The organism is Paenibacillus sp. J22P169 (assembly GCF_059691995.1).
On record NZ_JCAUAO010000012.1, the window covers coordinates 1 to 175,541 of the forward strand.

The window sequence follows — 175,541 nt, forward strand, 5'->3', positions numbered from 1 at the left end:
GTAGACGACGAGGTTGATAGGTTCGAGGTGGAAGTGCGGCAACGTATGCAGCTGACGAATACTAATCGGTCGAGGGCTTAACCAAAATTCCTAAGTAAGTACTTTACGTGAGTTTCGTATCTAGTTTTCAGGGAATACTATTCCTGAATCGTATATATATCTTGGAGAGATACCCAAGTGGCTATAAGGGGACCCTCTGCTAAGGGGTTAGACTGCGTAAGCGGTGCGAGGGTTCGAATCCCTCTCTCTCCGCCAGTTCCAAATATATATACACTTTTATGTGGCGGCGTAGCTCAGCTGGCTAGAGCGTACGGTTCATACCCGTAAGGTCGGGGGTTCGAGCCCCTCTGCCGCTACCATAAAACCAAAAACACCAGATGGAGGCTTAGCTCAGCTGGGAGAGCATCTGCCTTACAAGCAGAGGGTCGGCGGTTCGATCCCGTCAGCCTCCACCATATTTACGCCGTTGTAGCTCAACTGGTAGAGCAACTGACTTGTAATCAGTAGGTTGGGGGTTCAAGTCCTCTCGACGGCACCATTTTTGTGGTTTACCTTTTTGTAGCATGGAGCTGTGGTGTAGTGGCCTAACATGCCTGCCTGTCACGCAGGAGACCGCGGGTTCGAATCCCGTCAGCTCCGCCATTTCTTTTACAATTAATGTAGGACATGCTATAAATAATCGTTTGGCTTTGTAGCTCAGTCGGTAGAGCAGAGGACTGAAAATCCTCGTGTCGGCGGTTCGATTCCGTCCAAAGCCATTGAGATGGTTGTATTGCTTAGGCAGTACGGGTATCTCGTATCTGGAGGCTTAGTGAAGTGGCTAAACACGGCAGACTGTAAATCTGCTCTCTTCGAGTTCGGTGGTTCGAATCCATCAGCCTCCATTTTCCCTACGAGTCATTAGCTCAGTTGGTAGAGCACCTGACTTTTAATCAGGGTGTCGTAGGTTCGAATCCTACATGACTCACTTTTATAAGCAAACACACAAGACCGAATGGTCTTTTTTTGTTTTTAGGCTATAAGAAAAAGCATCCCTATAATAAGGATGCTTTTTTATATGCAGTTCTGTTCAGAGCTTGTCTGCGACAGACTGCATTTTTTGTTCCATAGAGGCGGGCTTGTCGCGGCGATCATCGATTTTGATGGACGTGGATACACGCGCAGCACCATGCAAGAAAGGTACCTCGTGGACGGCACGTATGACCTCGAGTAGGCGATCTAATGGGCCTTCCAGAATGGTGCCCATGGGTGTCATTTGGAAGCGGATATCGACGTGTCGCTCTAATTCTTTATGAAGGTCAGCGACATAGCCGCTCAGGCTGGTTGTGGCTGTTCCGATGGGGATGATCGTAAATTCAGCAATGGCCAATGGGAGTACAGCTCCTTCCTTTTATATACTTACTAGTAAGGATAACAATCAGGAGCTGGCAAGGTCAATGATGTAATCGGCTGTTCGTGCGGCTAGAGCCATAACAGTAAGCGTCGGGTTGCCTCCACTGGAGGTGACAAATAAGCTAGCATCGCAAATGAACAAGTTGGGTATGTCATGACTTTGACCATATGAGTTCACCACGGATGTCGTGGGATCATTCCCCATTCGGCAACCACCCATCAGATGTTGTGTATCAGGAACGGTGTAGGTGATCTCGCCGCCAGCAGCACGGAGGATAAGCTTCATATTTTCAACCGCATGATCAAGGAGTTTCAGATCGTTATCACAGTAATTGAAGGTCAGGGAAGCCATAGGCATGCCAAACTGATCTTTTTCCTCGGAAAGTGCGACGTGATTATTCCAAGCGGGCAGAACCTCTCCAACCATTTTGAGACGACCATAGAAGTTGTAATCTTGCATAGCTTGTCTGAAGGACGAGCCCCATAAAGGAGCCTCAGTAGCCTTGCGAATGCCTTCTGCCATCTCAATTGGCCTTGAGCCATGCGCATGTATGGTATATCCACGGACAAAGCCTCTGCGAGGATCTGTCTCATAGAAATCTTGGGTAGATGCTAGCACGGGTGTTCCTTTGTACAATCGGACTTCCTCTTCGAATTTGGCATAAACGTCGTTGCTGCTATGCGTCATAATCGCTCGGCCTACCCATCCGCTGGAATTAGCTAATCCATCGGGGAACTGAGGTGTGGCGGAATGAAGCAGCAAACGAGGTGTTTCCACCACATGCGCGCAGAGGATAACGGTTTTGGCCCGTTGCCGATAGGTCGTGCCTTCGTAGACAAAGAGAACCCCGCAAGCATGTCCATAATCATTAACTTCGATTTGTGTGACTCTGCAGTCTGCAAGAATTTCAGCTCCAGCTTGAACCGCTTTAGGGATATGTACAACCAAGGTGCTAAATTTCGCGTTAGGCATACAGCCTTGAAGACAGAACCCCCGATTGGTACAGGCAGAGCGCCCTTCTAACGGCTTAGAGAGAATAGCTAATGGTGTAGGTGCGGATTGAATTCCAAGGGATTTGCAGCCTTTGTGAAATAAGACAGCATTAGGGCTAAGCGAATCTAGCTCTGGAAAGGGATATGGACCCTGAAAGTTTCCCCAAGGGAAATGCTTAGGGCCGGATACGGAGATTTCTTTTTCGATTCGCGTGTAATAAGGCTCCAGGTCTTTGTAATGAATGGGCCAGTCTTCTCCAACGCCATCAATAGCCTTTGTTTTGAAATCAGATTCATGAAATCGCAGAAAAACGCCAGTAAAGTTCTGAGTGCCCCCGCCAATCCCCATGCCTGATTGATGCTTACCTGTAACGAATGGCTGAGCAGCATCGACAAGGCGCGTATCCTCCCAAGCTAATCGTTTCATACTGAGCTCGTCACTGGCAAAATCCCTCTTTGGATCACGCCAAGGCCCTGCATCAATGACCACTACACCGAGTCCGGCTTCGCTGAGCTCTTTGGCTAGAACGCCCCCAGCAGCACCTGCTCCAACGATGACAATATCCACGGTTTCATCTTCATAGCGCCACTTCATGATCGTTTCACAGCCTCCCAAGACTCTAATTGACCAGGACTGTTAAGTGAGTATCCGCGTGGATAAGCAGGTCCTCCGAAACCAATTTCGGACCAAACCAAAGGATGAGCATAGTAAGCTTCAACACTCAGTTGAAGAAGCTTCTGAAATAAGATTTTCTGGGGGATGCCATCCCAATTTTTCGTTGGTGGATAGCTATCGTTGCTGATTTGAAGCATAATGCTGCGTTGGTTCGTTTCATCTAATTGAAAGAAAGGCTGACTATTCGCGATCCATCCCGTTTCGTCAATCGCTTTAAGACCTTGACGTAAAAGAATTCGAATCGGAGGCGTGCCCACTTTTCGTTGTCCTTCACCTTTATTGTCCGATAATACCTGATCGATATGGTTAATAACGTATTGAATGATTTCTCCGCGATGATCGTCCATAAGCAGTGAACACCAGGCCCGAAGATTTTCAGCTTCAACGAATGTTAAATAGCCATAATCATGTTCACGAACAAGCCGAGCAGTCACAATGGATCTGGTATGTACATCCCATTCCTTGTTTTCTTCCATGACATCAAAAGTTGGATAATGATTATGTTCTTTCATGCTTATCACCTCCACAGCTAGCGAGAATAAAAACTCAAAAAGTGTTACTACAATTATTTCCAAATCCACGGAGAATATGATGGTGGCCAATAGGATGTTGAATTCATCACGAAATGAAGGAATTGGCACCATTGCCAATGTCATGGATGTTAGGAAATATTTTAGGAATGAAAGTCTTTTCATTACCATGGTAATCTTGTACTAGTAACTGAGAAGTTTTCCATATTACCCAATTCACCTAATTCACCCAAGAGAGCATGTACAGGAGGATATACAATGTTAAAGAGTCTTGCACACCGCACACTAGGAATCACTGCTGCGATCACAATCGCATTATCAGCAACAACTGCTGTTTCCGCGTATGCCGCGAATGATGATATGGATGCCGTTTCTTTGGCCAAAAAAATGGTTGGTGTAGATTACTCCAAAAGTAATGAGAAACCATCTGCAGGGTTTGATTCGTCTGGACTGATCTATTATGTCTATGAAACGTTAAATTACACAGTGCCCAGAACATTAGCGGGTCAATTCAACATGAAATCAACGAAAATTACGAAAATAGATAAAGCTGAGCCAGGTGACATCTTGTTCTTTGGTAGTGGTTCAAAGCCAACATTTGCTGGGATCTATGTGGGTCAAGGCAAGATGGTCATGGCATCCCAGAGCAAAGACGAAGTTGTTACTCGCAATGTAAGTGAGCTTAAGGGCAGCTTTATTGGTGGAAGAAGTATTCTTTCAGCTAAGGATCGTTTGAAAGCCGAGTTAATCCTAACTGCACAGAAATACCTAGGAACGCCATATGTGTTTGGTGCCAAATACGGTCAGACTAAAACGATGGATTGCTCTTCTTTCACAAAAACAGTGTTTGCTGCATACGGAATTACACTGCCGCGTGTGTCTCGCGACCAAGCTAAGGAAGGTGTATTTGTTAGCAAAAGCAATTTGCAAACCGGGGACTTGGTTTTCTTTACAACGCCTGATTCAGGTAAAAACATTGGACATGTCGGTATTTATGTTGGTGACGGCATGATGATTCATACGTATGGTGAAGGTGGCGTCAAATTTACCTCGATTAATAAAGAATGGTGGGCAGATCACTATGTGACGGCTCGTCGTGTAATCAAATAGACCGTCTTACATAAGGGCCCTCTTGTCAATCTGGACAGGAGGGTTCCTTTCGATTCACAGGAATAGTCAGACATATGGTACAATTGGTACAATAGAGAGAAAAATATAGAAGATGCTATAGGCAATAAGGAGTGAAGGCAGATGATTTGGGAGCATGTCAAAGAGCGATTGGAAGCGGTTTTACAGTCGCCAATACAGATAAGCCTGATACCTGAGTCCGAATGGCACCAGCTTGTGGAGGATCAGGGAGAGCGCCACGAAGGATTTAGTCGAAGCGTTAACCGGAGCCAAGAAGTTCTTTTCTTTGTTTCTCAGGAGCATAAAGAGGTTCGTGTCCTGCAGATGGATGGGAGTAAGCTTACTACGTCAGAACGCAAACTCGTCGAACTTACGATTGAATCTAAGCAAACATTAGAGAAGAAGCAATTCGGCTCTTATCTGTCGGAAGATGAAAGAAAGTCTAACCAATTAAGAGAGTGGCTGCTGCAGCAAATGGAGCGTGGCACTAGCCATGCTGAGTTACCTGATGCGCTTGCCTCGCAATCGTCGTTGTATTCTACCAAAATTCCGCTACTGTTGTACGGGGACTATCCTCAGAATCAGCGAGTTTCCTATACGGAGCTTAAGAAGCTGTTGGAATCATTTTTCGAGGCGGAGATTATTCTGATTCCTTTACTGGAAAAGGAGTGGTTGATTTTAGCGCCAGAGGTCCTTATTACTAGCGGCAGCGAAGAACGTGATGGAGATGAGGAAGAAAGCGTTGAGCAAACGCTCGATGCACTAGGCTCAGGTTTATATGAGATGTTAGCGAATGAATGGGTAGGTGAATGCCACTTAGCGATAGATTTCCCTGTGAAGCCGGCGAAGTCTATGTTTGCCACCGTGCTTAAGCTGCGTGAGACCATTATGCTGGGCCGTTCCTTCCATGTAGGCAGCTTTATTCATTTGCGTTGGGAGCTTCGTCTAGAGAAATTGCTGCACCTTATTGAGGAAGAGGAGAAAACCGATTTCCTAGAGCAGGTGCTCCGCGGCACGGATCATGTGCTGGATAGTGAGACGGTAACGACGCTGGAGCATTTCTTCACACTAGACTGTAATGTCAGTGAAACAGCGAAGAAGCTGTATATTCATCGAAATACTTTATTATATCGGCTGGACAAGTTCAAGAACGAGACAGGACTGGATGTTAGAACGTTTAATCATGCAGTTTTGGTACGTTTGGCCTTGCTATTGTACAAAGTAACGAAAAGAAAGTGATTTTTTTGTAGGGATTGTGCATAGTCAGTCCGCCGTTCGTAGGGTAAGATGTGTATATAGAAATGTTGATAAATAAAGCATTTGAACGATAAATTGTAGGGGGAATGAAATCATGGCAGGCGTACGTTTAAATCATATCGTTAAAAGATATTCTGGTGCAGAAGAATCAACAGTTAAAGATTTCCATCTTGAAGTTGCTGATAAAGAGTTCGTAGTACTTGTTGGTGCATCCGGTTGCGGAAAATCCACAACTCTTCGTATGATCGCAGGCTTAGAGGAAATCACTGAAGGTGAACTTTACATCGGAGACCGCCTTGTAAATGACGTAGCTCCAAAAGATCGCGATATCGCGATGGTATTCCAATCCTACGCTCTTTATCCGCATATGACTGTTTATCAAAACATGGCATTCGGATTGAAACTTCGTAAATTCAAGAAAGCTGATATCGATGCTCGTGTTCGCGAAGCAGCGAAAATTCTAGATATCGTTCACTTGCTTGATCGTAAGCCAAAAGCTCTTTCCGGTGGTCAACGTCAACGTGTTGCCTTGGGTCGTGCGATTGTTCGTGAGCCACAAGTATTCTTAATGGATGAGCCGCTTTCCAACTTGGATGCGAAACTTCGTGTACAAATGCGTGCGGAAATCACAAAACTTACAAAACGTCTTGGTGTTACAACAATCTACGTAACGCATGACCAAATCGAAGCTATGACAATGGGTGATCGTATCGTTGTTATGGATAAAGGTATTATTCAACAAGCTGCTACACCAGAAGAAATCTACAACTTCCCAGTTAATATGTTCGTTGCTGGATTCATTGGATCCCCATCCATGAACTTCATGTCCGGAACATTGACATCTGAAGGTGGCGGAATTTTCTTCAAAGCAGGTTCCGTAAATGTAGAAGTTCCAGCTGGTAAAGCACAAGTTCTAAAAGACAAAGGATTTGTTGGCAAAGAAGTGATTCTGGGAGTTCGTCCAGAAGATATTCACGAAGAGCCAGTATTCTTGGAAGCTTCCCCGAACACAGTATTCAACGTTAACGTTGAATTGACTGAGAATTTGGGTCACGAAATGTACTTGTACTTGAACGGTATCGGCGCTAACACTGTAATCGCTCGTGTTGACGGTCGTTCCGGAATCAAAGAAGGTACAAACGTTAAATTGGCACTAGACATGAACAAAGTTCATTTCTTCGATAAAGAATCAACACTTTCCATCTTGGTTAACCCAAACCTATAGGATTGTACTGAAAGGCCAGCCGTTATCGGCTGGTTTTTTTGTTTATTTTGAGCTTCAAGAACACAGTAGTTGATTTCAATTAGGTATTCCATTACGATGAAACTATTGGAAGCCTGCGTGCTACAAGGGCAAGCACATGGTACATAAGCAAATTCGAAGGAGTTAGGACAATGGCCAAAAAGGTAAAGGTTTCCGAAATGATGGAACAGCTACATATGGAAGTGTTAGCAGGTGAAGGCGGGTTAAAGCGTCCGATTACAACAGGGGACCTGTATCGTCCTGGTCTTGAGATGGCTGGGTATTTCAATTACCATCCCAAAGAGCGTATTCAAATGCTGGGAAAAACAGAAATAACGTTTATAGAAATGTTGACGACTGGCGTTCGAAGAAATCGGGTTGAGCAGCTATGTGCCCCTGAAGAAACGCCATGTATTATTGTAACGCGAGGACTTGACGTTCCCGTTGAATTGCTCGAAGAGGCGACCAAACGTGATCTGCCGGTGCTTCGTACACAGCTTTCAACGACGATTTTCGCAAGTCGATTAACAGGCTTTCTCGAAAACAAGCTTGCTCCTAGCACGACCATTCATGGCGTACTTGTTGATGTGTATGGGGTAGGTATGTTGATTACTGGAAGCAGTGGGATCGGGAAAAGTGAAACAGCCCTTGAGCTTGTGAAAAGAGGACACCGACTCATAGCGGATGATGCAGTAGAAATAAGGCAAAATGGAGATAAAGTGTTGACGGGTAATGCGCCAGAGCTGATTCGACATTTGCTGGAGATCCGCGGCGTAGGTATCATTAATGTCATGACGTTATTCGGCGCAGGCGCGATTCGTAATGTGAAGAAGATCTCGGTAGTGGTTAAATTGGAAAATTGGCAGCAAGAGAAGCAATATGATCGTTTGGGCTTGGATGAGGAGTTAACACGAATTATTGACACCGATTTGCCGCTCGTTACGATACCCGTACGACCAGGCCGAAACTTAGCGGTCATCGTAGAGGTTGCGGCGATGAATTATCGCTTAAAACGTATGGGCTACAATGCGGCGCTGCAGTTTACGAATAAATTGACGGAATCGTTGAATGAAGATTTTGAGGATTTTGATTGACCACATAGGAAAGTATAAGTTTTCGGTTCCTGAAAACCGCTTTCCTATTGGCGATAAAACCAACATTTGAACGAGGTAGCTCATCCATGAATGGCCTCGATAAAGGTTTTCTCATAGCTCGTGTAGGGCTCATAAACTAAGGGAGTGAAACTATGTTAGAAAGTGTTGCGTTCTCCCTCGGACCGATTCATGTCCGATGGTATGGCATTATTTTAGGTACAGCAGCATTAATAGGTTTAATGTTGGCAATCAGAGAAGGAAAGCGATTCAAAATCGTGCCAGACTTCTTCATGGATTTATTGTTAATTGGGGTTCCTTCTGCCATTATTGGGGCTAGAATTTATTATGTTGCCTTCCAATGGGCTGATTATAAGGACAATTTATGGGAAGTATTCATGATATGGCACGGTGGGATTGCGATTTATGGCGCACTGATTGGTGCTATTATCGGTACATCATTCTACATTCGGGCGAAGGGATATAATTTCTTCCGTATTGCCGATATTCTAGCGCCAGGTCTGATTGTCGGACAAGCGATCGGCCGTTGGGGTAATTTCATGAATCAAGAGGCTCACGGGGGCCCTGTAGAGGAGTCATTTCTGAGAGATAGCCTGCATTTGCCGAACTTTATCGTGAATCAAATGAACATTGAAGGTACGTTTTACCACCCAGCGTTTCTGTATGAGTCGATTTGGAGTTTTGCAGGGCTGTTAGTTTTATTCTGGCTTCGCCGTAGACCTTTCTTAAGGGCAGGCGAGCTATTTCTAAGTTATTTCATCTGGTATTCCATTGGCCGTTTCTTCATTGAAGGGATCCGTACTGACAGCTTGGACATCACGGGACCAGGTTGGTTAGCTTCATTGATGAATGCGTTATGGTCACCTATGAAAGTCGTGTTTGAACCAGGTGTGCTGACGTATGGAGGGAATATTCGATTCTCCCAACTGCTTGCACTGCTGATTGTCATTGCAGCCGTGACTATGATAATTATTAGAAGGAAAAAAGGTTACTCGGATATGCGGTATTCGGATCCGATTGAATCGACGCTAGCGCTGGATAAAAACAAAGTAATTAAAGAGGAAGAGACAGATAAAGGAGTTAACTATGATTCAAACCGTACTATTTGATTTGGATGGCACGATTGTCGATACGAATGAGTTGATTGTGCAATCGTTCTTGCATAGCTTGGAGGGCGAAACGCCGGAGCCTGTTAGTCGGGAGCTGATTATTCCCAATATGGGGCGTCCGTTAGTGGAGCAGATGGAGTTTTTTACAGGGAGAAAAGAAGTTGAAGCACTCATTACAAAATATCGTACGTTCAATTTAGCGAAGCACGATGAACTTGTGAAAGAATTTCCGAACGTGCGTACGGTAATGGCGAAGCTTCATGAAAAAGGTATCAAAATCGGTATCGTGACAAGTAAAATCAGACTTACTACACTGATGGGACTTAAACTTTGTGGGTTAGATGCTTTCGTCAGCGTTATTGTGACAGTGGATGATGTAAAAGAGCCAAAGCCGAGTCCTGAGGGCATCTTTGCAGCGCTTAAAGAACTAGGGAGCTCAGCTGAAGAAACAATGATGGTAGGCGATAGCCATTATGATATTGAGGCTGCTCAGAACGCAGGAGTTACTTCTGTCGGTGTATCCTGGTCTTGGAAGGGGCGCTCCTATTTAGAGCAGTACAACCCGGATCATATTGTCGGTGATATGTTTGATCTGTTGCCGTTAGTTGGGATATCGTCGGATGTGAAGGCTGATTGAGGCAGACAGAGAAGTATCCAGTAGACGGCCCGAACGCACTATGGCAAATTTACCAAACCGTAAGTAAGTGGAAGGCAATGCGAAATTTCATCTTTATTCAAATCACGCGATATTCGCCTTCCTTGCGTTTGAAAAACTGGATTTATCGTCGTATGCTAGGAATGACGGTTGGTGAGCACTCGGCATTTGCCTTAATGGTGATGGTGGATGTGTTTTTTCCAGAGAGGATTCATGTTGGAAGTAATACGATCATTGGCTATAATACGACGATTCTGGCGCATGAGTATTTAACGAAGGAATATCGGCTAGGCGACGTACGGATTGGATCCCACGTAATGGTTGGGGCTAATACCACAATTCTACCTGGTGTGACAATTGGTGATTACGCGATTATTGGCGCGGGCTCCATTGTTCATAAGGACGTGGCCCCACATAGTTTTGTGGCGGGCAACCCGATGCAGGTTATTCGATCGGGCAGTGCGTAATAGATAGATGATAGTTACGGTGGGCTCAACGTCTTATGATGTTGGGTCCATTTTGTTGTTGTGCTTGGAAAACGAACGCTATGATTTCATCACTTGTTATAACAGAATTTCAAGAAAACGACTAATAAAAATGACAGATTGGGAATAGTAAAGACGCAGTGAAATTATAGGTAAAGGGAAGGTGTCGGTTAAGTGCAGCAATGGAATCGTAGTAAAAACGTAGATGTGAAAAAAGGTAACTTTGGATGGTCTATAAGAAAGCGTGTTGGTACAGCAGTGCTAGCGCTCATGCTGCTTTTAGCCTTGCCAACCACGAGTTTGGCCGTAGGTAAGCCAGCAAATGGACCAGATGTTTTCGTTATCCAAGGGATGCTGAAATCACTGGGTAGCTATTCTGGTGATATTAACGGTTACTACGATGATGCGACAGTTCAGGGTGTCAAATATTTTCAAAAAAAACATGGATTGCCGGTAACTGGTGCGGTTGATAATCGTACACTCGAGTCGATTACCTATGGCTATCTGAAACTTAAAGGTGTTGGTCAAGGCCGCGGTAAAGGCGGAGGCAAGGGACAAGGTGGCGGTAATGGCGGAGGCGGAGGCCAAGGTCAGGGCGGCGGTAATGGCATTGGCGGAGGCAAGGGCCAAGGTGGCGGTAATGGCATTGGCGGAGACCAAGGTCAAGGCGGCGGTAATGGCATTGGTGGAGGCCAAGGTCAAGGCGACGGTAATGGCATTGGTGGAGGCAAGGGTCAGGGTGGCGGTAATGGCGGAGGCGGAGGCCAAGGTCAAGGCGGTGGTAATGGCATTGGCGGAGGCAAGGGTCAAGGTGGCGGTAAAGTCGAAGGTGGAGGAAACGGCGGAGGCCAACAAGGGCCAAGTGCGACTCAAACACCGGGGCCAAACGGTGGAGCAACGCCAGCACCTAACGGTGGAGCAACGCCAGCACCAAATGGTAATGGTAACGGTAACGGTAATGGAAATGGTCAAAACGGACAAAAACCTATGCCAAATGGAAATGGAAACGGAAATGGTCAATATCAGTCACCAAATGGCAACGGTAATGGTAATGGGCTGAATGGAAGTCAAGCGCCGAATGGCGGCAAAACACCCAATGGGCCAGTAGAGGAAGATTAATCAGTTCTAGTTAGACATTTTGAAGAAGGCATGCTGCCTCGACAGCATGCCTTTTTACTTCTTCGAATACAGTTGACGCGGAATGGGTTAATATGCCATTCTTAAATCGAATTTCATAAATGAATGGTGTCAAATATAATCTGCAAAATGAGGCGCTGCACAGGACGTTGATGATTGACGCTCTTTAGGATACGTGTTAAAATAGCCGTACATTCTTTATTTTGGTAGTATGGTAGCACGTTAACGCACTAAAGCGATTCGAGATATGATAAATAAAGATAACGATTATACTCCTACTTATTGAGGTGAGACGGTGTCGAAGCCAAAAGTATTTGAAAAGCCGTTAGGCGCGAAAGATTATTTGCCTGATGCGGTTACGAAACTCAGAAATATAGAATTCCGTGTATTGGCCTGTATGGGACGCTGGGGTTACAACCAGATTATTACACCTACACTTGAATATTACGATACAGTTGGCGTTGCAAGCTCCACAGAGGATAAGAAGCTGTTTAAGCTCCTAGATCGCAAGGGGAAAACGCTCGTTTTGCGTTCAGAACTAACGGCTCCTATTGCGCGTGTAGCTTCTTCGCTTTTAAAGGAACAAGCATTTCCACTCCGTCTTTCTTATCATTCGAATGTTTTTCGTTCGATTGAAGAAGAAGCGGGCCGGGATTCAGAGTTCTATCAGACTGGTGTTGAACTGATCGGTGATGAGTCATCAGAAGCTGATGCAGAGGTTGTGGCACTCGCGATTGCTTCACTGCAGGCAGCTGGCGTAGAGAAATTCAAGATCGCACTTGGTCATGTTGGTTTTCTGAATGGATTATTCCAAGAAACATTGGACGGGCGCACAGAGGCTCAGCTTGCCTTGAAAGAGCATTTGCTTAGCCGTGATTACGTAGGGTACCGGGAAGCTATTAAGACACTATCCCTAGCGCCTGATGTTGAGCGTGAGCTAAATGGTGTGCTTAGGCTTCGTGGCGGTGACGAGATCTGCGAGCAAGCTCGGATGGTTTCTCAGCATCCAATTGCTCAGGATGCGATTCGACATCTTTGTGAAGTCTGGGATGTTCTGAAGGCGTATGGCGTGAGTGAGCATGTTGTGATTGATTTAACGATGATTGGAGATTTCTCCTACTATACAGGCATGACGTTCGAAGGGTATGCGGCTGATTTGGGCTTCCCTGTTTGTAGCGGAGGTCGTTACGATAACTTGCTGAGTCAGTTTGGACGTCCAGCGCCAGCGACAGGATTCGCGCTCAAAACGAATCGAATCCTTGAAGTAATAGGTAAGGAGCAGGTGAAGCAACCGAGACGTGTGCTCATTGCCTACGATGCTGAGCATCGTGAGGAAGCATTGCAGCTTGCTAAGACTATGCGAAACGATGAAACTGATGAGGCGATTGTGGTTATCACACAACTTATTACGAATGCTCAGACCAATGATCTGGATAAAGCGGGATATGCCGAAGTCATTAAGTTAATAGCGGAATAACCTCTCAGCGAGATGAGGGAAGTTTGGAGGAGGTTGGAACGGTGGATGACATTCTTAAAGTAGCGATGCCGAAAGGCCGTATTTATAAACAAGCAGCGAAAATGTTTACGCAGGCAGGATTGCCCATCCCTGAGGATTTAGAAGAAGGCCGACGTTTAATTATCCCTGTGCCAGGGGCGAAAATGGAGTTTATTTTAGCCAAGCCAGTGGACGTTCCTACGTATGTAGAGTACGGCGTTGCCGATATCGGGGTTGTAGGTAAGGATGTTCTGATGGAAGAAAATCGGAATGTTTACGAATTGTTGGATCTAGGAATCGCTCGATGCCGTATGTCGGTGATTGGGCTGCCGGATTGGAAACAGGTTATCAACCCGCGTGTTGCGACCAAGTATCCGAATGTAGCCTCACAGTATTTCCGTGAGAAAGGACAACAAGTAGAAGTGATCAAGTTGAACGGTTCTATCGAGCTGGCCCCCTTGATTGGACTAGCTGACCGCATCGTAGATATGGTCGAGACGGGTCAGACATTGAAGGAAAATGGCCTTGTGGAGCAAGAGGAAATTTTTCAAATTACGAGCCGCTTAATTGCGAATCGTGTGAGTTACCGGATGAAGAATGACTCCATCCAACGGTTGTGCGATATGCTGCAGGCGGTACTGCCAACAGTTAAACTATAGCATTAGTTAGTAAAATGAGAGGATGATGAAGATGCGGATTATGCCCGCCTCCGAATTTCAATTAAACCGCGAGGTCGAATACGGCTCACCCGAGCAAAATGAGTCCGTCCGCCGCATCATCGATGAGGTGCGGCAGGACGGCGATACCGCGCTGCGGAGCCTAGCGAAGCAGTTCGACGGCGTCGACGTCGCTGAGCTTCGCGTCAGCGACGAAGAGATCCAAGCGGCGTACGCGCAAGTCGACGCCGCGTTCCTGGCGGCGCTTCGTCAAGCCGCCGCTAACATTCGTGCGTTTCATGAGAAGCAGAAACGCAACTCATGGATGGACCTGCAGCCGGACGGCAGTCTGCTGGGCCAAATCATCCGACCGCTGAAGCGGGTCGGATTGTACGTGCCCGGAGGGAAGGCGGCGTACCCGTCCTCCGTGCTCATGAACGCCATCCCTGCGATCGTCGCAGGGGTACCGGAGATCGCGATGGTGACGCCGCCGTCCACCGCGGGCGAAGAAGGCATTAACCCGCATATCCTTGTGGCAGCAGCCGAAGCGGGTGTGAAAGAGATCTACCGCGTAGGCGGGGCGCAGGCGATTGCCGCGTTGGCCTACGGGACAGAATCGATCGCGCCGGTCGACAAAATCGTCGGCCCTGGCAACATCTACGTCGCGCTGGCGAAGCGCTTCGTGTTCGGCGTCGTCGATATCGACATGATCGCCGGACCAACAGACATTGTCGTGCTCGCCGACGAGCACGCCGATCCTGAGTACGTCGCGGCCGATTTGCTGGCGCAGGCCGAACATGACGAGATGTCACCGTCGATTCTGGTGACACCTTCACGTGAGCTAGCCGAAGAAGTTCGGCTAGAGCTGTGGCGGCAGCTGGATGTACTGCCGAAGAAAGCCATTGCCGCCGTCTCGACAGCGACGAAAGGCGCGATCTTGCTTGTCGACTCACTCGACGAAGGCGTGGACGTCATCAATCGCTTGGCGCCGGAGCACTGTGAGCTGCTCGTTCAGGATCCTTTCACGTGGCTGCCACGTATTGAAAATGCTGGTGCCATTTTCCTAGGCGCCTACAGCACAGAGCCTGTCGGCGATTATTTCGCCGGACCGAACCATGTGCTGCCGACGAATGGCACAGCAAGATTCTCATCGCCACTGAATGTGGACGATTTCCTCAAAAAATCAAGCGTCATTCACTATAGCAAGGAAGCATTACTCGCGAACGGAGACATGATTATGACGCTGGCTCGAAATGAAGGGCTGGAAGGTCATGCGCGTGCGGTTGAGATCAGACTTAAAAAGGAAGGGAAGTTGACCTAGATGGCAGAACAGGATCAAGTAAGAACGCGTTCAGCGAGCGTAGCTCGTAAGACCAATGAAACGGATATCAAGCTCTCCTTTGAAGTAGATGGTACGGGAGTTTCTGAAATACAAACAGATGTTCCATTCTTAAATCATATGCTGGATTTGTTCACGAAGCATGGTCACTTCAATTTGAAAGTGGATGCCAAAGGCGATATCGAAATCGATGATCATCACACAGTTGAAGACATCGGGATTTGTCTAGGTCAAACACTGCGTGAAGCGCTCGGTGACAAAAGAGGCATCAAACGCTATGCGAGCGTATTTGTCCCGATGGACGAAGCGTTGGCTCAAGTTGTGATTGATATCAGCAACCGTCCTCATTTTGAATACCGTGCTCAGTATCCGACATTGAATGTTGGCAGCTTCGAAACACAGCTGGTGCATGAATTCCTCTGGAAGTTCGCGCTTGAAGCACGTATTACTTTGCATGTTATCGTTCACTACGGACAAAACACACATCACATGATTGAAGGCGTGTTTAAAGCGTTAGCTCGTGCGCTGGATGAAGCAACTTCGATTGATCCTCGTGTGCAGGGGGTTCCTTCGACGAAGGGAGTGCTGTAGGCATGATCGCCATTATTGATTATGGAATGGGTAATTTACATAGTGTGAGCAAAGCGGTTGAAAGGCTCGGCTATGAAGCGGTTGTCACAGGGGATCCAGCGCAAATTCTGGCGGCAGAAGGTGCGATCCTTCCTGGCGTCGGCGCATTCGGTGATGCGATGGAGCATCTGCGTGAAACAGGTCTGGATGAGGTTGTGAAGCAGTATGCAGCGTCTGGTAAGCCTATGATCGGCATTTGCTTAGGTATGCAGCTGTTGTTCACGAGCAGTGAAGAGCACGGTCAACATGAAGGTCTAGGGCTACTGCCTGGGTCTGTCGTTCGTTTCCGCGGCGAATACAAGGTGCCGCATATGGGATGGAACCGCTTGAGCTATAAGCAGAGTGAGAGCCCTATTTTCAACGGGATTGAGGAAGGGCATGTGTATTTCGTACACTCCTACCATGCGAAGCCGGAGCGGGAAAGTGATTTGTTGGCAGTAACGGACTACTATCAGCCGGTAACGGCCATTGTAGGTCGTGACAATGTCTACGGCATGCAGTTCCATCCTGAAAAAAGCGGAGATATCGGTATGCAGCTGTTGGGCAATTTTTTGACCCTGTGTAAATAAGGTGGAAATAGTCTCAAGGAGGTGCTGAGCATGTTAGCCAAAAGAATTATCCCTTGCCTCGACGTCAAGGATGGGCGAGTGGTGAAAGGCGTGAATTTCGTGAATTTACGTGATGCTGGTGATCCGGTTGAGCTTGCGGCGATTTATGATAAAGAAGGTGCGGATGAGCTTGTGTTTCTCGATATTTCGGCTTCGGTTGAAGGGCGAGCAACGATGGTTGAGGTCGTTCGTCAGACAGCAGGAGAGATTACGATCCCATTTACAGTAGGTGGCGGGATTTCAAGTGTTGATGATATGAAACGTCTCCTTCGCGCAGGCGCGGACAAAATTGGGATTAACACGGCAGCGGTGCTCAATCCTCAGCTCGTTTCCGATGGTGCGCGGAAGTTCGGTTCCCAGTGTATTGTGGTAGCCATTGATGCGAAGTTCAATCCCGAATGGGGCGAGTGGGAAGTGTATACCCATGGTGGACGCAAACCGACAGGCATCAAAACATTGGAATGGGCGAAACGCGTGGAAGAGCTTGGCGCAGGCGAAATTCTACTGACGAGCATGGATGCGGACGGAACGAAGGATGGTTTTGATCTTAAGCTGACACGTGCGGTATCCGAGCTTCTGACGATTCCTGTGATTGCTTCTGGCGGAGCGGGAAAAGCGGAACATTTCTATGATGTGTTTACCGAAGGCAAGGCCGATGCGGGTCTTGCAGCGACGATTTTTCACTATAAAGAATTAACGATAGACGGGGTCAAGGCAGACCTGAAAGGTAAAGGGGTTGAAATTCGATGACATTTTCAGTGGATCAAATTAAATACGACGCGCAAGGACTTGTACCTGCCATCGTGCAAGATGCAGTAAGTAAAGAAGTGCTGATGTTGGCATACATGAACAATGAGTCTTTGCAGCGCACGATTAAAACGGGGGACACGTGGTTCTGGAGCCGTTCACGCAATGAGCTTTGGAATAAAGGAGCAACGTCCGGTCATACGCAAAAGGTAAAAGCACTTCGCTACGATTGCGACGCGGATACGCTATTGGTTCTAGTTGAACAAGTGGGACCTGCTTGTCACAATGGTTCGTACACTTGCTTCACTTCGAACATTGCAGTGGAAGGATCAACAGAAGAAGCTGCACCTGCTACTGGCGGCGATCGTTTCGCTATTTTAGCTGAACTAGAAGCTGTTATAGCTTCCCGAGACGCAGAGCGTCCTGAGGGCGCGTATACGACTTACCTTTTCGAAAAAGGGGTCGATAAAATCCTCAAAAAAGTGGGCGAAGAAACGGCGGAAGTCATTATTGCAGCTAAAAATAAAGACAATGAAGAGCTTCGTTATGAAGCGAGCGATCTTATTTTTCACTTAATGGTGCTTTTACGTAATAATAAATTGCCATTGGATGATATTATGAAAGAGCTGGCTAATCGGCACGTCAAAAAATAAAGTAAACGACCTGGAGTGAATTCACGATGTTGATTGATTATCATACACATCATGTGCGCTGCGGTCATGCCTCTGGGGAACTGGAGGAATACGTCAAACGCGGCATCGAGATCGGGCTTACCCAGTTGGGGCTTTCTGATCATATGCCGCTTTTGCATGTCGATCCGCAAACGTATTGGCCAGAAATGGCAATGCCGATGGAAGAGCTTCCGCGATATGTGGAAGAATGCCTTTATCTGAAAGAGAAATACAAGGATCAGATTGACATTCGTGTCGGTCTGGAAGGCGACTATGTCGAAGGCTACGAAGCTGAAATCGCCGCCATCATTCAAGCTTATCCTTGGGATTACGTGATTGGTTCGGTTCATTTCCTAGGCGAGTGGGATATTTCTGATTTTAGACAGCTGGCAGGTTGGGAAGGTAAGGATATTTTTGCTGTTTATACCCAATACTACGAGGCAGTGAAGAAAGCAGTCCGGACCGGACAGTATGACTATATCGGTCATATCGATATGATCAAACGGTTTGGTTATATGCCAGATCGCGATACGTGGGAGTTGGAGAAGTCAGCCTTAGATGCCGTGAAGGAAGCGGGGCTAGCGATCGAGCTGAATGCTTCGGGCCTGCGCCATCCGTGTAAAGAGATGTTCCCAAGCCGTCGTATGCTGGAATATTGCCATAAGGTGGGAATTCCCGTAACGCTCGGCTCGGACGCGCATCTCCCGGAACGGTTGTCTCAGTACCTGGATGAGGCAAGGGAGCTATTAAAAACGATTGGATTTAACGAAATAGCCACATTTTCTGCTCGAAAACGACATCTTGTGACTTTTTAAATCCGACACGTATCATGTATAATGAGTAGGACTATATAATCTATTTAATGAACCTTCGGAGGTAACCATTAACCATGCATAGCGACAATGTTAAAATTTTTTCCGGATCTTCGAATCCGAAGCTCGCGGAAAGTATTTGTAAAGAGCTCGGCCAGCCGCTAGGACAAATCAAATTATCGCGTTTCAAAAGCGGAGAAATTTATTGCCTTTACGAAGAAACGATTCGTAACTGTGACGTGTTTCTGGTACAAACCTTCTCCCATCCGATTAATGAGCATATGATGGAGCTTTTGGTCATGATGGATGCGGCGAAAAGAGCATCTGCAAAAACGATCAACCTTGTCATCCCTTACTATGGTTACTCTCGTCAAGAACGCAAAGCAGCTCCGCGTGAGCCGATTTCTGCTAAATTAGTTGCTGACTTGTTCAGTGCAGCAGGCGCGACGCGTGTTGTTACAATTGACCTACATGCGCCAGCGATCCAAGGCTTCTTCAATATCCCAGTGGATCACCTGACAGCGCTTGACCTCATTAGTGATTGCATTAAGAGAAAAAATTTACCGAATCCTATCATCGTATCGCCAGATGCGGGACGTGCTACAACAGCTGAGAAAATGGCTAACATTCTCGATGCGCCATTCGCGATGATGATTAAGAAACGCCCAGAGCACAACGAATCCGTGATCACTCACGTGATTGGTGATGTAGCTGGACGTACGCCGATTATTATCGAGGATCTGATCGATACAGGTACTACGATCGTTAATGTCGTGGAAAGCCTAAAAGAACGCGGTGCGCTTGATGTTTACATCTGTGCTACACACCCTGTATTCTCTGGACCAGCGTTGCAACGTTTGGATCACCCTAGCATTAAAGAGGTTATTATTACGGATTCCATCGCGATTCCAGAGGGGCACTCTGACAAGTTTAATGTGCTTTCAGTTGCACCTTTATTGTCCGATGCGATTCGCATTATTACAGATGGCGGGTCCCTATCCTCCCTATTCAAATACGGCGGCGTTTAAGCGGAATATCTTACCTTCGGATAATGTTTTTGGCTTCTAGGAGATCTATGGTATAATTTGATGGTAATCAAATTGCCGGAGGTGTCTTGCTATGGAAAAGAAAAAGCGCATATCCGAAGCGCCAAAACCAAAAGTTATTTCAATTAACATGGATGCCGCATTCTTTTTCGAGAGAGCGGTTCAATCTTTGGATCGGTTTCATTATGATAAGGCATTGAAATATTTCCGGCGGGCTGCAGAGTATGAACAGGATAATCCTGTGAATCACTGCAATCTTGCAGGAGTTCTCTCCGAAGTGGGCAATTATGACGAGTCGAACCAAATTTTGCAGCATATCCTTGAAACCATCGATCCCGAGATGACAGAATGTCACTTTTATATGGCGAACAACTATGCCAACATGGAAAACTTCGAGCAGGCAGAACAGGCATTGGTTCGGTATTTGGAGAATGACCCGACAGGGCAATTCATGGACGAATCCGAAGAAATGATGGAAATGCTGAGCTACGAGCTTGATCGTCCCGCCCCTCTCACTAGCATCAAGAGTCGAGAAGGGCTGTTCGAGCATGATAAAGCCCGTGCGTTGCTCGAGGAAGGTAAGTTCGCAGAGGCAGTAAGGCAGTTGGAGAAATTGGTGAAGAAACAGCCTGATTTCACGGCCGCTCGCAACAATTTGGCATTGGCTTATTATTATATGGGTCAATTCGAGAAGGCGATGGAAACGATCCGAGAAGTGCTGGTTATCGATCCTGGTAATCTGCATGCACTTTGTAATATGGCGATTTTCCATCAGCATTTCGGCAACAAGAAGGAACTTGCGGAGCTTACCACGCTGTTAGGTAAGACGTTTCCGTTCCAGCAGGAGCATGTGTTCAAGCTGGCAACGACCATGGGTATTCTTGCTCAGCATGAGAAGGCGTACCATTTGTTTAAACGTCTGCTGAAAGCAGGGGACGGCGGCACAGATCCTTGCTTGTATCATTATGCGGCTGTTGCTGCGTGCCATATCGGTCGATTCTCCGAAGCGTACCGCTTATGGAAGCAGGTTCAGAAGCTGGATCCAGGTGCTGAGATTTCGAAGTTCTATTTGGAGCAGCTGCGGATCAGAGAGAAATCGGCGCTTCCGCTTACTTGGAGCTACCACTATCATTTGCCGTTCGAAGAGCAGTTCCGTGCACTAGAGAAATCTACGCAAGGAATTCCTGATCAACTGAAGAAAGACCCGCTTGTGCGGTCATCGTTCTTCTGGGCTTTGCGTCATGGCGATGTGGAGACGAAGCTTCAAGTCATTCAAGCATTTGGTTTGATTGCGGACAACGAAGTGAGAGACGCTCTTCAGGATTTCATTCTGGATCATAAAGAGGATGACTATTTGAAGAAGGTTGCCATCTTCGTTCTACGAAGTATGGGGATTCGCGAGTCCATTCCTGCCTATCTCGAAAATAAGGACATCATGGTAGAGGCTTCTCCGTACTCGCCTCAGCTTCCCGTCTGGGATGCAAGCTGGCAGCGCGTGATGGAAACGGCGCTATCGCATATGCACAAGCGTTACGATATGGTTCAACAGTATGACTTAGAAATTCTGTGGGTTGAATTTTTAACGAAGATGTACCCAAGTGTACCTAAGATTCTTAAATCTGAGGGCTGGGCGGCAGCGTTAGAATATTTGATAGCCAAAATGCATCGCCGAACGATTTCCTATCAGGAAGTAGCTACACGTTATGGCGTCACGGTTTCCACGGTTAGTCGGCATGTGAAGCTCATCGACGATACCTGTGGCTTGCGTGAGAAAATGGATGCGATTTTCAATAAGTTTACGAGTCTTTGATAGCCGAACTTGCTTCAATGAAAGTTTCGGCTTTCATACATATAGATAATCTGATTGTTCTTGTTTCTTGTCGTAAATGGCAGTGGGGCAAGAGCAATCACCAATACCACGCTAATTAAAGATAGCTTTCCTCAGGAAAGCACCTAGGAGGGAAATCATATGTATAAATCAGTCGTAGTAGGAACAGGGCCATCCGGTCTAACAGCAGCTATTTACTTGGCGCGTGCGAATCTAAGCCCGCTTGTTATTGAAGGACCAGAACCAGGCGGTCAGTTGACAACAACTACCGAAGTAGAAAACTTCCCAGGATTTCCCGAAGGGATTATGGGACCTGAATTAATGGAAAACATGCGCAAGCAGGCTGAACGCTTTGGCGCTGAATTCAAAACAGGTTGGGTTAATTCCGTTGAATTGACGAACCGCCCGTTCAAACTGCAAGTAGAAGGACTAGGCGAGATCGAAACAGAAACACTGATTATTTCCACAGGTGCGTCTGCGAGATTGCTTGGCATCACGAATGAGAAAGAAAACATCGGGCGCGGCGTAAGTACATGTGCAACGTGTGATGGCTTCTTCTTCCGTGGCAAAAAGATTATCGTCGTTGGTGGCGGTGACTCTGCTATGGAAGAGGCAAACTTCCTTACTCGTTTCGCGACAGAAGTGCGTTTGGTTCATCGCCGCGATGAGCTTCGTGCTTCCAAAATCATGCAAGACCGGGCTCGTGGAAACGAGAAGGTGAAGTGGTCGCTGAATAACACGCCGTTAGAAGTTGTAGCGGGTGAAAAAGGCGTTACTGGCCTTAAAGTGAAAAACAACCAAACAGGTGAAGATGAAATCATTGAAACGGACGGTATCTTCGTAGCGATCGGTCATACACCGAACACGAAGTTCCTCGATGGACAAATCGACACGGATGAGCATGGCTACATTATCGTGAAGCCAGGTACGACAGAGACGAACATCCCAGGCGTATTCGCTTGTGGTGACGTGCAAGATACGAAGTATCGCCAGGCGATTACAGCTGCTGGAAGCGGATGTGCTGCAGCGTTGGAAGCAGAGAAGTTCCTTGAAGGCAACAGTGTACACGACTGGAGTATTTCATTGTAAGTCGTTATGGCATTTCAGTTAACGTGGAGGGCTACGCTTTCCACGTTTTCTCATTTAGTCAGGGTTTGGATGAATCTTGACCTCCCGGCAGTGTTGTCTTATAGTGGGAACAGGAGCATATGCCCGAAAATTTTATGATTATTCATGAGGTGACCTTGTAATGTCCAATCAAATTTATATCGGTGTAGATCTAGGCGGCACGAATATTAAAGTAGGTATTTGTGATGAGCAAGGTAAGCTTCTTAAGACGCTAGAAGGTCCAACTTCACCAGAACTAGGTGCAGAGTCGGTCCTTGAGCGTATTGCGCAATATGTACGTCAAATTGTCGAAGAATCGGAGTTTTCGTGGGAGCAAGTAGCTGGTATTGGCGCAGGCTTGGCTGGATTTATGGATATTCCAGAAGGCTTCGTGAAGTTCTCACCGAACCTGCAGTGGCATAACGTACCGGCGAAGAAGACGCTTGAAGCACTTCTGGGTAAACAGGTTAAAATTGATAACGATGCAAACGTAGCTGCGCTAGGCGAAGCTTGGTCAGGTGCTGGAGCGGGCATTCCGAACGTTGTGTGCTATACACTTGGAACGGGTGTTGGCGGCGGTATCATTATTAACGGTAAAATTTATCAAGGTTCTGCTGGCATGGCTGGCGAGCTTGGTCATATGTCCATCGTGCCTGACATTGAAGCGATTCAGTGTGGATGTGGACAAATGGGTTGTCTTGAAACGGTTTCTTCCGCGACGGGCATTGTTCGTATGGCGAAGGAAGCAGTTGAACGCGGTGAGCGTACATCACTAGCCCTTCACGAGAAGCTTGAAGCTAAGCATGTGTTCGATGATGCCAAAAGCGGAGATGAAGTGGCTTTGCGCATCGTGAATCGTGCGGCTTATTATATCGGGCGTTCGATGGCGGCGTTAGCTGTTGTCATTAACCCGAAGCGCTTTATTATCGGCGGTGGCGTATCGAAAGCAGGAGAAATTCTATTCCAACCTATTCGTGAAACGTTCATCAAATTTACACCAGAAGCTGCTGCTGAAGGCGTTGAGATCGTTGCTGCTACACTTGGCAATGATGCAGGCGTAGTTGGAGCTGCAGGGTTGAATTTACGCTAGAAAGCTAGACCGGGTTCGTAGATGAACAGGAGAAAAGCTGATCTGCGAAAGCACCCCAAAGGAAGGTGTCATTCATGGAAGAAAACCACCCTTTAGCGAAACTGGTCATTATTACAGGAATGTCGGGTGCGGGCAAGACAATTGCTGTTCAAAGCATGGAGGATTTAGGATTCTTCTGCGTTGATAACTTACCTCCCGTCTTGATTCCGAAGTTTGCTGAATTAATCGTCCAATCGATGGGTAAAATCGGCAAAGTCGCTTTGGTTATTGATCTGCGCGGACGTGAATTTTTCACTGCGCTCCAAGAGTCTTTGCGGTATATCCAAGAGAATTACACCCTTAGCTATGAAATATTATTCCTGGACGCGACTGATGGTACGCTCGTGCAACGTTACAAAGAGAGCCGCCGTCGCCATCCATTGGCACCAGACGGGGCGCCGCTCGAGGGAATAGGTCTTGAACGCAAGCTGCTTGAGGAGCTCAAAGGTCTGGCTACGCAGGTTATTGACACTAGCAGCTTGAAGCCCGTGCAGTTGAAGGAAAGAATCATTTCCAGGTTCACCAATCTAGAAGCTAATCGCATATCTATAAATGTTATCTCTTTCGGATTCAAGTATGGTGTCCCTATTGACGCTGATCTCATCTTTGATGTGCGTTTCTTGCCCAATCCTCATTATGTGGAGCAACTGCGACCGCAAACGGGGCAAGATCCAGATGTCTATGACTACGTGATGAAGTGGTCCGAGACCCAAGAATTCCTGACGAAGCTGCTGGATATGCTGAATTTCTTAATGCCTCAGTATAAGAAGGAAGGCAAGAGCCAGGTTGTTGTTGGTATTGGTTGCACAGGAGGCAAACATAGATCAGTTGCGATTACGGAATATCTAGGTAAAGTCATGGGGAACAGCGAAACTGAAACCGTGCGTCTCAGTCATCGAGATGCCGAGCGAGACCGCTTATAGACGGCTATGTGATTAAGAGGGTGAAAGAAGTATGGAGCTTGGTCAATTACAACGTAAGCCCAGAATAGTCGTTATTGGCGGTGGAACAGGGCTCTCAGTTATGCTGAGAGGACTGAAAGAAAAGCCGGTTGATATCACTGCTATCGTGACCGTTGCAGACGATGGAGGGAGTTCCGGTATCTTGCGAAGCGAATTGCAGATGCCGCCTCCGGGAGATATTCGAAATGTGCTAACCTCGTTAGCGGATGTCGAGCCTTTATTGTCTTTGATGCTGCAGTATCGATTTCAGAACGGTACAGGTTTAGCCGGACATAGTCTGGGAAATCTAATACTAGCGGCATTGACAGATATTACAGGTGATTTTGTTACCGCCGTGCAAGAAATGAATCGCGTATTTGCTGTTCGCGGAAGAGTTCTTCCGGCGTCTAATCAAGCTATCGTGCTAAAAGCCATTATGGAAGATGGGACTTTAGTTGTTGGGGAGTCCAAAATACCGAAGGCCGATGGACGCATCAAGAGAGTATTCATTGAACCAGCGGGTGTAACGCCACTCACAGAGGCGGTTCAAGCTATACGAGAGGCAGATGCTATCTTGTGCGGTCCAGGCAGTTTATATACAAGTTTGCTGCCGAATCTGCTTGTTCCAGGAATAGCGAAGGAGATCGTTGCTTCGAAAGCTGTGAAATTGTTCATTTGTAATGTCATGACACAGCCAGGGGAAACCGATGATTATTCTGTTAGCGATCATCTGGATGCGATTTATGATCACTTAGGTCAGCATTTGTTTGATTATGTGATTGTGAATAATGGTGAAATTCCACCGCAGGTGCAAGCCAAATATGCGGAAAAAGGTTCAAAAGCGGTCCATTTAGATTTGGATGAAGTGACGAAAAGAGGATATCGGGTAATTGCTGATCGACTGGTCTTATTCCGTACCTATCTTCGTCATGATGCAGAGAAATTGAGTGACCATATCTATCAGCTCGTCGAAAGCTGGCTGTTAAGGAAGAAGTGAGTCCCTTGTCCTTTGCGGCAACAACCAAAAAAGAATTAACGTTAATCAATGATTCGGAGCCATGCTGTGAAAAAGCGGAGCTATCCGCTCTTATTCGAATGAATGGTGCTGTTCAGTTAACGAGTCAGCGTGTTGTATTGGATGTATCCACGGAGAACGCTGCAATTGCACGGCGGATTTACTCGCTGATCAAGAAGACGTATAATACACACACGGAGTTGCTTGTGCGTAAGAAAATGCGTCTAAAGAAGAATAATGTGTACATTGTTAGGGTCCCTGGTCAAGTACAAGAACTGCTCAGTGATTTGAAAATTGTCTCTGAGGGTTTTATTTTTACGACGGGTATTAACAAAGACATTATTCGCGGCAATTGCTGCAAGCGCGCTTATCTTCGGGGGGCCTTCATGGCTGGCGGTTCTGTTAATAATCCGGAGGGATCTTCCTATCATTTGGAAATCGCTTCGATTTATGAAGAACACTGTAAAGCATTAACACAGCTTGCGAACAAGTTCGATTTGAACGCCCGTTTCATTGAACGTAAGAAAGGGTTCGTACTGTACATCAAGGAAGGCGAGAAAATTATCGAGTTTCTGAATATCATTGGGGCTCATCAGGCGCTGCTGCGCTTCGAGGATGTCCGGATTATGAAGGATATGAGGAATTCCGTTAATCGTATCGTGAATTGTGAAACGGCGAACTTGAACAAAACGATTGGCGCAGCCGTCAGACAAATCGAGAATATTCGGTTGTTGCAAAGGGAAATTGGTCTAGATAGCTTACCTGAGAAGTTGAGAGAGGTTGCGGAGATTAGACTTGCGCATCCTGACTTGAATTTGAAGGAAGTTGGAGACATGCTTTCGGGCAGTGTCAGCAAGTCAGGTGTGAATCATCGCCTGCGGAAAATAGACGAATTAGCCGAAAAACACCGAAATTCGTAGATAAGTCCGGGCTGTACAACGCTTGTATAAGTTTTTCGCATTTTTTCTAGTGTACTTGAAGGAAAAATGCTATAATATTAAAACATAAGGTAAACGCTGTTATTAATAGTAATCCATATAAGCTCCACACTAGGGGGAATTAGTTCCATGTCCAGACGTCCAGTCGTTGTGAAGTTGAGAACAGGACTTCATGCCAGACCTGCGGCATTGTTTGTTCAAGAGGCGAATAAGTTTTCATCGGAGATCTTTGTTGAGAAAGATGAGAAGAAAGTGAATGCGAAAAGCATCATGGGAATTATGAGTCTTGCGATCAGCACAGGGACCGAAGTCTTCATAAGTGCAGAAGGTTCGGATGCAGAGCAGGCTGTAAACGCTTTAGTCACATTAGTCAGTAAGGAAGAGTTGGAAAACCAATAATCCTTTAAAAGCCTACCTTTCGAGGGGGCTTTTTTGCAGTTTATTGGGCCGAATCTTAATCATTCTAAAAGTGTCAAATTTGTTAACAATTAGTGGAATTAGCAACCTTTCTCGCTCGGCTACGTCTAATAAACGTGGTCGTGATGGATAAGGCTATTTGTATTTCTAAGTAGCGCGCCTATCCCAAGTTTGAAGAAGGAGCCGAAGTGAAATGAATGTAGTAAAGAAAGAAATGATTGCTCTACTGGCCTTACTCGTATTTCTAGTAAGCACAATTACAGCACCAGCCGCGCATGCGGTATCAACAAGCTCGTCCTTTATTTTACTTTATATCGATAAAGCAGAAGCATTCGTGAATCAGGAACAGATTCATCTGGAGTCCCCATCTACCATTATTGATGGAAGCACCTTTGTTCCAGCCAAATTCTTAGGGGATACGTTAGGCTTTCAAGTGGAGTGGAACGATTTGTCCCGTACAATTCAAATGGCACCTCCGGGCAACAACATCGTACTTGATCCCGATCACAAGACCGTGACGACGAATGGGGTGGATGTACCCTTTAGTTCAGTGGCCGCTATTGTGAATGGCAAGTTGCTCGTGAAGCTGACATGGTTAGCTGATTACATGGGTGCAAAGTACACGTATAACAGTGAACTAAGACGTGTAGAGATCGTGCATTTTAAAGCGCCTGAGGGCATCTACATCGATCAAGACAGCAATTCTCGTCCAGTGGCCAAGTTTGCTACTGCGAAGCCTACCTACAGGCTTGGTGAGCCTGTTAAGTATTTGGATTTGAGCTATGATCCGGATGCAGAAGGTATCGTATCCTTCGACTGGACAGGTAAACAAGAGGCATTCTTCAAAGCTGGCCAATATCCAGTAACCTTAACGGTTAAGGATGGTCATGGTCATGTGAGTAAATTGTTCAAAAGTTTTGTGACTGTCGTAAATGAACCGTATTTGTCTGAAGTGGAGTACCCGATTTATATGAAGCCAGTTGGCGGGTTCATCAAAACGAACTGGACGACCATTTGGTCACATTTTAATGAGTTGCCGATGCTTCCGAAGGACGTGAAAGAAGTACAAGGGCGCACGCTGCTTGTCAGCGACAGTCCGGAAGAATTCACGACTAGCGGTATTTTGTATCAGGACAATATTAATGGCAAAGCACGCTTATATGCGGATCATATCAATGGTACGAAACAGAAAATGACGATGGCGATCTTCGCCACGAACAACACAGATAAACCGATTACGATCAAAACGACGAATAAAGGCGAGGTCTATCCTTCCGTTTATGCGAACTTGATCGGCAGTGAAGCATCAGTTGATTTCCTTCTAAACAATGTATACACGGATGAAATGACGGTTCTGCCTCACGCAAGTTATGTGTATGCGAAACTGCCTGAGTTCTATCCTGGGCAAGGTGTTAATTTATTCTATGATGTTGAAACGAACGGCGAGCTCCAAATGTCCTTTATTGCAACGGATAAGATGCTGACACCAACGACAGTGAAAGAGCTGCCTTTGCTTTCCTTTAACGGACATGTTCGCGGTACCTTCCCCGTTTCCGAGATTCAATGGAAAATTGATGCCTCGAGCTTTACGAAAGCCTCTGTATTAACGATCGGTGACAATAAGACGGATCCGTTCGTCAAAGGCTACGACGTGATGCGGAAGTTAGATGTTGTGAACGGTGGGAATTATGGCGTGGTCTATAAAATCCATGCAGATAAGCCGCGCAAAATGGCTGTGATGATCATGGCGAGAGGCGGCGTGTTCAAGGGGCCGTTTAAGATTAATGGTGAAATCATTCCTGTGCCGTATTCCGGTGTCATTACAGCATTCGATGGCTTGGAAGTATTAGCGCGCACGACAGGTACGGAAGACGCGCTGGATATTGAATTTACGCCTCCGGCGGGCTCAGCGTTCCCAATTGATTTAATTTTCTATCCATTGGAAGATTTGAAATAAGTAAAACAAAAAAACAGCCGATCTTCGGTTGCTCAGATGAGCGAATGAAGATCAGGCTGGTTTTTTATTTATGAAATTAGACGCGCTCGATGACTTTATCGATGAGTCCGTATTCGGCTGCTTCTTTAGCACTCATGAAGTTATCACGGTCAGTATCCTTCTCGATGCGCTCGAACGATTGTCCAGTGCGCTCTGCAAGGATGGTGTTCAGGTTGTCTCTCATTTTCAAAATACGCTTAGCGCGAATCTCGATATCAGAGGCTTGACCTTCTGCACCGCCAAGCGGTTGGTGAATCATGACTTCACTGTTCGGAAGCGCATAACGCTTGCCTTTGGCACCAGCTGTCAGCAAGAAAGCACCCATCGAAGCGGCCATACCTACACAGATCGTGGATACGTCTGGTTTGATGAACTGCATCGTGTCAAAGATCGCCATGCCGGCTGTGATGGAGCCGCCTGGGCTGTTAATGTAAAGCGAGATATCTTTATCAGGATCTTGAGCGGCCAAGAAGAGCAACTGAGCAATGATGGAATTCGCCACAACATCGTTGACACCCGTGCCTAAGAATATAATGCGGTCCTTCAGCAAGCGAGAGTAGATGTCATATCCTCTTTCACCGCGCGCGTCCTGTTCGACGACCATAGGAATAAAACTCATGAGAATGACCTCCTTGGGGTTGGGTTACATACTATTTACAGTATCTACAAGTATGATAACGAAAAAACGTCTGAAGGTCAAGAAAGGTCAAACTAAACGCAAAAAAAATCAGCTTCAGAGCTGATTTGGCGATTAAACCGTAACTCATGTAGCTGATTTATTGGACGCGCCCGAAAGGAATCGAACCTTTATCTCAGGCTTCGGAGGCCTACGTCATATCCATTGGACCACGGGCGCATAGTTTAGAAAAAGTGAAGCAAGGGTTATTATAAGTCAGCTTTCCATAAAAAGCAAGGAGGAAAGCCCTTACAGCCCTATTTGGAGAAAAATGTTTGAACAAATGTTGAATGTTGAGCAGGAAATGGTTATAATAAAAACTGTAATTGAGAAAAGAAATATAGAAGTGCGCAAGGAACTTTTTTTTCACCCGGGTGGGACATAAAATGTATACCCGGGACACAAAACGTCCTACATTGGATCGGGAGCGTTGGAAGTCGTCCTATGAGAGAGATTCTAGACATTCAGAAACAGCTCATGCCTGATCTTATGGACATCATGAAGAAACGCTACTCGATTCTGCAACACATCTTGGTTTCCGGTGTTGTCGGACGAAGGACGTTAGCGTCCTCACTCGACATGACGGAGCGCGTACTCCGCGGTGAAGTCGACTTCCTGAAGGAGCTGGGGCTTCTGGAATCAGATGCAAGCGGCATGAAGATCAGCGAGTCAGGTCGTCAGTTGCTGGAGGATATGCAGCCGATCATTAAGATGGCGTTTGGACTGACAGATTTGGAAGACAGCATTGCCAAAGCTTTCAACCTCTCCAATGTGATTATCGTCCCAGGGGATTCTGATACTTCGGTATTTACGAAGAAGGAGCTTGGGCGAGCTGGTGCGGCCGCTTTACGTAAGTACGTTGCCAAAGATGATATTATCGCGGTAACAGGCGGATCGACGATGGCGCAGATTGCCAATAACTTAGCGATATCTTCTTCGATGAAGGGCAGTTGGTTCGTCCCTGCACGAGGAGGGCTTGGTGAAAGCGTGGATATGCAAGCGAACACGATCGCTTCCATTATGGCCAAGAAAACAGGCGGGAAATACAGGCTGTTGCATGTTCCTGATCATCTTGGGGAAGAAGCGTATCAATCGCTGATTCAAGATCCACAAATTCAGGAAGTTGTGAACGCGGTGCGGAGTTGTCGCATTGTTGTACATGGTATCGGAGATGCTATGGTCATGGCTCGTAGGCGTAAAGTAGATGCTGATACTACGGGCAGTCTGAGAGCCGATGGGGCACTTGCTGAGGCGCTTGGGTATTATTTTGACCGCCAAGGAAATGTGGTTCATAAGATGCCGACAGTCGGACTTAGGCTGGAAGATCTGCAGCGTGTTGAGGTTGTGATTGGTGTTGCTGGCGGGAAGAGCAAAGGGGAAGCGATCGCTTCTGTACTGCGACATGGGCAAGAAGATGTACTTGTTACAGATGAAGCAGCTGCCTTAGAAATCATGAAGCATGTATAGCTGGAAGTTGCCATCATAACGTATGCCTTTTATGGCTGCGTTTTGAAATATAATATTTATGTAATCTTAGGAGGAAATGACTATGACAACAAAAGTAGGTATTAACGGTTTCGGACGTATTGGTCGTAACGTATTCCGCGCAGCATTGAACAGCTCTGAAGTACAAATCGTGGCAGTAAACGATTTGACAGACGTTAAAACATTGGCTCATTTGCTTAAATATGACACTACTCACGGTAAACTAGACGCTACAGTTGAAGCTGGCGAAGGCGAATTGATCGTTAACGGTCGTTCCATCAAGGTTTTTGCTGAGCGTGACCCTGGGAACCTGCCTTGGGCTTCTGTAGGCGCTGAAATCGTAATCGAATCCACTGGTATTTTCACAGCGAAAGAAAAAGCATCTCTTCACTTGAAAGGTGGAGCTAAGAAAGTTATCATTTCCGCTCCTGCTTCCGACGAAGATATCACAATCGTACTTGGTGTTAACGAAGACAAATACGATCCAGCTGCACACACAATCATCTCCAACGCTTCATGTACTACGAACTGTCTAGCTCCTTTCGCGAAAGTTATCAACGATAGCTTCGGAATCGTAAAAGGTATGATGACAACTGTTCACTCGTACACAAATGACCAATCCGTTCTTGACGTTCCACATAAAGACCTTCGTCGTGCTCGTGCAGCAGCTGAGAACATCATTCCTTCCAGCACTGGCGCAGCAAAAGCAATCGGTCTAGTTCTTCCTGAGCTTAAAGGCAAATTGAACGGTATGGCTATGCGTGTTCCTACACCTAACGTATCCGTAACTGATTTGGTTGTTGAGCTTAAAGTTAACGTAACTGTTGACGAAGTAAATGCTGCTTTGAAACAAGCTTCCGAAGGCCCTCTTAAAGGCATTCTGAACTACACAGAAGATGCACTTGTATCCAGCGACTTCAATGGTGACCCAGCTTCTTCCACTATCGACGCTTTGTCCACAATGGTAGTTGGCGACAACATGTTGAAAGTTGTTTCCTGGTACGATAACGAGTGGGGTTACTCCAACCGCGTTGTTGACTTGGTAGCTTTCATCGCGAAAAAAGGTCTGTAATTTCATAATCATCACATAAAAAACCACATGAAGGGGAGAAGCGATTCTCCTCTTTATGTGCGATTTACACATAGAAAAAGTTAGACCCGGAAGAAAACCATACATGCTCAGGAGGCTTTTACGATGAATAAGAAAAGTGTTCGCGATGTTGAAGTAGCTGGTAAAAGAGTATTTGTTCGCGTTGATTTCAACGTGCCTGTAGAAAACGGTCAAATCACCGACGATACACGTATCAGAGAAACGCTTCCTACGATTAAATTCTTAGTAGAGCAAGGCGCTAAAGTCATTCTTGCTGCCCATTTTGGTCGTCCAAACGGACAAGTGGTTGAAGAGCTTCGTTTAACGCCGGTAGCTGCTAAATTGGCTGAGCTTCTGGGTCAAAACGTGATCAAAGCGGATCAATCCGTTGGTGAAATCGTGAAAGCACAAGTAGATGCGCTTGAAAATGGCGACGTTCTTTTACTTGAAAACGTTCGTTTCAACGAAGGCGAAGAAAAGAATGATCCAGAGCTTGCAAAAGCTTTCGCTGATCTAGCTGATCTGTTCGTGAATGATGCTTTCGGTGCTGCTCACCGTGCACATGCTTCGACTGCAGGCATCGCGGCTTATATTCCAGCTGTTTCCGGTCTATTGATGGAGAAAGAGCTTGATGTTCTAGGCAAAGCGCTGAACAACCCAGAGCGTCCTTTCACAGCGATCGTGGGCGGATCCAAAGTAAAAGACAAAATTGCCGTGATTGAAAACCTCCTGAACATTGCAGACAACGTCTTGATTGGTGGCGGTCTGTCCTATACATTCTTGAAAGCACAAGGCTATGAAATCGGTAAATCACTTCTTGATAACTCGAAGCTTGATTTGGCGCTTAGCTTTATTGCGAAAGCAAAAGAAAAAGGTGTGAACTTCCTGCTTCCTGTAGATATCGTTGTTACTGATAAATTCAGCGCAGATGCAAACACGCAAATCGTTGACATTGACGGCATTCCTGCAGATTGGGAAGGCATTGACATCGGGCCGAAAACACGTGAGCTTTATGCAGACGTTATCGCAAAGTCCAAGTTAGTTGTTTGGAACGGACCAATGGGCGTATTCGAAATCGAGCCTTTCTCCCATGGTACACGTGCAGTAGCACAAGCTTGTGCAACAACTGAGGGTTACACAGTAATCGGTGGTGGGGATTCCGCTGCTGCAACTGAGAAATTCCATTTGGCTGAGCAAATGAACCACATGTCCACAGGCGGCGGAGCTTCCTTGGAGTTCATGGAAGGTAAAGCATTGCCAGGCGTAGTGGCATTAAACGACAAATAAGAAATTATTTTTCATAAAAACAAGCGTATGCTTACGACGTCAGTTATTCTGACGAATAACTTTAAGGAGCCTAACCATGAGTAGAACACCGATTATCGCGGGTAACTGGAAAATGTTCAAGACCGTTTCTGAAGCGATCAGCTTCGTGAACGAAGTAAAAGGCAGCACAGTAGAAGGCGTTGAGAGCGTTATTTGCTCCCCTTTCACAAACTTGCCTGCACTTGTTGAAGCTACAAAAGGTACAGACGTTCATATTGGCGCGCAGAACCTTCACTTTGAAGATAACGGCGCATTCACAGGTGAAATCAGCGGCGTGATGCTGAAAGATCTTGGCGTTGAGTATGTGATCATTGGTCACTCCGAGCGTAGAGCTTACTTCGCTGAGTCCGACGAAATCGTGAACAAGAAAGTCGTTGCGGCTTTCAAACACGGCTTGAAACCAATTCTTTGCGTAGGCGAGAAGTTGGAAGAGCGTGAAGCAGGTCAAACGAAAGAAGTTTGTAAAGTACAAACAGAAGCAGCTTTCGCTGGTCTGAGCGCAGAGCAAGCAGCACAAGTTGTTATCGCATACGAGCCAATCTGGGCAATCGGTACAGGTAAATCTTCCACTGCTGAAGATGCACAAGACGTGATCGGTTACATCCGTACATTGGTTAGCGGTCTTTACGGCTCAGCAGTTGCAGACGTAGTTCGCATCCAATACGGCGGCAGCGTGAAGCCTAACAACATCGCTGAGTACATGGCACAGCCTGACATCGACGGCGCACTTGTAGGCGGAGCGAGCTTAGAGTCTGCTTCCTACATCCAACTCGTCCAGGGGGCGAAGTAACATGTCCAGACCGAAACCGGTAGCACTCATCATTCTCGATGGCTTCGGACTCCGCTCAGAAGAGCAGGGGAATGCGGTTGCTCATGCTAAAAAGCCGAACTACGACCGTTACTGGTCGTCGTTTCCTCATACAACCCTCACGGCTTGCGGTGAGGCTGTAGGTTTGCCAGAAGGCCAGATGGGGAATTCTGAAGTAGGACACCTGAACATCGGCGCAGGCCGTACTGTGTATCAGGACCTGACGCGGATTTCGAAATCGATTCGTGATGGTGAATTTTACGACAATGAAACGATTCTAGGTGCTGTGCGTCATGCCAAAGAAAATGGCAAGAAGCTTCACCTGTACGGTTTGCTTTCTGACGGCGGCGTACACAGTCACATTCAGCATTTATTTGCTCTATTGGACTTAGCGAAGAAAGAAGAGTTCAATGAAGTTTACATCCACGCATTCCTGGATGGCCGCGACGTGGCTCCGGATTCTGCGAAGGGGTATATGGAAGAGCTTTTAAACAAAATCAAAGAAGTCGGCGTAGGCAAAATTGCGACTGTACAAGGCCGCTATTATGCAATGGACCGCGATAAACGCTGGGAGCGTACGGAGAAATCCTACCGCGCCATGGTGTATGGCGATGGCCCAACCTACACGGATCCGATGAAAGCAATCATTGAATCCTACGAGAAATCCGTTTACGACGAGTTCGTTATGCCAACGGTTATCGTTGGTGACGACGGCAAGCCGGTAGGACTTGTAGAATCAGGCGATGCGGTGATCTTCTTTAACTTCCGTCCTGACCGCGCCATTCAGCTATCTCAAGTCTTTACGAATGAAGACTTCCGTGGGTTTGATCGTGGTCCTAAAGCAGCTAAGAACCTCTACTACGTGTGTCTGACGCTGTTCAGCGAGTCCGTAGACGGTTTCGTAGCGTACAAACCAAAGGATCTCGACAACACGCTGGGCGAGGTGCTGGCTCAGAACGGTCTGACGCAGCTTCGCGCTGCTGAGACTGAGAAGTATCCGCACGTTACGTTCTTCTTCAGCGGTGGTCGTGATGCTGAATTGCCAGGTGAAACTCGCCTTCTGATTCCTTCACCGAAAGTTGCGACGTACGATTTGCAACCAGAAATGAGCGCTTACGAATTAGCGGAAGCGGTCGTGAAAGAAGTAGAGGCTGAGCGTCATGATGTAATCATCTTGAACTTCGCGAACCCTGACATGGTAGGTCACTCTGGATTGCTTGAGCCAACGGTGAAAGCGATCGAGGCGACAGACGAATGTCTAGGTAAAGTCGTTGAAGCGGTCCTAGCTAAAGGCGGCGTAGTCTGCATCACAGCGGATCACGGAAACGCGGATGTGGTTACGAATGCAGACGGATCACGCAACACAGCACATACAACGAATCCGGTTCCTTTTATTGTGACAGACAAATCTGTTACACTAAGAGATGGCGGTATTCTGGCAGATATTGCACCAACAATGCTAGACTTCTTAGAAGTGAAGCAACCAGAGCAAATGACTGGTGCAACAATCCTTAAGAAATAAAAATAAATTCATATTATTAAAGGAGTGTTTTTCACAATGACAATTATTTCTGATGTTTACGCACGCGAAGTATTGGATTCCCGCGGTAACCCAACGGTTGAAGTAGAAGTATATCTAGAGTCCGGCGCATTCGGCCGTGCTATCGTCCCTTCAGGCGCTTCCACAGGCGCATACGAGGCTGTTGAGCTTCGTGATGGTGACAAAGGTCGTTACCTTGGTAAAGGCGTTCTGAAAGCTGTTGAGAACGTGAACGAAATCATCGCTCCTGAAATCATTGGTCTAGACGCACTTGATCAAGTTGGCATCGACAACAAAATGATCGAGCTTGACGGTACTCCTAACAAAGCTAAGCTAGGTGCTAACGCGATTCTAGCTGTTTCCATGGCTGTTGCTCGTGCAGCTGCTGACGCTTTGGACGTGCCATTGTACGTTTACCTTGGTGGATTCAATGCCAAAACTCTTCCAGTTCCAATGATGAACATCATCAACGGTGGGGCACATGCCGATAACAACGTTGACGTTCAAGAGTTCATGGTTCTTCCGGTTGGCGCTCCAACTTTCAAAGAAGCTCTTCGCATCGGCGCTGAGATTTTCCATAGCTTGAAATCCGTATTGAAAGAAAAAGGTCTTAACACAGCTGTTGGCGACGAAGGCGGTTTTGCTCCTAACTTCGCATCCAATGAAGAAGCTATCACAACTATCCTTGCTGCGATCGAAAAAGCTGGTTTCACACCAGGTGTTGACGTATTCTTGGGTATGGACGTTGCTTCCACTGAGTTTTTCAAAGATGGTAAATATCACCTTGAAGGCGAAGGCAAATCCTTCACATCCGCTGAGTGGGTTGACTTCCTTGCTGCATGGGTTGATAAATACCCAATCATCACAGTTGAAGACGGTTGTTCCGAAGACGATTGGGAAGGTTGGAAATTGCTTACTGAGAAATTGGGTAACAAAGTTCAACTCGTTGGTGATGACTTGTTCGTTACGAACACTGAGCGTCTATCCAGAGGGATCGAAGAAAACATCGGTAACTCCATCTTGGTTAAAGTTAACCAAATCGGTACGCTTACTGAAACTTTCGATGCAATCGAAATGGCAAAACGCGCTGGTTACACAGCAGTTATCTCCCACCGTTCCGGTGAGAGCGAAGACAGCACAATCGCTGACATCGCTGTTGCTACGAACGCTGGTCAAATCAAAACAGGTGCTCCGTCCCGTACGGACCGTGTAGCGAAATACAACCAACTTCTTCGTATCGAAGACGAGTTGTTCACTGTAGCTCAATACGCTGGTAAAAAAGCATTCTACAATCTTAGAAACTTTAAATAATAAAATCCGTATGTAATTTTATTGCGGGCAGGTGGCTTACACCTGCCCGTTTTGGCGTATAATGGGGGTAAAGTCGTCCGATGCAATGGAGGTCATGCTTTTGAGCAACTGGGTAAAAACGATCCTGTTCCTGATTGGTTCCGCGGTGCTCACGCACTGGCTCCCTTCTTCTTTTTTCCGGAACCTAGACACAATGGTACATGAGTTCGGGCATGCGGCTGTAACCTTGGCACTATCTGGCAAGGTCATGTATATTGAGCTGTACAGTAATCAAAGCGGTGTGACCTTATCAACGATCACGAAGCCTTGGGCGATCATCCCTGTGTCACTGGCGGGTTATATGACAGCCTCAGTGTTTGCGTGGTTTCTCTTCTCAGCCTACGCGAGAGGGAAGCAGCGACTTGGCTTACAAGTGATGGCTGTTCTATCTATTCTGTCCTTGGTGTTATTCGTGCGTAATGGGTATGGCGTTATGTTCTTGGTCGGATTTATTATTCTAACCATTGTGGTTCTGGCGTTAACGCCAAAGTGGCTGCGTGACTTTTACTACCTGCTGCTAGCGTTCTTATGCTTGGAGGAGTCCGTGTTTGGTCCGGCCTCATTGATCGTCTATGTGCTGCAAAATAACAACGCCGGTGATGCGAGTAATTTGGCCAACCACACGGGAATACCCGCCATTGTGTGGGCGATCGGGTTTACCTTATTCGCGCTGTGGTGTGCGAAGCGAGCGGTTAGTGCCTTCTTAGGGCGAAGCAAGAGAGCTAGGCAGGCAAGTAGACATGCAACGATGGGATCCTATCGCGATTAGTTGCTGACATGCTTAGCTTAGGCTGTTTTGTTGTGTTCCTGGACGAACTATGTTAAAATACTTATGCTAGTTGTATAAGGCAAAGAATAGGCAATTGGGGTGCTAATATGTTAATCTTTATGAAAATTTTGTTAATCATAGCTTCGGTTGGATTAATCGCGATTGTCCTTTTACAAAAAGGGAAAAGCGCAGGCTTGTCCGGTGCCATTTCCGGTGGCGCAGAGCACTTATTTGGTAAACAAAAAGCTCGTGGTTTGGAACTATTCTTGTCCCGTGCAACGATGGGGCTTGCTGCTGCATTTTTTATTCTTTCCATTGTCGTAGCATACGTAGTGAAGAGCTAACACACATAAAACGATAACAGCAGGAGAACTATACTCCTGCTGTTTTTTCATTTTATGAGCTGTAAGAGGATAGACGGATTGGTATGGGCATGTGCTGGAGAAACTAATCTCCATAGAAAGAGGAGTCATGTGCGTATACCAAAACGCCGATTCGGTTGCGTGAGTAAGGTGGAAAGATGGATGTGAACAGAGTTTATCCTTTCCTTGGAAGTGGCATACTATGGAGTGAGGGAATAGGGTACGGCGATCAAGAGCTTGGCTCAACAACAACAAGAAGGTGAAGAGGGTACATGATAAAAGAGAATGAAATCGTAAGTTTCATGCAAGAAGAGGCGTATAAGCCTATGTCCTATAAAGAGCTTGAGAAACATTTTGGGATTGGCAGTGCAAATGAGTTTAAAGACTTTATCAAAATGCTTAACAAATTAGAAGAAAGCGGTCATATCGTAAGAAGCCCGAATGATCGTTATGGCGTTCCAGAACGGATGAATTTGGTGCGAGGCAAGCTGCAGGCCCATGCGAAGGGTTTTGCTTTCCTCATTCCAGAAGATCGCGAGCATCCCGATGTCTACATCAATGCAAATGATCTGAATACAGCGATGAACGGCGATATCGTTTTTGTGAAAGTTACAGCGCGCAGCCAAGGCGGCGGCCGTCTGGAAGGCGAGGTCGTACGTGTCATTACGCGGGCGAATTCGCAGATTGTGGGTGTTTTTCAAAGCCAAGAAACGTATGCTTTCGTCATTGCGGATGATAAGCGGGTAACCAGGGATATTTTCATCCCGCAGCATGCTTTTATGGGAGCCGTCTCGGGTCAGAAAGTCGTTGTGAAAATCGTAAACTACCCAGAGGGACGATCTGCGGCGGAAGGCGAAGTTATTGAAATCCTAGGTCATAAGGATGATCCAGGTGTTGATATTTTGGCCATTATACGTAAACATCAATTGCCTGAGGCTTTCCAAGCGGAAGTTTTGGCGGAAGCAGATGCAGCACCAGATTCGATTACGGAAGAAGAAATCATCGGTCAAGGCCGCCGTGATCTTCGTTCGAAAACCATTGTGACCATCGACGGTGAAGATGCCAAGGATTTGGATGATGCCGTGAATGTGGAGCTTTTGGAAAATGGTAACGTTCGACTTGGCGTGCATATTGCCGATGTGAGCTACTATGTGCGGGAAGGTACGGCACTTGATATTGAGGCCTACAATCGCGGTTGCTCCGTGTATTTGACCGATCGTGTGATTCCGATGCTGCCGCACCGTTTATCGAATGGGATTTGTTCCTTGAACCCGCGTGTAGACCGGTTGACGATGTCTTGTGAAATGGAATTTGACCAAGATTTGAAGGTCGTCAATCATGAGATTTTTACAAGTGTGATCAAAACAAGTGAACGGATGACCTATACAAATGTACGCAAGCTGCTGACTGGTGAAGCAGAGCCGGAAATCGTAGAGAAGTATGCGTATTTAATGGAAGACTTCAAACGCATGGAAGAGCTCGCAGCTAGACTGCGTTCCAGACGAATGAAGCGCGGCGCGATTGATTTTGACTTTGAAGAGTCCAAAATCCTTGTAGATGCTGATGGTAAGCCTACCGATATTGTCAAAAGAGAGCGCTCCGTCGCGGAGATGATGATCGAAGAGTTCATGCTAGCCGCGAATGAGACCGTTGCTGAGCATTTCTCATGGTTGAAAGTGCCGTTCTTGTATCGTATCCATGAAGATCCGGATTCTGAGAAACTGATGAACTTTATGGAGTTTGTAACGACCTTCGGCTATGCGATGCGAGGAGGCAAAGGGGGAGCGATCCATGCGCGTTCTTTGCAGGCGTTATTAGAAGATATTAAGGGATCACCTGAAGAAACCGTGATTAGTAAAGTGATGCTGCGCTCTATGAAACAGGCTCGTTATGATGCGCAGAGCTTGGGACATTTCGGCCTAGCGGCGGAGTTTTACTCCCATTTTACGTCACCAATTCGTCGTTACCCGGATCTCGTTATTCATCGAGTCATTCGTGAAGTATTGGAGAATAGTGGCACCCTTTCGGATAAACGGCATGATTATTTAGCTTCACGTATGAATGACATTGCTCAACAGTCTTCCGAACGGGAGCGTGTTGCTGTCGATGCAGAACGTGATACAGAAGCGCTGAAGAAAGCACAATACATGCTGGATAAAGTCGGTGAAGAGTTTGAGGGAATTATCTCAAGCGTAACAGGCTTTGGGATGTTCATTGAGCTGGATAACACGGTTGAAGGTTTAATTCGTTTGAGTGATTTGACCGATGATTACTACAATCATCATGAAAAGCAGCATGCGTTAATCGGTGAGCGGACATCTAAAATTTATCGTCTTGGCGATAGCATTAAGGTGCGGGTCGCTCGCGTGAATATGGATGATCATACGATTGATTTTGAATTGCTGGATATGAAGCCTCGCAAAGAGGGCGGATATAGCCGCGGCGGTGGTGGTGGCGGTAAGTTCAATGGTGCAGGCGGGTTCAAAGGTTTCCGCGGCAAGTCTGATAACGGCAGATCCGATAAAGGCAAAGGCAGACCAGAAAAGGGCAAAGGCGGATACAAAGGGAAGGGTGGCTTCTCGAAAACGCAACCTGGCGGTGATCGCGGTGCTGTGGTTGGGCAAGGCGGGACTGCGAATCAGGGCGATGCTTCTGGCAACCAATCAACAGGAAATCAAGGGAAGAAGCGTGGGCGTGCTGATAATGGTGCTGCTCGGCGGATTGAGATGGCGGCTCGCGGGAAGTCTGAAGGTGCTGGAGGTACAGAAGGTACGGCAGGAACAGAGCAAGGCCGTAGAAGATCTAGAGGCAGAGGCGGTCAAGGTCAAGGCCAAGGAAGAGCTGAAGGCATTGCTGGAAGCGGAGATGGCAAAGCCGAGAACATTGCTGGCATTGGAACGGGCGAAGGTCAAGGGAAGTCGCGTCGTGGCAAGGGTGGCAGTAAGCCTTGGAGTGACAATCGCGAAAAAGGCGGTAAAATTGGCGAAGGCGGCAGCTTGCGCCAGAGGTTGCAGTCAGTCGGCGCAGGGCGGACTGACAGTGGAGTTAGCCGCGGCGGCGAAGGCAAACGCGGCGTTTCGCTTGGGGGCGAAGCCCAAGCGGGTGGTGGCGGTGGCGCTGCTGTGGAGCGCAGCGGGATGGATTGGGCGAGCGGTGTGAACGCGCTTGCCAAGGGCGGCCGTCGTCGGAGTGACGACGGCGATGGTAGCAAGAAGCGGCGGAGATAGTCGCCGGTTCTTGCTTTTCGGGCTTGATCTTGCTACAATAGGTTGCACATTGTAGCAAGATTTACCTGCATTTAGCGTGCGGGAGGAGGATCTCACGTGGCAACTAAAAAGGCTGATGGCAAACTACTCGCCCAGAATAAAAAGGCTTCACACGATTATTTCATTGAAGATACGTATGAATGCGGTCTTGTCCTGACCGGCACGGAGATCAAATCCTTACGGGCAGGTAAAGCCAACATTGGCGACAGCTTTTCGACAATTCGGAATGGCGAAGCTTTTGTACACAATATGCATATTAGCCCTTTTGAACAAGGGAATCGCAGCAATCCGGAAGATCCTACACGGACGCGTAAGCTGTTGTTGAAGAAAGTGCAAATCGCCAAAATACTAGGCCAGGCTAAGCAAGAAGGGTATACCGTCGTTCCACTGAAGGTGTATATCCGAAATGGTTACGCCAAGCTGCTCATCGGCATTGGTAAAGGGAAGAAACAATACGACAAGCGTGAGTCTGCTGCCAAGAAAGATGCACAACGCGATATTCAACGCGCATTGCGTGAGAAGCAGAAGATTGCCAGATAACTTGGATGTATTGGAAGGTAACACCTTGTCTTCCATGAACCTAGTGTTCATATTTCATCTACTTATGGTATACTAGTAACTGTAACGAAGAGATTTCAAGTGTAACTTGGCTCTACAGCTTGTCCTTTTAACCTTCACCGTCTCTGACGGTTACGAAGGCAATCTGGGGGTGTTCTTGGATTCGACGGGGATAGTTTGAGCGCGGGTTGCGGGTAGTGGGGCCGCGTCCACTATAAAACGCTAAAGCCTATTAAATGGCAAAACACAAAACAACTACGCTTTAGCAGCTTAATAACCTGTTAGCGTGCTTCTACTCAGCATCGCCCATGTGACTGGGATAGGGGCTCAACTATAGTGGGATACGACGTTTGGTCTCCGCCTGGGGTCGGACGTAGGAAGACAATCAGGCTGACCCAACGCATAGCCGGTTACGGGGCGATGCTCGGGTGACATCAAAACTGTGACTACACCCGTAGATGCCTGTGTGGCAATATTTTCGGACAGGGGTTCGACTCCCCTCACCTCCATACTAAGAAGAAAGCACCCATTGAGGGTGCTTTTTCTTTTTTATAAGTGATCGGGAGTTGAACCCCTCGAGGGTTCAGTCCGCGCGGACTGGAGCGTAGCGGAAGGAGCACGGCATTGAAATGTACCGCTAGGGTAGTCATCGGTGAGTGGGCTTCGTTAGTAAATTAGATGGACATTTCAATACTCCCCTCACCTCCATACAAAGCTCAATAAGTGAAAAGCCTTGGTATTACTGCAATTGCAGTGATACTGAGGCTTTTTATTTGTTCCTTAAATCGTCACCTGCTGGATCGGCAGGCTGCTATCTCTTTTTATTTTAATGTAATAAGTCTTAAGTCCTTGCCATTTGAAGAAGCCGGTTCACGAATTAGTTGTATCGCCCTTATGCTTAGCATAGATCGTAGAGCGTGGTACGCCAGTCATATTTGAAATTTCATATACGCTAAGTCCGTTGTCGTCTCTTGCCGAGAACAATGCTAATGCCTTTTTGACCTGCTTTTCATCCTGTCCTTTACGCCCCAAATGGGTTCCCTTCACTTTTGCCTTCGCTCGGCCCTCTGCTGTCCGATCATTAATTAAATCCTTCTCGAACTCTGCAATGGCTCCTAACATCGTAAACATCAATTTACCCGTTGGTGTCGATGTATCTTTGTTTTGTTTCAGGATGACTAAATGGATTCCGCGTTCATCCAACTGTTTCGCAATACGATGCAGATCAAATGTACTTCGGGCAAGTCTGTCTAGTAACGACAAGTGTATCGCCTTTTCGTAAATACCCCAATGCGCTAATCAACTCTGGACGATCACTTTTACCTCTCGATTCCTTTTCATGAATATCTTCGTTCAGCCATGTGCCAGTAAAACATCAAGCTGTAAATCCAGTTTTTGTTCACGTGTAGAAACTCGTGCATATCCAACTAACTCCATAAATAGTCTCCTGTCTAAAAGTAGGAATAAAGAGATGGTTCTACTTTTTTAATTTTTATTGAGTTAGCAGGAAATACCGAATAACTTATAGAATATAAATTCCAAGATGATACACTGTGTATCGCGATGCTATGAACTTTTACATACTCAAACAAAGATAAAACTTATACGGCTATTCAAGAATTAGGAGGGAATCATCTATGCTGGAAATAGAATTGGGAGCAGAGTTAACACCGGAACAATCGAAGTTTAATCCAACCGTTATAAAGCAATTATCATATCACATAGTTCCCTTTACATTCAGTTTAAATTATTTGGACGCACTAATTGAATTAAAGCGCGATACTCTGTGGGAGAAGAAAGATTTTGCTAAAGAGCGGTTGTATGATAACATCTCTAGCCTAATTCATAAAGATGATCACAATAGTACAATAGGAAAACGCTATGTCCTCACGCAAAAGGGAAGAGCAGCGAATGAGCTTCCAAATAATAAAAATGAACGGATGCATTTTATTCGAGAAAAAGGAATTAGACGCTGCAAACAAGCAAAAATAAAGACTGATGAGAGAACCTCTTACATCCTTGACATTCAGTTGAAGGACGAAGAACGATACCTATATGAGTTCTCAATTCAAGGAGTGGAACTGATCTTGTTTGAAACGCAAGTCGGATTTATCTTGCTCGACATCGATTACCCCTCCTCCTATACGATAAACGACATCATCGAGGCGAATTATTATATCAAAAAGCAATATTCAGGCGGGGAGTTGGAATGGAGACACCGTACTAGCAAAGAAGAGAGTACACTAAAAACCTGTGTTTTAGCGGATCTTCTGCTTCAGTTGGTAAAGTTCCTGTCCATAGAAACTTTCTTTGAAAATAATTCGGAAAGACCCGATCACGCCTTAGTCTACAATGCAGCCTTGTTGGAAGAACAAAATGAAGATCAACATACCGACCATCAATTTAAAGAAACACTATTCCAAATGCGTCGTTCTTTTAAAGAATCCTATCGGCCTAATCCGTTGGAGTTTGAATTGAATCATCCAGAGGTCATACAGGTATTTGAAAACAGCTATTGGGGGGTTTCTTTGGAAGGATTAGCAAACTTATCTTATTTAATTAAAAATGATAACTTAACTACGAATGACTTTTTCTCCGGAAATTATTTCGGAAATCTACGGAATACCTATTTACATTTCTACATTTTGTCCCTCCACCAAAAATTTGCACTCCTATATTTATCGAGTTTGGCTTCTCATTTACCCAAAACCTTGAGTGAGTATAATGGTAATAAAGAAGGTGCGATCTTAGCACTACGGGAAAAAATCATCTTCTTCTCGCTACGCTGTTCATTTAAGCATATATCGAATGTCACTCATCAATCAAAAGTTTACACCACCATTAGAAATACACTAAGTATTGATGATTTAATGCACTCTTTGTCTCTTGAATTGGAGTCCATCGGGCAAATGTCCGAATTGCAAGAAAGAAAGGAAAAAGAGAGGAAGGACACAGAAGAGCTGAAACAGAAAGAAATGAACGATCAATACAAGAAAGAGATAAAGGAAATCGAAGATAACCAGAAAAAGAAAAGTGACGAGTGGATTACAGTGATTTCAATGGTTTTCTTGATTGTCTCCACTGTGTCGAGCTCATGGAAACTGTACTCGGATTTATTTGAAACTCACAAACTACTTATTTTTGCCATCAGCTCAAGCATCATTTGCGGCATTGCTGGGTCTCTGGTTTTAATGCGAATCAGTAACATAAGAAATATAGATAACAAGATTAAGGAAATCGAAAGCAAACATAATAACATTAATCAACTGAAAATTAACAAGCAGATCAGCTCACTTGAGCAATCGAGAGATTTTAACCATTTTGGTAAATCTAATACAATGTAATCGCATCTAGTGTTGTTATTAATAATGAGGAATGGCAAAAATCAATATAAAATATACTTGAAAAGTAGAGGTTGTTAATCGTTGATTTATAAATTCATAGGCGCTCTACTTAATGTAAAATTACCCGATCACACACGGGTTGGCTTTAACGATTATCTTCTATCTTGCAAGAATTCAGATCGTCAATATTATATTAGAGATAACTCCAAGATGGAGAGTGTTGTCGGCAAGTTGGAGTTTAGGAATTTGAAAACCAAACCAATTATTTGCAACATCATAAAAGATGAATTCTCGTTCGGAGCTGAAGATCTGCTAGGCAACTATAATAAATTTAACGATTCAGCATCTAGCTATCTTCTTCGATGTATGCATGAAGCAAAAATGATTTCCAACTCATTCTGGATGCTGAAAGACTCAAGCGTGAACATAGAATGCGGTTTTCTGAAAACTGAAGATAATGACCACAAAATGTTGTCAATAACTAATAATTGGTCAACCAAAATTTACACCAATACGAAAGGTAAGTATGAGGATTCATTTTTCACCTCGTTGGAAATAGAGCAGGCTGTATTGTATTATGACTTTTTGGATAAGAATATCCAGTTGGGATCGAATATATTTCACAGTTCTTGCAGAATTTCGAGAGCTTTTTACTTTATGATTAGTGCTAGGACACAAGAACTTGTACCACTGAAGATAGCTCATTACTGCATGATGTTGGAAACCCTGTTTACTACGAATAGCGTTGAGTTAACTCACCAAATCTCAGAACGTGTAGCTAGACTCTTGGGCCGCGATTTCGAGACGCGAAAAACCTATTACGACATTGTGAAAAAAGCGTATAGCGTTCGCTCAAGCATAGTACATGGTCAACAATTAGATAATCAATTCAGAAAATCTGAGGAAAAAATAACGGACCTTTGTACGGAATTGGATGATATTTCAAGAGAGATTTTCCGTATCCTATTTCTAGATGAATCCAAGTTAGAACTTTTCAAACAAGAAAACAAGGTGTTGCACGAGGAATTTTCAAAAATGGTGTTATCCTAGCTCTATTTATTGGTGGTACAACTTGTCAAGTCTTGGACAATCGGATATACAAGCAGAGGTAATGTGGCGGACTGCCAATGGTCTCGACGAACAGTCCGTTGACGCCTGATCTATGCAAGTCTCGCGTCCGGTCCCCTTGGGGACTGTTTGGGGACTATCATCACGAAAAGGGACTGGAAATCACGCTAAGGCAGTTAACGTCCACACGCAAAAGTGTTGAAATATCAAGCGATACAAGACATTAGCAAAAACCGCTAAAAACCAAGCGAGGGGTTCGACTCCCCTCACCTCCATACAAAGAAGAAAGCACCCATTGAGGGTGCTTTTTCTTTTTTATAAGTGATCGGGAGTTGAACCCCTCAAGGGTTCAGTCTGCGCGGACTGGAGCGTAGCGGAAGGAGCACGGCATTGAAATGTACCGCTAGGGTAGTCATCAGTGAGTGGGCTTCGTTAGTAAATTAGATGGACATTTCAATACTCAAATCCACAACCTTAGGGTTGTGGATTTTGTTTATGTCGAGTCATACTTGTTATTTTTTTGGCAGCCGCATTAAGACACCATTTTTTCGAGAGACTCAATTATAACAATAGGAAGATAAGTAGAAATCTATCTTTCTATTTTTTTGATTTTTAGGGTTGCTAGGGATCTCATATTCAAATCAATGATGTTATATATATAAAGAAAGAAATGCCTAGAATGAGGTGATTTATTTGACAGCGCTTCCGCAAGTTTGTATTATTGGGGCCGGTTGTTCTGGGATTGCAGCAGCCAAGGCGTTAAATGAACGTGGGATTCCGTTTGACTGTTTTGAAAAACGGGATCGGCTAGGCGGTCTATGGTTTTTTGGCAAGCAAGGGGGCTCTGCAGCTTACAAATCATTGCACATTAACTCGTCCAAACAACGGGCTCAGTTCACTGACTTCCCAATGCCGGAGGACTGGCCGGATTTCCCTCATCATACGCAGATGGCTAAATACTTTGACGACTATGTGGATCATTTCGCTTTACGAGACAAGATAACACTTAACACATCCGTAAAGCGAGCTTACCGTCATAAAGATGGAGTCTGGGAAGTGACGCTTAGCACTGGAGAAATCCGCTCTTACGATGCGCTTATCGTTGCCAATGGGCACCACTGGGACCCGAACTTTCCGAGTCCTCCTTTCCAAGGTGAGTTTGACGGTAAAGTGATACATTCTCATAGCTATGAGGATAATTCAGATCTGAAAGATAAAAAAGTATTGGTACTGGGCATTGGGAATTCAGCGGCTGATATTGCTGTAGAGTCCAGTTTTGTAGCAGAGCGAACCTTTTTGTCCTCCCGCCGTGGAGCATGGATTGTTCCCAAGTATCTGTTTGGCAGGCCATACGACCAGACGCCTAACCCAGAGAGGATCCCATGGCCAATTCGGCGATTTTTTCTTAATACTTTGCTGCGCCTCGTTGTCGGACGGATGGATCGGTACGGTTTTCCAAAACCTGATCATAGTTTCGGTGAGGCACATCCAACTATTTCAGATCAGCTTATCAGTCGTGTGGCACACAAAATCATTGATGTTAAACCTAGCATCGCAGAATTGCTGGGAGATAGGGTCCGTTTTACTGATGGAACGATTGAGCAAGTTGATGTAATGATTTATTGTACTGGCTACCGGGTGACATTCCCCTTCTTTGAGCAGAACTTTCTGTCTGCTGCGGATAACGAACTGCCCCTCTTCAAGCGGGTCTTTAAGCCGGGATACAACAATTTATTCTTCATCGGTTTGCTTCAACCGCTAGGTCCCATTATGCCAATAGCAGAGGCACAGAGCCGATGGGTGGCAGATTACCTTGCGGGAAGTTATGCATTACCTTCCATTGAAGTCATGCAGGCGGATATTGAAAGGGAAACGAAGAAAATGCGATCTCGATATGTACACTCCGCCCGGCACACGATGCAGGTCGATTTTGAGGAGTATTTGTATAAGTTGCGGCAAGAGTATAAACGTGGCAAGCGACGGGTGAACCAATTATCGCATTCCAAAACAATTATAAGAAATAAGCCATTTTAAGTGGATAAACTATGCCACCTCCCCAAACATTCTCGGCATCACGCGGTGGCTGATTGTGGATTTGCTAAGCCACGGCTCACCTCCGTACAAAGAAGAAAGCACCCATTGAGGGTGCTTTTCTTTTATATGGGTGATCGGGAGGAGAACCCCTCAAGGCTAATAAGGATTTCTCCCACCAAAAAATAAGTACTCATTTCGCCCTTCCCCTCTACATCTCATTAAGTCTTATAGCGACTTTACCTACCCATACCAACATTGAGCAACCCCCACATCTAGTTTACAATAAGGAAATAACCGTTCACTTAAAGACAGGGGGATCTGTATGGAAAATCAATACGATGCGTTAGCCGCCTTTTTCCTGCAGGTGCCTATAGACATACATGGGGTATATCAATCCATTGTTCGGCAAGGTATGCATCAAGGACACAAGGCGCAGCCTACAACCAAAAGCGCGATTCTCATCGCGTTAAGGGGCGAAGCTGACTTTGTTTACGACGGCAACAGTTATTCGATGAGTCTGGGCAAGGCGATGATCGGCGGGTATAATCGTCATTTTGAGATGATCGTACATTCGGCTTAGTTCGAGTATTTCCTTGTTCATTTTTTGCCGGTAGCCCTTGATCTGGAGAACTCGCAGTTAGCAAGAGAGGTCCACCTGCTGCATATCGAGTTGGATGTGACGCTGCTGCAAGTCATGAAGCAATTGAGACGGTATGCCACCGAACTGGGCCATATTGAGCTGCTGGAGAAGAAAACGCTATTCTACCAGCTGGTGAATAAGACGTTGACGTATGAACGCTATTTGCAAAATAGCGAAAGCCATTCGATGATGGAGCAGACGATCGAGTACATCCGGCAGCATTATATGGAGCCGATTACGTTGGAAAGCTTGGCGGAACAGCATCAAATGAAAGCTAAATATTTTTCGCATATCTTTCAGAAGTATACAGGGACGGGTCCCATCCATTATTTGATCCAATACCGCATGAAGGTGGCTTATGAGCTGTTGATGACGAGCCCGTTTTCCGTACGGCACATCGCCGGAAGTGTCGGTTATTCGGATGCTTATTATTTTAGCAGGCTGTTCAAAAAGCATTACGGCATGTCGCCGACCTCGCTGAAGATGAGCGATTGAAGAATAAATCCATCCCGAAATCGGGAAATTATCTATTTGCGCAAGTTAATCCCGGTGGTAAGATTATTCTCGATAATGATAATCGTTATCAATTAAATACTGGGATTAACGAGAGGAAGATCAAGATGAAAAAACGTGTTATGCCACGGATGACGACAGCGTCTTTGCTGGTGGCTTTCCTTTTACTTATTAGCGCATGCTCCAGTACGGGGAAATCGAGCAGTGAGAGCGCAAGTCCGACCGCGGCGCCTTCGGCTAGCCCATCGCCAGCCAGTGCAGGCTTTCCTAGAACAATAGCCAGCGCCAACGGTGTGCAAGTGACGATTGCCAAAAAACCAGAAAAAGTCGCTCTTGTCCACTGGGGATTAACGGAGGATCTTTTGAGTTTTGAGATCCCATCGATTGGTGTTGCACTTCCTTTTACGGAAAAGCAATCTCAACTGGGTAGTGATTTGTACAAGCCATATACGAGCAAATTTAAGGATATCACGATTGTTGGTGAGAACACGGAAGTTAACTTGGAAAAGTTACTGCAGTATGGCCCTGATCTCATCATCGCGGGTACGGATACCAATAAGAAAGTTGCGGATCAATTGCCAAAGATTGCACCGACGGTGTTTCTCGATGAAGCGAAGCTGGATGTTTGGAATGACTGGCAGGGTGTGATGACGAAGTTCGGTGAAATGCTGGGGCAGGAGAATGCTGCGAAGCAAGCGATCGATAAGTTCTCAGCTACGTTCGCTCAAGCGAAGGATAAGCTTAAAGGTGTGGAGGGTACCGTTGCCTATGCGCAGGTCAGAGAAAAAAATATGTGGCTGCAAGGCACGCAATACGCTGGTCATTACTATGAGCCACTGGGGCTGAAGCCGCCGGAGCAAGCGAAAGGGGAAGGCGCAGAGCTTAGTCTTGAAGGTTTAACCCAGATTAATCCAGATTATATTTTCCTAGGATACTTTAATTGCACGGATAAGTCTCTACCTGCTCTTGCTGACGAATGGGAGAAATCGGACGTGTGGAAATCGCTCAAAGCTGTGAAGCAAAATCATGTGTACAAAATAAATGGTGCGGTTGCCTTTGGTTACGGTCCAATTAGTAGAGTGTATGGCGTTAATGCCATAGTAGATGCACTCAAAAAGTAGTGGGCGCCATATCGTAGCACCACCATACAAAGAAAGAAGCACCCGTTGAGGGTGCTTCTTTCTTTTGTATGTGGGTGGAGCGGGTGGGGTGAGCCCTTAGCGAGTAACTTGGCCGCGAATTTCCCCATTTGGATTTTGATTGGTGTGGACATTCACGTAGGCATTGCCGTTTTCGAACTCACGCACCAAATCTTGAAGGGACTTTCCACTAAGAGGTCCTACTAAATCTGCACTCGTCAAGATGCCTCGAACGACTCCTCGTCTTACAGATATACCAAATTTAGATGGACCAAATAGAAAGGCAACAACGGGACCATTTTGACCTGCTCGTCCAAGGTGAATATGTCCTTGTGTTACACGAGAAATATTTCGTACCACAAGAATAAAACTGAGTTGGTTCCCTCTGTTGTTCAGCTGTAATAAGGCATTTCCACTGGCTATGGTTCGTACAGGAGGAACCTCATTTCGACCTCGTAGGATTGCTCTGAATGTTTTGATAAGCCACCACTCTCCTTCACTAGTATTACTACTGTTTATTCAAATTTAGTAGAAATGGTACGTTTAATAGCCCGATAGGAGCCAAAAAATATGAAATAGTTTCGATTTCCGCGTCAGAATGCATATCCATACAAGATAGCTGACTCTGTCAAAATATTAAGATTTTACATATTCTATCAATGACAATCACAAAAAATAGAAGGAAAGGGGCCATACATGGATATCGTTAAATCATTGAATTTTGAATAAATAGGAGATGAGCAGATGTGGACAACCAGAAATTAACTATAAGTATTCTTGGTAGCGCTGGAGGAGTGGCTAAATCGATTTTTGCCATATTAGACAAGTCGTTTCAAGATATTAATGACCCTATTCATCGGTATATCAGTCAGTGTGACTTGCATTTAATCGATTTGAAACAAAAGGACGTGGCCTATTACGAATCATTTCTCCCTCATTTAAGCCATGCAATTACATTGCATCAGTTCGATTTGAGTAGTCTAAAAATGTTTCGACAGCATTTAATCCGTACGAAGACAACGCTTGTCATCGACATATCTTGGGCAGATACCGTTGAAATGCTTCAATGCTGCAATGAATTGGGCATTCCGTATATTAATTCTGCCTTAGAAAATACCTTAGTGGATGAAAATGAAGAGCTCGAAGGATTTACATTATTGGAACGATACCGCATTTTCCAAGAAAATAGAGGACGGTTCACGAATATGAAAGCGATTATCGGTTCCGGCATGAATCCAGGTGTCGTGCAGTGGATGGCCTTGGAGTTGATGAAGCAGGCACCCGGCGAAATGCCGCTTGGCTGCTATATCATCGAGCATGATAATTCGTTTTATGTTGATCGGTCGCTAGCTCAGAAAAAAACGATTTATTCTACATGGTCTCCCGAATGCTTCTTGGATGAAGCCATATTAAACTATCCTATGTTTATGAAGCAGCATATGCCTATGCTTCTTTATTATGATGTTTATGAGCTGGAGTTTAAGGTATCTCTTGGAAACAAACAGTTCCACGGATGTTTAATGCCGCATGAAGAGGTGCTTTCTTTGGGATATGCTTACAATATGGAGACAGGCTTTATCTACCGGGTGAATGACGTTACAACGGAATTACTCCGTGCCAATTTGGGCAATGCTGACGAGCTTTGGAATTGGAATCATAAGGTTTTAGACCCTGCAGAAGCCGAATTGGACGGAGAAGATTTGGTAGGTGTACTGCTCGTGTATAAAGATAAGGAACGATATATGTACAACGTCATGAGTAATCAAAGGGTATTTGCCGAGTTCAAGACGAACGCCACCTATTTCCAGGTAGCATGCGGCATCTATGGGGCTATATCCACGCTGCTGCTTGATGAGATTCCGAAAGGTATTTATTTTGTTGATGAGTTGTTGTCTAAAACAGACAGTAGCTATGGCAAGTACCTTTCCTATTATATGAAAGACTTCGTTACAGGCGAAAATAACGGATCTGATGGGCTATTACTGGATAGAGTTTCACAATGGCCGAACGGGGGGACGAGCGTGTGACGAACAGAAAAAGTTCATTGACTGGCTATTACAAAGAAGAAAATGAGGATCTATGGCTGTGGGATGATATACCGGAGCTTGATATGGAAGTTGGCTATAAGGTTGATGCGCTGCTTTATTACGAACAATCACCGTTTCAAGAAATAAGTATCGTGGATACGAAAGGATTCGGACGTATGCTTATTCTCGATGGAACCCCTCAGGTCACAACCAAAGATGGCTTTATTTATAACGAAATGATTACTCACTTGGCTATGACCACTCATCAAGAACCAAAAAAAGTGGCCATGATCGGAGGCGGCGATTGCGGTCCTTCTCGAGAGGCGCTGAAGTATGCAAGTGTGGAGCAGATAGACGTCGTGGAAATCGATCAAAGAGTTGTTGAGGTATGCCGTTCATGGATGACTAGTGAAGGCACCCATGAACGGGAAGGATGTATTCGAATGATTTATAGGGACGGGTTTAAGTGGATTCAAGAACAGAAGAAGAATCTCGACGTGCTGCTTGTAGATAGGTCTGATCCCTATGGGCCCGCCACAAGTCTATATAAACAACAATTTTATCAATACGTATATGATAGTCTAACAGATGACGGTATCGTTGTCTTTCAATCAGGATCTCCCTATTACAACCAGAGTATCTTTAGAAACACGGTTCGCAGCTTGAATAAGCTGTTTCCAATCGTGCAACCATATCTATGTTCTATCCCTTCATTTCCCGGTGGAATATGGAGTTTTGTAATTGCATCCAAAAACTGGGATCCTCTGAAGGCCGATTTGAATCGTTTGCAATGGCAGGATACGAAGTATATTAACCCTGAAACGTTTCAGGCTTCCTTTGTATTGCCCAGTTATATAAAAGATATCTTGCTTGGGAAGAAGTGACTGGTTACTAGTCAATCCGCTCGAATATGTACCTCTTTAGGGGAATATTAGGATTCGAATCATTGCGGTTTATGTAGGCAACCCTATATACTGATTTTAAGGCCGATGATTCAATGTCTATTATTTGATCTGAAAGGTGAGATACCCATGTCGATTGATTTATCAAAAGGTCAACGCATTGACCTAACCAAAACCAACCCAGGTCTAACCAAAATAATCGTAGGACTTGGATGGGATACCAATAAATATAATGGCGGTGGAGATTTCGATCTCGATGCCTCTGCGTTTCTTCTCCATGAAGATGGTAAAGCAAAGTCAGCAGCCGATTTCGTGTTTTATAATAACCTCAAAGCCTATGATGGCGCTGTTGTTCATACAGGAGACAATCGTACGGGTGAGGGCGATGGTGATGATGAGAAAATTCTGATCGATTTCGCCAAAGTCCCACCATCAATCAGTCGGATTGGGATTACGGTTACTATTCACGAGGCGGCTGGGCGCGGTCAAAATTTTGGACAAGTAAGTCATGCCTTCGTAAGAGTAGTAAATGAAGCGAATAAGAATGAGATTCTTCGATATGATTTGGGTGAAGATTTTTCCATTGAAACAGCTGTCGTCTTTTGTGAGTTTTACCGTCACGGAGGTGACTGGAAATTCCAAGCGGTAGGTAGTGGTTTCGCAGGTGGTTTGGCTGCGCTAGTTACGAACTATGGCTTGAGCTAGAAGTTGGCTTGTATAGAGTGGTTGCCCTCTGGCGACGATGAGTTTGATAAGTTACTAGGAAATAGACCTCACCTGCCCACAAAGTGGCCAAGGAGGTCTATTTTTTCGCGTTAATACAAGCTTCTTACCTATCAGATCAAGAAAAGAGAAGTTTAGTCAAAAATGTCATATATCAGCCAAATGGTTTCCTACAAGAGAATTCCAACTTTGAGAAAATGTCTAATAGACGGCGTAGCCAGTCAAGTCCTACAGTTAATACACGGGCCAATCGTACCAACAGGTATGAGCTGTATGGGTCATCGTTTAGTATTTTTTGTGGCAGGGAGGGGATGAAGGAGCGGTTCCGACTAATGGCAGAAAGTGATTCTTAGGATATGCAAAACCTTGCACAATGAGGAATTACCGAGAGTATACAAGATTCTCTCATAGCTCGAACATAAGGAGTGAAAATAACAATGCGAACTAACAGACAATGGAGAAAAGTCGTTTCGTTACTTCTTGCAAGCGCTCTCTTTATACCGAATTGGTCAATGGCATCCGCCGCTGTTGGTAACAATGGAGCTGAACTCGACAGCGTATATTATAGTGATTTTGGCGATACAGCTGCGCTTGATCCAGCATTCTGGGGATTTGCGACAGCGAATGCAACCGTATCGATTAATACATATGGAGTGGCTGGGAATAGCACACCGATGCTGCAGTTCACCCAGACGAACCAAAGCGGGGGGCGCGTAGCGACCAAGAACTTCGGCACTTCGGTTAAAGGCAGCCAAATTCTCGTTGAATTCGATTGGTATCCTGGAAAGGTGAATGATAAAGCAGCCAGCAATCCTAGCGAGAACGGCGGTGAGTTCAGGATCCTCGATAGTACTGGCAATACGGTATTTACGGTAAACAACACGAATAACGCACCTTTGCAATATTTTGCAGGAAAGCAGCCTGCTGCTAGTACGGGTATTACGAATCCTCAAGCGTGGTATACGGTAGGGATTAATCTTGATGTGGAAAATGAGGTCGTGAAATTCAAGCTTACCGACAAAGCTGCAGGTACAAGCCAAGAATTTACGTCATCGTTGAATGGTGTAGCTTTTGATGGTTCAGTAGCTTCGGTAAAATTGGTGGGCATGCGGACATCCGGCAATAATATTGCCTGGACGACGTACCTGGATAACTTCGGTGTATATCATATGCCTATTCCGGAAAATCGAATTACAAAAGTGGATAAATTATCCTATCATACGGTGTATGTAGATCAAACTACGTCGGATCTCCATTCCATCGGTTTACCGCAATCTGTTAGCGTTACCCTTGCAAATAATAGTAAGGTAACCGTGCCTGTAAGTTCGTGGGCTAACGTAGGAAAGCCTTGGAATCCTCATGAAGCAGGTGTATACACGTTTAAGGGTGAACTTGCGGTTCCAGCGAGTCTGGAGAACGGTTTTGGCAGATATGCAACCCAATATGTATACAACCGTCTTACACCGCCAGATACGGCAAGACAGATAGAGTGGCTGGACAGAGGCGTAATCGCTTTAAAATCAAACGAGGGCATATTCGTAAGCTGGCGTCTGCTAGCAGATGAGTATAATCGCGATGTGACATTCAATATTTACCGCAACGGGCAAAAGCTAAATACGTCACCATTGTCTGTTACCAATTATGTGGATACAGCTGGCGTACCTGGTGACGCTTACGAAGTGGAGACCCTTGTTAATGGGAAATCTGATTCGAACGAAGCTGCGACAGCGGCGGCTAACGATTATCTTTCCATTCCTATGCAAAAGCCTGAAGGAGGAACTACGGCCACAGGCAGCTACACGTATAGTGTCAATGACGCTGGTGTAGGAGATTTGGACGGTGATGGTGAGTATGAGGTTGTAGTGAAATGGTATCCATCCAACGCGATCGACAGCTCACAGAACGCGATGACGGGGCCGACGATTTTTGATGCTTACAAAATGGACGGCACGCTATTGTGGCGGATGAATATGGGGCTTAACCTCACATCAGGAGCCCATTATCATCAATTTATCATCGCGGATTATGATGGGGATGGCAAAAGCGAGTTCCTCATTAAAACGGCTGATGCAACGACCGTCTACGGGACAACGGATGGGAAATTCGATAGCAGCAAGGTGATCAGCGTTATTGGTAATGCTGCCGATAATGGCAAATGGGTAAATGAGTTCGGCCATATTTTTGGGGGGCCTGAGTATATCTCCGTATTCAAAGGTGAAACCGGTAAGGAAATCGACACCATTGATTATGCATTTCCGCTAGGAGATGTTGCGTCATGGGGAGATACCTGGCATAACCGTTCGGATCGCTTCCTTGCAGGACTAGCTTATTTGGACGGTAAGAAGCCGAGCGCCATTTATGGCAGAGGCTATTATGAACGGACTACGTATGTGGCCTATAGTTTAGTGCATGGCAAGCTCAAAGAAGAGTGGACCTTCGACTCCGCGCAAGAGGGCAGAGGGGCAGGCTTAGGCTTCCACAATCTGGCCACGGCAGATGTTGATAATGATGGTTTCGATGAAATTATCGCAGGTTCGTTGACCCTCGATCAGGACGGCACCATTCTCTATGAAATGGATGGCGAAATGCAGCGTGAACAGGGTTCACATGGCGACGCGCTCCATGTTGGGGCATTTGATCCAGCTCGTGAAGGTTTGCAGGTTATGGCGGTACATGAAGTCCCATCCGTTGCATCGGTAGAACTTCATGATGCTGCAACAGGGGAAACACTGATGTCCTACAATGGTTATGTGGATACAGGACGTGGCTTGGCGGCCAATATTACCGCAAGCCCAGGCTTTGAGTTCTGGGGCACAGGAGGGACAACTCCAGCGTCTGGCGGAGGCATTTACAACGTACAGGGTTCGGTCGTTGCAGATAGCTTTAGAACGGCAGGCGTGTCCGTGAACTTTGCCCTTCATTGGGATGGCGATTTACTGAGTGAATTGCTGGATAATACATCGATAACGAAGTTTAATCCAACTACGAAGAAAGCGGAGCCTTTGAAAAGTTTCGCAGACGTAGTCAGCAACAATGGAACGAAGGCAACTCCGACCTTACAGGCAGATATCTTAGGAGACTGGCGTGAAGAAGTTCTTTTGCCTACAACAGACAGCTCGGAATTAAGAATCTTCAGTACGACAATTCCTACGGAGTACCGGATTTATACGCTCATGCATGATCCGGTATACAGAAACGGTATCGCATGGCAGAACACAGCTTACAATCAGCCGCCGCATTTAAGCTTCTACCTCGGTGAAGACATCAGAGAGACTGTTCTGGCAGGCGGACTGAAAGTACCTAATGTCGATTATACCGACAAGCACCACGATAAGAAGCCTAAGAAACCGAAAGATCCCAAAGATCCAAAAGATCCTAAGGACCCAAAAGATCCAAAAAATCAGAAATGATGAAAAAACCCGCTCATGGAGCGGGTTTTTCTCATTGATTACAACGTCAGCATACGATTATTCCTTGGCGTCTCCCCTACCTTCACAAACAAAAACTTAACACGACCGTAATATCATTCTCCGATAAATCGATATGCCCATTCTCGTTACGGTTAAATCTATAGCCGTTCTCCTCAATCCCCTTACATATACGAAATAGCCGATGTTCATCCATTTGGATTAACTTTGCGAAATGTGCGAGATGCATGGGCTTATCATTTAGAGAAATCATCTTACCTACCTACTCTCTGTGAGGGTTATTTGTGCTTACGATTAAATTAACAAGAATGATTTGAAAAGTATCAAGAAATTTGTCGTCCTTCCAATGAAAAAGGGAAGTGTTTGATAGTTTGTCACAAACTGAGGTCAAGCAATCACCCTTCATGTAGGAGGCTCATTGGCAAGAGCGGAGGAGCCGGCGAGATAACAACAGGTACTGCTATTTTTGCGCAATAACAAAAGACTGCCGCTCATTAGCGACAGCCTACTCACATCTATGCTTGCTTACACGAATTTTCTTCTAAGCATGTACAACTTGTTTGTCTACAGAACCGCGATACACACCATTTCGACCGTTTCGCTTTGCCCGATAGAGTGCTTGGTCGCAAGTGGAATATAGCTCTTCGAGATGTGTCTCTTCATCCGGGATGATCGTGAGAACACCTAAACTGATTGTGTAGGAAATCTTTAATCCAGGAACACGTGAGCCCTCCGCGGCCTGCCTAAGCTTTTCGGAATATAGCGATGATTCTCGCTCATCCATACCAGGCACGATAATGGCAAATTCGTCTCCGCCATATCTAGCGAATAGATCATCAGCACCCAACTGCGCCTTCATTCGTGTCGTGAGATCAACAAGCACCTGATCGCCTGTGTCATGACCGAACGAATCATTTATCGACTTGAAGTTATCAATATCAAAAAGCAGCAAGGTAATGGGTTCCTTTTTCTTCGCATAAGCAGCAATGTACTGATTCGTACGTGTGATGAACGACCTACGGTTTAGTGTACCGGTCAAATCGTCATAATTGGCCAGCCGAAGCAGGGCTTGGTCGGTCTGTTCTTTCATCAAGAGAATGAATCCCGTATTCCCTGCAATCATCGTGAAATATTGGGCTAGCAGCATCATGGTCTGGTTGCCGTTGAGATGATAATAGCTCATCAGTGTGCCGAAGAATAAGGCACAGACGACCCTAATGAGAAGCACGGCAACGATCAAGAGATAGAAATAGCCAATGGCTTTGGCCAACGTAGATGTAGCTTGTTTTCGAATCATTCGGTAGGCTGGAAATAGGAGGCTTGCAGCAATACCTATGGAAACAAAGGAAATTCGGAACTTCTCTTCGTTATAAAAAAGCAGGATGCCATGAAAGCCGACGATGTTGAACATAGTTAGAGCCACATACATGTTGCGTATCAGTTTGCTCAGCGCATTCTGGATTTTCAGGACGGAAATCGTTTCAAACGCGTAGCCAATAAACAGCAATGAGTTCACAAGGGATACCGTAAGTGTATCCGAAATCCCGTCACGAATAATTAGAACCAGCCATGCCGTGGCTTGTGTACACTTTGCATAGAAGAAGTATCGGATTGTACCTTCGTCCTTATGTTGACGCCAGTAGGCAATAATGAACACGGCAGTAAACAGCTGCCCAATGACCAGTGTCAGCAGCAAAGTTTTCATATCTAAAAGTAGACCCATTTCGAACCTCATCTGACCGTTAGAAGTTTTGGAAGTATGTCGAAAAAAAATGTCGAATACATCTACTTTACCATAAAATTGAAGCGGTATGTTTCAAAATTTTGCTAATAAATGGGATGGACCTCATAAACCAAATATTCCTTGAAATGTATGGAACAAGTGTGTCACTATAGACCTATATAGACACAATTTGGATGATGGTGATTTGGGATGAATTATTCGGGACGAATCGTTATAATGTCGGTTGTTGTAGTCACGATTGTAGGCCTAAGAACCTATGGTACTCTTTATTATAACTTTCCCTGGCTTCAGTTTCCTGTTGCTGGCGTGTGCATCTTATTTGCAAGTTGGGTGCTAGGTACACAGTATGACCGATTGAAATTCCTCTCCGAAAAAGATCATCTAACGACACTCTATAACAGAAGGTTCATCATGGACGCCTTTCCTAAGCTCATCACTTCGGTGGAACGCAGACAAGGCAAGTTAATTTTATATTTCATCGATGTAGATAATTTCAAATCAATTAACGACTCCCGTGGGCACAAAATCGGAGATCAGGTGCTGCAACGCATTGCGAATGTATTGCTGCTCGATTTACAGAAAAAAGATGTAGCCGCACGTTGGGCTGGCGATGAATTTCTGATCCTGTCAACGTCTTCGAGTGCTTCTAAGAAAGAATTAATAATCAGTCACATTCAGGATGAATTAAAGCTGGCTTCAAGAGATTTCAATTTAGAGATTTCAGTGTCGATCGGTACGGCCGTGTATCCCGATGAAGCGCGAACACTGGATGATTTACTTCATGCAGCGGATCTTAATATGTACTCTTTGAAGTCAGATAGGAAAAATTCGGATATTGTGGTTAGAGCCAATAAATAGAGAGTAGAGTAAAAGCGCGCTTCAATTTGCAAGCGAAAATAGACCTCACTTAAGCGTAATCGGCCAAGGAGGTCTATTTGTTATACGTATTTTATAATGCCCGCATCCGATTATTTCTTGGATTGTGTTCGACTTCCGCAAGACCGAGAGCCTCCATTAATGTCTAGCCTCTCAATAAGACGCCGGATTTGCCATCGTTATGGTTTGTTCGGAACGACACACGTGCCGTCCAAACAAGCCTCATCGCTGGTTGATTCTGCAACCTGTTGCGGTTGCTCGGCATCCCATAGCTGCTGCATAGCGTTCAAATAAACGCCGCTTGGCTGTGCTCCTGACAACGCATGTTTGCCGTTGATGAGATAATACGGAACGCCGCGGATACCGAGGCGACTGCCTTTTTCTTCCTCGGCGCGCACCTGCTCGGCGAACTGGTCGCTAGCGAGTACAGACAAAACTTCTTCGCGATCAAGCCCTACGGCTTCTGCGATGCCTGCAAGGATGCTGTGGTCACTTATATTCTTGGACTCACTGAAATAAGCGCGGAACAACAACTCGGATATCGCAGCCCCTTTATGTTGCTTCTCGGCAAATAGCCGCAACCGATGAGCATCGAACGTGTTCGTCAGCACGATGCCACTAAATTGAAAGTCGATACCTTCACTAACGGCTTGCTGACGCATCTTTTCATTCATATCAATCGCTTCCTGACGGCTCATGCCGTACCTGGAAGAGAGCATATCGTAAACGTCGTGCGGGACGCTTGTGGGTGCATGACGGTCCAGTTCGAAGCTGCGGTAGACCACTTCAACGTGATCATGGTGTGCAAATTCCGCTAGGGCTTGCTCAAAGCGGCGTTTGCCAATGTAACAGAACGGACAAGCGAAGTCCGACCATATTTCAACTTGCATAAGGTTCACCTCTTAGTTGGGAGTATATAACGATTATTTACCACATAAGAAAGTATAAGTTTTCGGCTCTCGAAAACGGCTTTCTTATTGGCGATAAAACCTACATCTAAACGCGGTCGCTCATCATTGAATGGCTTCGATAGAGGTTTTCTCACTGAATAATAGCGCAATACTTTCATGAATGGAAGTAGGTTTCTTGCCAATTAGTTTCTCAAGGTCGTTCGACGTGCGTCCTTCCGTTCCGGCTGCCATTTTGGCATCAATGGCCACTAAGAACTGTACTAGACCCTCAGGAAGTCCAGCCTGAATCATACCTGCCATGGAGTCAGCGTCAGAGACGGATTGGTAAGCTACTTTTTTGCCGGATACTTGAGATAGAATGTCTGCTAGTTCTTCATAACGCCAAGATTGGGACGAGGCGAGCTCATAAACTTGGTTCTGATGACCATCTTCAGCAAGGACCGTTGCGGCAGCCAAAGCTATGTCATCGCGTGTAGCTGTATTAATTTTTCCTATTCCTGCCGAATTTATGATATGGCCGTTGTCGATATAAGCTTGTAAGCCCGGGTTAATGTAAAGCTCCTGATACCAGGTATTTCGTAAGATTGTCGTTGGAATTTCTGACGTTTTCAGCGCATACTCGGTCGCTAGATGCACGTTAGCCAGAGGTGCGAAAGCATCTACATCCGCAAAAGCAAAACTCGTATAAACGATATGCCTAACACCGGCTTTTTTGGCCGCTTCAATCGCACTAACATGTTTGCGAACACGGCTGATCGATTCATCTTGTGGGGAAGAAATCAGTAGGAGCTTAGAGGCATTTGCAAAAGCTTTCTCCATCGAAGCGGGATCATCGAAATCCCCATATCGTACCTCGATTCCTAATGCTGCAAATTCAGCTGCCTTCTCGACGTTTCGAACACTAACAGCAATCTCGCTTGCCGGAACTTTGGTCAGTAAGTGCTGAACCACCAATTTACCTAATTCACCTGTTGCTGCTGTAACCACGATTTTTGACATGCTTAATGTCCTCCTATTTATAAAAATGTTGTTGGATAATTAGCTATAGTCATATATTATTATAGTAGCTAGAAATATGTAAGTAGTCATTATTTTATAACATAGTCACAAAAATAGGACCATGGAGAAAGAGAGGGATTGCACATGTCCCGAACAACGTTTCAGGGGGAAATTCCAGAGGAACAAATCGAAGTCTGCCCGGTTACCGCGACCCAAAATGTCATTGCTGGCAAATGGAAAATCATCATTCTGTGGCATTTAAGGGAAACGAGACGATTTGGCGAGCTTCAGCGTTTGGTCCCAGGTGTCTCGAAAGGCATACTGACGACGCAGTTGAGAGAGTTAGAGAAGGATGACATGGTTCATCGGAAAGTCTATCAAGAGGTACCGCCAAAGGTGGAATACTCGCTTACGGATGCAGGACGTAGCTTTATTCCAATCCTAGAAAGTATGGGGGAGTGGGGGAAGAAGCACGGGATGAGTAAGAAGAGTGGGGAGTGAACGACGCATATGCGGTCCCCGATAAGGCTGAAACAAACATAAAGCACCCTCGCGGGTGCTTTTTCTCATCTATGTACCGCCCATCAAGGGTTCGCAATAATCTTTCCATTTTGCCACTCGAATTCATACTCAAATTGTTCCGTGGAGTCATAAAGGGCAGGTGAGTACGGACGAACAATGTGATTATCTGTACGTTTCTCCGAAAGCTTCTCTGGTTGACTCTCTTTTGCAGCAACGCCTAAAACCGATAGGGACAGTATACAGAAAAATACGAAACCGATTTTTGCTGTCATAGTCGGATGCCTCCGTCACAATAAGATATCTTCATAATACGATGCGTATGTCATTGTATTATTATCTGAAAGTAAAGAAATTGTATTATTTTTATTCTTACCCAACTCCACGATAATGAAACATAGTCGAAATAATCGACTATCTCATGCCCACTAGAGTCTAAGGAGGACGGCTAGTCGGTTGGGGAGTTTATCCAGCTAATTGGAAGCGATTCCAATCCCGCTGTAGCTAGCATTTCCTTCTTTTTAACCTAAGTTCAAACTCTTATAGTAAGAAGTCATAGATTCATATATAATTTAGGAGAAAATGTCGAAATCATAGGAATAATCTACGTTTTACATAATGGGGGAGCAGGCTAGCGTGAAACGTAAATTGTGGCAGCAGATTGGAATAGGTATCGCTGGTGGCGTATTAGCAGCCGTTGCGCTGGCAGTTTATATCCCAACTCAAACAGAGACAAATGACTCTCCTAATACAGGGAAACGCCATGCTATGATCCGGTTGGAGGACGTCGGGCTAGGTGGGGATTACAATTCGCTCGAAGGTTTGGGGAAGTTACGAGCCGTAATGTCGTATGTTGCGTCCGAGCAAGTGCCCTTTCATGTCGCTGTGATTCCAAGAAGGATGAGCCAGCAAGATGACGGTGTCTGGAAGGAGAAAGGGATTGATGATCCTAATCCAGACGAGGTTGTAAGCGCATTTATTAAGCTTCTCCAACAGGCAGAGCATCAAGGCGGCGTATTGGGCATGCATGGATATCGTCATCAGTATGGAGAGACATATCGATCAGATGGTGAACAGAATTCAGGAACGGGTTCTGAGTTTAATATCAAAGATGCGCCAGAAACACAGGAAATCTCCTATGCTGCGGAGAGGATGAAAGAGAGTTTGGCTGCCTTTGCGAGAGCTGATTTGCATCCCGCATTCTGGGAGTCTCCCCATTATCAAGATACGCGCGAGCAGGAGGGTGTGTTTCGGTCCTTTGTCGGCCTTATGTATCAACCGGATCGCTACGCCAAAAACGCTCATGATGATATGAATACCTATGATACGATCAATACGTTCGGACAAGATAGTTTAGGTTCGGTTTATATTCCTGCACCTTATCGCTATATAAGTGATGCTAAATCGGTGGATCAGATGTTGGAGAAGGCCTCGAAAGATGATGGGCTAGCCTCTTTTTACTTCCATCCGTTTTTGGAATTCTCGCACCTAGAGCCTGTTATTGCCGCAGACGGTAACCCAGAAGAGAAGGACGGTATTCCGGTCTATCAATATAAAGAGGGAGACGCGGATTCCTACCTGCATAAATTGATCAAAGGCTTCAAGAAGTTAGACTATCGCTGGATGTCATTGTATGATATCGTCCCCTTCACCCCTGCCCATCGTGTAACGCTGCCACCTAGAACCAAGCTGGCCAATGTGATGCTAGGCGATGTTACGGGTCGCGGGCATGCGGATGTGGTCGTGCGCCAGCTCCATCGCATTCTGGTTATTCCCGGGAGCTATGATACGCCGAGGAATCGCCAGCAGGAAGCTTCGCAGGTATGGTTAAGAGAGACGTTTGCTCCTGAGGATCAGCTCTTACTCGTCGATATCAATCGTGATGGCAAGCAAGACTTGCTAGCCTATAATGCCGAAACGGGAAATGTGCGGGCAGCCTTAGCGGATAAACAACAGTTTCTTCCGGCAAAAGCAATTGGTGCGTTACCGACTGGACTTAGCTCCTTACGCATGCTGCGATATACCGATGGTATAGGCTTAATCGCCAGAGGGGAAAAAGGCCTCGTGCAAGTCCACCTGCAAAACCAGCAATTGGCCTATACAGAATCTGACTTGTCTCTGCCGATGGATGCTGAAATTTTCACTGCAAAATTCAAGGATCCGGGTGTCGATGATATCCTGTGTGTCTCACACAAAGAGAAGCAGGTGTCTATCCTGTATCACCAAGGAAACGGGATGTTTGCTGCGCCACAAATAGCAGGGGGAGTTTCCTTTGGAAATAACGATCAGCTGCTAGTCGGCGATACGGATGGTGACGGGAGAAGCGATCTGATCGCTTACACAGCGGAGACCGGTATTTGGCGAGTGTTTCAGAACGAGGGAGAGAACCACTTCCAGCCGCTGGATAACGAATTTGGCCCATGGGCACAAGGTAAAGAAAGACGGGGGATTGTCGCTGATTTTGATGGCAACCAGAAGGCGGATATTGGCTCGTATGATGAAGTTGGACATGTGCTGGATCTGGCGCTTTCTTATAGAGGCGGAACACCATAGTCATACGAAAAAGGCACCCTGTGGGGTGCTTTTTTCTTCTGCAGATTTAGCTTTCTGATATGTAATGGGCGATACTGACGGTATATAAATGGACACCAATTAGGATGTCTTTTTACTTTAGATGAATTCATCGTAGTCTGAAGTCTGATATACTTTCATAGACAGATAGAAAACAGTCATCACTTGGAGGTTGAATCCTTGCTAAACATTCGCGTCTATACGAAAGCCAAAAGACAGATCATAGCTGCTGGAGTCAGTGTACTTATCCTGCTGGCAACGGCTTGCGGTGCTTCAGAAATAGAGAATACGCGGGCAGCTACGCCTTCAACAAAGGTTAGCCAGTCGTCGGCCATACAGAGCAGTAAGCGAATTCCCGCCAAAGTTACTCGGGTCGTTGATGGCGACACCATGAAGGTCTCTTTTAGCGAAGGTGGCAAAGTCAAAGAAGAAACGATCCGTTTGCTTCTTGTAGATACGCCAGAAAGCGTGGATCCTGAGAAGCCGGTTCAACCATTCGCGCTCGATGCGTCCAACTATGCCAAAACGATGCTCACAGGCAAGGACGTCCAGCTTGAATTGGATGTGTCGGAGCGGGACAAATACGACCGATTACTATGTTATCTCTACATAGGGGATAAGATGTTCAACGAGCTGCTGCTCGAAAATGGCTTCGCCCGAGTGGCGTATATTTACCCGCCAAATGTGAAGTATGTGGATCAGTTCCGTGAGATACAGAAGACGGCACAGCAGAAAGGTTTGAACATCTGGAGCGTGGAGAATTATGCGCAAGAGGATGGGTATCATGAGGGAGTGGTGAAGGGGGGCGCTCCTGCATCGCCGAAGTTATCCACAACGACTACACCGAAATCCGTGACTACGTCGCAGCCGAAGTCGTCTGTGTCCTACAACTCCTGCAAGGAGGCCAACGCGGCTGGTGCGTACAATATCAAAAAAGGTGAGCCTGGCTACAGCTCCAAGCTGGATGGCGACAACGATGGTGTTGCATGTGAGTAAAGGAAGGCCCAGTTGGTCAGGGGGAAGCGATTAGCTCCAGTTAAACGGAAAAAGCAGCACGTAGAGGCGAGTGTCGCTTCTGCATGCTGCACGATTAAATGGATTTTCTCCAGCTATTTTTGAGTATTTGTGCAAATGTAGATGAATAACTGGATTTCCTACATCTAAATTCATCCATCTTGGCCGAAAAGCGAAAATGGCACAAAGATAACTGTATGTTTTCCAGTTAAAGTGAATTTGAAGAGGAAATCCCCGGAATTAATTGCGTATTTTCCAGTTATTTGGTGAGTGAAGCCTAACCGGAAGTCCTCTGTTTTCGCAGCAAATTCCGCAACAAGGCAATTGTTGAAACCATAGAGGTTATCGCGATGATAATTAAGCTAATGATCTCAACCAGACTTTGTAGCTGTAAGCGCAATGTTAAATGATCTAAGATTGCAAACCGTATGATTTTCAAAGAAATCATATAAATCGAGATAAATACTAAGGCAGCAAGGATAAATGAAATGAACCTGTAAATGATGATACCTCCTCCAAAAAAAGCACCCATGCGGGTGCTTTTTTTTAACTGAGCCTACTGCGCCGACGCAGTTTGTCTATCATACTGATTAAACATCATGTTGTAAATGGCTGCCGACAGAACAGCTAGTGCCGCCAGCAAAATGAATGTCCACGTAAAGCCGATCCACGAGCTGATCGGGATGGACAGTGGAGCAATCGTGCGTCCGAGTGTATAACGCAAGCTGGAGGCAGCGAAATATTGACCGCGGATATGATCCGGCGCCAATCGGGACACGAAGGCCTGCTGTGGTCCTGCGGACATGAGCTCAGCAAGCGTGAAGACGGCTATCGCGATGGTCAATCCCCAGAAGGTGGACATCTGGCAGAACATCACCATACCCAGCGCATAGAAAAGAGCCCCGCCGATGAACACGTAGCGATCACGATACGCGAGCATCCATTTGGTCACGATGACAGTGAAGAGAGCTACGAATAGGCCGTTTTCGGAAACAATCAAGCCGAATAGCTGTTTGCCCGTTAGCTGGAGATCCCAGTCATTGTAGGAGAAGATCGTCGTCAGCGGCATGGTTTCTTCCAAGAATACGGGGAAAAGTAAGTCCAGCTGCATGAAGGTCTGCGAAAGAAGCACGCCAGCAATGACGAACAGCAGGAATACACGGTCCGTGGCAATGATTTTGTAGTCGCGCAGCTGCACCGCAATGGCATGGTACCAAGGCGTGTCAGCTTGTGCGCGATGGCGGTCGGCTAGCTGCTTCGGGAGTGTTTCGTGTAAGCGCCGCGACATCATGAGCGCGAGTAATACGCAAATCACGGAAGCGGCTGCCAGTACGAGATACGGGTTGTCTTTATACAGGAGGGACCCGAGTAAAGGGCCGACGACGACAGCCATATTCGCGGCCGTGTAGAAGATGGCAAACACACTGGCGCGATGCTCTTCTTTTACGACATCCGCGACCATCGCTTGACTGGCTGGCCAGTACAAGGAGCCGAAAAAGCTAGCCAAGCTGAAGCCCATGAAGCTAATAATAGGCATGGCGAGCCATGGTGAAGCGGCTAATGCGAAGATCCCGTAACCGAGAGCTTGTCCCAAAGCAGCAATCACCATCATCCGTTTCCGGCCAAACCGATCCGCGCTATAGCCACCGAGCAAATTGCCGAAGACGGAAAGCGCCTGCGACAAGATCAGAAGAATGCCTGTCCAGCCTTTACCGAACGAATTAGCAAAATAAATCGATAAGAACGGAAAAAATGCCCAAAAAATAACATTAAAAGCCGTTTCTCCGCCGAGGCGGATTTTTAAATTAATGTCCCAATCTCGAATCTTCATTGTTTAATTTACCTCTGGTTAATTTAAGTATCTCCCTATCATACTACCATTCTTCGTGAAGAAACAAGGCGGATAGACGGATGAATGGTTCCAGTTGTGGAAAGTTTTAACGCAAAAAGGAGCTCACCACAGATGTACTGAGGTAGGCTCCTTTATGTTTAATCTAGGGTAATCGATGTGATACTGCCAGGCCATCTTGGCGCGTTCAGCATTTTTTCAGTTGATAAAATCGCCAAAACGCAGTATCATTCATTAATAATGATTCTCAATCGCAATTAGTGGGTAAGGAGTGAAATTAGCATGGAACAGAACGAATTGTTTGATGTAACGGTTATTGGAGGGGGACCAGCGGGTCTTTACTCCGCTTTCTATAGTGGACTTCGTGAAATGAAGACCAAAATCATTGAATTTCAACCGCATCTAGGCGGCAAAATACATGTATATCCCGAAAAAATGATCTGGGACGTAGGCGGCATCACGCCGACTCCAGGAGCGAAGTTGATCAATCAGCTTGTCGAGCAAGGACTTACGTTTAGTCCAGAAGTGGTGTTGAATGAGAAAGTTGAAGCTATCGCTAAAAACGAAGAGGATATCTTCGTCCTGCGCACTACATCCGGGCAGCTGCATTACTCCAAAACCGTGATCGTCGCTGTCGGTTCCGGCATCCTTAACCCGAAAAAGCTGGAGATTGAAGGCGCAGAGCGATACGAAGTATCGAATTTGAGCTATACGGTGAAATCATTGGAGCGCTTCAAGAACAAGACTGTTGTCATTTCCGGTGGCGGCAACTCGGCAGTGGATTGGTCCAATGAACTGGAGCCATTTGCGAAGCAGGTGATTTTGAGCTATCGCAAAGAGCAGCTGACTGGGCACGAAGCCCAAGTGAAGCAGCTCCAAAATAGTTCCGTAGCATGTTATTTGAACACATCGATTACGAAACTGTTTGCTTCTGGTGAGGACGCCTCCATTGAACGTGTGGAGCTAACGAATCATGAAACGGGAGAAGTCTCTACTTTCCTTGTGGATGAAGTTGTTATCAACCATGGCTATGATCGTGACACGACCTTACTTGAACATAGTGAAATTGAGATTGAAAGAGCGGAGAATTACTATATTGCGGGGAATGCGAACAGCGAATCCTCTGTGCCCGGACTATATGCAGCCGGGGATATTCTTCATCATCCAGGCAAAGTGCATCTGATCGCGGGAGCCTTCCAAGATGCGGCGAATGCGGTGAATAAAGCGAAACAGTACATTCAGCCATCAGCAGAGAAATTCGGGATGGTGTCTTCGCATAATCAAGCATTTAAGAAGCGTAATAAAGAGTTAGTGAAGCAAATGTTTCAATCCTAATCAGGATAAGCTACATACATCTAATGAAATAGGCACCCTATGGGGTGCTTTTTTTCGTCCAAATGCGTTGTCGGTCTCAAGACCGAGGTAAATTCTTACGAGTAACCGTATAATTTTCATACAACTAGTCTTTGAAAGGGGCACTATGATATGAATGCTGAAACACTCATCGGTTATGGCATCGGTGCTGTCGTTATCATTTTAATTATTTGGCTAAGAACCAGGGGAAAAGCGAAGCCGATTCGGAATAAAGGAAGAGGTATGCTGATTCCAGTTTTCCTGCTTCTCATTGTGTTCGGGCTTAGTATTAGCTCGCTGACCCATATTCCGGATCATCCGTTTCATCTTCCTGCCCTATGGGAGTTGCTATGTGCAGGCGTGCTCGGCGTAGCGTTAGGCAGTATTATGCTGTACCATACCGGGTATGAGAAACGGGAAGACGGTTTCGTCTATTCGAAGCCGAACCCCAACTTCAAATATGTGATCGTTGCCGTCATTGCGGTCCGCTTGATTTTATCGCAGTATTTTAAAGGCCTGGATTCCTCAGAATTTGCTGTGTTAACGATGGTTATGGCGTATTTATACATTTGCGTGTGGCGGATTGGCAGCTTTCTCAAGTACCGTAAGGTGAGCGCTAGCTAAAATAAGAAGTGTTTAGGAGCACCCCAGGGGTGCTCTTTTTTCATATCGCAAGGTTCCCCCACGGACACGGACTTTGCTATAATAAAAAGAACTACATATAAGCAGGTGATGTCCCATACTAGTGATCAAGTCAACAGAAGTGCAAGAACTGCTTGCAATGCCAGCTTGTATCGAAATCATGGAAGCGGTCCTCGCCGATTTGGTGAATGGACAAGCTGTACAAGCGTTACGATCCGTTGTTCCTTTGCAAGGCGGCAATGTGATGGGACTGATGCCGACGTATTTGAAACGGGATGAGAAGGTTGGTGCCAAGGTGATTACCGTTTTTCCTAGTAATCATGGCAATGGCTTCCCTTCGCATCAAGGCTTTGTTTCACTGTTCAATTCTACCAACGGTCAATTGGAGGCGATTGTCGATGGCACCCGAATCACTGCCATCCGCACCGCAGCGGTCAGCGCAGCAGCAACGAAGTTGCTGGCTAAGCCCGAGGCCGCGACCCTTGCCGTGATCGGCACGGGCGAGCAAGCGCGGTCGCATATCGAGGCGATGCTGCTCGTGCGCCCGATCATGAAGATCAAGGTATGGGGGCCGAACCCGGCCCATGCCGAGAAGTTGAAAGCCGAGACGGCAAGCCGCTATCCGGCTGTCCTCGTCGAGGCCGCTGAATCCGCACAGGCGGCTGTCGCCGACGCGGATATTATCTGCACGGTGACGGCGTCAACGACACCGATCGTGCAGGGCGCGTGGATCAAGGAAGGCGCGCATGTGAATGCCGTCGGTGCGTGCCGAGCGAAAGACCGCGAGCTCGATACCGAGCTGGTGCGCCGTGCGGAGCTGTTCGTGGACCGTACAGAATCCGCTGTGAACGAAGCGGGTGATTACCTGATCCCTCTGCAGGAGGGAGCGATTGGGGAGGGCCACATTTTAGCTGAAATTGGTGAGCTGTTGGTGGGCGCCAAAGAGGGAAGACGCGCAGGCTCCGCCATTACATTGTTCAAATCATTAGGGCTTGCTTGCGAGGACCTGGCAGCGGCCACTTATATTTACAAGGAAGCGATTCGCACGCACAAAGGAACCCACATTGACTTCTAGGAGTGAGCATCGGTGAATTCGACAGAAGGACTATATCCATTCAACCTTACACGAGAGCAAGAGGAACGCGCACGGGAGCTGCATGAGAGCTCGATTATTATTGATCTTTTGTTCCAGGGACCGCTGTCTCCTAAGGCGATTCCAGAGGCTATTTCGGAGAGCATTCGGGAGGCATGTGAGCACTACAAGGAGGATTCGTGGACATACAGCGCGATGCCAAGCAAAATCATTCACGACATGGCGGCTCGCGGAAAGATCTCCGAGTTTAAGGAGGAGTGGTACCGTTCCGGCATCACGGCGGGGAATCGTCAGCTGGATGTATCTAGTGTGGACAAGATCCTCATCAGCATGGGCGACATTCAGCGTCAATTTGATGCGAACGATTGGCTTGTGAAAGCTGTGACGGCGGAACAGATTCGTGCAGCGAAGGCTAGCGGCCTGAAGGCGGGGATCGTAACGGCACAGGAAACGGACGGTCTTGGCAAAAATCTGGAGCTGCTCGAGGCGATGTACAATTTTGGGCTGAGAGTACTGCAGCTTACCTATAACAATCAGAATTATATTGCTTCCGGTTGTGCGGAAGAGGCGAACGGCGGCGTGAGCAAGTTTGGTATGCGTTTCATTGCTAAAATGAATGAACTAGGCATCATCGTCGACACGAGCCATTGCGGCAAACAAACGACGCTGGACGCGTGCAGGCTTTCGACAGCGCCAGTTATTGCTTCGCACACGGGTGTTGAGGCGATTTATAATCATATGCGCTGCAAAAGCGATGAAGAATTTCAAGCCATTGCCGCTACGGGCGGCGTAATTGGCGTGTTCGCGATGCCGTGGTTCGTCCACGGGGATCCGAATGATACGACGATTGAGCATGTGCTCGATCATATGGATTATCTTGTCCGATTGGTCGGCGTGGACCATGTCGGGATTGGCACAGACTGGCCGATGAGCGATGTGGCGTGGTCGTTGGTGTATTTTAAAGAGCATATTGCGCCTCGCATTGGGTTTGCCAAAGGGGATGGACCCTCTACGGAAACGGTGAAGGGGCTTGAGAAATATAGCTATTTTATTAATTTTACCCGTGGTTTAGTGGCAAGAGGTTACTCCGATGAGGATGTTCGCAAAATGATGGGCGGTAACTGGCTGCGCGTGTTTGAAGCGGTGTGTGGATAGGAGATGGCTGAGATGACGAGAGAGCGATGGACGAGCAGTTATAAGCTGTATGCAGCGGGCGTGTATGAGGGAACGATTCGATTTGCGGAGAGCGCGATTATGCATGCCAAGGTGGATCCACGTCGGCGGACGCAGATGCAGGAGAATGTGCTGGCTGAGCAAGCGGGCTTTATTCTTCCTTTGCAGAAAATTAAGGCGAATCAATCGCATTATGCTGGTGCGGAGTGGCAGGGCGACTCCGTTATTTTGGGGAACGGTGAGCTGTATCTGAAGCATATCCAGTATACCGCAGAGGTAGAGGGTAGAATGGTGACCTCGCAAGTATGGGCTTTGCGTAAGGATACTGCGCTCGATATCGTGACGGTGGATGGTTGTATTGTCGCTTTCGTGGCACCTAACCGGTATGGGATGGAAATGCTGGTCGTGGATGGATATGAAGCGGTGACACCGCTTGTGGAGTATGCGGATCCTTTATTGTCTGCTGCGAAGTATGGTGTGGATGATCTCGGAACGGACCTGATCCCGATGCGGGATGGCGTTCGTTTGGCAACGGATGTGTATTTGCCGGAGGGCGTTGCGCCAGGAACGAAGCTGCCAACGATTCTAATCCGCACGTGCTATGACCGCAATATGCGGAAGACGTTCTTTAAAAGATGGGCGAACAAAGGCTATGCCGTCGTCAATCAGGATGTTCGCGGGCGCGCCGATTCCGAAGGGGAGCTCGTGCCCTTCTTCTATGAGCGTGACGATAGCTCGGATACGATCGACTGGATCGTCGCGCAGGACTGGTCCGACGGGAACGTTGGCATGTGGGGCGCGTCGTATTTGGGGTATGTGGTTACCGCTGCTGCGACTAGCGGGCACCCGAACTTGAAAGCCGTCGTGAACGAAGTGAACGTCGGTTCGCCGTTCGTGGATACGGTGCGCAAGGGCGGCACCGTGTGTTCGTGGCCATTGCTGTGCTGGACGCTGGCGCAGTCGGTGGGGACGCGGACGGATTTTGATATTTTCGGTGGTCGGACGGTCAGCCCAGAGAAAGCCGTTGATGCTAGGCCGATTAGCGAGATTCCGCAGCAGATGATTGGGAAGGCTTCGGGTCCATGGGATCTCTGGAGCGAGCATCCCGACTATGATGATTTCTGGCGCAATTGCACGTATAGCGAGCGCGGAGAGCATGTGAAGGCGCCGATGTTTGTGATCTCTGGTTGGTATGACGGCGATAGCGCGGGCGTGTCGGAGACATGGCGGATGCTCACCAAGCATGATGTGCCGAACCGCAAAATCTGGCTCGGTCCATGGGAACACGGCCCGAATCGCGCACGCGATCTACTAGACACCAGCTTCGGCAACGATGCCGTTGTGTATAACTATGATGTGAACGTGCTGCGCTGGTTCGACCGCTTTTTGAAGGGCATCGCCAATGGCATCGAGCAGGAGCCGCGCGCTAGTTATTATGTGGTCGGCACCAACGAGTGGCGGACCTCAGATGATTGGACGCCGAGCGAGGCGAAGGCGACGAAGTGGTATTTGGGCAGTGACGGACGAGCTAACTCCAGCCTTGGCGATGGCGCGTTGACACTGAAGAGCGGCGCGCACGGGGCTAGTGAGTCGGATTCGTACGTGTACAATCCGGAGGAGCCCGTGGCGGACAGCGGCGAGCGTGAGCCGGAGAACATGCGGAAGCATGAGCTGCGCAGCGACATCCTCGTGTACACGAGTGAGATGTTGGCGGAGGCAGTGACCGTGGCGGGCGAGCTGTCTTGTGAGCTCTACGCGTCGAGCAGCGGCGTGGACACGGATTGGGTTGTGACCTTAAGCGACGTGGACCCGAAGGGGAACTCCATCAAGCTGTCCAACTACATCGTGCGCGCGAAGTACCGGAACGGCTTGGACGCGCCGGAGCTGCTCACGCCAGGGCAGGTCGAGAAGTACACGATATTTATACAAAATATCGCACATACCTTCCCGGTCGGGCATCGCTTACGATTTACTGTGACTTCGTCCAGTAAGATGATTGCGTTCCCGAACACGAACACCGGCTTGAATCCGTATGCGGATCCGCAGCCGATTGTGGTGACGCAGAAGCTTTATCACTCGGAGGCGTATCCGAGCCATGTGAAGCTGCCGATTTTGGCGTAGGAATAGAAAAAGACACCCTGTTGGGGTGTCTTTTTCTATTCTATATGGAATGGATCGTGAACGGAAATTGAGCTGGTGTTCCATCTGCAACTCAATTTCCGTTCTGGTTTCCTCCAGAAATTCGATTCAGTAAACTGGGAACCCGCCGAGCAACCAACACCGCCCGTTGAACGATACAAATATAAACGATATCCGCAATGGTCACTAACACGCACATGATCGTAAGTAGAAAAGAGTCCGGATACAGCGAGTAGCAGAGCACAGATGCGCACAAGGTGCCGATCATTTTATAGTAGGCGATGTAGATAGTCTGGCCTTTGAGGCCTTGTTTGAAAGGCAGCTGAATAAACAGGATCGACATCATCAAATTGATGCCAAAGGCCGTGTATTTCCCCTCTTGATCATGAAACTCAACCACCATCCCGACGTGGAGCAGCAGAGAAATGACCAGTAAAGAGAAAATGGCAGGCAGGAGCAGGCGTGGCGGAAACTCACGTTTGGAAAAGTAGACACCTTGGAACAGAATGACACAGTCGAGCAGAAACCAGACCAGCGAAATGATCATCTGCAGTGGGTGAAACGGCATCACGAACGCGAAAAGAAACTCCCACGTAATATTAGCGCAAATAGCTGGCAGCGGCATGCCGCAGGCGCGATCCTTGAAACCTTGGATAATGATGAGGATATAGGTGACTGTCCAGAAAATGGCTAGTCCATATTGCAGGAAGAGCTCCATTTGATTAGACAGCAAGTGTTGCATTGCCATAGTGGGAAAGCACATCCTTTCGAGGGTGTCTCTTTCCATTTCTATGTACAACCTTTGGAAAAAAGAAGGGGCTGGTGGTCTTCTATTTTGGACAAGAGGAGAGGGTGAAGGAGTATGTGTCTAAAGGGGTTGGTGGGCTAGAAGGTTGGGAGCGCGAACGAAACGTTGGGATTTGGCTGAATGTGAAGGTAGCTGAGTGCTAGGTGGGTTGGTGTTGGGAGCCCGAACGAAACGTTTGGATTTGGCTGAATGTGTTGGCTGCTGGGTGTTTGGTAGGTTGATGTTGTGCAATAGATGGAAAAAGTACATCTAATTTCCGGCAATACAGCAGAAAGTTTCAAATAACTGGAAAATAGGTAGTTAATTTCTGCAGTAATCAGCCGATTGAGGTGGAATGCTCAAATTTAACTGTAGGAAATCCAGTTGTTTGCACAAATTGGGTAGTTTCTAAGAAATTAGCTGTAGTTTTTACAGTTAATCGCTACTGCGGCCACCCCGCAAAGTTTCCATACGCAATCACCAACCGAGCCACCCGAAAGGTTCTCCTACTGGTTTCCCCTACATATGGCACCTTTGTGTCCATCCGAGCAATGTATTAAGAATATTAACACCTGGTTAATATTTTCTATTGAATTCTCCTCATAATTTTCCGATATGGTTAACTGGGATCGAAAGTTGCTCTCATAAAATGAATTTTTCGGAGGATATGCATGAAATTGGCAGGGAATGTAGTCGGATGGTTTAGAAACACGAGATTGAAAATGAATTTGAGACAAAAGCTAATCGGTTCCTTTACAGTGGTACTGCTGTTTATGGCGATTTTGGGTCTTACCGATATGGTAAGAATGAAGAATATGAAGCAGGATATTACGGACATTGCTCAGCACTGGATGATGGGTACACAGTTGATTCAGGAGTTTAGTTATTTGACGGAACATTTTGCAAAGGATCTATCTGGTGTGCATAGCCCGAAGGATGCAGCGATGAAGTTGGAGTTAACACGGGACATAGAAGCGACAATGATCAAAGGTGACAAAACGCTTGAAAGCTACAAAGGCACCCTCACCGGCGGCGAAGACACGAAAAATTTCAACATGATTCTGGATCGTTGGGGCACGCTAAAAAGCGATTACCTCAAGTACACCAAAGCACCAGACAAGCAAGAGCTGGACCGTTTATATGAGGAACTAACCCAGAGCTACAATAGTGTACAAACGATAAGTCGGATGATGGTTACCTACAACCAGCAAGGCGCGAATGAAAGCGTGGAGGAGAATGCCGCGTTGTATCGTGGCAGCATTGTTAGTGCGATTATCCTGCTGATCGGCGCAGTGTTGTTATCCATTGCAATTAGTTGGATCATGATTCGCAACATTACGAGACCTGTTATTGCAGCTTCCAAGGTACTGGATCGCATGGCGGAAGGAGATCTCACCGTCTCCGAGCTTCGCTTCAGCAACCAAGATGAGATTGGCGTCCTTGTTACAGCTGTGAATGGCATGACGCGTCAGATGCGTGAGGTCATGAGCCGTATGCAGGAATCCTCCAGCGCGGTAGCGTCGTCTTCGGAACAGTTATTTGCCAGCTCGGAGCAAAATAGTGAAGCCTCCCAGCATGTCGCTGTGGATATTCAAACGATTGCCGCGGAAGCGGAGGCACAGCGCATGAACGCGCAGGAGTGTGCGCGTGCGATGGACGAGATTGCGGTTGGCGTGCAGCGCATTGCTGAGACGACGTCGGACGTGTCCTATCTGTCGATCAATGCATCAGAACAGGCACGCAACGGACAAGCTGATGTTCACCATGTAACGATGAGCATGAACGCTTTAAGCAGCGCTGTTACGCAGGCGAATCTAACGATTCACCAGTTGGCTGAGCACTCGCAGAACATCGGAAAAGTCTCGCAAATGATCGGCGAGATCGCAACCCAGACGAACCTGCTCGCCTTGAATGCGGCGATTGAAGCGGCGCGTGCTGGTGAAGCGGGCAAAGGCTTCGCGGTTGTTGCGGAAGAGGTACGCAAGCTAGCTACGCAAACCGGGGAGTCGGTTGGTGCGATCAGAGGCGTGGTTACGAACATTCAGAAGGATACACAAGAGGCGGTCAAAGCTATGGATGCGGGGCTCGCGGAGGTAAACCAAGGGCTTCAGTCCGTCGAGCGCACGGAGCAAAGCTTCCAAGCGATTGTTCGCTCTGCCGAAGAAGTGGCGTCCAAAATTCAAGAGACAGCAGCGGCTGCACAGCAAATGGCCGCAAGCTCGCAGCAAGTCTCCGCAACGGTCACCAACATGGAGCATGTAGCGAAGATCACCTCGGAGTTATCGCAGAATGTGGCTGGGGCGACCGAAGAACAGCTGGCTTCCTCGCAGGAAGTAACGTCATCTTCTCAGATGCTCGCAAGCATAGCCCAAGACTTACAAGATGTGATCAATACGTACAAAATGCACTAATATACATACAACGGACACTTAAGACACCCTCGTGGTGTCTTTTCTGCTCGCAAGATTTGCTTCGGTCGATCTCTGTGATTTAAACTAGCAAGGAATGGCAAAATAAACGGATCTGCCGTCCTCTGAGGACGAGTGCGTTTATGGAGAAATATAGCTGACTTATTAGGTGGAACCTATACATTCTATATTTTAAAATAACCATGACTAAAGGATGGAATTTCGTATGAATATGATCACGAATCAGTTTTCAATGAATGATTTGAAGAAGTTCAAGCACGACATCACACGCTTCATGATGACCTATAAGTTTGCGCTGGATGAAATGGAGACGAGAATTGACATCCTCGTTCAAGAATTCGAGATGCTGCATGAATATAACCCGATTGAACACACGAAGTCTCGGTTGAAATCGCCGGAAAGTATTTTTCAAAAGCTGATGAGAAAAGGCGGAGAGCTCTCTTTCGAAGGCATTAAAGGCAGCGTGAAGGACATTGCCGGCTTGCGAATTACATGCTCGTTCGTGTCCGATATTTATGTCATCTCCAAGATGCTGAGAAATCAGAACGACCTTCATATTTTGAGTGAAAAGGATTATATCAAAAACCCGAAGCCCAATGGGTACCAAAGCTTGCATTTGCTGATTGAAGTCCCTGTACATATGTCGGACCGCGAAGAGCGTGTCTGTATGGAAGTTCAAATTCGTACGATTGCTATGGACTGTTGGGCGAGTTTGGAGCATAAGATATTTTATAAATTTAGTGAAGGCAACCAAGCTGTACCTGCCCGTCTCCTAGAGGAGTTAAAGCAAGCAGCGGCCTCCGCGGCGGCACTTGATTCACAGATGGAACGGCTGCATGCCGAGATCAGCGTGATTAAGGAAGAGCAGGCGGATATTGCCGAGGATGCCTTGAATCAAATTATGATAAGTAATCAGCAATTTGCGTTGCCGAAAGCGCTGCTAGCCCTCATGAGCGAAGAGGAGTCCTAGGTGGCAGATGAAGGTAATTGGGTGAAACAGGTGTTTTCGTGCTATAATAGAAGGATCGGATTGAGAAGGGTGCGAAAACATGCAATCATTTGAAGACTGGAATCAAAAGGTGAAGACAACCTTCAACGCGACTAGCAATGAAGCGGTACTCACGGTAATGGAAGCTGGAAAAATCTTAGGTCTGTCGAAAGATCAGATGAAGCAATATGTAGACAAGAACAATTTGACGAAAGTGCCAATCATGCGAAGTGTGCACCGTTACCTTTTATTAGAGAGTGAGATTACTGAGATTGTGGGGAAATAAGTAGATGAAGGTTCAAAATTATGTCAATCATCGACGTATGCATCCGTTGTTTCACTATGTATTTTCATTGTTAGCCCTAGGCTTAGTGGTTCTATCCATTATGGAGCTAGTTAGCGCTATACAGGCTGACGATCAGGTGCTGCCAGCGGTCATGTTTGTCCTCATTGCTGTCATTGTGGTTGTGGTTTTTCTGTTGATTCGTTCCTATCCAATAAAGGCTCAAGATCGAGCGATTCGAGCAGAAGAGAACCTTCGGCACTTCGTACTGACACAGAAGCTGCTGGATAAGAAGTTGACGATGGGTCAAATTACAGCTTTACGTTTTGCATCGGATGAAGAGTTTCCTGCACTTTGTAAGAAGGCGGCAGCGGAGCGTATGGCTCCAGATGCGATTAAGAAAGCGATTCGCAGCTGGAGAGGCGACAATTTTAGAATTTAATACAATGTCTACTAGAGGAAGACACATCTGCGGATGATGTCTTTTTTTGTGCTTTTATAGGTGATTTTGTAGAAAAAATAGTTATTTTTTCCTAGGACTTCTGGTACAATTTTAGGAAAGGGTCTTGATGGTATGAATTTAGAATGAGGTGTCCTGTGAGCAGCAGTATTAGTAAAACGTATCAATCCTTTATAGATAAAATCACAGAGGATAAGAAGGAATATAGGAAGGTATTTCTGTTATTTGCCTATTTATTCTTTGTAGTGTCCGCTTCAACGATCGGCCGAACAGCGGCGGATACCCTCTTCCTGAGTCGATTCGATAATTCGTATTTGTCCTTGATGTATTTGCCGCAGGCACTCGTCATGATTACGGCAGGGATTGTGTTCCAACGATTTTCTCCTAAGGTACGCTTAGAAACACTCCTCAAGCTGATGATTCCATTGATCTCAACTTTCGTTCTGATCTCTAGGTTCGGTGTAGGGATGGAGCTGCGATGGGTGTTTCCCGTCATTTATATCGGCTATGATGTGTTCAATTTTCTGATGATCGTCTGCTTCTGGCAGTTCGCTACTTCAGTGATGGACCAACGGAAAGCGAAGCAGATGATCGGACTCGTGGGCAGCGGGGGCATCATGGGCGGGATTTTAAGCGGCTTCGGTCTCAAAATCCTTGTTCCGTTAATAGGAACGGCGAATTTAATTTATGTGTATGCGGGTCTGCAATTACTCGGTCTTGCTGTGGTGTTTGTCATCTTGCGTATGACCAAAGACAGCGGTGATTCGAAGCCAGCCCAGGCACGTAAACCCACAGCCAAGTCATCATCCGTCCAACAAAAAGGTGGCCTTTTCGCAAGTGTGCCGCATCTCAAATATGTCGCAATTTTGGCTGCTGCACTCGTTGTTTCGCTAACTTTAATCGATTATCAATTCAAAGTCATTCTGCGTGGCACCTTGCAAAACGAAGCATTAGCCGGCTTCATGGGAAGCTTTTACGGCTTCTCTGGGTTGATTGCCCTCTGTGTGCAATTGTTCGTATCAGGGCGCGTGATTACGCGATTCGGTGTGATGACGGCGTTGTTGATTTTCCCGATTGCGCTCTTCGCAGGGAGTCTTGGAATTCTTGTATTGCCGATCCTTGCTATGGCGGTTGTTGTCAAAGGAAGCGATAAAGTCGTCGGAGACACGATTTACTCCTCGGTCAGCCAATTAGTGATGTTTCCCGTACCTCCGGAATGGCGGAATAAAGCGAAGGGCTTCCTGGACGGCATTGTGCGTAATGGTGCCAAGGGACTCGCGGCCATTTGCCTCCTTCTCGTTACCCGATTCGTAGCACCAGAGAAGCTGAGTTATATCGTGCTAGTTTTGCTTGTTGTGGGGATTTTTGCGGGCATCAAAGTAAAGAAAGCCTACTTAACAACGCTATTATCTAATCTCAAAACAGGCGGCGACGACTTGCAAAAGGTCGAGCTTAACCTCATGGATTCCGTTACTCGGCAAATCTTGATCGATGCACTGAATGGCACAGACAAGCAGCAAGCTCTGTATGCTTTCGGTCTTTTAAAAGAAACAAGCTCCTTTGATCTAACACCGCATCTGGATGGCTTGCTGCATCACCCTATACCTGAAATGCGCTTAGAGGCTTTGGCATACGTGGAGTTGAAGGTGCCAGAAGGCTTCGAACCCGTCCTACAGACCCTAATAACATCAGGGCATGGGCAAGTCAGAGGCAAAGCGATTATCGCCCTCTCGGCCTATGCGCAAGAAGACTATGTGGATGAGATTTCGGCGCATTTAGAAGACCCCTCTGTCGAGGTTCAAGCTGCCACCATTGCCGGCTTAGTCAAATACTACAGTATTGAAGGCATGTTCCGCGCGGTAGGAAAGCTAAAAGCCATGATGGAGAGTGGACACGAAGAGGAACGTATCGCCATGGCGGCGTTATTCGGACAAATCCGTGTGAAGAACTTCTACAAGCCGCTCATTTCGCTTTTGCAGGATAATAGTCCGCAAGTTCGAATTCGTGCTTTGGAGTCAGCAGCAATCCTGCATGTTCCTCCGTTACTTGTGCCGATTATTGGTATGCTAAAAGATAGTAAAACCCGGCGCTACGCGATTGACGCACTTGCCGCATATGACGAAGATGATGTCTTGCCACAGTTAGCCCCGTATTTGGAGCAGCAGGAAATAAGCTTGTATTTACCTGCGGTGTTTGAGCGAATTGCTACTCAGCGAGCGATGGACATGTTATTTGCTTGTTATGAGAAAGCGCCTTATGCTTTGCGCGATCGCATTTTAGAGTCTTTACAACGCATGAGTAAGCAATTGCCTCAGCCTGATAGCCGGAAAGTGGAAGCTTACATTTTCCAAGAATTGCAGCTCTACGCACAGTTTGCAGAGCATGGTGCAAGCGTGATCGGTGTAGAAGAATATACAGAAATCGAGAAGATTATTGGCGAGATTCGTACAGCTATTTCTCGGCGTGTCTTTTTATTGCTAGCGCTTTTACATGATGGGCAAACCATGCAAGCGGTGTATCTGGACTGGTCGGAAGGGGATTCACGTCAACAGGCCAACGCTGAAGAGGTTATTGATCAGACGCTTCAAGGCGCTTTGCGGACGGAAATGGCCAAGTTCATGGCAGGCTCTAGGAAGATGACGAAAGTATCCGCCAGCAAGGTAGAGCTTACTCTGCATTTGAGCTGGTTAGCGGAGCAAGGAGACGAATGGCTGACACAAACGATTCAGTATCATACACTTCGGAAGTCTGATTCGTCTGCGAACGTCGGGCTCGCGGATCTGATGCATCGTGTGCAGCTGCTCCGTCGTGTATCACTATTTCAGGGTCTTACGAGTAGAGACTTATCTGTTATCGCCAAACGACTGCACAAAATGGTCGTTGAACAAGGGAATACCATTATCAAAGAGGGAGATCCCGGAGATTCTCTTATGCTGGTAGATGAAGGCAGAGCTGGCGTATATCGTAACCAACAGCTCCTTGGAGAGCTGAATCTAGGTGATTGCTTCGGTGAAATGGCGATTCTGACGAACAGTGCGCGTACAGCCACAATCAGAGCGGAAGCCAATATGGTGCTATGGCGTCTAGACTCGTCTGTGTTCTACGATATGATGTTTGATCAGACAAGCATCGCTGTTGAAATGATGAAGCTGCTTTCACGCAGATTGCGCTCCGAGCTGGAGCGTGGCCAAGGGAAAGCTGCGGTGGCGCAGCGAGTGGAAGAAGAAGCGGGAGGGCAAGAGCAGGTACAAGAGCAAGTGGAAGGTCAAGTGGGAGGTCAAGAGCGCGGTCGAGCGGAAGATAGGCAGGGTGAAGCGGCACGCTCGGAGCTTGTACTTGCACAGGCTGAGGCGGCTGCAGCAGCGATGAAGCAGCCTGCAGATGTGAAGGAACTGACGAGGGATGAAATCATTTTACGCCGGATCCTGGTCTTGCAAAAGATCGACCTATTTGCCCATCTGGGCCCGAATGACTTCATATGGTTAGCTCAAATGGTCGAGGAAGTTGCCTACGAACCTGGCGAAGCAATCTGTCGCGCCGGAGACTTCGGAGATACCATGTATGGGATCATCGAGGGAAGCATTCGCGTCCACCGTGGAAGCGAAGAGTTCGCGCTACTGAGAGAAGGGGCCTTCTTTGGGGAGATGGCCATCATCGACAGCGGCCCGCGCTCGGCGGATTGCACCGCGAAGGAATCAACCGTACTGCTCCAGCTGCATCGTGATCTTGTGCTGAGCTTCTGCTTCCAGAACATCGATGTGCTGCGCAGCATGATGCGCGTTATTGCGGATCGCCTGCGAGGCATGATCTAGTACTTCGACATTCACATAACAACACCTATTGCCACTATCCCCTTCGCTCAGGACAGCAGCTTAGGGTAGCAAGAGTAGATCCATATCCTGAGCCAATGGGATAGTGCCCATAATATTGGACTTTTAGAGTACCTTCATCCCCTTTGCCCCCTGGACTTAGCAACTAACTGGATTTAATCCATCTATTTCGGCCCTTTTTCACGTTTTCGATGGATTAAATGTATTTCCTACAGTTAATTTTCAAGGTTTAACCTGAATCTGTACAATACCAACAAATTAGCTGCAGGTTTTCCACTTATTCCTGCAAATCCATTGGATTTGCGAGGATTAACTGTAGTTTATACAGCTAATGCCTATGGCAAGCTGCAAAAACAAAAAGCCCTGTTTGCCAGACATAACTTGTCTGTCAAACAGGGCTTTTGTCGCCTGAGACCAGGCGTACTAGCTTATGTATCCGCACTATAGAGATCTTCAACATTAGCTAGTTTGAAACAGTTCGAGTTATATAAGGCGGTAAGGGTCAAAGGTAGCAATAGGAGTTAGTTATGCAAGTTACCGTCGCCGCCGCTCCCGCCGCAGCAAATAAATAAAGTACGGCGTCCCGATGACCGCCGTCATAATCCCCACGGGGACCTCCCGTGGGAGAATAATGACGCGGCCTACTAAGTCGCCGAGAAGCATCAGATCCGCGCCGATCAGGGCGGCGAGCGGGATCAACCACTGATGCCGGCCGCCGACGAGGCTCCGTGCAATATGGGGCGCGATCAGCCCGATGAAGCCGATCGCCCCAACAGCCGACACGGAGATGCCGGCTAGTGCTACAGCGAGCAGCAGCAGCCAGAAGCGCTGCCTAGCAATGTGCACACCGAGTGAGGCGGTCATCTCTTCGCCAAGCTGAAACACATTCAGCTTGGCGAATTTCGCCCATACGATGGGCAACAGCACGGCTATCCATGGCAGCAGGCTGTACACGTTGTTCCAGCTACGGTTCCATAGGCTGCCTGAAAGCCAAAGCAGCGCTGCATTGATGTCACTGGGATGACGGACAATCAAATACTGGATGCCAGCCTGAAAAATCGTCCCAATCGCAATGCCAACCAATGCGAGATGAGAGGGACGTAGGGTTAAACGGCGACTTAACAAGAGCAGCAAGAGGAAGGCAGCGAATGCTCCCACGAAAGCAGCAACAGGTAAGTAGTAGCTAGGCAGTTTAGGGAACAAGAAAATGACCCCCGCGGCCATAAAGCCAGCCCCTTTGGTAATCCCGATAACGTCGGGGCTCGCCAATGGGTTTCGAATGACACTTTGGAGAATAACGCCGCCAACGGCAAGTCCAAAACCTGCAAGAATAGCAACCAGAATACGAGGCAAGCGCAGTTGATGCACGATAAAATGCGAAGGATGCTTCACATCCGTCAGAGCTGCCCATACGTCGCGATAAGGAATACGAACTGCGCCAACATGCGCATAGATGATGGCTAAGACGATCATCAGCACGAAAGCAATCATCAACGAAATAATAGGGATCCGCAATGCTTTCAAAGTCATCCTCTTGCCCTCCCTTGCTTTAACGCCAAGTAAATGAAGAAGGGAGCGCCGATGACGGAAGTTACGATGCCAACAGGTGACTCGAACGGAAAGGCAATAAATCTGCTAAGGAAATCAGCATACAGCAGCAGAATGCCACCTAGTAAAGCCGTCAATGGTCCGAGCACGACCAAATTGGTACCCACCAGGGCACGCGCAATATGCGGCACGATGAGACAGATGAAGCCAATTGGACCGCACAAGGCTACTGCGGAGCCAGCGAGTACAATCACGAGCAGCACACTGATGCCGCGTACGAACGTGATGCGTTGGCCAAGTCCCGTCGCAATCTCATCGTCGACAAGCAGCAGTTTAAACGAAGGCAGCATAAACCCAAACAAAAGCATTCCGCCAATGAAAAAAGGAAGAATCACACGCACTTCGGTCCAAGCGGCTTGACTCAGAGAGCCTACCAGCCAGAAAATCATACTGTCTGTTGCATGCTGATTGAGAATAATGACCCCTTCCGTCAACGAGGACATGAGGAAGTGGATCGTGATGCCGGCGAGCGCGATATAAACGTATTGTTTGCTTCCCATTCCAGCGAGCGACCAGACCAGCAGAGCACCTAGGGCAGCGCCCACAAAGGCAAAAGCAATCAAACCCATGTTGCCGAAATGCGGAAGGAACACAAGTCCAACTACAACTGCCAACGAAGCTCCCGCATTGATACCGAAAATGTGAGGGGAAGCCAGCGGGTTTTTGGTCGTGAGCTGAGTGAGCAGTCCTGCCAACCCAAGCTGCATCCCGACGATGCAAGCCATGATGGCGCGCGGCAAGCGCAGCGTTTGGATATACAGATGAGCCTTGTCACTGCCTTGATAGGTCACAGCTTCGTACAAAGTGTGCCATGACACGGGGGATTGTCCCCATTTTAAACTGGAAATAATCCCAATTAGAATCGCTATTAGACTCGCAGAAAATAGGAAGAGCAGAGGCCATTTACGGCTCTGCTTCTCAAGGTTCATGGGTTGGTTCATAGAACTATTGCCCCAAATTCTTCACGATATCGTCGAGGATTTTCTCAGACCCAATCATACCACGGGATAAGGACCAGTCGCGTCTCTCAACAGTGAATACTTTTTTATTAGCTACAGCATCAATTTTCTGCCAGAGCGGGTTCTTTTCCCATTCTTGCACGATCGTTACTTTCTCTGTTGGCATCACGAATAGGACTTTTGGATTCGCCTCAACCAACTGTTCCAGAGTAATCTGTGGATAAGCCGTTGCATTTTTAACAGGATCCGTGTAGCCAAGCATAGAGAGAAAGGAGCCGCTATAGGCGTGATCCGAGTGTGCGAAGAAGCCTTTTGGATTCACAACCGCAGGGAGAACACTAAGGTTCGATGCAGCTAGCTTCTTTTTCATCGCTTCAACTTTGGTTTGGTGCTCAGCAAGGCGCTTCTTGCCTTCTTCAACTTTACCAACGGCTTGTGCAATAATGCCTACGTTCTTAAGCATTTGATTGTAATCCGCTTGGAAGTCATCCAGAACAAGTACTGGTGCAATACCTTTGAGCTGTGGGATCGCAGCTTTATGTTTATTAATATCAACGATAATTAGATCTGGTTTAAGGGAAGAAATAAGTTCAATGTTGGGCTCATAGCGTGAGCCGACGGATGTGTAAGTTTTCAACAAAGCTTTTACGGAGTCCATCAAAAGGTCTTGGGAGCTATCGTCCGCAACACCGATTGGCTGTACGCCAAGAGAAACAAGGATGTCTGTGAAGCCGAATTCCATGGCTACGATACGTTCAGGCTTTTTAGGCAATTCAACCGTGCCGACCGCATCTTGGACAGTTATCTTGCTGTCCACTTTGGCAGCTGGCGTAGTACTAGCAGCTGCTGGTGTCGTTGTTGCAGCTGATTGGGTATTCGTCGTTTTGCCACAAGCGGCGAGGCTTAGTGCAAAAACGCTGATCAGTGCGATAAGGCTAATACGAGTAAAAAGGGATTTCATTTCAGCATTCCTCCGTGACAATGATTATTATTCTCAATGAGTATAATACCGAATAATGGTTGCATAGAACATGTCCAATATGCATATTGGACATGTCTTATTATTAGATTTTAGGGTATGTGGTGACATATTGAGAAGGTGTATAACCGGTCTTTTTCTTGAAAACCTTGCTGAAATGGAAGTAATCGATGAATCCAACGCGGCTTGCGATCTCTTTGGCCAGCAGATCTGTCTGCAGAAACATGATCTTGGCTTTCTCAATACGCAACGCATACAAATAGCTCATAAGTGTCTTTCCAGTCATCTTTTTAAATAAAACCGTGAAATACCCCACGCTCATTCCCGCACGTCGTGCCAACATAGGCAAGGTAAGCTCAAGCATATAATGCTCGTTGATATAGGAGATCGTACCTTCGATCGACTCCGTAGCTGACTTTTTCTCTTGAGTCAAATCGGATTCATGCAGATAGATAAATAGGATGCGCTCCAGCATCATTCTCATTCTCATCTTATGTGTCGCGTCATCTTGGGCGGTCAGGGAATTAAGCTCCTGCGTTCTTCGGATAATTTCATCGAGCATATAGTGAATTTTGATTTCGCTTAAGGTTGTTAGATGCCCTTGCAAGGTCCATTCATGCTCATCTGGCAGCATCGTATAGGTAATGATGACGTAGTCGACGATTTTGGTTTTGGGTACTTGTATGATGTAGTCACCTTGATCAGGATGACAGGCATAAGCTTGCGAACAAATAATAGGCTCATGCCCAGACCAATGCAAGGTAAGATGGCCTTGACGGACAATTATCAGTTGATATTTTCTAGGTGAGCTATCTACGACTAAGCCGGAAGAAGCCACCTGGATATGATCAATTAGTGGAACAAGCGGAATCATTTGATGGAAATTCACAGCGATGCAGTCCTTTCGTATGTGCTTACACAAATAATCTAATTGAACATGCTCTCCTAGATAGTGACACAAAAGCAGGACGGCAACAAGCCTTCGCTGACAAAAAAAGCACCCCATCGGGGTGCCGCGCGATCACATCGCATATACACTTTTACTGATGATTTCTGGTAATTCAGCACGCTGGGCTAGATATTGCTCAGGTGTGATGCTGCCATTGAACAGTCGCAACTGGAGCTGCTCCGTTAGCTCCGCTAATTGGAGTTCAATGACCTTCTGTACATCAACCTGGTTAGCTTTCGCGATATCGGCTAACGAAAATCCGTTAACCTGTGCTTGATAAATATCTTCCTCTGACGATAGCTTCAGGACATGCAGTAAATCTTCTTTGATTGGTTTAGTATCACGTCTACGAATCGAAATCTCCACCCCTACAGATCATGTACTCTATTGTATTCAGATGAAAGCCAAGTGGAATGGGAGGATATCACAGAATTCGGAGGAGGCCAAATATTATGTTGGGATTCACCCTTGTGTTTGACACATAATCTCCTGCCGTGGTGTGGCATATTAGTAACAGTCCCAGTTGGCTGTAACTCTCCACAATTCACCACACAAGGCAAGGAGTGAATGACATCCACGTGAAAATCTTGCGAATTCTCATGCTATCCCTGGCTCTATTGGTTGGGCAAGTGACCATGGTCTCAGCGGATGGAACCTATCATTTTGGTTTCAAAAAGAGTGTAAATGGTAAGCCTCCATCGATCGATGAAGAGGGCTTCAAGGGTCTCTTGAAGCAGCATGGGGCTGTGTTTACAGGCGATCAGTCACAAAAGGAATTGTACTTAACCTTCGATAACGGGTATGAACAAGGCTACACAGGTCGAATTCTGGACGTGCTGAAAGAGAAGCAAGTGCCGGCCATATTTTTCGTAACGGGCCACTATATTCGGACGGAACCGGAGCTGTTGAAGCGCATGGCATCCGAGGGGCATCTGATCGGCAACCATTCGTGGAGCCATCCTGATATGAGTCAAATTCCGGCGGAGCGCATTCAGAAAGAGCTCAATCAAGTGAAAGATGAGGTCGCCGCGGTTACGGGGCAAAAGGAGATGCACTATCTGCGCGCTCCGCGGGGCATATTCAATGACCGCTCGCTGGCTGTCAGCCAGGGGCTTAACTACACGAATGTATTCTGGTCCGTTGCGTATCGCGACTGGGAACCCAAGCAACAGAAGGGCTGGGAGTATGCCTACAAAAACGTAATGGCCCAGCTGCATCCAGGTGCTGTCATCCTACTGCATTCCGTATCTAGTGATAATACGGAAGCGCTTGGTAAAATTATTGATGCTGCCCGAGCGCAGGGCTACCAGTTCAAGAGCTTGGACGAGATGAAGCTTCGCACGCCATAGATAGGAAAATCCCCCTTAGCTGTTGTAGCTAAGGGGGATTTTTGGTGTTGTTTAGAAGGGCAGGGGGATCGAATGTCGCACTGGAGGACTCTTGGGTCTCACTGGACGCCCCCACAGTCTCACCACTTGTTTGCCAGTCTCGCTTGGCGCTGGCCCATCTGACCCGCCCGCTTGCCAGTCTCGCCTGACTTTGGACCACCCCACGCCGCTCCGCTTACCGATTAACTGGATTTTATGCAGCTATTTTCTTGAATTTCCCTTAAATTTTCCAAATAGATGGATTTCCTGTAGCTAAATGGCACCATTTTCTCAGGAAAGTACAATTTGCGTGAAAATAGCTGGATGTTTTCCATCTAAATCATAATTCGAGTGGAATAGGCTCAATTTAACTACCTATTTTACAGTTATTTCAGTCGAACTGTATCCGTTACATCGGACGCTCGGCCGTTTCAGTTCACATCCGTCGTACTAAAGCCAGAACTAGGTTGTCTTAGTCAAGTCGGCAAGATTATTTTCAATCTTCGCTTCTGATTTTTTCTGTTCCAACCAAGTCTGGGAAAGTGTTGAGATCTTTTGATCAACTAAGCTTTGCTTAATCGTAGCGGTTTTGTCCGCTAGGGTAGGTGTTGAAGCAGCTTTATGATCTGTTACCTTAATAACATCGTACCCTGTAGCTGTTTGTACAGCCGAGCTTAAGCCACCCGTTTCCAAAGCAAATGCCGCCGCTTCAAAAGCGGGATCTCCCTGTCCTGCTGAGATATAGCCTAGATCGCCGCCTTTATCCTTCGTAGCTGTATCCGTGGAGCTTTCCTTCGCAATGGCCGCGAAATCCCCACCGCTTTTCAACTTTGCAAGAATAGCTTCAGCCTCAGCTTCCGTCGCTACAGAAATATGGGAAGCTTTCACTTGTGCAGGTACTTTTAATGATTCTAAATTTTCATCATAATATTTCTTGATTTCATCGTCAGTGATCGTGACTTGCGGCTCCAAAAGCTTTTTCAGCATCACTTGGGATTGCATGTTTTTCTTCAAATCGTCAATTGTCATACCATAGTTGGCAAGTGCCTGATTAAATTCATCCTCGGAGCCATACGTTGCTTTAATTGTTTGAAGCTCATTCGTAACATCGGCATCCGTGATCTGGATTCCCGCTTTCTTACTCTCTTGGTTGATAAGCTCTTCCGTGATCATGGAGTCTAGTGTTTGCGCTCCGCCGCTTGCTACCAATGCGTTATAGAGCTTGGTCGTGCTTATTTCGACTCCGTTGACCTTGGCAACGGCTTTCTCATCGTTAGTTTTAGAAACCGGCGGAAATACGGATACATAAGCGATCAAACCAACTAAAAGGACTGATGACGTCCATACCCATTTGCGATTATTTTTTGAATTCATGTATATTCTTCCTCTCGTGATGTGGCTGTTGTGTCGTTGTTGTTCTGTAACCCATTATGCCTGTCCAAGCTGAAGAAAGTATGAGTGTAAGCTGAAGATCAGCTTAATACATATTTGGTACACTAAATTAAATTGTACGCAATTTAATTGTTGACAAAACGAAGTTGAATTGATATGCTTTGTTCATAAAGTTTGTTGCAAATTTAATTGTGTAAAATATAAAAGAAGACATCCTGCAGAACCGGTAGTAAAAAAAGGAGGAATTCCTATGCATCATAAAGCGATTATTATCGGAACAGGACCTGCGGGACTAACCGCAGCCATCTATCTAGCAAGAGCGAACATCTCGCCGCTTGTTATAGAGGGGATACAGCCTGGCGGTCAGCTGACCACAACAACAGAGGTCGACAACTTCCCAGGTTTTCCAGATGGGATCACAGGACCTGAGTTAATGGACAACATGCGGAAACAAGCGCTTCGCTTCGGGGCTACGATTCAGTCGGGTCGCGTAACGGAGGTGGATTTCTCCAAACGTCCATTTACCTTATTTCTCGAGGACGGGGGACAATTGACCGCAGATTCGCTGATTATTTCAACTGGTGCAACAGCGAAGAAATTGGGGATACCCGGTGAATCCGACAATATTGGCAAAGGGGTAAGTACCTGCGCAACATGTGACGGATTTTTCTTCCGAAACAAAAAAATCATCGTCATCGGCGGCGGTGACACTGCAATGGAAGAAGCACAATTCTTGACGAGGTTCGCGTCTGAAGTACGTGTGGTTCATCGTAGAGACGATCTCAAAGCTTCGAAAATCATGCAGGATCACGCACGCGGCAATAGCAAAGTAGCTTGGAGCTTGAATCGTACACCACTTGAAGTGGTTGCGGGACCGCTAGGCGTAACTGGATTGAAAGTGCACAACAACGCAACAGGTGAAGAAGAGCTGCTGGAGGCGGACGGTATTTTCTTAGCAATCGGGCATACCCCGAACACGGGTTTCTTAGGCGGGCAGCTGCCAACGGATGAGCTGGGTTACTTACAGGTGATTCCAGGCACGTCACAAACAGCGATTCCGGGCGTGTTCGCTTGTGGGGATGTACAAGATCGCATCTACCGCCAAGCCATTACATCAGCGGGCAGCGGATGTATGGCCGCACTCGATGCCGAACGCTTTATTTCGGAACAGCAAGTTGAAACAGAACAAGAACATGTATTACAAGGAGGAATTAGCTATGTCCGTTAATCATATTTCAGATGCTACTTTTCAAAATGAAACTGGGACTGGTACCGTACTCGTCGATTTCTGGGCGCCATGGTGCGGCCCTTGTAAAATGATCGCTCCGATCCTAGATGAACTCTCAGCCGAACTTGGTGACACCGCGAAAATTGTTAAAATCAACGTTGATGATAACCCAGAGTCTGCAGCGAAGTATAACGTCATGAGCATCCCGACCTTACTTGTTTTCAAAGATGGGCAAGTGGTGGATCAGCTGGTTGGGGTGCAGAGCAAAGAGAAATTGAAGGCTGTTATTGCTGGGGTTTAAGCCAATCCGAAAAATAACCCGGCGTTAAAGACTTAGCAAAAACAAAACCATTCACATCTACCTTAGGAGGATTCTGATATGACACAGACAAATCTACCAGAACGCACAGGCATCGCTACACTTGGAGGAAATCCAATTACTTTACTGGGTCCGGAAATTAAAGTAGGGGATAAAGCTCCTGATTTTAAAGTAAATAAGGATCTGATGACGGAAGTGAGCTTAGCGGATTATGCTGGCAAAGTGAAGCTAATTTCCGTAGTGCCGTCCGTCGATACGGGGACATGTGATGCTCAAACTCGCCGCTTCAATGTGGAAGCTGACAAGCTTGGTGATGACGTCGTCATCTTGACGATTTCGGTGGATCTACCTTTTGCTCAAAGCCGTTTCTGCGGCGCTGCGGGTATTGATAAAGTCGTCACGCTGTCTGACTACAAAAATCGTTCATTCGGCCAAGCATATGGCGTGCTTATCAAAGAAATTCAGTTAGATCAGCGTGCGATCTTCATCGTGGATGCGAATGATACGGTTCGTTATGTGGAGTATTTGACGGAGATGAGTGAACACCCGAATTACGATGCTGCGCTAAGTGCCTTGCGTGAGTTAGTGTAAGAAGAAGTATAGGCGTTAGTTGTAAAATGTCGAGATGAAAGAAAGAGCAGCGATCCTTTGCGGATGGCTGCTCTTTGTCATATATATGGCGCATCGTTGAAGGGGACGTAGCGCACGAGTTACCGCCGCGCCAGCGCGATCTCGCGGCTGCCCTTGACCATGCCCGCACCGCAGAGCGGGCACGCCTTCGCCGCGAGTCGTGCCTCCTGCGGCGAAGAAATCCGCGACCAGGCTTTGCAGCCGGCCGCGCCGCACAACCACGCCGCGACCCGCTCGGTCGCGGTCGCAGCACTACCCCCAGCCACGGCTCCGCCGGTGGCTGACCGCTTTCCGGCCGCAGCTCCGCCAGCGGCCGGGCCAAACCCGCCAGCCGGCTTGCTGCGGCTGGTGACAACCCCTGCGTCCGCGCCAGGGAACGCGGACAGTAAGAACCGGGAAGGCTCCGCCTTCTTCCCGCGATAAAACGCCGGCGAGCTGATCAGCAGCTCGCCTTTCGCCCGTGTCACGGCGACATAAGCCAGTCGCCGTTCTTCCTCGAGCGCGGCGGTTCCCTTGTCGCGCCCCGTAACACCCACCATTTTGACATCGTCCAAATGGCTAGCATCCAGTGCCGAGCTATGCGGCATATTGCCCTCAATTGCACAGAGCAGGTACACGATCGGGAACTCTAAGCCCTTCGATTTGTGAATCGTCATGAGCGAGATTTTATCCGCAAATTGTTCTTTGCTCTGCACGCGCATTTCCGTGCGTTTTTCCGCTACTTCATGGATAAAATAAAGGAATTGCTCCACCGTATTGAATCGCTTGGCAGAGGACTCCAGCTCGTCCAGCGTTTCTTTCAGCATCTCGCGATGTTGTGTGAGCTTGCTGCGCTTGTTGGTCTCGAGGAACGCATCGTAGAAATCCTTGCGAATCGCCTGAATCGCAGCGTGCGGCGTCATCTCCACGAGAGATTTGATTAGACGGATGCGGGCCTTCAGCTTGTCTTTCTGAAAATCCTTCAACTGGGGAAGCCCAAGCAGATGGATTAATGGCCACTTTTTCGCCTGAATCGCTTCTTGATCTTGAATAATACGCATGCCTTGGTCTCGTCCAATATATAATGAGGGGAGGACGCCTTCGATGGCTTCGAAATTCCTCCGCTCATGCGCAATCCGCAAATGGTCAATAATCGGCTTCACCATCCACTGCTCGTAGAACGAATCATTGGTGCCATAATCCACAAAAGGGAGGTTATGCAGAATGAGTTGCTCAATAATGGCCCGACTGTTGCTCGCTGTTCGATACAAAATCGCGAAATCTCCATACTGGCTGCCGCCCTCAGCGACTTTAAGCCGAATATCGCTAATTAACCAATCCGCCTCGTCATCACTGTTGGCTGGTTTCACATAATGTGGTTTTTGGGTACTTTCTTTGGTAGCTAGAAGCGTTTTCGATTTCCGCTGCACATTATGCTTAATAATGGCATTCCCCAAACCAACAATACTCGACGTTGACCGATAATTAATATCCAGCGTAACGTTTGTCGCGGAGGGGTACTGCTCATGGAATTGCAAAATAAATTCATTTCTCGCCCCATTGAACGAATAGATCGTCTGGTCATCGTCACCCACAACCATTAAATTCTGATGAGTTCTTGCAATCATTTTAATAATTTCATACTGAACTGTATTCGTATCTTGAAATTCATCGACGCTGATGTAGGTGAATTTCCGCTGCATGGAGCGCAAAATATCAGGACTGTGGAGGAGCAGTTGGTACGCTTTGATCAAAATATCATCGAAATCGATCTTCTGTTGCTCCATTTTCCATTGTTCATACTGCAAAAAAATCTTCTTTACTTCCTGTTCCTCTTCCGTGCCTTCCGGGAGATCTTCGACCTCGATGAGCTGCATCTTGTAGGAGGAAAGCAGCGAAATAAGCACCTCAGGCTGATAAGTATCCTGTAAGCCCATACTAAGCATGATTCGCTTAAAAACGATTTGCTGAAAGCGCCCATCACTCAGAATTTCCTGCTGAAGTCCGTTCATTCGGAGTAACCGCAGGCAAAAAGCATGAAACGTTCGCACTTGCATTACGTTAGCCATACTCGCATGAAGACCCGGCATCGTTGTAAGACGTTCCCGCATTTCTTCAGCAGCTTTTTTGGAAAACGTAATAAGAAGCAGATTCCCAGGCTGTACCTGATGGACACGGAGTAAGTAAGCGACGCGGCATACAAGCACCGTCGTTTTCCCAGAACCTGCGCCAGCTAAGGTGAGCAGGGGGCCTTTAAAATGTCGGACTGCCTTGATTTGAGCTTCATTTAGTAGGATACCGTGCTCCTCTAGATCGCGGAAAAAGTAGCTGTCTGCATCTGTATCGGGCACAAGCGTTGTGCTATTCGTAAGAAGTGCCATTTTCGCATGGGGCACGGAGTGCTCTGAAGTTGGTTTAAAGCCTAACGGCGTTGTATACATAGGAAAAGAGTTCATGTGACCACCTGTTTCGTTACATTGTTCTTGCAAGACTGAACTATCTATTTTATCACAATTATAGTCGTATGAAAGGAAAAACAGCCGTATGGTTAAATCTTACGCTAAATTGCTGTGGAAACAGTTTAACGAACACGATGCCACGGGTCTTGCCGCTGAGTGCGCGTACTACTTTCTGCTCTCCATATTTCCGCTGCTGCTGTTTGTAATAAGTTTACTAGGGTACTTACCTTTTTCATCTGACGATGTAATAGGTTTAATCCGTGAGTATATTCCAGGTGCTGTAGCGGGCTGGTTGGAGGAAACGCTTAGTAATTTGCTCGATGTCAAAAGAGGCGGAACCCTCTCCTTCGGATTAATCTTGGCCTTAGTGAGTGCCAGTGCAGCAATGAATGCGATCGTACGCTCCGTGAATAAAGCGTACGGACTGCCGGCACGTAAAAGCTTCATTCATTCTCGTTTCTTAGCTGTTATGCTTACTTTAGGCATGCTGGTGGTGATCGTATCGGCGCTGCTGCTCAGCGTATTTGGCCATAGGATTGGCGACTGGACTGCAGAGCATGTTCATATAGCGGCAGCACATATTGAGCTATGGAACCATCTGCGGTGGGTTATTAACTTTGTCATCATTTTCATCGTTTTCATCGGTATATACTACATCGCGCCCAACACCTGCTTGACGTGTAAAAGTGTACTCCCTGGCGCCTTGTTCGCTGCTATCGGTTGGCAAGGTACGTCGCTGGGATTCTCCTTCTATGTCAACAGCTTCACGAACTATAGCGCGACGTATGGCAGTATCGGCGGGGTCATCGTATTGATGACATGGTTTTACATCTCTGCGCTCATTATCATTATTGGCGGTGAAATTAATGCTTTACGGCATGTGAAGAATATCAACCTCTCCAATGCTGCCCTTGATACAACGAAAAAGAACCGCGTCTGAGATCTTCAGAATCGGTTCTTTTTTTTTGGACATGGTATGTCAGCCTCACCAGCTCAGCACCCCGCCCTCCAGCCGCTTAACGCCGCGGATCTTGCCTAGCTGCTCCGCAAGACGGAACAGCGCCAAATCCTTTACCTTCGCTTCAATCATGACGTCGATGCGGGGAAGATCCATCTCTTTGCAGCTCTTGAGAAAAGCCGTGAGCATTTCCGGCTCGATGTAGTCCGAGTGGGAGCGGAATTCCTTCTCACTCTTCGGTGAGGAGACATGGATCTTCATCGGCAGATCTCCCCATGTCTCCGCGATTTTGGGGAGCAGCTCGATGGGGGATACCGCGGAGGGATTGCACCAGTCATGGTGCAAATCCAGCATGCACGGGCGCTGCAGCTTCTGACTCACGGCAAGGGTCTCCTCCAACGTGTACGTTTTGTCATCATTCTCGAAAGTCAGCCGCCGCATAGCAGACTCAGGCACCTTCGGTGCATTGTCGAAGAGCTTCTGCGTTGCGGCTTCTTTATCCCCATACACACCGCCAACATGGATGTTTATGATGGCGGCCTCGTCGAGCCCCATGCCATCCAGAATGGCCGCATGATAATTCAAATCTTCGATAGCTGCGTCCACCACTTTATCGCTTCCGTTGAGCAGCGTGAATTGGTTCGGGTGCATGCTAAGCCGAATATCGTGCGCCTTCGCAAAGTCCCCGAGGTTGCGAAGTTCGTCCCCGTACTCCTTGGCGACATCAATCCGCACATCCGAGCGGAATCAGGGCGGATGAAAGACGAAATAACCGAATGCCGTGAGCGGCATTATAGTAGAGAATTCTTTGAGTAGCTTGGAGGTTTTTGCGGCCAATTTCAATAGCACGCTGCATGGCTTCCTCGCGCGGCCGCTCGGAGAATAGCTTATATGTGAAGGTCGAGCTAGGTGTGTTATTGAAAATCGCCATTGCGGTCGATACGAATCCAAGTCGAATAATCACGTGTGTCCTCCGTTGCTGGGTAGTCAGTGTTACTCTAGTGTACCCCTTTTCCTAGGTAGCTTTCTCACAAATTTTCATCTTCGTGCCCGCAGGACACAAAAAAAGCCCCACTCCACAGGACAAGGGTGGAGGGAGGCTATCAAGTCTGCGCTATGCAGGCATTTAACTGTAAAAAGTACATCTAATTTACTCATATTCCGACGAAATTTACGGATAGATGGAAAATATCCATCTATTTCTCCGCAATACGCAGATATCTTCGTATTTCCTCGAAAATAACTGGAGTCTTTCCAGTTACTTCGCTTCACCAGCCGTTAATGCCGAAATTAGATGGGGTTTTTCCATCTAATCGCACGAGGCAGCGTGTGGCCTCCCCAAGCGGGACATTACTTGCTAGAAGTCAGCAGTTTCAGGCTATTTGGCCCGGGCGATGCACTAAACCCGCTCAACCTTCAACAGGTTGGTCGTACCGGATTTCCCAACCGGAATACCGGCGGAGACGACAGTGAGGTCGCCTTTTTTCACATAACCAAGCGTCTCCGCTTGGTTGATCGCGGAGCGAATCATCGCATCCGTCGATTCGCAGAACTCGCCAAGAGCAGGGATAACACCCTGCACCATGCTCAGTTGGCTGATCGCGTGCTGGCTGTTCGTCACCGCGATAATCGGTGCTTCTGGACGATATTTCGCGATCATCCGCGCCGTGAAGCCAGTCTCTGTCGGTGTCAAAATCGCCGCAGCATGCAGCTTGTTCGCGGAAGATACAACCGCTTGGCACAACACTTCTGTGATTTCGTTGTTGGATTGCAGCTGTGCATCAACCAATGAGCTGCGCACCATCGTTTGCTCGACGCGCTCGGCGATAGTCGCCATCATCGTCACGGACTCGATCGGATATTTACCAGCGGCTGTCTCGCCGGAAAGCATTACAACGTCACTACCGTCAAGCACGGCATTGGCCACGTCACTCACTTCAGCGCGAGTCGGACGCGGGTTGCGCTGCATGGAATCCAGCATTTGCGTAGCTGTGATAACTGGTTTACCAGCAAGATTACAAGCGCGGATCATATCTTTTTGTGCAATCGGAACTTCCTCTGTCGGAATTTCAACCCCTAGGTCACCACGTGCAACCATGATGCCGTCAGAAGCTTCCAATATGGAAGCGAAGTTCGTCATGCCTTCTTCGTTCTCAATTTTGGAGATAATCGGAGTTAAGCCAGCGCCGTGCTGCTCCAGAAGTGCGCGAACCTCACGAACATCGTTTCCATTACGAACGAAGGACATCGCGACGATCGAAATATTTTCTTCTACGCCGAATTTGATATGCATGACATCGCGCTCTGTTACACCCGGTAGGGATGTGCGTACACCTGGCAAGTTAACACCTTTACGCTGTTTCAACTGAGCAGGGTTCAGGACGGTACAAGTAACCTCGGTACCGTCGATCATTTCAACGCGCAGCTCGATGGAGCCGTCGTCGATCAACACAAGATTGCCTGGTTGAACATCCTGTGGCAAGCCTGGGTAGTTCACGGATACGCGGCTGGAGTCGCCGATAATTTGTTCAGTCGTCAAGACGATGCGATCGCCCGTTTGCAAGTCATAGGAAGCATCTTTCAATTGACCGATGCGGATTTCAGGACCTTTAATATCCATGAGAATCGGGATAATGACACCCATCTCTTGGGCAGCTTGGCGCACACGCTGAATGCGACCGCGGTGCTCATCCAGATCGCCGTGAGCCATATTTAATCTTGCGACGCTCATGCCGGCGCGAATTAATTCTTTCAAGGTAGGGACGGAGTCGCAAGCCGGACCCATCGTGCAAATGATTTTCGTTTTACGCATCGTGAAGGACTTCCTTTCGAATGTAAGAGATTAGTTGGCTTCATTATATGCCTTATTGATGCGAGTTTCTATGAACTATAGTATGCTATATGTAATATAGTATGATTCAGAGGATGGTGAGGATCCTATGCAGCTAACAGGCTTTTACTATGATAAAAGCAGCACCTGGAACGAGGAACAGCCCAATATACGTCCGGATTGGACGCTAATATTCGTGATTTATGGCCGCTGTGTATATTGGATCAACGAGAAGAAACAAGTGCTGGAGAAAGGGCAATGGCTGCTCATCCCGAGCGAAACACCCTTCTACGGCCGTAGTGTACCAACGAAAATCCATGAGAAATTTGTGCTGCAATTTAACGTACAAGCCGCTTCTCATATTTTCCCTCTGCTTCAACAAACGATCCACACCTGCCGTCAGACCGGCAAATTCGATATTATCGCAGATCGGCTGCGTTTGATTCATCGCGGATGGCAAGACAAACAGCCCTATTACATGGCGCTGTGTGAAGCGCATCTGCAAGAGCTGTTTGTGTATCTCCAACGGGAGTGTGATCAGGCTGCCACAACCTCGGCAACGGCACTACGCGTGGAGCAAATGAAGGGATACATTCAGAATCATTACCGTGAGCATGTGACTAAGGACGAGTTAGGCTTCTGCATCAATCGGTCTCCGAATTATGCAGCGTCCCTTTTTCGCCAAGTCACGGGTCAGACGATCAGTGAATTCGTGCACGTCACAAGGATTAAAACAGCCGTGTACATGCTGCGTCATTCTGCACTGACCGTGACCGAAATTGCCGAGTTCATCGGTTATAATGATCCGTCGTATTTTTACCGTGTGTTCCGAAGAATTACTGGTTTGGTGCCGACCGAGCTCGTTTCAGATCGTGAAACCATTCGAAAATAATTACATCGTTCCGCCGCCAAGGCGCACATTCGCTGGAATTTGTTCAGGACCTTTGTTGATATAGTCGTAAATAAATGTACCAACACTAGCTTCGTCGAATTTGGCGAGTGACATCGTTTTTGTCCAAGCTGTAACAACGACCTCTTGATCAGCAGGCACATCCACATTGGGAACTGCGAGAACACCAGCACCAGCCGTTTTGAAATGGGTCAAGTACTCAAGTCGATCGAGCAGCTCTTTCGGTGCATCGGGATGGTAATGAATGATAATATCCCCATGCTCTAGATTGTGAACAAGCATCTCGTAACCAGGTCTTTCCTTATAGAAACCGAACTTCAAATCATGAGGGCTATGCGTACCTGAAGTAGGGATTTTCATCTCGTACATCAAGGTGCCATCTTTATGCTCGCGTCCGTAATCCTTATCAGTTGTGACCTGTATGTTGGCATGGAAATTCAGCTTGTCTAGACTATATTTGCTGGCGGAGCTTTGAATGAGTGATGTGCCAACAGAGCCAATAGCGATAATGAGCAGCGCATGTGAAATAAGGAGCCAGGTTTTATGCTTCTTTTTCAGGGCTTGCTTTTCGGCCTTTTTTAACCGAGAGGTGTTGTCTTTGTTTACCCTTGCTGCAAGCACATAGCCAATGATAGCTGCAATGAGTAGAGCTAGTCCGATATAGAGCAATATTGTCATCGTTTCAATCCCCTTCTGCATCGTGGAATGATCCATCCTGGATAAGTTCCGTTATTGAAAAATAATGAAGACACTACAAATTGTAGTTTTTCTATGGGGTAGAAGTCAACTTCTAATCTAATCCTGATTTTGGCATTAAAAATAGAGGGTTTGAAGTCCTATCGGTTGAATAGTGTAGGGAAATGTCTAAATTTGTAGAAAGTTATTTAGGGGGAGTAACAATGTCGGATCAACTGCTTGAATTAAACAGAAGGAATAGCTTAATGGTTAAGCTTTTATGGGCGTGTCTTGCACTAGGGGTCGCGGCTGCGTATACATCCGTATCCATGATGATAACCCTTTCGTCGGTTGGCGTACCGATTGCCATTGTATGTACGATTTTAACTTGGAAGAAGATTGCAATTCCTTATACGAAGTATATTATTGCGGTCGGACTAAGTGCAATTTCCTATTTTTTTATGTCGAATAGTGCGTCGTTATTTGGTCTCTTTATTCTGTACCTTAGTTTAGCTCTCATTTCTTTATACATGGACTACAAGCCGCTTGTGCTGAATGGCGTACTCGGGCTCATTAATATGAATTATTACATAACGACACTAACTCCGCATGTGGATCCGATTGGGGTTAATGCTTTTTATCTGCTCACGATTATGACGCTCATCGGGCAAAGTCAAATCGGGACGAGAATGCTAACGAACGTTGCCAGAAGTGCAAAGGAATCGGAGCTTGCTAAGACTAAGACGGATGAAATGCTGTCAGGCGTACGTACGACAACAGAAGTGCTGGGTACTTCAAGTGGGAACTTGCAAGAGAATGCCGCTGTGACAGGTAGAATTACCGAGGAAGTGGTTGCCGCTTTTCAGCAGATTACGATCGGTATTGAATCACAAGCGTCCAGCATTAACGATATTACATCAGCTATTCAGAGTGTGAATGAGACGGTTGAACAGACCACTGCGGCATCCAATACGATGAGCAGCAGATCCCGGGATACGGCGAGAATGACGAACGAAGGTAAGACCCAGATGGAAGATTTGTCGCTCAAAATCAATGATATTACCCTGATCGTCACGGAGACCTCCAATATCATGAATGAAGTGAACGAAGAGAATGTGAAAATTGAGAACATTGTTTCCACCATCGCTGATATCGCGAACCAGACGAATCTATTGTCGCTGAATGCTTCGATCGAGGCTGCTCGTGCAGGCGAGCATGGGAAAGGCTTCTCCGTTGTAGCGAACGAAATTCGGAAGCTGGCGCAAAACGCACACATCGCATCGACTGATATTTCGGAAATCCTCGGCTCGATTCAGGCCAAAGTCGTGACAGCAGTTGAGAAGGTAGCCGTTGGAATTACAGCCGTAGAATCGGGGAAGAAATCGACAGATAGCGTGAACCAATTGTTCGAGGTTATCAACACGAATACAGCGGAAGTGATGGCACAGGCAGAGCATTTGCAGCGTATGAATCAACAATTGCAAGTCTCATCGCAGCGTGTAGCGGAAGAAATGACATCCGTTGCAGCCATCACGGAGGAGTCGGCAGCATCCGTTCAGGAAGTGTTGGCTAGCGCAGAAGTGCAGCAGCATCGGGTACAGGATATCGTGGACAGCATCCGTCAATTAAACGGATTGACGCAGGATCTGAAGCATCTGATCGAGAAATAAAACGCTGAATGAGAAACCTCTGGGAAAAAAAGGATTGCCAAGTAGCGGTTAATCCGCTACAGTTAAGCCAAATGAATAGCAACACGGGTGCTTGATGAAGTCAGGCTGAGATAGTGGCCCTATGCCACTGACCGTTAATCTGATCTGGATAATGCCAGCGTAGAGACCTGATGTGCTTTTTTATGCACAAATGTTCAAGCCTGCCGTTAATCCGGTGGGCTTTTTTTGTCCTTTAGGGGGCGAAGGAGATCATGTATCCAAGGTTGGCGTGTTCGCCTATCTCATTGACAAATATGGATTGGGGAAAAGGAGTCGAGAAGAAGATGGCGCAAAAGGAAGTAAGCAAAAAAGGGTTAAAGCTGACTGATATTTTGATCACAATTGTTATTTCGGCAGTGTTCGGTGTGATTTATCGGATTTGGGGACCGATTTATGATTTGATGAAGCCGCTGGGCTTACACGCAGAGCAGTTGAGCTACGGGATGTGGTTTATGGCTGCAACTTTTGCTTTCCTCGTTATCCGCAAGCCAGGGGTTGCCCTGTTGGCTGAATTAGCTGCAGCAACGATTGAGGCGTTGTATGGCGGACATTGGGGAGTGGGGACGCTCGTGTTTGGTTTACTTCAAGGGCTTGGTGCGGAGCTCGTGTTCGCGGCATTCCGCTATCGCCGTACGAGTGTTGGAGTAACCATCCTCGCAGCTTTCGCTTCCGCGATCATGTCCATCTTCGTGGATACCTACTATGGCTATATGGAGCAGCTCAGCTTCTGGAATTACATTTTGTTCATTAGCTTGCGTCTACTGGGCAGTGCTTTGATTGCCGGCGTGTTCGCGTACTATCTAACGAGTGCATTGTCTCGCACGGGTGTACTGAATCTGATCCGTCCCGTTTCCAAAAAAGATTACGACGTACTGGGGTAAATGAGATGAGCGAAGGAATGAGCGTTACGAATCTACGGCTAAAATATCCCGGCGATGACGCCCCCCTGATCTTTCAGGGGGTTTCCTTTTCCATCGAACCTGGTGAAAAGGTGCTGCTTCTAGGGCCCAGCGGCTGCGGCAAATCGACACTGCTGCAGGTGCTAAGCGGAATCGTTCCGGACATGATTGAGCTTCCGCTCAAAGCGGATGAGATTCGCAGGCCTAGCCGGTGGGGATATGTTTTTCAAGATCCGGATACACAGTTCTGCATGCCTTATATCGACGAAGAGATCGCGTTCGTGCTGGAAAATCAGGAAGTACCGAGGGAAGAGATGCCCACGCGCATTCGGTATTATTTGGATTTGGTCGGGCTGCATGTGCCCGATCCTCACACGTTAATTAGCACACTGTCACAAGGAATGAAGCAGCGGTTAGCTATGGCTAGCGTGCTGGCGTTAGAGCCAGAGGTGCTCTTTCTTGATGAGCCAACGGCGTTACTGGATGATGAAGGCACGAAGCAAGTGTGGGACACCATTCGGACGATCAGCGGGGACAAAACGCTCCTTATCGTAGAGCACAAAATAAGCGGCATGTTAGATCTTCTCGATCGCTTGATTATCCTGACTCCAGAGGGTGGAGTTTTGGCGGATGGACCGCCGCTTGCCATGTTTGAGATATACAAAGAGCAAATAAGGGAATATGGCATTTGGTATCCCGAGGTGTGGGAGGATTATGCCAAGGAGCAATTGCAAGCGGATGTTAGGGGAGGAGAACTAAGGGAAACGTCAGCAAACGTGCAGTCCATTGAGCCTGTTATGGTTTTCCAGGATTTCGTCGGACTTCGCGGCGGGCAGATCAGGACCTCTGTGGATAACTTTAGCGTCTATCCAGGTGATTGGATCACCGTTATCGGTGCCAACGGTGCAGGCAAAAGCTCGCTCCTCCTCGCGATCATGCGGCTCATCCCAACCCGCGGAAGCTGTGTGATCGCGGGCACCAAGGGCAACAAAGTCGAGCAGCTTGCGGAGCAAGTCGGCTTTGTGTTCCAGAACCCGGAGTTCCAGTTCGTCACGAACTCCGTGGAGGAAGAACTGACCTATGGCCTGCCAGAGGGTCAGCCGAGGAACGGGCAATGGGCAGCGGCAGAGCTGCTGCTCCGAGAATACGACCTGCTCGCGCTGCGCGAGCGGCACCCGTTCCAGCTCTCGCTGGGCCAGAAGCGCAGGCTCAGCGTGGCGTCCGCGATGGTTCGCGGGCCACGCATCCTGCTTCTGGATGAGCCCACCTTCGGGCTCGATGCGCGCGGCACGCTGCGCATGCTCGAGCAGCTGGAGCGGCTGCGCACCAGCGGAACCGTGATCGTGATGGTGACTCACGATCACGAGATCGTCCAGCGCTGGGCCACGCGCGTCTGGCAGGTCGATGCTGGGCGCGTGACGGAACGCGCGCCTGAGCCCATAGTGCATGCCGCCACGGGAGGTGAGCCGCTGCTATGCAAATAACGTTCAGCTTTCGCGAAACGTGGCTGCACCGGGTGAACCCGGGGGTGAAGCTCGTCTTGTCGATTCTGCTATTCATCGTGGTCGTCTTCACCCATAACCTCAACATGATGCTGTTCCTGACGTTGGGCGCGCTATTGCCGCTAGCCTTGTTGTCGGGTCATCCTGCCAAACGACTATTGCTATATGCGTCACCATTTCTGCTTATCTTTGTGTCATCCTCCGCGGGAATGATGATGTTCGGGAACGGGGAGACCCTATGGGTTCACTTCGGGATTATTCGAATCACGGAGGAGAGCTTCTACCGCGGCATCCATCTAGGTTTGCGCGGTATGCAAGTGGCTGCCGTAGGCTTGCTGTTCAGTTTGACTACGCGGCCAGTCGCGTTGTTCTACGCGATGATGCAGCAGTGGAAAGTCGCGCCGAAGTACGCGTACAGCTTCCTGGCGGCGTTGCGTATGCTGCCTGTCATCCTTGAAGAGCTGCAGACGCTTCGCTATGCGCTCAAGGTCAGGGGCAAGCGCAAGCAGCGGAATCCGCTCACATCGTGGTATACGACGATGCGGATGATCGCTATTCCGCTGCTGGCCCAAAGCATTCGCCGTGCCCATCGGACGGCGGTGGCAATGGAAGCGAAGCGTTTTTCGATGAGTCGCAAACGCACGTATTATTATGTATCCTCCTACTCCTGGTTGGATGTGTATTACAGCCTCTACTGGGTCGTGCTGATTGCAGCATCATACTGGCTTGCGGTCACGTGGCCGGTTTTAAGCAGTGTAGATATTCGGTGAGGTTAGCTGAAGAAGCGAATCAAAGAGGCGCGCAGAGAGCACGCTACAGAAAAAGAGCAACCCAACTCGTTCCTTTGGAAGAGTGGATTGCTTTTTTTTCATCATTCGCCCCATTTGAGCATTAGCGTGACTCGGCAGCAGGGATTACCAGTGATGCGTGGACCAACCACGAACTGTACAGCACTTGGGCTATAGCTAGTTTCGATGTTAGAATCACTACCAAAGGTTTTAACGATGCGATCTACTTCTTTTTGGTTGCCACTCTGAGCATTCGTCATTAATTGCTGGGCGATTGCAGGGTCTGTGAGCTTTTTGACGACCAGGGAGGCTTCCTTCAGCAGGTGCTCTGAGGCAACGACTGAATTAGAAAGCATTTTGGTATCAACCGGCGGAAAGTTGCGATCCCACGCCCAGTAAGGTGCATAGTGGTATGGATGAACCGGATACAGATGATACTGAGCTGGGGGATAAGAATACAAGGTTGGGTCGTTGTACATCGAGACCGACCCCTTTCTGTAAAATGATGAGCACTAGCAATATATGTAAGATATAGGCGAGTGTGCATGGGCAGGGGGAGCCGCGGCTTTGGGAAACAAGGCTGTTTGGGCAGCAACAGACACCGTTCAAGCTATTTTTTTATGGAAAAATGAGATATGGGCTGATATAATGCACATACAGGAGATGATCAGATGAATTCGAAGGTTTCTTTTCAAACGCTCCGCCGCCCGAAGCTTGTGGATGATGTTGTGACACAGCTGCAGAAGAAAATTTCGGATGGCGAGCTAAAAATCGGGGATAAGATTCCGACGGAGCCGGAGTTAATGGAGCAGTTCGGTGTAGGCCGTTCCACTATTCGCGAGGCTGTTAGGGTGCTTGTCCATGCTGGATTGCTTGAGAAGAAGCAGGGCTTTGGGACATTTCTAACGGGGCATTCCGATGCAGCGATGCAGGAACCGCTAGTTCACCGACTGCGCAGGGCCGAGATTTTGGAAGTTTACGAAGTCAGAAAAATGCTCGAGCTAGAAATTTCCAGACTCGCAGCAGTACGTCGCGATGAAGAGGATCTATCGCAGATGAGTGAGGCGTTGAATCAACGGTTGCAGGCGCTGGAACGAGGCGATACGAACGCTTATTTAACTGCCGATATGGCTTTCCATCAGGCGATCGCGGTCGCAAGCAAAAATAGCATCGTTGTAGATCTGTATCGCTCATTTTCAGCCGTGTTGTTGGAGGCTTTAACGAATCTAGTGAAGGATGAGCAGGTTCACGATCACCATCATCTCTTTCATGTGAATTTGTATCAAGCCATCCAAGAGAAGGATGTTGCCGCTGCGGAGCATTGGACGCTTCAGAACCTGGAAGGGACCGTCCAGCAAGTCAAAAAGTTTATTCAACAGGAATAAGGGAAGGAAGGGAGTTATCCTTGCCTTTTCTCATGATTTTAAACATCAGATGATATGATGATAAGGAGTGGTTTATATGCAAACAGCAACAGCATCAGCTACGAATGCAGCACAGACACAAGCGCGCACGGTCTATGCCATTTTGTTCTCGATCAGCTTGGTGCACTTATTAAATGATGCGATTCAGTCAGTTATTCCCGCAATTTTCCCGATTCTGCATGACTCCTTGCAGTTAAGCTTTACGCAGATCGGCTGGATTGCCTTCACGCTTAATGTGACAGCTTCCTTGTTCCAGCCCTTGATCGGGTTGTATACGGACGCCAGACCGAAGCCTTATTTACTGCCCATCGGCGTCGTTTTCTCGCTGTTGGGTATTGTCGTGCTGGCCTATGCCGGAACGTTTTCGCATGTGATTATGGCCGTTATTCTCGTTGGACTGGGGTCCTCTGTGCTGCATCCAGAGTCTTCGCGGGTCGCCTTCTTAGCTGCGGGTCCTCGGAGAGGGCTAGCGCAGTCGATTTTTCAAACAGGCGGGAACATTGGTCAGGCGTTGGCACCTATTTTTACCGCACTCATTTTCGTACCGTTAGGTCAGTTCGGGATCATTTGGTTCACTTTTGCAGCGGCAGCGGGTATTGTGGTTCAGGTGTTTGTTGCAAAATGGTACCAAGGCGCGCTAGTCGTGCGTTCCGCTGTTCGTAAATCGGCTTCGCTGAAGAAGCCTTTGCCAAGGAAAACAGTCGCATACGCGTTAGGCATTCTGATCATGCTTCTCTTTTCAAAATTCGTATATGTGGCGAGTATGACGGGGTTCTACGCATTCTATTTGATGGATCATTTCGGAGTCAAGACCGGGAAAGCACAGCTCATTATTTTCACCTTGTTGGCGGCTGGGGCTGTGGGTACATTTATGGGTGGTCCCTTGGCGGACCGATTCGGTAGACGAAATATGATCTGGTTCTCCATCCTGGGAACGGCGCCTTTCTCTTTGCTGCTTCCGTTTGTGAGCTTGTTCTGGTCAGCAGTGCTATGTGCATGCATCGGATTCATTCTGTTGTCCGGCTTCTCCGTGATCGTGGTTTACGCGCAAGAGCTGCTGCCTGGTAAGGTAGGCACGGTGTCTGGACTATTCTTCGGTCTGGCGTTTGGCTTAGGCGGCATTGGTTCAGCGGTGCTCGGGACTTTGGCGGATGCGACTAGCATTGGGTTTGTGATTCGGCTATGTGCGTACTTACCATTACTCGGACTGCTTGCAGCCTTTCTTCCTACAGATAAAAAGTTGAACATGACGAGTTAGTAGGGGGAGAATGGGGCTACTGAGAATGATAATTATCCTCATTTACTAACTTTTAATTAACTGCTTTACAAATGTAAGTGAGTTGGCTATAATAAACCAACAAGATAACATTTGGAGGAGGCAGAGATCATGGGTAAATGTGCATGCGGAAACACGCAAAATGTTGAGGGGAACTGTGACGGTTCACACGCAAAAAAAGATAAATAAGCTTCCACACATAGACGATTTATAAAAGGATCCCACGAGGTTAGGCTCGTTGGGGTCCTTTTTTGTATGTGCACGGAACGTATGTGTTGATTCTATAATAAATTGAAAATACGGGTGGGAACATGTACATTTAAATGTAGATGAAGTCGTAGGCGGCGCGACTGCGCCGAATAAGGCCCCAAAAGGGCGCTAAAGCCGCCCCAAGTGAGCCGAGGTGAGGCAATAACGCCCGAAAAGGGCGTTAAATCGCCGGCAGCACAGCTGAAGTGGCGCGATTGCGCCGAATAAGGCCCAAAAATGGCGCTAACGCCGCCTCAAGTGTGCCGAGGTGAGGCAATAACGCCCGAAAAGGGCGTTAAATCGCCGTCAGCACAGCTGAAAAGGCGCGATTGCGCCGAATAAGGCCCAAAAATGGCGCTAAAGCCGCCCAAAGTGTGCCGAGGTGAGGCAATAACGCCCGAAAATGGCGTTAAAGCGCCGTCAGCACAGCTGAAGTGGCGCGATTGCGCCGAATAAGGCCCCAAAAGGGCGCTTAAGTCGCCCCAAGTGTGCCGAGATGAGGCAATAACGCCCGAGAAGGGCGTTAAATAACCGGTAGCACAGCTGAATAAGCGCGATTGCGCCGGCCACGCCGCGAGCGGCAACAAATAAATCGACCGAAGTGGGAGTGGGAAGCATGGAAGTGAAAGAAGCGATTCGCCAGCGACGCAGTATAGGGAAACTCAAGCAGGACCCAATCGAGCACGCGCTGATTGAAGAGATATTGGAAGCTGCTGTCTGGGCACCGAATCACGCGCATACGGAACCTTGGCGGTTCTGGGTGATGTCGGGTGAAGGCAGAAAGCTGCTGGGACGCGGCTATGCCGAAGTCGCCATTGCGGAAGCGAAGTTAGGTGCAGATGCGGCGCTGTCTGAGGAAGAAGAAGAGCAGCTGCGCATCAGCAATGAGAAGAAAGCGTTTCGAGCTCCGCTCGTTATTGCTGTAGCTGTCTCCCCATCCGAGAAGTCAGTCGTACCCGTGATTGAGGAGTATGCAGCTGTTCACTGCGCCGTACAGAATATGATGCTAGCAGCACATGCCTTGGGCTTGGGCACCATCTGGCGTACTGGTGATCCCACCTATCATCCGAAAATGCAAGAGAACTTCGGTCTCTCAGGCAAAGAAGAGATGGTCGGCTTTGTTTACATTGGTTATCCGGAAGTCATTCCAACGAAAGCAGCGCGTATTCCCTTTGCCTTAAAAACGCAATGGGTAACGGAGTAACTACCGCGCGACTTCCGAGGCAGCACGCTTATTGAAGGGAAGTGTGACTGTGAAAACAGAGCCTTCCCCCAACCGACTGCTCACTTCGATGGTCCCTTCATGGGCCAAGATCAATTGTTTGGCGATGGCGAGACCAAGCCCCATACCACCGCTGTTACGGGCACGCGCTTCATCCATCCGGTAAAAACGCTCGAACAGGAAGGGGAGATGGGCGGCATCGATGCCCATACCTGTATCGCGAACGGAGAGACGAAGGTGATGATCGCCTTGTCTCTCAATAAAGACTTCGACCTGCCCCCCCTCGGAGGTATACCGAATGGCATTGGTCAACAGATTATAGAACACTTGGGTCATCCGATGAGCGTCGACCCAGAGAATGGTATTCTCCGCAGCACTATGAAGTGAGAGCTTCACACCTTTACTCTGTGCATCTAGCGCAAGATGTTCCACAATACGACCAAGAAGACCATGCATATCAACAGGCTTCCGCTCTAGCGGAAGCTTTTTGGCTTCAGCTAGAGAGAGCTGATGCAGATCATCCACGAGCCGAGTCAAGCGAATAAGCTCGTCCTGCAGCGGCAGCAGTACCTCTGGTGGAATAGGCTGCGCCTCCTGCTGGAGCAGTTCGAGCTTACCGCTGATGATGGTCAGCGGTGTTCGCAGCTCATGTGCCACGTCAGCGGCCATGTTACGGCGCAGCGATTCTGCATGCTCCAGCTGTGCTGACATCACATTAAAGGCTTCAGCTACCTTACCATACTCATCCTGGCTGGTTACAGGAGCTTGAATGCCGTACTCCCCTTTGCCCAATCGATCCAGCACAGGGATGAGTGCTCGAAGCGGAGCGGTTAGCCGCCGAGCGAGCCAATAGATCAGGAATAAGGAAACCAACACGAAGACGAAAGTCCCGATCATGAGGAGAAAACGGGTCGAGCTGAGAACACCGATGCGCAGCTTCGACATAAATTCGGCACCTTCATCGTGATAAATAAGTAGGCCGATCCGCTGCTCACCTAACATGAGGTTACTTCGAATACCGAATGTCCGAACCTTTTTGGAGGGAGTATCCCCACTCGTTAACACGACATGGGAGTCGGGAGCCATCAGGATCACACTCGCCCCTTTTTCCTCTAACGTCTTCGGAAGGTGAGCTGCCCAATAAGCTTCAATGCCTGTCCAAGCATCTCCGTTCGTTTGATAATAGTGCCCGAGAGACTGTGAGATTTCGCCTATTTCATCCTGACGCGAGGCCTCAACCATGACCTGCAGCACATCCCGCATCAAGAACTGCGTGACCACCGCAAAGATGATGCCCATCCCTACAATAAAGGCAATCATCGTGATAAATAGCTTGCGCCGAACACTCATAGTTGATCACCGAATCGATACCCAAACCCATATACCGTTTGCACAAAAAGAGGAGCAGATGGATTGTCCTCAATTTTCTTCCTCAGATGACTAATGTGCGCATCCACGGTGCGTTCGTCGTTCAGAAAATCATCCTCCAACGCGCTTTGCAGCAACTGTAGCCGGCTGTAAACGATCCCTGGTCTCGCGGCCAGTGTAAGCAGCAGCTTAAATTCCGTTGGCGTGAGTGAGACTTCTTGGCCGCGTTTACGAACAAGGCATTTCGCTTCATGAATTGTCAGATCGCCGCGTTGCAGCTCCTCCGTTTCGCCCTCTTCGTGGACTGCGAGTCTTCTCAGCACCGAACGTATACGCGCAGCTAGCTCCCGCAGGGAAAAAGGCTTCGTCAAATAATCATCGGCGCCAACCTCTAGCCCCACAATTTTGTCTGTCTCATCCGTTCTCGCAGTCACCATGATAATCCCAATATGGCTGGATCCGCTTCGCAAACGTCGACAAACCTCGATTCCGCTCATTTCCGGCAGCATCCAGTCTAGGACAACGAGTGCTGGTTTATATTCGTGGGCGAGTGCCAAAGCTTGCGTTCCTGTTGTAGCTGTAACAATATGAAAGCCTTCCTGACGTAGGAAGGGCTCCATGAATTCAAGTACCTGCCGCTCATCATCGACGAGTAGAAGTGTGTGTGTCATGCCCAAAATCCTCATTTCCGTAACGAATTAAGCTTAGTATACCTTTACTCTACCTGCTTGTGGGGACATTCATCCAAATCGCAAAGCATCTTCACAAGTTCACAACATTGTGCGGGTATAATGCTCCTTAGTTAACGCATGGGGGAGGATTATCAATGAAAAAATTAAGTCCAGCTGGCATGAAATGGTTGAAAATTGTGCATATCTCACTTGTAGCGCTGTTTTTTGGCGGCATTATGAGTTCTTTAGCCTTGAATATGGGCATTAGCCTTGGCACTTATGATGATACACTTGCTACTTACAAAAGGGTTGTGATCATCAGTGACAGCATTATCCGAACGGGGGCGGTGGGTACATTGCTTGTAGGTTTTTTGTACGGGCTGCTAACAAGCTGGGGATTTTTCAAGCACCGCTGGGTCACCGTGAAATGGATTTTATTTGTCGGACAGACCCTCATTGGTATATTCGTTGTGGATAAGTTGATGCTGGCCAATATGACCCTCTTAGAGACAGAGAAAGCTTTGGCACTGAACAATCCTGAATTTCTGCACAATCAGACACTGCGTCAATATGCTATCTACGTACAAGTCGCAGTCACGGTGTTTATTATTTGTGTTTCAGTGATCCGGCCGTGGAAAAAGAAAAAGCAGGCCGTTGCAAGTTAATTTAAGCTGTGCAAGACCACAGAGATACGGAACAGCGTTCCGTAATGATACCAAGATCTAAAAAAAGCTCGCCCCCCTCGTGGGGAGCGAGCTAATTATTTTAGTTCTTCAAAGCAACCGCAATCCTCGCAGCGGTCTGCGCGTTGTGGTAAACGAGCGCGATGTTCGTCTCCAGGCTGCGCCCCTCCGTCAGCTGCTTGATCCGCGCTAGCAAGAAAGGCGTGACCTTCTTGCCGGTCACGTTCTGCTCTTTGGCCTCATTCAGCGCTTGCTGGATGACGGCTTCGATCTCGACATGGTCCATAGCGGATTCCGCTGGGACCGGGTTGGCGATGACGGCACCGCCGCTTAGGCCCAGCTCCCACTTCGTGCGGAGCATAGCAGCCACGTCAGCCGCCTCATCGAGGCGGAAGTCTACGCCGTAGCCGCTCTCGCGGGCGTAGAAGGAAGGGAACTCGCTCGTTTGGTAACCAACCACGGGCACGCCATGGGTTTCTAAATACTCGAGCGTACGGCCAATATCGAGGATCGATTTCACGCCGGCGCAGACGACGGCAACGTTGGTAGCCGCAAGCTCCGTCAAGTCAGCGGAGATGTCCATCGAGGCTTCTCCCTCGCGGTGAACACCGCCGATGCCGCCGGTAGCAAAGACTTCGATGCCGGCTAAGGCAGCGCCGATCATCGTCGCAGATACCGTAGTCGCGCCGATTTTGCCAGAGGAGAGGATGTAAGGGAAGTCGCGGCGGCTCACTTTTTCCACATGGCCATTCGTTGCAAAAGCTTCGAGTTCCTGTTCGTTTAAGCCGATCTTGATTTTGCCATCCATGATACCGATCGTTGCCGGAACAGCGCCGTTATCGCGGATAATTTGCTCCACCTTTTTCGCCATTTCGATGTTCTGCGGGTAGGGCATACCATGGGAAATAATCGTCGTTTCCAAAGCTACGATCGGTTTATTAGTAGCAAGAGCTTCTTTCACTTCATCTGTATAAGTTAAGTATGAGGTAGATAACATGGGTTTAGTCTCCTTTAGTCATGGTGTTTATCGTAAGTTGTAAGCGTTCCTCGTTCAGTTCACTGGACGTCGATTGACTGGTTTGAAGGGTAATGTGCGCAGCGGCAAGGCCGAATTCACAGGATTTCAGATACGATTGTTCGTGGGTAATGCCATAGACAATACCAGCCAAGAAAGCATCGCCTGCACCCGTAACCTCGACCACTTGGGTTGGAATTGGAGGGAAGAATTGTTCGCCTTCTTCACCTACATAGAGAAGTCCTCGGCTTCCAAGTGTAATGAAAACATGCTTCACACCACGTTCGCGAATGGAACCAGCAATTTTCGAATGATCAGGCTCTACATAGAACATATCAATGACATCTTGGTTCATCGTCAGCGGTGTGTGGGCTAGTTGAACTGCCTCTTCTAAATTCGGGAAAATAGCCGTTACGCCGGAAAGATCAGTTGGAAGCTTCTTCGATTTCTCCGAGGAAACAGGATCAATGAAGAGGGGGATACTCTCCTCCTGACATCGACGGATCAATTCCTCTAAGGTGTCGCTCGGCAGGTTCGTATCTGCGATTACGAGCTTGGCAGCAGCGATATGAGACCACTTATCCCTCAGCATCGCTGGTGAGAATTTATCATAAATGTCCATATTGGCAAAAGCGAGAAACATCTCACCAGAAGTGTCGAGGAGCGCGGTGTAAGACCCCGTATTCTCGCCATTTAGCACGATCGCTTGGCTGACATCGACGCCTCGACGTCGCGTTTCTTCTAGCACCCACTGACCTGCTTTGTCGTCCCCGACCACGGTTAGGAGCGATGTTTGACAGGCTAATCCGGCTAATGCTTCAGCGATGTTGCGAGCAACGCCACCACAAGACTCGGTTACCGTTACTGGATTAGAGGAAGCTAGGCGGATCGCATGCTTGCTGAGGGCTTTACTGTCGAGATTCGCTCCGCCGATGCAGAAAACCATGTGTTCATCCGAGGTCACATAGGCTCTGCCACGAATCGTTCCCTTTTTGGTCAATGAGGCAATATAACCAGCTACGGCAGATCGAGAAATTCCGATGATACCGGCCATTTCGTTCTGGGAAATGAATGGATTTTGACGGATAAGCGCTAGGATTTGCTGTTCACGATCCATGCAAAGCTCCCCTCCTTCGTCGTTCTCTCCTTATTTTAACCTACCTAAAAACAAATGTCTATCGTACAAACAAATGTTTTGGAGGACGCAAAAAAAGCCCGTTCCCTGATCAGGAACTAGGCTCCTTAATTGGCCCAGAAGTTATTCCGAATAAGAAGAGTTGGAGCGGGATCCGAGTCCAAGTAAACCAAGCAACCCTAATAAACCTAGGTAGCTGTACCAATGCCTGGTTTTATCTTTAGGCGCCGCTACGACAGACTGAGCTTGCAGGGTGGATACGTTCAATGCGGTTGGTGGTGTAATCCCATACGCAGCAGCATAACCGTTCAGATTGGTCGCAGGGAGTAAACGAGTGTCTGCCCCCGGCATGCCAAAGGGGTTGGTTTGATACATCGTAGCGGAACCATTCTTTAAGCTCTGCAGGTTTTCGGTCTGTGAGACATGCGTATTGTGATCGTGGGCATGCAGCCGATATTGATGTGCCCCAAGCAGAAGAGAGAAAGTAAGGAAAGATATAGAAGCTAATTTGACAGAGCGGGTAACCATTATCCATACCTCCAGGTATTTAGTAGATAGGGGTCATTCAGTGTAGGTAAGCATATATTCCCCCGCGAACGAGAAGTTATGCATGGAGAGGGGAGAAGTGCGGGGATTGGCGTAGTGTGAAGCAAAAAAACCGTCACCTCCTAGATAACTAGGAAGGTAACGGTTCTGGAGCAGCCTTTATTTCGTGACGATTACTTGAACCGTTGTTTTCATGTTGGCATAGGTAATGGTAATACGGGCAGTCCCTTTGCCAGTTGCTTTGATAATGCCGTCCTTGACGTCTGCGGTCATGATATTCGACGTCGTCCATAGAGCCGGCTTGGTCACATCTTCTTCCGAGCCATCCGTATAAGTAGCCAAAGCTTCGACTTTCGCTGTTGCGCCTTCTTTCAACGTAAGCTTGACGACATCAGTCTTCAAATATTTCAAAGTATCAATTTCGACAGGAATCGATATGGTTTTACCACCATAGAAGCCAGTGATATTGGTTTTCCCTGAAGCTGTCGCTGTGAAAAGTCCTTTTTCAACAGTACCGAGTTTGTAAGAGCTAACTTTCCAAATCGCGATATCAGTGACATCCTTCGTTGTACCATCGGACAATGTGGCGGTTAATTTGACTTGTGTTTGAACACCGCTTTTGGTAACAAAAAACGATTTATCAGCCGTTAGTCCATCAATCACACCGATTTCTACCGGAATGGTAATGCTTTTACCGCCATAGGTTGCTGTGATGGTTGCTTTCCCGCGGGCAACTGGCTTAACGAGACCTTTGGATACTGTAACAATGCTGCTATTGCTTGATTTCCACTCAGCCTCGTTCGTTACTGTACGTGATGCTTCGTTTTCATCTGTTGCTGTAAGTGCAATGATTCTTGTTTCGTTCAGATCAAAAATCAGGCTAGCCACATTCGCTGTTAATTCACTTGCCATATCCACCTGAACAGGGATAGTTACCGTTGTATCATCCAGTTGAGCGGTCAGTGTAGACACTCCAGATGCAATGGCCTTCACGACACCTTTATCGACGGTGACTGATTTGATATTGCTGCTAGTCCAGATCACATCATCGGTGACAACTTTCTCCGTGTCGTCGGTGTACAAAGCTTTGGCTATTAGAGTAACAGACGCGTCCTTCTTCATGATGAGCTTTTCTTCGCTAATCGTAAGACTCTTCAAGACACCTACCGAAACTTGAATAGCGGCTTTACGTGTCCCATAATCAGCAGTCACCGTTGCAGCGCCAGTAGCAGTTCCTGTAATGGCACCGCTGCGAACCTCTGCGATAGCGTCAGAGCTAGACTTCCAAGTAGCTTTGTCCGTCACATCGACTTCGCGGCCGTCTTTAAAATAAGCGGTCAATTCAACATTAGCCGAATCTCCGATCTGCATGTTGACCAGTTTCTGTGAAGCTTTAATGATCGTAGGTACATCAACTTCGACTTGCGTAATTGTTGTTTTGCCCCCGTAGGTTGCAGTTACTTTCGCAATTCCCGCTTTATAAGTTGTGATAGTACCTTTGTTAACAAAAGCGATATCTTCCTTATCGACGCTCCAAGTTGCACTGTCTGTTACGTTAGCTGATGTTCCATCGGCATAAGTTGCGCGTAGAACAAGCTGCCCAGTTTCCCCTGTTTTCAACGCAACAAGATCAGTATCCACGACTAGGCGACGGGGAACCTCAACGTCTACCTTAGCCGTAATCACTTTCTCCCCATACTTGGCAGTCACTGTTGCTTCACCGATCGCATTGCCAAGTAGTTGACCTTTCGTTACGCTAACGATATCTTCATCGCCGGACGTCCATTCCGCACGATCCGTAATATCCGTTGTTGTACCGTTGGTATAGGTAGCTGTTAGCTTTAACGAGCCTGTCCCATTTTTCTTGAGCAAAACACTTTGTTTATCTAATTCAAGCTTCACTGTACTATCTACATCAACCGTTATGGTTGTTGATTTCGTACCGTAGGTAGCTGTCAAAGTTGCCTTTCCGACACTATAGCCGGTAATCGTTCCTTTGAGGGCATCTGCTACAGTTGATTTATCTGTTGTCCATACCGCTTTACTCGATACGTCATCAACAGAGCCATCAGGATAGGTCGCCATTAATTTAAGTTTCGCTGTACCACCCAGAAGTAAAGAAACATTCGATTTCTCCGCATCTAAACGACGTACAACCTCGACATCCACGTTCAAAACGAGGGTTTGGTTCATATAGGTAACCGTAATGGTGCCACTGCCAGGGTTTTGTCCTTTGACTAAACCATTTGTCACCGTTGCGATTGAGCTCGCATTCACCGTGTAATCAGCCTTGCTCGTTACATTCTCCGAGGTGCCGTCTTCGTAGTAAGCCGTAATCGTCACTTGATCTGTCGCATTGAGACGAAGATCAAGAGCTTGCTTATCCGTGGTTAATGACTTCACTTTCTTGGTGACTGTCACGGTAACAACTTCCGTTTTACCCAAGTAAGTAGCCGTAATGACCGCTTTCCCTTCTTTTTTGGCAGTTACGACACCTGCATACACGGATGCCACATCTGCTGATCCAGAATTCCAGTCTGTTTTGACAGTAGCATTTTCAGTCGAGCCGCTGACATAGATAGCAGTAGCCGATAAGTTAGCCGTAGCACCGACTTGTAAGCTGAGCTCATTTTTGTTCAAAACCAGCTTTGAAATTTCATCTGCTGCCAAAGCACTTCCTGCGAAAATAGCCTGACTTGCTAGAATGAAAATCACGACTAGGGACAACCATTTACTCTGAGTAAAACTCTTCATGCTTCATTTCCCTCCATTAAAGCTGTTGCTAGAATCTGCTTGATGAAATTAAATAAATAGATATATAGATATATATCTATTTTCATCGGCATTTTATGGAGAAAAATGAAGGGAAATGGTTATTTAATTTGTTGAGATTTTGTTAATTATGTCGAAAAAGAGAAAACCCCCGTCTATACAAGCTTGCGGGAAGGGGGCTTAATGCGTTAACCACGTTTCACAATTTTAAAATTATCTTCGAGCAACAGCCAGTTCTGCGGGAACTTAAGTCCCAGCTTCCAATAGCTAATACCGCGAAGAGCGAGCTCTTGAATCAAACGAAACTTAGCTTGAATGGAGCGAGCATCCTCGAACCAAACTGTATGCTCCTTGCCTGCATCATCCCAATAGTTAAAATGAGGAGCTTGTGCGGTGTAGTCGTATAGAATTTGCGCGTTATATTTGCGGGCTAGATCGATCGCAGCCTGCGGTGAAATGGCTTTGGCATAAGCACCTCCCGGTACAAAGGGCAACGTCCAGTCGTAGCCATACAAATTTTGCCCCATCATAATTTTAGAAGAAGGCATTTCACTGCGGGCATACTCCAGTACTTTGCGAACAGGTCCAATCGGTGAAACGGCCATCGGAGGTCCGCCGCTGTAGCCCCACTCATAGGTCATAATGATGACAAAATCAACAATTTGGCCATGGGCTTTATAATCATGAGCTTCGTACCAAGCTCCGGCTTGTGTGGCACTTGTTTTTGGCGCGAGTGCAGTGGAGACCAGGTACCCTTTCCGATGGAAGCGATCTACCGCTTTGCGCAGGAATTTGTTGTATGCCTCGCGATCCGCAGGCAGCAGATGTTCAATGTCAAAATGGATATCTTTAAACCCGAGCTTCTCAGCTGTTGTTTCGATGTTTTGGAGGAGGCGATTCTGAACAGCTTCGTCAGTTAAAATAATGTGCCCAAGCTCTGCGCTGAACTGGTCATTCTCGAGGTTGGTGACCACCATCATCAGGGTGACACCATGCTGCTTAGCGATGTCTCGTAAATGGTCAAGCGGCGGCTGGACTAAGGTTCCATCGCGGTTAATGCGGAAGCTGAAGGGAGCTAGGTAAGTTAAGTGAGGGGCAGCTTCACGTGCAGCTTGAACGAGAACAGGCGAGACATCAGCGCCTCTAGGTTCTATATAAGCATTCACCTCGGCTTGTGTGCGCGGGGTCGGGGGGATATATAATCGGAAACCGCTCGGCAATGTTTGATATAACGTGAGTCCATTGACGGAAGCGAGTGTGTCTAGATCTATGCCGAGCTTTTGGGCGATTCGGTAAAGGCCCTCACCAGGCTGCACCCAGTAATAGGAGCCGACAATCGGAATAACTAATGCCTGTCCGATGACTAACGATTGACTGGGGGTGAGTTCATTTGCTGATGCGACCTCCTCGACCGACACGCCGTAGGTTTGCGAAATGCGATATAAGGTTTGTCCCTTTTGGACAACGTGAATTTGCATAGGTTGTGCCTCCTTAAAAAAAATGATTGAGCCTCCCTATAAGGCAGTCTCAGGGGGTAAAACACGCTAAAGCGCAACTGAGACGCCCAAAGTAGGAGGCTCAGGAGATGGGAAGTCGGAAATGACTGTATCCGAGCCTACTTTTCTTCTACTTCAGAATGTACAAGATTCCGGATTACCGAAAAACTGCTTTCTGATTGGTAATAAAACTAACCTCTATCGGGGCCCCGCCAATGTTTGTCATTTTATGGGGGAGAATCGTTATCGAGCATCCCTGGAATGGCCGGGATAAAGGTTTTCTCATATGTTATTCGGCAAATGGGCGATAGGTGAATGTCTCGGGGGAAAAAGATAAAGAGCTCGCCTATCCGCACAAGAGTGTGCAGGCAGACGAGCTTAGGGAGTCGGTGCGAATGTCTATAGCCCTTGCTGTCGCAGCAGCTGGGCTGTCAGCTCGGGATGCGAGATCGGGAAATGGTGCGCTGCCCCGATCTCCACCGTATTGGCGGAGCGAAGCTCCTCCGCCAAAGCAAAGGCGCGATCCTGTGTGCCCCACAGGATCGAAGCCTCCCGCAGCAGCTCCGCCAGCTGCTGCGGGGGGAATCCCTCTGCGCGTGCCAGCGCAGAGAGGGTCTCGGCAGTCGTCTTCCGCACCCGCGGCGACTGCAGCTCTTGCAGGACATAAGTGACATACGAAGTCGGTATGTCACTTATGTCCACGAAGCAGCGCTGCGCGAGCAGCTGCTTCTGCAGGTCTTTCTCGCGCAGTCGGCGCAGCGCGAGATGGTTGAGGCGCGCGCTGCGGTACTTGCGCGCGGCGGGCTGCAGGGCAGGCTGCAGCAGATGCAGCATGTGGATCCGTTCCGGTACGCGAGCGTAGGCGTGGGCGGCTAGGAGGCCGCCCAGCGAGTGGCCCACGAGCGTAACCGGGCTGTCGAAGGCGCGGATCGCCTCGACGAGCGCTGCGATGTGGCCCTCCATCACGTCGGCAGCGTGATGGTAGGGCGAACGCCCGAAGCCTGGCAGATCGACCAGGCAGACGTCTTGCTCTGGGAATTGCGCCGCCAAAGGGAGCAAACAATCCGCTCCGCTCATCGTGCCATGCACGAAGAGGAGGGGAGGCTTTGGCGGCTGGAACGGAACACGTTCTGCGCGCTGTTTTGCGTCGTCATTTGTTGCATGTTGCTCCAGCTTCGCACTCCGCTCCAGGCTAGCCAGAGGGCCGCGCTTCCCTCGCACGAACCCCTCGTTAGGCATGTGACCATGCACGAGCTGAAAATCAAGATCTGCGATCGTAAAAGGCAGCATCTCACGATGAACTTGGTTAGGGAGCTTATGTCGCTGTAGGAGGCTCTCCTTGGCTGATATCAGAAAAGGAATGTTCGTCGGCACGATAAACTCGAGAGATTCCTTGGGAATACCTAGCTTACGTCCTAAAGGGGTACCCAAAAACTTGCTCAGCCACTTAGGAGAGATCGATCCATGAGGCTTAGCGACACGGAGTTCTCTAGCAATCATAGAAACTAGGCCATACATGGAAGGGCTCTTCTTGGGATCATCCAGCAAATAGTAAGTTTGCGTAGACGGGGCAGCTTCTTTCGTTAATAAGTTGATGAAGGAGGCGACATGATCGACATGGACAAGCGGCAGCCAATGTGTTGAGCCACCTGGTACCATAGACATCAAGCCGCGCGCGGTAGCCCGAACAAGAATGCCGAGACCGCCAGTTTGAGGTGTTTCTCCATGCTGCGAGCTGCCTATGACGACGCTAGGATGTACGATGGAAAGAGGGAATCCCAGCTCCATAGCACCTTGCCGAATACGTAAATCCGCAAGGCATTTCATCAGCTCATAAGGTGGCCCTTTTTCCAAATGTGCGATGATGGGAGCGGGGGTGTGCATATTTTCGTTCGTCCAAGGACTTTTGAAACCAACGACGTGGATAAAATGCTTTAATCCCCCGCGCTGCTGAATGTTCGCAGCCAATTGAAGCATTTCCTCCGCAGCTTGCAGGAAGACTGTCCGTGCCTCCACTTCGCTGATTTGAATATCCATCGGTCCGCCAGCATGGATGATCACATCTGCAGTCAGGACCTTTTCCCTGTCTAAAGGGCTCAAACCAAGGCCAGGTATACTCAAATCGCCAATAATAGGGTTGATGCGACTGACAACATGACGAGTATCGTACACCTGCGCGGAATCCTCCTCTTTTACCCCTTCTATGTCACACGTCCAACCGAGCCCCTTACAAATCTGTGCCCAACTGGATCTTGATCGAACAAGTACCGACATCGTGTGGTTCTCACGAGAAAGCTGATCTAACGTGTGGGTTCCGATAAATCCTGTACCGCCAGTTATAAAAATATGAGCCAAATGAATAGCCTCCGTTTCGTTTTTGAAATTGAGTTATTAGTACTAATTAGTACTAGTTGTGGTTAAAAAAATTACTTTAGCAAATGAGCTAAAGTAGAAAGAGTTTGACCCAGCAGTGCTGAATCTTGGTTCGTATGCTGGAGAAATAGGGCGCCTTCGAGTGTAGAGACGATGAGCCCAGCGACAGCTTTTGTAGGAAGAGTAGGAGAGAATTCCCCTGTGTGCACACCTTCGAGGAGCAGATCTTCGACCAAGTGTATTTGATCTTGAAAAAATAAACCCACCTTACGTTTGAGTTCGTCCGCCTCTTGCGGCATCTGAGTATACAGCGTGAGGAAAGGACAACCGGCTAGAAAGCTACCTTCCGCGCCTGTCATGCTTTGAAGGAACAGAGTAAACCGCTCCTGAACACGTAAGTCTGAACGGGCTGCAATTTCTTGCATCTGCTCTGTATAAGTTTGAATAAGCTGATCCAGTATCGCAGTTAAGAGCTCTTCCTTGCTTTTAAAATAATAGTAAATATTCGTCTTCGATACCGTGCTGGCGAGCACGATTTCATCCATACTCGTGGCCAAATAGCCTTTGGTCAGGAAGAGGTCCCTAGCGGTTTGTAGCACAACATCACGATTGGTTATTTTTTTAGTTTTTGTCATGAATAGTACTATACAGTACTAAAAAATAGTTGTCAAATTGTTCCTGGTCATAGAGGTGGATGGAGGCATTATGTAAGGAAGTCTTAGGAGTAGGTACTATTGGAAGATAGTACTAGTTAGGACAATCGGAGCACCCTATACTAAGTAACAAGAGCAAGTCATTCATAACGTTGCAGGGCAACGATAGGGGGATTTTATCATGATGAATCAGCGGAAACGGAATACAACGGCATTTACTTTTATGGCGTGGGCGTCCTTTATTGGGGCTTTCGTGGCAATGTTTATTGGGATATATACACTTGAGGAATCGCTTAGCGTGAAGGGGTATTTTGCGGTATGTGCACTGTTTCTTACCATGTCGGCGTTCGTGCTGCAGAAGGTTATTAGAGATAATCTGGAGGATGGGTTCGAATCCCGCAAACGGAATACATCGGCTTTTACATTCCTAGCGTGGAGCTCTTTCGCTTTAGCCTTGCTTGGCATGTTCATCGGCATTATTAATCTAGATCAGATTCTTTCCGTCAAAGGGTACTATGCAGTAACGGCTTTGTTCCTGACCATGTCTTCGTTTGTTCTGCAAAAAACAGTTCGTGATAACAACGATGACGATGCGTTGACCCCTGTCCCCCACGTACATGCGGCGTCCGAAATTAAAGTGGAAGAATAGTCTATTCATTCTGTAGCAGTCTATAGCTTATGACATATTGCCAACCTCCCTATCATCTAGTAATCTAGGAAATGGGAGGGATTTGGTATGATTAGGAAAATAAGTAAAGTAATCTCTTTGTTAATGCTAATAAGCTGTCTTGGGTTTACCGTCCCCGTGTGGGGGGCTGAGCAAACCGTAAAGTCCGACAGTATCACGTATGAGATGCAGGATATTAAGGTGCAGTATGCGGCCGAATTTACCGCTTATCCGGTAGCAACGGGAGGGAAACCTACGGTTTCCATGTCTGTCTATGATGCCGTTTACAGCAACGCGGCTAAGCCGCTGCAAGTGCTGTACGGTGTGGTTAGACTGACGAATAAGCTGGGTTACTCCTTTACAGAGGAGTTCATCAGCGTGACAGATGGTGTGTATAGTGCTCGCGGTTTATCCAATGGCGGCAGCACGATTTACAATTTGAGTAACCAAATAAGAGGGCAGAAAACCGAGTTCGTGACCGGTAAAAAGCTAGCCGAAAAAAGCGTCGTAAAGGACTACTCCGATGGCTGGAAAGCGATTAGACTGACGCGCAACTGGGATGACTACGGCAACCCGATGGATTTTGCGATCAGTTTCAAATGGGATATGGTCGGTGCAGCGGATCCCTTTTTCCAAAAGCTAACGGAGACATCGTATATGATTGACATCACCACGCTTCGACATAAGGGCGCAAATCAGGCGGTGCTGCGATGAGGGAAACCATTGTCAAAAAGCTTGCTACGATCGCTGCTGGCGCTGTGCTGCTATCAACGCTGCTTGCAGCAGGAGCTTGGGCTGCCGACGCAGGTGTGAAGCACACGGCAGAAGCCGACAGCTTGTATAAGCTGCAGCTGTTTCAAGGCACGGATCGCGGCTACGAGCTGGACCAGACGCTAACGCGGGCGCAGGGCGCCACGATGCTGCTGCGTCTTTTCGGCTGGGAGACCGCCGCCGCGAATGCGCAAGGGCTGAGCTCGCCGTTCACGGATGTGCCGGCTGAGCATTGGGCCGCGAAGTCCGTCGGCTTCGCGTTTAGTAAAGCGTTGGTGCACGGTGTCAGCGACGTGCACTTTGCGCCGGATGCGAGCATCACCGGCGAGCAGTTCTTGGCGCTGACGTTGCGCGCGCTAGGCTATGCAGAGGCGGAGCCGCAGACGGCCAGCGAGCTTGCGGCGACAAGCGGACTGCTCAGCGCGAGTGAGGCGCAGCTGATAGCGCAAGGCGCGGTGTTCCGCCGCGACGAGATGGTCGCGGTGGCGTATCGCGCCATCCAGACCAAGCTCAAGGGCAGCACGCGCACGCTGCTGCAGAAGCTAGTCGAGGATGACAAGGCCGTGAGCGCCGAGGCCGCTGTTGCTAGCGGGCTTTATAAGAAGCCCGGTAACGATCCGTTGGATCAGATCGAGGCCGCGATCCGCGATGCACTGAAATAGACGCGCTCGACGCGACGCGATAAAGAAAAATCCCGCCCCAGCCTTCGGCTGAAGCGGGATTTTTCTTAGTAGCTCAATCTTTTCATTGAGGGCGACATGACGCGGTTTAGTTCAATATTACCTGCCTATTCGCCCACACCCGATATTCTCAAACTTCACAACCCACACGACGATGTAATACCTGTAAAAACTACATCTAATTTCCTCCCGATAAGTTAATTTAGAAGATTAGATGGAAAATCTACAGTTAAAAATGTCATTATCGCTGTTTTTCAAGCTGATGCGGTTGGATTAGCTGTATATTTTCCATTTATTTCAATGAAATGTGCTTTTGTCATGAAATTAGCTACATAAAATCCATTTATTTCAGCGGGTGCAGTGTAAGCCTCATAGAAAAGCCAAAATCCCGCCCCAGCCAAGGCTGAAGCGGGATTTCTAATGTTTCTACATAGATTAAGCGTTAAGCAAATATTGATTAACAGTTGCTTTAATCAATTCCAAACGGCCAGATTGGTTCACGATCGGTCCGTTATTTGCAAGTGCATAAGCTTCTAGTGACTTGAAGTCTGCTTTGCCAGAGACGATGTCTGCGCCGATGCCGGACTTGAAGGAACCGTAGCGAGTGTCAAGGATGTTGTCGAATACTTTATCTTCGATCAATTTAGCTGCAACTTGCAAGCCGCGAGCGAATGCGTCCATACCAGCGATGTGTGCATACACAACGTCGATTGGCTCGAAGGAAGTACGACGAACTTTGGCGTCGAAGTTCACGCCGCCACGGCCGATTCCGCCTTCGTTCAAAAGGATTTCGTACATCGCCATAGTTGTCGAGTACAAGTCAGTTGGGAACTCATCTGTATCCCAACCTAGCAACAAGTCGCCTTGGTTAGCATCGATGGAACCAAGAATGCCGTTAACGCGAGCTACACGAAGCTCGTGCTCGAAAGTGTGACCTGCAAGGGTAGCATGGTTAGCTTCAAGGTTTAATTTGAAGTAAGGAAGCAGGTCGTATTTTTGTAAGAATGAAAGTGTAGTCGCTGCATCGAAATCGTATTGGTGCTTGGAAGGCTCTTTCGGTTTAGGCTCGATCAGGAATTGACCTGTGTAGCCGATTTCTTTGGCATAATCAACAGCCATGTGCAGGAAGCGAGCAAGGTTGTCGAGTTCAAGACCAAGATCGGTGTTCAAAAGCGTTTCGTAACCTTCACGGCCGCCCCAGAACACGTAGTTTTCAGAGCCAAGCTCTTTGGCGTGATCCAAAGCTTTTTTCACTTGTGCTGCTGCATAAGCAAAAACTTCTGCGTTGTTGGAAGTAGCAGCCCCGTGAACGAAGCGCGGGTTCGTGAACATGTTCGCTGTGTTCCAAAGCAGCTTTTTGCCTGTGGATGCCATTTTATCTTTGATCAAACCAACGATTTCATCGAGGTTTGCATTAGTTTCTTGCAAAGTGTTGCCTTCTGGCGCGATATCGCGATCGTGGAATGCGAAGTAGTCGACACCTAGAATGTTTAGAAGCTCGAAGCAAGCATCAACGCGAGCTTTCGCCAGCTCTAAGCCGTCGTATTTGTCCCAAGCACGGATGTTAGTGCCAGCGCCGAAAGGATCGGAGCCATTAGCAGAAAAGGAATGCCAGTAAGCGACTGCGAAACGCATATGGTCACGCATTGTTTTGCCTAGAATCACTTGATCTGGGTTGTAAAATTTAAAGGAAAGTGGGTTCGTGGATGTCGGTCCCTCGTAATTAACTGGTTGAATGTTGTCAAAGTAGCTCATGAATTCAGCCTCCGTATAAAGGAATGATAAATGCTTATGAAGCCATCATAGCATCATTCTTAAAGTTTGTAAATTCATTAAACAAACTTAGTTGGTGCATGAAAAAGTCTTCTATGTTAGAATCATTTCCATAGCGATGACTCGCAGCATTTGGAACGGTATGGAGGATAACCATGAAACAAACAGGCGACTTGAACCTTGTGAAAAAAATAAATAAATCGATCGTCTTGCATCACATTCGCACAGATTCACCGATCTCACGCGCTAGAATTGCAGAGATTACAGGGCTGACGAAAGCGACGGTATCCAGTCTTGTGAATGAACTAATCGAGAGCTCCCTCGTTGAAGAGATTGGTGTAGGGGAGTCGAGCGGCGGGCGCAAGCCGATGATGCTGCTGTTTAATGGAACGGCGGGATATGCGATTGGCGTTGATCTTGGGGTGCATGATATGTTGGCTGTGCTCACGGATCTGACGGGGAAAGTGATTCGCGAAAACCGCATCCAGCATCACAATGAGTCCGTGGAACAGGTGACAAACCTGCTGAAAACGACGATTCGTAAGATGATTGAAACGGCGCCTGAAAGCGTGTATGGCGTTATCGGTATCGGTCTTGGCGTCCCTGGTATCTGTGATGAGGAGGGCAATTTGTTGTTTGCCCCGAATCTAGGCTGGGAAAATGTGCCGCTGCAGGGGCAGCTGGAGGCTGAATTCGGACTCCCTGTTGTTATTGATAATGAAGCGAATGCTGGGGCAGTGGGTGAGAAGCAATTCGGCGCAGGTAAAGATACTGCGAACCTGATTTATGTGTCCATCGGTATGGGGATCGGTGCGGGTATTATTATTAAAAACGAGCTGTATCGCGGGGCGACGGGTTTCTCCGGCGAGATCGGCCACATCTCGATTCAACATGATGGTCCGAAGTGCCGCTGCGGCAGCTTAGGCTGCTGGGAGCTGTATGCATCGGAGCATGCGTTATTGGAGCAAGCAGGGAAAGAGATAGGGCACGAAGTGGACTTAGAGACTCTATTAAGCAAAGCGGAGAGTGGCGATGCTGGGGTCATCAAGCTTTTTGAGCGGCTGGGCTACTACCTGGGGGTCGGTGTGGTGAACATCATTAACGGGTATAATCCGGAATTCATTATTCTTGGTGGACGGCTGGCTGGCGGTGAGAAGTGGCTGATGAAGCCGCTTTTGGAACTGCTGGAGAAGCGATCTTTGCCGCATCCGCGCAAGCAGCTGAAGGTGGAGTTTTCACAGCTTCGTGATCGGTCTACAGTGCTTGGGGCGGCGTCTTTTGCGGTGGCGAAGTTCTTTGCTTCGACAACCGTGTCGGTGGATCGGAGCTAATCAAGCGACATTCGAGGTGGAAATGACTTACATGACATGTAAAGTTATTGACTGAATCTCTGTCTATTTTGTAAAATGGGAAAGGTCTGGCTTAGAACGGCCTCTTGAATCCCATTACAGAAAAGGACGGGAACCAACGATGTTTCTTCGTTCACTTATCATTTGTTGTTATTTGATGGGAGCTTATTGGGCATCCTATCACTTTCCATCGATGAAGATGGTGTTTTACCCAACGCTGGGCGCATTCAGTTTCCTATTCATGCATCGCGTAGACAACATTAGAGAAATACGTCGCATTATTATCGGAGCCATTATCGCGGTTACGATGGGCAGCCTTTTTTATACGATCAGCACGGGAGCCATTTCTTTCTTCTTCACAGCCCTAGTGACGATCACGTTAATCCAATTTTTCAAATGGAATGCGGCGCCAATCTTGGCAGTTTCGTTCATTCCCTATTTCGCTCATCCAGTCTCCATGTGGGCACTGCCGATTGCTGTTCTCGTATCGCTAACCGGGTTATTGATTTCGATCTGGCTTATTGGCAAGGTCGAGCAGTTGAGTTGGTACGTGAGCTTATCGGGCAAATTAACACAGGCGCGACTGTTGATTCGGACACCACTCGAGCCGTTGAAGAAAGAGCTATAGCAGCATGAAAAAGAAAAAGCGATCAGCCCAAGGTGCTGTCGCTTTTTTGCTCATTAAAGGAGATACGAAGATGAAACTGCATAAGGGAGAAATCCTATTCCGCCAAGGAGAGTCAGGCTCACTATTCAAGCTGCATACAGGTCTGTTGAAAATCGTTCGTTCACATGAAGACGGGAATACAACGCTCGTCAATATCATTGTACCTGGTGAGACGATTCCGCATCATTCGCTGATTAGTCCAAGTGCCTACTATGCAACCGCGATCGCGTTAGTGACAAGTGAAGTTGAAGTGCTGCCTGCTGAACCCTGGTATGAGGACTTGGAACGCAACCCAGATCACTTTCGCATAATCGCGCGTCAATTACAGGACAAGCTGCGCATGATGCAGCAGCGGATCGATCAACTGACAGAGGTCGCACCAGCGGCTAAATTGTTGAAGCTAGAATCGTGGTTTCAACATTATATAGGAACCTTGAAGCTGACAGACGTGCTAACGCAAGAAGAAATTGGTCAGTTCATTGGTCTTCGCCGCGAAACCGTGAATCGGCTGCTGCGAGAAACAGGGAGAAAAAGCGATTAGGCTTTTTCTCCTTTGTTTGTTTAGGAAAGAGCACCTGAAGGACCGAAGAATTCGTAATGACGGTCCGCTTCTGGAACACCCCATGCGATGAGCGATTGATTCACGGTTTTCATGAACGGCAAGGGCCCGCAGAAGTAAAAGCTGCCATTTACTGTTGGCACAAGGCTTTGAATCCATGGTAGATCGAGATAGCCTTCTTTGTGGTAAACCTTCTCACTGGTATCGACAGCTGTTGGCTGAGCATAGCACCAAGCAACCGTTACTTGAGGATGCTTCTCAGCAAGCTGCTCGACTTCTGTACGGAGCGCGTGATGTTGACCATTTTGAGCCGCATGGATAAAAGTAACCTTACGATTTGGCTGAGTGGTTACAAGTGAATGGAGCATGCTCACCATAGGGGTGAGTCCGACACCGCCGCTGAGAAGCGTAACAGGTCGTGTATCACCTTGATCTAGTGTAAAGTCACCTGCTGGCGCAGAAAGCCAGACAACATCTCCTTCTTGCATTTGGTTGTGTAAATAGACGGAAACCTTGCCCGCAGGAACGGCAGAGTTCGTGTCTTCTCGTTTAACCGAGATCCGGTAGAACGGCTGTCCAGATGCATGGGAGAGGCTATATTGCCGAATATGTGTGTACGTCTCGCCTGGAATCTGAATACGGATACTGACATACTGTCCGGGTTCAAATTCAGCAATCGGCCCTTTATCCTGTGGTGTTAGGTAAAAAGAGGTAATGACGTCGCTTTCTCTGTCTTTTCGAGCGATAACGAAAGGTCTGAAATCGCTCCATCCCCCAGGCTGCAATGCCGAATTCGTGTACATATCAGACTCAATGCCAATGAATGCACTGGCAATGACACCGTAAGCTTCAGCCCAAGCTCCGAGAATGTCGTCCGTCGCCGCGTCGCCCAGCACATCTTTAATCACACCTAATAAATGTTCCCCAACGATGGGATATTGCTCGGGTTTAACACCCAGACTGCGATGTTTATGGGCAATTTGTTTAACAGCCGGCAAGATCATTTCCAATCGATCAATATGCTTCGCTGCGGCATAAACGGCATTAGCTAAAGCTGTCTGCTGTCGGCCTTGCTTTTGATTGGCGTGATTGAAAAGATGTAAGAGCTCTGGGTGAGACGTAAACAGCTTGTCATAAAAACGCTTGGTTATCTCTACACCATGAACTTCTAGTACAGGCACAGTGGATTTAATGATTCGGATGGTTTGTTCGCTTAGCATGTCGGATCATCTCATTTCCAATTAGAATGACTTGATGCCTTCAGTATAGCGAACAAACGGAGGGGACCTCTGTGATTAGAATCACAGGGAATAGCAACAAAGTGTGTCTATTGGTAGAGGGTAGGTGGATGCATCGCATTCCACACAAAAATGCCGACAGTTCATAATGAACCATCGGCAAGTTAACTAGTATGAGGTCACCCAGGTAGGGTGGCCTCAGTGTTATTTTCAGTAGCTCTTGGGCAGCCAAAGTCGAAAAAATCGACTTACAAGTCCTCAGAAGCGCCCTAGGTGCAGCTCTAAGTCGAAAAAATCGACTTACACGCCCTCAGAAGCACCCAAGTGCAGCAGTAAGTCGAAAAAATCGACTTGCACGCTCTCAGAAGCACCCAAGTGCAGCTGTAAGTCGAAAAAATCGACTAACGCCCCCGCGAAAGTTCCCCACGGACTAACACGCAGGCTTACTGTCCCTTCCCTTAAAAGCTTTTAGCCAAATCCTGCGCCTTACTAATCGCATCGGCTTTGATCTGCGCTGCTTTGTCAGGGAATTGGTTATGCCCCTCAACGAACAAACCTTGCGTTTCTGGAATACCGAAGAATCCCATGATGATTCCGATATATCGATGACCAGATTCCATGCCGGCGGCAGGCCCTTCCGAATACACGCCGCCGCGGGCTTGGATATGCAGTACTTTTTTGCCAGAAAGTAAGCCAACCGGACCTGCTTCTGTGTACTTAAACGTTTTGCCAGCTACGCAAAGAGCATCCAGATAAGCTTTCATCACAGGAGGGAACGAGAAGTTCCACATTGGGGTAACGAAAACGTATTTGTCTGCGGCAATAAACTGCTCGGTTAGCTCATTAATTCGTCCTACCTTGGTGCTTTCCTCGCTAGTTAAGGAGGAAAAATCCTGCCCACTGCGCAGCTTTCCCCACCCACTGAACACGTCCGCATCAATATGCGGCACTTGGACACGATACAAATCAATAGGAATCACTTCGTCATTGGGGTTCGCTTCTCGATAGGCATCGATGAAAGCTTTACCTACGGCCATACTGTAAGAGGTTTGATGATCATGAGGATGTGCGGTAATATGCAGAACAGTTGCCAATGTGATCCATCCTTTCGGGTACTGTATCTTGGGAATCCTCTAGTAATGTTCTTTGAAAGCTACAAAACTATGCTTGTAGGAAATTGGTAGTTGGCTGTCGACAGGAATTGGTCAAGGAACTACCTATTTACATTGAGCGTTGGCTACTTTTGAGTTATGATGGGAGACGATGTTTTTATTTGAATTTCCTACGAGATAATAAACCAAATTGAGATAAGTGAGATGATGGATAATGACGAAACCCAAAGATTTAAACTATAGCATGCCAGCAGAATGGACAGAGCACGAGCGTACCTTCATTTCGTGGCCCGTTCAAGCATCGATGGTTTACCCGGAGGATCACACGGTTGTTTCCCAAGGTTACGCGGATTTGGCAAAAGCGATTGCCGAATTTGAACCTGTTACCGTGATCGTGAACCCTTCTGATGCAGCACAAGTGAAAACGATGTTTACGGAGTCTAATGTGGATTTCCTTGAGATCCCGCATAATGACGCTTGGTTCCGCGACAATGGTCCAACCTTCGTATTGAACGCGCAGCAAGAAATCGCGGCGGTCAATTGGAAGTTTAACGCATGGGGAGGCAAGTACGCGCCTTGGGATCTCGATGATAACGTAGCCCCGCAAATCGCGGAGCACCATGGTGTGAAGCGTTTTGACGCTCCGCTCGTCATGGAGGGAGGCTCCATCCACGTGGATGGGGAAGGTACTCTTCTGACTACGGAAGAATGTCTGCTGAACACGAATCGCAACCCAGATCTGAGCCGCGAAGAGATTGAGGAGCATGTCCGCAATTTCGTGAACGTGGAGAAAATCATCTGGCTGAACAAAGGGCTGGACGGCGACGAGACGGACGGTCACGTGGATAATATTGCTTGTTTCGCAGCTCCAGGCAAAATCATTCTGCAAGTTTGCAACGATCCTTCGGATGCCAACTATGCGATTACACAGGAGAATTTGGAAATTCTCCGCAGCGCGACAGATGCCAAAGGGCGCTCTTTCGAGATTATCCAAATCGAGCAGCCACCGCTAACGTTCTTTGAAGAGCAGCGATTGACGCTTAGCTATTTGAACTTCTATTTCGTGAACGGCGGCATTATTTTGCCAGTGTTTGGCGGGACAGCAGAAGAGACGGATCGCAAGGCGATCGAAGTGCTTCAAGCGACGTTCCCAGATCGCAAAATCCGTACAATTAATGGCATGTCCATTATCAAAGAAGGCGGCAATGTTCACTGCACGACGCAGCAAATGCCAGCCAGTAAGAAAGGGTGATTCCATTGAGAAAAGTAACAGTGGCAGCCACGCAAATGAGCTGTTCTGACAACATAGAAGAAAACATCGCCAAAGCGGAGAAATTGGTTCGTGAAGCCGCTGCAAAGGGCGCGCAAGTTATTTTGATTCAAGAGCTGTTCGAAACGCCTTATTTCTGCCAAAAGGAAAAATCCGACTACTACCGCTACGCTACGGAGCTGGAGACGAATAAAGCGATCAATCACTTCCGTGAAATCGCCAAGGAACTTGCAGTGGTACTGCCGATCAGCTTCTATGAGAAAAAGAATTACGCTCGCTACAACTCGCTTGCTGTGATTGATGCCGATGGATCTGTGCTAGGCACATACCGCAAAAGCCACATCCCTGATGGTCCGGGCTATGAGGAGAAGTTCTATTTTAACCCGGGCGATACCGGTTTCAAGGTGTGGAAAACACGCTACGCCAAAATCGGCGTAGGTGTTTGTTGGGACCAGTGGTACCCAGAAGCTGCACGAGTGATGGCGCTGATGGGGGCGGAGCTGTTGTTCTACCCAACGGCCATCGGTTCAGAGCCGCAGGATGGTTCCATTGATTCGAAGGATCACTGGCAAATGTGCATGCGCGGTCACGCGGCGTGCAACTTGATGCCGGTTATCGCGTCGAATCGTATCGGGAAGGAAGAAGATGAGGATTCCAGCATCAACTTCTATGGTTCGTCTTTCATTGCAGGCCCGCAGGGCAATCTGATTGAAGAAGCTGGGCGTGACGAGGAAACTGTTCTCGTTGCCGAATTTGACTTAGATCAGCTGGAAATTCAGCGTATCGAATGGGGTATTTTCCGGGATCGTCGTCCGGACCTATACAAGAAAATCGCAACGTATGACGGTGAGCAGGTGTTCTAATTGCTGATCCCGTTGTTAAAAGGACTTCTGCTTGGCTTTTCGATTGCAGCACCAGTGGGGCCTATCGGGATCTTGTGCATGCGCAGGACCCTGACGCTGGGGCGTTTGCATGGCTTTCTCTCAGGCCTAGGCGCTGCCACGGCGGATGCGATCTATGGTTTTATCGCTGGCTTTGGACTGACGTTAATCACCAGCTTCTTGTTGGATCAAAAGGTGATTCTACAGCTGGTCGGCGGTCTGTTCCTCGTCTATTTGGGCGTGCAATCCTTCCGCTCCAAGCCTGCTGCTGAAGCAGCCAAAGCGACAGGGGACACGCTGTTCAAATCGTATGCGTCGACACTGCTGCTCACCATTACGAATCCGATGACGATTATGTCGTTTGTGGGCGCGTTTGCGGGGCTCGGGCTTGGCGATAGCGCAGATGCAGGTTTCACGCATGCGATCGCGTTGGTAATCGGCGTGTTTGCAGGCTCGGCGCTATGGTGGCTGCTGTTGAGTTTATTGGTTGGACTGTTGCGCGAGCGGCTCAAAGGAGCGGCATTCTTGTGGATTAATCGCGTCTCAGGTGCGATGTTATCGGTGTTTGGTTTGTTTGCAGTAATGGGGCTACTCTTTCGGGGGTAGCCTTTTTTGTGTGATTTGGGCGTGAGGTTGAAGGGGAAGGAAGTAGTCTGTGGTACTCTCGAACAGAATGAGCCTCAGCTGCACTTTTGTGATATATTGGGGTTTTATGGTAAATGCGACGCGCGTCCGACTAACTAACTGGAAAAACTCCAGCTAAATTAGCTCAATTTCCTGAATACCGCCAATTAGATGGAATACTTCCTGTTAAACTCCCCCTCATATAGGCAATTTGGGAAATGACGCTAAATTAACTACAGGAAATCCAGTTATTTGCTCAAAGCAGCGGGATACCACAGAATTAACTGTACTTTTTACAGTTAGTCCTTGTTTGTAGTCGGTGATAGGCAGGCAACTTAGAACGGAAACCACGTTAATCTAGGAGGTAAGTATGCGAAGCGAACAAGAAATGATGGCCTTAATACTAGATACAGCAAGACATGACGAGCGCATCCGCGCTGTTATGATGAACGGATCACGTACGAATCCGAACGTGCCACGGGATGATTTTCAGGATTACGATATCGTCTATTTCGTACAGGAAACAAGCTCTTTCCGTTCGGACCCTGGTTGGATCGATCGGTTCGGAGTGCGGCTTATCATGCAGATGCCGGATGATAACGAGATGTATCCGACACCACCAACGGAGCGCCTCGTGTATCTTATGCAATTCCAAGATGGGAATCGGATCGATCTCACATTAATCCCTCTAGCGCAGCGCCAGCAGTTAATGAAGCCTGACAGCTTAAGCGTTCTGCTTTTGGATAAAGACGGGGTAATAGGCCAGTTTCCTGTCTCTAGCGACAAAGACTACCATATTCGCAGACCAACGGAGAAACATTTTCAAGGGGCATGCAATGAGTTCTGGTGGATCTGCTTGAATATGGCGAAGGGGCTTTGGCGCGAAGAGTTGACCTATGTCATGTTTATGTACGAGCAGATCAACCGCAATGTTCTGATTCAGATGATCGAGTGGAAGATTGGGATGCGTTCTGATTTCACGATGAGTGCTGGCAAATGCGGCAAATACATGCCAAACCACCTGACTGCTGACGAATGGCAAGCGTTCCAAGCAACTTATACGGATGCCGATTACGAACACATTTGGCATTCGCTCTTTAAGATGTGTGACCTGTTTAGTCATACCGCGCAAGAGGTAGCTGAGTATTTGAACTTCGAATACGTTTACTCGGAAGAACGGAATGTTCGTGCTTATTTGCATGAAGTGCGAAATCGGCCGAAGAAAAGATAATATATCCGGATAAGATTTACTCTGTGGAGTAATTATTTTGATTTTAAAAGTAATTTATATTGCATTTGAAAGTAATTTATATTACTCTTAGAAGTAAGGAGGTTGAGTCTATGGATGATATTCGACTGAATGTACCATTGCTTCGTGGGCGTGTTCCTAATTTGACGAGTGCTGCTCGGGCGGTTGGGTTACGTCCTGCGACAGTTTCAAATCTGTGTACGGGGAAAATACCCATTGGCCGCGCAGAGGTCCGAACACTTGTCGCATTGGCTTCCTTGGCGAATTGTAGCTTGGATGAACTTATTCTAGTTGGGGAGAGATTCGAGATGATCGAAACCGGCATTAAGACCTTAGATCTGTTCGCACCATTAGCTAAAGGAGGCACAACAGGGCTAGTCGCCCGTCCGAGAATGGGGCAATTAGTTATTCTTGCAGAGCTCTTACATCTGCTGAAGAAACAAGGCTACGCAACCATTCTTCTTACCCCTGAAGGGGAGCACCCCGAAATCGAAGATGTCACAGGTGATGTGGATGTCATTTGCGGCAGCGTAGAGGAAGCCTTCCAGCAGTTGAGTGGGCTTGGTGCTACGCGTGATATCATTCTTGCTGCGGACCGCTCGCATGTGCTCAGCAATGAGCTCTATCAGCTGCAGGAGCGACTTCAGGATGCAGGTGTGCAGTCCCTGACTACGTTGCTCGTTGATCTGAAAGGTGAAGCAGTCGATGAGGATTTGCCTTATGGGCCGCTCGAAACGTTGTGGCAATTTGATGCGGACTTAGCAGCCAGGCACATTTACCCAGCAGTGAATCCAGTGCTGTCCACCTCCGAAATTATCGAGGGGTCCTACACAGATGCACTTCATCTATCCGTCGCCCAAAAGGCGAAGAAGCTGCTTCGCCGCTATAAGGAATTGCGCTTCTTAGTACACGCTCATGGCTTAGAGGGTCTGCCAGCTGCTGAAGTACAAACCTATGGGCGCGGGGAACGCCTGGAGGCCTATCTCACACAGCCTTTGTATGTTGCTGAAGCGATGACAGGCGCAGCTGGCGTGACTGTTTCATTGCAGGAAACGCTACATGATGTGCAGCGGATTATTGATGGCACTGAGGATCATACCGAAACGAAAGAATTGATGTATATTGGTCGCTTAGCCTAGGACTAACGGCGAATAACCAATAACATGGAAGGCCTGCGGTGATGTTGCTGTGGGTTTTCTTTGTAATTGGCGGAGGTAGGAATTATTTCATAGGGGGAGAAAGGAAATTTCTAGATTTTCGCCGAATTGAAATAGCATACAAGTTAGAGGAGGCCACCCCTACATGATTAACGACATATTTACAGCAGCACACACCGGCGACGTGAACCGAGTCAAGGATTTGCTGGACACGGATCTTTCGCTTGCCAATGCCGAGAACAGCGATGGCCTTACCCTATTGGGATTTGCAGCACATTTCGGTCAGAGCGAAGTGGTTAAGCTGCTTTTGGAAAATGGTGCTGATGTGAATGCCGTATCGCATTCTAAAGTTAGCTACATTCCGTCGAATACGGCACTGCACGCGGCTATTGCTGGCGAGCGGAGTCTAGAGGTCATACAACTGCTGCTTGCTCACCGAGCGAAGCCGACAATTATGGATAGCAATGGGCATACGAGTTTACATGTGGCTGCTTTCCATAAGGACAGTACAGCGATCATTGCGCTATTGCTCGATCATGGTGCGGATATTCATGCAAAGTCGGAAGACGGTGTCTATGCGATAGATCTAGCTCAAGAGCAAGGACACACTGCGGTGATGAAGTTGTTAAGAGAGCGTGGAGCAGTAGGGTGAAGTAGCGAAGATGCAGGGTACATAAAGGACATTCAGCTAGCCGGCTAGCGAATCATAGAATGTCCTTTTTGGCTTGAAGTTTTTTATTGGCTTCAACTAAACGGTATAGACTAATGCCCAGCAAGACAAGGACTGGCACATAGAGGATCAGCAAGGGATAAAAGATCTTATTGTGTATGTTGATCATGAAAACAGGAATTTGTGCGGCAGTTACCGCCGTAAATACACCGATGAGCCGTTTATTCCGCTCGATCATGGAGTCAATATCAGTGAAAATTTCAGGCTTTGTATGCTGATACGTTTGTCTCCAGATATACCAGCCTGCGCCGCTGTAAATTTTATCCCAACCTGTATCCTCGAAAATACCTACATAATTCGCATCGACCCTCGTTTGGTAATCGACGCAATAGCTCATCTTACGGGGAGCGCCTTTTTGAAAATGGAAACGCAGACCATTCCAGTTCACACGAAGTAAATGCCAGCCTTGCGCTTCCATTTCCTCCAACCATGCCGTAATCGTCTCTGATTGTGAGCTGTCCCACCATTTAAACACCTTTTTGATCTCATTCATACAAAGATCCCTCTACTTTCTTCGCATTTTCGTATAACTCCGTAATTCTGGCGATCTCCAGCTTGAGCAGCTCTTTACCAGATGGGGTGATGCGGTAGAGCTTACGACGCTCTTCTTCAGCTACAGCCTGAATCAAACGATCCTTCTCCATCCGTGATAAGCTGCCATAAATCGTTCCAGGACCTAAGTGAATTCGACCTTGCGTCAGCTCCTCAACAAACTGAATAATGCCGTAACCGTGCCGGACCTCCGTCAGGGAAAGCAGAATGTAATAGGCGGTTTCAGACATCGGTAAGTACTGACGGTAGAGCTTCTCGCTATCCATAAACTCTCCTTTTTCTTATATCAGGATATGTTGTATCATGTCTCGTTGTATCACGTCGTGATACATCATGAGATGAGTATATCACGACGTGATATAGAGTGCAATGGGCAATTGTATGCGAACTCATATTTCGGGGAGCTTCTAAGCGTTCTAATGACCGGAGGCGGCCCATATGGTAGGTACGACTCCGGGATTCCGGCACCATCAGGCGAATGGCTCTGTGGACTTTCCATAATACTCGGCTAATGCGTAGAACGACTTTTTGGGCTCCCAAGGCATGTCGGGATAGGTCGCTCCATCTTGATCCGAGTAGCTTTGCACCAAGCTATAGCTAGCTGTGTCCAAGTTATACAAGGGGTTGTCGTGAAACGGATAAGTGGTCATGACAAAAGTAAACCAAAACGCGCCGTCTACTTGTTCCTCAGCGAAGATATCCAAAAGCTCACGCATATATGTGACTTGCTCATCTTCATCACGAACCACATTTCCCTTCAGCTGAGGGGGAGTTGCTTGCCGATCAACAATGGCCCAGCCGTATCCCCCCTTATCTCCAGCGCCTTGGTAGGTACAGCTGCCGAACTCAAGCACCACCAAGGGTTTCCCGTGTGATTTATATTTTCTAAGCTTCTCGCGGTAGAATCTTTTGTTGAATTTCTCACGATAATAATCGATACCGACGAAATCGAAATGCTCCCAATTCACATTCTCCCAAGATCCGGATGCGTAAGTAAGCTGCCCGTGGAAGTGTTCCCGTACCGCAGACGTTGCTCGGGCAAGAAATGCATTTAATCGCTTATGGAAAGAGCCTTTCTTCAACGTGCTGAACAACAGTCGCCATGGCTTCATCATCGTTTGAATGCGGTCGAAGGCCGTTTGCCCATCAAGTAATCCTTTCATGAAAAATGATAATTCGCATCCAACGACGAATAGTAGGTGTGGGGAATGTAGCCGTAATGTTTCGGCTTCTTTAGCGCATTGGGTGAAGTAGGCTAATGTTTCTTCTTCATCGGCATCAATGTAAGAAGGAGAGAACCATACTTCCAGCCCAGCTCGCAAAGCAAATTCGCTAGCCAGAGTGAGCCTTACGATATCTTGACCGGAAATCCGGATTGCTGTGCAATGCAAATCGTTTTTGATGATGCTCATTTCCCGCTGTACAATAACGGGATCGAACACCTCACGGGATGAGGGGGCTTCTTGGCCTCTTGTAAACGTTCCGATGTCATAATTGATACCTTTTCGACTCCTTGTGGGAGTGCTGTTCATCATCGATAATCGCCTCCAAAGCAAGTTTACACATAAATAATAAACCTTTTCATGGAGCAATGAAAACGCTCAATCGGATAAAGAAGAACAAGAAGGAGCAAATACACGATGAGAAAGATCGTAGCAGGACTATTCATGTCACTAGATGGGGTCATCGACTCGCCAGAGAACTCGCCCAAGAAATGGGGCAATGCAGAAATCATGGCGCGCATCGCGGAAGGCGTGGCGAAAGCAGATGCAGTACTCTTGGGGCCGCAGACGTATGAGTTTTTGGCGGGATTTTGGAAGCATCAAAGCAATGATGTGCCCATGGCGAAATTCTTAAACAATTCGCCGAAATATGTGGTTTCGGGGAAGCTCAATACGCTGGATTGGCAACCAGCGACGCTAGTACGTGGTAATTTCGCAGACGAAATTACGAAGCTCAAACAGCAGCCAGGACTGAATATTCAGGTCCCAGGCAGCCCGACACTCGTGAGATCATTGCTGCGCGAAGGACTGCTGGATGAGCTTAACCTCAACATTTGCCCGGTTGTAGCTGGATCTGGCATGCGTCTCTTCGATGGGATCGAGGAGCCAAAGAACCTCAAGTTGATCGACTCCAGAGGTTACAGTAACGGCGTTCTAGCCGTTACTTATCAGATAGTTAGAGCTAGCGAATAAAACAGCGTATCAATGTCTAATCTTTTAAACGGCACTACGAATGGATCGTCCTGCAGCCGACGTCGTCCTTTGCTCTTTGAGCATAAACATCATATTCAGAAGTCCAAACACTAAGAAACAGACCCAAGGAAGGCCCTGCCAGCCAAGGTAGTTGCCCAGATCATACAAATAGCCGCCGCCTACGTTTCCGATGATAGCTCCGATGGAGAGAGCAAAGCTGTTAAAACCAAAATAGCTCGCAATTTGCTCATCCCCAGCATAGTCGGAAACCATGGTATTCATCATGGGCTGTAGAAATACTTGTCCAATCATGAAGGCGATAACCCCCGCATAGATTCCCCACATGGAACCCATCATGCCCATTGTAAATAAGCCCCCAGCAAGCAGTAAGGTACCTAGCGACATCACGCCAAAAGGCTGCAGCTTATTGTTGCCTAATTTGGACAGTGGAACCTGCAGCAGGACCATGACAATGGCGCCACAGCTGTAGATGAGCCCGATATTCGCATCGCTAGCAAGCTGATGGACTCGGAACGGAACCGCAATATATAACTGAGTGACAAGGGACCACGAGATCATCGTGAAGATCATAAAACGTCGAAAAGGACGATTGCTAAGTACGGTTTTCATTTGTGATAAGATGCCCGTATAGGCCTTGCGAGATTGCTCACTCTGGATAGTCGGCAAGAAGAAGAGACTAAAGAAAAAGGAGAATGCGAATATCAGCGTAGCCGCCAAACTGACGTATTTGAAATGAAAGCCCATGAGTAAAGCACCTAAGACGGGACCTACAACGAAGCCCATATTGCTTAACATTTCTCGAATGGAGTAAATGGTAATACGATTACTCGAAGTGGATAGTGCCGCATAATAGGCATAGCTTGCTGGGTTGAAAAGAGATCCGCCTAAGCCGGAGAAGAAACAAGCAATGATAAAGCCAGGGATGCTGTCGACAAAGCCGAACATACCAAATCCAAAGGTGCGGATCAACAAACCGATGAGAATCGTACGCTTATATCCAAGCTTGTCGGCCAATGTACCGCAAAGAACGGAAAGCCCTTGCTGGCTGAAGCTGCGAATCGCTGAAATGATCCCAACCATGCTGACTGTCAGCAGGATGTCATTCAATAGATAAGAGGCAAGCAGGGGGATCATCATATAAAATCCGACAGCCATACTGAAGGTATTCATGAACATAACCCAGAAGGGTAGCCGAATAGAAGTAAGTTTATTCCAGATGGATTGCATAAGTAAGCCCTCGTTTCTTGCTGCAAGATGTCAATTTCAACACCATACAGGATGAGCGTCTATTTGTATAGGGACATTCTTTGGATGGACTTGGGTAAAAGTTAGTTGAAGCTACTCGGATCTGTGCAACGTTCTTGGTGAGGATAACAGAGTGACACGAACTTCCAACTAATGGTAAAATAGGGCGGTACGCTCATGTTGCGCTCGAATACCATCGAACGGAGGTTGAATGCAAATGCTAATCTCAGTTAAGCGGATGCCCCGATATGCTTTGATTACGGGGGTGCTCCTTGTCGTGCTAATCTTTACCTACTCCACGATCTATGTGATAGAAAAGCCAGGAGGTATAGCGGATTGGCGTCTGTCCAAAGCGATGGGACTAACAGAGACCATACGTGTTCCACTCGGAGAAACATCCGAGGAGGCTATTCGATTATTTCGAGGTACTTCCATTGAAAATAAATTTAAGACCATTCTTCGAGAGCCTGTTCACGGAGGCGTTTTACAATTCAGCAAACGGCTGCAAGATCATAATGGGACAGATCTACAAGTAGAAATGGTACGGAAAACTTGGCTGGGTTGGAAATGGGCTTCCGGCGGGGGATACGCTTTTGGTGGAGATAAAATGGACGCATCATCCAATTCAGCACTCTCCTATATGATGATGCCAGTCAATTTGGGAAAGCCCAAGGGGACCTCCCTGCTATTTGGAGAAATAGGAGACACGTCTATCACACATATCGTTGTGAGGGCTGATACTGGTGAGAGGGAATATGAGGCCAAAATTGTAAAGACTGACGAGGGGTATGTCGTTTGGTACATGGTTCTGCCTGCTTCTGTAGGCTTTCCTTTCGACATGCAAGCGTACACGGATCAAAATGAATTGCGCGCTATGCAGGCGATAACTGCCGACAGGAACAGTGGTTCAATCGAGCGATCGTCTATACGCTAAATAAACAAAGGGCTGTTCTTCAAGTATCAACTTGAGAGCAGCCCTTTGTTAGTGAAAGAATAGAACGGTCGTACGCGTGCTATGAAGGTTAATCGCGAACCTGACTTTCAAATTTTCCTTTGTGAGCTCCGTTGCAATAAGGTTTGTTAGAAGAGAGTCCGCAACGACACAGATGAATCTGTTCTTTCGTTTCCATCGAATCTCCTTCGCCATCCAGTAGCGTAACGCCACTCACAAGCAGGGGACCATTATCAAGAACTTTAATTTCTGCCACAACCATACGCCTCCAATTTTGTACCATAATAGAAGTATGAGTTTTTGGTTCCCGCAATCATCTTTCTATTTGGTGATAATATTACCTCTAACGCGGTCACAACCTTGTTGGACCTAGGGTAGAGGTTTCTCACCATTGTTGCCAGATGCGATTAACTATAATCAATTAGAGCATAACAATAAGAGGTAAGCGGAGACCGAGACTTCGTACGTGAGATAGGTGTAAAATAGGGGTATATAAAGTGTAAATGCGAATGATTGGAGTGATCGCCAAATGAATGCGTCTAAATATGAAAAGTATTTCTCAATTGATGGCTTTTGGTCCAAGTTGAAAAAAGGGGCCAAAAAAGCTGGCAGTAAAGTGATTTATACGGGTTTGCTGCTATTTTACGCATTGGATAGTCCAAAAACGCCGCTCCGCGCGAAAGTTCAAATCTATGGTGCTTTGGGTTATCTCATCTTGCCGCTAGATCTACTGCCAGATTTGCTGCCGATTGTTGGTTATGTGGATGATCTAAGTGCGCTGGGCTTTGCCTTGGCAGCCGTGTCGAAGAGCATCGATGACGAGGTTAGGCGGAAAGCGAAGAACAAGCTGAGAGATTTCCTCGGCGATGACGTTGTGAGCAGCAAGGATATTATCGATATTGATGGACATGTGGTGGAGGAACAGGGGAAACCGAAGGACGAGGAGAAGTAGCTGGTAGGGCTCCAGGTATTCGGAAGGGAACATGAGGACGCTATTTGAAGCAAACCCCGATTTGGTGAGGGAACTACGTTCCCTTTCAAGCCAGCAGGCGGATCAATAGTCCGCAGAAAATACAAAAGACACCCAGCAGGGTGTCTTTTTGATATGTCGAGGCGCGCAGTGCGCTAAGCCTTGAAGTGATTTAAACCTTCGTTAGCCAACCGAACGTGTCCGGCAGCTTGCCGCTTTGAATACCCGTGATGGTCGTGTACAGCTGCTCAACCAATTCCCCCGTGTTCCCGTGGTTAATTACCATCGGTGTACCGTTCCACAAGAGTGTTCCGATTGGCGATACGACCGCAGCGGTGCCGGTGCCGAAAGCTTCTTCAAGCGTCCCGTCTGCATGAGCCTTGACGATATCATCGATTGAAATTTTCCGTTCAGATACGGGGATGCCCCATTCCTTCAACAGGTGGATGATGCTTCCGCGCGTGATCCCCTCCAGAATGCTGCCGCTAAGGCTAGGTGTGACCACTTCTCCACTTATTTTGAAAAAGACGTTCATACTCCCGACTTCTTCTAAATACTTCTTCTCGATCGCGTCGAGCCAGAGTACCTGTGCACAGTTATGCTCTTTGGCCAGCGTCTGCGCCTTCAGGCTGCCCGCGTAATTGCCTGCCGCTTTGGCAACGCCTGTCCCGCCTTGAACGGATCGTGCATAGTGGCTCTCCACCAGGATGTTAACCGGCTTCAGGCCTTCCTCATAGTAAGCATCGACTGGCGACATAATGATAAGGAAGGAATAATGTGTAGCAGGACGCACGCCCAATGCAGCTTCCGTGGCAATGATGAATGGACGGATGTACAAGGAGGAACCTTTCTTCTTCGGCACCCATGCAGCATCGACACGAACCAGCTCTTGAATCGCACGGACGACGAATTCCTCATCCATTTGCGGGATGCTGAGACGTTCACTGGAGCGGTTTAAGCGCTTCGCGTTCTGATCAGGTCGGAACAACACAATCTCATCGTTCTCGGTACGGAAAGCTTTCATCCCTTCGAAGACTGCTTGCCCGTAATGAAAAACCATAGCCGCGGGGTCGTGTGAAATCGGACCATAAGGAACGATACGCGGATCGTGCCAGCCTTGGCCTTCTTCGTAATCCATCATAAACATATGATTCGTAAAATGCTTCCCAAACCCAAGATTCTCGTCTAGATTAGGCATGGTCTTGCCACTGTGATTCGGTTCAATGCGGATGCTTCCGTACATCGTATAGGCCACCTTTCATGTGGAGGGTTCCGTTAATCTTTTACCCTTAACTATAGGAAATTCGCAATCATTGATCAATTGCGATTTATCAATTACTATCATAGTTAATAACTATGATCGGAGGGCACGTGGTGGATTATCGGTTGTTAGTCTATTTCTTGGCGGTGTGTGAAGAGCTGCACTTCACCAAAGCAGCGGAGAAGCTGGGAATCAGCCAGCCTACACTCAGTCAACAGATCCGATTGTTGGAGGATCGGGTGGGATCGCCTCTTTTTCAACGCATCGGCAAAAAGATTTATGTAACAGAAGCGGGCGAGATTCTGCGCAAGCACAGTCGCAACATTTTTCATGAGCTGGAGCAGGCGCAGTTAGCGATGAATGAGCTGCAAGGGATGCAGAGAGGACGACTGCGGATTGGCTGTTCCGGTAATCATTTGCTGACGGAGACCATCATGACGTTTCATGCGAAATATCCCAATATTGAGCTTTCCGTCATGGAGCTGGCTACTGAGGAGACCAAAGAGAAGCTGTTGAGTAATGAGCTTGATGTAGGTGTGGTGTTTTTGCCTGAAGCGGACGAGCAGTTGAAATGTATCCCGTTATATCAGGAGAAGCTCCAGCTGGTCGTTTCGTCACAGCATCCTTTTGCCCACGCGCAGGTGGATGAGATTCGCTTGGCTGAACTGACCGAATTTCCGATTGCGATGCTGCAGCAAAAGTTCTATGTTCGCCAAATGATGGACGATTGCTGTGCGCAGATAGGACTGGCTTGGAAGCCCATCGTGGAGCTGTCTACGCTAGAGTCCCTCATGCAAATGGCCAAGAACCATGTGTGCGGAGCGATTTTGCCTCAATCGTATGTGGATGGCGTGGGGGTTCAGATGCGTGAGCAGAAGCTCTGCGCGATCCCGATTATCGATCCCATTCCACAGAAGGAAGTGGGCATTGTGTATCGGAAGGATATGTTTTTGTGTAAAACGATGGATACGTTCGTGAAGCAGGTTATTCAGGAGTTTGCTTAGCGTAAGGAAAGAGTGAGGGTATGGAGCATATGAATGAGGAACACGACATGGAACAAAAAAGTATATATGTATTTGCCTGTCATGAGGATGAACAGGCTTTGTGCCAGCTGGAGCTGCGCATGTTGCTGGGCGCAGACGCAATGATAGGTGCGCGCTACGCCGTCAGCGCGCGGAAGGTAGTGCCGAGCCGCAGCCCGTTTCTGAAGCTGCGGATGGATGTGCTATACGAGGCCGACAGCCTTTCGGGATTGGCCTCGCAGGTGGAGGTGTTGACCGTGCGCGGCGCAACGTTCAAGGTCGTGTTCGCGGAGACGGACACGGAGGTCACCTATGACCGCCAGCGGAGCGTCGAGCGCGAACTAGGTCTAAGGCTGCGCGGCAAAGCCGAGATGCGCAAGCCGGAGCAGTGGTTCGCCGTAACGGAGCTGGGCGGCCGATGGTTGTTCGGCGACTGCAGCTACGGCGAAGCTGTGTGGCTTCAGCATCAGCAGAAGCCGCAGAACTACTCCACCGCCCTTGGAACGCGCCTCGCGCGGGCGGTGGTGAACATCGCCGTGCCCGAGGTGGCGGGTACGCGGGTCATTGACCCGTGCTGCGGCATCGGCACGGTGCTGGTGGAGGCGATGTCCATGGGGATCGACATCGTGGGCTACGACATCAACCCGCTGGCCGTGCGCGGCGCGCGGGTGAATCTAGACCACTTCGGCATGCCGGACGTGGTCCAGATCGCAGACATGCGGACGCTCGTTCCGCATGTGCAGCAGAATCAGCCCAGCTACGATGCGCTGATCTTGGACATGCCCTACAATCTGTGCTCTGTCCTGCCAGAGGCTGAGAAGCTGGACATGCTGATAACCGCCCGCCGATTAGCGTGGCGCGCGGTTATCGTAACGACAGAGCAGATCGACCCGCTTTTGACCCAAGCAGGCTTCCATATCGATTCACGCTGTACGGTGAACAAAGGTAATTTCAGCCGACAGATTATCGTCTGTATCTAGTCATTATTAGTACATCATCGCGCCAAGAGGGCCGTCCTCGGCAATGATATCCTGCAGCGCATATAAGGAAATCGGGAAATAGAGGAATCCATACACATAAGCAGCTAGCTCATAAACTTGAAAATAAACAACTAGCGACTTATCCGCAACGTAATAATCCTGGTCTGGGCGAATGCCTTTGAACTCAACCAACAATGGAATATCGCGCGCCTTAATTTCGGCTGCAATCATGGCACTCAGCTTAGCGACATAATCGCTGCCAGGTTTAAATAACTCGCTCAGCGTATAGCTTTTACCAGTTTCCGTGCTGAAGGTAAACGATTTTTGGATCGTGAGCCCGTGAGCTCCGCCCGAAAAAGCATAATTGATCAAAGATAAACTAAGTACGCGGCGTTCGTTGGTTTTAATTTCGTAATAGGCCGTCACATCGGTTGACGGGTTTTGCGGGTATCCCTGATCATGCAACTGCTTGTTTACGGCGTCGACAATCGTTGTATTGATTTTATGCTGGACCAAAGGGGCGTCCATATGAATAACAGCGGGGTACAACAGATTTAATTTGCTCTTTAGCACTTTATAGGTTTGTATACTGACGGGTTGGTGTTCCAAGTCTAAGTCGTTCATGATTCATCATCCCTACGTTTTTTTGCTACACCATATTCCAAAGATGGGCGTTTGGTTCGACGGTCGGCATCGATTTATCATGAAAACGAAAAAGAAAAGAGCTCTCCCCCGCGTTCACGTTAAACGAGGGGGGAGAGCTCTTTTTATGCGGTTTATACGGTGAGACGGAAGCGAATTATTCCTGTGAGGAGGTATCCTCGTTCTCGCTGGCATTGGTTGAGCTTTGCAGCGCAGCAGACAATTCCTCTACCTGTTGCTGGGATTGGCTGTCTTCGGCGTTTGCCTGAGCAGCATTAATAGCATGACTCACTACGTCGTCATTACTGTTGTTCGTTGACATGATACAATCACCTCCTTCAAGTTTTCGCCAGAGAACTGGCATCGTAAGCATAAGCTAGGATTCAACCAACTAAGTATTCTTCGGATGGAGGAAAAATATGCAAACAGGACGCAAGTTTTTTGCTGACGTTATTCCAATATACCTGTATTAAGAATCTTGACCTTTATTTTTGGCGTAATACTGATCTTCGGATATTGCCCGCGCCACCAGTCGATGCCTACAAACAGCTTAGGATGAAAGGCTGACACCTCATGTCCAAGCTGTAAGTAATCGCAATTCGTCTTCTGCAAGGTTGCAATCACTTTTGTCGCCTTTGCCGAAATATCAGCTGTGATTTGCTTTTCCAGCTCAGTGAGCATGTCTTGCGTATGTCTTTTATAGCCAAGTCCTGCTTCGATTAATTCAAGATCCAGGTTTAACGAGATTTCAATGTCACTTAGACTGCCATTCTTATCGTTAATATGGAAATCCCGATGGGCGTTCTGCACCTGAACGGAGTAATTATTTCCGTCCAATTTACCCGTGATCAGCTGGTTTTTGCCCGATGTGCCATCCAGCAGATTGGCTAAGTGGGTATCCTCATCATCCAGATTAATGCCGGTATACGTCCCGTCTCGAAACAAGGAGGTACCCGCTAGGCGAACCCCGTTCTCGTAAGGCTCGAACCGATTGAGTGCGAAGTCGTTAAGGAACCCCGCTCCCCCGAGTATAAATTTGACTAATTTGTTTGAAGGGATCTTTCCCCTCTTCTCATCCTCTTCTAATAAACCTACCAGAAATTCCGATATGGTCTGATCTTTAATTTTCTTCTTATTCAGCAGCTTCGGAAGATCACCGTCATATATCGCAAGGTAGCCGTATAACGGATTGGCTATGAATTGGCTGGTAATATTCAGATAGTTAAGCGGCTGATCTTTAGCGAATCTAGTGCTTATTAGAAATAATCGGGTTTCCAGTACAGAAAGAATGCCAGGAAATTCTTTGTTTATTTTGCTTACTGCGTCATAGATGTTATCGCCTGTTGACTCCATGAATAAGTTGTTCGGATTGCCCCCCCCTTGATTGGCATTCTGAAGCGAGGAAATCACATAGCTGACCTTAAGCTGCTTGGTGTCACCCTCGAAATCTACGCCGATTACATCGACAAAAAGCAGCTTCTTCAACTGAGACTGATCCCAGCATCCTGTCAGCAGTAAGCAGAGGAGCAGCGCCGCTGTCACTCTCTTCATATCTCGTTCCTCCCCGCGCCACGCAGCCCAGAAATGATAAGTAGAACAACTGGCAGACTGACGACCAACAGGATTGACATGTGATCCTGAATCGTGCCCATCTGCAAAATGTCGTTACGCTTCGTCATAAAGAATCCTCCAAGGAGACAAAGAGCGACCATCGTCCATACCCAAACATGCTGCTTACCTAAGCCCTGGCTGCGTAGATGCAGGAATGCTTTGACAGCCATAAAGAAATACACATAGATCGTTGCCGATACAATGCATACATAGAAGATGAGGAACAAGATGTCAATGCTCTGCAAGATATCAACATGATAGTTTTTTAATATAAAAATGATGGGTTCTGGGATAATCTCAAGCTGTTTCAAGCTGAACTTCATTGAGCAGATCAGGCAAACTGCAATATAAAACACGGCTGTGGCGGCGTTCGCCAGTGTCATTGAAAGCAACAGCTTTTTTTTGCTTTTAGTCTGTACGTAAGGGTAGGCATACAAGAGGAGATCATACCCAACATAAGCGCTAAATGCGGGATACACACCTTTCATAATCGGGTACCAGCCACCTTGCAAAACCGGTAGCAAATTTCTCGCATCAAGACCGTAGATTCCGCTAAATACGATTAACAAAAAGCTGATGTAAGCGAAGATCATAAAGGTTTGCGATATACTAGCAAGCTGTTTCAACGTTGACATAGCTGCATAGCCGCACACAAGGAGAAGCATAAGAACGAGAATCCACCTAGGCGTGAGTGGAAACAGCCACCTTTTTAAGATGTCGCAATAAAGTAAAGTCAACAAGAGTCCCGAAAAGGTGTAATAGCATCCATACATCAAATTGATACTGGCTCCAATGGGTTTACCTACAATAAGTGGGATGTAGGCATAGAAGTTACGCGTTGGGTAGCGGCTGCCAAGCCACCAAAGCAGCATAATGCCTACTTGTGCGGCAAGTCCAGCTAGCAAGACAGCCAGCCATGTATCATGGCCTGCAACTCCAGCTTCTACATGGGGCAAGGATAATACTTCGGTTCCGAGCTGAACCATAACAATAAGCGAGATCAACTGTCTTTCCGTGATATTTTGTTCCTTTCTCAACGCTTCCAACTCCTTGGATTCCGTATCCTTATTCGATTGCTCGAAACCGTTCCTATGGGGCGCTTACGCATGCTCCAAATCGGTGCCCGAAACAGCGTATCCTTCGTATCACGAAAGGAGAAGGGCGGCGTATAGTACGGGAGCCCTAGCGTTGTCATTTGGCACAGATGAATACAAATCATCATGAAGAAGAAGGCGAGCCCAAACAGGCCGAACAACGAGGAAAGAAGGAGCGCAGGATAGCTTAGCAGGCGAACTGCACTGCTCATCTCGTAAGAAGGCAGGACAAAGGAGGCCAAGCCCGTTAAAGCAGTTATGATAACGACGGTATTAGAAACCAAATTAGCCTGTACGACCACTGTCCCGATGACAATACCGCCAACTACGCCGATGGTTTGGCCAACGGGACTCGCAAGCCTAATGGTCGCTTCTCTTAATATTTCAAGCATGAACATCATCGAAAGTGCCTCAAGTACTGGCGGGAATGTGACGAATTTCAGTGAGCTCTGCAGCGTATTAACGAAATTGATCGGCAGCAGTTGTGGATTAAAGGCACTGACTGCCACATAAACGGCAGGCATGCCAATCGAAATGAAAAGGCAGCTTAAGCGCAAAAGCCGAAAAAAAGTGCCTATCAGCCAATTTACTTGGTAATCATCAGGACTTTGGAAGAAAGACCAGAACGTCACTGGCAGGATGATCGTGTCTGGTGACCCTGCTGTTCCAATGACGACTTTCCCCTCCATTAAATAGGCGCGTGCGCGATCTGGACGTTCCGTAATGAGCAATTGTGGAAATAGGCTGAATTTCTTCTCCCGGATCAGTTCATCGATAAATCCTGGTGCCTCGACATAGTCAATATCAATGCTTTTAAGCCTTTTGTCTATTTCCTCGACGATCGCTGTTTGCGCAATTGTCTTGATGTACATGACAGCGACCTTGGTCCGCGAGAGCCGTCCAATCGTGTATGTTCTTACGACGAATTCTGCAGAATTAATTAGCTTCCGCATGAGATTGATGTTGGTATCTAAATTTTCAATGAAGGCTTCGTTCGCACCACGTAAAACCCGTTCGTTGGTCGGGATATTAATGGAGCGCTCTTTCTTTAAATCCACCCCGAGCAGGCAAAGCTTGCTGTCTCCGCCTTGATAGAGTACGACTTTACCGTACAAAATAGCCTGTACCGCTTCCTCCAATTGTTCCGTTTCTGCATAGTCGAGAATTGATACTACCTCGCGGATCGCATCCTGAGGACGGAGAAACAGTGGTTTCAGAATAAAATCTTGAATGAGGGACGGATCGACCAAGGTGTCGAAATAAAACAGCGTAAACACAGTCCCTCCAATGAGCAACTGTTTCGTTTGAAAGTCGCTTTGTTCGGAGAAAAGTTGGTTGAAATAGGGCTCTGCCGATTCAATCGATGGACTCTGTCTCACACGTGTTCCCTCCTGCATCATCGCTTTCACTTACTTTAACCTGTAAATTCCATAAATATGTAAAAGTCATCGGTGAGGATTGGATTGATGCAAAGACACGCTGACTATAGGTAACTCCTATGGAGATGTTGTCATTTATGTATTTCACAAATAGAGTTGTTGAGTGCATAATAGAAGAAAATGGAAAGTGAGTGAGGGCAAAATGGGGAAATCATTCGAGGCACTGCTGCCAGAACACGAGGCGTTCATCGCTAAGCAACATATATTTTTCGTTGGATCAGCACCGTTATCTGAAGAAGGGCATATCAACATTTCACCAAAGGGGCATGACGTACTGCGGGTTCTATCGGCAAATAAAGTGGCGTATCTGGATTTGACCGGAAGTGGCAATGAAACCAGCGCACATCTCGCGGAAAATGGCCGCATTACGATCATGTTCATGGCGATCGAAGGACCTCCTCAAATCATAAGACTATATGGCAAAGGACGTGTGGTTCTGCTCGGCACCGAGGAGTGGGAACGGCTGGCGCCGAGGTTTGAGATACTGCCAGGTGCGAGGCAAATCATGGTCGTAGACATTCATGAGGTGAAGTCGTCCTGCGGCTTCAGCGTTCCATTTTACACCTATGAGGGAGAGCGGAATACGCTGCAAAATTGGGCAGCGAAGCAAGGCGATGAAGGGTTGCACGCCTATTGGCAGAAGAAAAATATGACGAGCATGGATGGACTCCCTACACCGATCGGCGAAAAGTTATCCACAGATAGTATGTGAGAGGCAGATGTATAATTTGGCAATAGTTCGCCTATGGGATGCATAATTACATCCAATTTGGAGGAAACTACTACCAAAAAGGAAGTCCCGTATATGGAATTGACGCAATGGATCCGCGAGAGGCTGCTAGATCGTTTAGATATTGTCTCACAAAGGATTGAGCAAGATGACTTCATCTGCACAATTTACTATATGATGGATGCGATTGATTTGGAGATGCTGCAAACGCATGTACTGCGTAAGTTGCTGCAGCCATATCCGGGACGTAGTGACGAGCGTCTCCAAAGCATATTTCAGAATTACACGTTTTTTCCGACTACTTATACCGTTTCACATACGCCAGAAGAAGCGCTAAAAGGCTTGTTGGACGGGTACGTCTTACTATGTATTTCCGGTGAGACGGCTGGCGTCTTGTTCCCATTTCCTCAAAAAGCTAAGCGACAAGTTAGTGTATCTGAGAATGAGAAGACGATTCGGGGTCCAAAGGAATCCTTCGTAGAAGATGTATGGACGAACTTGTCACTCATCCGTCAGCGCATCAAAAGCGAAAATCTGGTCGTCGAGCAGTTTGTTATCGGGAGTGAATCACGTACCATTGTCCTTCTGCTCTATATGAATGGACGATGTGATCCTGATATGGCGCAGAAATTTAAAACCAAGCTTCAGGAGATTCGGACGGACCGCGTTCCGGACAGCAGCTTTCTGGAAGAGTTACTAGACGAACGTCTCATATCTCCATTTCCGAAAATGCTGAATACAGAGAGACCCGATGTGGTGGTTTCTTCGTTATTTGAAGGACGCTTGGCGTTACTGACAGACGGAACGCCAAGTAATTTGGTCGCTCCTGCGACCTTATTGTCGTTTATGCAGTCGGCAGAAGATTATTATCAGCGGTATTTCTACAGCAGCTGGATCCGTGTTCTTCGATATGTATTTTTCTTCGTAAGCCTTATTCTGCCATCGGGTTATGTGGCGATTACGACCTTTCATCCAGAAATGCTCCCTTACAATATGCTAATTTCATTAGCTGCAAGCAGGGATATTGTACCTTTTCCAGCGATCTTGGAAGCTCTCATTATGGAGGTTACTTTTGAGGTTATGCGAGAAGCCGGGCAGCGCATCCCCACAACGATGGGACAGACGATTTCCATCGTCGGAGCCATCGTCATTGGGGAAGCGGCTGTTCAGGCTGGCATCGTGAGTGCGCCGATGGTGATTATTGTTGCCCTCACTGGGATTTCTTCCTTTGTTGTGCCGCATTTCTCACTTACCTTAACGATTCGATTCCTGAGATTCACGCTATTATTCATTTCGGCAATTTTTGGGCTACTTGGATTATTGATTGGGGTCTTTTTTATTTATATTCATTTGTTATCCCTGGAGTCTTATGGCACACCCTATCTTTCTCCGTTCATTCCTTATAAGTCTGAACAGATGAGGGATGCCGCTGGGCGATTTCCCTGGACGAATTGGATTAGCAAGAAACGACCTTGATCAATCAGGGAGGGGCTGCAATGTTGCGAAATATAAAGCGTATCGTTGTTATGCTGGGGCTTATCACGGCTGTCCCAACAGGATTAACGGGATGCTGGTCCAAACAAGAGCTTAACGACCGCACCTTCGTATCGACCATGCTCGTTGATTTGAATGAAGATGGGCAGACGGAAGTTTCGACACTTTTCATGTTGCCAAATCGCATATCGAATGGACTAAATTCGACTAGTGTTAATCAAAAACCATTCGTATCGATTTCAGGCAAAGGCTCGAATGTCGCCGAGGCACTCCAACATATTCAGGCGGAGTTACCTAGATCGGTTACATGGGGACAGATGCAAGTCATCGTGATTGGTGATCGTTTCGCACGTGCCGGAATGACCCCCCTGTTTGATCATTTGGTTCGAGCCACGGATTTCAGGTTGCCTATTTATGTGTTTTATTTCAATGGCCTCGCCAGGAATCTAGCGAAGTTAGAATCTGTGTTTGAACGTTTCCCAACTGAAATTTGGCGGGAATCCGCGCATACAAAGCGAGTTCCACCAATCCGAATCCGAGAACTATTATATGCCCAATGGAATAACTTGGGCGACTCGTATATTCCTGAGTTAAGTTTGCGTGATCTTAAGCTGCTGACAGAAGCCAAGACGGTGAAATGGTCGGGGGTTGGAGGCGCTGCCATCATGAAAAATGGCGCAGTTATAGGTAGATTTACCAATGAAGAAGCGATGGGCATTTTACTCATGATGAACCGTATCCCTGAGATGATCATTACCGGGAACCTCCCGAATAATAAGGGTGTTTTCAGTGCCAGGCTCATTGATGTGAAGCATAGGACGCGAGCGATTCGCAGCGGAAGCAGGGCCACCATTCAGGTATCTCTTCAGGCAAAAGCAGATCTTATTTCCATTGAATCCAATATGGATTTAAACGCTCCAGAGAATATCACAATCGTGGAGAGGGCAGTGAATGATCGTATTAGACAACTGGTTCAATCCGCGACTGAGAAAGCGCAAGATCATCAGGCGGACGTATTTCAGTGGAGCGAATTAGTTAAATATAAATACCCCGGGATGTGGCAGGATTGGGCGGGAAGTCCCCGTGAGATGATGTTTACACACATAGATCCGGAATTTCGTGTTCATGTGGTCTTACGAAGCACGGGCATTAGCCGCTCAGCGAAACTTTGAATTCGAAAGGAGATCACATTCCTTGCTGTATTTAACCATAGGTATTGGTTGTATCCTGATCTATCAAATATCGCTGCTTCGGCGTCAATCTGCAAGCCCGAAAGAAAGGAGACTTGCTCTGTCGGTTACCGGTGTCGCGTTTGTTTTTGGAACGATCAGTTTCTTCTGGCCGGAGTGGGTAAATCCCAGTCAGGCGATTCGTTTGCTATTTGAGCCGATTCAAAACTTCATTATTCAAGGATAGGCATGCAGGGAGGTAGCAAGGTGAAGCAACAAGGAACAGTGACAGGACTGCAGTTGGGGGCTTTGACCTTTGTGTTCGTATTTTCTACCACGATAGCCTTTCTCATCAGTCCTCTTGCGGGTGCTGCCTCCTTTGATGGCGGATGGTGCATCTTACTTGCCTCGCTCTGTGGCACAGGGCTTGCGAGCCTCAGTCTTCGGTTTGCTATGCGCCAACCCTCGAGCTATCTGGGCGAGTACGGTGGTACCCTCATAAACAAGTACCTTCATAAAGGTATTCTGTTTCTGATGTCGTTCTTTTTTCTACATCTGGCCTCTTATATTTTGCGCGAGTTTACTGACTTCTTCATACCAACTTATTTACGGGAAACACCGCCCGCCGCTGTTGCTGTGCTGGTAATGGCTGCCGTTGCGTCTTTGACCCAATCCGGTGTTTCGACTGTTTTCAGATTCGCACAGGGATGCTTTTTATTCATTGGCGTGTTGTTCGTGTTCAAGCCATTATTTTTTCTTACGGCTATGGATACACCTATGTGGTACGAGTTTGTTCGTATTCATGATTGGAAGGCAATGTGGACTCAAATGTATAACATTATCCCTTGGTATGGCGAATTAATTATGTTCTCGTATATCGTACCGGAGTTAAATACCAAGCAAACAACCCGCAGAATCATTTGGATAGGATCCTTGGCGGGCACTTACATACTTCTTGTAGAATTCTTGTTAATGATGTTTTTCTTCGGGCCTAAGCTTGCGGCTACGCTAGTATATCCTGCGCTAGAGCTTACGGGATTCCTGCATTTAGGTGACTTTCTACGGAACACAGATGCGTTAATTGTTTCGATTTGGTTCACAGGCTATTTCATCAAGCTAAGTATTATTTTTACGATAGGGACGTTGCTTTGCTCGCAAGCCCTGTCGTTAAGTAATTACAAACCTATTACATTCTCACTTGCAGCTATTGTCGTCTTGCTTTCGCTAATTATAGCCAAAAATCCTGTAGAGTTAGCAGGGTATTTCAATAGCAGCTGGGCTACTTTTGCCCTATTCGTCGAGAGTTTGTTCTTCATCTATCCTTTTGTCTTTTGGATAAAAAACAGAAAAGCCCGTAGTAATCAATCGGCCTCCAAACCGTGAAGCGGTCTATGGCTCCGATCTCTTTCATACATTTTGAATGAAAGAAAGGCGTGCGGAGGAGGGACTTGCAGGATGCAAGAGGCGCGAATAACAGTGAAGGAAGAGCATTTATTCTGGCTCGAAGTGCTGGAAGATCATGCACACTTTCTGAGGGATTATTTATCTCCAGTGGAAACCAAATGGTGGAAGGAAGCTGAGAAGTTCATCCCGCTATTTCAAGATGCACTTCACCAAGCGAAAGGGCTGGTACCGTTAGAGGCTGCGGACTCGCCGAATATGCAAGCTTTCGCGAAAAGCGTGTATCCCCTTGCTGACGCCTATTGCAGGTTGGAAGGGCATATGCAGCATTTGCGGCTGTGGAATCGCGTTAATCTAAATCTGGCACCTTCTTACTTTAACGGGACTATTAATGAAAACAGAGAGTACCTGCGGCAACTCACGTACTGGATGCAGGGAGTTCCCGCTGTACCTTTGAAACTGACCCAATTGTTGGATCTCTGGCTTGAGGATCAGCTAGGGCATGCTGTGCTGCTACATGGACTGCTGGACCCTGTGGAGCAAATACTCGCCCTTGAAACGGATAAATTTGCTTCGCTTTTCTCGTCCTACATGGTGAAAAATCGCGCAATGCAAGGTTATCTCCGTTTCACACCGCCAGGCTTCCCAGCGGAGATTCAATTCGCTAAGGAAGTATTGGGAACCGTGAAAGCCTTCTATGATTTCGTGCAGCGAATTGTTGTTCAATATCGTAATGACCAATTGCTATCGAAATCGACACTTCGTTTTCTAGAACATCATTTTCCTGAGTCGTGCTATTTCATGCGCAAGCTCACTGAATTTATACCTAACGCGCCGCCTCTTGGACACTGTCCGCTAACTCGGCCTTCGCTTATGGCGAACGACTAAACGAAATACGCTCGTAATGCCGCCGGGACCTCCCGGCTTTTGCGCGTTGTGCTGTCCATTGTCACGCTGGTCACAAGCGCATCTGCACACAGCTCGCCTTGCTGGTTGCGAATCTCTTGCTGCAGCACATAGCTGGAGTTGCCGATCTTCTCAGGGCGGCAGCTCACCGTGAGATGCTCGCCTTGCTTGCACTCTTTACGATAATTGATGTTAATATTGACGGTCACCGTTTGAATACCGAGGGCACCAAAAGTCTCGTAAGACAGCTGACAGGCCTCATACCACTCTTCACGCCCCCATTCGAGGTACTCCAAATATTTGGCATTATTCACATGACCGTTCACATCAATTTCGGTGGAGCGGACGATGATGGCTAATTTCGTTTCCATAATTGTAATCTCCTTCGTTCGGATTGCCTGACATGAACAGGCCTAATATCCATCATTATAGCGCTACCTCTTGTCGAATAACCAGTTGTGACTCATAAGGCTCCAAATTGTGGGGGAAACTATACGATGCCTGTTAGATGTGGTTAAAGTGTGGGTACTTATTCCTGACGAAGCAGATCATGAACAGATATAGGAGGGTATGTATGACGCAAGAATATCGGATAGAACGTGATACCATGGGGGAAATCAGAGTGCCTGTGGATAAGTTATGGGGGGCACAGACCCAGCGCAGCTTCGAAAATTTCAAAATCGGTACGGAGCGGATGCCGGTGAGGTTGATTAGTGCTTTTGCGCTGCTCAAAAAAGCAGCCGCTCAGGTGAACCGTGACCTCGGCGGATTGCCGCCAGAGAAAGCGGAGGCGATCTCCCAAGCGGCCGATGAAATTGTACAAGGCCGGTGGAACGACGAGTTCCCGCTCGTCGTCTGGCAGACGGGCAGCGGCACGCAGTCGAACATGAACGTCAACGAGGTGATCGCCCACCGAGGTAACGAGCTGATCGGGGAGGGCGCTCCGCGCATCCATCCCAACGATGATGTGAATCGTTCGCAGAGCTCGAACGATACGTTTCCGACCGCGATGCACGTTGCTGGCGTCATCGCGGTAGAGCAAGAGCTGCTGCCTGCGCTGGAGCTGCTGCAAGCAACGCTGTACACCAAGATGTCAGCCTTCGCTGACATCGTCAAGATCGGCCGCACCCACCTGCAGGACGCGACCCCGCTGACGCTGGGTCAGGAGATCAGCGGGTGGTGGGCGATGCTGGACATGACGGCGCGCATGGTGCGCAGCGCCGTAGATACGATGCGCGAGCTCGCGATCGGCGGGACCGCCGTCGGCACGGGGCTGAACGCGCATCCCGAGTTCGGCGCCCGCGTCGCCGAAGCCCTGACTCGCGAGACGGGCACGCGCTTCGCCACGGCGGAGAACAAGTATCATGCGCTGACCAGCCATGATCAGATCGTATACGCCCACGGCGCGCTTAAGGCGCTGGCGGCGAACTTAATGAAGATAGCCAACGATGTTCGCTGGCTATCTAGCGGTCCCCGCTGCGGAATCGGTGAAATCACGATTCCGGAGAACGAGCCCGGCAGCTCGATCATGCCGGGCAAGGTCAACCCCACGCAGAGCGAAGCGATGACGATGGTCGTGTGCCAGGTCATGGGCAACGATGCGGCCATCGGCTTCGCCGCTAGCCAAGGCAATTTCGAGCTGAACGTGTTCAAGCCCGTGATCATACACAACTTCCTGCAGTCTGTGCGACTGCTGGCGGATAGCATGCGCTCGTTCAACGACCATTGCCTCGCAGGCATGGAACCGAATCGCGCGGTGATTCAGCGCAATCTGGAGCAATCGCTCATGCTGGTCACGGCGCTCAACCCGTATATCGGGTATGAGAAAGCCGCCAGCATTGCGAAGCAAGCGCATAAGGAAGGGCTGACGTTGAAGGAGTCAGCCGTGCGCAGCGGCTATTTGACGGCTGAGCAATTCGACAGCTACGTGAAGCCAGAGGATATGGTACATCCGAAGGCCTAAGGTTGACATAGAAGGGGAGGAGATCCCCTTGGTAACATGTTTCGTGTGGTGAATACAGCTATGAAGCATGCAAAATGCAAAAGTGCATCCTTTTTTATCGAATTAACCTCTTGATCAGAAATGCGTGCAAATGTGCAACTATTTCAGTCGGTACTCGTCCTTTTGGTACATTGTCGGTCCTAAAGGATGCACTTTTGCACTTATTCAGCTATGTTTAGCCGTTTTCCCCGAAAATGCGTGTACTTTTGCATCTTTGACCTTTTACGCTTACACGGGGCGTATCTGCTCTTCCAGCCAAGTTGCAAAAAAATAAAGGAGCTTAGCGCAAACACGCTTTAGCTCCTTTTCCATTTCGGTTTTCCAGATATCGGATGTAACACAATCTTATATTTCCCTATCCTTTAAGGAATCGGATCGGGAATCAGATCACGCTCGATGAGCTCACTATTCGTCTTCATATGTTTCATTTCATTCCCGAGCTTCTTCATTTCGTCCATATCCTGAGCCATAGAGCCATTATTGGCTTCTTCGATGGATTTGCCCGCAGAGCCGTTACAGATCTGCTCCAGCTCAATTAATTTATCAAGCGCAGCACGGCGAACTTGAAGGGGAACGAATTGGTTGTCTGCAAAATCGGCCTCATGGAAATGCACAGTCGTGTTCCCCAGTTCCGAGGTAACGGTCGTTAACGTCAACGGATAAGCGGTTGAGGTCGCATCGTTAGGAATATCAATACGGTACACGGATTTCTCCATGTATTCCATTCTCTCTAACCCGAGGTCAATTAATTGTTGATGCAGGGTATGTTTGTCCATTGTCTAGGTCTCCTTTATATCAGAATGAACAACGCGCAGCTAGTGTTGATTATTTTGGAACGTTGTTTTTGCTGCCTGTAAAGAGTCGGTAACGCGATGTTGATTTTCTTTGGCTGTATCTGCGAGATTAGTAGCTTTTTGGCTAACGGAATCCGCCAGGGATTTCGATTTCTCACTTACGAAGGAAGCGATATCCTTCGTTTTATCACTCACAGCTGAAGCCGCGTCTTGGGTTTTATCACTCATGTTGGAAACGACCTCCTCGGTTCTATGGCCTAGCGTGGAGGCGATCTGGTTCGTTTTATCCTGCCAGGTACGATAGGTGCTCCAGAGGTCTTGGCGCAGCTTCGACCCCGCTTTAGGGGCAATTAACAATGAGGTTATCGCGCCGACAGCACCACCAATCATCAGACCCAACCATAATCCGCCTTTATTTGTCTCGACTGTTTCACTCATACGTCATCTCTCCTTCAGTTTGGGGGATAGGTGTTACACGTCCATACTTAGATGTACCCGTCTAGCGATCCGTTGAAACAGGGGGAGGGCACAACGGTTAATCTACTGGATTTTCTTGATGCCTTGGTTGGAGGAAGTTTAGGATAATCTTGTAAGATTCTTCTTTGCCTGATTGAATTGTCCGCGTTAGGGTTATAGGATATAAGATAGACTATACGAATAGGGACTCTGTTCCTATTTGCCCGGAAGGGGGAGCGCGAGCGATGAGTATTGTCATTGTGGACGATAATAAAACGAATTTATTAATCATTGAAAAGATTTTAGATAAAGCGGGTTATACGAATTTAATTGCAGTATCCTCGGCGAGAGAGCTTTATGGCATTCTTGGTATGGATACGTCGGATGAGGCGGAGATAAAGGTTGATTTGATCCTTATGGATATGATGATGCCGGAAATCGACGGCGTTGAAGCATGCCGAACGATACAGGCGGATGAGCGTTTAAAGGATATTCCTATCATTTTCGTAACGGCGATGGGGGACTCCAATAAGCTGGCGGAGGCGTTGGACGCGGGTGCGCTCGACTATGTAATGAAACCAATTAACAAGGTGGAGCTGCTGGCGCGGATACGGTCGACACTTCGCTTGAAATACGAGAAGGACTGGCATAAAGAACGCGATAAGCGGATCAAGTATGAGCTTGATTTGGCTAAACAGGTCCAACTTAGTGTGCTTAGTCATCCGTTGAAGCAGGAGAACATCGAGATCTCAGCTGTCTATCAGCCTTCGTCGGAGCTGGCAGGTGATTTTTATGCCTGGTATCCGATTGGAGCGCATCAGTATGGGATTATTTTGCTCGATATGATGGGGCATGGCATCTCTTCCTCGCTCGTGTGTATGTACATTTATTCTGCTTTGAAGGATACCATTACGGGTATACGTGATCCAGAACAGGTGATGCAGGAACTTAATCGACGGATGAATCAGCTGCATGTCACAGATAGTCTCATTAATTATTATTTCACTGCGATCTATCTGGTTCTGGATACCGAGCAGCGCACGATTGAATATGTGAATGCGGGACATCCAGCTGGCATTGCTATGCTCGATGGCGAAGTGCAGCTGCTCACAGAAGGCTGCTGTGCGATTGGTTTCTTTGAGGGGATTGAAATTACGAAGGGGCTTGTGTCCTATGAGAAGCAAGCGCAAATTGTCTTATTCACAGATGGGTTGACGGAAGGGATGGAGAACGAGGAGCAGGATGGTGTGACTGAAATCATAGGAACTTTCAAGGATCTGAACGCGCATGACCCAGAAGGACTGCTCGAGCGGCTCACTCCTGCAAGGATAAACGGTTCCTCGCAGGATGACATATGCTTGGTGATGATTTCTGCTTCGTAGCTAGTACAAGCCTACGAAACTTGAATAAAAGCAGTGGGCTTGTTACGATTGAGATAACAATGACAAGGGAGTGTGGCTTATGTCCTCAGAACGATTCCAAATTGACCAAGTCGAATCAGAGAAGTCGATACAGCTTGATATCAAGGGTGAGCTTGATTTGGCAGCAGCACAAGCCTTCCGTCATGCACTTGAAGCCGTTGTTCATCGTGAAGATAAAGCATTGATCCTCAACTTGAGGCATTTACTATATATAGATAGTACGGGGATTGGAATCGTGGTTTCTACTTTGAAAATTCGTGATGAATTGAAGGCGCCATTTGCTGTTCATGATATTCCTACAGGCGTTAGGAAGCTGTTTGATCTGACGGGTATTACGGGATTTCTGAATGAAGGGATCGAAGGCAGCGCATGAAAGTCATTCGTTTACAAATTCCTGCCGCAGCGGAGCATTTGGAGATCGTCAGACTTAGTTTGTATGGAGCAGCAACGAAACTGGGCTTCTCCTACGAAGATATTGAAGATATGAAAGTAGCTGTTTCTGAAGCTTGCAATAATGCGATTCTGCATGCGAAGCCCGAAGATGGCAGCGGCCACATCGTCATTAGCTATGAGCTTGGTGACGATGTTCTCCGGGTGAAAGTGAAAGATAATGGCACTGGCTATGATAGTCATAGTCAAAACAGCCAAAGCAGGCAAACGGGACCTTTCACAGGAACGACACCAAGTGAGCTTACCACGGGTGGGCTGGGCATTTATTTGATGGAAGCGTTAATGGATGAAGTTCTGATCGATACAACGGATGGCACAGAGGTTACATTAGTTAAATATGCACACAGCAAAAACCACGGAATGACGGATTAACCGCCAAACCGTGGTTTTTCTGCTAATCGTTATTTGCCTAAAAAGGCGGCCAGCATCCAGTGGTGCTTCTCCAAGGAGGAGCGAATGAGGATCAGCATATCTGCAGTCGGTTGATCCTTCTGCTCTTCTGCCAGTTGGATGGCCTCAGTTAATTCTGAACACATCAGAGTAAAGTCATCGACGATCTGTTCCACCATGAATGTACCGTCATGTTCAGTCCTCCTCGTTTCTATAACAGAAGCCATTTGCAGGTGCTCAAGCAAGTTGGCTGTAGGTATCGCACGCAGCGAAAGCATTCGCTCTGCTATGGTATCCATATGGAGTGCGGCTTCTGTGTACAATTCCTCGAATTTGATATGTAAGGTGAAGAATTGCTCACCCTTCACATACCAATGAAAATGATGCAATTTCATATAGAGTACAGAGAAGTTAGCGACCTGTTTATCGAGCATGTCTGTCAACGGACTAGCCTTCGTAATCGTCGTAATGTTAACCATGAGAATCCCTCCACCTGATTAAATTTGGTTGGTGCCTACAAGCTAATTACCCAAACGAGGGCTATATGAAACAGTTGTGATCGGATGCATATGAGAAAAAATGAGATCGCAAGTGTTTCAACATTCGTAAACTTGGGTAACTACGAAGTAAGCAAGCAAAGAGGAGGGATTCCAATGTTGCTTCAAATCAGTGTAAGCATAATCGCCATTGCGTTTGCGTTCCTTGTTTACTATTTGATCCAAACCTTGAAGTCACTAAAGCATTCCCTTGATGAGATAACGTCAACGATGGGGCAGATGAAAAGCGAAGTGGCAGAGATCAGTTCCGATGTGAAGGATGTCATTCTCAATACGAATGAGGTAGCGAGGGATATGCGAGTGAAGCTGTCTAAGCTTAATCATCTGTTCACCTCCTTCCAAGATGTCGGTCAAGTGATACATGAACTATCTTCTTCCGTCAAACAATCGGCTGCAAGTCTACTTGCCGCTGTCCAACCCAAGGGAATAGGGAAGCAAGCTTCCCCGTACAGCGGGAAACTGAAAGCCATTCTACAAGGAGTGACTACGACGCTCGAAATTTGGGATAAAATCAAGGTAAAGAAGTCAGCACCGCAAGCCGGTACGATGAAATAGAGAGGGGTCATCACGTGAACGCTATACGTAAATTTATGTTTTACAAACAGTCAGATGGGAAAGAAAATAGGATATATCTTAGCGGGGAGCTCGATCTCTCTGCGGCGTCTTCACTAGCCAGTGTTCTGGACTCGGTGGTTAGAAAAGAAGAAGAGGGACTCATCCTAGATTTGAAGGAGTTAAAATATATAGATAGCACGGGAATCGGGCTCATTGTCTCAGCAATTAAAGTAAGGGCTGCTATGCGCGCTTCGTTCCAGATTGATCATATCCCGACGAAAGTTAGACGTTTATTTGATATCACGGGTGTATCCAGCTATTTGCATAACAATGGCAGTTTAAAAGAAAATCAAGGCGCAGCTGAAAGGAAAGAAGAAATCATATGAGCCCATACATCGGCCTGACCATACCGGCACAAGCGGATTATTTGGATATTGTTCGACTCACCCTATACGGTGTTGCCACTAAAGCTGGCTTCACCTTTGAAGATATTGAAGATATGAAAGTCGCTGTCGCGGAGGCTTGTAACAATGCCATCCTTCATGCCTATGCAGAGGGAGAGATAGGGACGGTAGAGATTCAATTTGAGCCTAGCGAGGGCTATATGAAAATAACGGTGAAGGATGAGGGCGACAGCTTTCATTATGTTCAAACGGACCCTGAGGAAGTTACCCTGCACCATAAATCGATTCATGAAGCTTCGGTTGGCGGACTAGGACTCTTTCTGATGCAAGCCCTAATGGACGATGTACAGGTGCTTGCGCGTGGAGGGCAGGGAACTGAGGTTATTCTAACCAAGCAGTTAAATAGAAAAGAGGAGATGGTATGAATGCCAAAATAACGGCTTCTTCCTCCGACCCTTTATATGATATCTATGAAAAAAAGAAGATTTATAAGGAAACCGGATGCCTAGAGGCGGCTACGACCTTGCTGCTGCACTATGAACCAATAGTTAGGATGGCAGTAGGTAAAATGTCGCGAAGCCGGCCTGACCTCTATGAAGATCTCTTTCAAGTCGGTCAGATGTCCATGCTCAAGCTGTTTACGCAGTATGACCATGCGATGGAGGTCCCTTTTGAAGGCTATGCTATGAAAAGCCTCATAGGTCATCTCAAGAATTACTTGCGTGACAAATCATGGTACATACAGGTTCCCAGACGCATTAAGGAAAAGGGAGCGCAAATTCAGCGTGCAGTGGACGAACTGACGGTAAAGTTGGAACGCTCGCCGAATGTCGATGAAATCGCAGCTTATTTAGAGCTCAGTTCAGAAGAAACTATTGAGATTTTAGCCGGTCGTGACTACTATCATTACACTTCCTTAGATACCCCTCTCACGAGTGAAGGGGATGGGGCAACAATTGGAGATATGATTGCAGGTACCTCCGATGACTATCAGGTTTTAGAGAGGCGCATGGATCTAGCGGAAGCCATGGATTGTTTGAAGGAAGAGGAGCGCACCGTGATTGGGATGATCTACCAAGAAGGGCAATCCCAACGCCATATTGCAGATCAGCTAGGCATCTCTCAGATGAGTGTATCTCGTATTCAGAAGAGGGCCATGACGAAATTAAAAACCGCCTTGACCCCGAACAGCTAAAAGCTAACCTATCAGCCTGCCAGAGGCTGCAAATGTGGTATAGTAGGATAGTAGATTGTAATCTTACATTTGCTACCAACTGTACCGGGAGGCACTTTCCTATGTTTACTTCCATCCAACTAAAGATTAAGCCCAAAATTATTATTGGCTACGTAGTCATCCTTATCTGCCTTGGACTAGCATTATTGCTCGTGAGCGGCCGAGTGACAGCTCTTCAAAAAGAAGTTAGCTATGTGTCTTCTCATGATATGGAAGTACACGATCAGCTGCACGGCTTATTGAAACATGTGCTCGATATGGAAACGGGCATGCGTGGATATGTCATCACAGGCGATGAGCAGTATCTGGATCCTTATTATGCAGGCAGTCGAAGCTGGCAGGAGACGTATACCAAAGTTCGTCAACTTGTCAGTGATAATCCCTCCCAGGTGCAAAGCTTGGAGGCGATCGAAGCGACGATTCAGACCTGGTTGAAAACAGGTGGGGACTACGTCATTCGCATGAAAAAGGAAAACAATACGTCTGCAATCAATGAATTTTATAAGCAGAATGCAGGCAAACAATTGATGGATCAGCTGCGGACGCAATTTGACGCTTTCCTCCTTACAGAGAAGAAGCTTACCTCCCAAAGAGTCCAGCAAATCGCCCAAAGCAACTATAATCTTAAGGTTGTTCTTTTTACGATTCTAGGCCTTATTTCGATTGTTGCTGTTGTGGTGGCTTTCATTCTATCTAATTCGATTACGAACACAATTAAACAAGTCACTCAAAAAATTCGTGATATTACGTCTCTAGAGGGCAATCTGGCATCGCGGATTGAAGTGACATCGAATGATGAAATCCGCGTACTGGCCGAAGCTACGAATGAGCTGTTGGCGAGTTTGGAGAAGACGAACTGGATTCAATCCAGTATCACCGAGGTTTCCACCCTCTATCAAGGTATACGTGATATAACCGTGCTGAGTGAAGCCTTTATTCAAAAGCTTGCTCCCATGCTAGAAGCTAGTTATGGCGTTATTTACTTGAGGCAGAACGAGGGAGGGCAACCTTCTTATGTGAAAATTGCAGGATATGCCGCTTCCGGACAATATCAAGCGGTATCAAGTTTTCAATTAGGTGAGGGCTTGGTTGGACAGTGTGCGGTCGACCAGCGGATCTTCTTAATGGATAACCTTCCTGATAATCATGTGAAAATAACGTCTGGTCTCGGGGTTTCAACACCTCGCAGCTTGCTAGTCGCACCAATTCTTGTAGATGGAAGAACAGAGGCTGTTATTGAGTTAGCCTCACTTCATCAATTTGAGTCCAAGCATCTGACTTTGATTGATTCTCTGCAAGAGAAGTTCGGGACTGCGATTACGAGTGTCCGCAGCCGTATGGAAGTGGAGCGGCTCCTATCTGAGTCGCAGATTCTGACAGAGGAGCTGCAAGCTCAATCAGAGGAGCTCCAGACACAATCGGAAGAGCTGCAGATGCAGCAGGAGCAGTTGCGGATGACGAATGAGTTTCTGGAGGAGCAGAACCATTTCGCTGAGCAGAAAGCGACGGAACTTGAGAGAGCCAAAGACGAGCTCGAAGAGTATTCATTGAAGTTAAAGACAAGTTCACAATATAAATCCGACTTCTTGGCGAATATGTCCCATGAGTTGCGTACACCGCTGAATAGCATCATGATTCTTTCGCAAATGCTAGCCGAGAGTAACGGAGACATGCCGATGTCCGAAGTTGTGGAGTACTCGCGGGTGGTGAATGCGGCTGGTCATGATTTGCTGTCTCTCATTGATGATATTCTGGATTTATCCAAGGTGGAAGCTGGGAAAATAGAGATTATGCAGGACGAAGTGAATGTGACGGAGCTTCCGCAGTCCATGGAGCTTATGTTCGCCCCTGTTGCGGCTAAGAAGTCGCTTGAATTCGAGATTATACTCGAGCCCAATGTACCGTCCGTCATCGTGACAGATGGCCAACGCCTACAGCAAATTCTGAAAAATCTGCTATCGAATGCATTCAAATTTACGGAAAAAGGTTCTGTTTCCATGCGAATTGCTCTCGCGGAATCGGCGCGTATTAGGGAACTTCTCCATCGAGCGCCAGAGGAAACAATCCTTGCAATTTCGATTAAGGATACAGGTATTGGGATTCCGATTGATAAGCAGCAGATCATTTTCGAGGCTTTCCAGCAAGTAGATGGCACAACCAATCGTCAGTATGGAGGGACGGGCCTCGGTCTATCGATCTGCCGCGAATTCACACGATTGCTTGGAGGCACGATTGTTGTTAAGAGTGAGCTGCATGTGGGCAGTACGTTCACCTTGTATATTCCAAGTTGCCAAGAAGATTCTATCCTTCCTGGTGATGCCTATACACGAGATCAGGTTGCGGTTTCAAGTGAGCACGACGTTCCGTATGGTGGGGGCACTTCCTACCAGAAGAGCTTCTATAGCGAAGCCGAGCCATCTCTGGAGGTACCGATTCACGCGGATGCTCAGCTGTTTGAAGGCAAAAGGGTGTTGCTTGTCGATGATGATGCTCGTAACGTGTTTGCTCTGGTTAGCGCTTTGGAATTAAAAGGTGTAACCGTCGTTGTCGCCGAGAATGGTAAAGAAGCAATCGATCTATTAACTGTGAAGCCAGATTACGACTTGGTATTAATGGATATCATGATGCCAGTTATGGGTGGCTACGACGCAATGAAGGAGATACGGGAAGGGCTTGAGCTGCGTCATTTACCGATTATTGCATTGACCGCGAAGGCCATGAAGAGTGAGAAGGAGAAATGTCTAGAAGCGGGAGCGTCGGACTATATTACGAAACCGCTGCAGATGGAACAGCTCTTCTCATTGATGCGCGTATGGTTGACGAAGCAGGTGAAAAAGCATTGACACGTGAGCCTCAGGATGGATGGAATGAGTTGGAAGAGATACCTGACGAGGAGCGGCAAAATATTGAGATCAATCTGCTCTTGGAGGGCTTATATCAAATGTACGGATTTGATTTCCGTCATTATGTGCGCTCCTCCTTGCGTAGACGCATTTTGAATCGTATGAAAATGGAGAAGCTGCCGACGATTTCAGCACTCCTGGAAAAAGTGCTGCATGAGCCGCTTTTCGTAGACAAACTACTAGGTGACATGTCGATTCGCGTGACGGAAATGTTCAGAGATCCGAGCTTCTTCCATGCTTTTCGGACCCAGGTCGTGCCAGAGCTTCGGGAATACCCGGAGATCCGCATATGGCATGCGGGTTGCGCGACGGGCGAAGAAGCCTATGCCATGGCAATCCTCATGCAAGAAGAGGGCTTGGCGGACAAGACCCGAATTTATGCCACGGACATGAATGAGCAAGCGATTGAAATCGCGCAAAGAGGGGCTTTTCCGCTGAAGCAAATGCAGTTGTATACCACCAACTATTTGGAATCTGGCGGCACCAAAGCATTCTCGGAGTATTATACAACGGATCATCAGTATGCGTATTTCAAACCGCAGCTGAAAGAAAATATGATGTTTGCCCAGCATAACCTGGTGACAGACGGCTCCTTTAACGAATTTCACGTCATCCTCTGCCGGAATGTGATGATCTACTTCGATCCGAAGCTGCAGCAGCAGGTGCACAATTTATTTTACAGCAGCTTAACCCCGCAAGGTTTCTTGGGTCTGGGGAAGAAAGAATACATTCTATACGTGCCAGAAGGTGTGTACTACGATGATTTTGTGCCCCATGAGCGGATTTACCGTAAGAAATCGTAGACGTTGTAACAGGATCGGTTGTCCCAATGGAAAGGAGCTAAGAGGCGTGTTGCGCTTAGCTCCTTTGTTGTATGCAAATACTTTCAGTTTCGTGTACAAATGGTCACATGGGCTTTGGGATACCTCTTTTGTGTATGTTTCATTTTGAAGCAGTATGGGTAATAGATAGCATAGCAAGATGAACACTATCGCCAAGGAAGAGAGAGGTGTTGGGTATGCTAGGATGGGCTATGATGTTTCTCGTTATTGCGCTAGTTGCAGGTGTTTTTGGATTCTTTGGGATTGTCTCAACAGCCGTAGGTATCGCAAAAATTTTGTTCTTTGTCTTCCTAATTATGTTCGTTGTTTCTCTGATTTTTGGCAGACGTCGAGGCGTCTAAACACAGCATCTAACCTATAGGTAACACAGATTCACCCAAATAAAATCAAAGTGACGAGGAGGAAATACCATGAGTACGAATACCAGAGTAAGTGTGACATCGAGTCTTGAAGATACGCAAAACAAGGTACTGCAATTGCATAGCGAAGGCTTTAAAAAAGATCATATTTATGTTCTGACACACAGTGCTGAAGGTACAGATTACGTCGCGGAGTATACGGGTGCAGAGCAGATTTCGATGGCCGAAGAAGGATTGTTCACGTCGATCGCCAATCTTTTCCGATCACGTGGTGAGGAGCTGAAAGTGAAGATCATGGCGCTCGGTGTGCCTGAAGCGGAGTCAGCCAGACTCGTAAATGAACTGGAGTGGGGGAAAATCCTAGTGTTAGCCACGCCTGCCTTGAGTGAAGAGGAAACCGTGATGATGTACCAAGCCAATGGATTCCAGCCTCCATTTTTATAAGAGGATTATTCTATAAAAGATAAAAGCCCCGTATCTCCTAAAGTGGGAGACACGGGGCTTTTCGCCGGATTCATCGCCTGCTGCTTGTGTTCGATAAGGTTGGGAGCATCTTTAAATCCTTGACCATGGATGAATTGCAAATCGGACATGCGGGACTATCCGCGAATGAAAAGTTATCTCTCATCCAGCAAGAGCACTGTTCAGTGCTGCAGGTCCAGATGCTGGTTTGTTCCTCCGGTACTGGTTCCAATGATTTTTTTGAAAAGTACAATCGAACTCCTCCTTGTCATAATTGACTCTGACGCGCAAGCAGTTAAAGCAATATGTGATGAAGGACTACAGCTTGACTACATTTTCAGCTTGCGGTCCGCGGTTACCTTGAACAACTTCAAATTGCACACGTTGGCCTTCATCCAAGCTTTTGAAACCTTCCCCAGTAATGGCGCTGAAATGAACGAATACGTCATTGCCGCCTTCCATTTCGATAAAGCCAAATCCTTTTTCTGCGTTAAACCATTTCACCGTACCAGTTTCCATGTGTTCATAAACCTCCAACAATAATTTGTGCCTGCGCTCCTCATCGGCGGAATCAACTCGATCCGAAGAGCTTGTAAGTCATTAACGCAGCTTTGATAATATATCCATTATTAGGGAAGCTTATTCCACTTTTCTGAAAAAACATCAGAGTTATTTTCAGACGGCAATGACAGTGCAGGCCTCCTACGAACGCTCCGTAAAACAATAAGGAAAAAAGCTCGCTCCCTCGGCCTACGGCCATGAGGAGAGCGAGCTTTCTGTCTTAGGCGAGCAGAAGAATAACCAAAAGTTCGAAAAGCACGAGCGTAATAATTTGGTTATATTGCGCTGGCGTATAGATCGGTCTGTGATGTCCTTGATGGTGGCCATGATGAGGATCAGTATTCAGATATACGTGATGGCCGTCTGCATTAATGAGAACACCCTCATGTGTATGCCCATCGATCGTAGTTACACGAATCTTGCGGCCTATGTGTGGGTGCAGGGCATGCATGACCGCGTCTCTTTTGTGCTTCATCATGTGCTGCCAGTTCGGTTCAGCTTGATACACCATATGAGGTCCTTGGTGTCCATGATGTCCTTGTGGTCCGTGAGGTTGCATCGGATTAGTATACATAAACGTTCACTCCTTCTCGTACGACTGCGTCCTCGCAGCAGGCTTTTTGCCTAGGTTCATTACTAGACTATTCAGCCGTTCGAAAAGGGTGATCGCCCATGAGCTTCTAATTTCGGATTAGTCGCGGTGGATGGTCACAACACGTGTATCATTGTTAAACGAAACCACGCAGCCAAGCTGCTCAGCAATGAAGCGGATTGGGACAAAAGTGGAGTTATCGGACAGTGTAGCCGCGCTCTCTAATTCAGGAACGGATGCACCGTTTACCGTTGCGTTTTTGCTATCCAACGTCAATAGGAGTGTTTTCCCCGTTAGGAAATCGGTAATCGTCACTTGGCGCAGATCGCCGTTCCAACCCACTTCAGCACCAAGCTGCTCGGAAACGAAGCGAACCGGTACCATCGTCGTGCCATTTGTATTAATAAATGGTTGAGGTGCGTCTCCCGTAGCTCCCGAACCGTCGGTAGCCATATTGATATCCTTTTTCGTTACTCGCAAATCATCTTTAAGCATCTTGTACAACGTAGATTGTTTCTCTAAGTTAGCAAGTACTTTGAAGATTGCCGTAGCATCTGGTTTAAGAAGAAGGGCATCCGTTGTATTGATTGTGCTCGCCTTAACAGCTTTATTCAAATTCCAAGTTTCACTCACAAAAGAGAGCTTAACCGCGGCAGCACCATTTGTTGATTTAGTAATCGGCATGTTGACCGCTATGCTTTGCTTACGAATTTGCTTATCGCCATCGAAGTAAACATCTGCTTGAAGTGACGCCTTGGCATTGAACATATCTTTCGTTGGATCAATAGAATCCGTCATGCCCTCTAAGTAATCGTGAATCGGGCCGTACACAAAACCAAGTGTGAGGTCTTTGTTCGTAAGAAGACTCAGTGTAATGCTTTTATCGCCAGCTTGAATTTGCGCCTCGATCACGGGTAAAAGTGCGTCGTACAACTGGCTAAGCACTTCCTTGAGGCCAGCCTCGTCAGCAAGAACGTTAGCAAGCAGCTTTTGCAGAAGGGAAGCCAACTCCGTGCCGCTAAGCTCTACATGGGCTTTTTGCAACGAAAGGGATTCGCCATTGACCTTATCAGTTACTGAAGTAATTGCTAGATTAGCTGGGTCCGGGGTATTTCCTAAAATAAGTCCGATGAGTCCGGGTTTAATCTCAAGTAATTTATTACCGAATTGTTCTTGGATTGCTTTAGGTAAGAAGGACAAGAAAGAAATATTGGCTCCGCCTAAAAGATCAATAACAATCGGCTTGGGCGAGCCCTCAATGCTTAGATTAATTTTCGTTCCTTCCGTGGCAATTGTGAAAGGGATCGAACCTTTACTATAAACAATTGTGCCCTCTGCAGACAAATGCTGGCTGTCCTGCGTTTTTACAGCAAGTTCAACCTTTACATTTTGCAGGGCAGCAAGTGCAGCTTTTTCCTGAGCGGTTAGCTTAGACGTATCACCAGGAACGAGCTCAAGCTGCAGCGTCCCCTTAGACTCGGAAGACTTCACGTTCGCGCCATTTTGAACGGCTTTCGCCAGTTCCAAGCCTTGTATTGATTGACAACCCGTTAGCGTCAACATCATGATTACCATTGCTGCCGAAATTAACCAAGTCCATTTTTTTGAATGCATGGGATAATCTACTCCTTCTGTTTAATAGAATTAACGATAAGTCATCGAATGATTATACGCAAGAAGTACGAGAAGGATGCGCTAGTAACTCCTATATTTTCAGAAGCGAAACCTTTTATTACCAAATTCGTCTATATTTATGTGGGAGGTAAAGCCGATGATGACGTTGTTTGTTGTTTGTTTTTTTGTAGGTCTCGTACTTACGTTGCTCATCACACTCTTTGGTGTGGACAGCTTGGAGCTGCATGGCGATGCAGGCGGTACACATGGACACGGGCATAGCGGCCCATCTTGGTTCAATATGTCCTCATTGCTCGCGGGTTTGACAGTGTTCGGCGGCATGGGGTACATCCTTAACAAGGTTGGCATGACAAGCGGTTTACTGATTCTTCTCCTTGCCATTGCTGCCGGCCTAGTGATGGCGTGGCTCTTCTTTCTTTTGTACGCGAAAGTCATTTATAAGCACGATGACAGTATGAAGGAGAGCGATTTTGAGCTCGGCGGTCAGTTAGGAAAGCTTACAGTTCCGATCATTGGAAAAGGCATGGGTGAAATGGTGTATGTGCTCCAAGGAACCACACGCACCATCAGCGTTCGTTCCGAGAACGGTGAGTCCCTGGCGAAAGGGACGAAGGTTGTTATTTTGAACATGAGCAAAGGTGTTGCTACGGTGACGGAATTTAGTGAATTTGAATGATGGGGAGGTACGGCAGATATGATGTATTCAGTGCTTATTATGGTAGTTGCCATTGTAGTTGTTGTTTTCATCTTACTGGCTTCGATTGTTAAAGCGTATAAGAAAGTGCCGCCGAATGAAGCGATGATCGTGTTTGGTTTAGGTGGCAAAAGAGTCGTGCAAGGCGGCGGTACGTTCGTAATCCCGGGTTTTCAGAGCTATAAAACCATCTCGATGATGCTCACCAGCTTTGACGTGAAGCCAGATCAGCCCATGTTCTCCCTGCAAGGTATTCGTCTCAAAATCGAAGCCGTCGCTCAAATCAAAATCCAAAGTGATCCCATCGCGATCGCAACCGCTTCCGAGCAGTTCCTTGATCATTCGATGGCGGAGCGGGAAGCGATGATTTTACATTCTGTAGAAGGACATTTACGGGGATTAGTCGGGCAATTGACGGTAGAATCTATTCTCAAGAACCCGGATGAGCTTAACAGCAAGATGAGGGAGACGTGTTCTGAGGATTTGGATAAAATGGGGCTCAACCTCATCTCCTTCGTACTGAAGCGGGTAGCGGATGATCAGGGGTACATTGAAAACTTGGGTGTACCTGAGGTGGAGCGGATTCGCAAAAGCGCTAGCATTGCCAAAGCGGAAGTCGAGCGAGACATTCAAATTCGGCAGGCGGATACGGAAAAGGAGTCGGCTATTCGTAAGGCGGAGGCTCATCAATTGACGATTGAAGCGGAGAGCGCCGCATCAGCGAAGGAGGCTCAGTACCGCAAGGAGCTCAGCATGAAGGAAGCGGAGTTCAAGCAGGAGACGACTAGTCGTCAGGCGGAAGCGGATTTGGCTTATGAATTGAAGCAAAAGCAAATTCAGCAGCTGCTCGTGACGGAACAGGTACGTATCCGTCAGATGGAAGCAGAGGCGAACAAAACCGTTCGCCAGATCGAGGTCGAGCTGAAGCAGAAGGAGCTCGAGGCTTCTGTCATTAAGCCAGCCGAAGCGGAGAAACAGGCGGCTATCATGCGCGCCGAGGTGAGTAAGCAGCGGCAAATTCTCGAAGCTGAGGCGGATGCGGAGTCGACGAGAAAGCGCGGGGAAGCTACGGCAGAAGCGGAGCTTGCCAAAGGGAAGGCGAACGCGGAAGTCGTGCGCCTAGCGGGGCTTGCGGAAGCGGAGGCGCTGGAGAAGAAAGCCGAGGCCTACAAGCAGTATACGCAGGCTGCAGTGACGGTGGAAATCCTCCGCATCCTGCCGGAGCTGGCAGAGAAAATAGCAGCACCGCTGAGCAACGTGGATAAGATCACCGTGATCTCACAGGACGGTTCGACGTCTGGCGTGAATCGGATCACCGGCGATATCGCCAAAATGATCGCCCAGGTGCCGGAGATTACCCAGACGCTCACAGGCAAAAGCGTGACCGACTTGGCACGCGCGTTCCTAGGTACGGATGCCGACCCGACGTTGAAGCGGGAGGGGTAAGGACGGGGGCGTCTGTAAGGCCCGAAAAGGACCTTAAAGGTTTGGCGGCCGAGGCAACCGCGTGCTTTTGAGCCGAATAGGGACCCGAAAGGGCGCTAAACTCGCGCGGCGTTGCCCGTGACCGTCAATAAGGCCCGAAAGGGGCCTTAAAGGCTAGGCGTCCGAGGCAACCGCGAGCTTTTGAGCCCGAATAAGGCCCCAAAAGGGCGCTAAACTCGCGCGGCGTTGCCCCGTGACCGTCAATAAGGCCCGAAATGCTCTTCTGTCAAGAAAGTGGACGTCACTAAGTTAAGCCAACTGCTGGTAGTATAGCTGCTCGAATTGCGCGGGGGACATGTATCCAATTGTGCTATTCGACCTTGTCCGGTTATAAAAGAACTCAAGATACCTATATAGCTTCTGCTGGGCTTCTTGTTTGGTTTTGAATTTTGGGTTGCTATAGATGAATTCACGCTTCAAAATGCTATGAAATGCCTCGATGCAGGCATTGTCATAACAGTTGCCTCTACGACTCATACTCGGCGTTATACCGTAGCTTTCGAGCTGTTTG

The 175,541-nt window shown here is 47.5% G+C and carries 166 protein-coding genes, 9 tRNA genes, 1 rRNA gene, 1 other RNA gene, 2 pseudogenes and 1 riboswitch; of the genes and pseudogenes, 121 read left to right on the forward strand and 58 right to left on the reverse strand.

Annotated features, from left to right (window positions below; translation table 11 throughout):
- The 9 genes from AC58QG_RS31705 to AC58QG_RS31745 all read left to right on the forward strand — a co-directional run.
- Nucleotides 1–85: ribosomal RNA gene (locus AC58QG_RS31705) — 23S ribosomal RNA — on the forward strand; the annotation flags it as partial.
- Nucleotides 86–163: 78 nt separating this feature from the next.
- A tRNA-Ser gene (locus AC58QG_RS31710) sits at nucleotides 164–255 on the forward strand.
- A gap of 27 nt (nucleotides 256–282) precedes the next feature.
- Nucleotides 283–359, forward strand: a tRNA-Met gene (locus AC58QG_RS31715).
- Nucleotides 360–379: 20 nt separating this feature from the next.
- A tRNA-Val gene (locus AC58QG_RS31720) sits at nucleotides 380–455 on the forward strand.
- Nucleotides 456–462: 7 nt separating this feature from the next.
- Nucleotides 463–538, forward strand: a tRNA-Thr gene (locus tag AC58QG_RS31725).
- A 27-nt stretch (nucleotides 539–565) separates the two neighbouring features.
- Nucleotides 566–642: transfer RNA gene (locus AC58QG_RS31730), tRNA-Asp, on the forward strand.
- Between the two features lie 43 nt (nucleotides 643–685).
- A tRNA-Phe gene (locus AC58QG_RS31735) sits at nucleotides 686–758 on the forward strand.
- Nucleotides 759–802: 44 nt separating this feature from the next.
- A tRNA-Tyr gene (locus AC58QG_RS31740) sits at nucleotides 803–884 on the forward strand.
- 10 nt (nucleotides 885–894) lie between these two features.
- Nucleotides 895–967 (forward strand) — tRNA-Lys (locus AC58QG_RS31745).
- A 102-nt stretch (nucleotides 968–1,069) separates the two neighbouring features.
- Here AC58QG_RS31745 and AC58QG_RS31750 read toward each other — a convergent pair.
- The 3 genes from AC58QG_RS31750 to AC58QG_RS31760 are packed head-to-tail and all read right to left on the reverse strand — an operon-like array spanning nucleotide 1,070 to nucleotide 3,573.
- Nucleotides 1,070–1,369, reverse strand: coding sequence for an MTH1187 family thiamine-binding protein (locus tag AC58QG_RS31750; protein WP_497366032.1), 300 nt, complete (start codon nucleotides 1,367–1,369; stop codon nucleotides 1,070–1,072).
- Between the two features lie 48 nt (nucleotides 1,370–1,417).
- Nucleotides 1,418–2,980: a GMC family oxidoreductase gene (locus tag AC58QG_RS31755; RefSeq protein ID WP_497366033.1), complete on the reverse strand. Its 1,563-nt coding sequence runs from the start codon at nucleotides 2,978–2,980 to the stop codon at nucleotides 1,418–1,420.
- Nucleotides 2,977–3,573 (reverse strand): gluconate 2-dehydrogenase subunit 3 family protein, encoded by a 597-nt coding sequence (locus AC58QG_RS31760; protein ID WP_497366034.1) that lies wholly within the window; start codon nucleotides 3,571–3,573, stop codon nucleotides 2,977–2,979. Before AC58QG_RS31760 ends, AC58QG_RS31755 begins: the two co-directional genes overlap by 4 nt.
- 276 nt (nucleotides 3,574–3,849) lie before the next feature.
- Between AC58QG_RS31760 and AC58QG_RS31765 the strand changes: the two genes are divergently transcribed.
- The 25 genes from AC58QG_RS31765 to AC58QG_RS31885 all read left to right on the forward strand — a co-directional run bounded on the left by AC58QG_RS31765 (nucleotide 3,850) and on the right by AC58QG_RS31885 (nucleotide 29,053).
- Entirely contained in the window at nucleotides 3,850–4,701 is an 852-nt protein-coding gene (locus AC58QG_RS31765; protein WP_497366035.1) for an NlpC/P60 family protein, read from the forward strand.
- 141 nt (nucleotides 4,702–4,842) lie between these two features.
- Entirely contained in the window at nucleotides 4,843–5,958 is a 1,116-nt protein-coding gene (locus tag AC58QG_RS31770) for a PucR family transcriptional regulator (RefSeq protein ID WP_497366036.1), read from the forward strand.
- Nucleotides 5,959–6,070: 112 nt separating this feature from the next.
- Nucleotides 6,071–7,201, forward strand: coding sequence for an ABC transporter ATP-binding protein (locus AC58QG_RS31775; RefSeq protein ID WP_497366037.1), 1,131 nt, complete (start codon nucleotides 6,071–6,073; stop codon nucleotides 7,199–7,201).
- Between the two features lie 170 nt (nucleotides 7,202–7,371).
- A complete protein-coding gene (gene hprK, locus AC58QG_RS31780; RefSeq protein WP_436233550.1) occupies nucleotides 7,372–8,313 on the forward strand; it encodes an HPr(Ser) kinase/phosphatase in 942 nt (313 codons plus the stop codon).
- Between the two features lie 152 nt (nucleotides 8,314–8,465).
- Nucleotides 8,466–9,440, forward strand: coding sequence for a prolipoprotein diacylglyceryl transferase (lgt, locus tag AC58QG_RS31785; protein WP_497366038.1), 975 nt, complete (start codon nucleotides 8,466–8,468; stop codon nucleotides 9,438–9,440).
- A complete protein-coding gene (gene ppaX / locus AC58QG_RS31790; RefSeq protein WP_497366039.1) occupies nucleotides 9,418–10,077 on the forward strand; it encodes a pyrophosphatase PpaX in 660 nt (219 codons plus the stop codon). Before lgt ends, ppaX begins: the two co-directional genes overlap by 23 nt.
- Nucleotides 10,074–10,562: an acyltransferase gene (locus AC58QG_RS31795; RefSeq protein ID WP_497366040.1), complete on the forward strand. Its 489-nt coding sequence runs from the start codon at nucleotides 10,074–10,076 to the stop codon at nucleotides 10,560–10,562. The genes ppaX and AC58QG_RS31795 overlap by 4 nt, the downstream gene beginning before the upstream one ends.
- A gap of 192 nt (nucleotides 10,563–10,754) precedes the next feature.
- Entirely contained in the window at nucleotides 10,755–11,699 is a 945-nt protein-coding gene (locus AC58QG_RS31800) for a peptidoglycan-binding domain-containing protein (RefSeq protein ID WP_497366041.1), read from the forward strand.
- 313 nt (nucleotides 11,700–12,012) lie between these two features.
- Nucleotides 12,013–13,194, forward strand: a complete 1,182-nt coding sequence (locus tag AC58QG_RS31805; RefSeq protein ID WP_497366042.1) for an ATP phosphoribosyltransferase regulatory subunit — start codon at nucleotides 12,013–12,015, stop codon at nucleotides 13,192–13,194.
- Nucleotides 13,195–13,235: 41 nt separating this feature from the next.
- Nucleotides 13,236–13,871, forward strand: coding sequence for an ATP phosphoribosyltransferase (hisG, locus tag AC58QG_RS31810; protein WP_497271829.1), 636 nt, complete (start codon nucleotides 13,236–13,238; stop codon nucleotides 13,869–13,871).
- Between the two features lie 31 nt (nucleotides 13,872–13,902).
- Nucleotides 13,903–15,189 carry a histidinol dehydrogenase gene (gene hisD / locus AC58QG_RS31815; protein ID WP_497366174.1) on the forward strand — a complete coding sequence of 429 codons (1,287 nt, stop codon included), beginning with the start codon at nucleotides 13,903–13,905 and terminating at the stop codon, nucleotides 15,187–15,189.
- Nucleotides 15,190–15,798 carry an imidazoleglycerol-phosphate dehydratase HisB gene (hisB, locus tag AC58QG_RS31820; protein WP_497366043.1) on the forward strand — a complete coding sequence of 203 codons (609 nt, stop codon included), beginning with the start codon at nucleotides 15,190–15,192 and terminating at the stop codon, nucleotides 15,796–15,798.
- Between the two features lie 2 nt (nucleotides 15,799–15,800).
- Nucleotides 15,801–16,406, forward strand: a complete 606-nt coding sequence (hisH, locus tag AC58QG_RS31825) for an imidazole glycerol phosphate synthase subunit HisH (RefSeq protein WP_497366044.1) — start codon at nucleotides 15,801–15,803, stop codon at nucleotides 16,404–16,406.
- Between the two features lie 30 nt (nucleotides 16,407–16,436).
- Nucleotides 16,437–17,195: an imidazole glycerol phosphate synthase subunit HisF gene (gene hisF, locus AC58QG_RS31830; RefSeq protein ID WP_056611288.1), complete on the forward strand. Its 759-nt coding sequence runs from the start codon at nucleotides 16,437–16,439 to the stop codon at nucleotides 17,193–17,195.
- Entirely contained in the window at nucleotides 17,192–17,845 is a 654-nt protein-coding gene (hisIE, locus tag AC58QG_RS31835) for a bifunctional phosphoribosyl-AMP cyclohydrolase/phosphoribosyl-ATP diphosphatase HisIE (protein ID WP_497366045.1), read from the forward strand. Before hisF ends, hisIE begins: the two co-directional genes overlap by 4 nt.
- Nucleotides 17,846–17,871: 26 nt before the next feature.
- The gene (gene hisJ, locus AC58QG_RS31840) at nucleotides 17,872–18,678 is read left to right on the forward strand and encodes a histidinol-phosphatase HisJ (protein WP_497366046.1); all 807 of its coding nucleotides are present in this window, start codon (nucleotides 17,872–17,874) and stop codon (nucleotides 18,676–18,678) included.
- A 74-nt stretch (nucleotides 18,679–18,752) separates the two neighbouring features.
- Nucleotides 18,753–19,703 (forward strand): ribose-phosphate diphosphokinase, encoded by a 951-nt coding sequence (locus AC58QG_RS31845; protein WP_497366047.1) that lies wholly within the window; start codon nucleotides 18,753–18,755, stop codon nucleotides 19,701–19,703.
- 91 nt (nucleotides 19,704–19,794) lie between these two features.
- Nucleotides 19,795–21,531 (forward strand): tetratricopeptide repeat protein, encoded by a 1,737-nt coding sequence (locus AC58QG_RS31850; RefSeq protein WP_497366048.1) that lies wholly within the window; start codon nucleotides 19,795–19,797, stop codon nucleotides 21,529–21,531.
- Between the two features lie 159 nt (nucleotides 21,532–21,690).
- The gene (gene trxB, locus AC58QG_RS31855; RefSeq protein ID WP_497366049.1) at nucleotides 21,691–22,638 is read left to right on the forward strand and encodes a thioredoxin-disulfide reductase; all 948 of its coding nucleotides are present in this window, start codon (nucleotides 21,691–21,693) and stop codon (nucleotides 22,636–22,638) included.
- A gap of 160 nt (nucleotides 22,639–22,798) precedes the next feature.
- Nucleotides 22,799–23,746 (forward strand): ROK family glucokinase, encoded by a 948-nt coding sequence (locus AC58QG_RS31860; RefSeq protein ID WP_497366050.1) that lies wholly within the window; start codon nucleotides 22,799–22,801, stop codon nucleotides 23,744–23,746.
- Nucleotides 23,747–23,820: 74 nt separating this feature from the next.
- Nucleotides 23,821–24,708, forward strand: a complete 888-nt coding sequence (rapZ, locus tag AC58QG_RS31865) for an RNase adapter RapZ (protein ID WP_497366051.1) — start codon at nucleotides 23,821–23,823, stop codon at nucleotides 24,706–24,708.
- Nucleotides 24,709–24,739: 31 nt separating this feature from the next.
- Complete coding sequence (locus AC58QG_RS31870) at nucleotides 24,740–25,723, forward strand: gluconeogenesis factor YvcK family protein (RefSeq protein WP_497366052.1); 984 nt, start codon at nucleotides 24,740–24,742, stop codon at nucleotides 25,721–25,723.
- Between the two features lie 5 nt (nucleotides 25,724–25,728).
- Nucleotides 25,729–26,661 carry a DNA-binding protein WhiA gene (gene whiA / locus AC58QG_RS31875; protein WP_310502448.1) on the forward strand — a complete coding sequence of 311 codons (933 nt, stop codon included), beginning with the start codon at nucleotides 25,729–25,731 and terminating at the stop codon, nucleotides 26,659–26,661.
- A 147-nt stretch (nucleotides 26,662–26,808) separates the two neighbouring features.
- Complete coding sequence (locus AC58QG_RS31880) at nucleotides 26,809–27,078, forward strand: HPr family phosphocarrier protein (RefSeq protein ID WP_028555561.1); 270 nt, start codon at nucleotides 26,809–26,811, stop codon at nucleotides 27,076–27,078.
- Nucleotides 27,079–27,289: 211 nt separating this feature from the next.
- The gene (locus AC58QG_RS31885) at nucleotides 27,290–29,053 is read left to right on the forward strand and encodes a stalk domain-containing protein (RefSeq protein WP_497366053.1); all 1,764 of its coding nucleotides are present in this window, start codon (nucleotides 27,290–27,292) and stop codon (nucleotides 29,051–29,053) included.
- 76 nt (nucleotides 29,054–29,129) lie between these two features.
- Here AC58QG_RS31885 and clpP read toward each other — a convergent pair whose 3' ends face one another.
- Entirely contained in the window at nucleotides 29,130–29,711 is a 582-nt protein-coding gene (gene clpP, locus AC58QG_RS31890) for an ATP-dependent Clp endopeptidase proteolytic subunit ClpP (RefSeq protein ID WP_065851305.1), read from the reverse strand.
- A gap of 165 nt (nucleotides 29,712–29,876) precedes the next feature.
- A tRNA-Arg gene (locus AC58QG_RS31895) sits at nucleotides 29,877–29,948 on the reverse strand.
- Nucleotides 29,949–30,212: 264 nt separating this feature from the next.
- On the opposite strand from AC58QG_RS31895, the gene AC58QG_RS31900 reads away from it, so the two are divergent.
- From AC58QG_RS31900 to ssrA, 11 genes are all read left to right on the forward strand, one after another.
- Nucleotides 30,213–31,235, forward strand: a complete 1,023-nt coding sequence (locus AC58QG_RS31900) for a sugar-binding transcriptional regulator (RefSeq protein ID WP_497366054.1) — start codon at nucleotides 30,213–30,215, stop codon at nucleotides 31,233–31,235.
- 82 nt (nucleotides 31,236–31,317) lie between these two features.
- Entirely contained in the window at nucleotides 31,318–32,325 is a 1,008-nt protein-coding gene (gap, locus tag AC58QG_RS31905) for a type I glyceraldehyde-3-phosphate dehydrogenase (protein ID WP_497366055.1), read from the forward strand.
- A gap of 123 nt (nucleotides 32,326–32,448) precedes the next feature.
- Complete coding sequence (locus AC58QG_RS31910; RefSeq protein ID WP_497366056.1) at nucleotides 32,449–33,630, forward strand: phosphoglycerate kinase; 1,182 nt, start codon at nucleotides 32,449–32,451, stop codon at nucleotides 33,628–33,630.
- Between the two features lie 76 nt (nucleotides 33,631–33,706).
- Entirely contained in the window at nucleotides 33,707–34,459 is a 753-nt protein-coding gene (gene tpiA, locus AC58QG_RS31915; RefSeq protein WP_497366057.1) for a triose-phosphate isomerase, read from the forward strand.
- Between the two features lies 1 nt (nucleotide 34,460).
- A complete protein-coding gene (gene gpmI, locus AC58QG_RS31920) occupies nucleotides 34,461–35,999 on the forward strand; it encodes a 2,3-bisphosphoglycerate-independent phosphoglycerate mutase (protein ID WP_497366058.1) in 1,539 nt (512 codons plus the stop codon).
- A 36-nt stretch (nucleotides 36,000–36,035) separates the two neighbouring features.
- Nucleotides 36,036–37,328 carry a phosphopyruvate hydratase gene (gene eno, locus AC58QG_RS31925; RefSeq protein WP_497366059.1) on the forward strand — a complete coding sequence of 431 codons (1,293 nt, stop codon included), beginning with the start codon at nucleotides 36,036–36,038 and terminating at the stop codon, nucleotides 37,326–37,328.
- 94 nt (nucleotides 37,329–37,422) lie between these two features.
- Nucleotides 37,423–38,136, forward strand: coding sequence for a M50 family metallopeptidase (locus tag AC58QG_RS31930; RefSeq protein ID WP_497366175.1), 714 nt, complete (start codon nucleotides 37,423–37,425; stop codon nucleotides 38,134–38,136).
- Nucleotides 38,137–38,243: 107 nt separating this feature from the next.
- Nucleotides 38,244–38,480 carry a preprotein translocase subunit SecG gene (gene secG, locus AC58QG_RS31935; RefSeq protein ID WP_056611230.1) on the forward strand — a complete coding sequence of 79 codons (237 nt, stop codon included), beginning with the start codon at nucleotides 38,244–38,246 and terminating at the stop codon, nucleotides 38,478–38,480.
- Nucleotides 38,481–38,770: 290 nt separating this feature from the next.
- Complete coding sequence (gene rnr, locus AC58QG_RS31940; protein ID WP_497366060.1) at nucleotides 38,771–41,725, forward strand: ribonuclease R; 2,955 nt, start codon at nucleotides 38,771–38,773, stop codon at nucleotides 41,723–41,725.
- Between the two features lie 96 nt (nucleotides 41,726–41,821).
- Nucleotides 41,822–42,304 (forward strand): SsrA-binding protein SmpB, encoded by a 483-nt coding sequence (gene smpB / locus AC58QG_RS31945; protein ID WP_028555549.1) that lies wholly within the window; start codon nucleotides 41,822–41,824, stop codon nucleotides 42,302–42,304.
- Nucleotides 42,305–42,469: 165 nt separating this feature from the next.
- Nucleotides 42,470–42,834, forward strand: a transfer-messenger RNA (tmRNA) gene (ssrA, locus tag AC58QG_RS31950).
- A 358-nt stretch (nucleotides 42,835–43,192) separates the two neighbouring features.
- Here the strand turns inward: ssrA and AC58QG_RS31955 are convergent.
- A pseudogene (locus AC58QG_RS31955) lies at nucleotides 43,193–43,759 on the reverse strand (recombinase family protein).
- A gap of 200 nt (nucleotides 43,760–43,959) precedes the next feature.
- On the opposite strand from AC58QG_RS31955, the gene AC58QG_RS31960 reads away from it, so the two are divergent.
- The 6 genes from AC58QG_RS31960 (at nucleotide 43,960) to AC58QG_RS31985 (ending at nucleotide 51,042) form a co-directional block, all read left to right on the forward strand.
- Nucleotides 43,960–45,666 (forward strand): hypothetical protein, encoded by a 1,707-nt coding sequence (locus AC58QG_RS31960; RefSeq protein ID WP_497366061.1) that lies wholly within the window; start codon nucleotides 43,960–43,962, stop codon nucleotides 45,664–45,666.
- Nucleotides 45,667–45,912: 246 nt separating this feature from the next.
- Nucleotides 45,913–46,716 (forward strand): hypothetical protein, encoded by an 804-nt coding sequence (locus tag AC58QG_RS31965; protein WP_497366062.1) that lies wholly within the window; start codon nucleotides 45,913–45,915, stop codon nucleotides 46,714–46,716.
- A gap of 711 nt (nucleotides 46,717–47,427) precedes the next feature.
- Complete coding sequence (locus AC58QG_RS31970; RefSeq protein WP_497366063.1) at nucleotides 47,428–48,768, forward strand: flavin-containing monooxygenase; 1,341 nt, start codon at nucleotides 47,428–47,430, stop codon at nucleotides 48,766–48,768.
- A 322-nt stretch (nucleotides 48,769–49,090) separates the two neighbouring features.
- Nucleotides 49,091–49,348: a hypothetical protein gene (locus AC58QG_RS31975; RefSeq protein ID WP_497366064.1), complete on the forward strand. Its 258-nt coding sequence runs from the start codon at nucleotides 49,091–49,093 to the stop codon at nucleotides 49,346–49,348.
- 24 nt (nucleotides 49,349–49,372) lie between these two features.
- A complete protein-coding gene (locus AC58QG_RS31980) occupies nucleotides 49,373–49,903 on the forward strand; it encodes a helix-turn-helix domain-containing protein (RefSeq protein ID WP_497366065.1) in 531 nt (176 codons plus the stop codon).
- 125 nt (nucleotides 49,904–50,028) lie between these two features.
- Entirely contained in the window at nucleotides 50,029–51,042 is a 1,014-nt protein-coding gene (locus AC58QG_RS31985) for an ABC transporter substrate-binding protein (protein WP_497366066.1), read from the forward strand.
- 96 nt (nucleotides 51,043–51,138) lie between these two features.
- Here AC58QG_RS31985 and AC58QG_RS31990 read toward each other — a convergent pair whose 3' ends face one another.
- Nucleotides 51,139–51,540 (reverse strand): CHRD domain-containing protein, encoded by a 402-nt coding sequence (locus AC58QG_RS31990; RefSeq protein WP_497366176.1) that lies wholly within the window; start codon nucleotides 51,538–51,540, stop codon nucleotides 51,139–51,141.
- 266 nt (nucleotides 51,541–51,806) lie between these two features.
- Between AC58QG_RS31990 and AC58QG_RS31995 the strand changes: the two genes are divergently transcribed.
- The 4 genes from AC58QG_RS31995 to AC58QG_RS32010 all read left to right on the forward strand — a co-directional run bounded on the left by AC58QG_RS31995 (nucleotide 51,807) and on the right by AC58QG_RS32010 (nucleotide 58,122).
- On the forward strand, nucleotides 51,807–53,087 hold the full coding sequence (locus AC58QG_RS31995) for an S-adenosylmethionine decarboxylase related protein (protein ID WP_497366067.1): 1,281 nt from the start codon (nucleotides 51,807–51,809) through the stop codon (nucleotides 53,085–53,087).
- Nucleotides 53,084–53,971: a polyamine aminopropyltransferase gene (gene speE / locus AC58QG_RS32000; RefSeq protein WP_497366068.1), complete on the forward strand. Its 888-nt coding sequence runs from the start codon at nucleotides 53,084–53,086 to the stop codon at nucleotides 53,969–53,971. Before AC58QG_RS31995 ends, speE begins: the two co-directional genes overlap by 4 nt.
- Nucleotides 53,972–54,118: 147 nt before the next feature.
- Nucleotides 54,119–54,694 carry a TerD family protein gene (locus tag AC58QG_RS32005; RefSeq protein WP_497366069.1) on the forward strand — a complete coding sequence of 192 codons (576 nt, stop codon included), beginning with the start codon at nucleotides 54,119–54,121 and terminating at the stop codon, nucleotides 54,692–54,694.
- 455 nt (nucleotides 54,695–55,149) lie between these two features.
- Nucleotides 55,150–58,122, forward strand: a complete 2,973-nt coding sequence (locus AC58QG_RS32010) for a rhamnogalacturonan lyase (RefSeq protein ID WP_497366070.1) — start codon at nucleotides 55,150–55,152, stop codon at nucleotides 58,120–58,122.
- A 559-nt stretch (nucleotides 58,123–58,681) separates the two neighbouring features.
- Here the strand turns inward: AC58QG_RS32010 and AC58QG_RS32015 are convergent.
- Nucleotides 58,682–59,863 (reverse strand): GGDEF domain-containing protein, encoded by a 1,182-nt coding sequence (locus AC58QG_RS32015; RefSeq protein WP_497366071.1) that lies wholly within the window; start codon nucleotides 59,861–59,863, stop codon nucleotides 58,682–58,684.
- Between the two features lie 237 nt (nucleotides 59,864–60,100).
- On the opposite strand from AC58QG_RS32015, the gene AC58QG_RS32020 reads away from it, so the two are divergent.
- Nucleotides 60,101–60,742 carry a GGDEF domain-containing protein gene (locus AC58QG_RS32020; protein WP_497366072.1) on the forward strand — a complete coding sequence of 214 codons (642 nt, stop codon included), beginning with the start codon at nucleotides 60,101–60,103 and terminating at the stop codon, nucleotides 60,740–60,742.
- 91 nt (nucleotides 60,743–60,833) lie between these two features.
- Here the strand turns inward: AC58QG_RS32020 and AC58QG_RS32025 are convergent, their stop codons facing one another.
- The 3 genes from AC58QG_RS32025 to AC58QG_RS32035 all read right to left on the reverse strand — a co-directional run bounded on the left by AC58QG_RS32025 (nucleotide 60,834) and on the right by AC58QG_RS32035 (nucleotide 62,670).
- The gene (locus AC58QG_RS32025; protein WP_497366177.1) at nucleotides 60,834–60,899 is read right to left on the reverse strand and encodes a DUF6855 family protein; all 66 of its coding nucleotides are present in this window, start codon (nucleotides 60,897–60,899) and stop codon (nucleotides 60,834–60,836) included.
- A 40-nt stretch (nucleotides 60,900–60,939) separates the two neighbouring features.
- Nucleotides 60,940–61,650: a DsbA family oxidoreductase gene (locus tag AC58QG_RS32030; RefSeq protein WP_497366073.1), complete on the reverse strand. Its 711-nt coding sequence runs from the start codon at nucleotides 61,648–61,650 to the stop codon at nucleotides 60,940–60,942.
- A 123-nt stretch (nucleotides 61,651–61,773) separates the two neighbouring features.
- On the reverse strand, nucleotides 61,774–62,670 hold the full coding sequence (locus AC58QG_RS32035; protein ID WP_497366074.1) for an SDR family oxidoreductase: 897 nt from the start codon (nucleotides 62,668–62,670) through the stop codon (nucleotides 61,774–61,776).
- Nucleotides 62,671–62,814: 144 nt separating this feature from the next.
- Between AC58QG_RS32035 and AC58QG_RS32040 the strand changes: the two genes are divergently transcribed.
- Nucleotides 62,815–63,171, forward strand: a complete 357-nt coding sequence (locus AC58QG_RS32040; RefSeq protein ID WP_497366075.1) for a winged helix-turn-helix transcriptional regulator — start codon at nucleotides 62,815–62,817, stop codon at nucleotides 63,169–63,171.
- 83 nt (nucleotides 63,172–63,254) lie between these two features.
- Here the strand turns inward: AC58QG_RS32040 and AC58QG_RS32045 are convergent, their stop codons facing one another.
- Nucleotides 63,255–63,464 carry a hypothetical protein gene (locus tag AC58QG_RS32045; RefSeq protein ID WP_497287675.1) on the reverse strand — a complete coding sequence of 70 codons (210 nt, stop codon included), beginning with the start codon at nucleotides 63,462–63,464 and terminating at the stop codon, nucleotides 63,255–63,257.
- Between the two features lie 361 nt (nucleotides 63,465–63,825).
- On the opposite strand from AC58QG_RS32045, the gene AC58QG_RS32050 reads away from it, so the two are divergent.
- Nucleotides 63,826–65,742 carry a DUF2334 domain-containing protein gene (locus AC58QG_RS32050; RefSeq protein ID WP_497366076.1) on the forward strand — a complete coding sequence of 639 codons (1,917 nt, stop codon included), beginning with the start codon at nucleotides 63,826–63,828 and terminating at the stop codon, nucleotides 65,740–65,742.
- A gap of 198 nt (nucleotides 65,743–65,940) precedes the next feature.
- Nucleotides 65,941–66,756 carry a thermonuclease family protein gene (locus AC58QG_RS32055; protein ID WP_497366077.1) on the forward strand — a complete coding sequence of 272 codons (816 nt, stop codon included), beginning with the start codon at nucleotides 65,941–65,943 and terminating at the stop codon, nucleotides 66,754–66,756.
- Between the two features lie 574 nt (nucleotides 66,757–67,330).
- Here the strand turns inward: AC58QG_RS32055 and AC58QG_RS32060 are convergent.
- Entirely contained in the window at nucleotides 67,331–68,605 is a 1,275-nt protein-coding gene (locus AC58QG_RS32060; RefSeq protein WP_497366078.1) for an MDR family MFS transporter, read from the reverse strand.
- Nucleotides 68,606–68,905: 300 nt separating this feature from the next.
- Here AC58QG_RS32060 and AC58QG_RS32065 point away from each other — a divergent pair, with 300 nt between their 5' ends.
- From AC58QG_RS32065 to AC58QG_RS32085, 5 genes are all read left to right on the forward strand, one after another.
- Nucleotides 68,906–69,958: an NAD(P)/FAD-dependent oxidoreductase gene (locus AC58QG_RS32065; protein WP_497366079.1), complete on the forward strand. Its 1,053-nt coding sequence runs from the start codon at nucleotides 68,906–68,908 to the stop codon at nucleotides 69,956–69,958.
- A gap of 150 nt (nucleotides 69,959–70,108) precedes the next feature.
- Nucleotides 70,109–70,600: a CcdC protein domain-containing protein gene (locus AC58QG_RS32070; protein ID WP_497366080.1), complete on the forward strand. Its 492-nt coding sequence runs from the start codon at nucleotides 70,109–70,111 to the stop codon at nucleotides 70,598–70,600.
- A 121-nt stretch (nucleotides 70,601–70,721) separates the two neighbouring features.
- The gene (locus tag AC58QG_RS32075; protein WP_497366081.1) at nucleotides 70,722–71,693 is read left to right on the forward strand and encodes an ornithine cyclodeaminase family protein; all 972 of its coding nucleotides are present in this window, start codon (nucleotides 70,722–70,724) and stop codon (nucleotides 71,691–71,693) included.
- A 12-nt stretch (nucleotides 71,694–71,705) separates the two neighbouring features.
- A complete protein-coding gene (locus AC58QG_RS32080; protein ID WP_497366082.1) occupies nucleotides 71,706–72,866 on the forward strand; it encodes a dipeptidase in 1,161 nt (386 codons plus the stop codon).
- A 12-nt stretch (nucleotides 72,867–72,878) separates the two neighbouring features.
- Nucleotides 72,879–75,005 (forward strand): CocE/NonD family hydrolase, encoded by a 2,127-nt coding sequence (locus AC58QG_RS32085; RefSeq protein WP_497366083.1) that lies wholly within the window; start codon nucleotides 72,879–72,881, stop codon nucleotides 75,003–75,005.
- A gap of 91 nt (nucleotides 75,006–75,096) precedes the next feature.
- Here AC58QG_RS32085 and AC58QG_RS32090 read toward each other — a convergent pair whose 3' ends face one another.
- Nucleotides 75,097–75,771: a transmembrane-type terpene cyclase gene (locus AC58QG_RS32090; RefSeq protein ID WP_497366084.1), complete on the reverse strand. Its 675-nt coding sequence runs from the start codon at nucleotides 75,769–75,771 to the stop codon at nucleotides 75,097–75,099.
- Nucleotides 75,772–76,532: 761 nt separating this feature from the next.
- On the opposite strand from AC58QG_RS32090, the gene AC58QG_RS32095 reads away from it, so the two are divergent.
- The 5 genes from AC58QG_RS32095 (at nucleotide 76,533) to AC58QG_RS32115 (ending at nucleotide 83,782) form a co-directional block, all read left to right on the forward strand.
- Nucleotides 76,533–78,221: a HAMP domain-containing methyl-accepting chemotaxis protein gene (locus AC58QG_RS32095; protein WP_497366085.1), complete on the forward strand. Its 1,689-nt coding sequence runs from the start codon at nucleotides 76,533–76,535 to the stop codon at nucleotides 78,219–78,221.
- A gap of 223 nt (nucleotides 78,222–78,444) precedes the next feature.
- Nucleotides 78,445–79,209: a GTP pyrophosphokinase gene (locus AC58QG_RS32100; RefSeq protein ID WP_497366086.1), complete on the forward strand. Its 765-nt coding sequence runs from the start codon at nucleotides 78,445–78,447 to the stop codon at nucleotides 79,207–79,209.
- 79 nt (nucleotides 79,210–79,288) lie between these two features.
- Nucleotides 79,289–79,513, forward strand: coding sequence for a hypothetical protein (locus AC58QG_RS32105; protein ID WP_068661631.1), 225 nt, complete (start codon nucleotides 79,289–79,291; stop codon nucleotides 79,511–79,513).
- A gap of 4 nt (nucleotides 79,514–79,517) precedes the next feature.
- The gene (locus tag AC58QG_RS32110) at nucleotides 79,518–79,952 is read left to right on the forward strand and encodes a DUF6526 family protein (RefSeq protein WP_497366087.1); all 435 of its coding nucleotides are present in this window, start codon (nucleotides 79,518–79,520) and stop codon (nucleotides 79,950–79,952) included.
- 155 nt (nucleotides 79,953–80,107) lie between these two features.
- The gene (locus tag AC58QG_RS32115; RefSeq protein ID WP_497366088.1) at nucleotides 80,108–83,782 is read left to right on the forward strand and encodes an Npt1/Npt2 family nucleotide transporter; all 3,675 of its coding nucleotides are present in this window, start codon (nucleotides 80,108–80,110) and stop codon (nucleotides 83,780–83,782) included.
- Between the two features lie 552 nt (nucleotides 83,783–84,334).
- Here the strand turns inward: AC58QG_RS32115 and AC58QG_RS32120 are convergent.
- The 5 genes from AC58QG_RS32120 to AC58QG_RS32140 all read right to left on the reverse strand — a co-directional run bounded on the left by AC58QG_RS32120 (nucleotide 84,335) and on the right by AC58QG_RS32140 (nucleotide 88,661).
- The gene (locus AC58QG_RS32120; RefSeq protein ID WP_497366089.1) at nucleotides 84,335–85,330 is read right to left on the reverse strand and encodes a FecCD family ABC transporter permease; all 996 of its coding nucleotides are present in this window, start codon (nucleotides 85,328–85,330) and stop codon (nucleotides 84,335–84,337) included.
- Nucleotides 85,327–86,349 (reverse strand): FecCD family ABC transporter permease, encoded by a 1,023-nt coding sequence (locus AC58QG_RS32125; protein WP_497366090.1) that lies wholly within the window; start codon nucleotides 86,347–86,349, stop codon nucleotides 85,327–85,329. Before AC58QG_RS32125 ends, AC58QG_RS32120 begins: the two co-directional genes overlap by 4 nt.
- A 4-nt stretch (nucleotides 86,350–86,353) precedes the next feature.
- On the reverse strand, nucleotides 86,354–87,328 hold the full coding sequence (locus tag AC58QG_RS32130; RefSeq protein ID WP_497366091.1) for an ABC transporter substrate-binding protein: 975 nt from the start codon (nucleotides 87,326–87,328) through the stop codon (nucleotides 86,354–86,356).
- Nucleotides 87,329–87,431: 103 nt separating this feature from the next.
- On the reverse strand, nucleotides 87,432–88,220 hold the full coding sequence (locus AC58QG_RS32135; RefSeq protein ID WP_497366092.1) for a helix-turn-helix transcriptional regulator: 789 nt from the start codon (nucleotides 88,218–88,220) through the stop codon (nucleotides 87,432–87,434).
- A 147-nt stretch (nucleotides 88,221–88,367) separates the two neighbouring features.
- Nucleotides 88,368–88,661, reverse strand: coding sequence for a hypothetical protein (locus tag AC58QG_RS32140; RefSeq protein WP_310501662.1), 294 nt, complete (start codon nucleotides 88,659–88,661; stop codon nucleotides 88,368–88,370).
- Nucleotides 88,662–88,894: 233 nt separating this feature from the next.
- Here AC58QG_RS32140 and pdaA point away from each other — a divergent pair, with 233 nt between their 5' ends.
- Entirely contained in the window at nucleotides 88,895–89,644 is a 750-nt protein-coding gene (gene pdaA / locus AC58QG_RS32145) for a delta-lactam-biosynthetic de-N-acetylase (protein WP_497366178.1), read from the forward strand.
- A gap of 480 nt (nucleotides 89,645–90,124) precedes the next feature.
- Here the strand turns inward: pdaA and AC58QG_RS32150 are convergent, their stop codons facing one another.
- Nucleotides 90,125–91,036, reverse strand: a complete 912-nt coding sequence (locus tag AC58QG_RS32150) for a peptidyl-prolyl cis-trans isomerase (protein ID WP_497366093.1) — start codon at nucleotides 91,034–91,036, stop codon at nucleotides 90,125–90,127.
- Nucleotides 91,037–91,304: 268 nt separating this feature from the next.
- On the opposite strand from AC58QG_RS32150, the gene trxB (AC58QG_RS32155) reads away from it, so the two are divergent.
- The 3 genes from trxB (AC58QG_RS32155) to tpx all read left to right on the forward strand — a co-directional run bounded on the left by trxB (AC58QG_RS32155) (nucleotide 91,305) and on the right by tpx (nucleotide 93,192).
- Nucleotides 91,305–92,282, forward strand: coding sequence for a thioredoxin-disulfide reductase (trxB, locus tag AC58QG_RS32155; protein ID WP_497366094.1), 978 nt, complete (start codon nucleotides 91,305–91,307; stop codon nucleotides 92,280–92,282).
- The gene (gene trxA, locus AC58QG_RS32160; RefSeq protein WP_497366095.1) at nucleotides 92,272–92,583 is read left to right on the forward strand and encodes a thioredoxin; all 312 of its coding nucleotides are present in this window, start codon (nucleotides 92,272–92,274) and stop codon (nucleotides 92,581–92,583) included. Before trxB (AC58QG_RS32155) ends, trxA begins: the two co-directional genes overlap by 11 nt.
- Nucleotides 92,584–92,661: 78 nt before the next feature.
- Entirely contained in the window at nucleotides 92,662–93,192 is a 531-nt protein-coding gene (gene tpx, locus AC58QG_RS32165) for a thiol peroxidase (protein WP_497366096.1), read from the forward strand.
- Nucleotides 93,193–93,311: 119 nt separating this feature from the next.
- On the opposite strand, the gene AC58QG_RS32170 is transcribed toward tpx, so the two are convergent.
- Complete coding sequence (locus AC58QG_RS32170; RefSeq protein ID WP_497366097.1) at nucleotides 93,312–95,666, reverse strand: UvrD-helicase domain-containing protein; 2,355 nt, start codon at nucleotides 95,664–95,666, stop codon at nucleotides 93,312–93,314.
- An 88-nt stretch (nucleotides 95,667–95,754) separates the two neighbouring features.
- On the opposite strand from AC58QG_RS32170, the gene AC58QG_RS32175 reads away from it, so the two are divergent.
- Nucleotides 95,755–96,609: a YihY/virulence factor BrkB family protein gene (locus tag AC58QG_RS32175; protein WP_497366098.1), complete on the forward strand. Its 855-nt coding sequence runs from the start codon at nucleotides 95,755–95,757 to the stop codon at nucleotides 96,607–96,609.
- 45 nt (nucleotides 96,610–96,654) lie between these two features.
- Here AC58QG_RS32175 and uvsE read toward each other — a convergent pair whose 3' ends face one another.
- From uvsE to pyk, 3 genes are all read right to left on the reverse strand, one after another.
- Nucleotides 96,655–97,362, reverse strand: coding sequence for a UV DNA damage repair endonuclease UvsE (gene uvsE / locus AC58QG_RS32180; protein ID WP_497366099.1), 708 nt, complete (start codon nucleotides 97,360–97,362; stop codon nucleotides 96,655–96,657).
- Complete coding sequence (locus AC58QG_RS32185) at nucleotides 97,352–97,591, reverse strand: hypothetical protein (RefSeq protein ID WP_497366100.1); 240 nt, start codon at nucleotides 97,589–97,591, stop codon at nucleotides 97,352–97,354. The genes uvsE and AC58QG_RS32185 overlap by 11 nt, the downstream gene beginning before the upstream one ends.
- Nucleotides 97,592–98,026: 435 nt before the next feature.
- A complete protein-coding gene (pyk, locus tag AC58QG_RS32190) occupies nucleotides 98,027–99,439 on the reverse strand; it encodes a pyruvate kinase (RefSeq protein ID WP_497366101.1) in 1,413 nt (470 codons plus the stop codon).
- A gap of 127 nt (nucleotides 99,440–99,566) precedes the next feature.
- On the opposite strand from pyk, the gene AC58QG_RS32195 reads away from it, so the two are divergent.
- Nucleotides 99,567–100,349, forward strand: coding sequence for a helix-turn-helix transcriptional regulator (locus AC58QG_RS32195; protein ID WP_497366102.1), 783 nt, complete (start codon nucleotides 99,567–99,569; stop codon nucleotides 100,347–100,349).
- Here the strand turns inward: AC58QG_RS32195 and AC58QG_RS32200 are convergent, their stop codons facing one another.
- Nucleotides 100,350–101,045 carry a DUF3105 domain-containing protein gene (locus tag AC58QG_RS32200; RefSeq protein ID WP_497366103.1) on the reverse strand — a complete coding sequence of 232 codons (696 nt, stop codon included), beginning with the start codon at nucleotides 101,043–101,045 and terminating at the stop codon, nucleotides 100,350–100,352.
- Nucleotides 101,046–101,266: 221 nt separating this feature from the next.
- Here AC58QG_RS32200 and AC58QG_RS32205 point away from each other — a divergent pair, with 221 nt between their 5' ends.
- The 4 genes from AC58QG_RS32205 to AC58QG_RS32220 all read left to right on the forward strand — a co-directional run bounded on the left by AC58QG_RS32205 (nucleotide 101,267) and on the right by AC58QG_RS32220 (nucleotide 105,922).
- Nucleotides 101,267–102,712: a methyl-accepting chemotaxis protein gene (locus tag AC58QG_RS32205; protein WP_497366104.1), complete on the forward strand. Its 1,446-nt coding sequence runs from the start codon at nucleotides 101,267–101,269 to the stop codon at nucleotides 102,710–102,712.
- Nucleotides 102,713–102,785: 73 nt separating this feature from the next.
- Nucleotides 102,786–102,895: riboswitch (TPP riboswitch) on the forward strand.
- Nucleotides 102,896–103,035: 140 nt separating this feature from the next.
- A complete protein-coding gene (locus AC58QG_RS32210; protein WP_497366179.1) occupies nucleotides 103,036–103,632 on the forward strand; it encodes an ECF transporter S component in 597 nt (198 codons plus the stop codon).
- Nucleotides 103,633–103,637: 5 nt separating this feature from the next.
- On the forward strand, nucleotides 103,638–105,134 hold the full coding sequence (locus tag AC58QG_RS32215; protein WP_497366105.1) for an ABC transporter ATP-binding protein: 1,497 nt from the start codon (nucleotides 103,638–103,640) through the stop codon (nucleotides 105,132–105,134).
- Nucleotides 105,125–105,922, forward strand: a complete 798-nt coding sequence (locus AC58QG_RS32220; RefSeq protein WP_497366106.1) for an energy-coupling factor transporter transmembrane component T family protein — start codon at nucleotides 105,125–105,127, stop codon at nucleotides 105,920–105,922. Before AC58QG_RS32215 ends, AC58QG_RS32220 begins: the two co-directional genes overlap by 10 nt.
- A 101-nt stretch (nucleotides 105,923–106,023) precedes the next feature.
- Here AC58QG_RS32220 and AC58QG_RS32225 read toward each other — a convergent pair whose 3' ends face one another.
- Nucleotides 106,024–106,419, reverse strand: coding sequence for a YuzC family spore coat inner layer protein (locus AC58QG_RS32225; protein ID WP_497366107.1), 396 nt, complete (start codon nucleotides 106,417–106,419; stop codon nucleotides 106,024–106,026).
- A gap of 192 nt (nucleotides 106,420–106,611) precedes the next feature.
- Here AC58QG_RS32225 and AC58QG_RS32230 point away from each other — a divergent pair, with 192 nt between their 5' ends.
- The 3 genes from AC58QG_RS32230 (at nucleotide 106,612) to AC58QG_RS32240 (ending at nucleotide 110,093) form a co-directional block, all read left to right on the forward strand.
- Entirely contained in the window at nucleotides 106,612–107,325 is a 714-nt protein-coding gene (locus AC58QG_RS32230; RefSeq protein ID WP_497366108.1) for a FadR/GntR family transcriptional regulator, read from the forward strand.
- Between the two features lie 76 nt (nucleotides 107,326–107,401).
- Nucleotides 107,402–108,622: an MFS transporter gene (locus AC58QG_RS32235; RefSeq protein WP_497366109.1), complete on the forward strand. Its 1,221-nt coding sequence runs from the start codon at nucleotides 107,402–107,404 to the stop codon at nucleotides 108,620–108,622.
- An 883-nt stretch (nucleotides 108,623–109,505) separates the two neighbouring features.
- Nucleotides 109,506–110,093 (forward strand): nitroreductase family protein, encoded by a 588-nt coding sequence (locus AC58QG_RS32240; RefSeq protein ID WP_497366110.1) that lies wholly within the window; start codon nucleotides 109,506–109,508, stop codon nucleotides 110,091–110,093.
- Here the strand turns inward: AC58QG_RS32240 and AC58QG_RS32245 are convergent, their stop codons facing one another.
- Both AC58QG_RS32245 and AC58QG_RS32250 read right to left on the reverse strand, forming a co-directional pair.
- Nucleotides 110,094–111,461: a sensor histidine kinase gene (locus AC58QG_RS32245; protein ID WP_497366111.1), complete on the reverse strand. Its 1,368-nt coding sequence runs from the start codon at nucleotides 111,459–111,461 to the stop codon at nucleotides 110,094–110,096.
- Nucleotides 111,458–112,150, reverse strand: a complete 693-nt coding sequence (locus AC58QG_RS32250; RefSeq protein ID WP_497366112.1) for a response regulator transcription factor — start codon at nucleotides 112,148–112,150, stop codon at nucleotides 111,458–111,460. The genes AC58QG_RS32245 and AC58QG_RS32250 overlap by 4 nt, the downstream gene beginning before the upstream one ends.
- Before the next feature lie 155 nt (nucleotides 112,151–112,305).
- On the opposite strand from AC58QG_RS32250, the gene AC58QG_RS32255 reads away from it, so the two are divergent.
- Nucleotides 112,306–112,815: a DUF2269 family protein gene (locus AC58QG_RS32255; RefSeq protein WP_497366113.1), complete on the forward strand. Its 510-nt coding sequence runs from the start codon at nucleotides 112,306–112,308 to the stop codon at nucleotides 112,813–112,815.
- A 100-nt stretch (nucleotides 112,816–112,915) separates the two neighbouring features.
- Here the strand turns inward: AC58QG_RS32255 and AC58QG_RS32260 are convergent, their stop codons facing one another.
- The 7 genes from AC58QG_RS32260 to AC58QG_RS32290 form a co-directional block, all read right to left on the reverse strand.
- Complete coding sequence (locus AC58QG_RS32260) at nucleotides 112,916–113,830, reverse strand: pseudouridine-5'-phosphate glycosidase (RefSeq protein WP_497366114.1); 915 nt, start codon at nucleotides 113,828–113,830, stop codon at nucleotides 112,916–112,918.
- A gap of 4 nt (nucleotides 113,831–113,834) precedes the next feature.
- Nucleotides 113,835–114,965 (reverse strand): carbohydrate kinase, encoded by a 1,131-nt coding sequence (locus AC58QG_RS32265; RefSeq protein WP_497366115.1) that lies wholly within the window; start codon nucleotides 114,963–114,965, stop codon nucleotides 113,835–113,837.
- A 141-nt stretch (nucleotides 114,966–115,106) separates the two neighbouring features.
- The gene (locus tag AC58QG_RS32270; RefSeq protein WP_497366116.1) at nucleotides 115,107–115,511 is read right to left on the reverse strand and encodes a hypothetical protein; all 405 of its coding nucleotides are present in this window, start codon (nucleotides 115,509–115,511) and stop codon (nucleotides 115,107–115,109) included.
- 177 nt (nucleotides 115,512–115,688) lie between these two features.
- Nucleotides 115,689–118,283 (reverse strand): Ig-like domain-containing protein, encoded by a 2,595-nt coding sequence (locus tag AC58QG_RS32275; protein ID WP_497366117.1) that lies wholly within the window; start codon nucleotides 118,281–118,283, stop codon nucleotides 115,689–115,691.
- Between the two features lie 206 nt (nucleotides 118,284–118,489).
- The gene (locus AC58QG_RS32280) at nucleotides 118,490–119,779 is read right to left on the reverse strand and encodes a LysM peptidoglycan-binding domain-containing protein (protein WP_497366118.1); all 1,290 of its coding nucleotides are present in this window, start codon (nucleotides 119,777–119,779) and stop codon (nucleotides 118,490–118,492) included.
- A 417-nt stretch (nucleotides 119,780–120,196) separates the two neighbouring features.
- Nucleotides 120,197–122,152 carry an alpha/beta fold hydrolase gene (locus AC58QG_RS32285; RefSeq protein ID WP_497366119.1) on the reverse strand — a complete coding sequence of 652 codons (1,956 nt, stop codon included), beginning with the start codon at nucleotides 122,150–122,152 and terminating at the stop codon, nucleotides 120,197–120,199.
- A gap of 71 nt (nucleotides 122,153–122,223) precedes the next feature.
- A complete protein-coding gene (locus AC58QG_RS32290; protein ID WP_497366120.1) occupies nucleotides 122,224–122,805 on the reverse strand; it encodes a TetR/AcrR family transcriptional regulator in 582 nt (193 codons plus the stop codon).
- A 202-nt stretch (nucleotides 122,806–123,007) separates the two neighbouring features.
- Between AC58QG_RS32290 and AC58QG_RS32295 the strand changes: the two are divergent.
- The 4 genes and pseudogenes from AC58QG_RS32295 to AC58QG_RS32310 all read left to right on the forward strand — a co-directional run.
- A pseudogene (locus tag AC58QG_RS32295) lies at nucleotides 123,008–123,208 on the forward strand (YiaA/YiaB family inner membrane protein); the annotation flags it as partial.
- A complete protein-coding gene (locus AC58QG_RS32300; protein WP_497366180.1) occupies nucleotides 123,200–123,472 on the forward strand; it encodes a YiaA/YiaB family inner membrane protein in 273 nt (90 codons plus the stop codon). The pseudogene AC58QG_RS32295 and the gene AC58QG_RS32300, both read left to right, overlap by 9 nt.
- Nucleotides 123,473–123,559: 87 nt before the next feature.
- Entirely contained in the window at nucleotides 123,560–124,204 is a 645-nt protein-coding gene (locus AC58QG_RS32305; RefSeq protein WP_497366121.1) for a hypothetical protein, read from the forward strand.
- Nucleotides 124,201–124,923 carry an S-layer homology domain-containing protein gene (locus tag AC58QG_RS32310; protein WP_497366122.1) on the forward strand — a complete coding sequence of 241 codons (723 nt, stop codon included), beginning with the start codon at nucleotides 124,201–124,203 and terminating at the stop codon, nucleotides 124,921–124,923. The genes AC58QG_RS32305 and AC58QG_RS32310 overlap by 4 nt, the downstream gene beginning before the upstream one ends.
- A 453-nt stretch (nucleotides 124,924–125,376) precedes the next feature.
- Here the strand turns inward: AC58QG_RS32310 and xylA are convergent, their stop codons facing one another.
- Entirely contained in the window at nucleotides 125,377–126,696 is a 1,320-nt protein-coding gene (xylA, locus tag AC58QG_RS32315) for a xylose isomerase (protein ID WP_497366123.1), read from the reverse strand.
- Between the two features lie 173 nt (nucleotides 126,697–126,869).
- Here xylA and AC58QG_RS32320 point away from each other — a divergent pair, with 173 nt between their 5' ends.
- The 3 genes from AC58QG_RS32320 (at nucleotide 126,870) to AC58QG_RS32330 (ending at nucleotide 129,271) form a co-directional block, all read left to right on the forward strand.
- A complete protein-coding gene (locus tag AC58QG_RS32320) occupies nucleotides 126,870–128,045 on the forward strand; it encodes an ROK family protein (RefSeq protein WP_497366124.1) in 1,176 nt (391 codons plus the stop codon).
- Between the two features lie 211 nt (nucleotides 128,046–128,256).
- Entirely contained in the window at nucleotides 128,257–128,691 is a 435-nt protein-coding gene (locus AC58QG_RS32325) for a hypothetical protein (protein WP_497366125.1), read from the forward strand.
- Nucleotides 128,692–128,761: 70 nt separating this feature from the next.
- The gene (locus AC58QG_RS32330; protein WP_497366181.1) at nucleotides 128,762–129,271 is read left to right on the forward strand and encodes a Crp/Fnr family transcriptional regulator; all 510 of its coding nucleotides are present in this window, start codon (nucleotides 128,762–128,764) and stop codon (nucleotides 129,269–129,271) included.
- Nucleotides 129,272–129,291: 20 nt separating this feature from the next.
- Here AC58QG_RS32330 and hmpA read toward each other — a convergent pair whose 3' ends face one another.
- Complete coding sequence (hmpA, locus tag AC58QG_RS32335; RefSeq protein WP_497366126.1) at nucleotides 129,292–130,509, reverse strand: NO-inducible flavohemoprotein; 1,218 nt, start codon at nucleotides 130,507–130,509, stop codon at nucleotides 129,292–129,294.
- Between the two features lie 476 nt (nucleotides 130,510–130,985).
- The gene (locus tag AC58QG_RS32340; RefSeq protein ID WP_497366127.1) at nucleotides 130,986–131,621 is read right to left on the reverse strand and encodes an FMN-dependent NADH-azoreductase; all 636 of its coding nucleotides are present in this window, start codon (nucleotides 131,619–131,621) and stop codon (nucleotides 130,986–130,988) included.
- Between the two features lie 232 nt (nucleotides 131,622–131,853).
- On the opposite strand from AC58QG_RS32340, the gene AC58QG_RS32345 reads away from it, so the two are divergent.
- The 6 genes from AC58QG_RS32345 to AC58QG_RS32370 all read left to right on the forward strand — a co-directional run bounded on the left by AC58QG_RS32345 (nucleotide 131,854) and on the right by AC58QG_RS32370 (nucleotide 137,472).
- Nucleotides 131,854–132,891 (forward strand): agmatine deiminase family protein, encoded by a 1,038-nt coding sequence (locus AC58QG_RS32345; RefSeq protein WP_497366128.1) that lies wholly within the window; start codon nucleotides 131,854–131,856, stop codon nucleotides 132,889–132,891.
- Between the two features lie 5 nt (nucleotides 132,892–132,896).
- On the forward strand, nucleotides 132,897–133,772 hold the full coding sequence (aguB, locus tag AC58QG_RS32350) for an N-carbamoylputrescine amidase (protein WP_173120578.1): 876 nt from the start codon (nucleotides 132,897–132,899) through the stop codon (nucleotides 133,770–133,772).
- 3 nt (nucleotides 133,773–133,775) lie between these two features.
- The gene (locus AC58QG_RS32355; protein WP_497366182.1) at nucleotides 133,776–134,396 is read left to right on the forward strand and encodes a LysE family translocator; all 621 of its coding nucleotides are present in this window, start codon (nucleotides 133,776–133,778) and stop codon (nucleotides 134,394–134,396) included.
- Nucleotides 134,397–134,784: 388 nt separating this feature from the next.
- Nucleotides 134,785–135,645, forward strand: a complete 861-nt coding sequence (locus AC58QG_RS32360) for an aminoglycoside 6-adenylyltransferase (protein WP_497366129.1) — start codon at nucleotides 134,785–134,787, stop codon at nucleotides 135,643–135,645.
- A gap of 110 nt (nucleotides 135,646–135,755) precedes the next feature.
- Nucleotides 135,756–136,802, forward strand: a complete 1,047-nt coding sequence (locus AC58QG_RS32365) for a P-loop NTPase family protein (protein WP_497366130.1) — start codon at nucleotides 135,756–135,758, stop codon at nucleotides 136,800–136,802.
- A 163-nt stretch (nucleotides 136,803–136,965) separates the two neighbouring features.
- Nucleotides 136,966–137,472 carry an ankyrin repeat domain-containing protein gene (locus AC58QG_RS32370; protein ID WP_497366131.1) on the forward strand — a complete coding sequence of 169 codons (507 nt, stop codon included), beginning with the start codon at nucleotides 136,966–136,968 and terminating at the stop codon, nucleotides 137,470–137,472.
- Nucleotides 137,473–137,524: 52 nt separating this feature from the next.
- Here the strand turns inward: AC58QG_RS32370 and AC58QG_RS32375 are convergent, their stop codons facing one another.
- From AC58QG_RS32375 to AC58QG_RS32385, 3 genes are all read right to left on the reverse strand, one after another.
- Nucleotides 137,525–138,043 carry a DUF2812 domain-containing protein gene (locus tag AC58QG_RS32375; RefSeq protein ID WP_497366132.1) on the reverse strand — a complete coding sequence of 173 codons (519 nt, stop codon included), beginning with the start codon at nucleotides 138,041–138,043 and terminating at the stop codon, nucleotides 137,525–137,527.
- Nucleotides 138,036–138,368 carry a PadR family transcriptional regulator gene (locus AC58QG_RS32380; RefSeq protein WP_497270453.1) on the reverse strand — a complete coding sequence of 111 codons (333 nt, stop codon included), beginning with the start codon at nucleotides 138,366–138,368 and terminating at the stop codon, nucleotides 138,036–138,038. The genes AC58QG_RS32375 and AC58QG_RS32380 overlap by 8 nt, the downstream gene beginning before the upstream one ends.
- Before the next feature lie 204 nt (nucleotides 138,369–138,572).
- Entirely contained in the window at nucleotides 138,573–139,637 is a 1,065-nt protein-coding gene (locus tag AC58QG_RS32385; protein WP_497366133.1) for a glycoside hydrolase family 113 protein, read from the reverse strand.
- Between the two features lie 105 nt (nucleotides 139,638–139,742).
- Here AC58QG_RS32385 and AC58QG_RS32390 point away from each other — a divergent pair, with 105 nt between their 5' ends.
- Nucleotides 139,743–140,297 (forward strand): dihydrofolate reductase family protein, encoded by a 555-nt coding sequence (locus AC58QG_RS32390; protein WP_497366134.1) that lies wholly within the window; start codon nucleotides 139,743–139,745, stop codon nucleotides 140,295–140,297.
- Nucleotides 140,298–140,321: 24 nt separating this feature from the next.
- On the opposite strand, the gene AC58QG_RS32395 is transcribed toward AC58QG_RS32390, so the two are convergent.
- Nucleotides 140,322–141,545 carry an MDR family MFS transporter gene (locus tag AC58QG_RS32395; protein ID WP_497366135.1) on the reverse strand — a complete coding sequence of 408 codons (1,224 nt, stop codon included), beginning with the start codon at nucleotides 141,543–141,545 and terminating at the stop codon, nucleotides 140,322–140,324.
- Nucleotides 141,546–141,780: 235 nt separating this feature from the next.
- Here AC58QG_RS32395 and AC58QG_RS32400 point away from each other — a divergent pair, with 235 nt between their 5' ends.
- On the forward strand, nucleotides 141,781–142,497 hold the full coding sequence (locus AC58QG_RS32400) for a hypothetical protein (protein WP_497366136.1): 717 nt from the start codon (nucleotides 141,781–141,783) through the stop codon (nucleotides 142,495–142,497).
- An 88-nt stretch (nucleotides 142,498–142,585) separates the two neighbouring features.
- Here AC58QG_RS32400 and AC58QG_RS32405 read toward each other — a convergent pair whose 3' ends face one another.
- The gene (locus tag AC58QG_RS32405; RefSeq protein WP_497366137.1) at nucleotides 142,586–142,777 is read right to left on the reverse strand and encodes a CDGSH iron-sulfur domain-containing protein; all 192 of its coding nucleotides are present in this window, start codon (nucleotides 142,775–142,777) and stop codon (nucleotides 142,586–142,588) included.
- A gap of 267 nt (nucleotides 142,778–143,044) precedes the next feature.
- Here AC58QG_RS32405 and AC58QG_RS32410 point away from each other — a divergent pair, with 267 nt between their 5' ends.
- Complete coding sequence (locus tag AC58QG_RS32410; RefSeq protein WP_497366138.1) at nucleotides 143,045–143,467, forward strand: YkvA family protein; 423 nt, start codon at nucleotides 143,045–143,047, stop codon at nucleotides 143,465–143,467.
- Nucleotides 143,468–143,657: 190 nt separating this feature from the next.
- On the opposite strand, the gene AC58QG_RS32415 is transcribed toward AC58QG_RS32410, so the two are convergent.
- Entirely contained in the window at nucleotides 143,658–144,728 is a 1,071-nt protein-coding gene (locus tag AC58QG_RS32415; protein WP_497366139.1) for a branched-chain amino acid aminotransferase, read from the reverse strand.
- 131 nt (nucleotides 144,729–144,859) lie between these two features.
- On the opposite strand from AC58QG_RS32415, the gene AC58QG_RS32420 reads away from it, so the two are divergent.
- Together AC58QG_RS32420 and AC58QG_RS32425 are read left to right on the forward strand one after the other, a co-directional pair.
- Complete coding sequence (locus tag AC58QG_RS32420) at nucleotides 144,860–145,750, forward strand: LysR family transcriptional regulator (protein ID WP_497366140.1); 891 nt, start codon at nucleotides 144,860–144,862, stop codon at nucleotides 145,748–145,750.
- Nucleotides 145,751–145,797: 47 nt separating this feature from the next.
- Nucleotides 145,798–146,748, forward strand: coding sequence for a TRM11 family SAM-dependent methyltransferase (locus AC58QG_RS32425; protein WP_497366141.1), 951 nt, complete (start codon nucleotides 145,798–145,800; stop codon nucleotides 146,746–146,748).
- Between the two features lie 6 nt (nucleotides 146,749–146,754).
- On the opposite strand, the gene AC58QG_RS32430 is transcribed toward AC58QG_RS32425, so the two are convergent.
- From AC58QG_RS32430 to AC58QG_RS32450, 5 genes are all read right to left on the reverse strand, one after another.
- The gene (locus tag AC58QG_RS32430; RefSeq protein WP_497366142.1) at nucleotides 146,755–147,372 is read right to left on the reverse strand and encodes a DUF3298 and DUF4163 domain-containing protein; all 618 of its coding nucleotides are present in this window, start codon (nucleotides 147,370–147,372) and stop codon (nucleotides 146,755–146,757) included.
- 175 nt (nucleotides 147,373–147,547) lie between these two features.
- Nucleotides 147,548–147,712: a hypothetical protein gene (locus tag AC58QG_RS32435; RefSeq protein ID WP_497366143.1), complete on the reverse strand. Its 165-nt coding sequence runs from the start codon at nucleotides 147,710–147,712 to the stop codon at nucleotides 147,548–147,550.
- Nucleotides 147,713–147,840: 128 nt separating this feature from the next.
- Entirely contained in the window at nucleotides 147,841–148,941 is a 1,101-nt protein-coding gene (locus tag AC58QG_RS32440; RefSeq protein WP_497366144.1) for a Ger(x)C family spore germination protein, read from the reverse strand.
- Nucleotides 148,938–150,038, reverse strand: coding sequence for a GerAB/ArcD/ProY family transporter (locus AC58QG_RS32445; protein ID WP_497366145.1), 1,101 nt, complete (start codon nucleotides 150,036–150,038; stop codon nucleotides 148,938–148,940). Before AC58QG_RS32445 ends, AC58QG_RS32440 begins: the two co-directional genes overlap by 4 nt.
- Nucleotides 150,035–151,474, reverse strand: coding sequence for a spore germination protein (locus AC58QG_RS32450; protein ID WP_497366146.1), 1,440 nt, complete (start codon nucleotides 151,472–151,474; stop codon nucleotides 150,035–150,037). Before AC58QG_RS32450 ends, AC58QG_RS32445 begins: the two co-directional genes overlap by 4 nt.
- A gap of 202 nt (nucleotides 151,475–151,676) precedes the next feature.
- On the opposite strand from AC58QG_RS32450, the gene AC58QG_RS32455 reads away from it, so the two are divergent.
- The 6 genes from AC58QG_RS32455 (at nucleotide 151,677) to AC58QG_RS32480 (ending at nucleotide 157,216) form a co-directional block, all read left to right on the forward strand.
- Nucleotides 151,677–152,246 carry a pyridoxamine 5'-phosphate oxidase family protein gene (locus AC58QG_RS32455; protein ID WP_497366147.1) on the forward strand — a complete coding sequence of 190 codons (570 nt, stop codon included), beginning with the start codon at nucleotides 151,677–151,679 and terminating at the stop codon, nucleotides 152,244–152,246.
- 93 nt (nucleotides 152,247–152,339) lie between these two features.
- Nucleotides 152,340–153,740: a spore germination protein gene (locus AC58QG_RS32460; RefSeq protein WP_497366148.1), complete on the forward strand. Its 1,401-nt coding sequence runs from the start codon at nucleotides 152,340–152,342 to the stop codon at nucleotides 153,738–153,740.
- 20 nt (nucleotides 153,741–153,760) lie between these two features.
- On the forward strand, nucleotides 153,761–154,930 hold the full coding sequence (locus AC58QG_RS32465) for a Ger(x)C family spore germination protein (protein WP_497366149.1): 1,170 nt from the start codon (nucleotides 153,761–153,763) through the stop codon (nucleotides 154,928–154,930).
- Nucleotides 154,931–154,952: 22 nt separating this feature from the next.
- Nucleotides 154,953–155,174 carry a hypothetical protein gene (locus AC58QG_RS32470; RefSeq protein WP_497366150.1) on the forward strand — a complete coding sequence of 74 codons (222 nt, stop codon included), beginning with the start codon at nucleotides 154,953–154,955 and terminating at the stop codon, nucleotides 155,172–155,174.
- Nucleotides 155,175–155,194: 20 nt separating this feature from the next.
- Nucleotides 155,195–156,310, forward strand: a complete 1,116-nt coding sequence (locus AC58QG_RS32475) for a GerAB/ArcD/ProY family transporter (RefSeq protein WP_497366151.1) — start codon at nucleotides 155,195–155,197, stop codon at nucleotides 156,308–156,310.
- 72 nt (nucleotides 156,311–156,382) lie between these two features.
- Nucleotides 156,383–157,216, forward strand: a complete 834-nt coding sequence (locus tag AC58QG_RS32480; RefSeq protein ID WP_497366152.1) for a DUF2935 domain-containing protein — start codon at nucleotides 156,383–156,385, stop codon at nucleotides 157,214–157,216.
- Here the strand turns inward: AC58QG_RS32480 and AC58QG_RS32485 are convergent.
- Complete coding sequence (locus tag AC58QG_RS32485) at nucleotides 157,213–157,605, reverse strand: acyl-CoA thioesterase (RefSeq protein WP_497366153.1); 393 nt, start codon at nucleotides 157,603–157,605, stop codon at nucleotides 157,213–157,215. The genes AC58QG_RS32480 and AC58QG_RS32485 overlap by 4 nt on opposite strands.
- Nucleotides 157,606–157,808: 203 nt before the next feature.
- On the opposite strand from AC58QG_RS32485, the gene fumC reads away from it, so the two are divergent.
- The gene (gene fumC, locus AC58QG_RS32490; protein ID WP_497366154.1) at nucleotides 157,809–159,197 is read left to right on the forward strand and encodes a class II fumarate hydratase; all 1,389 of its coding nucleotides are present in this window, start codon (nucleotides 157,809–157,811) and stop codon (nucleotides 159,195–159,197) included.
- A gap of 401 nt (nucleotides 159,198–159,598) precedes the next feature.
- Here fumC and AC58QG_RS32495 read toward each other — a convergent pair whose 3' ends face one another.
- Both AC58QG_RS32495 and AC58QG_RS32500 read right to left on the reverse strand, forming a co-directional pair.
- The gene (locus tag AC58QG_RS32495) at nucleotides 159,599–160,012 is read right to left on the reverse strand and encodes a hypothetical protein (protein ID WP_497366155.1); all 414 of its coding nucleotides are present in this window, start codon (nucleotides 160,010–160,012) and stop codon (nucleotides 159,599–159,601) included.
- 39 nt (nucleotides 160,013–160,051) lie between these two features.
- Nucleotides 160,052–160,468 (reverse strand): YtxH domain-containing protein, encoded by a 417-nt coding sequence (locus AC58QG_RS32500; RefSeq protein WP_497366156.1) that lies wholly within the window; start codon nucleotides 160,466–160,468, stop codon nucleotides 160,052–160,054.
- A gap of 263 nt (nucleotides 160,469–160,731) precedes the next feature.
- Between AC58QG_RS32500 and AC58QG_RS32505 the strand changes: the two genes are divergently transcribed.
- From AC58QG_RS32505 to rsbW (AC58QG_RS32515), 3 genes are all read left to right on the forward strand, one after another.
- Nucleotides 160,732–161,868: a PP2C family protein-serine/threonine phosphatase gene (locus AC58QG_RS32505; protein ID WP_497366157.1), complete on the forward strand. Its 1,137-nt coding sequence runs from the start codon at nucleotides 160,732–160,734 to the stop codon at nucleotides 161,866–161,868.
- Nucleotides 161,869–161,947: 79 nt separating this feature from the next.
- Nucleotides 161,948–162,280: an STAS domain-containing protein gene (locus AC58QG_RS32510; protein ID WP_497366158.1), complete on the forward strand. Its 333-nt coding sequence runs from the start codon at nucleotides 161,948–161,950 to the stop codon at nucleotides 162,278–162,280.
- Nucleotides 162,277–162,729 (forward strand): anti-sigma B factor RsbW, encoded by a 453-nt coding sequence (gene rsbW / locus AC58QG_RS32515; RefSeq protein WP_497366159.1) that lies wholly within the window; start codon nucleotides 162,277–162,279, stop codon nucleotides 162,727–162,729. The genes AC58QG_RS32510 and rsbW (AC58QG_RS32515) overlap by 4 nt, the downstream gene beginning before the upstream one ends.
- Before the next feature lie 29 nt (nucleotides 162,730–162,758).
- Here the strand turns inward: rsbW (AC58QG_RS32515) and AC58QG_RS32520 are convergent, their stop codons facing one another.
- A complete protein-coding gene (locus AC58QG_RS32520) occupies nucleotides 162,759–163,226 on the reverse strand; it encodes a Dps family protein (RefSeq protein WP_497366160.1) in 468 nt (155 codons plus the stop codon).
- Nucleotides 163,227–163,400: 174 nt separating this feature from the next.
- Here AC58QG_RS32520 and AC58QG_RS32525 point away from each other — a divergent pair, with 174 nt between their 5' ends.
- The 8 genes from AC58QG_RS32525 (at nucleotide 163,401) to AC58QG_RS32560 (ending at nucleotide 170,045) form a co-directional block, all read left to right on the forward strand.
- Nucleotides 163,401–163,859: a DUF948 domain-containing protein gene (locus tag AC58QG_RS32525; protein WP_497366161.1), complete on the forward strand. Its 459-nt coding sequence runs from the start codon at nucleotides 163,401–163,403 to the stop codon at nucleotides 163,857–163,859.
- 14 nt (nucleotides 163,860–163,873) lie between these two features.
- The gene (locus tag AC58QG_RS32530) at nucleotides 163,874–164,245 is read left to right on the forward strand and encodes an STAS domain-containing protein (RefSeq protein WP_497366162.1); all 372 of its coding nucleotides are present in this window, start codon (nucleotides 163,874–163,876) and stop codon (nucleotides 164,243–164,245) included.
- On the forward strand, nucleotides 164,242–164,688 hold the full coding sequence (gene rsbW, locus AC58QG_RS32535; protein WP_497366163.1) for an anti-sigma B factor RsbW: 447 nt from the start codon (nucleotides 164,242–164,244) through the stop codon (nucleotides 164,686–164,688). Before AC58QG_RS32530 ends, rsbW (AC58QG_RS32535) begins: the two co-directional genes overlap by 4 nt.
- A complete protein-coding gene (locus AC58QG_RS32540) occupies nucleotides 164,685–165,458 on the forward strand; it encodes a sigma-70 family RNA polymerase sigma factor (protein ID WP_497366164.1) in 774 nt (257 codons plus the stop codon). The genes rsbW (AC58QG_RS32535) and AC58QG_RS32540 overlap by 4 nt, the downstream gene beginning before the upstream one ends.
- 101 nt (nucleotides 165,459–165,559) lie before the next feature.
- Nucleotides 165,560–168,340 carry a CHASE3 domain-containing protein gene (locus AC58QG_RS32545; RefSeq protein WP_497366165.1) on the forward strand — a complete coding sequence of 927 codons (2,781 nt, stop codon included), beginning with the start codon at nucleotides 165,560–165,562 and terminating at the stop codon, nucleotides 168,338–168,340.
- The gene (locus tag AC58QG_RS32550; protein ID WP_497366166.1) at nucleotides 168,235–169,203 is read left to right on the forward strand and encodes a CheR family methyltransferase; all 969 of its coding nucleotides are present in this window, start codon (nucleotides 168,235–168,237) and stop codon (nucleotides 169,201–169,203) included. The genes AC58QG_RS32545 and AC58QG_RS32550 overlap by 106 nt, the downstream gene beginning before the upstream one ends.
- A 215-nt stretch (nucleotides 169,204–169,418) precedes the next feature.
- Nucleotides 169,419–169,583 carry a DUF1328 domain-containing protein gene (locus AC58QG_RS32555; RefSeq protein ID WP_497366167.1) on the forward strand — a complete coding sequence of 55 codons (165 nt, stop codon included), beginning with the start codon at nucleotides 169,419–169,421 and terminating at the stop codon, nucleotides 169,581–169,583.
- Between the two features lie 69 nt (nucleotides 169,584–169,652).
- A complete protein-coding gene (locus tag AC58QG_RS32560; protein WP_497366168.1) occupies nucleotides 169,653–170,045 on the forward strand; it encodes a YflT domain-containing protein in 393 nt (130 codons plus the stop codon).
- Between the two features lie 70 nt (nucleotides 170,046–170,115).
- Here the strand turns inward: AC58QG_RS32560 and AC58QG_RS32565 are convergent, their stop codons facing one another.
- The 4 genes from AC58QG_RS32565 to AC58QG_RS32580 all read right to left on the reverse strand — a co-directional run bounded on the left by AC58QG_RS32565 (nucleotide 170,116) and on the right by AC58QG_RS32580 (nucleotide 172,830).
- Entirely contained in the window at nucleotides 170,116–170,316 is a 201-nt protein-coding gene (locus tag AC58QG_RS32565; RefSeq protein WP_082562262.1) for a cold-shock protein, read from the reverse strand.
- Between the two features lie 65 nt (nucleotides 170,317–170,381).
- Nucleotides 170,382–170,582, reverse strand: a complete 201-nt coding sequence (locus AC58QG_RS32570) for a cold-shock protein (protein ID WP_028555458.1) — start codon at nucleotides 170,580–170,582, stop codon at nucleotides 170,382–170,384.
- Between the two features lie 262 nt (nucleotides 170,583–170,844).
- The gene (locus AC58QG_RS32575) at nucleotides 170,845–171,198 is read right to left on the reverse strand and encodes a hypothetical protein (RefSeq protein ID WP_497366169.1); all 354 of its coding nucleotides are present in this window, start codon (nucleotides 171,196–171,198) and stop codon (nucleotides 170,845–170,847) included.
- Between the two features lie 117 nt (nucleotides 171,199–171,315).
- Entirely contained in the window at nucleotides 171,316–172,830 is a 1,515-nt protein-coding gene (locus AC58QG_RS32580; protein ID WP_497366170.1) for a copper amine oxidase N-terminal domain-containing protein, read from the reverse strand.
- 157 nt (nucleotides 172,831–172,987) lie between these two features.
- On the opposite strand from AC58QG_RS32580, the gene AC58QG_RS32585 reads away from it, so the two are divergent.
- Together AC58QG_RS32585 and AC58QG_RS32590 are read left to right on the forward strand one after the other, a co-directional pair.
- Nucleotides 172,988–173,527, forward strand: coding sequence for an NfeD family membrane protein (locus AC58QG_RS32585; RefSeq protein ID WP_497366171.1), 540 nt, complete (start codon nucleotides 172,988–172,990; stop codon nucleotides 173,525–173,527).
- Nucleotides 173,528–173,545: 18 nt separating this feature from the next.
- A complete protein-coding gene (locus tag AC58QG_RS32590; protein WP_497366172.1) occupies nucleotides 173,546–174,991 on the forward strand; it encodes a flotillin family protein in 1,446 nt (481 codons plus the stop codon).
- 288 nt (nucleotides 174,992–175,279) lie between these two features.
- Here AC58QG_RS32590 and AC58QG_RS32595 read toward each other — a convergent pair.
- A partial coding sequence (locus AC58QG_RS32595) for a transposase (RefSeq protein WP_497366173.1) occupies nucleotides 175,280–175,541 on the reverse strand: 262 nt, incomplete at its 5' end.

What these genes read in the sequence shown, in the direction of transcription:
- AC58QG_RS31985 (WP_497366066.1), top strand. Translation starts at nt 50,029, where the DNA reads ATGAAAAAACGTGTTATGCCACGGATGACGACAGCGTCTTTGCTGGTG.
- AC58QG_RS32405 (WP_497366137.1), bottom strand. Translation starts at nt 142,777, where the DNA reads ATGGTTGTGGCAGAAATTAAAGTTCTTGATAATGGTCCCCTGCTTGTG.
- AC58QG_RS32360 (WP_497366129.1), top strand. Translation starts at nt 134,785, where the DNA reads ATGCGAAGCGAACAAGAAATGATGGCCTTAATACTAGATACAGCAAGA.
- AC58QG_RS32045 (WP_497287675.1), bottom strand. Translation starts at nt 63,464, where the DNA reads ATGACAGCAAAAATCGGTTTCGTATTTTTCTGTATACTGTCCCTATCG.
- pyk (WP_497366101.1), bottom strand. Translation starts at nt 99,439, where the DNA reads ATGCGTAAAACGAAAATCATTTGCACGATGGGTCCGGCTTGCGACTCC.
- AC58QG_RS32440 (WP_497366144.1), bottom strand. Translation starts at nt 148,941, where the DNA reads ATGAAGAGAGTGACAGCGGCGCTGCTCCTCTGCTTACTGCTGACAGGA.
- AC58QG_RS32435 (WP_497366143.1), bottom strand. Translation starts at nt 147,712, where the DNA reads ATGTCAACGAACAACAGTAATGACGACGTAGTGAGTCATGCTATTAAT.
- AC58QG_RS32010 (WP_497366070.1), top strand. Translation starts at nt 55,150, where the DNA reads ATGCGAACTAACAGACAATGGAGAAAAGTCGTTTCGTTACTTCTTGCA.
- rapZ (WP_497366051.1), top strand. Translation starts at nt 23,821, where the DNA reads ATGGAAGAAAACCACCCTTTAGCGAAACTGGTCATTATTACAGGAATG.
- AC58QG_RS32220 (WP_497366106.1), top strand. Translation starts at nt 105,125, where the DNA reads ATGCAAATAACGTTCAGCTTTCGCGAAACGTGGCTGCACCGGGTGAAC.
- AC58QG_RS31960 (WP_497366061.1), top strand. Translation starts at nt 43,960, where the DNA reads ATGCTGGAAATAGAATTGGGAGCAGAGTTAACACCGGAACAATCGAAG.
- AC58QG_RS31755 (WP_497366033.1), bottom strand. Translation starts at nt 2,980, where the DNA reads ATGAAGTGGCGCTATGAAGATGAAACCGTGGATATTGTCATCGTTGGA.
- AC58QG_RS32320 (WP_497366124.1), top strand. Translation starts at nt 126,870, where the DNA reads ATGAAACAAACAGGCGACTTGAACCTTGTGAAAAAAATAAATAAATCG.
- AC58QG_RS32385 (WP_497366133.1), bottom strand. Translation starts at nt 139,637, where the DNA reads ATGATGAACAGCACTCCCACAAGGAGTCGAAAAGGTATCAATTATGAC.
- AC58QG_RS32495 (WP_497366155.1), bottom strand. Translation starts at nt 160,012, where the DNA reads ATGGACAAACATACCCTGCATCAACAATTAATTGACCTCGGGTTAGAG.
- AC58QG_RS32100 (WP_497366086.1), top strand. Translation starts at nt 78,445, where the DNA reads ATGAATATGATCACGAATCAGTTTTCAATGAATGATTTGAAGAAGTTC.
- AC58QG_RS32265 (WP_497366115.1), bottom strand. Translation starts at nt 114,965, where the DNA reads ATGGATCGTGAACAGCAAATCCTAGCGCTTATCCGTCAAAATCCATTC.
- hprK (WP_436233550.1), top strand. Translation starts at nt 7,372, where the DNA reads ATGGCCAAAAAGGTAAAGGTTTCCGAAATGATGGAACAGCTACATATG.
- AC58QG_RS32580 (WP_497366170.1), bottom strand. Translation starts at nt 172,830, where the DNA reads ATGCATTCAAAAAAATGGACTTGGTTAATTTCGGCAGCAATGGTAATC.
- AC58QG_RS32230 (WP_497366108.1), top strand. Translation starts at nt 106,612, where the DNA reads ATGAATTCGAAGGTTTCTTTTCAAACGCTCCGCCGCCCGAAGCTTGTG.
- AC58QG_RS31885 (WP_497366053.1), top strand. Translation starts at nt 27,290, where the DNA reads ATGAATGTAGTAAAGAAAGAAATGATTGCTCTACTGGCCTTACTCGTA.
- AC58QG_RS32020 (WP_497366072.1), top strand. Translation starts at nt 60,101, where the DNA reads ATGTCGGTTGTTGTAGTCACGATTGTAGGCCTAAGAACCTATGGTACT.
- AC58QG_RS32590 (WP_497366172.1), top strand. Translation starts at nt 173,546, where the DNA reads ATGATGTATTCAGTGCTTATTATGGTAGTTGCCATTGTAGTTGTTGTT.
- AC58QG_RS32375 (WP_497366132.1), bottom strand. Translation starts at nt 138,043, where the DNA reads ATGAATGAGATCAAAAAGGTGTTTAAATGGTGGGACAGCTCACAATCA.
- AC58QG_RS32195 (WP_497366102.1), top strand. Translation starts at nt 99,567, where the DNA reads ATGCAGCTAACAGGCTTTTACTATGATAAAAGCAGCACCTGGAACGAG.
- AC58QG_RS32065 (WP_497366079.1), top strand. Translation starts at nt 68,906, where the DNA reads ATGGAACAGAACGAATTGTTTGATGTAACGGTTATTGGAGGGGGACCA.
- AC58QG_RS32135 (WP_497366092.1), bottom strand. Translation starts at nt 88,220, where the DNA reads ATGATTCCGCTTGTTCCACTAATTGATCATATCCAGGTGGCTTCTTCC.
- AC58QG_RS32170 (WP_497366097.1), bottom strand. Translation starts at nt 95,666, where the DNA reads ATGAACTCTTTTCCTATGTATACAACGCCGTTAGGCTTTAAACCAACT.
- AC58QG_RS32085 (WP_497366083.1), top strand. Translation starts at nt 72,879, where the DNA reads ATGACGAGAGAGCGATGGACGAGCAGTTATAAGCTGTATGCAGCGGGC.
- AC58QG_RS32400 (WP_497366136.1), top strand. Translation starts at nt 141,781, where the DNA reads ATGCTAATCTCAGTTAAGCGGATGCCCCGATATGCTTTGATTACGGGG.
- AC58QG_RS32555 (WP_497366167.1), top strand. Translation starts at nt 169,419, where the DNA reads ATGCTAGGATGGGCTATGATGTTTCTCGTTATTGCGCTAGTTGCAGGT.
- tpiA (WP_497366057.1), top strand. Translation starts at nt 33,707, where the DNA reads ATGAGTAGAACACCGATTATCGCGGGTAACTGGAAAATGTTCAAGACC.
- AC58QG_RS31850 (WP_497366048.1), top strand. Translation starts at nt 19,795, where the DNA reads ATGGAAAAGAAAAAGCGCATATCCGAAGCGCCAAAACCAAAAGTTATT.
- AC58QG_RS32485 (WP_497366153.1), bottom strand. Translation starts at nt 157,605, where the DNA reads ATGGAAACGAAATTAGCCATCATCGTCCGCTCCACCGAAATTGATGTG.
- AC58QG_RS32200 (WP_497366103.1), bottom strand. Translation starts at nt 101,045, where the DNA reads ATGACAATATTGCTCTATATCGGACTAGCTCTACTCATTGCAGCTATC.
- AC58QG_RS32510 (WP_497366158.1), top strand. Translation starts at nt 161,948, where the DNA reads ATGTCCTCAGAACGATTCCAAATTGACCAAGTCGAATCAGAGAAGTCG.
- trxB (WP_497366049.1), top strand. Translation starts at nt 21,691, where the DNA reads ATGTATAAATCAGTCGTAGTAGGAACAGGGCCATCCGGTCTAACAGCA.
- AC58QG_RS32390 (WP_497366134.1), top strand. Translation starts at nt 139,743, where the DNA reads ATGAGAAAGATCGTAGCAGGACTATTCATGTCACTAGATGGGGTCATC.
- AC58QG_RS32455 (WP_497366147.1), top strand. Translation starts at nt 151,677, where the DNA reads ATGGGGAAATCATTCGAGGCACTGCTGCCAGAACACGAGGCGTTCATC.
- AC58QG_RS32500 (WP_497366156.1), bottom strand. Translation starts at nt 160,468, where the DNA reads ATGAGTGAAACAGTCGAGACAAATAAAGGCGGATTATGGTTGGGTCTG.
- hisIE (WP_497366045.1), top strand. Translation starts at nt 17,192, where the DNA reads ATGACATTTTCAGTGGATCAAATTAAATACGACGCGCAAGGACTTGTA.
- gap (WP_497366055.1), top strand. Translation starts at nt 31,318, where the DNA reads ATGACAACAAAAGTAGGTATTAACGGTTTCGGACGTATTGGTCGTAAC.
- AC58QG_RS32370 (WP_497366131.1), top strand. Translation starts at nt 136,966, where the DNA reads ATGATTAACGACATATTTACAGCAGCACACACCGGCGACGTGAACCGA.
- AC58QG_RS32255 (WP_497366113.1), top strand. Translation starts at nt 112,306, where the DNA reads ATGAAAAAATTAAGTCCAGCTGGCATGAAATGGTTGAAAATTGTGCAT.
- AC58QG_RS31975 (WP_497366064.1), top strand. Translation starts at nt 49,091, where the DNA reads ATGGAAAATCAATACGATGCGTTAGCCGCCTTTTTCCTGCAGGTGCCT.
- AC58QG_RS32480 (WP_497366152.1), top strand. Translation starts at nt 156,383, where the DNA reads ATGCAAGAGGCGCGAATAACAGTGAAGGAAGAGCATTTATTCTGGCTC.
- AC58QG_RS32365 (WP_497366130.1), top strand. Translation starts at nt 135,756, where the DNA reads ATGGATGATATTCGACTGAATGTACCATTGCTTCGTGGGCGTGTTCCT.
- fumC (WP_497366154.1), top strand. Translation starts at nt 157,809, where the DNA reads ATGACGCAAGAATATCGGATAGAACGTGATACCATGGGGGAAATCAGA.
- AC58QG_RS32290 (WP_497366120.1), bottom strand. Translation starts at nt 122,805, where the DNA reads ATGACAAAAACTAAAAAAATAACCAATCGTGATGTTGTGCTACAAACC.
- hisJ (WP_497366046.1), top strand. Translation starts at nt 17,872, where the DNA reads ATGTTGATTGATTATCATACACATCATGTGCGCTGCGGTCATGCCTCT.
- AC58QG_RS31765 (WP_497366035.1), top strand. Translation starts at nt 3,850, where the DNA reads ATGTTAAAGAGTCTTGCACACCGCACACTAGGAATCACTGCTGCGATC.
- AC58QG_RS32240 (WP_497366110.1), top strand. Translation starts at nt 109,506, where the DNA reads ATGGAAGTGAAAGAAGCGATTCGCCAGCGACGCAGTATAGGGAAACTC.
- xylA (WP_497366123.1), bottom strand. Translation starts at nt 126,696, where the DNA reads ATGAGCTACTTTGACAACATTCAACCAGTTAATTACGAGGGACCGACA.
- AC58QG_RS31870 (WP_497366052.1), top strand. Translation starts at nt 24,740, where the DNA reads ATGGAGCTTGGTCAATTACAACGTAAGCCCAGAATAGTCGTTATTGGC.
- AC58QG_RS32465 (WP_497366149.1), top strand. Translation starts at nt 153,761, where the DNA reads ATGTTGCGAAATATAAAGCGTATCGTTGTTATGCTGGGGCTTATCACG.
- hmpA (WP_497366126.1), bottom strand. Translation starts at nt 130,509, where the DNA reads ATGCTAAGCGAACAAACCATCCGAATCATTAAATCCACTGTGCCTGTA.
- AC58QG_RS32305 (WP_497366121.1), top strand. Translation starts at nt 123,560, where the DNA reads ATGATTAGGAAAATAAGTAAAGTAATCTCTTTGTTAATGCTAATAAGC.
- AC58QG_RS32575 (WP_497366169.1), bottom strand. Translation starts at nt 171,198, where the DNA reads ATGTATACTAATCCGATGCAACCTCACGGACCACAAGGACATCATGGA.
- AC58QG_RS32415 (WP_497366139.1), bottom strand. Translation starts at nt 144,728, where the DNA reads ATGTACGGAAGCATCCGCATTGAACCGAATCACAGTGGCAAGACCATG.
- AC58QG_RS31900 (WP_497366054.1), top strand. Translation starts at nt 30,213, where the DNA reads ATGAGAGAGATTCTAGACATTCAGAAACAGCTCATGCCTGATCTTATG.
- clpP (WP_065851305.1), bottom strand. Translation starts at nt 29,711, where the DNA reads ATGAGTTTTATTCCTATGGTCGTCGAACAGGACGCGCGCGGTGAAAGA.
- AC58QG_RS32110 (WP_497366087.1), top strand. Translation starts at nt 79,518, where the DNA reads ATGAAGGTTCAAAATTATGTCAATCATCGACGTATGCATCCGTTGTTT.
- AC58QG_RS31770 (WP_497366036.1), top strand. Translation starts at nt 4,843, where the DNA reads ATGATTTGGGAGCATGTCAAAGAGCGATTGGAAGCGGTTTTACAGTCG.
- AC58QG_RS31775 (WP_497366037.1), top strand. Translation starts at nt 6,071, where the DNA reads ATGGCAGGCGTACGTTTAAATCATATCGTTAAAAGATATTCTGGTGCA.
- AC58QG_RS32215 (WP_497366105.1), top strand. Translation starts at nt 103,638, where the DNA reads ATGAGCGAAGGAATGAGCGTTACGAATCTACGGCTAAAATATCCCGGC.
- AC58QG_RS32550 (WP_497366166.1), top strand. Translation starts at nt 168,235, where the DNA reads ATGTCTAGAAGCGGGAGCGTCGGACTATATTACGAAACCGCTGCAGAT.
- AC58QG_RS32130 (WP_497366091.1), bottom strand. Translation starts at nt 87,328, where the DNA reads ATGAAATCCCTTTTTACTCGTATTAGCCTTATCGCACTGATCAGCGTT.
- AC58QG_RS31880 (WP_028555561.1), top strand. Translation starts at nt 26,809, where the DNA reads ATGTCCAGACGTCCAGTCGTTGTGAAGTTGAGAACAGGACTTCATGCC.
- AC58QG_RS32570 (WP_028555458.1), bottom strand. Translation starts at nt 170,582, where the DNA reads ATGGAAACTGGTACGGTGAAATGGTTTAACGCAGAAAAAGGATTTGGC.
- hisH (WP_497366044.1), top strand. Translation starts at nt 15,801, where the DNA reads ATGATCGCCATTATTGATTATGGAATGGGTAATTTACATAGTGTGAGC.
- AC58QG_RS32540 (WP_497366164.1), top strand. Translation starts at nt 164,685, where the DNA reads ATGAATGCCAAAATAACGGCTTCTTCCTCCGACCCTTTATATGATATC.
- rsbW (WP_497366159.1), top strand. Translation starts at nt 162,277, where the DNA reads ATGAAAGTCATTCGTTTACAAATTCCTGCCGCAGCGGAGCATTTGGAG.
- AC58QG_RS32430 (WP_497366142.1), bottom strand. Translation starts at nt 147,372, where the DNA reads ATGAACGACTTAGACTTGGAACACCAACCCGTCAGTATACAAACCTAT.
- AC58QG_RS32330 (WP_497366181.1), top strand. Translation starts at nt 128,762, where the DNA reads ATGAAACTGCATAAGGGAGAAATCCTATTCCGCCAAGGAGAGTCAGGC.
- AC58QG_RS32460 (WP_497366148.1), top strand. Translation starts at nt 152,340, where the DNA reads ATGGAATTGACGCAATGGATCCGCGAGAGGCTGCTAGATCGTTTAGAT.
- AC58QG_RS32205 (WP_497366104.1), top strand. Translation starts at nt 101,267, where the DNA reads ATGTCGGATCAACTGCTTGAATTAAACAGAAGGAATAGCTTAATGGTT.
- AC58QG_RS32520 (WP_497366160.1), bottom strand. Translation starts at nt 163,226, where the DNA reads ATGGTTAACATTACGACGATTACGAAGGCTAGTCCGTTGACAGACATG.
- AC58QG_RS32270 (WP_497366116.1), bottom strand. Translation starts at nt 115,511, where the DNA reads ATGGTTACCCGCTCTGTCAAATTAGCTTCTATATCTTTCCTTACTTTC.
- AC58QG_RS32035 (WP_497366074.1), bottom strand. Translation starts at nt 62,670, where the DNA reads ATGTCAAAAATCGTGGTTACAGCAGCAACAGGTGAATTAGGTAAATTG.
- hisD (WP_497366174.1), top strand. Translation starts at nt 13,903, where the DNA reads ATGCGGATTATGCCCGCCTCCGAATTTCAATTAAACCGCGAGGTCGAA.
- AC58QG_RS32090 (WP_497366084.1), bottom strand. Translation starts at nt 75,771, where the DNA reads ATGGCAATGCAACACTTGCTGTCTAATCAAATGGAGCTCTTCCTGCAA.
- AC58QG_RS32030 (WP_497366073.1), bottom strand. Translation starts at nt 61,650, where the DNA reads ATGCAAGTTGAAATATGGTCGGACTTCGCTTGTCCGTTCTGTTACATT.
- AC58QG_RS32175 (WP_497366098.1), top strand. Translation starts at nt 95,755, where the DNA reads ATGGTTAAATCTTACGCTAAATTGCTGTGGAAACAGTTTAACGAACAC.
- AC58QG_RS32380 (WP_497270453.1), bottom strand. Translation starts at nt 138,368, where the DNA reads ATGGATAGCGAGAAGCTCTACCGTCAGTACTTACCGATGTCTGAAACC.
- AC58QG_RS32505 (WP_497366157.1), top strand. Translation starts at nt 160,732, where the DNA reads ATGAGTATTGTCATTGTGGACGATAATAAAACGAATTTATTAATCATT.
- AC58QG_RS32150 (WP_497366093.1), bottom strand. Translation starts at nt 91,036, where the DNA reads ATGAATTCAAAAAATAATCGCAAATGGGTATGGACGTCATCAGTCCTT.
- AC58QG_RS32095 (WP_497366085.1), top strand. Translation starts at nt 76,533, where the DNA reads ATGAATTTGAGACAAAAGCTAATCGGTTCCTTTACAGTGGTACTGCTG.
- AC58QG_RS32005 (WP_497366069.1), top strand. Translation starts at nt 54,119, where the DNA reads ATGTCGATTGATTTATCAAAAGGTCAACGCATTGACCTAACCAAAACC.
- rsbW (WP_497366163.1), top strand. Translation starts at nt 164,242, where the DNA reads ATGAGCCCATACATCGGCCTGACCATACCGGCACAAGCGGATTATTTG.
- tpx (WP_497366096.1), top strand. Translation starts at nt 92,662, where the DNA reads ATGACACAGACAAATCTACCAGAACGCACAGGCATCGCTACACTTGGA.
- AC58QG_RS31760 (WP_497366034.1), bottom strand. Translation starts at nt 3,573, where the DNA reads ATGAAAGAACATAATCATTATCCAACTTTTGATGTCATGGAAGAAAAC.
- AC58QG_RS32545 (WP_497366165.1), top strand. Translation starts at nt 165,560, where the DNA reads ATGTTTACTTCCATCCAACTAAAGATTAAGCCCAAAATTATTATTGGC.
- AC58QG_RS32250 (WP_497366112.1), bottom strand. Translation starts at nt 112,150, where the DNA reads ATGACACACACACTTCTACTCGTCGATGATGAGCGGCAGGTACTTGAA.
- AC58QG_RS32060 (WP_497366078.1), bottom strand. Translation starts at nt 68,605, where the DNA reads ATGAAGATTCGAGATTGGGACATTAATTTAAAAATCCGCCTCGGCGGA.
- AC58QG_RS32015 (WP_497366071.1), bottom strand. Translation starts at nt 59,863, where the DNA reads ATGGGTCTACTTTTAGATATGAAAACTTTGCTGCTGACACTGGTCATT.
- AC58QG_RS32275 (WP_497366117.1), bottom strand. Translation starts at nt 118,283, where the DNA reads ATGAAGAGTTTTACTCAGAGTAAATGGTTGTCCCTAGTCGTGATTTTC.
- AC58QG_RS32325 (WP_497366125.1), top strand. Translation starts at nt 128,257, where the DNA reads ATGAAGATGGTGTTTTACCCAACGCTGGGCGCATTCAGTTTCCTATTC.
- AC58QG_RS32070 (WP_497366080.1), top strand. Translation starts at nt 70,109, where the DNA reads ATGAATGCTGAAACACTCATCGGTTATGGCATCGGTGCTGTCGTTATC.
- AC58QG_RS32310 (WP_497366122.1), top strand. Translation starts at nt 124,201, where the DNA reads ATGAGGGAAACCATTGTCAAAAAGCTTGCTACGATCGCTGCTGGCGCT.
- AC58QG_RS31845 (WP_497366047.1), top strand. Translation starts at nt 18,753, where the DNA reads ATGCATAGCGACAATGTTAAAATTTTTTCCGGATCTTCGAATCCGAAG.
- AC58QG_RS31860 (WP_497366050.1), top strand. Translation starts at nt 22,799, where the DNA reads ATGTCCAATCAAATTTATATCGGTGTAGATCTAGGCGGCACGAATATT.
- lgt (WP_497366038.1), top strand. Translation starts at nt 8,466, where the DNA reads ATGTTAGAAAGTGTTGCGTTCTCCCTCGGACCGATTCATGTCCGATGG.
- AC58QG_RS32410 (WP_497366138.1), top strand. Translation starts at nt 143,045, where the DNA reads ATGAATGCGTCTAAATATGAAAAGTATTTCTCAATTGATGGCTTTTGG.
- AC58QG_RS31930 (WP_497366175.1), top strand. Translation starts at nt 37,423, where the DNA reads ATGCTTTTGAGCAACTGGGTAAAAACGATCCTGTTCCTGATTGGTTCC.
- AC58QG_RS32125 (WP_497366090.1), bottom strand. Translation starts at nt 86,349, where the DNA reads ATGAACCAACCCATGAACCTTGAGAAGCAGAGCCGTAAATGGCCTCTG.
- AC58QG_RS32260 (WP_497366114.1), bottom strand. Translation starts at nt 113,830, where the DNA reads ATGTTATCTACCTCATACTTAACTTATACAGATGAAGTGAAAGAAGCT.
- AC58QG_RS32585 (WP_497366171.1), top strand. Translation starts at nt 172,988, where the DNA reads ATGATGACGTTGTTTGTTGTTTGTTTTTTTGTAGGTCTCGTACTTACG.
- hisF (WP_056611288.1), top strand. Translation starts at nt 16,437, where the DNA reads ATGTTAGCCAAAAGAATTATCCCTTGCCTCGACGTCAAGGATGGGCGA.
- AC58QG_RS31910 (WP_497366056.1), top strand. Translation starts at nt 32,449, where the DNA reads ATGAATAAGAAAAGTGTTCGCGATGTTGAAGTAGCTGGTAAAAGAGTA.
- AC58QG_RS32395 (WP_497366135.1), bottom strand. Translation starts at nt 141,545, where the DNA reads ATGCAATCCATCTGGAATAAACTTACTTCTATTCGGCTACCCTTCTGG.
- AC58QG_RS32345 (WP_497366128.1), top strand. Translation starts at nt 131,854, where the DNA reads ATGACGAAACCCAAAGATTTAAACTATAGCATGCCAGCAGAATGGACA.
- pdaA (WP_497366178.1), top strand. Translation starts at nt 88,895, where the DNA reads ATGCTATCCCTGGCTCTATTGGTTGGGCAAGTGACCATGGTCTCAGCG.
- AC58QG_RS32560 (WP_497366168.1), top strand. Translation starts at nt 169,653, where the DNA reads ATGAGTACGAATACCAGAGTAAGTGTGACATCGAGTCTTGAAGATACG.
- AC58QG_RS32280 (WP_497366118.1), bottom strand. Translation starts at nt 119,779, where the DNA reads ATGCAAATTCACGTTGTCCAAAAGGGACAAACCTTATATCGCATTTCG.
- trxB (WP_497366094.1), top strand. Translation starts at nt 91,305, where the DNA reads ATGCATCATAAAGCGATTATTATCGGAACAGGACCTGCGGGACTAACC.
- AC58QG_RS32040 (WP_497366075.1), top strand. Translation starts at nt 62,815, where the DNA reads ATGTCCCGAACAACGTTTCAGGGGGAAATTCCAGAGGAACAAATCGAA.
- hisB (WP_497366043.1), top strand. Translation starts at nt 15,190, where the DNA reads ATGGCAGAACAGGATCAAGTAAGAACGCGTTCAGCGAGCGTAGCTCGT.
- AC58QG_RS32525 (WP_497366161.1), top strand. Translation starts at nt 163,401, where the DNA reads ATGTTGCTTCAAATCAGTGTAAGCATAATCGCCATTGCGTTTGCGTTC.
- rnr (WP_497366060.1), top strand. Translation starts at nt 38,771, where the DNA reads ATGATAAAAGAGAATGAAATCGTAAGTTTCATGCAAGAAGAGGCGTAT.
- AC58QG_RS32225 (WP_497366107.1), bottom strand. Translation starts at nt 106,419, where the DNA reads ATGTACAACGACCCAACCTTGTATTCTTATCCCCCAGCTCAGTATCAT.
- AC58QG_RS32105 (WP_068661631.1), top strand. Translation starts at nt 79,289, where the DNA reads ATGCAATCATTTGAAGACTGGAATCAAAAGGTGAAGACAACCTTCAAC.
- ppaX (WP_497366039.1), top strand. Translation starts at nt 9,418, where the DNA reads ATGATTCAAACCGTACTATTTGATTTGGATGGCACGATTGTCGATACG.
- AC58QG_RS32235 (WP_497366109.1), top strand. Translation starts at nt 107,402, where the DNA reads ATGCAAACAGCAACAGCATCAGCTACGAATGCAGCACAGACACAAGCG.
- eno (WP_497366059.1), top strand. Translation starts at nt 36,036, where the DNA reads ATGACAATTATTTCTGATGTTTACGCACGCGAAGTATTGGATTCCCGC.
- AC58QG_RS32425 (WP_497366141.1), top strand. Translation starts at nt 145,798, where the DNA reads ATGGAACAAAAAAGTATATATGTATTTGCCTGTCATGAGGATGAACAG.
- gpmI (WP_497366058.1), top strand. Translation starts at nt 34,461, where the DNA reads ATGTCCAGACCGAAACCGGTAGCACTCATCATTCTCGATGGCTTCGGA.
- AC58QG_RS32120 (WP_497366089.1), bottom strand. Translation starts at nt 85,330, where the DNA reads ATGACTTTGAAAGCATTGCGGATCCCTATTATTTCGTTGATGATTGCT.
- AC58QG_RS32210 (WP_497366179.1), top strand. Translation starts at nt 103,036, where the DNA reads ATGGCGCAAAAGGAAGTAAGCAAAAAAGGGTTAAAGCTGACTGATATT.
- trxA (WP_497366095.1), top strand. Translation starts at nt 92,272, where the DNA reads ATGTCCGTTAATCATATTTCAGATGCTACTTTTCAAAATGAAACTGGG.
- secG (WP_056611230.1), top strand. Translation starts at nt 38,244, where the DNA reads ATGTTAATCTTTATGAAAATTTTGTTAATCATAGCTTCGGTTGGATTA.
- AC58QG_RS32245 (WP_497366111.1), bottom strand. Translation starts at nt 111,461, where the DNA reads ATGAGTGTTCGGCGCAAGCTATTTATCACGATGATTGCCTTTATTGTA.